Raw genomic sequence first — 230,686 nt, 5'->3', positions numbered from 1 at the left:
AAGTGCCGTCTGACCTCAAAAACACCCAAATCGCAGCTTATGTTGCCAGAAAAAAGCAGTAGCGAAAGCAGTAGCAAGGGTACCTAAATCCCTTCGTGCCGATGCGTAACGGCCGAACCCTCATCACTTCGGCTCCTCTGGGGTAAATGACGAGGGCTGAGGAGATTAATCGGCCATCATGATGGGCTGAAGGTGGCTCCGCGACCCACGACGGCTCATGCTGCAAAGCCGCTCGGATCCGACCTATGCTGTCAGCCCGGTATGGTGTGCTCGGGGCTAGTGGCGTAGCCCAGGATGTGGGCGACCGCAGGGGCCAGGGGATGGACCGCGAAGCCGAAGCGCCGGGTGTCCCGGATGGTGAACCCGGCTGCAGCGATAGAACTGAGGGTATCCCGGTTGGGATGGCATCCTCCGGCGATTCGCTGCCATGCCGGGGTGAGCAGGTCTTCGGCCGTGGCGAGCAGGCGATGGGCGGAGCGGACGTGTTCGTAGAAGGCCAGGGTTCCGCCCGGGCGCAGGACGCGGCGGATTTCCGCAAGGGCGTTGGCCTGGTCCGCGACGCTGCACAGGACGAGGCTGGTGACGACGGCATCGACGCTGGCGTCGTTGGCCGGGATCTTCTCGGCCGCCGCGGCGAGGACCGTCACAGGGATCGGGGCCGATGCGGCCCTGTCGAGTGCCCGTTTTCTGAGGTAGTCATCGGGTTCCAGAGCCAGGACCTGGGTGACGGCGGAGGGGTAGAGTTCGAAAGTCGATCCGTCGCCGGCGCCGATCTCGATGACGGTCCCGTGAAGTCCAGCGAGCATGCTCCGCCGGTGTTCGGCGCCTCCGCGCCGGTTCATCCCCTCGACGGCGCGGGCGTAGGCGCGTGCGAATCTGGGATGCTGCAGGCCCGGGAGTGCACCATTGGCGGCCTGGTGCCCGGAGTCGTTGCCGCCATCCATGGTGTCCCCTCTTTCGTCAGGTTTCGTCTGATCTGTCCCGGCCCCCGGCGGCGACCGGGTGTGTTTCAGTTCTCGGAAGTTCCGGCGCCGCTCAGGGCGGCCAGGGCTGCGCGGAGTCTGGCGTCGGCGTCGTTGGCGACGTCCCAGATGGCCGGACTGTCGCTGAGTTGCACCATAGTCTGCGGGTCGATGGCCTGGATGGTGGTGTCAGCGGCGTCCTTGGCACGGCGCACGACGACGTTGCAGGGCAGCAGCGCACCCAGGTCCGGTTCGGCGGCGAGGGCCCGGCTGGCCAGGGCCGGGTTGCAGGCGCCCAGGATCACGTAGTCACCGACCGCATCGGCGGCCTCGGAGCCCAGCTTGGCCTCAAAGGTGGCGCGGACGTCAATTTCGGAGAGGATGCCGAATCCCTGTCCGGCGAGGGCTTCGCGGGCGCGCTGCACCGCTTCCCCCCAGGCCAGCGGGACGGTAACGGTATGGGTGTAGCTCATGACGGCTCCTTGGGGGACGGTTCGGGCTGTGTCTCAGGCGAGGGACAGGAAGAGCTTTTCGAGGTCCTTCTTGTCCATGCTGGGGTCTTCGCTTCTGAGGCACTGCTCCAGTCCGGTGGCGATGATCGCGAATCCTGCCCGGTCCAGCGCCTTCGAAACGGCGGCGAGCTGGGTAACGATGTCCTTGCAGTCCCGGCCTTCCTCCAGCATCCGGGTGACTGCGGCGAGCTGGCCCTGGGCACGCTTGAGCCGGTTCACGACAGGGGTCAGTTCTGATGAATCAAGTTGCATGGAATCTCCAAATCACGGGGTGTCTGTCCCAAATTCTATACCCCCGGGGGTGTGTTGACTACCCCCGGGGGTATCTGCAATACTCGGTGGGGTATCCGGCTGCAGCCAGTAATTGTCTCGAAAGGACATCCATGACCTCCTCTTTCACGCCAGCTTCGGCATTCCCGGCAGTGACCGCCCTGGACCCGGAAACGCTTCACGGCTGGTCCCGGGACCATGAGGACCTGCTCGTGATTGACGTGCGGTCCGGGGTCGAGTTCGAGTCCCTGCATATCCGCGGCTCCTACAACGTGCCCCTTCCGCTGTTGGCCGAGCACACCGGCGAGCTGGCCTCCCGGCTGGGCAGCCGCGTCGTGCTGGTCTGCCAGTCCGGCGTCCGCGCCGAACAGGCCCGCCAGCGACTGGGCGCCGCGGGCATCGACACTGCCTACGTCCTCGCCGGCGGGGTGCCGGGATTCGCCGCCGCCGGAGGTGACGTCGTCCGGGGCAAGGGGCGCTGGGACATGGAGCGCCAAGTCCGCCTCGCCGCGGGTTCCCTCGTGGTCCTGGGACTGGCCGGCGGCCGGTTCGTCTCGCCGAAGGTGAGGATGCTGGCGGGCGCGATCGGCGCCGGCCTGACCTTCTCGGCCGCAACCAACACCTGCGCCATGGGCAAGGCGTTGTCCGCGATGCCGTGGAACAAAGCCACCACGGAACCCACCCGCGAAAGCGCCATCCTGTCCCTGCCCGCAGCAGGCGGGCGCACCGGACAGGCCCAGGCAGCATGATTCCGGCCCTGGTTCTGGGGTTTGTCGTCGGAATCGTGCTGGGCGTGGTCGGGGGCGGCGGCTCGATCATCGCCGTCCCCGCTTTGGTCTATGGCGTGGGCCTGGGTCCCGCCGAGGCCATCCCCACCTCGCTGCTGGTCGTGGGCGTCTCCTCGCTGGCGGCCCTGATCCCCCGGATCCGCCAGGGCCTGAACTGGCCGGTCATCGCGCTGGTCGGCGCCGCCGGCATCCCGTCCGCTTGGGAAGGAGCGGCGGTGGGCCGGCTGCTGGACCCGAACATCCTGTTGCTCGCCTTCGCGGCCATCATGGTGATCGCCGGAATCCGAATGCTCGCCCACACCGCCGAAAGCGAGGGCTCCTGCAGCACAGGCCCGAATCGCGCCTTCCGCTCCTGCGCCCCCAAGGCCATCGCCGTGGGCCTGCTGGTCGGGTTCCTCACCGGGCTCCTGGGTGTCGGCGGCGGATTCCTCCTCACCCCGGCACTGACCCTCTTTCTGGGGCTGCGGATGAGACAGGCCGTCGGGTCGTCACTGGCGATCATCGTTCTCAACTCCGCCTCCGGCTTCAGCGCCCACGCCGCAGGCTTCACGATCGACTGGCCCATCGTGCTGGCCTTCGCCGTCCCCGCCGTCGTCGGCTCCCTGGCAGCGGCCCGCTTTGCCCGCCTCCTCAAGGACAGCCACGTCCGCATATCGTTCGCCGTGCTCATCTTCGCCGTCGCCGCCGGGGCGACCGCAAGCACCGTCCTCACCCTGACAAGCACCAACCAGTACCGCGCCACCAAGGAGATCACCCATGGGACTCATCAGCTCCCTCAAGAACGCATTCGCCAAACCGTATAAGACCATCTCCGTGGCCGAAGCCAAGGAACTGCTGGCCTCCGGCGCGGCGCTAATCGACGTCCGCTCCGCCCAGGAATGGCGGAGCGGACGTGCGCCCCAGGCCAAGCACGTGCCCCTGGACCGGCTGCAGACCAGCACTGCAGGCATCCAGAAAACCCGGCCCGTGATCGCCATGTGCCAGTCCGGCATCCGCTCCGCCTCCGCCGCGCGGCTCCTTGCCGGCCAGGGCTACGAGGCCTATTCCCTCCGCGCCGGAATGGGCGCCTGGCGCCAGGCCGGCGAACCTGTCCGCTAGACACACCCCAGGCCGCCCAACAGCAGGCCTAGCCCCCGCCGCCAACAAAGAAGAGGCACCGGACCCGGGACGGCCCGGCCCGCCCTCACGAAGGAGAGCACCATGCTCATCGAGCGCATTTACGACGAAGACCTCGCCCAGGCCAGTTACCTCATCGGATGCCAAAGCAAGGGCGAGGCGGTCGTCATCGACCCCCGCCGCGACATCGCGGTCTACCTCTCCCTGGCAGCCACGAACGGAATGAAGATCGTCGCCGTCACCGAGACCCACATCCACGCCGACTACCTGTCCGGCACGCGGGAACTGGCGGCCGCGACCGGGGCCACGATCTGCGTCTCAGGCGAGGGTGGAGACGACTGGCAGTACGGATTCGACGGCGAACGCCTGCACGACGGCGACAAGTTCACCATCGGCAACATCAGCCTCCAGGCCCTGCACACCCCCGGCCACACCCCCGAACACCTGTCCTTTCTGGTCACCGACGGCGCGTTCAGCGACCAGCCCGGCTATCTGCTCTCCGGAGACTTCGTCTTCTCCGGCGATCTGGGCCGTCCGGATCTGCTGGACGAAGCGGCCGGCGGCGTCGACACCCGCTTCGAAGGCGCCAAGCAGCTCTTCGCCAGCCTGCGGGACAAGTTCCTGACCCTGCCCGACTACGTCCAGGTCCACCCCGGCCACGGAGCCGGCAGCGCCTGCGGAAAGGCCCTCGGCGCCATCCCGTCCTCCACCGTCGGCTACGAACGGCTCTACGCCTGGTGGGGCCCCTACCTCACCGCCGACGACGAGCAGGGCTTCATCGACGAACTCCTCGACGGCCAACCTGAAGCCCACGCCTACTTCGGGCGCATGAAGCGCCAGAACCGGCAGGGACCGGCCATCATGGGCGAACGCGCCCCGCTGGCAGAGCTCGACCCCGAGACCGCCGCCGCCGGACTCGCCGCCGACGCCGTGACCTTCGTTGACACCCGCCCCAGCACCGAAGTGCACAAGGGGACCGTGGCCGGAGCACTGAACATCCCGGCAGGCAGGAGCACCGCCAGTTTCGGCGCCTGGGCCATCGATCCGGAGCGCGACAGCCGCCCGCTCGTGCTGCTCGCAGCAGACCAGGAGCAGGCACATGAAATCTGGGACCACCTGGTACGGGTCGGCATCGACAAAGTGAACGGCTACGTCACGAGCCTTGAGGGCCTGCCCGCCAGCACACCGCGGCTAATCCAACCGGAAGAACTCAAGGGCTTTGACGCAGTCCTGCTGCTGGACGTCCGCGCCCGCACCGAGCACGCCGCCGGCCACATCCCCGGCTCCCGCCAGTTGAACGGCGGCCGCGTCCTGTGGAACCTGGACCAGCTGCCCGGCACCGGCACCATCGTGTCCTACTGCCAGAGTGGGGTCCGGAACTCCGTTGTGGCCAGCACCTTGCGCCGCGAAGGCTACGACGTCGTCGAGCTCGACGGGAGCTACGCCGCCTGGGCAGCATGGCAGACGTCCGTGGACGCCGTTTCCACCCTCTAATGGCTGAACACCGAGCCGGTCCGGGGGATCGAGATCCACAACTGGGACTGGCGCAAGTCCGGACTGCCGGCGAACGGCAAATCGGCCGCGCTGACGGTGACCAGGCCGTGCAAGAAGGCGGGGATCACCAAGAACGTCACCCCGCACAATCACGACCGGCACGCCAGCCACACCGTGGCAGCGTTCATCGCCGGGGCTGCCTGAAATCCAGGGAGGTTTCCGGGAGGATCACCTGCACTACGACAGAGTTACGCCTGGTAACTTCTCCCTACCCCTGTCAATATCGGCCACGTAGCATCGACCCGCAGAGAGCCCGCCAAGGCACGAAAAAACCCCGCCGTTCCGCGGGAAAACCGGGGAACGGCGGGGTGCTTAACGTGTGGGTCCTACCGGGATCGAACCGATGACATCCACGGTGTAAACGTGGCGCTCTACCAGCTGAGCTAAAGACCCAAACCGTTGTTTCGGCGCCTGCGCGCTTCAACCAACGAACAGCTACTGTACCGGATGCAGGAGGCAGAACGCCAATCGGACTCAGAGCGGCGGGAGCTCGTCGGCGAGCCACCTGAGGGACTCGCTGACGCCGGCGTCGAGCTTGATGGTGGCCAGTCCGTCGCCGCGGGTCTGACCCCGGTTAATGATGACGACGGCCTTCCCCTGCTTGGCTGCGTGGCGGACAAAACGCAGCCCGCTCATCACCGTCAGCGACGAACCCGCCACGAGGAGCGCGCCGGCCTCGTCCACCATGGCGTAGGAGCGCTCCACCCGGTCCTTGGGCACATTCTCGCCGAAATACACGAAGTCGGGCTTCAGGGTGCCTCCGCAGGCGGGACAGTGCGCCACGACGAAGCTTTCGATCAGGCCGGAATCCTCCACGGTGGCGTCGGCATCCGGTGCCATCTCGACGACGCCGGCGGCGAGGGCCCGCTCGAGGAATCCGGGGTTGAGCTCTTCCAGCACCCCGGCCAGCAGCGCGCGGGTGTACCGGCGGCGGCAGCCGAGGCAGGCAACCTGGTCGAAGCGGCCGTGCAGGTCCACCACATTGATGCTGCCCGCCTCCTCGTGGAGCCGGTCCACGTTCTGCGTGATGAGCCCCGTGAGCAGCCCGCGGTGTTCCAGCCGGGCAATAGCGACGTGTCCGTCGTTTGGATCGGCGCGGCGCAGGTGCGACCAGCCGATATGGTTGCGGGCCCAGTAGCGCTGCCGGTTCTCCGGGCGGGCGATGAACTCCTGGTAGGTCATCGGCGCCCGCGGCGCGGCGTCCGGTCCGCGGTAGTCCGGGATCCCGGAATCCGTGCTCAGGCCCGCCCCGGTCAGCACGGCAAGGCGCTCGCCCGCGAGGACACCGCGGATCTCCTGCAGCACCACGAGAACGTCGCGTGCAGGTTCGGCGGCCGCGACCGGAGGCAGGCTGGCAAAGCCAGTCATGCCGACCCCGGGCCGCCGCTGCCTCACCGTTTCAGTTCCCGCCGAGTCCTGCCAGTGCGGCGCGGTATTCGGCAAAGTCCCGGGCCTGGCCGCGCGGATTTACCACCACATAGCGCACGATTCCGTCGGCGTCGATGATGAACGTCCCCCGCTGGGCCATGCCGCTCGAAGGGTCGAACACGCCATAGCGTGCGGCAACGGCACCATGCGGCCAGAAGTCGGCTACGAGATCGAAGGTGTAGCCTTCCTTCTCGGCATAGGCCCGCTGGGCGAACTTGCTGTCCACCGAGACCGCCAGCACGGCGGCGTCGGCTTCCTCGAAGAGCGCCAGGTTGTCCCGGATTTCGCACAGCTCGCCGGTGCAGATTCCGGAGAACGCGAAGGGATAGAAGACGACGACGACGTTGCGGCCCCGGAGCGCCGAAAGCCTGACCGGTTCGCCGAACTGGTTCACCAGTTCGAAGTCCGGCGCCGGCTCCCCGACGGCGGGCACGGTGCCCGCCTGGATGCCCTGCCGGTCCCCGGTCAGGGTTGCCCCGACCTGGACTGCAGCGGTCATTTGTTCTTCCGGGTGACCAGGCGTGTGGCGCTCCAGTCCTTCGAAACGCCCGCGGAGGTGGTGTAGTGCAGCCCCGTCGTGGGGGCGGCGTCCTGGATGTCCGCCGGTGAAACGTAGCCGGTCCGGCCCGACTTCGGCGTCAGGACCCACACGACGCCCCCCTCGGTCAGGGTGGTGCGGGAATCGACGAGGGTGTCAACGAGGTCGCCGTCGCCGGCCCTCCACCAGAGAATGGCGGCATCGACTACCTCGTGGTCGTCCTCATCAAGGAGTTCAGATCCCGTGAGGTCTTCGATGTCGTCACGCAAGTCGAAGTCGACGTCGTCGTCGTAGCCGAATTCCTGAATCAGATCCCCGTTTTTGAACCCCAGTTTTTCCGCCACATTTACCGAAGTGGCGGCGTCGGCCTCGCTCACGTGTTGCTCCTATGTTTGATGATTTCATTGTCTCCAGTGATTTCCATTACTCCAAGCCAACACCCTTTGAGCCTGCGCTTCAAGCTGTTGGCACCGCGATCCGCCATATTCTGCGTCACACGCGGCGATCCGGGGACCATCGGGCGGAACTTCGTCACACAACCAGTATGCCGGTGAAATACGGCCCGGCACCCACCGGGCGGCTACGCATCCCCGAGCCGCCACAGCTAGAGTGGCTGATGACGACTACGCCTGCGAGGGCGACCGCCCCGCTACTACAGGCAGGCATAGTCGTAATTGGACCCGGCGCACATGACCGGGCCCATGTAACCGATATGTCGCACGCGTCGCGTTCACGCCAGGCAGTTACCCTGCCGGAGCTGAGGGTGCCGATGAATGCGCTCAAAGAGAGGTTGGACGTGGCTGCAGGAGAAGAAACCTCCCATATCCTCAGCGGGTTGACAAACCAGCTGCCTGATCGTGATCCGGAAGAGACCGCCGAATGGCTGGAGTCCCTGGATGACCTGATTCAGGATCAGGGCACGGAACGTGCCCAGTACATCATGCGCAGCCTGCTCCAGCGGGCCGGGGCGCAGTCCGTGGGGGTGCCGATGGTGACCACCACGGACTACGTCAACACGATCCCGGTGGACCAGGAAGCGCCGTTCCCCGGTGACGAGGAGATCGAGCGGAAGTACCGGGCCTGGCTGCGGTGGAACGCCGCGGTCATGGTGCACCGGGCGCAGCGGGCCGATATCGGCGTCGGCGGGCACATCTCCACCTACGCGGGCGCGGCGACCCTGTACGAGGTCGGCTTCAACCACTTCTTCCGCGGCAAGGACCACCCCGGCGGCGGGGACCAGGTCTTCTTCCAGGGCCACGCCTCCCCCGGCATGTACGCCCGGGCCTTCATGGAGGGCCGGCTGTCCGAGGAGGACCTGGACGGGTTCCGGCAGGAGAAGTCCAAGGAAGGCCACGCCCTGTCCTCCTACCCGCACCCGCGGCTCATGCCGGAGTTCTGGGAATTCCCCACCGTGTCGATGGGGATCGGGCCGATGAACGCGATCTACCAGGCGCAGTCCAACCGGTACCTGCACAACCGCGGCATCAAGGACACCTCCGACCAGCAGGTCTGGGCGTTCCTGGGCGACGGCGAAATGGACGAGCCCGAATCCCGCGGCCTGCTCCAGCTCGCCGCGAACGACAAGCTCGACAACCTCAACTTCGTGATCAACTGCAACCTCCAGCGCCTCGACGGACCCGTCCGGGGCAACGGCAAGATCATGCAGGAACTCGAGGCCTTCTTCCGCGGTGCCGGCTGGAACGTCATCAAGGTCGTCTGGGGCCGGGAGTGGGACGCGCTCCTGGACAAGGACGGGGACGGCTCGCTCGTGAAGATCATGAACGAGACCGTCGACGGGGACTACCAGACGTACAAGGCCGAGTCCGGCGCGTTCGTCCGCGAGCACTTCTTCGGCCAGACCCCGCAGACCAAGGAAATGGTCCAGGACCTGACCGACGACCAGATCTGGAACCTCAAGCGCGGCGGCCACGACTACAACAAGGTCTACGCCGCGTACAAGGCCGCCGCCGAGTTCAAGGGCAAACCCACCGTCATCCTGGCGCACACGGTCAAGGGCTACGGCCTGGGCACCCACTTCGAGGGCCGCAACGCCACCCACCAGATGAAGAAGCTCACCCTGGCGGACCTGAAGGCGTTCCGTGACCACCTGCGCATCCCGGTCACGGACGACCAGCTCGAAGCGGACCTCTACCGGCCGCCGTACTACCACCCCGGCATGGACTCCCCGGAAATCAAATACCTGATGGAACGCCGCCGCGAACTCGGCGGCTTCGTCCCCGAACGCCGGCACAAGCACACCGACCTCACCCTCCCGGACGAGAAGGTCTACGAGGTCGCCAACCGCGGGTCCGGGAAGCAGCACGCCGCCACCACGATGGCGTTCGTCCGGCTGCTCAAGGACCTCATGCGGGACAAGGAGTTCGGCAAGCGCATCGTGCCGATCATCCCGGACGAGGCCCGCACCTTCGGCATGGACGCGTTCTTCCCGACCGCGAAGATCTACAACCCGAACGGCCAGAACTACCTCTCCGTGGACCGCGAACTCGTCCTGGCCTACAAGGAGTCCATCTCCGGCCAGATCGTGCACGCCGGCATCAACGAGGCCGGTTCCGTGGCAGCCTTCACCGCCGCCGGAACCTCCTACGCCACCCACGGCGAACCGCTGATCCCGGTCTACGTCTTCTACTCGATGTTCGGCTTCCAGCGCACCGGCGATTCCTTCTGGGCCGCGGCGGACCAGATGACCCGCGGGTTCATCATCGGCGCCACCGCGGGCCGGACCACGCTGACCGGCGAAGGCCTGCAGCACGCCGACGGGCACTCCCCGCTCCTGGCCTCCACCAACCCCGCCGTGGTCAGCTACGACCCGGCGTACGGCTACGAGATCGGCGTGATCGTCCGGGACGGACTGAACCGCATGTACGGGCCCGAGTCCACCGACCGGAACCTGATGTACTACCTCACGGTCTACAACGAGCCGATCATCCAGCCCCCGGCGCCGGAGAACATGGACGTCGAGGGCATCGTCAAGGGCATCTACCTGCTCGCACCGGCCAGGATCGACGGCCCGCGCACGCAGATCCTCGCCTCCGGCGTCTCTGTCCCCTGGGCCCTCGAAGCCCAGAAGGTCCTCGCCGAGGACTGGGGCGTCTCCGCGGACGTCTGGTCCGTGACGAGCTGGACCGAACTGCGCCGCGACGGAATGGCCGCCGAGGAGGAAGCCTTCCTCAACCCGGGCCAGCCCGCGCGCGTCCCGTTCGTCACCCGGCAGCTCGCCGGCGCCACCGGACCCATCGTGGCGGTCACCGACTACATGAAGGCCGTCCCGGACCAGATCCGCCAGTTCCTCCCGAACGAGTTCGCCTCGCTCGGTGCGGACGGCTTCGGCTTCTCGGACACCCGGGCCGCCGCGCGCCGCTTCTTCAAGAACGACATCCACTCGGTTGTGGTCCGTTCCCTGCAGATGCTGGCCCGCCGCGGCGAGGTCGACGCCCAGGCTCCGGCCCAGGCCATCGAGAAGTACAGGCTGCACAACGTCAACGCCGGCACCACCGGCAACGCGGGCGGCGACTCCTAACTGCGCGCCAGCGCAGGAAACAGCGCAAGGAACAGCGCAAGGAACAGAGCCAGATAACGGCGCACGACGGCGGTTCCCACCGGAGGGTGGGGCCGCCGTCGTACGTTTAAGCCGGCGATCCGGCTGCGATCCGGAACTACGATCCACGGCTGTGATCCAGAACTGTGATTTAGGGCTGTGATTCAGCGCATGGCGCCTTGTAGCCTTCGCACAAATGGAGCTTGGGCGGCCGGCACCGTATGCTCGATGCATGGCAGAGCCGATCACCACTCCCGCAAAACGCAAGCCAAGCTCGAGGGCGATGACTCCGGAGAAAGCCGAGACCCTCAAGAAGCTCCGGGCCAGCGTCGGCCAGCTGTCCACCACCACCCTGCGCCAGCTGGAGAAGTCCCTCCCGTGGTACAGCAGGCTGAATTCCGACGAACGCTCCGCCCTGGGCATGGTGGCCCAGAACGGCATCGCGGCCTTCGTCACCTGGTATGAGCGTCCCAGCTCGCCGTCGTGGATCCTGACCGATGTCTTCGGCACCGCACCCACCGAACTCACCCGCTCGATCAGCCTGCAGAAGGCCCTCCAGCTCATCCGGATCGTCGTGGAGGTCGTGGAGGACCAGGTGCCGGTGATCGCCCCGGAAGCCGACCAGTCGGCCCTGCGCGAAGCGGTGCTGCGCTACTCGCGGGAGGTCGCCTTCGCCGCCGCCGACGTGTACGCCCGCGCCGCGGAATCCCGCGGCTCCTGGGATACGCGGCTGGAAGCGCTGATTGTCGATGCGATCCTGCGCGGCGAAAACACCGATGCCCTGCGCTCCCGGATCGCCGCGCTGGGCTGGAAGGCGCAGGAACGGTTCACCGTGATGGTGGGCAATTCCCCGTCCGAACCGAGCGCCAGCTATGTCAGCGAACTGCGCCGCACCGCCGGCCGCTTCGCCGAGGACGCGCTCGTGGGCATCCAGGGCGACAGGCTTATCCTCATCCTCGGCGGGGTCAAGGACCGCGAGACGGCCTACCTGAAACTCAGCGAGCTCTTCGCCCCCGGGCCCGTGGTCTACGGCGCCGAGGCGGCCTCCCTGCTCGAGGCCAGCAGCTCCGCCCAGTCCGCCTTCGCGGGACTGACGGCGGCCCGCGCGTGGCCCTCCGCGCCGCGCCCGGTGGCAGCGGATGACCTCCTGCCCGAACGGGTGATCTCCGGGGACGACGCCGCCCGGCGCTCCCTCGTCAAGAACATCTACCGGCCCCTGCTGGCGGCGTCCAACGGGCTCGTGGAGACCCTGGGCGCCTACCTGGAACTGGGCCACTCGCTGGAGGCGACGGCCCGTGAACTCTTCGTCCACGCCAACACCGTGCGGTACCGGCTCAAGCGGGTCTGCGACGTCACGGGCTGGGATCCGCTCCTGCCCCGGGAGGCCTTCGTGCTCCAGACAGCGCTGGTGGTGGGCCGGCTCGCCGCTCCGGTGAAGCCCGCCACGGAACGCCAGCCGTCCCGTAACAACTCCTGATCAGTTGTAGACTTCCTACAAACTGGCCCGGTGACCTTGGTGCATGACTACACCGATAATCACGCCGTAATTTGGAAAGCTGGATACGTGCTTGCAATCGTTTGCCCTGGACAGGGCTCCCAGACCCCTGGCTTTCTGGCCCCGTGGCTAGAACTGCCTCCCGTCGCAGGCCACCTGGCCTCCCTCAGCGAGATAGCAGGGATCGACCTCGCCGCCCACGGCACCACCTCCGATGAGGAGACCATCAAGGACACCGCCGTGGCGCAGCCCCTGATCGTCGCCGCCGGGCTGGTGGCCGCGCAGTCCCTGTTCGACGTCGAACTCGGCACGCTTCCGGTGATCCTCGCCGGACACTCCGTCGGCGAGATCACGGCCTCGGCCCTGGCCGGAGTCCTGACCGAAACCGAAGCCATGACGTTTGTCCGCGAACGCGCCAACAGCATGGCCGCCGCCGCGGCAGCCACCCCCACCGGCATGAGCGCGGTGCTGGGCGGTGACCCCGCCGAGGTGCTGATAGCCATTAAGGCCTGCGGCGCCACCGCGGCCAACGTCAACGGCGCCGGCCAGACGGTCGCCGCCGGCACCCTCGACCAACTCAAGGCCCTCGCGGAGAACCCGCCGGCCAAGGCCCGCGTGATCCCGCTCAAGGTGGCCGGTGCCTTCCACACCTCGCACATGTCCCCCGCCGTCGCGGCCCTGCAGGCGCTCCGGCCCTCGCTCCAGCCGCGGAACCCGCAGGTTCCCCTGCTGTCCAACTTCGACGGCGCGGCGGTCACCGACGGCGCCGCCGCCGTCGACAGCCTTATCGCCCAGGTCTCCCGCCCGGTCCGCTGGGACCTCTGCATGGAGACCCTCGTGCAGCGCGGCGTGACCGGCGTGATTGAACTGGCCCCGGCCGGAACGCTCGCCGGACTGGCCAGGCGCGCCATGCCCGGCGTCAAGACCGTCACCGTCAAGACCCCGGACGACCTTTCCGCCGCCCTGGCCCTATTTGCAGAACTGGAAGGACAGGCATGAGCGTTCCCACCCTGAAGCAGGCGCCCCGGCACGAGAACACCCGCATTTTGGGCATCGGCGCCTACCGGCCCGGCGTGATCGTCACCAACGACGACGTCTGCCAGTGGATTGACTCCTCCGACGAGTGGATCCGCCAGCGCACCGGCATCATCACCCGGCACCGTGCACCCGCCGACGTCAGCGTGATCGACATGGCCGAAGGCGCGGCCCGCGAGGCGCTCGAGAAGGCCGGCATCGAGGCTTCCCAGCTCGGCGCCGTGATCGTCTCCACCGTCACGCACCCGTACGCGACGCCGTCCGCCGCCGCCAGCCTTGCCGACCGGATCGGCGCGACGCCGGCCCCGGCCTTCGACATCTCCGCCGCCTGCGCGGGCTACTGCTACGGCATCGCCCAGGCCGACGCGCTGGTGCGCTCCGGTGCCGCCGACTACGTCCTGGTCGTCGGCGCCGAGAAGCTCTCCGACGTCATCGACAACACCGAACGGACGATCTCCTTCCTGCTCGGCGACGGCGCCGGCGCCGTCGTGATCGGCCCCTCCGACACCCCCGGGATCGGCCCCTCGGTCTGGGGTTCGGACGGCAGCAAGTGGGATGCGATCGGCATGACCGGCTCGATGCTGGACCTGCGCGAACTCGTGACGACCGGCAAACGCCCCAGCGCGCTCACCGACGCCGAAGCCGCCGCGACCGACGCCGCACTGTGGCCCACCCTGCGCCAGGACGGCCAGACGGTGTTCCGCTGGGCGGTCTGGGAGATGGCCAAGGTGGCGCAGCAGGCTCTCGACGCCGCCGGCATCACCGCCGGTGACCTCGCGGCATTCATCCCGCACCAGGCGAACATGCGGATCATCGACGAGATGGCCAAGCAGCTGAAGCTGCCAGAGACCGTCACGATCGCCCGGGACATCGCCGACGCCGGCAACACCTCGGCCGCGTCCATCCCGCTGGCCACCCACCGCCTGCTGCAGGAAAACCCGGAGCTGAGCGGCGGCCTGGCACTGCAGATCGGTTTCGGCGCCGGCCTGGTCTTCGGCGCCCAGGTGATCGTGCTTCCGTAGCACCTCAAGCACCTCCCCCGAACTGCATACGTCCCACCCAGCACCCGTTCCCGCACCAAGCCGAACCCTCGGTTTGAGTCATTTCCGCCCGAGACTGCCGGCACTCCACCGGCCGCCGATGGCAATAACAAGAAAAGGAGCCACCAATGGCTAGCAACGAAGAGATCCTGTCCGGCCTGGCTGAAATCGTCAACGAAGAGACGGGCCTGGCAACGGACGCTGTCGAGCTGGACAAGTCCTTCACCGAGGACCTGGACATCGACTCCATCTCCATGATGACGATCGTGGTCAACGCCGAAGAGAAGTTCGGCGTGCGCATCCCGGACGAAGAGGTCAAGAACCTCAAGACCGTCGGCGACGCCGTCAGCTTCATCGCCAACGCCCAGGCCTGATCCTGGCCTTATTGGCTCCGGCCGGCAACGGCTGAACCCGTGGCCGGTCCGGGGCGCCCCCTGGCGCCCCGGACCGGCCCATCCAGCATCACCAGAGTTTGCTTAACCATCAGCAGAGTTTGCGCTACCCAGTTCGCAAAACCGAAGAGAATTCCCCACGCAGGCCCCGGCGATCCGGTTCACGGTTCCGGACATGGCAGGCGCACCGACAGAGAGTGATCCCATGGCACGCAAAGTAGTCATTACCGGTCTGGGTGCCACCACACCCATTGGCGGCGATGTCCCCACGATGTGGAAGAACGCGCTGAAGGGCGTCTCCGGAGCGCACACGCTGGAGGACGACTGGGTGGCCAAATACGAGCTGCCTGTCCACTTTGCCGCGCGCGCCACCACCCCCGCGACCGAGGTCCTGAGCCGGGTCGAAGCCAAGCGCATGGACCCGTCCACCCAGTTCGCCGTCGTCGCCGCCCGCGAGGCCTGGGCCGACTCCGGCATCACCGAAGTGGACCACGACCGGCTCGCCGTGGCTTTTGCCACCGGCATCGGCGGCGTCTGGACCCTCCTGGATGCGTGGGACACCCTGCGCGAAAAGGGCCCCCGCCGCGTCCTGCCGATGACCGTGCCCATGCTGATGCCCAACGGCCCGGCGGCGGCGGTCAGCCTCGACCTGGGCGCCCGTGCCGGCGCCCACACCCCTGTCTCCGCCTGCGCGTCCGGCACCGAGGCCGTCCACGTGGGCCTGGACCTGATCCGCTCCGGCAAGGCAGACGTCGTCGTCTGCGGCGGCGCCGAAGCGGCCATCCACCCGATGCCGATTGCCGCGTTCTCCTCGATGCAGGCGCTCTCCCGCCGGAACGATGATCCCGAGGGTGCCTCCCGGCCCTACGACCTCGGCCGCGACGGCTTCGTCATGGGCGAAGGCGCCGGAGCCCTGGTGCTGGAAGCCGAGGAGCATGCCCTGGCCCGCGGCGCCCGGATCTACGCCGAACTCGCCGGCACCTCGGTCACCGCCGACGCGTACCACATCACGGCCCCGGACCCCGAGGGCCTGGGGGCCACCCGCGCGCTCAAGGCAGCCATGTTCGACGGCCGCATCCAGCCCGAGGACGTGGTGCACGTCAACGCGCACGCCACCTCCACCCCCGTGGGCGACAAGCCCGAGTACACGGCCCTGAAGGCCGCCCTCGGCAGCCAGGTGGACCACGTTGCAGTCTCGGCCACGAAGTCCCAGATGGGCCACCTGCTGGGCGCCTCCGGCGCCGTGGAAGCCGTACTCACCGTGCTGGCCGTGTACGAGCGCAAGGCGCCGGTGACCATCAACCTGGAGAACCAGGATCCGGAGATCCCGCTCGACGTCGTCACGACGGCCCGTGACCTGCCCGGCGGCAGCATCGTGGCGCTCAGCAACTCCTTCGGCTTCGGCGGGCACAACGCCGTCATCGCCGTGCGCAGCATCTAGCACTTTCTGCGGGGCCTTCCGCGGGCTCTCAGCGCCGAGATGGCAGATGGCGGCAATGTTCACAGTGAACATTGCCGCCATCTGTCATCTGGCGTAGCTATGGAGTTGCCGGGCAGCCGAGTTTGGGACTCAGCCGACCTGGTGCAGCCAGCGGACGGGGGCGCCTTCGGCGGCGTGCCGGAAGGGCTCGAGTTCCTCGTCCCAGGCTTCGCCGAGGGCAAGGGACAGCTCATGGTAGACGGCGGAGGGGTCGCCGGCGCCGGATTCGTAGGCGTAGCGGATGCGGTCCTCGGAGACCATGATGTTGCCGTGGACATCGGTGACGGCATGGAAGATGCCGAGCTCGGGGGTGTGCGACCAGCGGCTGCCGTCGACTCCCGGGCTGGGCTCCTCCGTGACTTCATAGCGCAGGTGCGCCCAGCCGCGGAGCGCGGATGCCAATTGGGCCCCCGTGCCCGGGGTTCCGGTCCACGAAAGCTCGGCCCGGTACATTCCGGGCGCGGCGGGTTGAGCGGTCCACTCCAGATCCGTCCGCTTGTCCACGACAGACCCTATGGCCCACTCAACGTGGGGGCACAGGGCCGTCGGGGCCGAGTGAACAAACAAAACACCGCGGGTCAGTGCAACAGACATTCCATCCTCCATAGCTATAGGTACGTCTTCCCCAACGACCTCTGCCTGGATGTCTGTCTGTTGCGCGGATCCGAATCGGTGCCGGTGGTCCCTGCCAGACTATTAAATTCTTGCCGGATTTCGAGCTGGGGCGCAAAACACTCCAGCTTCAAGTACAACTTGAAACTTACCCGGTGTGAGTCCCATTCTGCCGTACCCCCTCTAATTACGCCAGTGGAATTCGGCGCGTCTTTCCCGGCTCGCCGTAAGCGGTAATTTCGGCGTCATAAAGTCCCCGGTTCAGGCCCGCGGATGCGCCTGCTGATAGCTCTGCCGGAGCCGCTCGACCGAGACGTGGGTGTAGATCTGGGTGGTCGCCAGGCTGCTGTGGCCCAGGATTTCCTGGACCGCCCGCAGGTCCGCCCCGCCGTCGAGCAGATGGGTTGCGGCCGAGTGCCGCAGGGCGTGCGGACCGGTCGCGGCCGTGTCCCCCAGCCCCGCCAGCATTTCCTTGACCACGCTGCGGACCTGGCGCTGGTCGACGCGTTTGCCGCGGGCGCCGAGGAACAGGGCCGGGCCGCTGGTACCGGTGGCCAGGGCTGGACGGCCCCGGCGGAGCCAGTCGTCGACGGCGAGTGCGGCGGGCACGCCGTACGGCACCGTCCGTTCCTTGTTGCCCTTGCCGAGCACGCGCAGGGTCCGTCGGTCCGGATCGAGGTCATCCACGTCCATGCCCGCCAGCTCGCCGACCCGGATGCCGGTGGCGTACAGCAGTTCCACCATGGCCCGGTCGCGCAGGGCCAGCGGGCCGCCGTCGGACGCTGCGGCTTCGGCGCCTTCGACCAGCCGCAGGACCTGCTGCTGGTGCAGCACCCCGGGCAGGGACTTTTCCCGTTTCGGGGCCCTCAGCCGCAGGGCGGGATCGGCGTCGACCAGTTCCTCACGGACGGCCCAGGCGGTGAAGGCGCGGGCGGTGGCGGAGCGGCGGGCCAGGGTGGCGCGGGACATGCCCGCCTCGCTCTGGGAGCCGAGCCAGCGCCGCAGCGTGCCCAGCTCCAGGCCGTCAAGGCCCGTGACTCCCTCGGCCGCAGCAGAGGCCAGCAGGCTTCCGACGTCCGAGAGGTAGGCGCGCACCGTGTGGGCCGAGCGCCCCCGTTCCGCCGACAGGTAGCGACCGAAGCCGTGGGCCGCGGCGGCCAGCTCGGGCGGGAGTTGCTGTGTAGACACACCCCAACTCTCGCAGTATTCGCTGGCCGATCAAGGAGCCCGACGGCGCGCCGCGGCCGTGTCCTGGTGCCCGGGTGCGCCCCGTGTTTCATCCCCCTTTCCCGGAGCGCTTCCAGCCGCCCCGGTGTGACTCGGCCAGGCCCAGCAGCCCGAGCCGGCCCAGGCCGCCGCGGACCGAATCCGGGCTGAGCCCCGCCACCGCCGTCAGCTTCTCCACCGAGGTCGTGGTCCGCAGCGGAAGCGCGTCCAGCAGGATCAGGTCCTCCAGGGTCAGACCGTCGTGGTCCTCCACCCTGCCGGTCTTCTCCGCAGCCAGGGAGTCGCCGCTGGGCGAGGCCAGCTCGGCGATCTCGCCGGCATCGGTGACACAGACCGCCCCGCCTTCGCGGAGCAGCCGGTGGCAGCCGGCGGAATTGGCACTGTGCACGGAACCGGGGACGGCGCCCACTGCCCTGCCCAGGCTTTCGGCATGGTGGGCGGTGTTGAGTGCCCCCGACCTCCACCGGGCCTCGACGACGACCGTGACCGACGCAAGCGCAGCAATGAGCCTGTTCCGCTGCAGGAACCTGTACCGGGTGGGTGCCGAGCCCGGGGGCACCTCTGCCAGGACCGCGCCCTGGTTCGCGACGGCCCGGAGCAGGTCCTCGTTGCCTGACGGGTAGAACCGGTCCACTCCCCCGGCCATCACCGCAATGGTGGGCACACCCCCGGAGCTTCCCGCCAGGGCGGCACGGTGGGCGTGGGCATCGATCCCGTAGGCCCCGCCGGAGATGATCGTGAATCCGCGCTGGGCCAGCGAGTAGGCAAGATCGCCCGTCACGGAGGATCCATAGGAGGTGCTGTCACGGGAGCCCACCAGGGCGACGGACCTGGCAGCGGGCGGCAGTTCCTGTTCGACGCCGCGCCACCACAGGCACAGGGGCTCCTGCAGGCCGAGGTCCGCCAGCTGGCGTGGCCAGAGTTCATCGGCGGGGATGATCATGCGGCCTCCGAGCCGGGCCATCGTGGCGAGGTCCCGTGCCGGCGCAAGGTCCGGAACGCGGGGGGCCCAGCGTTTCAAGGCCTCGCGAAGGCCTGGCCAGGCACCGCCGGAGCCGCTGTCTGCCATCACCTGGAACATCTCCTGCTCCAGCCCCGGACCGGCGGCCGACTGGCCCGTGGCTATCCGCAGGGCGTCCTCCGCTCCCGCGATCTGCACGAGGGCGAGCCCCGCCGCGTCCTGCGCCTCGAACAGGCGGGAGAGCGCGGCCCTGGCGATCCTTTCGTCGTCCCTCATGGTGTGTCCTTCCGCGTGGCTGATGGTTCGAATGGTGGTGGTTCCGGCGGAGCCGCCGGTACGGGACTGCTGGTGGTCTGCCGGGCGTCCGGCGTCGGAGCTCACGCGGCCGCCACGGCGGCCTGCCGGAGGCTGAGCGCCTGCCCGATGTCGTCCGCGTGCGGAGTGTCCCGGCGGGAGAGGTCGGCCAGGGTCCAGGCCAGGCGCAGCACACGGTCGTAGCCGCGGGCGGTCAGGACGCCGCGCTCCAGGGCATGGTCCAGGATCCTGGTGGTGGGGGCGGCGAGCCGTAGGGAACCGCGAAGCAGGCGCCCGGGCACCTGTGCGTTGGTTTCCAGCCCGTACGGCACCAGCCTTTCCAGCTGGCGGTCCCGGGCCGCCCGGACCCGTGCCGCGATGGTGGCGGTGTCCTCCTCCGCGCCGGGCCGGCCGAAGTCCGCCAACGAGACCCGCTCCACCTCCAGCTGGATGTCGACCCTGTCCAGCAGCGGGCCGGACATCCGGGCCAGATAGCGGCGCCTCATGGTGGGGGTGCAGGTGCAGTCCACGCCCTTGCCGGAGGCCTTCCCGCAGGGGCACGGGTTGGCCGCGAGGACCAGCTGGAACCGGGCCGGATAGGCGGCGGTACCCGCCGAGCGGTGAATGACCAGTTCACCGCTTTCCAGCGGCTGCCGGAGGGCGTCCAGGACGCGGCGTTCATATTCCGGCGCCTCGGCAAGAATGTGGTTTACATACCACGCATCTTGCATCATAATGCGACGAAGAGAATATATATGCAGAGCAAACGTGCCGCCATCTATGCCCGAGTGAGTAAGGACCGCACAGGTGCTGGCCTTGCTGTGGAGCGCCAGGAAGCCGACTGTCGCGCCCTGGCTGAGCAACTCGGCATAGCCATCACTGCGGTCTACCACGATAACGACATCAGTGCATACAGCAGCAAGCAGCGGCCCGCCTATAGGTCGCTTCTACTTGCTATAGAGAGTGGAGAGATTGACACCGTTCTTGTTTGGCATCAGGACCGGTTACTGCGTCGCACGAAAGATCTCGAGGTCTACATTGATGTCTGCCAGCCGAAGAAGGTAGCGACTCACACCGTCAAGGCCGGCTACTTTGATCTGACGACACCAGCGGGACGGGCTACGGCAAAGACCCTCGCGGCCTGGGCATCATATGAGGTGGAGACATCGACTGACCGGGTAAAGGCGGCAAAGCTCCAAGCAGCGAAGGCGGGACTGACTTCCGGCGGTAATCGTGCCTACGGGTACCAGCAGAACGGCATGGTCATCATCGAGCATGAGGCCGCCGTCGTCCGCGAGATCATTGACCGCTTCACCGCTGGGGATTCCTGGCGCACCATCGCCCTCGATTTGAATGAGCGTTCTATCCCCACTGCCAAGGGCAACAAGTGGTCGGCCATCAACGCCCATAACGTCGCCATCAGGCCGCGCAACATCAGCATCCGAGTTCACAACGACAACCAGTACCCCGCGCAGTGGCCGCCCCTCATCAGCCTCGATACGTGGGAAGACTTGCACCTGGCTATCAAGCGCGGTCAGGCGCTCTATGGCTCCCGTACATATACCCGTAAGCATCTCCTGAAGGGCTTTGTCTTCTGTGGAATCTGCAACAACCGCATGTCGATCATCAATGCCCAGGCCCGCGACGGCAGTTACCAACCCGCCTTCAGCTGCCGCAAGTTTGATGATACCCGTGGTGAGGTTGGCTGTGGCGGCGTCAAACGCCGGCAAGCACCAGTAGAAGAATTGGTGATCGATTGCATCATGTACAGGCTTGATACTCCCGAACTTAGCGAGCTGCTGGAAGGAAGCAAATCGGCCACACCTGAGTTGAAACAGCTGATGCGTGACCGCGATACCCAGGCACAGCGCCTACAGGAAATCTTGGACCTCTACTCAACCGGAGACATGACGTTCAGCGAGTACAAGACCGCTAAAACGACCGCTCAAGCTCGTCTCGATACCCTAGGACGCGAGCTTGACCGTAAGTCGAGCAAAGCAACTATCGCCGGGATTCCCGCCGGCAAGAGCGTCCAAGAGGCGTGGGACAAAGCTGACCTGCCGTGGCGACGTCAGCTAGTGGACACTCTCATCGACAAGATCTACATCGACCCACGCATCAAAGGCCAGGGCTTCCCTATGTACAAAGGCAAGTACAGGTTCGACCCTGACCTTGTGCGCATCGTCTGGAAGAGCTAGCCGTCCTTCTCATCGCGTAGTGCCATTGCAAAGTTGAACGCCCTGTCGGAAACGCGCGCCTCTGCGTCGAAAAATACCTGGCGCGAATGCTCGTCACCCGGCATCACATGGGACGTCATTCCAGTGCGTAACGCGTTGGCATCTAACGGCTTGCCGGCTTCCACCATCTTCAGAAGGTCGTAGGAGAACCGCGCTAACCCCGCAACGAGAGTTTCCAAGTCAGCGATCCGCTGCTCCAGGTGGTGCAGATTTGCTGACGAATCGGGAGCGTCTGGCACCTCGCGGTCCTTGATCTTCATCATCAGGCTTGCGAGCTTGGCCGCGCCTTCCTGCTCATGGCGTACCAGCGTTCGATAGCTGATGTCGCGCCCTTCCAGGAAATGATTGCGCCGCAGAGTGAGGGTTTCATAGCCGTAGTACCTGCCGAGTGCACTCTCTATGGCCTCCTTGTGCGGGCCGTTAACCATGAGGTCAAGGCTCCGTTTCAAGAGCGAGATAAAGACGCGTTCATCCTCAACTCCGAACGCATCTAGGACAAACGCGGGGACGCTCTCCCCCGAAAGTTGGAGGAACGGCGCACCTTGGCAGAGCCCTCTGATGACCTCGACTCGCGTCTCATCATCGACGACGGTGGTTGGTTTATCTTGCTCTTTCAACTCGCAGCTCCACTCGCTCTGGATGACATCGATTGACATGTCACTGTCATGTCAGATACCGTCATTCTATCAGTTGAACGCAGGAGGTCTACATCGCAAGAAAGGGGAGAGCAACGCCAACCTCAAATCAAATAGGACGCGCCCTCTACTACATACTCAAATCAGGTAATGGAGTTGAGCAATTAGGAGAGTACGAACCAGCCGTAGCGGAGCGCCACACAGAAACTCGACGCGTTGCACGGAAACTACCTGACGGCACCGTTGAAATCATCGAACAGACCATAACCATCGAGCGTGCTTACTAAAGGAGAATTACCGTGGGAGCTGGATTTGAAGGATTTGTCGGAGCCGTTCTCTTCATGGGGATCATGCTTGGCGGCATCATCTTCTGCGCCTGGGCGTTGACTTCCAAGAAGGGTCAGCGGCTTGACCGCAAGCAGCAGATGAAGCACAGCATTCGCCAGGGCATGCGTGACGCCGAGATTGAAGACGGCTTGTTTGAAGAAGCTATCCGCGAGGTCGCCGAGAAGGAAATGAAGAAGAGGAAGCAGATCGGCAGTGCGTAAGATTTGGGAAGGTCTTGCGCTTATCGTCATCCTCTACATCGTCATCACTCTTGCTGGTCAGGCCATAGCCCCCTATATCCCCATTGTCGGCATAGTTATCTCGTCCATGCTGGTCATCGCAGTGGGTGTGTTGCTCTTCCGAGTGGTTATATCCAGACGCAAATTCTGGTAGAAAAAGCCGCGTTGTGCCAAAGTAACAGCAGGCATGACGTGGCTTTTTCTATACCTGACACTTCCCCCGACACTATTCATCGGAGTGCTCATGCTAAAGCTCAAAAGCCAGGTTAACCTCGACAACGACCGCAAGACCTACGTCCTCACGTTCCCGCAGGATCTTGCTGAAGACCGCGTTCAAGCGTGGCTGCGCTCCGTCAGTGGAACACTGCACTCCAAGCCCTCACTTCTTGATGGCGTCCCCACTATCGTCTTTGAAACGTGGTCTACTAGCGCCGGCATCGAGCACCGCATCAAAGTACCCTGGCAGCACGCTGACGACATCATGAGCCAGCTCCGCACTCACCTCCGCGGCCTCCGCTATGAACCGGCGACTATCTTCCCCCGCCACGACTGGACGTATGCCGTCGAGATTGGCGAGAGCAACCCAGAACGTAGCCTGCGGATATTCAATTCCAACGACACGGCCGCTTCGATCCTGACTTCAATTGGCCAACTGCAGGGTGATGAAGCCGTGCTCATGCAGTGGGTAGTGGCTCCTAGTAGGCCAGCTCCTTTACCTCAGGACGGTGCCAGGACCGCAGCCTTCACCTTCAGGTCACTGCTTGGCGTCCCCGATGCCACCAAGGATGAGATCAACGACCGCCGTAAAAAATTGAGCGAGGCTAACTACAACGCCGTACTGAGAGTCGCCGCTAAAGCTGAGACGCGTCCGCGAGCTGAGAAATTGGTTGCCAACGTCCGATCGTCCTTCACGGCACTCAACTCTCCAGACAACCGCTTTGTAGAAATGAGAGTCACCAAAGCCAAGCTGCAAGACCGGATTGACAGGGCTGCAACGGTACTGGCCTTCCCGATGACGCTGGCCATCTCCGAACTCATCCCGCTTATTGCTTACCCGATTGGCTCCCCGATGGTAGCGGGACTCCCCCGTTCAGCTAGTCGTCACCTTCCAGCATCGGTCTCCATACCAGAGACTGGGATCGTCCTCGGCCGAAGCAACTTCCCTGGTAGTGAACGACCGATAGCGCTGAGTTGGGAGGACATCACCAAACACATGCACGTCACCGCTCCGACTGGAACGGGTAAAACCGAATTTCTAACCACCGTTGGCCGGCAGATCATCGAGAGCGGACACGGCATGATTCTCGTCGAGACGAAGGATGATCTCTTTGATCGTCTGCTTGAGACCATACCCCTTGACCGAATTAATGAAGTCGTGGTGATTGATCTCAACGATCCGACCGCGCCCGTGGGCTTCAACGTCCTGGATGACGGGGACCCTTACCGAACGATCGAGGATATCGAAGGCATCGTCTCAAACATCCACGGAGACAAGGACGGCGTCTGGTTTAAGAAGGTGGTCTACCACGGCCTTAGAACTCTCATGACACGAGAGGGCGCGACGGTGGCTGATCTCGTGCCGCTGCTGCAACCGCGCTACGACGAGCTGCCGTGGCGCAACGAGATCATCAAGAATCTCAAAGAGCCCGAGCTCATTCACTTCTGGCAAGAGTTAGAGAACCAGGGCAAGCAGAAGGAAATGCAGATAGTCCAGCCGGTCATCGACCGCTTCTGGCACTTCAACTCACGCCAGTCAGTTCGCAACATCTTCGGTCAGAGTACGAGCAGTATCTCTATGGCAGAGGCGGTTGCTCAGAACAAGATCGTCTTGGTGAACGTAACCAACATCGAAGAGAACACAAAGAAGTTCATCACGTCTCTGCTCGTCAACTCGGCCTGGAAGGCAGTACGAGCCAACCGTCCTGAGAAGCCCTTCTTCTTCATGGCTGATGAGGTGCAGAACTTGAAGCACCTACCTATCAGCCTCGATGACATGCTTGCCCAAGCACGCAGCTACAACTTCCCCATCATCATGGCGAACCAGTCCGTCACTCAGTTGCCACAGAACATACGAGACGCGGCGCACAATAACGCTAGGACAAAGATCGTGTTCCAGCTTGAGAGTAAAGACGCTGAAACCATGTCTGGTCAGTTTGGTAGCTCGGTCACTAAGGACGACTTCATGAACCTCGGCCAGTACGAAGGCATCGCCAGAATTGCTACGACTGAAGGTGTTAGCACACCGGTCAGCTTCATTGCTGCTCCGCCAAAGCAACGCCACAACTTGGGCTGGAAAGTCCGAGAGGCCAGCCGCAAGAACTATGGCAGGACACCTGCTGCTATAGCGGAAGAGATCGCCCGGCGCCGTAAAGCCGCCCCTACACCGGTAAGTCAACGTCCAAACATCGGCATCAAGAAGTGGGAGAAGTGATGAACATCAACCAGTACCAGGAAGCACGGATAAACCTCAGCATGTTCGTGTCCGATATGGCGCACAAACGGGCACAGGAACTTGGCTTCACGTGGGTTCCTGCCGTGGACGCCCCCGCTACGTACCGAGAGCTCAAGCAAGTATTCGCTGAGTCCGCTGAGACGATGACACCTATGCCCGTCTACTCGCTCTACTGCGACCTTTCCATTTTCAAGGATGCTGCCACGAACATGGCGCTTCGGTTCTGGCACGACAGTCTGCACATTGAAACAGGCCTGACCTTCAGTCTTCCGGACGAGCATGAGCTTGCCCTTGAGCACCTACGAATCATGGAGATTGAAGGCATCAGGAGGCACAGCATGGAATGGGAGATGCTGCGTATCGATCTACTCGGCCAGAACTACCTAAGGGCGATGTGCAAGAAGTTCCCCGGTGACCAAGAGCGCTTCGTTCGGCGGTGCCTGGAGATCGGCTTCGATGAAGGCGTTCTTGAGGAAGTGAGACTACTCAACACGGCATAGGAAATAAGGAAAGCCCGGCTCCGATGAGGGAGCCGGGCTTTCCTTATGCCTTAGTGCGCGGCGTGGTAAGCATCCTGAACGGACTGCGCTACGCGTCCACGCTCGGATATGTTGTGGCCGTTCGCTTTGGCCCACTCACGGATTTTCTGTAGCTCTTCCTTGTTGCTCTTAGGTGCCGAGATGGATGAGCTGGCGGCGCGGGGCAGGCGTGCCACATTTTTAGTTGCTACATCGGTATACTTGGAGATCGCCTCACGGAAGTCGTCCGCGTTCTTGCTCGAAAGGTCGATGCTGTAGGAAGAACCTTCAAAGGCGAACTCAATGGTCTCACCCTGGCCTTCTTCCAGCATCTCGTTAGTCAGGTCGTCGACGATTCTTGTAAAAGTTTTCTTGGCCATATAGAAAGCCTACATCCTAAAACCCTCAGCGCAATGTCTGAGGGTTCAGTGGATAGATTGTCGTCTTTGCGGCTGGAAGCGCTTAGAATGCGTCTCACAGCGTCTGACGAGCTATTTATCAGCTGGAGTGAGTAGCTGCTTGATAGTGACGAAGACGGCGTTGATACCGCCAACGAGTGCTGCACCGATGAGAGCGACTGTAAAGCTGACGACACCCGACGTACCTTGACTGGCTGCATGGATGAAGTCCAGGCCAACGAGTGCCAGTGTTCCCAGGAAGCCTGAGACGAACGAGTAGCCGAGTGCTTTGGCGATTTTGATAGCTTGCTGTTTGGTGATTGGTGACATATAGCTCCTTACTTTTTAAACTTTGATATTGCCTCAACGATGGCTGTAAAGAGGCCCCTAATCCAGCTCACGCTGTCGTTGGTCTGATTGATGGTGTCTTTGGTTGCCTGGTCGATACCGGTACCAGAGGCCGTGGCCGGCTGAGCCCTAACTGCCCCAAGCTGCTCGTTGGCGTCACCGAGCTTGGTTGTGAGGTCAGTGACACTGTTTACGAGGCCAACTGACTTATTTTGTTCTGCTTTGAGTTGATCCTGTAAGCCATAGATTTGGCCTTGCCAGTTGTCTGTGCGTGCAAGCTTTCCAAGCTGAGCGTCCTGATAGTTCTGATTGGACTCCTCGTTGTCCGACAGAATCTCCATGGCCCGCAACCAAGTCCTGCCAACAGCAGCAGCCCTAAACTCTTCACGACTGAAGCCTTGAGCGCGCCCTCTAATTTGTTGAGCTAATTTCTGCCATCGCCCGTATTCGTTGTCTGCATCGGTAATCACGTCTTCGCCTCCTTTTATTCTTAAATAGCCAAGCAGTCCAGGGGTGAACATGCTGCTGATTGTCACTTTCAGGCTGCCGCCGTAGTTCTGATTGAGCAGGCGTCCCTTGTACCAAATAGCGATGTGACCTTCGGGACCAGTCCAGTTACCCGCATCATCGCCCCAGACCACGATGTCGCCGTCTTGAGGGTTCGAAACCCTATCGAAGCGCTGAAGAACAGTTGCGTTTGTCCAGTAGTCAACGGCGTTGCCCCACACCGCTGTCGGGATACCTAGTACCTCCTCCATGTACAGACGGACATAGCTGACGCACTGGCCCGCGTAGGCAGGAGCACCGAGGTTAGTGTTGTCCGTACCAGGATTTCCGAAGCGACCGCCGAGAGTGTCGTTTTTGAACTGTTCGAATGTCTTGGCCACTACTGCTTGGCCTCCACCACCTCGTTCTGGACGACCTGGTTCTGGACATTCTGTGTCTTGACGTTCATGTTGATAGACGCTTCATAATTGCGGTCGGCCTTCTTGTCGATAGCATCAAGTTTCTTGACGACCAGGGCTTCCCATTTCTCACGCGCGGTGGCCTGCTCGCGTCCAAGCCGAACCTGCTCTTCTGACGCCGTCGCGAGCTTATTAATGGACTTAGCTAGTTCGAGGTTGGCGGCGTTGCCTTCTTTGAGGGTGGTGTCATTCTGGGTGAAGAGCTTCTTGAGTAGCCAGACGAGCACACCAACGACGGTGGCCATTATGCCAAGGGCGGCTATGGCGACTTCTGCGCCGTTCACGCTTCTGTTTCCTTGATGATTATTTTCGTTTGCTGGGTCATTAGAGTGGTACCACCGAAATTGTTCGCCTTAGAAATCCACCCGTTCCAGCTGCGACTCTGTACTTTGATGTAAAGGTTGTTGTCCCAGGGTTCAGACCGGTCAAAAGTGTCGTTGTAGATCCCTGTTGACCACTCGTGGTGCTGGTCACCTTAGCGTTATTATCTGATGCGGCCTGAGTGGTAGCACCCGACACAGCGAATGACATGAAGGTATCGTTGACTGCGCTGTTATAGCTGTGGCAAGTAATGGTCACTAATGCTGATCCGGCTGGGCCGACAGTTGCCGTGACAGCCGGGCCGACAGTTGTTAGGTCTGTATAAGTTGTCGACGCAGTGCTTTCAGTAGCCACGACTGTTGATGATGTGGCTTGGGATGGAAAGTTTCGAGCAGTAGCAATCACTCGCTTGTCTGTGATGTTCGGATTGGTGATCGTACTGACGCTTGCTCCCACAGCGACCTGAGCCAGGATGATGTACGGATTCGAAGCGCCAATGGCCGTTTGAATCTGACCGACAGTTGGTATGACAGGTGATCCTGATGGCGTCCCGGCCACCGCGGCAAACTTGAGCACATTGTTCGTGTTGTTGACGTTCGCGCCTGAGGTAGAGCCGGCCACGGCCTTGTCTATGTAGGCCACGATGTAGTCGATGCGCGGCGATGCAGCTGGAGTTGAGATGGTGACGGACTCGCCAGCGCTAGTGTCGTGGCTTATCAAGTAGCCGTATGAGCTCGGGTAGGTGCCAGTAGTGATCCGGCCGCTACCAGGCTGCACTAGGACCGTGAGATTTGGCGTGCCATTGGCGACGACAGCAAAGCCTTCAACAACATCACCCTGGAGAAATCGGTTTAGGACAACGAAGGTTCCGTATTCATCCGTCGTGCTGCTGCCATTTGCGGTGTAGTTGCTTACAAGTTTTGCCACTAGTTAGATTTCTTTGTTTAGGTTTATGTCCTCAATATAAAGCAACCAAGTACTTTTGAATAGTCCATTATGGTGTGACTGTGACCGCTGAATAGGTGGCAGGTGAAATCGTCCAGAAGGTGAATCCAACATCGACAAACGAGTATGTTGTGCCGGCGCTCAGCAAATAGAGCCGAAACTTTTGCACACCGCTGATTGGCAGCTGTGGATCGTACCGATAGAACAAGTTGCCCGATGAAGGCGTGGTTGACACGTTGACAGCGAAGTCATAGGCGATCACTGGATTCGAGGCAGCACTGTTTGGAGTAAGTGTCACTTCAATACACTGCGGCGTCGTTGAGGTTAGATTTGTGAGGGTGATATCAACATTGGTGCTCTGGTTAGCGATCCGATACATCCGAACGTCGCTGGCCCCAAAAGTCTGATCTGCCTTCATGCCGTCGACGGTCGTCCTGAGGTACTTGAGCTTCTGTTCCAGCTGCGTCTCAGCGTCACGATCCAGCCTCATACGATCCTCACGTAGGTCACGGTAACCGGAGCCGTGCTGTAGATGTGCGCCTTGAGATAAAACGTGCTCGCACTGACGGCGTTTCTGGCACCAATGGTGTACCAGTACTGCATCTTCGTGGTGTCATCGGTGATGATCTTGTTGTAGATGATCTGGTAGTTGCTCGCAAGCGTGTCGTGGTAGGGGGTGCTGGTGTTCGGTATCCACAGCTCTGGCATGAAGGCCGAGAGGAAGCTTGAGGCATCAGCTGAGGTGGCAGTGATAAGGATCGTGGCCAGAACTTGGTTTCCACCACTGGATGATGCGAGAGCGCCGGTGATGTCGTAGCTGTTCGCGCTTGAGTATTCGTACATCCTGGCTTCGGTGTACTGGATGCCCGTTTTCAACTCGCGGAGGGCCACGTCGAGGCTCGTGATGTCTTCGACTATCTTGTTCTGTGGTTCTTGGTTAATTCTGCTTGTCATAGTCCCCCTAGTAGGTCAGCGCCAGCGACGAGCCCTTGCAGCTCACCATGACGCGCATTTTGATGTAGACAGAAGCTCCCGAAGGGCCAGCGCCTATGCCAACAGTCCACGTCATTTTGTTTGGACCGATAAAGGGCGACGGCCTGACTGCCTGGCTGAAGTAGAAGGTGTCTGTCGAATCGTACTGTTGGTAGTCGGACAGACGGTGGGCGCTATCCGTCCCGTTGTTGTAAATCTGGCTGTACTGGATGCCGTATGGCTCTGCTTGTGTGCCATCGCCAGTAAACGTGATGTAGAAGAATTGTGTCGTGTTGGCGGGGATGCTGTAGGCCGACAGGTCAAAGGAGTTCGCCGTCTGCGAGATATATGAGCGTTTCACCAGGGCACTGCCCGTCGGCTGCCGGCTTTTCAGCTCGGTCACGTCACTCTGAAGGCCCCTAATCGTTGACTCGTAGTGATGGCCTATCTCCTGGTCAATCCGGTTATTCATTCTGGTTGACCCCGTAGCTGTCGAACGTCAGCTTGATCGCGCGTTCGAAGTCATTCTCGTCAATATCTACTTCCATCTGTTCGATGCGGTACAGGCCGTTGATGTTCGATAGCCACGTGTGGTTCTTGACCTCAAGAGGGATGCGATCACCGACGCTGAGGAAGTTGGTGTTTAGCTCTTTGCCGGTGATGGTGATCTTCGGCAGCTCCAGGATGTCCTTGGCAAGCGCCACGGCGGCCGTGGTGTTCTGGTCAAGCGTGGTCTGGATGCTGACCGAGTTGAACTGTTGGATCTGCTCGCGCAGGTAGTAGTTGAGCTGGCTCGTCACATCGACTTGAGTGCTTTGTAACTGATCAACGCCGAAGCCTGAACCAAGGCCGTAGATCTTGTTGAAAAGGTTGATACCACTCCGGGATAGCTGGAAGCCGGCCACGTTGGAGAGCGGCCCCCCGTAGATGAACTTGAGGTCCGTCCGCCGCGCCCCGATCTTGCTGTAGGTCTGGAACTTCTTGTCCCAGGTGAAGGCGAAATCGAAGTTGCCATCAATCAACGTGGTCAGCTCTTGAATCTTGAGCTTCACGTTGTCCCGCTGGAAGGTGCGGTCACGAATGACGCCAGTGGTGTACTGACTAACGGCATTCGTGACGCCGACGCTGCCGTTCGTCTGAGCCTGGGTAGTCGTCAGCAGGTCGGTTGCGATTGAAGTCGCTTCAGTTGCCGTATAGGTCTTGGAGACGTAGCGATCTTTGAACAAGTTGAGGTAGCCCGTGCACGTAACGGTCACTATGTAGCTCTGTGCGCCGCTCTGAGCCATGCCACCGCCAAAACCTGGCTTCGATGTGTCTTCCGCAAGATTGAAGCTCACATCGACTACCTGAGCGCCGAATAGGTACTGACCGGCTCGCTTTACTTTGACGTCAGTGACATACGGATCGATCAGGGTCCGTGGATTGATGCCGCCTAGATTCGTCAGGCAGTAGTTTTCGAAGGCGAAGAGATCAAGGCTGAACGTCAAAGTCTCTGCTTCGTTTCGCTGCATCGAGTAGGAACGGTTGAAGCAGAGCGCGGATATGTCAGCAATGCGCGAACCTCCCGCGCTCCATAGTTCGATCTCGTAAAGGCGTTTACCTCCGAAATCCATCTAGATGCCCCTGTAACCGCTTCTCCAGGAAACGGTCGCTACGGTCGTGTCAGTTCCGTCTGCCGTGGTCAGGTTGATGCTGTTGTTGCCAGGGAGCAGCGGCCACCAGGAACTAGAGCTAGTCACGAACGGTAAGACCGAACCGCCGTTGAGCAAGACCGTGCGGTTCTTCATATCGATCACCAAGGTGTCGCCGGCGGTCGTCGTCAGTCCTGTCAAAGTGAAGAACTGGCCCGTCGTCTGATTGGTAATCGAGGGGTTGGTCATCTTGTTGATGAGCGTGATCGTCGGGTAGATAGTGACATTACCGGTGTTGTTGACCGTCGTAGGCTGAGATCCAGCCGCCCAAGTGATCGGCCACGTTATCGGCCACGTGATGCCGCCGCCGCGGGCTGGATTGACCGTCACGCTCATGAGTCCGGAGGCCGAGTTGTCATAGATGGTCGGGTCAGTGGCGATAAGGCTGATCTTGAACGGAGCCTGATTGATGGAGCGGAGTATCGGCATATCGAGCGAGTCAATGTTGCAGTTGACGAGGTACTGGTTGCCCGCGTTCGTCGTGATGTTCATGGCCACTGAGGATGTTGCAACGGCAGCAGCGAGGTTTCGTCTCGTCGTCTCGAGCGTCGCTGGCGTACCGAAGAACTGCCCCGTCAGGGTGATCAGGCGCATCCCATAGAACTGAGACCCCACATAGCCACCGTCTCGGCCGCTGTAGTTGCCGCTTGAAGTGCGGATCGGCGGTAGACCGAGCCCTTCAATTGGTTCGTCCAGGTAGGCGGCATTGACGCTGTTTGGATCGTTCAGTACGAAGCCGTTTAGGGAGATGATCATCGCAGCGACAACCTCCAGCCAAGATCGGCCAAGAAGCGCTGCTGATCCATCTGATTAGCGATGGTCAGGTTTTCTATGTTTATTGATGCACCTCCTCCCCCAGTTGGTGTGGAACGTGTTCGGTAGGCAGGGACGACTTGCGCGCCTTGGGGCATGTTGACGATCTCAGGGCCCATCTCGCCGACAAGGGTTGCGCCACCAGGAGCGTTTGATGTTCCGAGAGCGTGGCGATTATTGACGTTGTTGATGATTCTTTGAGCTGCAGCTTTGCGCTCTGGAGATGCGACGCCGCTGTTGATAACGCTGTAGGCAACAGCCAGGTCCTTCTTATCTTGTTCAGCAAGGCTGGCTTTAGCCGCTGTTGCTTCAGCAACCGCTGCCTTGGCCCTATTGGCTGCATCGACTACAAGGAACAGGGAAGCAATGGCAGCAGCAACTGCGATGGCAGGCATGACCATCGGAGTGGCGACCAGTGCGCTCAACGCTCCAACGGCAGCACTTGAAGAGACGGCAGATGCAATCCAGGCACCCGACGCAATAGCTGCGTTGGCGATGGCTGAAGCAGACATGGCGACAAAGGCTGCGATTATCCGAGGTAGTTCAGTGACCACCCAGGCGACCGCTGAAGCAGATGCAGATGCAATCCAGGCGCCGGAAGCGACGAGCGCGTGTGTCACCGCTGCGCCTGAGGTCAAAGCGAAGCCGGCCACAATCCTAGGTAACTCTGTGGCCACCCAGGCAAAAGCTGACCTAGCCGCAGAGGCTATCCATGCTGCTGATGTTGTCGCAGCGTGAATGGTGGATTGAACCGCGGTCACAGCGGCAGCGGCAACGATCTTTGGAAGTTCAGTTACAGCCCACACGAATGACGCTCTGGTGGCGTTGAAGACCCAGGCCCATCCTGCGTCAGCGGCAGACAGAGACACTTTAATCGCCGTAAGGCTCGAAACGCCCGCAACCTTGGCCATGTTCAATACCCAGGCAAATGAAGATACGACTGCTCCAGCAGTCCACGAAGCACCGGCTTTGACGGCGTCGATGGCCATCATCGTGTAGATGCCCGCACTCAGTGCGATCATCCTTGCGCTGTTGACCGTCCAAGCTATGGAAGCAGCAACAGAGCCAGCTACCCATCCCGCACCCGCTGCGACACCTGAGGCAGCGATCTTTACGCCGGCAACAGCTGCTTTGCCCGCGGCAATTGCCAGAGCCGGGCCGAACACGACGCCGAGCACAGTAGATACTGACTTAATGGCCGTCTCGTTTTCCTCTATCCAGCCTTTGAAGTCCTGCCATACTTGCTTTCCTTCTTTGATTTTCTGATGGAGCTCTGCGATGGCCTTGTCCTTGAAGTCACTGACAGCCTTGGCCGCATCTCCGAGTGCCCGGCGGATGTCATCAACCCGATCACCAGCGAATTTGACGCTGGCACTCACCGTTGAAGAGATGGAATCAATCGCGGAAAGAAAACCCTTAACTACTCCCTGGATCGCGTTGAAGGCCGGCTCTACGTTGTTTGCCAAGTAGGTGACGATGGCCGTCAGGGAAGGAAGCAGCTTTATGCCAACATCGATGGCCACAGTTTCCAGCGAACTTTTCAGTGCATCCATGGCACCGTTGAATCCAGCATTCTGCGCTGCGGCGAGCTGCGCTGCGGAACCCTGCTTCATGACAGCGTCGCGCATTTTGTCGTAACCAGCGACGCCGTCTTTCATGATGATGGACGCGGCACGGATTCCATCGCTGCCAAAGATGTCAGCCAAGAGGCTATTCTTTTGAGCGTCCGTTTTGCCTTCGAGCGCCTTGGTCATGTCTTGGATGATTTTTTGAGTAGTCTTTAGCTGACCACCGGCTTCGTAGGCGTTAAAGCCAATTGATTTCATGGCGCCAGCTGCTGTACTGGACGGCGATATCAAGGCCATGAGCATGGACTTCACGCTCGTACCCGCATCAGACCCCTTGAGGCCAGCGTTAGCCATTAGGGCGAGTTGAGTCACCACGTCTTCGACTGGACGTTTCGTCATCGCCGCGACGGCACTCGCCTGACTTAGTGAGATACCCAGGTCCGACACACCCGCGCTAGACGCGTTAGCCGCCGCGGCTAAGAGATCAGCGACGCGGTTAGCTTCTTCACCCTTCAAACCGAAGGACATGAGTGCGTTAGCCGCAATTTCAGCTGCTGCGGCGGTGTCCATCTGGCCAGCTTTGGCAAGAGAGAGAACACCCTTTGACGCGACGAGGGAGTCATTGACCGAGAGGCCAGCTTTAGCCAGCTCGACCATCGCCAGTGAGGCATCTTTGGCGCTGACGCCTGGAAGGCTGATGTCCTTGCCCAGTTCCCTTGAACGGGTAGCGACTTGCTTCATCTGCTCTGCCGTCGCACCCGAGACGGATTGGAAGATGTTTAGAGACTGTTCGTAGTCAGCGGCACTTGTAACAGCGAACTTGGCCGCCATAACGGCAGCGGCGCCAGCTGCGACGGCAGCTACACCTGCTACCTTGCCGAGAGAACCCAGGGCGGTGCTGAATCGACCGGAACTATTTGTCCCATTGTCCATCTCATTAGAGATGTCTCTAAGTGGCTTGGATGCCTTATCTTCGGCGGATATAACGATATTGATTTTATTTGAAGCCACGTGGTAAATCTCAGGACAGCCGAGTTAGATTGGTTGCTGTCTTATGTTTTCCAATTTAACACGTTCATCGTCGAGCGGCCATATCAATCGCGCCTGATAAATCGCTTCCCACGGCTCCTTTTCAAACTCAAGGGCACTCATATGAAAGCGCTCCCTGTACCGGAAAGCAAAGACTTCGTCGACAACCTCATCGGGGATGTCCACAGTCAGATCATTGACGATCAAGTCCCGGTATTGCGCCTCGACCTGGCCTAATTCTTCGCTTTTAAACGGTTGACACCCGTAGCAACACTGACAACCTCCTGCTGCCAGAAGAAGTTGATGGCGTCTACTACTTCGGCTACATCTGCCACGGTGAACTCAACGGGAGTCGCTATGCCGTTCTCATCAGTGCTCATGATGACACCACCGACGATCACTTCTAGACATGCCTCGCGGATAACCTTCTCGGCCGTCTCCTCGTCTGCATCCGCGCCAAAGCCTGCCAACCACGCCTTCCGCTTCGATTCGTTAGCCGTTCGAACTTTCAGATAGCAATCGTCCCAGCCTTCCGCAAAGCCTTTTAGACTCATCTTTCGTTCGGCAACAATATTCAAGCTCATTCGGGGATTCTCCAATTAAAAATGCTGCCTCAAGTTAACCACGAGGCAGCCTTTTAATCAATGAACCTTACTAGACGTATGTAGGACGCAAGTTGTTTAGAACCGCAGAGATCGCCTTACCTGAGGCAATGTCGAACTCACAGTAGAACTGAACCGTCTGAGTGATGACATTCTCTTTATCCGATGTTTTCTGCAGATCGCGGAAGCGGGCGCGTGGAGCGGTGAACTCAAGAGTGGTCGTGCCGTTCGTGAGCTTGATGCTCATGGCCTTGATGACGTTCGCGAGGTAGTCCGTCTCCACCTGAGTGTCGGTGTAGCGGATAATGAACTCACCCTTGGCTTCGAACGATCCGCGCATGAACTCAGTAACTGTGTCAGTCCCGAGTGGGAAGTAGGCCTCTGCCTTACGCTCAAGCTGGAGCTTCACGCTCTTAGCAGTGATGGCCGTAGCCCCAGAAAGGCTTGCAACATCGACGGCAGTCTTCAGGGTGATGTCCTTGCTCGTGAACTCTTTCTCAGCGGTGATCGCCACGGTCTCGGTAGCGGCTGCACCAGGACGGGCTTTGACACTTGCAGCCATTTCTACCCAGCCGCCGGCCTGAGCGCTGATCTCTAGGGACTCAACGGTTCCGTAGGTGTACTTCTGGGTCTCAAGCGGGTTGACGCGAGTAATTGAAAGAGACTTCGGCACCGTGGACTGATTTAAAGTAAAGGTGTGTGGATAGACGCCACCCGTGATCGTGCCATCTACAACGGTGCCGAACATACCCAGGAGAAGGAAGCCACATGTCTCAGCGGTAACCTTTCCGCTGAGCTTGCCTTCCGCCCAACGCTCGACAATCGCGCTGTCGTTGATCTTCTCAACAGTGCCCTGAGCACTCTCGTTTTCGATAATGGTCGTCTTGTTCTGGATGTCTTGGTCGAGCCATTGCATCCAAGCCTGTGAAGCGACTCCGGTACCTGGCGTTGCTTCGATTCCAAGGCCGATTCCTTCTCGGCGGCCAATAAATGGATTAGTTGTTGACATCACCTACCTCTAGTTCTTTCTCTTTTATTAGTTGCTTTTCCACGTCAGCTAAGTCCTCGGCATCTAAGGTCTTACCTTCGAAGGGAAGAAAGTATTTTCGCTTAGGGGTGATGACCCGCTTTGCCATGGTTTTCTTAGGCTGTTCGTCTGGCGATATATTGCTCATAACTTCAATTTAACATCTAGTACGTGTATTTAGAATAGCTAACCTCGATATTGATATTGCACAGTAGCAAGGCTCCACTTTTACCGTTGGCAATGAACCATCGCACTTGGGTGACGTTCATGATCCAGTTGGCTATCGTCGGATCGATCGCAGATAGCTGGTTGATGTGATCTCCGTGCTCAGTGGTATCGACTATCAGGTCCGTGAGGTCATACATGTGGTTGTAAGTAGCGCTCTCGACATCAGTCGGTGAATTGAGCGGGAAGTGCATGATGGCTGCAAAGGACACCGTGTGGTCCTTCTCATCGCTCGTCGCAGTCGTACTTGTCATGCCGTTTGGTAGCAATCGGACCGACGGATAACCGTCAAACTCATCCTTTGTGTTGTCCAGGACGTTCACGAAGGCCGGCTCGGCTCCGGCTCCGGTATCGTAAGTGATCCCGGACAGCATCGTGACGACGGCATCTTTTATCTTTCGGTTCATCCCCTTGTAAATACTCATAGCGCCATCCTTTCTAAATATTGCATCACCCCTGTGTTGAACAGACTTCCCACTGTGCCTTTGGTTGCCTGATAGGTCGGTTCGATATACGGATGTGGTTTGGTGCCACGGAGCTCGATGCCCTTGGCGATCGCCCACACATTGAGGCCCTTCATCTCGCACCACTGCGCCAGAGCACTGTCTGGTCCCATAGGTGGTCTGTGAGGTCGTGAGCCCGTCTCTACGGCATCTGCGTAGGGAATGCTGTCGCTTGGCTTGATCGTGGCAGTTCTTCGAACGGGATCGATATCAATGCTGATGTTGTTCTTGAGTCCCTGGCCCATGGCGCCGGCGACGCCTTCGGGCGCTCGGCTGCTCATCTCTTCCTTGACGATGTACGAGGCGTTATGGAGCCACGAATTGATCTGGCTGTCCAGTCCCATGGCAGTCCGTGACAGTCGTTCGGGGATGCCGTTGGTCTCCATGACGACTTCGTACCTCACGCCGTTACTGGCCATTGGCGTGCTCCGTCTCAGCTGTGAGGTGGACGTGACTGACAAGTGGCAGGCCGCTGTAAGGCTGCTTGCCGCGGACGATGTAGGTAGTTCCGCTAAAGGTCAGCTTGTCGCCAATCTGGATGTCCGTGCCGTCATTGAAGTAGATGTCCCAGCCAAACCCGACGCTAAAGCCGTTCTGGACCGCTGCCTGAGCCGTCATGGGCAAGAAGAGGCATTGAAGGCCGGTATAGAGCGACACGTAAGACTTGCGCCCGTTGGTGCCAACCGCCTGGTTCCTGGCGACATCGCAACTGTGTTGAAGCAGCGGTCCCACTAGACCCTCTGCATGGCGTAGCCCTTGATTGTCATGAAGTGGGCTTCAGCTGCGTCTTTGAACGGTGTCGGTGTGCCAGGTGCACCTCGCACAGCGCCCGAGTATTCCTGACGGAACGAGCCAACAGATGTCGAAACTACTTCCTTGCCGCCGGCCACAGCCCAGTTATAGAGATTTAGCGCAACGCCCATGGCCGCTTCTTTGAGGTCATCCGGTACGGTCGTGTTGCCGTAGGTGTAAACCACTTCGATGTAGTCGTTGTAGTAACCGCTAGGGCTCGCAGCGTGTCCCGTGAGCTGCCAGAAGAGGGTGACGCGTCCCAATTGATTGAAGAAGTAGCTATTGGTTGGGATCGTTGACTGACTGATATTTGGCCAACCGACCTTGATACTTGCAATGGCCGTGACGTCCTGGTGGCGGAGCCAGAGCGTTTTGCCCCAGTCATACCGTTCGGTGACTGTTCGTTCTTCACCCCAGCAGCGATGTGTCTGGCTTTCGATGTAGGCGTTCACGGATGACGTGATCTGACTCGCGATACCAGCTACTAACGTTTTGTTTGCGTAAGTGTTTAGATCGGTAGTGGTGAAGATTTGACTCATATATATCTTCACTTTAAAACAAAAAGAAAGCCATTACTAGTCAAATCGTAGACGCAGCCCGTCCTGTTAGCCTGTTCGCGATCTCCGTATTAGAGAGCCCAGACTTATGAAGCCTGACAACTTCGGCGACGTAAAACTCGTGTACCGTGCCCCTGTTAGATAGATTCTCACGTTGAGTGACCCATCGCAGGTTAGAAGCTCTGTTATCTGCTCTAAGTCGATTTATGTGATCTACGTAATTCGCGTCCTCACGTTTTTCACAAAAGGCTGCTGCCACGAGCCTGTGGATAGTAAAGGTTCTGAATCGTCCCTCGACACACATGACTAGTTTCAAATACCCGTTTTCATTGGGAGTAGGTTTTCTAATGCGTTTGTGCTTCCTATGGCGAACCCGCCCCAGGTTTGATACCTCATATTTAGGCAATGCTTCACAATAAGACCATATTTCCGTCATGCTGATAACCATTATATCAAAAACAGGCGCTTTTACGCGCCTGTTTCGTTTTCGTAGGTGTTTAGCCTATTAGTTGATCTCCACTTGTGCAAAGACACCGATACCGACCGCAAGGCCAGTTCCGTTCTGCACCATCTGTACGTCGAACACGTCACCGCGTTGTACTGCAAGTGGAGTGGTCAACGGCACGTTGAGTGGAGTCTCTGCGACCAGGTTCTTACCTGACACCAGTTGCACGGATGCGACTGTTCCAAGCGATGAACCGGCGCGGAGCTGGCGGACGTTGAACGTCACGTTGTTGGTAGCCACGCCAGTGACAGTCGCGTAGCCAGCTGGAGCAGTCAGGTTGACTGCTACCAGGGTGCTACCGTCATCGTCTGTGGTCTCAACGGTGCCCACGTAGGTAGTTGAGGTCGCGCCGCCGGCAGTTTGAGCAGGGAGGGCTTGAGTATAGTGGCTCATTACTTCTTACCTTCCTTAGCTGCTTTGTCTTCCACCTTTACGACTTCGGCTTCTACGGCTTTCTCAGCGCGTCCAGCGGCATCCACGAACTCTTTGTAGATCGTCGAGCCTTCAACGCGCTTTGCGATCTTATCCAGCTCTGCAAGGCCTTCTTTTGTCACCTTGATGACATCGCCCTTGCAGCCGAATGGATACGCATCTTCGAGTAGTTCGATTAATTTAGACATTAATCACCTCCTAGGCGCTGATGACGCCAGTTAGTTTGCTGAAGGCCTCACCGATAACTGGACGACCTGCTACACGTTTTGCAACGCGAAGGCTGATTTTGTCAGCGGCGAAGTCTGTGCCCTGAGTACCGTAGTCAACACGAAGGCCACCGCGGTCACCGATGAAGTAGTTGGTGAAGACACCGAACCAGATCTCAGTTGCGTTTGTGCCACCGCCAAGGTTTGCAGGGATTTCGTCAACGACGTAGACAGCTTTACCAAGCAATGTTGGAGGCGTGCCGTCTGCAAGGCCATCGCGCCAGATTGGGCGTCCTTGTGTGTCCTTCAAGTTCTCAAGTGCTTGAACACCTGCGCTTGAAGTAACGAAGACTGCCTGTGTGCGGTAAGCAGTACCCAGCGAGTACTTGAGCTTCGTAACGTCGCTGTAGGCAACGGTTGCGCCGGCCTGTGCGACTGAGTTTGGTGTGATGGCGCTTGAACGGAAACCGAATGGCTTGCCACTACCGTCACCACCTACGAATGCAGCATTCTCAAGAAGAGCCAGGGCGACAGCGAAGCGTTGCTCGACGTAGTTCTGGATGCTTGGGTTAGTTGCAGCGTCAGCGATGATCTCGCTCGTGAAGCTGTCAAGAGCAGCCGCTTTGAATGGCGTCAGTACGTTTGGATCGAAGACTTCACCAGTCTCAGTGATCGGCGCACCTTCAGCTACCCAGTAAGCAGTCGCCATGGCGTTTTCGCTTGGTAGGACCAGCTGTGCAGGCATGTCGCTAATGACAGTAGAGATCTGGCGCATAGGCGAGATGTACTTCATCTTGCTGACGATGCTGTCGGCTACGGCTGTAGGAACCAGGATGCCGCCAGCAGTACCTGAACCAGGCGTGCCTTCAGACTGTGCTTTGGCTTTGTATTCTTTAGATACGAGGCCGTTTACTTCTGCAAGCTGTGATTGGTCACCGCTGGCAAGAGCGGTGTAAAACTTACTAACGAGTTCACGCTCTTCTTTAGGAAGGGCCTCGCGCTTGTTAACAACGTCTTTGGCTTCTTTTTTCTGAAGCTCTTTTAGTTTGGAGTCAAGCATATCTGCGAGCTTGGCGTCCATGTATTCTTTTGCTGTTTGAGTCATATCACCCCCTTAGGTGTATATAAGTGGTCGAGGACCGGGTTAGTAGTGTTTCCGAGAGACCGTAGTCTGCTTCGTCCTAGCACCAGGCTGGTCGGGTTACGCCGCCTTTAGCTAAGTTCTACTGGGGGGTGAGCTGTGCTCATTGGCTATTGATTTGAATGTGCGGCTTCTAGATCGGCGTCGATCTGTGCTTGAAGTTCAGGTGTCAGCTCGGCGTTCTCGTCGAACTCGACAGGTTTCGCTGCTTCTTCAGCGGCTTTGGCATCAGCGGCGGCCTGAGCCTCTTCAGCTGCCTTCTTGTCAGTCTCAACCTTCGCAGCGGCCTCGTCGGCGGCAACCTTGGCAGCCTCTTCTGTCGCCTTAGCGTCAGTTGCTTCCTTAGCCTCACGAGCTTCGCGCTCTTCGTCTGTTTCAACCGGGAAGGTGATGGTTTCGAGCTTGGCGGCCATGGCAGCGTTTTGCTCGCCGAGCACAGTCATCGTCTCGGTAACTTTTCCGAGTGCGTCTGTGAGTGCTGATAGCTGTGATTTAACTTCGTCCATGTTTTCTCCTGTATCCGTTATTTGTTCCTTGAGCTGGGTTTCGAGTAGGTCGGCTTCCTTGCGCATGCTGTCCATCAGCCAGGTCGCGTCCTTGCGGTTGATCGAGCCTTCTTTCAGGCCCAGGGCGATGGCGCGTGGGTTGGCTGGGATGGCAACGACACTGACTTCGAGCAGTTCGTTGTCCTTTAGGATTGGCACATCGTTCTGTACGTCCCAGGTGTGGTTGATGAAGCCGGCAGAGACACAACGGAGTGTGCGCTTTACCAGCTGGCGGAAGATGATGTCTGCCTTCGGATTAGTTTCTGCATCATCGAACTGTGCCGTGATGAAGGATTTGCCGTTATTGTTCAGGTCCAGGCTGATTCCCTGTCCGAGCACATTCTCGTTCTCGCTCGGATCGTGACCCCACAGGATCAGAGGGTTGTTCATGTAGTTCTTGACGTCCCAGCTGGCCTGGTCGACGATCTCGCCTTGCCGGTCAGGTTGGTCGTCACTGAAGCAGAAGGTGATTTGGCGCTTCTGCTCATCAACTGACTTGATGTCGATGTTGAAGAGCTTGTTTATCTTGCGTATCTCAGTCATGGCTATTCGTATAAGTCTCTTTTATGTTTCTGTCCTTAAGGTAAATTATTCGGCAAATAAATACAACAGCTATATCAGTGAATGGCCACCAATTTGGATTAGATGTCTACTGGGACAGTCACGGGCAATATTCGGCAGCGGCACGAAACATGAGCTGGAGGCGTGGGGACATTGTCGTATGAGATGTTGAGTGACTTTCCATCAACCGTTAGCACGTCCCCGAGAGATAAATAGTCGGTATCAAGTTCTACGATCGTCCCGTCCAGACTGTTGCACCAAGGACACGTCCTTTCATCAAGAATCGCGTACCACTCCTTGCCATGAACGACTCCCGACTGGCTCCACGCTTCTACATCAGCAAAGCCTTGCGCCCTGGTCACTTCCGTCCTAGCGATCCGGTCGGCCCTATAGGTCAGTGCCGAGCCCATGACAGTTTCGATCCGGGCCTGTAGCTCGATGTCGGTCTCATCGTTATCAATTCCCTGGCTAATCGTGGCCCGTAGCTGCTTCTCAGTCTCCGCGTTGACGTCCTCAGCGATTTTCTGCGACCGTTGCTGGTAGTAGTTCAGGACACCAGGGGTGGTCGGGTTGAACATGCTTGGATCTAGGTTCAAGTCGCCGGTAGCTGTCTTGCCTGTCTCCACGATCAAGGCGTAGATGATGGGCGCGATAGCAAGCCGCATGGCGTCGTTATAGGCGCTCCAGGCGAGCAATGCAGCTAGATAGTCCCTTTTATCGCGTTTGGTGATTCGACGGCTGCCGTAGTCCTTCAAATGCTTCGTAGCGGCGTTGTTGATGATGTTCTGACGCTGAGCCTCGAACTGCTGACGTAGTGCGACCAGAAGTTGTTGCTCGTAGACTTCGCCGCGCCGGTTGTACTTGGCCGCTTTAGCTTCGCCGCGGCGGTCACGAGCTGCCTGAATCTCTTCAGGCGTTAGGGTTTTTTTACGCTCTGCTTACCCTCTAAGGATTTGCTTTCGGCAGCTGGTTTCTTCGCCTGGTCGTCGGTCGCTGGCTTCTCGGTTCCGCCGGCAAGCACATCTTCCAAGGAGATCGCACCCTTGCCTTGCACGATGATCTGCTCACCGAGGCCACCAGGAAGTGCTTCTTCGCCGTACATCTCTCGAACTTCGTCCTTTGTCCACCACTTATCCACACCTGCAGAAGCGGCCTTGAGCTTGGCTTCAACATCTTCAGGGACCGGGTTGATGAAATCGAGTTCCAGCGTTGGGTCGTAGACCTTGACCAGCGTCGCGTTTATCTGGCGAACGAACTGACGGACGCGAGGCACAACGTTGACGACCGCATTCACGTAGAAGCCGGCCTCAAGGTTCGAACGGTTGACGTTCTCGACTGAGCCGATCATGCCAGGGCTGACTTTGAACATCGCCAAGATCTCGTCGCGGCTGAACTTACGGCTTTCGAGGAAATCAAGATCTTGCTGGTTGAGCATCCATGGAGTTGCCTTGCCGCCTTCAATCAGCAGTGGCTTGTATGCCGAGTCAGTGCCGGTGTGGTCATCGACAAACTGCGCCTTCCACCTGGCGTAGGACTCATCATCGAGTGGCTGATCAGTCTGGAAGATGAGGCTCGGCCGAGCGCCATTGGCGAACAACTGTTGGTTCCACGCCTTCATCTGCTCTTCAATGTCGAGAGTCGCAGCCGACGCGGCAATGATCGAGCGCCCGTTGTAGGGATTAGCTGGATCTGGGTTGAGGTCCCGGATAAAGGCGGTCACTGGATACGTCTCAGAGCCGATGTGGACGGTGCTCTTGGTGTACGTCTCCCCCAGGCGGAAATGAACAAGGTGAGCGGGGAAGATATCGAGTGCAGCCGGCAGGCGCCCCTTAGATGGGATAAACGCCTCGCCGCTGACGTCCCGCATGAAGATGTAGCTCTCCCCTACGACGTTCATGTAGGTGAAGTGAAGCTGGCGCATCTGTTCGCCGGTATGAACCACGTTGGGCCCATCGATCAGTTCAAGGATCTCCATGGCTGGGCCACTCGTCACAACCTCTTTGGTGCCGTCCGGCAGCTTGCGCTTCAAGACGAGTTCTACGGCTGCTGACGGTTCAACAATGGCGCTGTTGGCTGCGAACACCCAGCCGGTAAGTGCTGCGAGCTGAGCTGGCTTGTCCGCGTAGGTGTTGAGTCTGCCGCCGGCTCCCCCAGGGAAGTTCACGCCATCGACGGGGTTCAGCGCCGGTATCAGAGACTTGCTGTTCCCGCTAATTACGTTAGCCAGGCGCTGTCGAAAGGGTGTCCGTTTTTGCATAGAGGGTTGTTTATTGCCTTATTTATGATTCTGTCTTGATAGTAACATCAATGGGCAGTGGCTTAAATAGCTATTCCTGCACTTCTGACGCTTCTTCTTGCACTCTTTCAGCTATGCGTGCCTGGATGATCTGCAAGTTACGCATATGCCTCCTATGAACTTGTTATTGTTTCCCAGCCGGTTGCTCCACCGATACGAAGCTTGTTGAGGGTCGTATCGAAGTAAATGCCTCCTTTGACGTACGCGGGAGCTGAGGCAGTCGGAGCTTGAACGGGCTTAAACACGACTGCGGCCTCTATACCTGTTGATAACAGCTTGAGCTGAGGAGTAGAGCCGCGAACAAACAATACGTCAGTCGCCGTGCGTGAACCCATCGTAACGAAGTGATAAACACCGTCGGCGTAGAAGTATCCACCGTCGGAGGCTCCATCAAAACGCATAGTTGCATAGTCAGAAGTCACGACATGAAGTGGTTCTAGTGGGCTGGCCGTACCGATACCGACGCGATTGTTAATAGGGTCAACATGCAATGTATTCGTATCAACCGTCAAACCAGTTGTGACGAGGGCGCCAGTCATCGTATCCCCGCTCTTCAACACATTCAGGGCGTCTTGGGTATCGACGTAGGTTTTATCTGCCTTGGTGCTAATCGCCGTCTGCGTGGCCGTGCTTATCGGCTTGCTGAGATCGCTGGTGTTGTCCACATTGCTCAAACCGACGTCAGCCTTAGCGAGCGTAACGGCGCCCTGTTTGCCGGCTACGCTGGTCACAGAGTTCACCGCCCCTGCCATCGTCACCTCGACGTTTATCTGCTTGAGCGAGACGTCAACCGTGATGTCTGCCATCTAGTTGTCCCTCACGACGTCGCTGACGATCAGTGTGCCGACGCCTGATGACTGGCGCGCTCCCCCGGCGTCCACAGATTTAATGTCGTAGACATAGCCGCGCACTGGGAGGCTTGATTCGCCGTAGCTGATAGGCACATAGGTAATGCCCTGAGTGGGGCCGCTATGGGAGGTGACAGTCTTGGAGATAAGCGCCTGGGCGTCAGTGTCGCGCACTGTCTTCTTGACCGTGAAGTAAATCGTCCAGCCCGTGATATTGACGTCGGTGACCACTCCGGTCGTGGCATCCTTCGTTGAAAAGTGCAGCTTAAGGCTGTTGTCCGTTCCTTGTTTGATTTCGATAGTTCCGGCGCTCATATATGTTTTTAGATTAACACTAAAGCAAATTCGAATGAATAGCTTTTATTGACTCACGCACTCCTGACACGGAAAACGCTCTTTGATGGGTTCGCCACTCTTTCGTAGATAGCCGCCAAAACATCCGGGGCATCATCGTGCTTGTTCTTGCCCTTCTTCTGATAGGCCATGAGCTGCTTGTGGAACTCTGGGAACTTGTGCTTCCAGTTGTAGGGCATCATGACGTGTTTGTTGACCCAGGCACTTGAAGCCAGGATGCGAGCTTCCTTGTTGCTTGTCTGAGCTACCCACTTGACGACGCACTTCCTGTTGCCGTGAGTGTCCTTCAGAAGCCGCTCAATGTTCCTGGCGAATCCGCGGCCGCCGTTGTTGCTCTCAATGGTTGCCTCGTTCACTTCGTCCGCATCAAGCATGGCTGCGACGCTGGGCTCCGTGTTCTCCATAGCCTCATCCGTCATGACGACGTCGGTGACGTACACCTCGCCTTCATGTTCGATGTAGTCCACGCTGCAAAGGAAGTCCGAGCCTGTGTCGGCGGTGTCGGTGTAGTTCCAGCGCTTATGTGGGCCAGCCGGTAAGGACTCGTAAACGGTGAAGGCGCTGAACAGCCGGCCTTTCACATCGATTGGTTGCTGGTTGTAGTTAGCTTCTACGATGTCGTGGTTCATCTCTTTGGTCTTGAGGTCGTAGTCCCGTCGCGACAGTACGGACTCGCACAGCATCGTGCCGTCGTCCTGGACTGCCTTGAACGTGATGACTTCCACCTCATCAGGAAAGGCGTCAATGATCCTTCCTGCCAGATCTCCTTCTGCCCATCGGGTCATGAAGACGTAGACCTTCCAGTCGTCACCCTCAGTACGGGAGAGCATGGTGTTCGTCAGCCAGCTCCAGTGCTTCTCAAGGATCATCTCGCTATAGGCTTCCTCAGCATTCTTGATGATGTCGTCGATCACGATGTCGTTGGCGCCGAATCCCGTTGCTGTGCCGCTTGGGGACGTTGCGAGATAGTTGTCCTGGCTACTACCTTCGAGCGCCCACTTGCTGGCACTTGCCTGACCGTACTTGACGGTCGTACTAGGAAAAATGTCTCTGTAAACAAGCACGCCGTCTGCCGGCGTCTCATCAATCGTGTCGCGGACCTTTCGGGCGAAGGTCGTTGAAAGCGTTTCGTTGTAAGAGCCCGTCATCACCTTGCGGCTCGGGTCTTCCCCGAATCGCCACTCCACGAAGTTGCCGGCCGTGAAGCTCTTGTAATGGCGCGGTGGCATGTTGATCACCAGGAAGCGCTTCTGATTCTGCTCACTGAACGCCTGGACCTTCTCGCACACCTCTTTGAGATACGTTCGATCGTCGCCGTAGTGGCGAGGGTACTTCAGCTGGCAGTAGTCGTAGAAGTGACGCCGAGCTAGCTCAAACTGGGCCTGCTGCCGAACGTAGTCGAGCCCGTTCATCACCCACCGGATGCGAGCTTGCGCAGCTCCTCTGTCGTCAGTTGGCTGTACTGGCTGATCGACTCACCCTTGCTGGTGTGGTCAACCTCTGATCGGTCTTTCCAGTTGGAGTTGTTCTTAAGCCAGAAGATGGAAGGGGTGGCCGGTGCATCACCACTCATCATCCGCTCTTCAACCTGCTCGTTGATACGGGCTTTGGCTTCCTTTATGGCGTCGGAAAACCTTTCACCTGACTCGTCAGTGTCATCACGGTCGTCGTACATACCTGACTCATAGTCCAGGAGAGTGTCCCGGTGGGTTTTTAATGCACGGGCTAACCCAAGGATCGTGTACGGACGTTGCTCAGTCATTACCTCGCGAGTGACCCAGTTCGTAGAGCCGTCCTGCTTAGTACCGTCTTCCATGCGCCGCATCTCTGTGTGAGGGTCGCAGAGGTTGAAGTACGTCTCGATCTGGTTCTTGAGTTCCGCGACCGTCTTGAACTTGAGAGGCCGGCCGCCCTTGTTCTTCTCTTCCGTTTGTTCTGGTGTTTCAGTGTCTGCCATATGTTGCGTCTATTTATGCACAGACGGACGAAAATTGAAAGACCACTTATCGCGGCTTGAGCGGCTTAAGCCGAGTGGTGCGCGATGCACTCGGCCGTTCCCTTGAGTAACAAGTCACGAACCGGCAGGGCTTCAGATCCTGCGTGCCCCTGGGCGTTGTAGGTCGTGCGGCGCATCTCAATCCAAGGGTTGCCTTCATCATCGATCATCTTCGTCAGGTAGTTCCCCGAGATATAGACAAATGCCTCAGTGCGGATGTCCGTTCGTGAAAACTGGCGTTCCCACCAAGCGATGTCGGCAGGTTCCCACTCGTCGTCTCCCTTGGCTGTCTGCCAGATCTTGCCTGACGTGTCGATGCAGAAGTGGGAAATGATCTCCCAGCCATCAGCTGCCTTGATCAGCGGATTCGACTCATCGCCCTTGAAGAAATGAACGAGACGGGAAGATGGTTGTGGCGACCGCACCATGATCGGTTTGACCGGAATTCTTCGATCCCAGAGAACACGAGCAATTTCCACACAGGTTTCGCGCATCGCGCGAATTAGTCGCTCACCCTCAAGTTCTTGCCTCCGCTGGCCAGTGTCGGACTGGGTAAGCACGCTGAGGTGCTGATTCAACTCGTCATCGATGCTCATTTGACGATGATATAGAGTCGGCGTCAGCCAGTGCCCGACTGAATCTGTGAGCGCGTCTCCACATGGCGACACGCCCGTGCCAATCGACGCACGTCGGCTAGGGTGAACGAGTGGACAAGAACGAGCTTTACTATGGGGACAATCTCGATGTGCTGGGACAGTACGTCAAGGACGAATCGGTCGATCTGGTCTACCTAGACCCGCCATTCAACAGCAACCGGAACTACTCGGTGATCTTCAGTCGCAACGGGCAGGTTAGCGATGCGAACAGCGCACAGATCGAGGCCTTCGAGGATACGTGGCACTGGACGCACGTGACCGAAGATCAGTACACGGCATTTGTTAGTACTGCGCCCGGACGTGTGGCTGACGCTGTGTCGGCCTTCAGGACGCTGCTCGGCGAGAATGACGCCATGGCGTACATCGTCAATATGGCTCCCCGCCTGGTCGAACTCCACCGGACCCTAAAGCCGACCGGAGCTCTCTACCTCCACTGTGATCCCACCATGAGTCACTACCTAAAGCTCATTTTGGACGCAATCTTTGGGCCGGAAAATTTTCGTAACGAAATCATTTGGAACCGGACTGCTTCCAAGAGCCTATCGTCGACGCGCCTGCCAACGAATCACGACGTCATTCTGAGCTACGTCAAAACATCATCGGCCAAATGGAATCAAGATGAATCGTTTGTCGCCTACGACGAGAACGATTTGGATGAGAGGACAGCCGGCAAGTACAACAAGCGCGACAGCAGCGGTCGCCTTTATCGCCTTGATAACCTCATCAATCCAAGTCCCGACCGACCCAATCTCACATACGAGTTCCTTGGTGTTACGCGTGTTTGGCGCTGGACCAAAGAGCGGATGCAAAAAGCATACGATGACGGTCTAGTCATCCAAACAAAGCCTGGCAGTGTTCCTCAGATGAAGCGCTTCCTTGATGAACAACGCGGTAGATCCATTGGAGACGTCTGGACGGATATCTCCCCGCTCAACTCACAGGCGGCCGAACGGCTTGGGTATCCCACACAGAAGCCACTAACGCTGCTTGACCGCATACTCCGTCTCAGCACAGAGCCAGGTGACGTCGTTCTGGACCCATTCTGTGGCTGTGGGACCACAGTTGATGCAGCTCAACGTCTGGGGCGCAAGTGGATCGGCATAGACATCACCTACATCGCGGTTGACTTGATCTTGAAGCGCCTTGAGCACACATACGGCGAAGCGATCTTGAAGACTATCGATGTCAATGGCATTCCATCAGATGTCGGCAGTGCACAAGCCCTATTTGAACGTTCCCCCTTTGACTTCGAACGTTGGGCCGTCTCACTGATCAACGCTGAGCCAAACCAAAAGCAGGTCGGAGACCGTGGCATTGATGGCACGGCCAGATTCCCGATCGACGGACGTGGCAAGCTCGGCAAGGTACTTGTCTCCGTGAAGGGCGGTAAGACGGTCTCCCCTACATTCGCCAGGGATCTCCGGGGGACTGTCGAGCGCACCACAGATGCTCACATGGGTGTGCTTATCACCATGGCACCAGCTACTCGTGGTGTGAAAGAAGAGATGGACCACGGCGGTGTCTTCACCCACCCCGCTAACGGGCAAACATTCCCGAAGATGCAGCATGTGGATATCCACGACCTACTGGCCGGCAACTTGCCGAAGATGCCAGGAACGATCCTTCCGTACATCGCGGCCGAGAAGATCAAAGTCAAGCCGGCCACAGATAGCTTGTTCGAGCTCTGAACTCCCTGAAGGGTCGTATAGGTTTGGTGGTGCATGCTTTGGTCGGAACTGTATCGGCCCAGCGGCTCCCGTGACGCCGAGACCGCAGCAGTGACCGTGACCAGGGTCTGACAGACGCAAATTGCCGTACCCTCCAGCTAGGCTGGCTGTATGGAGCAGGAAATTAATGAATCTCAGCCAAGCAAGCGAGTCAAGCTGAATTATGAGGCTATCGCTGCCGGGCTGACCGAGAAGGACCTAGCCAAGATTGCCGGCTTCCAGAAGTCAGTTTTTCCCGGGCTTGTGGAGTCGTTGGGGCGCCAAGCCACGTATGCCTCGACCCTTAGGGCGACTAGCCTTGCCGCTTCGAAGTTCATGGACAGCCAGATGGCGGCTGGCTTGGCCGCTGATATTGCTCGCCAGCAACTGACCAGCCCGGCACTTGCCGCCATCACAGAGCACATCATTGGCCAGAACAAAGAACTGAACGGCTTTGCTTCACGCATGCAGGAGCTCACAAGTGAGATCGTCCGATCGAACCGCGTGGCCGAGATGATGACGGCTCATATGCAGCCGGCAGTTACACAGGCAGCGAGGATCGCGGAACAGCAGTACAAACTGAATAGTGCCTTGGCGCCTCTCCTGGCGAATGTCGTCAATACGATCAAATCCTCTTTGCCTACAAGCCAGATCTCGATGCCTGCGAACGACTGGTCCATGCTGCTTGCCGACGTTGAAGAACTGAAAGAGGAAGCAGACGCTGACGAGGAAGAAATTGAAGAGTTTCTCCAGAACCACCCTGAGCTTCAGGCCGAGCTTGACGAGCTTACCCAGCTCATAGACTTCACGGACCCGGTACAGCGTGCACGCATCGTCAGGGCAATGAAGCTGCTGACGTACCTCATGTTCTTCGCGGTCATCGTGGGAAGTTGGCAACTCCTTGCTGCCTACGCCTCAATCATCAGTCTGATGGGCATGACCGCACCGAATGTCGTCAAGGCAGTCGGGAGCGGAACGGAAAAGGTGCTGAACAAGATCTCACCGCTTCCTGACGAAGAACCGAAAGAATAAGCCGGGCCGCCTCACCCTCGCAACCAACTGGCGTTCGGAGCAAATGAAAGCACCGTAAGTCCTAGAAAGATCATCTATGACGAGGCATTCACTGGGCTTGTCCGCGGTCTACTAGAGTCCAAGATATGAACAAGACCTACTTGTTCATATCTTGGGGGATATTCAGATGAGTGATTCGCGTGTTCAACCGTCATCGAGACGCCGCGGCCTGGCCGCCTGTATCCTCACGCTAGGAGTCGCCATAGCGGCTGCTGGTTGTGCATCCACATCAAGTGCATCAGCCAAGCCTCCAGTTGCCGCTGCGAGCTCTGCTCCTGCTGTAAACCAAACGCAGGCCGCCAACGCTGGCAAGCTGATCTATGCGCTCAGCCGTGGCGGTGATGCCACAGCTTTTAAGTACATCTCACCCACCGTCAGGTTTGGATCGAACCGGGTCATGGCGGCGATAGAAGGATGTCGGGTGACGTCACCCTGGGAGACGTTCAACTCAGGAGTCTCACTGAGTTCAGAACTTACGTGCCTCGACAAGGATCTTGTGTCCGTCGATGTCTACTTCGATTCAAGTGGAAAGGTTACCCGCGTATATGGAACGGGTGTCAATCGAAAGTTCGACTCACAGCCCTAGTTGGTCCACCAAAACGACAGCCTCGCCCAGCTGTCGTTCTCTATGTCCTACTTCTCTAGCAACCTAGGGTTCTCGTAGATGTTGCCGATGACTTCAAATTGATCATCGAGCTGGAGCATGTCCTCCTTCGGGTCTAGATGTCTACCGTCACGAAAGCAGTTGAGCGAGAATCGTGCTTCCTTGTCGAGCCAGTCAACGCGGTAAATGTCGGGTCTTTCGGTAAGTTCCTGTTCCCAGTCAATCCATTGCATCAGGTCGCCCTCATAGATCTCCACACCGTTCTTGTCTTTGAGACCGGTGTACTGCATGAGCGGTGTCTGTTCGGGAAAAACTGTATTGGATGGACTCATAGATGCTGAGTCTTTTGCGTCAATGCCTTGAACGTAAAACGCGCCGAGCCATCCAGCCATCACGTTGTGTTCCATCTTCGAGCCTGTCCACGCTCTAAACTTGATGTCTCTCATACTTGATTATTCCTGCTTAATTTCTGCCGTTGAGTATGAGGCAAAAACAGAAAATAGCACACTATTTTTACCGACCAGTCTAGTTATCCACACCAAAAGATTAAAAGCGGACTATTACCAATAGGCGTATAATTCTGCTACCTCCCTATTCCCCGTGGGAGTATTCTTTTCGGGAAAGCTCGACAAATGGCAACAGTCGCAGTCCCAGCAACCACAACAGTCACTTCTTCCCCACGAAAGCGAAAGAAGCACCGCCTACTTCGATTCATCGGCGGCTGCTTCAAACTCCTCTTTGTCCTGGTCATTCTGAGCCTGGTGGCCACCGTCTCATTCATCTGGTGGACTCCCCCGCGTACGTCGTACATGCTGCAAGGCGGCGAGCCCGTGGCCTACCAGTTCGTCTCCATCGACCACATCAGCCGCTTTGCCCTAGCGGCGACTATCGCGCATGAGGATCAGCAACTGGGGACTCGCCCTGGGGCCTTCGATATGGAGGACTTCCAAGCAAGGGCTAAGGCGAATCTAGAAGGCAAGCCTGATCCGAGTGGTTCAACCATCCCGCAGCAGCTCGTCAAGAACATCTTTCTATGGCCGGACCAAAGCGCTCTGCGAAAAGGGCTGGAGGCCGGCCTTGCGAGTGAGTTCAGTTTCATCCTGACGGATAAGCGCGTCTTGGAGCTCTACCTGAACTACGCGCAGTTTGGTCCGCACGTCTATGGCATCTGCGCGGCCACCTGGTACTACTACAACACTCCCCCATCGAGAATGACCGAGTATCAGGCGGCTCAGCTCATGGGCGTCTTACCCCTACCTAACCGTGTGCGTCGGCCGGCCGAAGGCGGGATCTCTCTAGACAAACGGACTGACAGCCTTGTGTGGGAGTACGTGAACGGTGCGGCTAACGTGTGGGTGCCACGGCAGATAGAAGGGATGGGTGGCTGGCAGCAGGCAGTGGCAACAGTCGGCATTTATGATCTGGCCTCTGACCACGTCACGACGGCGTATAAAGCTGATGGCTGTTCAACCATGCCGCAGAGTGTACGTGATCGGTTGGATTCAAATGTGCGGAAATGAACCATAGGCTCTTGCATGGCTGACCTCACCCAGTGGAGTGAGGACTTGTATTCGAACGTATGTTCTATACTCGTGCTGTGATCAAGCACGGCTCTCCTGACGATGTGGAACGCATGATGGCCAGGATGGACGCTGAAGAGAGCCGGCCAATCGACGATCCGGCTCCCATCAACGACTTCCCGAAGTACGGTCGCCCGCTTGTGAAGGTGGGCGAGTTGTACGGCAAGGCGGTGGCCTGGACGCCGCACTACGGCCTGATCGAATGGCTGGATGTCTCTGGCAAGTACCACATCGGCTGGGCGCACTCATCGAGTATCAAGCGAGTGACGCCGGATGAGTGGAAGGGCAGCAGCAGCCTCTAAAAAAGACGAGTGCTCTCGCATAGCACTCGTCTGGTTGCCGCTACTTAAGCCCGCAGCTCAGGATTCTCGTAGTTGTCCTGCTCCTCTGCTTCGCTTCCAGTCTTTGATCATCTCTTTGATGACATCTTCGTCGCTCATGCTCTGAAGAACATCCCTCTTCAGAGGTGCTTTCGTTTCGACGTGTTCTATGTATGGGTGATCAGCAAGCCAATCTTCGTTGTATTGTCCGCAGTTGTACCACTTCAGTTGACAATAGACGCACTTTTCAACCAGCGTTGTGTGCTCACCATCATGACAAGTCGGGCAGTCGCACGGAGCTTCACAATATGATCGAATAAAGACACGATTTCCTGCACTCACAATTAGAAGTCCCCCGGCGCTACTTGGAAGCACTTGAGCCCGAGTTCATCGCGCCACATATCAACGACTTGGTTGCGGTCATCGAGCACTAGGCGTACGTTGTACTGGCCCTTGATGTGCTGCTCGTAAAGCTCGCGTTTGACGATGCTGTCCTTGCGTACGTCGCCAGCTGGGCGCATCAGCAGAAGGTCATAGGTGATGCCGTTGTCGGCAAGCCACTGTTCGGTATCGGCTCGGAACTCGTCTGAACGGCCAGAGCAGATGATTCGCTTGCCGCCCTCGACGGACAGGCGAGCGAATGCCCAATGGACCAAGTCGTCCTTCTCGTCATCGAGATACTTGGAAGTATCGTAAGGGCCACGGTTGACCATGTGCGCCAAAGTGCCGTCGATGTCGCAGATAACTGCACCTGGTAGCGACGAGTCGTGTTCGATGACGTCAGGCGCGGGCTTCAGGAACTCGTTATACATCTTGCGGATGACCGCTTCCCCGACACTGTTTGATCGAGCCAAGTCACGTTTGATGCACTCGTCTAAGGGAGTGTCGAAGTACTTCGTCTCAAAGCTCGCTTTGTTGTCCTGAGCGATGGTCTTGAGCGTGACCTCGTGCGAAGGCGCGAAGTTGGTGTCATCAACAACGACGTTTTTGCCTTCAGTGAGTGCGGATCTGATGATGTGGTCACGCAGTTTGAGGACAAACTTCTCGTTGCCCTTGCTCCACTTGCTAGCGTTGAGCATGGCGCGAAGATCGTCTTTGTTCGTTCGCACCCAACCTTGGCTGGCTAACTCCTTGGCAAAAGTACTTTTGCCGCTTGCCGGGAGCCCTTTGAGCATGAGTAATTTAGGCATTGATCACCTCCTTCCTTGGTTTGACGGACTTCCAGATCGCCTGGTCAACCGACTTGCCGTTTCGGAGCATGAAGATCATGCCTTTGTGCTTGAAGTCAGGACTCAGCCCTAGTTCCTTGTCTGAGAGATCGATGGCTCTTTCCGCTTCGAGGCGGATCTCGTTATCCAGCTCCGCAAAGTCGTCTTTGAACTCGGCCGCTGTATTGTCGAGCCACCGTTGGAACTCTTCTGGCATGCTCTCGAAGTCAAGACTGTCGCCGTTGCTCAGAGCTTCCCAGACGCGCTTAGGGGTGAAGTCAGTGACAATGCGGTGTAGTCGTAGGTACTCGCTGGTCTTGATCTTGATGCGGTAGCCGCCAAAGTTGGCGACGATGCCCTCAACCAACCGACCGTCGTTAAGGGAGGAGATGTCGTCGACTAGGGACTTACTCAGCTGTTTCACTCGGCTGAAGGCGTTGAACCGCTTCGTGTAGATGTCACGCTCTTTGCCGGTTTCGTTCTCAACGACAGCAAGAAGGACTAGTTCACGCCGGCTGCCGTAATCGATGACGATGCGGTTGTCAGGGTGAAGAAGTTCGAAAATGTAAGTCAGGCCTAGCTCAAAGTACTGCGCCATCTCTTGTTCGGAGATGATCTGCTTTGCCCATTTGGCCTGATCGCTGTTGAAGCTGCCCTTTGAAGTGACGACTAGACCGTGCTCTGGATCGTTGGCAACTTGGATCAGCGAGCCGTCGAGCTTGTCTTGGACTACTAGCGTCGTTGGGTCAATGTCTCGTGGCCGTTCGAGCAGTGCTTCCGGCTCATCCGAGTTGAAGAACTTCGGCAGACACTTGATGACACAGCGACTGTTGTTGTCCACGACGAGGCCACGGCACTGCCGCGTGACGTTGTTCCAGAGACGCTCGAACTGAGTGAACTCGTTGTAGACATAGATTGTCAGGGTGCCCGCATCATTGGTTTGGCTGCGGACAAGGCCCGCTTTGACGTACTCGTCTAACTTCGGCTTCTGTGGTGCGGTGTTATAAGTTCTTTCCACTCATTGGTACTCCTGTATAGCTTTTGTAAATAAATTGCTCGATCCACTCGGTGTCGGGCTTCATCTTGTGTTCTGTGGTTGCCCAGGCATGGCTTACCTCTGCCTGGAGGCGTGCGAAGCGTTCAGTACACTCCGGTAGGTACCTGTCATCCCAGCCGGCCTTCAGCTTTAGTAGGAACGCTTTGAGCTCGGGGTCCGTGATCTGGCAGGGGAACGTCCCAGTCTTGAGGAACTCGGCGCACTGCCAGAGGACGCGGCAGTAGGCGATCGCGAACTTGCTCGTGCGTCTTTGGTCCTTCACGCCTATGTCGTCGAAGAGCTCCATCTTGTTGAGCTGGTTCTGCGCGTACCCGCGGCTGGCCATGACGACTTTGTCTGTGTCGATGAAGCGGTGCCAGTTGGCACGGAGTTCATCAGCCACGGGGCTTGTCTCGATGATCTTGTTGCTAAAGAAGACTTCAAGGATCGTTGCGTTACCGTGGACAGCCTGCTTGCAGAAGTCCGCCAGTTCGTAGCTGGTGTTATCTTCGTCGCCCTCAATCCAGGTGGTGTTCTTGAGCGTCTTGAACGGGCTCAGTACGTCTTGAAGGTCGTGCATGTGGATGCCACGGTAGTCAAAGTCAGATTGTTCGTTATCCAGTCCGTGAAGTCGAGATCCGACCAGGACCTTAGTTAGTATCGTCATTCATGTGTTCCTCGGTGGCTTACCACCAGTTACCTACGACTTTATTATTGATCGGGACTCGTGCCAGCCAGTGTGCTTTGGCTGCTGCCCAGGTTCCGTACCTTGATGCCATGTACCGTTCCCAGTAGGCGTCCTGGCACGCGTAGTCTGTTTGCCAGTTGGGACAGTCAATGACCAGCTGCCCGTTGCAGTCCTGGCCGAGTCCCTTGCAACCGCCGCTGTTCTGAGCGTCCAGGCGGTTCGTACTTTCCTTGAAGTAGATGAAGGCCTTAGCGTCTGCTTCTGACTCGCTCGGTGCTGCTTGGATAGGTGCTGCGCTTACTTGCGCTATGACTGCTTCTGGAGCCGGCTGTGGCGTCTCTGCCACTTGGGCCGGCTCATTTACCGTCTTGATGTCTAGCGAACTACTGACGGCCTTTAGTTGCTTTGAGCTTTTGACACTACTTGCATGTCACTCACTACAGCCTGGCGAGCCGTTGCATGGATGTTGGTGTACAGGAACCAGTTCGCGATAGTGACGACGACTGCCGTAGCGAAGATCGTAAGCGCTACCGTGAGCCAAAACGTTGACGCATTGAACTTCTTAGATGAATCAACTTCTTGTGGTTTTACTGCTGCTTCTTTGCTTGTCATTGTGCTACTTACCCTGCTCACTTGGAGCGTTATTTGTTTTATGGCTTTGTAGGGCCAGTGCCAGATAGAGGGTGGGCTTCTATCCAGCACTCGCACTACAAACGGTTCATACGGTTACATGGCTGCTAGTAATAAATACTTGTCCGTATACAGTGATGAGTTCAGGTCATTGCAATTATTCCTGTTTGCGCCCTCTCTTCACCTACACCGTCATGTTGGGAGTGCTGATTCTTCGGGGCTTCACTAACCCAGCTTGTTGTCCTGTTTCCTAGAGTTCTTTACTACTAGCTGACTACATAAGGGCTGCGAAGGCCGCAGCTAAACCACCTTTATATCTGATACTTATGTAGCCATGTAACTGTACGAATTGTGAATGTTCTCAGTTCAACCGCTTCGACCGAACACCTCGACGCCATTTGAGTCTTACGTTTCGACTCGTGATCTGCATTGCACAGATTGGTGGGCTGGTTGCTCAGTAGGAGCGGTTGAATTGTTTATGTGCTAGTTCTTATTGAACTGCATGTATTTAAGCACGGACGCAAATAATAGTCAATAGTATTATTTGAACCTTAGCCTTAGTTATCCACAGTTACAGAGGTATCTATGTCTAAGTTTCATTGATACCAACGGTCTTCCGCTTTCAACGGCAAGGCTAGCGCTTCAGGGTAATGAACAAGCCGCCATACGTTTGGGCGTTTGTCCCAGGCACTACAGAGACGAGCTCATAGCCGGCAGCGCACCACTGATTGATGAGAGCCGACGCGTTTGGCACCTCCTGCATCCCTTTACTGGACGCAATGAAAGCGTCCAGCCGCTGGTAGCCTGTCGATGTGACCGAGCAGCTAGAAGAAACCAAAGAACGAGTGCGTCCCTGGCAGTGGCCTGGCGAGTGGGTAAGGGACGAGAAGTTCTGGCGAGACGTTACCGCTCGTGCAGCCTCGGGAGTCATCGTCGTGTTCGTCGGCTACTGGGCAGCCGTGTGGCTTGGATACATCCGCCAGCCGAACGCCTTGAAATCAGCCTTCGCGACCACCTATCTACTGGTCACGCTACTTACGATCTTCATCATCGTTGATCGGTACGCGTCTCTGAAAGCCAGCCGCAAGCTGGCCGAACGGATGAACAAGTGGCTCGCGCACTTGCTGTCTCTGCTCATTATGTCGGCCTTCATCGTTCTCGTCGTATTCACGGAGTACTTTGTCCTCTGGCTGATCTTCAGTTTCATCAAGACCGTCCTGGGGATAGACCAGGAACTGCTGTAGATCTCGCCACTGAAGCGGCCTTGTCATCATCACCCGGGCTGCCAACATCGTGGGACTCTAAGTACTCCCTTCTTTTACGACGTGAATCGCGGGGAGTTGATACTAAAGCATTCCCTGAGTGGGGTGCTGGTTGTTCGCTACATCAGGGTTTAGCTTCATTACTAACTCCCCTTTATAACTGGCTTGTATTTCTTACGGTTGTACTTGGAGTTTGCGACTAGTAGCTCACACATGCAATCGCCGTGGCGCTTCCAGTGTTTGCTTAGTAGTGTCATATCCTTCTTCAATCGCTTGTTCATAGGCTGATTATAAATGATTTGTCTGATTGAAGGTATGTGAGAGTAGTAAGCCTGACCTGATAGTTGATCGGCTCAAAAGCCTCACGCCGCCGCAGATTACTCTTTTGGCTGCCCTCCTACTACTCACAGCTACCTTCAAGTGTTATAGACAGATGGTGGAGGACGAGTTAGTTGCAACACTCGCACCACATTCCATACCTCAGAACAAATCCATGTACGAGATCCTACTCGCTAAAGTAGGTTTAGGAACGTGGTCCCTCTGGCATCACCAGAAAGACCCCCCTCAACTGTCTATAACTAGACTGCGAACCAAATTGTTAAGGTAGCTAGGTTGATATTCCTCTGCCCATCAGTGCAAAGCAAGCTTATACGATAGCCTAAAACGTTGAGCTGTTTTACTAGGCCATTTAGAGTCTGCCTAGAAGCCAACAGTCAGGGACTCCCGAGACCATATACAAGAAAAGCGCCCCTAGTGTAGGAGGCGCTTCAGCATTCACGTTCATCTCTAATTATACAGAGTTACAGTAATAAGCCAATACCCCCTACGGGTGATTCCAGGAGCAAGACTTACATCATGAACGTGAATGCTTGCTGTACCCCATTATGAGGCGTCGCGCTTTTAAGTCAACGGAAAAAGTGAACTATCTTACAAAATCGCCCTAGGCAAAAGGGTAGCTATAACTCATAATACGGGGCAATGGGCACTCCTACGCAAAAACCACTGTCACTATTCCGGACCATTCAAATACCAGTTCTTGTCATGCCTCGCCCTCAGTCAGCCATCCTGGCGGACCTCAAAGACAACGCAAAGAAAAGATTCTATCTGCCCCGCCAGAACGATTAGTGTTACACTCTAAGGCAGATTACTAGCTCACCACTCCCAGGCTTCTAATCTCGCACATTTTTAGAAGCGGCATCATTGCCGCGTAACTCCTCAACCAAAACAACACAACCACAAACTAAAAGCCGCCTATCTTGGGCGGCTTTACTTGTTGGGGTTGTACTAGCTGCCGATACACACGCCCAGGACGAACGCGCACATCACGACGGCGACGGCTATGTCTTGCTTGAGTTGAATGTCTAGTCGTCTTTGCGGCTTGTAGCGCTTAGGGCGGCTTACACGGCCTCGTGGCTTGTGTCTAAGGGGTTGGAGGTCGAGAGGACTTTCTATGATCTCGCCAGTCAGTGTGTCCGTCTTCCCATAAGGAGTGCAAATCATCATGGCGCGAACAAGATAAGGCCAATCATTCGATGTTGCCGCGGGCATCTCCTAGACCGGCAGTAATAGATCTCGCCCCAGAGTTCTCCTGCATGACGGCAAATAGGACAACTCATGCGACTACCTCAAGTAGTTCAGGGTTTTCGTAGATGTTGCCGATGACTTCCCAATAGCTCTGAATCTCGCTAGATAGTAGCCACGAGTAATCTTCGGGTAACTTCACCGTTCGGCGTTCATACGGATACTTTTCGTGGTTGCTGAGGACTTCTTCATAGTCATCCTTGCTGGCGAAGAAGCCACCGCCGAATGAACCTCGATGCCACTCCCACTTATCTGCGAACTGTACGATGTCCCCCTCATATATCTCCACACCGTTCTTGTCTTTGAGACCGGTGTACTGCATGAGCGGTGTCTGTTCGGGAAAAACTGTATTGGATGGACTCATAGATGCTGAGTCTTTTGCGTCAATGCCTTGAACGTAAAACGCGCCGAGCCATCCAGCCATCACGTTGTGTTCCATCTGCGAACCTGTCCACGCTCGGAACTTATGACCTCTCATTGCAATGATCCTTCAAGGAACTCTGCAAGTTTGACCTTTGCAAAGTCATACCCCTTGTCGTCGTGTAAGAGGATACGATCTTGTCTGTACTCCACTACCCAGATGTTGCCGTCATATGACCAGTAGTCAACCAACACTTGATAGTCATTCTTGATTTCTTGCAGTAGGCGCTTGATTGTCTTCATTGTGATTGATTCCTTGCTTATCTTTATACTTCTATTATGCGCCTTTCATTATAATAATCAATAGTATTATTGCTTTACGCCAGAGTATTCTTCACATCATAGTGTTGTGGATTAGCGAATAGCCTTTACTCTTTGTAAGTTGTGTATTATAACTAGTACTGAATGAAAGCAATCACTATAAAACCCGATCACTACACTAAGCAAATACAGAAACGTGGAGGGCGCGACTATGTACGAGAACTCGTCAGACAACGTGACGGGCGTATATGTCAGATGTGCGGCAAGGAGTGGGCTTTTGGTGAGCGTAGATTTGACGTGCATCACCTATACGAGTGCGGCAAGAAGTCAAAAAGCTACGACAATATAGGCGAGATACCGAATCTAATTACATACTGTCACAAGTGCCATATCAGGCTAGAGATAGTCAGAAAGAAGATCAGTTCGGGTACTGGGAACTTCAAACATACCCGTCAGGCCGCATCTCACCCTTATTATGGGCCGAAACTAAGACAGGAGTAGCCGCGGAAAACTATCCTGCCGTTGCACCCGGAATAGCGCCTTGGCTTCATCGGGACCGCTATTGATAATCCAGTTCAATTCCTTCAAGCGCTCGTCGTCAGGTACCAGGAACAAGATAACCGGAAAGACGGACATATCAGCCTCAGTAGCGTGCTGGTAAGCGTGCCAGTACCGAGCGAGCTTTTCCTTGAGTTGCTTCTGGCGTTCGGTGCCCATATCTGCTTCCACGAAAAGTGAGACATTCATACGCTTCTCGGGTAGCGATAGTTCAAGATGCATGTCAGGCCGCAAGTCAGCGCCGGCGATGGTGACCCAGCAATCAGGCTCAGTCGATAGGCCGATGACTTCTACTCTGTTAGCTCGCTCAAGTTTTGCGACTTCTACGTAGGCGTCAGCGATAGCGAGCGTGTGGTGGTTGATAGAACGGAAGGGCCAGTAGCGCGTCTGCTTGCGCATGAAGACCCATCCCTTAGAAGCAAGCTGGTAAACGTACGTCCCACTACCACCACCAGTCCCGCCCAGGCTCCTTCGTTCGATACGAGCTAGATACTTATCTCTTGTGAGTCTGGCTAGGACACGGTTGCTAGGCGTGGAGCTCGTATTGTCATGAAACACCAGGTCATTTATGTGGCGTGAAGTAAGCATGCCGAAGCGGCTAATATGCCTGATTATTTGGGCGTCGCGGGAGCTTACAATCATGTCGTCATGATACAGGGCATGAGTACGCGTGCCTAGTGGAACGTTTACGCAGGTCAGGGCCGTTTCAGGTGCCAGCGACGAACACAGCACTGCAATAGCGGCTGCAACACCATTTTTACATATCATTTTTAGCTGAAATAGTCCATAATAATTGGCACAATAAAAGCCCCGATTGCGGCGGGGCTATGCACACACTATAACGCATAGCCTCATCATCGGAAAGGAGGTCCATGCCAATAACACTAAAATGCGAAAACTGTGAGCAAGCCTATGCCGAGAAGGCCAGCAGAGCACAGAGATCGAAATACTGCTCCGTGGCTTGTAAGAGTGCCGCGCAGCGAAAGCCCAGGCCGTCACTGCAGCAACCGCTGGATCACCTACACGTTCCCGTGCTGAATGCTAACCACTTATGTCTTGATCTGAAGGATGCGATGCTATCAACGTACCCATGGTATTCAAATAACGGATACGCAGTGAGCCGAATATACGGAAAGCTGGTTTTCGTTCACATCGTCATCATTCGCCGGATGTTAGGGCGTGACTTGTGCCCTGGCGAGTTTGTAGACCATATAGACGGCAACAGGCTCAATAACCGTAGGGGCAACCTTAGAGTAGCCACTCGGTCGCAGAACAGCTACAACAGGCCAAAGCGTCGCCACTCTGCTAGCGCACATAAAGGCGTTTTCAAGTCCGGTAGGAACTGGCATGTCCAAATAAACGCCGAAGGAAATAGGTTCTGCCTTGGGAGCTTCCACGATGAACTAGAAGCAGCCTATATGTATGACCAGTGGGCGCTGCAACTTCACGGGGAGTATGCGCGTCTCAACGTGCTGTAGTTATCCACAGGCGAGCAAAAATAGTATTGACTATTTATTGCAAATCCTCCATAGTAATGCCCAGTGAAAGCAAGCCAACAATTTACTAGGGCTTATGCGATTAGCTGATAGACAGACAACTTATAACAAAGGGGTAAGTAGCACTATAAAGGATTCACTCAATGACCAAACCAATCACGTTCAAACAGCCACCGAAAGTTAAAGGACAGGCACAGGTGCAGATGCAGCTCGCCGTCGACAGTTTCGACAAGCAGATCGTCAAGACGTTCGCAGCGGAACAATCGCAGACGGCGGGGATCAAGGTCTCTATGGGCAACGTCCTGATGACAGCCTTCTACCAGCAGTGGCCTGAGCTACGTAAAAAGAAAAGACAACTAGAAAGAGAGGCGCATGCCCGAAAGTAATCCCGATACAACTCCCCCATCAACCACGATGGAAATACCCGCTGACATCGCAAAAGCACTCGTTGCCCTCCAGGCGGAAGTACAAGGCCTTGGTAAGACCGCGAAGAACGATCACTTCAAGAACACCTACGCACCTTTAGATGAAGTCATGGATGCAGCGCTCCCCCTCCTCACGAAGAACAAGCTGTCACTGATGCAGTGGCCTATTACCGTGGGAACCGAGCACTTCCTGCACAGCGTCCTCCTTCACGAATCCGGGGCCTCTATGCAGAGCGACGTCAAACTGCTCCTTGTGAAGCAAGATCCTCAGGGACTCGGCTCAGCGCTGACGTACACACGCCGGCAGACGGTCATGGCCATCCTGGGACTCTCCGCTAAGGACGAAGATGACGACGGCAATAAGGCCAGCAACCACCTTCCTCCCCCTACTCAGGAACACCTAGACGAGATAGCTGCTATTTGTAAGCTCCTCAAGTTCCCTGATGAAGAGGTGGAGAAGAAGCTCCGCGGTATGCGCACCGACGACCAAGCAGTTTTGGCTCTCAATGACCTGGACAAGATCATGTCAGGCCGAGCCGCCGCTATTAGGGCACGTCAGGCCACAGAGCGCGCGCAGACCATTCCCGTTGATGATTCACCCGTCCTTTCTATAGAAGCGCTGACAAAGCGTCTGGAAGCTCTCAATCTCAAAGACAACGCCACTATAAGACTGTTCATCAAAGTGCAGACAGGTAAACCGCTCATCGGCGCATGTAAGCCAGACGACCTGGCAAAGCTCGACGCAGCGATTTCACGAGTCGAGAGCGGAGAAGAAAAGTTGCCAGCCGACTTCTATGGACCATCAATCGACGGCCAGATCGTCCAGGAGCCAGTAGCGTGACGCCGCGTGAACGGGCACAGGAAACCCTCTACCTCATCACTCGACAACTCAGCACGGAGCGCCTTCGGCAAATAGCCGACGCGTTACCAGCAGATGTCGAGGCGGCGGCAGAGAAGTTCGCCCTTGAGTTCCTACCAGGCGTCGCGCAGCAGTTCATCCAAGAGATGATCGCCACAGATGTCAGTGTCCCGTATGAGCTCTACGCCATCGCTAAGGGACGAGAGCTGGCAGAAAATGAAACAACTAAAGAGGTGACCACCTCGGAGAATAGACTGAATGTCCAAACGAACACGACTAACAAAAACTAAGTTCCATGCGATCAACCGCGATCTTAGAATTCACGACAGAGTGAAAGACGTCGCCGCAGTCCAAGGTGTCAGCGAAGAGACCGTCCGCGCTGTCAAACGAGCCAAGACATGGCCACGCTTCGAAGCCATGAAGGAGCTGAAGAATGAGCAGCGCCGCCCGACAGTTGCACCTAAACCGATCCAGGGCGTTGCAGTACAACAGAGCCTCGGCACTGACGTCGCTGCCCTCGATGAGATCACTCGTGCACCAGAGAACCAGATTCGTCCGCTCCCTTCGACGGCGAGCAAAGACGTCACGATCAAGGAGTGGGAAGACCTCAACCGCAAGTTGGGCGACCTATATAGCCTTCTCGGGGAACGCAAAGGGCTTTTTAGCAGCTTATGGGGACGCAAGTAGATGTCGGGCACGGTAGCCGGTGGGCGAAAAGCCGCCGCAAAGAATCTAGCTCAAGATCCAAACTTCTATGCCAAGATCGGCGCCATCGGTGGAGCGAACGGCAACACAGGAGGCTTCGCAGCCAACCCAGACCTAGCTCGCATTGCCGGAGCCAAAGGTGGGCGTAAGAGCCGACGAAAGAAGGCAACGCAAGAAGAAGTCACCGTCACGTTCGATGTGATGGATGAGGCTACAGCGTAATGATAGTCATCTGGATACTTACAGCCATCCTACAAGCCGTTCATTTCCTACCAGCAGTGGAACTGTGGCACTGGTTCGGTGAGAACGTAGTAATAACGATCCTGCTACTCATTTTCTTGGCGTAGAACCGCACCTAGACATCACCAGGACGCACACAGTGCCGACAGACAAAGACCAGCGAACCTAGATTATCGTCCTGCTTCAGCTCACGGATTGAGCAAGGCCAGGCGGACCACTTCTCGCATCGAAAGCAGTAGTGGTCATCCAAGCCGCTGGCAACCATCCAGGCAACGACTCGACGCCGAAGACGATCACCGGACATAGCGGGAGCACGCTGCGGACGAGGACCGAGAAACTTATTCACGGTTTTCTGTATCGCTCGCTCCCCCACCATGAGTCCAAGCTCTTCGACAATCTCAGCAGCAGTCTTGCCGGCTTCGGCTAGAGCAAGGACTTCATCGAGATCGTAGTGGCGTCTTGGCATATATAAGACTAAGTATAAAGGAGCATTGATGTTAATAAGTAAGAATCATTTAAGAACAAGATGGACGGCGAGCAAAGATAATACCCGGCCCGTCCTCACTACCATACAACTAAGAACTGAAGGTGATGAGGTCGTGGCTGCTGCAACGGACGGATACATATTGTCCGAAGTTCGGGAACACACCCCCTCTGCTGAAGACTTCCCTGATCTGACGGAACACGTCGCTGTTAGTGAGGCACGAGCTTTAGCAACTACAGCAGCGGCCGTATCTTCAGCGCTGAAGAAGAACAAGTACCTACCTATCCTGAACTATGCACTTGTGGATAGCGGCGGAATAACGGTTACTAACCTCGAACAGACGCAACAGTTCAAAGATGCTCCAGTCGAAGGTAACTACCCCGACTATCAGGAACTCATTCCTGCTGCCGATCAAGCGAAGGCTGTGGTAACCATCAATCCTGCCTACTTGGAGAAGCTGCTAAAGGTCTTCAAGGGCGAAAGCTCGATGACCTTGGAGATTCATGGTCCGCTGAAACCAGTTGTCCTGCGATCAGGCCATAGCGAACTTACAATCACGGGCGTAGTGATGCCACTCAAGAGCTAGCCATAGTTCGCGATAGTGTGCTCCGTCGAACAGTGATTGTGCGCCACATCTTTACAGGGGTCAGACTTCAAAAGCTAGCCAGAACATAGAACTCAGAAAGTCAAGACCCCTAAAAGTAGGGACAAACGCACCAGAATATTGCGTAGTAGTACTACTGGACAACATTCAGGGTACGTCCGTCAAAAACGAACTTAGCCGCACAAAACGGTGAGTTATCCACAGTTCGCCGTTCATGCCGCCTGCCGGACAACTAATAGACGTTAGTGATTTACAACCAGCAGGCGGCATGGGTTACGACCCAATCAAGTAAGGACGGTTAGCCGTCAAGGAACAACAGAATATGGCACAACTTATTACCTCGATCATCGCTTTAAGCTTGTCGATGTTCGTGCTTGGATACAACATTGGACACCACTCTGGGAGCCAACAATGATCCTCCTGGATCTACTGAAACCGGCTTCTAAAGAGACGCAGACTGCACGCATCCTGAAGCTACTCAAAACTAACGGCAGCGCCACCAACACACAGCTGAACCGCATCTGCTTCCGCTTCTCAGCCAGGATTCACGATCTTAGATCCGAAGGCTGGGACATACTCTCAGTCCGCGAGAAGGACGGCCTATGGCGCTTCGTCCTCAAGGGCCACCGCGATGACGCGAAGGAGGTGTTATGAGTGAGCACTTCCACGCTAAGTACCCACTTGGCAGGGGCCGTGACGCCGCACTGAAGCGGGAGGTGGCCGGTATTGATAGCTACTACGAGCTGGATGAAATCCAACTGGTCCGCCGCTACGACGAGTTCCACACCTTAGAACAACAGCCACTCCTAGACGATCAGCGTCAGCTGGTGGACTTCGTTATCAAAGCTCTGCTTACCCGCATTGAGTACAAGATCAGCCCCAGTTTCCGTCATCAGCTAGAGGAAGAGGCACAGCAAACTAACCATCAACAGGAACACATCAATGGGTGAAATTATTCAAATGCACAATCGTGAACAACAAGAACCAACGCCGTCACTATCGCTAGAGCTACGCCTAGAGGCCCGCAAGCTGGATGACTACGGTGACATCGGCCCTGTCGATCTCATGGCCAAGGCTGAGTACTACATCGAGCTAGAGCAGACAGAACTCACCCCAGGGCAGCGCAAGGATGTGGAGAGCATCTTGAACTACGTTCTGAGTGAGATGGAAATCCGCGATGGCGAGGGTGTGCGGTTATGAACGTGGCATCCCTGGAACTTTGTAAGGAGCTGTATGAGCTGAGTGGATGGGGTATGGAAGTACCGCCAGCGGCTTATCGCTTCTGGTACTGGATCGAAGCTCACGGAGAGTACAACCTAGACGATGGCGACCTGATGAGTGAGGATCACCCACCGTTTCCCGCCTACGACCTCGGCTATCTGCTGCGGAAGCTGCCGAAATTAGTAGATGGTGCAGGGTTACTTATGCAGTTCGACGGCTCTGATGATGACGGTTGGTGCATCTATTACGAGGAACAGCCCGTGAAGTACAAGGCCTTTTACTTCGACGCCGCCGAAGACGCCGCCGCTTCTCTAGCCGTCCAACTCTTCAAGCAAGGCATCCTCACGCGGGAGGCAAAAGCAGCCTAATGCCTCCCTTCGAAAGACGAGGCAGTAAGGCAGAGCAGCCACCAATCGAGGTCGATTGGCCGAAGGTGATGGAAGACCTGCTCAACATCCCTGGCGAACAGCTCGCCGCCTACTCACGCTTCCGCCGTCAGCTCTCACTAGGTAACCAAGCCTTGCTGATGTCACAGGGACTACTAGAGCCATTTAACACTTACCGAGGATGGGGTGAGCTGGGGAGACAGGTGAAGCGCGGCGCTAAGGCCAAAGCTATCCTGCGTCCGATCCAGGTGAAGAACCACAACGCCAAAAGCGAAGATGACCCAGAGACCTTCACCAAGTTCAAGCTTGTCCACAGTGAGTTCGGCGTCTCTGACACTGAAGGCGACGATCTACCTGAGTATGAACCGCTGGACGATTGGCGCATTGAGACAGCCCTTGGCCGGCTCGCCATCACGGAGGTTCCGTACCAGAGCTTAGACGGCAACTCCCAGGGCCATAGCTTCGGACGGAACATAGCGATCAACCCGCTTGCCGCCTATCCGTTCAAGACCAGGCTGCACGAGATTGCCCACGTCGAGCTGGGACACACGACTAAGGATGAACAGCCGGAAGACGTCCCCCACGCCAGAGGACACAAAGAGTTCGAGGCAGAGGCCACGGCTGTCTTCACCATCAAGAAGATCGGCGCATCGGCTCTGACCCTCATGAACGAATCAGCCAGCCGCAATTACGTCCAAGGGTGGCTGAAAGACGAGAAACCAACTGACCGCTCCATCCAACGAGTGTTCAGCACATCAGACCGCATATATAAGGCAGGACTGCCAGAGGAGGTGACCAGTGAATAACCCAAGAACAACAACCATCATCATCGCGGGAGTAGCGATCATCGTCGGCCTGACAGTGACACCGCTGGCCCTGGTCGTCGGACTACCGCTGGCAGTGGCGTACTGGTACTTCTACGGGAGACGCGACGTATGAACGAGCAAGCACCACGCAACAACCTTGAATCTCAGATCGCAGAAAAGTTTGCACACCTGTCAGATGCAGATCTCATCCGACGCATGAACGCCGCACCTGACTTTGGCTACGACGACGAAGCTGTTGAGCTGAACCGCCGCTTAGAGGCCGTGGGGCTCACGTGGCGATGGTCAAGCAAGAACCAAGTGCTGATCTTTGACCCGGAGCAGGAGGGCCAACGATGAGGCGCAAACCCCTGCGGCTGACCAAGGCGTATGACGAGTACACCATCAAGACAGGAACAGCAGGGTTTGTCGTCCTACTCAAGAACGGCAAGCGTATCCAGCCAAAGAATTACGAACTAACGATAAGAAGGAGGAAGCATGACCACCCCAACCAATAGCCCAACAGAGCAAAGTGCAAAAAATGCACATTCTAATTCACTCGAATTCGAGGCAATTAAAACCAATAGCCCAGAGGATGAACTGGAAGCGAAAGTACTGAGCATTATGGAGCATGTACAGCGCAGCCTCGCGCCAGAAGCAGGTATGGAGCTGGTAATGACTCTCATTCAATCCGAACGCCAACAAGCCGACACGCTGGCGTTACGAGAAAAAGAGCTTGAGATTTTGCGCCGTGTCACTGCGTATTCAAATGCAATGCACAAGGAATATATGAGCCAACTTGAAGCGGCTATCGTCCAGCTTACATCTAAGGAGGAAAAGGAAGATGAGTAATCCACTAAAGCAGCTGGAAGAATTTGATACAGTCGATGAGTTAAACGCATGGTTATCAGCAAGAGTCAACGACAAGTATGAAACCGAGATACTAGTATTACCTCAAGGCCAATATGGTTGCCACTATGCGGTTATCTACTGGGAGTTACCCAATGCAAAAGCCTAGCCACACCGCGCCACAAGACCTGGACCATGCTGTACGCCTGTTCAAGCGATACATAGAGGGAAATAGCAACTTTGATGAACTTGATTTCAAGGAATATCTCGTCGATGTTCTCATCGAGCAGGAAGCCTCTCTTCGTGAACAGGCTGTAAGACTGAATGAAGTAAAGCATCGTGCAGACGACGCACTAGAGCGAATGTGGCGACTAGATAGAGAATATGCAGCCGTATACGTTAAGGAGCAATCAGAGATATACGTCACCAAGCGTCAAGCCATAAAAGAAGGTGAGAAATCAAGATGAGCGAACGACTAACCAACTACGAAGCACCAGAGCACTTTGAATCCATGCGCGACTTCTTCTCCTACGTCACCTTTGCCACGAAGGAAGAGAAGCAAGAGGCCCTACGCCTCGCGGAGGCGGCACTCCTGGACGATCCTGACGTGTACCTGGTCGATGCGACTGGCAGCATCCGCAAGCTCAGTGAGATGACGGAGCCACTCCCCTACAGCCGCATCCAGAGCATCGGGAGCGAGGAAGGTGCGGTCTACCTATACGTCGATTAATCCCCTTGATTATTCGGACAAATCGTTCATAATGTCGAGGCAGAGGATGAACACATTAGAATCCACGAAAATTTACTTCGAGTATCAAGAGTCGATCGAACAGCATGAAGCCGTAAGAGCTCGCATCAAGAGCAGGCGGCGTGCGAAGAAGACTCAATAGATAGGTTGCCCGTCTAAGTTCGCTTAGGACCACCGTGTTAGACCGAGTACCAATTCTGCTGGTACGGCAACCTTACCCTCGCACCTTCCATCATCAACGGACACACAAGGGAACAAATCTAAATCTGAAAGGATTCGTTTTTGTTAACAACTACCCCTTGGGTGGCCGTAGCTCATCTCTACTGCCGGTGCGGTTACTGGTGGCAGCTTAAGAATCCCCAGCATGTCCTAGCGGCATCAACCCAACGGAGAGAGCAACAGAATTTATTTTAAGGAGGTGATGCGTGAGTGTCTCAAGTGAAAAAGGAAAGAGCCTAGAAAACGAGGTAGCCAAGATCCTCAAGAAGAAACTTGGCGCACGAGTATCAAGGGACAAGCGTAGCGGCGCAGGATCGCATCAGAAGATGGACCTGAACGACTACTTCCAGGACACTCCCTTAGACATCGAGTGCAAGAACCACGCCGTTATCAAGATCCGGGAGTGGTGGAAGCAAACGATTGCAGGTGCAAGCTTCAGTCGCGTGCCAACGCTCGTGTTCCAGGCGGACAACGAAGTCCTCGCCACACTGCGCTTCAGCGACCTTGTAGACCTCATTGCAGAGACGCAGCAGCACCGCACGGAGATCAAGCGCCTCAAAGAACCTGTGCTCATGACAGGGGCAGGAGAGGTCGTTTCACCGTCCGACATCAAGGCCGGCCCATCTCGCAACCAGTGGAGCGAGTGCCGTGGCGGCAACATGGTGAGCCCTGGCGAGAAGAAGTGTCTGGTGAAGACATGCGCCTTCTGCTCAAACAAGAAAGTGAAGAAGGTAAAAAAGTAAGCCCGAATCGTCCATGATCCCCTGGAGAGCCTGCAACTTTGCAGGCTCTCCTTATTGATATTCAAAGTTCAAAACCGCGAACTCACCGTGCAGTTGTATCGCAAGCTGATCGTAGAGATTCGCACCTTCTTCAGCAGAGTCCACATAGAACTTCAAGTGCAAAGGATCTTGCCTTATCTGCACTACGTATCTTTGGCTGTTTCTGATCCTGACGACCCCCCGAAATCCTAGTCGGTTTTCTCGCCCGTTAGATACCCTATTAACCAATTGCTGCTGTTGCGTAGCCCACCGACAGTTTGAGGGCTCGTAGTCACCGCTTCCTTCGATTCGGTCGATAGTGGAGGAAGGAGAAGGACACGCACCCATATCTTCAACGAAGTTGGCCGGGCTATCGAGCCATCTTTGACATACCCTGACTCCTTTACCTCCATACCAAGCGTATTCGCGCCGGTTCTTGTTGTAGCATCTTTCCTTCATACCGTTCAATATTCGGTACTCACGAGTTGTAGATAGCCCATGGTTAGGTACGTTGGCCGAGCCTAGAGGGTCGCCTGTACGGTAGTAAGAACTACAGTGCTTCGCACACCACGTCTTTGCTTTTTGTGATTTCTCGCAACCTTCGATAGTGCAAACCATAAATCTCCTTTCCTGCTTGGAGATCATGCTTTATAATTAAGTCATGATAATCCTGTTGCCGCAGGGTTATTTTTATTTGTATTGCTATTATGGCATTTTTCTGTATAAATTAATACGTCATTCCATCGTGACTGTGAATGTGTAGCCAAATGTGGCTGCACTAAACACCCACGATTGAAGGATGTGATTAGTGTGATTCACGCTATACAAATTCCAGCAGAGGAAGAACGTCCGCTCTACAAGGTTGCTATCGAGAACCTCGAAGGCATGCAAGCAGCAGTTGGCGGCTACATCGAGTTCGTTGACCTTGACACTTTCAATGCGTCGATGGTCGTCAACGAGGAAGGCAAGCTTGAGAAACGGCCTATCAACCGCCGCGCCACCCTGATGTTCTGGCTGCTGTATCCCAAGATGAGCAACCGGGATGCAATTGTCGGGGATGTCCTCATCGTTGGACACCCTGACAAGAACGGCAACACGACCGATGCGCCGGGTGAAGTAGTTGAGCTGCTGTTTGATACGCCTTCATTCAAGGTGGAGTTCCAGACGCTCGACGAGCCCAACGTATTCAACGGCAACATGCGACGCTTCGAGGACTATTTTGAAGCAGCCAACTACGCGCTCTTGAAGGCACGGGCCTGGCTGGCGGTCGAACGTACTCGTGTCGTTCCGGTGGTTGATTCCGATGCCTAAGGGGATCTTGATTCCTGCGGACAACGAGCGACCACTTGAGGTGAAGGACTTCATTGATCTCAAGGAAAACCTTGGCGGCGAGGTTGAACGCTTCGCACTGAACCGGCCTGATGCTTCGCTGTTCCAAAGTGAGAGCGCTCCGTATCTTGAACTGCCGACTAACCGACGAGCAACGCTGGTTCTTTGGTGCCACGCGACGTCTCTGAGGGGCAAGCAAGTAGTCCAGGGTGATTCAGTTCTCCTAGGGACACTTACGGACCAGGGAGAGCCACAGGACGCTGCTCTTTGGTACGTCGCTGTCCTGCTAGAGGCCGAGCGCTTTAGGGTGCATGCACAGCGGCTTGAGGACATGCTTTGGCGTGAACATGACCGGGTGTTTGATGACTGGCAGCAGGCATACACCTCGATACTGCTGCATGCCGAGCGTAACGCGATGATAGCCAATGTCCGGGTCATCCCTGCTTAGGATCGTGGGATCAGCCTCAGTTGAAAGACTGGGGCTTTTCTCTTGGCAAAATTAAAAGACCCGCACCTCAGAGATTTTACTCAATCTGAGATGCGGGCCGCTTTTAGATGAAAGGATCACGTTCCTTTCTGTTTCGGCGGATAAGTGGCTAATCGCCGTTCGGCTTGAAGCCGTTGCGACGACCGCGGATGTTGTCTGCGACTGCCAGTACTTCAGGAGTCACAACCTTGTCGAAGTCGGCCTTGCTGACGATGAACTCTTCAGTTTTCCCGTCAGGGTGGCGCAGTTCGATCTCCACGACGTTGTTCATGCGCTTCAGACCTTCAAGCTCTTCAGCCATTGCGTCGAAGAGCTTGCCGAGCCCACGGACAACCACAGTTACAACCTGGTCATCATCGAGAACCTTGCCGCTGATGTCCGAAGTGCGGATATTTTTGTATCCCACTTGTGACCACCTACTCTCTAATGTGCGAGCTGCCGAACTATTCGACTGCTTCTGCGCCGCATTATGAAGGAATGCTATTTATTGTCAATGGGTAGTTTGGTAAAATAGATTCACGAATGAATTTCAGCCTCGTGAAATACCTAAAGAAATCGACCCAATCAAGCGGGGTTTCTTTACGACTCACTGATGCGAGTGCCTTAGCTCAAGTTGCCGACCTGCTGGGCAAGCAGAAGTAGAACGACCCTGTCAAGCCGTGTAGGTCCCAGACTCGTGTCGTAGGCCCCATACCACATGCTTCCGACAACACGAACTCGTGTGTGTTCTCCTACGGATAACTGGCTCAACCTCTCTAGAGCAGATCTTGAGGGAGCAGTTTCTGTGGATAAATCTTGACACCAGGGCGGACACCGCGCGGCCATGTATGACTGAACCCCTAGAACAAGGCATTCTTGTACGACACGCAGGTTGGTGGAGCGAGTTGCTCGTGTCGCGTTCTCGTGTAAGACTTGAATTTCAAGATATTCTTACGAGGCCGAATAAGGAGGGCTAGATGATCAACTGGGCAGACGTTCAGGTCGAAACCGACAAGGCGCTGACGTCAGTGCGACAGCAGATTGCGTTCTATCAGCAGCGCATCGCGGAGTTGAACGCGGAATCAAGCAAGCTCTCCGCCGCCTTGGAAGTCGCCCAGAACATGCAGGAGTCGGGGTACGTCAACCGACTCGTATCCCCACAGACGGTTGAACCCAGCACGCCCGTCCCGAGCGTTCCCCAGCAGAAGCAGGATCTTCAGACTCCTGCCGCCTTCACGCTCGACTCGCCCAGAGTGGAGGAATTCAAGACCAAGTGGCAGACGAGCATCCATGCTCTTGCGGAACTACCCGAACTGCCGCCCGCGATTGGAATCACTCGCCAACCAGGCAAGACCAACACTTCTTACCGGGTTGCCCAATTGCTGCGCGAAGCCGGTCATGAACTGGAGATCAACGACATCATTGCCGAGTTCGAGAGGCGCAATTGGATTGATCCAAGTTGGGCGCGACCGAAGGAAGCCATCACCATCGCAGCGCGGCGATCGGAACAGTATGGATGGGCTGTTAGGAAGGGCAAGCACACCTTTGCCTTCAGTCCAGAGAGCCACGATCACAGACGAGAAGCGTCTGAGACAAATGGATAAGGAGGAAGGAGTTGAGGACCTTGGCTAAGCGCAAGCGCCGCCGTAAAAGTCTGTAGGTGCCCACCTAGACGTTCATTGCAAAGAACGGTGAGCACCCACATCCACAGACCCCGGACTGCTAGCGCTGGAACGCTGTAGTTCGCAGTCGCCGCAAGGGCGACAGGGGCTGGGTAGTTCTTATATTACCCAGCCCCATCCCAAATCGAACAATCACAAGGAGAATTGTGAGTTTTTTGCGGACTATGGGGGGTTCCCATGGGACAAAGCAGGTAGTAATCGTGAGCAAGCCGGGCACAGCTGAGGAGGAACGTAAGACGGTAACCGCGATGATCCAGAGCGGGTCTGGGTTCTTCGAAGTGACGACACCTATATATGACGGTGACCTGGTCGAGATTGCAGACCCACGCGGCGGCACTGACGTTCGGATGGCTGCGCAGGTAAAGGTCAACGACTTTGGCCCCTCGAACCTGCAGCACACACAGGTGAAGTGGGGCAAGGCTCCTGTACAGCGGATTGCACCCGTACGCAGGCTTACGTTTGAAAACCTCCATTCAGACGTCCAGAAGGCCGCTGGAGACCTTTTTGCAGACGGTCACATGGCATCGGCCGTAAGTGAGGCGTTCAAGTCTCTGGAGGTCCGTGTACGGCTTCTCTCAGGGCTTGACCAGTCAGGCTCCACTCTTATGTCGACGGCTTTCTCTTCCAAGTCCCCCATTCTTGATGTCGCCACAGAGGACGGCAGGAGCGGCCAGGATGAACGCGAGGGATTCATGGCGCTCTTCAGGGGTGCAATGATCGGCATCCGTAATCCGAAGGCTCACGAGCTGTTCAGGGAAGAAGACCCGCAGCAGGCGCTGGAGTACCTGGCGTTCGCAAGCCTTCTCCACCGCCGAATTGATCTCACCGAGTCGTCTAACTGATTGACACCCCACGGTGCGTTGACCATGCACCGTGGGGTGTCCTAGAGTTGACGCCTCGTCCAGGAACAGCACCCCGCGGTGGGCCCGGGATGCGGCACCCGGCCGCGGCAGCCCGGACCCGCCGCCGATGATGGCGGCCGAGGTGGCCGTGTGGTGCGGGTTCTCGTAGGGCGGCCGGCGCAGCAACCGCACGGAGGCCGTGGTCAGGGAACACAGCGAATGGATGGCGGTCACTTCCATGGCCTCGGTGTCGCCCAGGTCCGGCAGGAGCCCTGGCAGCCGCTCGGCCAGCATCGTCTTGCCCGCTCCGGGCGGACCCGTCAGCAACAGGTGGTGGGCGCCGGCGGCCGCAACTTCCAGGGCGCGCCGGGCCTCGGCCTGGCCGGAGACATCGCACATGTCCGGCGGCTGGAGGGGACCGGCATCCGCTTCGGCGGCGCCGTCCGCCTCGTCGGGCCCGGGTTCAAAGTCCAGCGCCAGATCCTGGGGATCGGCGCCGAAGTCGAAGGCGAGCCGGGCCAGCGTGGCGTAGCCCTGGACCCGGGCGCCGGGCACGAGGCTTGCCTCCGCCGCGTTGCCCCGGGCCACCACCACGTCCGGGTAGCCGGACCGGACTGCTGCCATGACCGCAGGGAGGATGCCGCGCACCGGGCGCAGCCTGCCGTCCAGGCCGAGCTCGGCGATGAAGACTGTCCGCCCGGTGGAGCGGATGTCGTTCGAGGCCAGCAGCACCGCCATGGCGATGCCGAGGTCAAAGCCCGAGCCGCGTTTGGGCAGCGACGCTGGAATGAGATTGGCCGTGATCTTCCTGCGGCTGAGCGGGATGCCCGAGTTCTGGGCCGCGGAGCGGATCCGTTCCTTGGCCTCGTTGAGCGAGGCATCCGGCAGACCCAGGATCACGAATGCCGGCAGCGTCTGGCCGATGTCCGCCTCGACCTCGACGATGTAGCCGTTGAGCCCCACCAGGGCCACGGAGTACGTCCGCCCCAGGGCCACCTACCCCACCCCCTTGAGGTGTTCGAGGACGGGGGCCGCGGTGCCGTCGTCGAGCACGGCAACCACGTCCACCCGGCGCAGCGGCGTCCGCGGTTCATACCCGCGGCACCACGCCGCCGCCAGGCGGTGCAGCCTGGCCAGTTTCTCCGCACCCACCGCTTCGAACGGATGCCCGTAGTCGAGGGATTTCCTGGTCTTCACCTCCACCACAACCAGCGCGTCGCCGTCGAGCGCGACGATGTCAATTTCACCCTCGGGACAGCGCCAGTTGCGGTCCAGGATCCGCATGCCGCGGGCTTCAAGGTAGCCGGCAGCGAGTTCCTCCCCGCGGCGGCCCAGCACATCCTTAGCTCTCATGACACCAGCCTGCGGCGGCACGGACGGGCCGCACAGGGCCTCAGCGGGCTATGTGGGAAACTCAGGGCCCGCCAGGCACAACTGTTCCTGCGGGCTAGTGGCCGAACTCGTCCGCGTCGAGCCCCACCGGCGCCCCGGAATCCAGCGCGCTGATCTGGTCGATTTCGTCCGGCGTCAGCTGAAAGTCGAAGATGTTGATGTTCTCTTTTTGGCGCCCGATGTCAGCCGACTTGGGGGTCGCCACGATGCCCTGCTGGGTGTGCCAGCGGAGGACAATCTGGCTGGGCGTCCGTTGGTAGGCCGCGGCCAGGTCCACGATCAGGCGGTTGTCCAGGACCGGCCCGCCCCTGCCCAGCGGGCTCCAGGCCTCGGTGACAATCCCGTATTCCGCATGGACCTCGCGGATATCTGCCCGGGTGTGCTCGGGATCCAGCTGGATCTGGTTGATATGGGGTGTCAGCCCCTCGTCATAGAGCCGCTTCAGATGTGCCGGCTTGAAATTGGAGGTTCCGATCGCCCGGACCTTTCCGGCGTCGAGCAGGGCCCTGAGGCCCTGGAACGCCTCCACGTAGCGGTCCTGGCCGGGGTTGGGCCAATGTATGAGCAGCAGGTCGATGTACTCCACGCCAAGCCTGGCCGCGCTGGCGTCGAAGGCGCGGTGCGCGCCGTCGTAGCTGTGCCATTCCTTATTGAACTTGGTGGTGATGAAGACGTCTTCGCGCGCTACTCCGCTGCGCCTTATGCCTCTCCCCACCCCTGTCTCGTTGCCGTAGTTCTCGGCGGTGTCGAAGAGCCGGTATCCGGCCTCGATGGCGGCAGCCACGGCGTCGGCTGCTTCTTCATCCTGCATCGGCCACGTGCCGAGACCGATCAGGGGGATGCGCGGGCCATGCGCCATTGGAACGGTGGGGGCCAGAGGGTATGCCATGGGCCCAGCCTAATTCCTTGCATACCGGGCGTCCGCAGCCATGTCACAGTTTTACGCCGGGAAGGCCGCGGGCGTCCACGCCGGATCACGGCCAAACCAGCCGGCAAGCCTGTCATAGGCGGGGGATTCCGCCGGGACCGGAATCTCCACCCCGAAGACCTTGCCGGGTCCGCGGAATTCGGGCCGCAGCATTCCCCGGGACCAGGCGAGGGCGTGCTCGGCCAGCGCCGGGTCCAGGTCCACGCCGGCGGACGTGGCCCGGGCCAGGTCCCAGCCATGGACGGCCAGCTCGGCGATCTGCTGGTCGGCCCGGGAGCGCAGCGGCGCCTGGCCGCCGCCCGGCAGCGCGACCGGCTGGTCGAGGTCCGCGGCGGCCCAGGTTACCAGCAGCAGCCGGGCGCCACGGCGAAATTGCTGCGGCCAGTCGGCACCGAGCTCACCCGGCGGCGACGTCCAGTCCGGCGCCTCGCCGCGGGCCGCAACCGTGAAGTGCGGAAGATCCTGCACGACGAGATGCCTGACGAGATGTTCCACATCCCAGTCGGTGCACGGTGTTGGCAACCCGGCCTGCCCCGGCCGGATCTGGGCGATGACGGCGGCGCTCTGGTTGAGCGCTCGCTCCAGGAGTTCTAGAACGGATCCATCCATGAACGTTGGCCTTCCTCCGTGGAACGGGCGGATCAGGTGCCCAGGTCCCCGACCTTGGTCAGGCCGAGCTCCTCGCTGCGGGGCAGCTCCTCGACGTTGACGTCCTTGAAGGTCAGCACCCGGACGCTCTTGACGAACCGGGCCGAGCGGTAGACATCCCACACCCAGGCATCCTGCAGCGTCAGGTCGAAGTAGACCTCACCGTCGGCGCTGCGGGCCTGCAGGTCCACGTGGTTGGCAAGGTAGAAACGCCGCTCAGTCTCGACCACATAGCTGAACAGCCCGACGACGTCGCGGTATTCCCGGTAGAGCTGAAGCTCCATGTCGGTCTCATAGTTTTCAAGGTCCTCGGCACTCATGCTTCCATCTTGCACCATCCGGCGCCGGGCATGCGCCACAAGGGCTCCCCAGGGGTCCCCGCACCGGCCGGTCACCGGCCGCACAGCGGCTCAGAGCAGCTGCCAGCTCACCCGGTGGTAGGGCGTGGGCCCGGCGGCGCGGAGCGCGTCCTTGTGCGCGGCGGTGCCGTAGCCCTTGTTCTCGTCCCAGTCGAACGCAGGGTATTCGTTGTGCAGCTGGCACATCAGCCGGTCGCGGGCCACCTTGGCCAGGACACTGGCGGCGGCCACGCTCAGGCACTGCATATCGGCCTTGACGAGGGTGTGCACCGGCGCGTCGCAGCACGGCTCCGCGGGCCCTTCGTCAAAGAGCGAGGGCTGGGCCGGCGGCGAGAGCCAGTTGTGGCTGCCGTCCAGCAGCACGACGTCGGGCGTGACGCCCAGGGCCAGCACCGCGGACCAGGCGCGGTTCCCCGCGAGCCGGAGGGCTCCCACGATGCCGACGGCGTCGATTTCCCCGGCGGTGGCATGGCCGACGGCGGAGGCGACGCTCCAGCTGCGGACGAGGGGTTCCAGCCGTTCACGGTCCGCCACCTTGAGCAGCTTGCTGTCCCGGACATCGGCCAGGAGTTCCTGCGCTTCCAGGTCAATGACGGCGATCCCGACGCTGACCGGCCCGGCCAGGGCGCCGCGGCCCACCTCGTCGATGCCCGCGAGGAGCCGGGCGCCGGAGCTGCGGAAGCGGCGTTCATAGTCGAGGGTGGGTGCTTCGGACATCGCGGGAGCCTACTTGCCGGCCGGCGCCGGCACGTTGCGGAACACGTCCGGGTAGTTGTCCAGGGCGCCGATGCGGTTCAGCGGCCAGGCGATGACGGCGGCCTTGCCCTCGATATCGGCGACGTCCACGAAGCCGCCGTTAGTGTCCAGGTGGGAACGGGAATCGGCCGAATGGTTGCGGTTGTCCCCCATGACCCAGACCTTGCCGGCCGGCACCACGACGTCGAAGTCGCGGGCCTGCGGCACCTCCGCCAGGTTGATGTACTTCTCGCTCAGCGGCGTGCCGTTGACGGTGAGCCGGCCGCCGGCGTCGCAGCAGACGACATGGTCCCCGGGCAGCCCGATGACACGCTTGACGAGGTGCTGCTCCGAGTTGTCCGGCAGCAGGCCGACAAACGTCAGTCCGTCCTGCACCCAGGTGAAGCGCCCCGCCGGCTTTTCGACGGCGGGGACCAGCCAGCCCTTCGTGTCCTTGAACACCACGACGTCGCCATGCTCGAGGGCAAACGGCTCGGGGACAAGGAGGTTCACGAAGATGCGGTCGTTCACATCCAGGGTGTCGACCATCGATTCCGAGGGGATGTAGAAGGCCCGGAACAGGAAGGTCTTGATCAGGAAGGACAGCACGATCGCGACCACCACCACGGTGGCCACTTCCTTCAGCCACACGAAGACCGGGCTGCGCCCGGCCCGGTCCTGGGCTTTGCGCGCCCGCCTCGAGGACGCGACGGCCTGGGCCGGACCGGCGGGCGGGACGCCCGCGTCCGGAGCTGCAGCGTCCGGAGCCGGAGCAGACGCGGCAGGCGCCGCGTGGTCAGCCGTGTGGTCAGCCGGGTGGTCCGGGGCGTGTTTCCCGTTCGGCTGCTGCTCGGCGGTGGGGATCGCGGCGGAAGTCACCCGGGGCTGATCTTGCCCCCGTGGATCAGGAGTCCGGGGTCCGGTCTCGGGCATCTACTGTCCGTTCGTCGTCGTCGTCGCGGCCTGGGCGGGCCGTGGTACTGCTGCAAATCTATCAAGCGGCCAGATGATCTGTACCGGCCGGCCGATCACCCGGTCTACGGGCACCATACCCCCTCCGGGGGCTCCCAGCAGGCTTCTGGAATCGGCCGACATGGAGCGGTGGTCCCCCATCAGCCAGAGCCGGCCCGCCGGAACGGCCACGCTGAACGCCAACCCGCTGGCGGTATCACCCCCATAGAGATAGGGTTCCGCAACAGGCTGGCCGTTCACTGTGAGTCCGCCGTTGCCGTCGCAGCACGCCACACGGTCCCCGGGAAGCCCGATGACACGCTTGACGTAGACACTGTCGCTGCCCGCCAGGCCCAACCAGTGCCCTGCCCCGGCGAGGAAGTCCACCACGGGGCCTTTGCCGCTGTTCAGCGGGGCGAAGGAGCCGCGGCCGTCGAACACCACGACGTCGCCGCGGCGCAGCTGTCCAGTGTGGAAACCGGTCTGGAAGTCGGTGCGCGAGACCAGGATCCGGTCCCCCGAGAGGAACAGCGGCTCCATGGACGCGGAGGGGATGAAGTAGACGTCCAGCCACAGCGAACGGACCACGCCGCTGATGGCCACGGCCAGGACAAGGGCCAGCAACGCAAGACGCCAGCCCCGTTTCCCGGGCTGGCGTCTTGTCTGCTCCATGATCCGTATCCTGTAATGCCGTGGCGGATAGCTCCGGCGCCGCACTAGCTGACGCACCAGGTACGGTCCGTGGATCCGCTGAGGAAGTCTCGAGGACTTACTTGCCGGTCTGGAAGTCGCGCTTTTCCTTGATCTTCGCTGCCTTGCCGCGGAGTTCGCGCATGTAGTACAGCTTGGCGCGGCGCACGTCGCCCTTGGAGACGAGCTCGATCTTCTCGATGATCGGGGAGTGCACCGGGAAGGTACGCTCCACGCCGACGCCGAAGGAAACCTTGCGGACGGTGAAGGTTTCGCGGAGACCGTCACCCTGGCGGCCCAGGACGAAGCCCTGGAATACCTGGACACGGGAGTTCTTGCCTTCAATGATGTTCACGTGAACCTTGAGGGTGTCGCCACCGCGGAACGCGGGAATGTCGGTGCGCAGCGAGGCTGCATCTACGGAATCGAGGATATGCATTGATCCACTCCTGGTGAACGCCACGGGTCATTCACGTTGGGTCACGGCGGCCAAGCCCGGGTGCAAAATGCCGCCCGGAAAATCCCGCCGAAAATTTTGTGGTCCGGCTCCGTCAGGAATTGACGGGGCCGGGGTGCCCGGCTGTTGGTAACGATCCCCCTGTGGCAGGTTCGTACCCAGCAGGCACAAGGACTAATTTTGCCACACGCGGGGCGTTCGAGCCAATCCCCAGGCCCCGGCTGTCAGCAGGCGGCTAGTTCGGCTCCCCGGCGGTGTCCGGCCGGCGCCTCAGGCGGCCGTCGACAACGTCGTACCCCAGGTCCGCGAACGCCGTCCGGTCCGCGCGGGGCAGCTTGCCGGCGTCGAACTCCGCCAACAGGTCGGGCCGGCGTTCGGCGGTGCGGCGGTACTGCTCGTGCCGGCGCCACTGGGCGATTTTGCCGTGGTTGCCGCTGAGCAGCACGGCCGGGACGTCGCGGTCCCGCCAGCTGGAGGGCTTCGTGTACACGGGGTACTCCAGCAGCCCGTCCGAATGGGACTCCTCCACCAGGGATTCGGGATTCCCGACGACGCCCGGGAGCAGCCGCCCGACCGCCTCCACCATGGCCAGCACGGCCACTTCGCCGCCGTTCAGGACATAGTCCCCCAGGCTCATGGGGCGCACGGTGAAGTGCTCCTGCGCCCATTCCATCACGCGTTCGTCGATGCCCTCGTACCGGCCGCAGGCGAAGACCAGCCGGTCCTCCGCCGCCAGTTCCTGGGCGGCGGCCTGGGTGAACCGCTCCCCCGCCGGCGACGGGACGATCAGGACCGGCCTGGGGGCCTCCGCCGACCCGGCGGCAGCCGGCCGTTCGGCGGACACGTCAGCTACGGCGGCCAGCGCCTGCGCCCAGGGCTCGGGCTTCATGACCATGCCGGCGCCGCCGCCGTAGGGGGTGTCATCCACGGTGCGGTGCCGGTCCGTGGTGAAGTCGCGGAGGTCATGGACCCTCAGGTCCAGCAGCCCGTCCTGGCGGGCCTTCCCGATCAGGGACAGTTCCAGGGGCGCCAGGTACTCCGGGAAGATGCTGACGACGTCGATCCTCATCTAGGCGTTGTCCCCGGCTTCGGCGTCAGGCGTGGCAGCAGCCTCTTCGGCGGCTTCTTCGGCGTTGACCTCGAAGAGACCGGGCGGCGGGGTCACGAGGATGAACTTCTCGGCCACGTTGACCTCGGGGACGATCTGCTCCACGAACGGGATCAGGATTTCCTTGCCGTCCGTCGAGGTCACCACCAGCAGGTCCTGGACCTTCAGGGTGTTCAGCCCGGAGACCTTGCCGACCACCTTGCCGCCGACCCTGACGTCCAGGCCGACGAGCTCGTGCTCGTACCAGCCCTCATCGTCGTCGTCCTCGTCGAGTTCTTCGGTCTCGATGAACAGCTTGGCGCCGCGGAGGGTTTCCGCCTCGTTGCGGGTCTCGATCTCCTCGAAGGCCAGGAGCAGGATGTCCTTGTTCCAGCGGGCGCCGAGGATGGTGAGCGGCCCGGCCGAGGCGGGCTCCACCACGAACCGGGTGCCCGGGACGAAGCGGTCGCCGGGGGCGTCGGTGAGCACCTGGACGGTCACTTCGCCGCGGATGCCGTGGGGCTTGCCGATTCGTGCCACCTGAAGCTGCATCTGTTCCTCTGTTCGGGGTTGGTGGTTCTGGGGTTCTGCGGGGAAAACAGTCCGGCCCCTCCACCATTATCTGGTGGAGGGGCCGGACTCAAAGCAAGTATTGCTGGACGCGCTACCGGCGGCGGTCGGTGTCGACGACGTCGACCCTGACCGGCTCGCCGTCCGCCAGTGCAGCCACCACAGTGCGCAGTGCGCGTGCGGTGCGGCCCTGGCGGCCGATCACCCGTCCGAGGTCGTCCTGGTGAACGCGCACCTCGAGGGTATCCCCGCGGCGGTTGTTCTTCGCACTGACCTTGACATCCTCAGGGGCGTCCACGATCCCGCGGACGAGGTGTTCGAGCGCTTCTGCCAGCAATTTACTCGGCCTCGGTGGTCTCTGCTGCGGCTTCAGCGGAAGCGTCGTCCTTCTTGGCCTTCTTGGTGATGGCTTCCGGGATGATCACGGAACCCTTTTCCGGGGTAACGAAGGCAGCCTTGGGGGCCTTGGTCTTCAAGGTGCCCTCCTGGCCGGGGAGACCCTTGAACTTCTGCCAGTCACCGGTGATCTTGAGGATCGCGGCAACCTGCTCGGACGGCTGTGCGCCGACGCCGAGCCAGTACTGGGCACGGTCCGTGTCGACCTCGATGTACGAGGGCTCTTCGGTCGGGTGGTACTTGCCGATCTCTTCGATGGCACGGCCGTCACGCTTGGAACGTGCGTCCATGACGACGATGCGGTAGTACGGTGCGCGCATCTTGCCGAAGCGCTTAAGGCGAATCTTTACGGCCACTTTTGTGGTCACTCCTGTTTCTGAAACGGGGTCGAGCCCGGCGTTCTGCACCCGTGGGGCGGGCCGTACTAGGGGGTTCTAAAAGGACAAGATCCGGACGCGGAGAGAGGGGCCACGCAGATCAAGTACGTGTTCATTGTGCCAGATCGACGGCGGGATTTCGACTTGACACGTGGGCAGCGCCCGATTCAGCCTGTCAGGCAGCTGTCCAGACGTAGAGTTCGGACTTCGTGGCCGGGTCGATGCCGGCGGCGAGTCCGGCGAGCTCGCGGACATAGTTTATGGCCTGGTCGGCACCGAAGGGCATGTCCTCCTCGGCGGCCCAGGCCGCCGCCACGTCGTCCAAGACGTTGCCCTCGCCTTCGGTTTCGTAGCTGAGCAGCTCGGCAAGGGCCCGGACCATGGCGTGCGGAACCCCGAGCAGCGAGTCGCTGGTCACATCCACCAGGGCCAGCTCATAGTCGGCCCCGGAGGCGTGCACGGCGGCCCCGGCAAGGTCGCCGAGGCGTTCAATCTCGTAGTCGCTGATATCCGGGATCCGGACGGCTCCCGGCGCAAGCGCCGCACCGCCGTCGAGGGCCGCGGCCCGCTTGAGGGCTTCATTGTGGGTGGACACAAAGACTTCGGTGTAGCCCATGGGAGGGATCCTTATTCTGTCGGTTCTGTCGGTTCTGACGCCGCGTTGCCGGCGGAGGGGCCCGGCCGGCGGGCGCCGCCGCCCTCGCGACCGGAGTCAGAGGTGCGGCCGGCGGTCCGGTTGCCAGCCTAACCCAGCCGGCCCGCGTGAGCGGACGACGGCGCAGTCAGCGTCAGCGGACGGCGACGCGGATGCGGTTGCGCCACGGGTCCTCGAAGCGCAGCTCGGCCCCGGTGTGGTGCGACTGGACGCCGGCGACCTTGAGGCGGTCGGCGAGCGCTCCGACGTCGTCCCCGGACGGTACCTCGATCAGCACTTCGCCCAGGCCCAGGGTGTCGCGCCGGGGGCCGGCGCCGCGGCTGTTCCAGACGTTCATGGCCATGTGGTGGTGGTAGCCGCCGGCGGAGACGAACAGCGCCTGGCCGTGCCAGCCGGCGGTCTTCTCGAAGCCCAGGGTGCCGACGTAGAAGTCATGCGCCGAGGCGACGTCGCCCACCTGCAGGTGGACGTGCCCGATGCCGGCGGCGGTCCCGCGCTGTCCGGAGACGGACTCTTCGGTGAGGAACTGCTGCAGGAAGCGCTGGGGCGGCAGGGCCAGGCTGTCCATCACGACGTTCCTGCCCTCCCAGGACCAGGCCTCGCGGGGCCGGTCCCAGTACAGTTCGATGCCGTTGCCCTCGGGGTCGTTGAAGTAGAAGGCTTCGCTGACGAGGTGGTCGGCGCTGCCGGTGAAGGACTGCGGCGCGTACTGCGCCGCGGTGGCCACGGTGGCGGCCAGGGCGGGCTGGTCATCGAAGAGAAAGGCCGTGTGGAAGAGGCCTGCCTCGCCGCGGGCCGGGACGGGCAGCCCGGGTGCGGGGGCAAGGTGGACCAGCGGCTTCTGCTTGCGGCCGAGGTACAGGCCGCCGTCCTGCTCGGCGACGATGTCCAGGCCGAGGGCGCGCTGGTAGTAGTCCGTCATGAGCTTCATGTCGCCGGCCTTGAGCATCACGGTGCCCATGGTGAGTGCGGCGGGAAGCAGGTCCTGGGTGGTGGCTTCAGCAGTCATTTTGAACGCTCCGGGGTTCAGTGGCCACCGACTGTCGATGACCTTGTCATACTGTTAAATTACTTGAAGCTTCAATTTATTCCTGGTGGAGGAGTTCTCCCCTCAACACGATGTGCCTGAGTTCGCCGAGGGTTTCGAGCCGGGCCCGGGGGTCCTCGGCGCAGACCAGGACGTCGGCGCTGGCGCCTTCGGCGATGGCGTCGGCCCCGAGCCAGGCGCGTGCTGCCCAGGCGCCGGCGTCGAGGGCAGCCCGTGCCGGGAGGCCCGCGGCGTGCAGGGCCTGGATTTCATCGGCAATCCGTCCGTGCCTGATCACGCTGCCGGCGTCCGTCCCGGCGTAGATGGACACGCCGGCCTCGAAGGCCTCCAGGATCCGTTCGCTCCGGCGCTCCCAGAGGGCACGCATGTGCGCGGCGTAGCGGGGGAACTTCGCGGCGGCCTGCGCGGCGATGTCCGGGAAGGTGGCGATGTTGATCAGCGTGGGGACGATCGGCACACCCTGCTCCACGAAACGCGGCAGGTGCCGCGGCAGCAGGCCGGTGCCGTGCTCGATGCAGTCGATCCCGGCGTCGAGCATGTCATCGAGGGTGTCTTCGGCGAAGCAGTGCGCCGTCACGCGGGCGCCTTCATCGTGGGCGGCCCGGACGGCGTCCTTGAGCACGGCGGCGGGGAAGGACGGTGCCAGGTCCCCGGCGCCGCGGTCGATCCAGTCGCCCACGAGCTTGACCCAGCCGTCGCCGGCGAGCGCCTGCTTGCGCACGGCCTCGACGAGGTTCTCCGGCTCCACCTCGACGGCGAAGCCGCGGAGGTAGCGCCCGGTCCTGGCGATGTGGCGGCCGGAGCGGATGATGCGCGGCAGGTCCGTGCGCTGCTGCAGCCAGCGGGTGTCATGCACGGCCCCGGCGTCGCGCACGAGCAGTGTGCCGGCGTCGCGGTCCGTGGCGGCCTGCTCCTCCACGACGTGCTCCGGGACGTCCCCGCCGGGGCCGAGCCCGATGTGGCAGTGCGCGTCGACCAGCCCGGGAATCACCCAGCCGTCCAGTACGAGGTCCGGCGCCGCGGCGGGACGGTGGAAGGTCAGCACGCCGTCGACGGACCACAGGCCGCGGTGCTCCCGCTCGGCGCTGGTGAGGACCGGGCCGCTGAATTCAATGATCCTGCTCATGCCTTAAAGCCTAATCGGCCCGGCGGCCGGCGCGCCGTCATACCCGGAGTGGCTCCGCTGCCTGTGGTAGCTTCGTCTACGACCACACGGGTGCCCCTGCAGGGGCTGAGATCGGGCTGACGCGGCCTGCGACCGTTGAACCTGTCCGGGTAATGCCGGCGAAGGAAGTGAGTATTCCGTGAATACGCAAGAAACACAGCTGATGCCTGTCCAGAACGGGCCGGCCCAAGAAGAAGCCCGCAGTGCGTCCGGCAGGGAAGAAACCCAGTCTTTGAAGTCACACTCGCTGGCGTACATCTCTGACGATGCAACGGGGATCCGCGTTCCGGTGACCGAGATTGCCTTGGAGCCGTCCCCGAACGGACAGCAGAACGAGCCGTTCCAGATCTACCGGACGGCAGGCCCCGGCAGCGATCCCGTACTGGGGCTTGAGCCGTTCCGGGAGGCCTGGATTGAGGCCCGGGGAGATACCGAACCGTACAGCGGCCGGGAACGGAACCTGCTCGACGACGGCAGGTCGGCCGTGCGCCGCGGCGCGGCATCCGCCGAGTGGCGCGGGGCGCGGCCGGTGCCCCGCCGCGCCGTCGACGGCAGGACGGTGACCCAGATGCGCTACGCCCGGGACGGCGTCATCACCCCGGAGATGCGGTTCGTGGCCTTACGCGAGAACTGCGACGTGGAGCTGGTCCGCAGCGAAGTCGCGGCCGGCCGGGCCATCATCCCCAACAACATCAACCATCCCGAATCCGAGCCGATGATCATCGGCAAGGCCTTCCTCGTGAAGATCAACGCCAACATCGGCAACTCGGCGGTCACCAGCTCCATCGCGGAAGAAGTCGACAAGCTGCAGTGGGCCACACAGTGGGGCGCGGACACCGTCATGGACCTGTCCACGGGTGATGACATCCACACCACCCGCGAGTGGCTCATCCGCAATGCGCCCGTCCCGATCGGCACCGTGCCGATCTACCAGGCGCTGGAAAAAGTCAACGGCGACGCGAACGCCCTCACCTGGGAAATCTACCGGGACACCGTGATCGAGCAGTGCGAGCAGGGCGTGGACTACATGACCGTCCACGCCGGCGTGCTCCTCCGCTACGTGCCGCTGACGGCCAAGCGGGTCACCGGAATCGTCTCCCGCGGCGGTGCCATCATGGCCGGCTGGTGCCTGGCACACCACCAGGAAAACTTCCTCTACACCCACTTCGACGAGCTGTGCGAAATCTTCGCCAAGTACGACGTCGCGTTCTCCCTCGGGGACGGGCTGCGGCCCGGTGCGACGGCCGATGCCAACGACGCCGCGCAGTTCGCCGAGCTGGACACCCTTGCCGAGCTCACGCAGCGGGCCTGGGAGTTCGACGTCCAGGTCATGGTGGAAGGGCCCGGCCATGTCCCGTTCCACCTCGTCCGTGAAAACGTGGAGCGCCAGCAGGAGCTCTGCAAGGGCGCCCCGTTCTACACCCTCGGGCCCCTCGTGACCGATATCGCCCCCGGCTATGACCACATCACCTCGGCGATCGGCGCCACCGAGATCGCCCGCTACGGCACGGCGATGCTCTGCTACGTCACGCCCAAGGAGCACCTCGGGCTGCCGAACAAGGACGACGTCAAGACGGGCGTGATCACCTACAAGATCGCCGCCCACGCCGCCGACCTGGCGAAGGGACATCCGGGCGCCCATGAGCGTGACGATGCCCTGTCCAAGGCCCGCTTCGAGTTCCGCTGGCGCGACCAGTTCGCGCTGTCCCTTGACCCGGTGACGGCCGAGGCCTTCCATGATGAGACGCTCCCGGCGGAGCCGGCCAAGACGGCGCACTTCTGCTCGATGTGCGGCCCGAAGTTCTGTTCGATGCGGATCAGCCAGGACATCCGTGACGAATACGGCTCGGCAGAGGCCCAGGAAGCGCTCGCCGAGATGGCGGCAGGGATGCTGGAAAAGAGCCAGGAGTTCCTGGCCGCGGGCGGCAAGGTCTATCTGCCGGAGCTGCAGCTTCCGGCGCAGCGCTAGCGGACCCGCCCAACTGGATCGCAGCAGATGCCGTTATGGGCGCCCATAACGGCATCAACTGCGACCCAGTTGGGGCGGCGGGTTCAGGAGCGGCGGGTTCAGGACGCCTGGGCGTGCTGGAGCCGGCTGACCCCGGCAATGAAGGAGCGGACAAAGTGGTCGCCTTCGGCCGAATCCTGGGGCCGGTGCCCTCCCGCCGCGATGCGGTGCAGGGCCCCGGTCTCGCGCAGGTAGCCGGCGATTTCCTCGTACAGGGGTTCCCAGCCGCCGGTCAGGACCAGGGTGGGGACTCCCGGCACGATCTGCAGGGGCGCCTCCCAGCCCGGGGCCTGCAGGCGGAGGCGCCGGGCCTCCCGGCGGGCTTCCGGTGTCGCGGTCCCGGGCGCGCCCGCGGGGAAGGCCCGCCGGACATACTCGCGCTGGAAATCCTCGTCCCCAAGCTCGTGGCGGATGTCGAAGAGCGGCTGCAGGATGGCCCGGTGCGCCGCCGTGGCCGGCAGTTCGGCGGTGAGCGAGAGGCAGGCCGGCTCCACCAGGGTGAGGGACTGCACGAGGTCGGGCCGTTCGACGGCGGCCATCATCGCGGCGATCGCCCCGTGCGAATGGGCGACGACGTGTCCGCCGGCGGCGCCGCGGCCGTCGTCGGCCAGCGCGCCGAGCACGATCGCGGCGTCGGCTGCGAAGTCGGATTCGAGCGGTTCGGCGACGGCGTCAAAGCCGTGCCGGCGCAGGAACAGCGCGTCGTAGTTGAGTGCCATCCCGTGCTGCTTTGGCCACGCGGCGGCACCGAAGCGGCCTTCCCCGTGGACGAAGACTACGCGCTGCTTGAACATGCTCTAACCTTATGGCACGGGTCCGCGAACAGGGCCGCCGACATACGGCTCCTGCCGCCCTGCCCGGAAATTACTTGCTGCCGCCGAGGAACTTGTCGAAGCCCTTGGGCAGGTTCAGCTGGGACGGATCGAAGTCGCCGCCCTGCTGGCCGAACGCGGCCCCCGTGGGCAGGGCCTTGGGTGCCGCGGCCCGCCGGGCCTCGGCGTCGCGGAGTTCCTGCGCTGCCTTGGCCGGGTTGCCGGACCGGGCCTTCTTCTTCGGCGCGTTCTTGGCACCCTTCCGGGCCCCTCCCCCGCCCATGCCGGGCATTCCGGGCATGCCCGGCATCCCGCCGCCGGCGGCCATCTTCTTCATCATCTTCTGGGCCTGGGCAAAGCGCTCCAGCAGGCCGTTGACGTCGGAGACGTGCACGCCGGAACCGCGGGCGATCCGGGCGCGCCGGGAGCCGTTGATGATCTTGGGGGCGACGCGCTCGTGCGGCGTCATGGACCGGACGATCGCCTCGACGCGGTCGATCTCGCGTTCGTCGAACTGCTCCAGCTGCTGCCGGATGTTCTGGGCGCCCGGCATCATCATGAGCATTTTTTTCATCGAGCCCATGTTGCGGATCTGCTGCATCTGCGACAGGAAGTCGTCCAGGGTGAAGTCTTCCTGGTCGGCGAACTTCTTCGCCATCCGGGCCGCTTCGTCCTTGTCCCAGGACTTCTCGGCCTGCTCGATCAGGGTGAGCACGTCACCCATGTCGAGGATGCGCGAGGCCATCCGGTCCGGGTGGAACAGCTCGAAGTCGTCCACGCCTTCGCCGGTGGACGCGAACATGACGGGCTTGCCGGTCACCGACGCGACCGACAGCGCGGCGCCGCCGCGGGCGTCGCCGTCGAGCTTTGACAGCACGACGCCGGTGAAGTTGACGCCGTCGTCGAACGCCATCGCCGTGTTCACGGCGTCCTGGCCGATCATGGCGTCGACCACGAACAGGACTTCGTTGGGAACGATGGCCCGGCGGATCTGGCGGGCCTGTTCCATCATTTCGGCGTCGACGCCGAGCCGTCCGGCGGTGTCCACGATCACGACGTCGTGCAGCGTCCGCTTGGCTTCCTCGACGCCGGCACGGGCGACGGCGACCGGGTCCCCGCTCGGGTGCTCCAGTTCGGAGGTGGCGCCCGGGTGCGGCGCGAACACGGGCACGCCGGCGCGCTGGCCGACCACCTGCAGCTGGGTGACGGCGTTGGGGCGCTGCAGGTCGCAGGCCACCAGGATGGGGCTGTGGCCCTGGCCCTTGAGCCACTTGGCCAGCTTGCCGGCGAGGGTGGTCTTGCCGGCGCCCTGGAGGCCGGCGAGCATGATGACGGTGGGCCCGGTCTTGGCCAGGCGGATCCGACGGGTTTCGCCGCCGAGGATCTCGACGAGTTCCTCGTTGACGATCTTCACGATCTGCTGGCTCGGGTTCAGCGCCCCGGAAACCTCGGCGCCGAGGGCACGTTCGCGCACGCGGCCGGTGAACTCCCGCACGACGGAAACGGCAACGTCGGCGTCCAGGAGGGCGCGCCGGATCTCGCGGACCGTGGCGTCAACGTCCGCCTCGGTCAGGCGGCCCTTGCCACGGAGGTTCTTGAAGGTTGCTGTCAACCGGTCAGAGAGTGAATTGAACACGCGCCGTGCACTTCTTTCAGTGGATCTACAGATGGCGGCCGGTCCGGCACGCCAGCGTCGCGACTGATGTTCGCCGGAACGAACTGCCTCGACAACGGGACTCGACTATCTAGGGTACCAAGTCAGGCCTGCAAGATGGCATGCTGGCTGGGTGACCAGCCAAACAACAGTGAAAACCCTGCTCATCCTGGGCGCCTCGGGCGACCTCACCGGCAGGCTCCTGCTGCCCGGACTGGCCAGGCTGGTGGCCCGGGGGCACGCAGACGGCCTTGCCCTCGCCGGCGCGGGATCGGACCCCTGGACGCCGGAACAATGGCTGGACCGGATCGAGGAGTCCTTCGCGGACGAGAACTCCCAGGCCGACGCCTACGGCAAGCGGGAGCTGAAGCGGATCCGCCAGGAAAGCACCTACCACCGGCTGGACGTCACCGCCGGGGGCCAGCTGGCCGGGCTCCTGGCGCGGCTGGAGGGCCCGGTGGCCGTCTACTTCGCCCTGCCGCCGCGGATCAGCCAGCTGGCGTGCGAGGCGCTGGCCCCGGAGCAGGTGCCTGCCGGGACCCGGCTGGTGATGGAGAAGCCGTTCGGCTCGGACGAGCAGTCCGCCCGCCGGCTCAACCAGACGCTGGCCGCGCTGGTCCCGGAGGACCACATCCACCGGGTGGACCACTTCCTGGGCAAGGCCACGGTGCTGAACATCCTGGGCCTGCGCTTCGCGAACAACTTCCTGGAGCCGGTCTGGAACCGGGAGCACATTGAGACGGTGGAGATCATCTTCGATGAGGACCTGGCGCTGGAGGGACGTGCCCGGTATTACGACGGCGCCGGCGCCCTGCGCGACATGATCCAGAGCCACCTGCTCGAGATCATGGCGCTGCTGGCGATCGAGCCGCCGGCCTCCGTGCACGAGCGGGATCTCCGCGATGCGGTGGCCACCGTGCTGCGCGCCAGCAGCATCAAGGCCCCCTACGCCAGGAGCACGCGCCGCGCCCGCTATGCGGCAGGGACCATCGGCGGCCGGAAGGTTCCCGATTATGCCAAGGAGGCCGGCGTGGACGCGTCCCGCGGCACCGAGACGCTGGCCGAGGTCCAGGTGGAGATCGACAACTGGCGATGGAAGGGCGTCCGGTTCATCCTGCGTTCCGGCAAGGCCCTGGGGAACCGGCGCAAGGAGGCGGTGGTGACGTTCCGGCCGGCACCGCACCTGCCGAAGGGGTTCACCGGGGTGGACGCGCCCAACCAGCTCCGGATCGGTTTCGGCCCGGACACGCTGGCGTTCGACGTCGACGTGAACGGCCCGGGTGACGTCCTGAGCCTGGACCGGATCACGCTGCAGGCCGAGCTGAGCGACTCGGAGCTGCTGCCCTACGGCGAAGTCCTGCAGGGAGTCCTCACCGGGGATCCGCTGCTGTCCGTGCGGGCTGACACGGCGGAGGAGTGCTGGCGCATCGTGGATCCGGTACTGAAGGCCTGGGCGCGCGGCAGCGTCCCGCTCCAGGAGTACCCCGCCGGGAGCCCGGGCCCCGGGGACTGGCCCGCGTAGCCGCCGCCGGGCGGGCAGCGAAAAAGCGGGCCGGATACCTTTCCAGGTATCCGGCCCGCTGTCCCGGCATCCGCTCAGATGGCGGCCGGTCCGCGTTCACCGGTGCGGACCCGTACCGCCTCGAACACATCCACCGTCCAGACCTTGCCGTCGCCGGCCCGGCCGGTGTTCGAGCTGGCGATGATGACATCCAGGATGTCGTTCGCCTGTTCGTCGGTGGCCAGGACCTCCACCCGGATCTTGGGCAGCAGGTCCACGTTGTACTCGGCGCCCCGGTACACCTCGGTGTAGCCGCGCTGCCGGCCGTAGCCGCTCGCCGCGCTGACCGTGAGGCCCTGCACGCCGTAGGCCTCCAGCCCTTCCCTGATGGAATCGAGCTTCTCCGGACGGACGATCGCTGTGATCAGTTTCATGCGCCCACGCTTTCCTTGCCTGCTGCGGCCTTATTGCCGTCGGACGGGGCGTCCGCCGTACCGGTGGCTGTTGCGTCCCCGGCCTGCGGCTTTCCGGTGATCAGATCATGCAGCGGCTGGAAGCTGCCGCCGTGGCCGCCGACGCCGAACTCGTAGGCGGTCTCTGCGTGCAGGCTCAGGTCCACGCCCACCGCTTCCTGCTCCTGGGAGACCCGGAAGCCCATGGTCTTGTGGATCGGGAACGCGATGATGAAAGTCATCACCGCGGTGAAGACGATGGAGAAGACTGCAGCGAGGGCCTGTGCCACCAGCTGGGTCGTGCCGCCGCCGTAGAAGAGACCTGCCGTGCCCTGGGTCGGCGTGGCGAGGAAGCCGATTGCGACGGTGCCGACGACACCGGAGACAAGGTGGACACCCACAACGTCGAGCGAGTCGTCATAGCCGAACCTGAACTTCAGGCCGACAGCCAGGGCGGACGCCACGCCGGCGACAACGCCCAGGGCAATGGCACCGATCGGGGAGACGTTGGCACACGCCGGGGTGATCGCGACCAGGCCGGCGACAACACCCGATGCGGCACCCAGTGACGTCGGGTGGCCGTCGCGGAAGCGTTCGACGGCGAGCCAGCCGAGCATTGCGGCAGCCGGGGCGGCGAGCGTGTTGATCCAGATCAGGCCGGCCTGCTCAACCGTGGCAGCGGCACCGGCGTTGAAGCCGAACCAGCCGAACCAGAGGATTGCGGCGCCCAGCATGACGAACGGGATGTTGTGCGGGCGGTGGTTCGGGTCCTTGCCGAAGCCCTTGCGGTTACCGATGATCAGGACCAGGATGAGGCCGGCCACGCCGGCGTTGATGTGGACCACGGTGCCACCGGCGAAGTCGATCACCGGAGCGAACGTCTGACCAAACCAGCCGTCCTTGGAGAAGAGTCCACCGCCCCAGACCATGAAGGCCATCGGCGCGTAAACGAGGGTGGCCCAAATGGGGGTGAAGATAACCCATGCCGAGAACTTTGCGCGATCGGCGACCGCTCCGGAGATCAGTGCCACCGTGATGATGGCGAAGGTGGCTGCGTAGCCTACCTTGAGCAGATCCGCCGGGTCGGTGAAGTTGTGCAGCCCGAAGTGGCTGAACGGGTTCGCGAAGATCTGGAAGAAGTTGTCCTCGTTGCTCGTAGCCATCGAAGCGCCCCACAGCACCCACATGATGCCCACGGTTCCAATGGCGACGAAGCTCATCATCATCATGTTCAAAGCCGATTTGGCGCGAGTCATGCCGCCGTAGAAGAATGCCAGGCCCGGAGTCATGAACAGCACGAGTGCTGATGCGACCAGGAGCCAAACGAGACCTGCGGTGAGTTCCATGGTCTACGTCCTCTCTTGCTTTTTGTGCGGAGTTGCCCGCCTGTCCCAACGCCTTTTTGCGTTCTAGTAAGAGTCTCGTGGGGCCGTGTTTCACCTGCAGAGGATTTAGATTGCCGGCTTGTTACTAGAACCTCCCGGAAGTAAATGGTGCGTCTCAGGCTTGTTACGGTTATGTTTCAGGCGTTTAATCACGCCCGCCTCTTCCTCTACCGAACGAATTCCCCCGCAAGGACGACAGCACCATGAGCAAGACCACCCGCCCCGCCGGCGGCGCCCGCCCCGGGGCGGGCGCCGGGAAACCGGGCAAACCCCGGCTGCCCCGGGACATCAAGGTGATGCTGGTCGCCGCGTTCCTCATTGCGATCGGCTTCGGCCTGGTCGCACCGGTGCTCCCCCAGTTCGCCACCACCTTCGACGTCGGTGCGACGGAGGCGGCCGTGATCGTGAGCATCTTTGCCTTCATGAGGCTTCTTTTCGCGCCGGCCGGCGGGGCCCTGATCGTGAGGCTGGGGGAACGGCCGGTCTATGTGGCCGGGTTGCTGATCGTCGCGGCCTCCACGGCGGCCTGCGCCTTCGCCCAGGACTACTGGCAGCTGCTGGTGTTCCGGGGACTGGGCGGCGCGGGCTCGGTGATGTTTACCGTGGCGTCGATGGCGCTGGTGGTCCGGCTGGCACCGCCCGAAAGCCGCGGCCGGGTTTCCGGGGCCTACGCGTCGGCCTTCCTGATCGGCAACGTGTGTGGTCCGATCGTGGGCGGGCTGCTCGCCGGCTTCGGCCTGCGGGTGCCGTTCCTTGCCTACGCGGCCGCGCTGGTCCTGGCCGCGCTCGTGGTGCAGACCCAGCTCAGCCATGTCCCGGCTGCCTCGCGCCTGCCGGGCCGTGCGGCCCCGGCCATGGAACTCCGCGAAGCGCTGCGGGACAGCGCCTACCGGGCGGCGCTGTTCTCCAGCTTTGCCAACGGCTGGGCCACGATCGGGGTCCGGATGGCCACGGTGCCGCTGTTCGCCGTCGTGGCCCTCGGCGGCGGGCCCGAATCCGCCGGCTGGGCGCTGGCCGTGTTCGCAGCCGGCAACGCTGCCGCGCTGACCTTCTCCGGAAAGCTGGCGGACAGCCTGGGCCGGAAGCCGCTGATGCTTTCCGGGCTGACGGTCACCGGGACGGCCACCGCGGCCGTCGGATTCACAGACCAGTTCGGCTGGTTCCTGCTGGCCTCAGCGGTCGCCGGGATCGGTTCGGGACTGCTCGGGCCTGCCCAGCAGGCGGCCATCGCCGATGTGATCGGCAACGAACGGTCCGGCGGGCGGGTGCTCGCCGTGTTCCAGATGACCGCGGACACCGGCGCGATCACCGGCCCGGTGCTGGCGGGGCTGCTGGCGGACCGGCTGGGTTACGGCTGGGCCTTCGGCGTCACCGGCGGCGTCCTCGTCGCGGCGGCCGCGGGCTGGCTGCTGGCGCGGGAGCCCAGCCGGCGGCCGGCCCCGGCGGACGCTTAGCACCGGCGGGAGGCCCGCGTCCGACGAACGCCTTTCGCTTGGCTAAGCTTGAAGAAAATTGCCACAAAACTTCGGAGGTCCTGCTTCATGCCCACATTCGATCCGCCGCCAGGGCAAGCAGAACGCCTCGAGCCTGCCGGTCCCGTGCCAGCCAAAAAGAAGATGAAGAGGATTGTCGCGGCTACGGGAATCCTGGCGATCGTGGCCGGCGCAGCGCTGGCTGTTCCGCTGGTTATCGGCACACCATCGTCGACTCCTGAGCCCGCCCAGACAGCAAGCAGCGCTGCGGCTACGGCGTCCAAGGTGCTGCCCCCGGCTCCGGCCGTCACCTACTACGAACAGGCCGGCCCGCCGGCGGGGTCGCCGTTGGAACAGGTCGAGCCGCTCAAGGTCGACGTGTCCAAGGACCAGATGGGCACCTCGCTGAACAAGGGCCTGACGGGAATCTCGCTGGAGGCCACCGACCTGGCGGACCCCGATCTGAGCAGCAGCAATGCCACGATGGTGAAACTGCTCAAGGAAGCCGACCAGCCCGTCCTCCGGTTCGGCGGGAATGCCGTGGACCGGCGGTTCTTCTGGACGTCGTCGGGCGAAGCGCTCCCGTCGACTTACCGCGGAGATGCGGCACACCCCGCCAAGGCCGTTGGTCCGGCAGACCTGACCAGGCTGAACACTCTGCTGGAGGCAGCGGATGCCAAGGTCAGCCTCACGGTGGATCTCGGCCATTTCAACCCTGCCCGTGCGGCCGACATGGCCAAGAACGCCTCGCAGATTTTCGGCGACCGGCTGCTCAGCATCACTGTCGGCAACGAGCCGAACGGCTTCGTCTTCAACGACGCACGGACCGACGGCTACAGCCTGGAAAAGTACGTCTCAGAGCTGAAGGCCTATGCGGCGGCGATCTATGCCGTAGCTCCAAACGTGCCGATTTCGGGGCCTGGTGCCTACGACCAGAAGTGGTGGCAGCCGTTCATTGACGCGGACATCCCGCAGAAGAAGATCCTTTCCTTCCACCTCTATCCGCAGTACAGCTGCGACGGAAGCGATCCCAAAGGATCCCCGACCATTGCCAACGTGATGAGCCGGCTGATGCATGACCGTGCCGCGGAATACCAGCAGGCTGCCGTGAAGGCCGGCCGGGCGGCAGGCCTGGAAACCTGGGTCCCGGAAACGGGAATCGCCGCGTGCTTCGGTTCGAACGAGACGTCCCGCACCCATGCCTCTGCCCTGTGGACCGCGGACTACGCCCTCAACGCCGCGCAGCTGGGCATCACGAGGATCGGCTTCCACAGCTCGTTGCTCACCTGCAAGGGCGGCCCGCCCATGTCAGCCATCTGCAGCGGCGGGAAGTACCCCGAGGGCAACGGCCAGATGTCAGGCCGGGCCAACTTCTTCGGCATGTCCATGGTCGCCGAGCTCAATGCCGGAAAGTTCCTGAAACTCAACAGTTCCGGAGGCGGCCTGACGTTCAGCTATGCCCTTCAGAATGAAGACGGCAGCACAACGGTGGTTCTCGTCAATGAAAACAATCCCGAGAAGGCCGCCCAGACCGAGGTGACGCTCAACCTGCCGGGCCAGGCCCTGACCGGGACCATGAGCCAACTCACCGGTCCCAGCTATGCGGCCGAGGACAAGACAGTAATCGATGGTGCGAAGTCCGAACCGGTCCCCCTCGCCCAGCGCGCAACGGTGCCCGGTTTCACCTACGGGTCCGAATCACAGAAATTCAAGCTGACCGCCGGCACGGTGACCGTCCTGAACTTCACGTACTGACCGAACCCAGGTGACTCGCAATAGTTGTCGTTCTGGGCGCTCAAAACGTCAACTATTGCGAGCCAGTTGGGCCGGGCCGTCAGTTCAGCAGGGCGTCGACGAAGGCTTCGGGGTCGAAGGGCGCCAGGTCATCGGCGCCCTCGCCCAGGCCGATCAGCTTGACCGGGACGCCGAGGGACTTCTGGATCGCGACGACGATGCCGCCCTTGGCGGTGCCGTCCAGCTTGGTCAGGACGATGCCGGTGATGTTCACCACCTCGGAGAAGACGCGCGCCTGGTTCAGGCCGTTCTGGCCGGTGGTGGCGTCCAGGACCAGCAGCACCTCGTCCACCTCGGCGAGCTTCTCGATGACGCGCTTGACCTTGCTGAGTTCGTCCATCAGGCCGACCTTGTTCTGCAGCCGGCCGGCGGTGTCGATCATGACAACGTCGACTTCCTGCTCGATGCCTGCCTTCACGGCCTCATAGGCGACCGACGCCGGATCCGCGCCGTGGACGTCGGACTTGACGGTGGGCACGCCGACGCGCTGCCCCCACGTGGCGAGCTGCTCGGAGGCGGCGGCGCGGAAGGTGTCCGCGGCGCCCAGCAGGACGTCCTTGTCCTCGGCCACCAGGACGCGGGCGAGCTTGCCCACCGTGGTGGTCTTGCCGACGCCGTTGACGCCGACCACCATCATGACGGCGGGCTTGTCATCGTGGCGCTGGACGTTCAGGCTGCGGTCCATGGTGGGGTCCACGAGCCTGATGAGCTCCTCGCGCAGCATGGCCTTGACGTGCTCCGGGGAGCGGGTGCCCAGGACCTTGACGCGTTCCCGGAGCGCGTCCACCAGCTGCAGGGTCGGTTCGGTGCCGAGGTCCGCGAGCAGGAGGGTCTCCTCGACCTCGTCCCAGACATTTTCATCGATCTTGTCGGCGGAGAGCAGGGCCAGGAGCCCCTTGCCGAGGATGTTGTTGGACTTGACCAGGCGTTCGCGCAGCCGGGTCAGGCGGCCTTCCACCGGCAGGGGGGTCTCCACCGGTACGGTCTCGAGGCCGGCGACGGTGTCCGGGACGTCGACTGTTGCCAGGCCGTCAGGTTCGACGCCGACCGGCGCCGTGCGTCCGCGGGCCGGCGCCGGGGCGTCCTCCACGAGGGTTCCGCCGGCACCCGGCGCGGCCGGCCCCGACTCCGCCGGATCGTTCGCGTCCCGCTTTCCGGGGTAGCTGGTGATGTTCTTCCGGGTCTTCAGGAGGACCGGAATCAGCGCACCGAGGACCACCAGGGCAGCGAGGATGGGCACAAGAATGGGGAGGATGTCGTTCACTCCCCTAGCTTCTCACAATCGGGAATGACGTTGCGGAACGGTCAGACCGCGGCGCCGAGCCGCTGGCTGATGACGGCGGAGACCCCGTCGCCGCGCATGGTGACGCCGTAGAGGGCGTCGGCAATTTCCATGGTGCGCTTCTGGTGGGTGATGATGATCAGCTGGCTGGATTCGCGCAGCTCCTCGAAGATGGTGAGCAGGCGGCCCAGGTTGGTGTCGTCCAGGGCTGCCTCCACCTCGTCCATGACGTAGAACGGCGACGGCCTGGCCTTGAAGATCGCCACGAGCAGCGCCACCGCGGTCAGCGAGCGTTCCCCGCCGGAGAGCAGGGAAAGCCGCTTGATCTTTTTACCGGCGGGGCGGGCTTCGACCTCGATGCCGGTGGTGAGCAGATCGGAAGGGTCCGTCAGGACCAGCCGGCCTTCGCCGCCCGGGAACAGCGCGGCGAAGACGCGGACGAACTGGGCGGCGGTGTCCGCGAAGGCCTCCGCGAAGACCTGCTGCACGCGCTCGTCGACTTCCTTGATGATGTCCAGCAGGTCCTTGCGGCTGGCCTTGAGATCCTCCAGCTGGGTGCTGAGGAACTGGTGGCGTTCCTCGAGGGCGGCAAATTCCTCCAGGGCCAGCGGATTGACCCGGCCCAGGGCGGCCAGGTCACGTTCGGCCTTCCTGAGCCGTCTTTCCTGCTCGGCGCGGACGAAGGGCTTGCCCTCGACAATCTCCCGGCCGTCCTCGTCGACGGCGGAGCGCAGGGCAGCCCATTTGTCCCCCGGTTCACCGGCCGGCTGCGGCACGGGCCGGTCCGGGCCGTAGTCGGCCACGAGCTGCTCGGCGGCCAGCCCCAGCTCCTCGACGCTGCGCTGCTCCAGGGCTTCGATCTTGAGCCGCTGCTGCGTGCGGGCCAGCTCGTCGCGGTGCACCGAGTCCGTCAGTTCCGCCAGTTCGCGGGCACCGGCGTCGTTGCCGGTGCGGACCACGGCCAGTTCGCGGTCAAGCTGTTCCCGGCGCTCCTCCAGGCTGTCCCGCTCCCGGCGGGCGAGCTCCACGGAGACGTCGATGAACCCGATGACCTGCTCCACGGCAGCCGAGACGGCGGCGGCCCGCCTGGCCTGGAGCCCGCGTCGGCGTGCCCGCTCGGCGGCTTCCCCGCGGGCGCGGCGTTCGGTGGCGGCGGCCCGTTCGAGCGAGGACGCCCGGTTGCGGGTGGCGGTGAGCTGCTCCTCGGCGCTGCGCAGCGCGAGGCGGGCCTCCATCTCGGCGGAGCGGGCCACCGTGGCCGCCAGTGCGAGGGCGTCGCGGTGCTCCGGGGAAGGCTCCTGCCCGGTGGGCGCTTCCTGGGCGGCGGCGAGGCGCGCCGCGACGGCTTCGAGGGATCCCTGCTCGCTGAGGATGTTGGCTTCGGCCTTGGCGAGGGACGCGGCGAGGCGGTCGCTTTCGCCGACGGCGCTGCGCAGCACCGAATTGAGGTGCCCGAGCCGTTCGCCCACGGCCGCCAGCCGGGCGTCCGAATCGTGGAGCTTGTCCAGGGCGGCGTCCGCACGGTCCTGGGCCTCGGCGCGGCGGGCCTGCGCCGCGGACAGGGCGAAGCGGTTGCGCTCCAGCGCGGCCGTGACGGTGGCCAGCCGCGCCGAGGCGTCGTCGACGGCGGCCTGGACTTCGAGCAGCGACGGCGCCCCGGCGGAGCCGCCGCTGACCGTCAGCGCGGTGAACACGTCCCCGGCCCGGGTGACGGCCGTGAGTTCGGGCCGCGCGGCAACCAGGCGCTCCGCTGCGTCCGGATCGTCGACGACGGCGGTGCCCGCCAGGAGCCGTGCCGGCAACCCGGCCGGCAGGCCGGACACCGGCGCGGCGGGGCCGGTGGGGGTGACCAGTCCCGCGGCCCAGCGCGCCCCGCCCGGCAGCCCGCCCTGAGGAGCAGGTTTTCCCTGCGCCGGGAGGCAGGCGTCGGCCAGGAGCAGCGAGGCGCGGCCGGCGTCGTCGTCCCTCAACAGCCGCACGGCAGCGGCCGCGGCGGCCCCGTCCCGCACCACGACGGCGTCGGAGCAGGCGCCGAGGGCCGCGGCGATGGCGGTCTCGAAGCCGGTCTCCACGGTGATCATCGATGCCAGCGGCCCGAGCACCCCGGACAGCCCGGAACCGAGCACATGGCCGGAGCCGTCCTTCCGGTTCAGCCCGAGCTGGAGGGCGTCGCGGCGGGCCAGAAGGGCGCCGCGTTCCCGCTCGCCCTCGCGCCCGGCCGCTTTCAGCGCGTCGATTTCGGCCAGGATGGCGTCCAGGGCGGCGCTGGCGTCCTCATACTCGGCGTCGAGGGTTTCCTCGCCGTCCTCGGCGCCGGCCACCTGGGATTCCAGCGCCGTGAACTCGCTGTGGGCGAGCCGACGGCGTTCCTCCCCTGCCTTCTGCGAGTCGCGGAGCCGCCCGAGTTCGGCCTGGGCCGACTCCACCCGGGACCGGGCAGCGCCGGCCTGGCCGGCCAGCCTGGCGAGGCCTTCCCGCCGGTCCGCGGCGGCGCGGAGCAGCGCGGTGAGCCGCCTGTCCTCGGCGGCGGCAGCCTCTTCGGCGTCCTGTTTGGCTGCCGTCGCGGCGTCCAGGGCATGGCTCCGGTCCAGGACCTGGCGTTCCAGTGACGCCTGTTCCTCCCGGACGCGGGCAGCCTGCGCCTCAAGCCGGGCAGGATCCCGGCCCGGGTCCGGAACCGCATCCGCCGCGCCGAGGAGCCGGCGGCGTTCCCCGGCGAGGGACCCGAGGGACCGCAGCCGCTCCCGCACGGCGGAGAGCCGGTACCAGTTGTCCTGCGCGGCCTTCAGCCTCGGCGTGGCCCCGGCCGCGAGCTGCTCCAGGCCGGCCTGCCGCCGGCGGCCGCGCTCAAGGTCCTGCTCGACGGCGGCGCGGCGCGCCTGGAGCGCGGTCTCGTCCGCGACGTCCCGGGCCAGCACGGACTGCAGCCGGACGAGGTCGTCGGCCAGGAGCCGGGAGCGTGCGTCGCGCACCTCGGACTGGACGCCCTGGGCCCGGCGGGCGGCTTCGGCCTGTTTGCCCAGCGGCGCCAGCTGGCGCCGGATTTCCGCGGTAAGGTCGCTGAGCCGGGCGAGGTTTGCCTGCATCGCCTCGAGTTTGCGGACGGTCTTTTCCTTGCGGCGGCGGTGCTTGAGGATGCCGGCGGCTTCTTCGATGAAGCCGCGCCGGTCCTCGGGGGTCGCGTGCAGGATCTTGTCGAGCTGCCCCTGGCCGACGATCACGTGCATCTCCCGGCCCAGGCCCGAGTCGGAAAGCAGCTCCTGGATGTCCAGCAGCCGGCAGCCGGCACCGTTGATGGCGTATTCCGAGCCGCCGGTGCGGAACAGGGTGCGGGAGATGGTGACTTCGCTGTACTCGATGGGGAGGGCGCCGTCGCTGTTGTCGATGGTCAGCGAGACGTGGGCGCGGCCCAGCGGCGGCCGGCCGGAGGTTCCCGCGAAGATGACGTCTTCCATCTTTCCGCCGCGGAGTGTCTTGGCGCCCTGCTCGCCCATGACCCACGCCAGGGCGTCCACCACATTGGACTTGCCCGAGCCGTTGGGACCGACCACGGCGGTGACGCCTGGTTCGAATTCGAAGGTCGTCGCCGATGCGAACGACTTGAATCCCCGGACAGTCAGACTCTTCAGGTGCAAGGTGTTTCGGTTCTCTTTCCATGGCGGCAGCGGCTGCTTCCTGCCCTAAATCTACCGCCATCGCGCGGAATTCAGCGGATCTAAGCTTTTCCCAAGAAAATTTCTTCGCCGTTTCCGCGGCGAGCCCTAAGCTCGCGGCTAAGAGTTGCTTGACGCTGCTCGGGCCGGCGGCCTCGTGCCGGGCCGGGCAGCAGAATCCGGTTGAGGCTGGGTTTTGGCACTGGTGCAGTAGGGGACGTCTGGCTCGCAACTCCGTCTTCAGGACAACTGAATATCTCGTAGCTGCCCCCCCCGGGGGCAGCCCTGAGGGCGGTGTGCTCATGCGCCGACCCGATACCGCAACAGCGCACTCACTCAGGAGCTCATATGTCCGCAGCCTCAGCCGATCGCACGCTGAAAGCCCTCAGACGAGTCATCGTTCCACTTGTGTGCGCTCTGGTGGCAGCGCTGCTGCCTGTTGCCGTGCCCGCGGCTCTCCTGCCCAAGGCCTACGCGGCGGACCCTTGCTCCCCGTTGCTGAACGCGGTGGCGTGTGAAAATTCCAAACCCGGAACCGCGCCGTCGGAATGGGACATATCAGGCGCCGGGGATCCTGACATCCAGGGCTTCTCGACGGAAATCAGCGTCAATCCCGGCCAGCCCATCGACTTCAAGGTGGACACGAACGCGGCCAACTATACAATCGCCATCTACCGGACGGGCTGGTACCAGGGTCTGGGAGCCCGCAAGATTGCCGACGTCACACCGTCCGCCTTCCGGCAATCGCAGCCCCAGTGCCTCACCGACGTCACCACGGAACTCTACGACTGCGGAACGTGGGCCGTGTCGGCAACGTGGCAGGTTCCCTCGACAGCGGTTTCCGGCGTCTACGTTGCGCTGCTGACGCGGCCGGACAATGGTGACCAAAGCCATATCACCTTTATTGTCCGCTCTGACGGCAGCCATTCCGACGTCGTGTTCCAGACTTCCGATACGTCGTGGCAGGCCTACAACACATACGGCGGCTCCGACTTTTACGAAGGCGGAGCGAACGGCCGAGCCTACAAGGTCAGCTACAACCGGCCTGTTGCCACCCGGGGTGGAGTCGACGGCCGGGACTTTTACTTCAGCAACGAATACCCCCTCGTGCGGTTCCTGGAGAAGAACGGGTACGACGTCAGCTACATCAGCGGTGTGGACACCGACCGGAACGGGGCCCAGCTTCTTAACCACAAGGTTTTCCTCTCCGTGGGCCACGACGAGTACTGGTCCGGAGCGCAGCGGGCCAACGTGGAGGCCGCGCGCGATGCCGGCGTGAATCTGCAGTTCCTCTCCGGCAACGAAATGTACTGGCGGACCCGGGTGGAGCCTTCGCCGGTGGACGGCGGCGCCGGACGCACCATCACGACGTACAAAGAGACCTGGGCAAACGGCAAGATCGATCCCAGCACGCAATGGAGCGGCACGTGGCGCGATCCGAGGTACGCGGCGCAGGCCAATGGCGGTGGCCTGCCCGAAAACGGGCTGACCGGAACTATGTACATGTCCAATTTCACGGACCTGCCCATCACAGTCAGCGCCGCCGAGGGAAAATCGCGTCTCTGGCGCAACACGTCCCTGGCGACACTCGCCACAGGAAGCTCGGCGCAGCTGGCACCACACACGGTGGGCTACGAATCCGATGAAGACCTGGACAACGGCTTCAGGCCCGCCGGGCTGATCCGCCTGTCCACCACCACCGGGGCAACGCCCCAGTATCTCCAGGATTTTGGCAACACAGTGAAGCCCGGCACCACCACCCACAACACCACGCTCTATCGTGCTGCCAGCGGGGCTCTGGTTTTCTCCGCCGGCACGGTCCAGTGGACGTGGGGCCTTGATCAGGTGCATGACGGCGCCGGCGCGCCAGCGGACCCGCGGATGCAGCAGGCGCAGATCAACCTGCTCGCAGACATGGGTGCCCAGCCCGCCACCCGCGACACCGCGCTGGCAGCGGCGACGGCCAGCAGCGATAAGACGGCCCCGACCGTGGCGGTATCCTCCCCGGCGGAAGGAGCCACGATTCCCCACGGCACCAGCGTCACGTTGTCTGGAACGGCCAGCGACACCGGCGGCATCGTGGCCGGCGTCGAAGTGTCCACCGACGGCGGCAGCAGCTGGCATCCAGCCCAGGGCAAACAAAATTGGTCCTACACCTATATCCAAAAGGGCCTCGCCACGGCCAGCATCAAGGTGCGCGCCGTGGACGACAGTGCCAACATCGGCGCGCCCTTCACGAGCAACCTCCAGCTCACCGCCCCGTACACGGTCTTCGGCCAGCAGGTTCCCGATGTACCGGATTCCCTTGATGGCGGCGGCTACGAACTCGGCATGACCGTCACGCCCAGCGTGGACGGCTTCATCACCGGAGCGCGCTTCTACAAGAGCACCGCCAATACCGGAACCCACAGCGGTTCGCTGTGGACTTCTGCCGGCCAACGGCTGGCGACAGCCACGTTCACATCGGAAACAGCATCCGGCTGGCAGAAAGTACTGTTCAGCCAGCCGGTTGCGGTCACCGCCGGGCAGAAGTACGTAGTCTCGTACACCGCTCCGAACGGCCACTATGCCAGCAAGAACTACCAGTGGGCCAGTTTCGGCCTGACCGACCCGCCCTTGACCGTGGCAGGCGGATTCGGCAGCCCGCCGGCCGGCGTCTACGCCGGCCCTGGCGCGTTCCCCGAGAGCAGTTTCAGTGACGGGAACTACTTCGTGGATGCCATATTCGACACTGTGGACAACACCCCCCTGACAGCCTCCGGGCAGTGGCCGCTGGACGGCTCGTCCAGCGTCCCGCAGGCCACCACCGTCGGGGCGGTATTCTCCAAGGCCGTCACGGCTTCCAGTGTGCAGCTCACGCTCACAGCCAACGGGACGGCAGTTGCAGGAACCACCGGCTACGACTCCACAACGCGGAAGGTCACCTTCACGCCCGCCGCTGGCCTGCAGCTTGGCACCACCTACACCGCTACGCTTAGCGGCACAGCCGCAAGCGGCGGTTCTTTGACCGCCGGCGGCACATGGTCCTTCACCACAGTCCTCTCGCCGCCGACACCGGGAACCTGCCCCTGCAGCCTCTACGATGACTCCGTGCTCCCGGGCATCCAGGAGGTCCGTGACGGCGTTCCCCTGACGCTTGGAGTCCGCTTCTCCAGCACTACTGACGGCACGGTCACAGGGGTCCGCTTCTACAAGTCCGCCGGCAACACCGGCACGCACACCGGCACTCTGTTCACGGCGTCCGGCCAGCAGCTCGCCACCGTCACCTTCGCCAACGAAAGTACGTCCGGATGGCAGACGGCGTACTTCAATCAGCCCGTGGCCATGACCGCGAACACTGAGTACATCATGGCGTACAAGAGCACCACGGGAGCGTACTCGGCGACGGTGAACGGCTTCGGGCCCGGACTGAGGGTCGGCAACCTGAGAACGGCGTCGGACGCCGGGGCGTACTCCTACACGAATGATTTCCCCGGTGCCCGCTCCGGCGCCAGTTATCTTGTCGACGTGGTTGTCCAGTATCCGGAGCCAGCGTTCGTGGCCGGCGCGCAGACGCCGCTGCCCGGCTCGTCCAGCGTCGCTCCGGACGCCACGGTCTCCGCGACGTTGTCCAAGCCCGCGACGGCGTCAAGCGTGGCGCTGACCTTGACGGGTCCAGGCCCTGTCGATGTCCCCGGTACGGCCGGCTATGACCCCACAACGGGCAGGGTGACCTTCACGCCGTCGGCGCCCCTGACAGCGGCCGCCAGCTACACGGCAACCTTGACCGCCACCTCGACGACGGGGCAGGCGCTCAGCGCGGGCGGTACCTGGACCTTCACCACCGTTCCCCCGCAGCGGACGCCAGGCGCCTGCCCTTGCAGCCTCTACCAGGACACGGTGACGCCTGCCGTCATGGAATTCAACGACGCAGTGCCCCTCACGCTGGGCGTTCGCTTCGCCAGCGACTCACCAGGTCAGATCACCGGCATCCGCTTCTACAAGGCCGCAGGCAATTCGGGTACCCACGGCGGGGCCCTCTACACGGCCGGCGGCCAGCAGCTGGCGGCGGCCACGTTCACAGGGGAATCGTCCGCCGGGTGGCAGACCGCCACCTTCAGCCAGCCCGTGGACATCGCAGCCAACACCGAATATGTGGCCGCCTACCGCTCCCCCACAGGCGTCTATTCGGCAACACCGGGCGGCTTTAGTTCCGGATTCACCAGCGGACCGCTTCGGACGGCATCGGGCTCAGGGGCATACACCTACAACGGCGACTTTCCCTCATCCTCTTCGGGCGCGAGTTATCTCGTGGACGTGGACTTCGTCAAGTCGGTGCCGCCGCTGACCGTGACATCCCAGGTGCCAGCGGCGGATTCCGCGGACTTCCCCCTGACGTCGAAACCGTCGGTTACGTTCTCGGCGCCCATCCAGGCAGGCTTCGCGTTTGGACTGTCAGCCAATGGCGCCGGCGTCGCCGGCACCTCGGCCCTGTCTGCGGACGGACTCACCATTACGTTGTCGCCGTCGCAGCCGCTGCCGGCGGCCACCGTGATGACCGCCAGCGTGAGCAACGTGGTCTCGGTTCAAGGAGCAGCGCTGGCGCCGCTCAGCTGGCAGTTCACAACTTCCAATCCGTCCGGCCCTCAACAGTCAATGTTTGGATCCACGCTCCCCGCTGTGCCGGCCGCGACCGGCGACACGTCATCCATAGAGCTAGGAACAGCCTTCTCAGTGTCGGCGGCGGGCAGCGCCACGGGCATCAGGTTCTACAAGGGCGCAGGTAACAACGGAACGCATGTGGGCTCGCTGTGGAATGCCGCCGGGGAGAAACTTGCCCAGGTGACATTCACTGGCGAGACAGCCACCGGCTGGCAAACAGCCACGCTTTCTGCACCCGTCGCCCTCGCGCCCGGCAATACTTACGTAGTGTCCTACCTTGCCCCCAACGGCAACTATGCGTACACCGGAGCGTTCTTCGCGGAACCCTGGATCAACGGCGCCCTGACGGCGCCGGGGCCGAACAATGGCCTGTACCGGTACGGGGCAGGTGGCCCAATGCCAACGAACTCCTGGAACTCGACCAATTACTTCGTCGATGTCGTCTTCAGCCCTGCTTCACCGTAGTACCTGCTGCAACATGGGACCCGCCGCAACGTCGGACCCGGGAAGCGTGGCACGAACTGCCGCAGGACATGGACATCGTCTTCCATTACAAGGCCGGCCTGCGGACAGACGGACGCCACCGGGCAGATCAGGGCGGATGGGTCGGGTTCATCCGCCCTGATCTGCACCCGCGGCAGAACCCGTCGGATGGGCCGCGGAACGGGCCACGGCACTGACCGGCTACGAGGCCGCCCGCGGGATCGCACCCTCGGCGGAGGCCGGGACCGGACACACCGTCACGGCGACGCAGCTGGCCACCATGCTGGCCTCCCGCAAGGCAGGGCTCAAGGACTTCCAGCTCGTGGACGTGCGCGAGAGCGGGGCATACGAGATTGTGCGGATCGACGGGGCCGTGCTGATCCCGCAGGGCGGACCTGTCGGGCGTGTGGGGGCGCCGACAGGAGTCGTTCCTCGAATGTTTAGCTGTCCTTGCAGCCTCGGGTCTTCCATTGAACGCCACGCCGCCAGGACGCCGTGGAAGTTACCGTCAGCGCACCACCGACGGTGACCAGGCATGCTCGATGTAGATGGAGGAGCGGGATGCCGGATCCGCCTTGATCTGCCAGATATCACTGTCGCCGGCAGCGGCATCGCGGGGAAGTCCGTAGAGCAATGTCTGGTCGTCCAGCCATTCGATCTGGTCATCGACGCTGCGCTGCTCTGACAGCACGGTTTCCTTCCCGCCGGCCAGGTCCAGGACCGCGACATTCCAGTGCGCGGCCAGCGGGCTGCCAATGTTCTTCTTGTACGCGATACGGGTGCCGTCGGGAGAGAGCGACGGGCACTCCACGCCGTCGTGGACTGCGGTGAGGGTGCGGGCCGAAATGCTGCCCTTCACGAGCCAGATGCGCCCTGACGACGCCGCCGTCGCGTAAAACGCATCGCTTTGGCCCGGAACGAACGTCACTCCCCAAATGTTCCGGTCCGCCGCGGCGAGGCGGGTACCGTTCACCAGGAGCGCGAAGTCCTCGAGGTTCCCGGTTCCGCCGCCGCCCTGCACAGACGTGACAGACGTCTCCGTCGAGAAACCCGCCGCACCGTACGAGTGTCCGGACACGAACACCGTCGTGGCCACCAAGGCGCCATCCGCGCTCATCCGGGTGCGGCTGGGAATCCCGGGAACGGCCCAGCTCCCGGTCTGCCGCCAGCCCGGGTCCAGGAGGACCGCTTCAAAGTTGGTCACGAGCCCCCGGCTGGTCCTCAGGCACACGATGTCTTCCATGGTGCCGTACACCCTGTCGCAGGCTACTTCAGTCAGCGCCCGTTCTCCCCCGGGCCGGGACAACGGAACGGTGCCGATCATGCCGTAGCCCTGGCCCGGTGCCGTGTTGCGGAAAAGAACGGAGGCCCTTTCCAGAACCGCGACGCCGGACGCGACCCGTGCTGACGATGCCGCCGTCCTGCTGTCCTCAAAGCGCTGGAACGCAACCGCCGCATAGGCCCCGGCGGCCGCGACGATCAGCACCGTGACCGCCAGCAGGATCCCCCACCGCGGCTTACTCCCGACGCCGATCAAGCTGCCGGTCCCGGCCGCATGCCGCCGCGCAGGATGAACCATGATGCCGCGATGGCCGCTGCCAGGCAGCCGCCCACCACCGCCATCGCGGCAGACGGACCCAGCGCGAACCACAGGACACCAAAACCCGCGGAGGCGGCCATCCTGCTGAGCGCCACAACAGTCTGGGCGGCGCCGAGCCCGGTGGCCAGCTTGTCCGGCGGAGTGAGCTGGCCCGCCAGGGCCGCAAGCACGCCGTCCGTTGCGGCATAGAAGCCCCCCAGCAGAACCAGGCAGGCTACGGTGGGCCCAAGTCCCCCGACGGGCGCCGCGGCAAGCACGTAACAAGCCAGGAGGGCGAGGTGCCCTGCTACAAAAACCTTCGCCTTGCCCCACCGGTCCGCGATACGGCCCAGCGGAACCGCGAGGACCAGGAAGACGGCATTGGTGCCGACGTAGAGCAGTGGGAACCACTGCACGGCAAAGGAGTCCCGGTCCTGCAGGACGAGGTAGATGAAGCCGTCCCCGACGGTCAGCAGGCCCAGCAGCCCGGCGGCGACCAGGAGCCGGCCGATGCCCGGCTCCCGGAGGAGGCTCCAGCGAAAGCCGGATGCCGGCCTGCGGCTGCTCTTCAAGCCGGTCCCGCCCGGCCGTCCGGTCTTCAGATTGGGCACCAAAAGAGCCAGTGCCGCGACACCTATGGCGGCGAAGGCCAGCGAGACCACAAAGACGGTGCCGTAACCGTCCGGGATCAGCATGAGGATGAAGAAGGCCAGCAGCGGGCCGCCCGCGGCGCCGATGGTGTCCAGCATCCGGTGCACGCCAAAATGCCGCGCCAGGAATTCTGGCTGGGCTGAGAGTGTGATCAACGCGTCGCGGGGGGCGGTCCGGATGCCTTTGCCCATCCGGTCTGCCGTCACGACGGCCGTCAGCGCCCAGAATCCGCCGGCGAACAGGAGGCCGATCCGCGCGAGCATGGACAGGCCGTATCCGGCAAGGGCCACCCGTTTGGGGCGCCCGCCCCGGTCGGACGCCCACCCTGCAGCGATCCGGACCACGGCGCTGGCCCCCTGGTTGATGCCGTCGAGGATTCCAAATGCAATGGTGGACAGCCCGAGGAACCCGGTGATGTACAGGGGCAGGATTGCCGACACGGATTCGGACGAAATGTCCGTGAGCATGCTGACGACGCCGAGCGACAGTATCACCGGGGACATGCGGAAAAGTCCCTTGCCGGGTACGTCGGCGGGCGTGGCCGTGGTCTGCAGGTCCTTTTTGCCGCCATTCCGGTCTGAAACGGAAATATACATGCCGCTACTCCCCTGCGGCCGCGTGCAGATTTCCCAACAGCATGAACCGCGTGCTTCCCGTGCCCGTGGTCACGGTGGTGAGAGTCACTGAATCATTGCCCCGGCTGAACCGCAGTGCCCGTTGTCCTTCCGACGCCGGCGTGGGTTCAGACCAGAACTTCAGGGGTCCCAGGATCTGCTGGAAGTGTCCCACGACCGAGTCCTGGCCGGATGCGACAATGGCGTCGGCGGCCACCTGCAGGGCTCCGTCAGCCGAGGCGACGCCTGTCGAGACAACCACCGTTCCATCCGGAAACGGGAGAACGTCCGCTGGGAAACCGGCCACGATTTTGCCTTGCGCTGATGCCGTCGCCGGCAGCGGCCCGTGAATGAGTGCGGGCGGAGGCGACGGCGCCGGCAGCCCGGTGGGGGTCGCGCTGACCGGTGGCAGGACCTCGCGGCCCACGGGTGCGGGAGATGAGCCGTCGGCGGAACCTCCGGTCGCCGTGCCCGCGCCACCACCCGTCGCCGTTCCCGTTCCTGGTCCCGTTCCCGTTGTGCCCGGGGCAGATTCGCCTGCCTTCGCGCTCGCCGGGCCGCCCGGGGTGGCGTCCGGTCCCGGGACGGTGGAACCGGCGGACGGTCCGGGCGGTCCTGCCGCCATCTGGTCCAGCACCACGGCGGTGCCGCCAAGGATCACCGCGAGGCCAACTCCCGCAAGGACGAGCCGCTTGGCTTTCACCGGTGGTTCCCGCCCCGTGTGACGGCATCCGAATTGACCGTATCCAAATTGACGGTGTCCGAATTGACCGTGTCCGAATTGACCGTGATTTCCATTCCCCAGGCTCGCATGGCGACAGTCTGCCATCCGGGAAGACGGTCCGGTAGCGTAGCGCGCTACCTGTTTTTCGCCGCTACCAGCGGCCTACCAGCGGCCGTTGCGCTACCAGCGGCCGTTCCGCGGCCGGGGCTGGCACACGGGGCAGGTATAGGAGGAGCGGTTCATGAACTGCTCGCGCCTCATCCTGCTCACGAGGCCGACGGCGGCGCACCGCTTGCACTCCTGGCCTTCCCGGCCGTAGGCGTTGAGGGAGCGGTCGAAGTAGCCGGAGGCACCGTTGACGTTGACATAGAGCGCATCGAAGCTCGTGCCGCCGGCGGCCAGCGCATCGGTCATGACCTCGCGGGCGGCGTCCAGCACCCGGATCGCCTCACCGCGGCGCAGGGTGTCCGTGGGCCGGGCGTAGTGCAGCCGCGCCTTCCAGAGGGCCTCGTCCGCGTAGATGTTGCCGATCCCCGAGACCAGGCCCTGGTCCAGCAGGGCGCGCTTGAGGCCCGTTTTCCGTGCCCGCAGCCGCCGGTAGAAGTCCTCGAAGGAGAAGTGCGGGTCCAGCGGGTCGCGGGCGATGTGCGAGGCTTCTTCGGCGATCAGCGGCAGCGGCGTTTCGGCGAGTCCGCCGGGTCCGCCGTCGGACGTGGGAACCAGCGCGGTGAGGAACAGCCCGCCGAAAATGCGCTGGTCGACGAACCTGAGCTGTTCCGGCATGCCGGCGGCCGGGCTCAGGCGCAGCCGCACCTTCAGGTGCTTCTCGTCCGGGACGCCGGCCTCCTGCATCAGGAGCTGGCCGGACATGCCCAGGTGCGCCATGAGCGCAACCGCGGGTACGGCGTCGGGCGCGGCGTCAGTGGTAGCCGAGCCGGAACTTTCGGTGGTGTCCGCCAGCGGCAGCCACAGGAACTTGCCGCGGCGGACCACATCCAGGACACGGGCACCCTCAAGACTGCCGGCGAAGTCCTCCGGGCCGAGGGCGTGACGTCGGATGGAGCGCGGGTCCACCACCTCGACGGAGGTGATGGTCCGGCCGCGCACCCAGCTCACGAGGCCGCGCCGGACGACCTCGACCTCGGGCAGTTCAGGCAACGGGAGTCCCTAGCTGCCGGACTGCGGGTCCAGCGGCGCCGGGGCAGCCGCCGATCCGGCAGCCGGATTCCCGGCGGGCGCCGAGGCAGGCTGCGCCGCGCCCGTGCCGGTGAGCCGGCGCCACGCGTCCGCTGCGGCTTCCTGCTCGGCTTCCTTCTTCGAGTTGCCCGAGCCGGCCCCGTAGTCCGTGCCGCCGATGCGCAGGATGGCTTCGAAGGTCCGGGCGTGGTCCGGACCGGAGCCATCCACCGCGTAGTTGATGGTGCCCAGCTGGCGGCTGGCGGCAAGCTCCTGGATGCTGGTCTTCCAGTCGGTTCCGGCGCCGAGCGCGGCGGCGTCCGCCAGCAGCGGCCCGATCAGCCGCATGACCAGCTGGCGGGCCGTCTCGATGTCGTTGGAGATGTAGGTGGCGCCGATCAGCGCCTCCATGGTGTCCGCCAGGATGGACGCCTTGTTCCTGCCTTCGGTGAGCTTCTCGCCCTGTCCGAGGTAGATGTACTCGCCCAGGCCGATGCTGCGGCCGATGCCCGCCAGCGCCCGGGTGCTGACGACGGCGGAGCGCCGCTTGGCCAGGTCCCCTTCGGGCAGGGTGGGGTTGTCACGGTACAGCGCGTCAGTTACGGAGAACCCCAGGATGGAGTCGCCCAGGAACTCGAGCCGTTCGTTGGTGGGGATGCCGCCGTTTTCGTAGGCGTAGGAACGGTGGGTGAGCGCAAGACGAAGCGTCCCGGCGTCAATATTGACACCGAGACGCTTCAAAAGCTCTTCAGTTGAAGACATCTTATTCAGCCTGGTGGCGGATTAGACGTCTGCGACCTTGCGGCCCTTGTACTCAAGGAACAGCGCAGTGCCAGCCGAGTCGGTAACGACCTTTGCCTGGTGCGGCAGGCTGTACGTAACCTGGCCGTTCTCGACAGTCTTCACCAGGTGGGGGGCGGTTGCCTTCCACTGGGAGCGGCGGGCGCGGGTATTCGAGCGAGACATTTTCCGCTTCGGGACAGCCACGGCTAACTCATTTCTCTCTAGTCCAACACTTACAAATCAGTTTTGCCGGTCAGGCTTAGCCAAGTCGGCTAGGGCAGCCCAGCGAGGATCTACGACCTCGTGGTGATGCCCCGGCTCGTCTTCCAGGCGAACTCCACATTCGGAGCAAAGGCCCTGGCAGTCTTCCCGGCACACCGGCTGGAACGGCAGCATGGTTACAACTGCGTCCCGCAACACCGGCTCAAGATCGATTAGATCGTGCTCGATTCGATATTGCTCTTCTTCTTCTTCCTCGTCGGAGAACACAGCGTCCTCGTAGAAGAAAAGTTCTTGCACATCGACCTCTTGGTCGTACGCAAGGGGATCCAGGCATCGTCCGCATTCGCCCGTCACATGGACGGCTACGGTTCCTGATACCAGAATTCCTTCGTGTACGGCCTCCAGCCGCAGGTCCAGCCCGACATCCGAGCCTTCCTGCACGCCGATGAGCGCCACACCAAGTTCACCTGGCGCGGGTACATGTTCCTTCAGCGTCCGCATGCTTCCCGGACTGCGTCCGAGGTCCTTGACGTCGAACGCAAGGGGCGAACTAGCATCTCGTTTAATGAGAACTCCTGTTGAACATATGACCGACGTACTATCTTAGCCTGAACTTCCGGGCCGACTCAAACCGGGCGGCAGGCCCGCGGTTCGCACCGTGAGCAGCTCTCCATCCGGGCCGCGCAACCGGCAGCAGGCCGCCGAGTACCGATCAAGCCTACCCTCTGCGCGGCTCATCCTGGTCCGGCTCGCCGGAGCGGAGGCGTTTCAGCACGGATTTGGGAACAAAGTCCGAGACATCCCCGCCGAGGGTGAACACTTCCTTGATCAGGGTGGAGGACAGGTGCAGGTAGTGGCTTTCCGCGGGCAGGAAGACGGTCTCGACGCCGGTGAGCTGGCGGTTCATGGTGGCCATGGGCAGCTCGTAGTCGAAGTCCGAGGACGAGCGCAGGCCCTTGACGATCGCGGACACGCCGCGCCGGCGGCAATACTCGGCCAGCAGCCCCTCACCTACCGGCTCCACCACGATCCCGCGCAGCGAGGCCAGCGTTTCCGTGGCCATGTCGATCCGCTCCTCGAGGCTGAAGCGGTACTTCTTGGCATAGTTGGTCGAGACCCCCACGATGACCTCGTCAAAGAGGCCCGCGGCCCGGGCAATGACTTCCAGGTGTCCATGGTGGATGGGATCGAAGGAGCCTGGGCATACGGCGCGTCTCATGCTCCGAACCTACCGTATCCGGCGCCGCGGACCGGGATAACATGGCTGGATGCCAGCATCCAGCATTCCCTTCACCCTGGGAGCCAACAACCGGAAAGAGGGGACCCGATGAGCGGCCCGGACCGTTTCCCGTGGCAGCGGGCCGCGACCGGCGCCAACCTGCTGTCCGCCGACGGGACCCTGGGCGTGACCATCTTCGAGGAGATGACCACCCTCGCGCTCAAGACCGGCGCCATCAACCTCGGCCAGGGTTTCCCGGACGAGGACGGCCCGGTGGAGATCAAGGAGGCCGCCGAGGCGGCCATCGCGGCGGGCGCCAACCAGTACGCCCCCGGCAAGGGAATCCTGATGCTGCGGGAGGCGATCTCCGTCCACCAGCAGCGGTTCTACGGGCTGGACCCGGACCCGGAGACCCAGATCATCGTCACGACGGGCGCCACCGAGGCGATCGCGGCCTCGCTGCTGGCACTGGTGGGCCCCGGCGACGAGGTGCTCACCTTCGAGCCGTTCTATGACTCCTACGGCGCCATCATCGGGCTCTCCGGCGCCCGCCATGTCACGGCGCCGCTCCTTGCCCCGGACTTCCTGCCGGATCTGGACGCCCTCGAGGCGGCCTTCAGTGCCCGCACCAAGGTGGTGCTGGTCAACAATCCGCACAACCCCACCGGCGCGGTGTTCCCCGCCGAAGTCCTCCAGCGCGTCGTCGACCTTGCCGCCAGGTACGACGCCGTCATCGTCACCGACGAGGTCTACGAACACCTCACCTTCGGTGCCCGGCACATCCCGGTGGCCACGCTGCCCGGCGCGGCCGAACGCACCCTCACCATCTCCTCCGCCGGCAAGACCTTCTCCTTCACCGGGTGGAAGATCGGCTGGCTCAGCGGCCCGGAACACCTCGTGGCTGCCGCCCGGACGGTCAAGCAGTTCCTGAGCTACAGCTCCGGCACCCCGTTCCAGAGCGCCATCGCCGTGGGCCTTGGCCTGCCGGACGAGTTCTACGCCGGGATCGCCGACACGCTCCGGTATAAGCGCGACATCCTCAGCGAGGGTCTGCGGGCGGCCGGGTTCGATGTCTTCACCCCGCAGGGGACGTACTTCGTCAACGTCGACACCTCCCCGCTCGGGATCACGGATTCGGTGGACCTGGCCCGCCGGCTCCCGGAGCTCGTGGGCGTCGCGGCGATCCCGGTGCCGGTCTTCTGCCATCCGGAAGGCGCCGAGCGCACCCGCAGCCTGCTGCGCTTCGCGTTCTGCAAGCAGACGCACGTCCTGGAGGAAGCCGCCGAGCGGCTCGCGACCCTCCGTGACAGGCTCTGACGGTGGCGGACTCCCCCGCGGCCGCCTCACGCTTCCTCCGGACCACCGGCCAGCACGCCACGATCGAACCCGATCCCTTCACCGACGGCGGCTATGTGCTCAGCATCGGCGGCGCGGAGCAGTCCCACGTCAACCTGGCGGATCCCGGTGACATCTTCTATGAATACCTGCGCCGGATCGGCCACGTGGTGGATCTCGCGGCGCCGTGGGGCGAGCCGATCAGCGCGCTCCACCTCGGGGCGGGCGCACTGACCCTGGCCCGCTACATCCAGGCCACCCGGCCCGGGTCGGTGCAGTACGCCGTGGAGCTGGAGCGGGAGCTGCTGGACTTCGTGCTGGCGCAGATGCCGCTGCCCGCGGGCACCCAGCTGCACACCCTGATCGGCGACGCCCGCGCCGCACTCGCCGAGCTGCCCGCGGAACTCCGCTTCGACGTCGTGATCCTGGACATCTTTTCCGGTCCCGAGGCGCCCGAACACATTGCCTGCACCGGGTTCTACCAGGAGGCCGCGGCCAGGCTGACCGCCCGCGGGGTGCTGATCGTCAACGTCGGCGATGAACCCGGGCTGACCCTGGTCCGGAGCCAGGTGGCCGCCCTGCGCCGGGCCATGGCCGACGTCTCGGCCTTCGCCGAAGCCGGCATGTTCACCGGCCGGTATCCCGGGAACATCATCCTGACCGGGACGCAGGGTCCGTGGCCCGGGATGTGGACCGCGGCGCTCACCGCCCGCGGCCCGCACCCGGCCAGGGTGCTCTCCGGCGTCGAACTGGACGTGATGTCGGAGTAGCCGCCCCGGCATTTCGCGCCGGGAGGACATGCCCAGTCTTCGCGCCCGCGACCGGACATAACCGGAATATGTCCACGCGCCGGCCCCTGCGTGGGGCATGTCCGGGGCGCGGGGCAGGTCCGGATCCGGGGGCACGGGCGGTGGCTCCGCTGGTGAATCGGCCTACTCCCCGTCTTCCAGCCCTGCTTCCGGGGCTTCGTCCGGGGCCGGCTCGGCGAACCACAGCCTGGTCTCGCCGTACTTCTTCTCCGCGAACCGTTCCATTCCCTCGGGCCAGGCCGGCTCGGGGGTCCGGGAGGAGCGTTCCACCACGACGACGGCGCCCGCGGCGAGATGGGGCGTGAGCTTCGCCAAAACCGCGCCCAGCGCCGGCTCGTCCAGCGGGTAGGGCGGGTCGAGGAAGACGAGGTCCCACAGCACCCCGTCCGCCGTCCGGTCCAGGAACGATTCGACCTTGGAGCGGTGCACGGCGACCACCTTGCGGCGCGCGGGGGTGTTGACCAGGTCCGCGTTCCGCTGGCAGACCTCGCTGGCCTTGGCATCAAATTCCACCAGATCCACCGCTGACGCGCCGCGGCTGGCACTCTCCACGCCGAGGGATCCCGAGCCGGCGTAGAGGTCCAGCACCCGGGCGCCGGCAATGACATCGAAGGCCTCCAGGCGGGAGAACAGCGCCTCCTTGACCCGGTCAGTGGTGGGGCGGGTGAGCGAGCCGGGCACGCTGACCAGCGGGGTCCCGCCGGCGGCACCGGAAATGATCCGGCTCATGCGCGGAGCCCTGCATCGCCGGCCCGCCGGGCTGCCCGCGGTGAACCCGCCTCCATGGTGCTAGCCGCGTTCAAGGAACGCCTCCTTCTCCGGGTTCAGGTAGTCGTCGATCGCTGTGGCAAGTCCGGGGTGGCCGGCCAGGGACGGGTCTGCGGCCACGATCTGCTGGGCATCCTGCCGGGCCCGGGCAATCAGGTCCTCGTGTTCGAGCACCCGCAGCAGCTTCAGCGTGGAACGGCCCCCCGACTGCGAGGCGCCCAGAATGTCGCCTTCCCGGCGCAGCTTGAGGTCCTCCTGCGACAGCTCGAAACCGTCAGTCGTGGCCGCCACCGCGTCGAGGCGGCGGCGGCTGGGGTGGCCCGGTTCCAGGGTCGTGACGAGCAGGCAGGTCCCGGGAAGGCCGCCGCGGCCCACCCGGCCGCGCAGCTGGTGGAGCTGCGAGATGCCGAACCTGTCGGCGTCGAGGATCACCATGAGGGTGGCGTTGTGGACATCCACGCCCACCTCGATCACGGTGGTGGAGACCAGCAGTTTGGTCTCGTTGGCGGTGAACGAGGCCATGGTCCCCGACTTCAGGGCCGGGTCCTGCCGGCCGTGCAGCGGCGCCACCGGCACCCCGGCGAGGGCCGGTTCGTCCCGGAGATAGTCCACGACGCCGGTCACGGAGGCCAGTTCCCGGGAGCCGTTCTCCCCTTCCAGGTCCGCGGCGGACGGTTCGGCCTCACCGGGACTGAAGTCGCCGTCGTCGTCCGTGCCGATCTTCGGGCAGACGACGTACACCTGGTGGCCGGCGTCGATCTCTTCCCGGGAGCGGGTCCAGATCCGGGTGGCCCACGCGGGGTGCTCGGCGAGGCCCACCACGTGGGTGGAGATGGGGGCGCGGCCGGCGGGCAGCTCGTCGAGCACGGACGTTTCCAGGTCCCCGAACACCGTCATCGCCACGGTCCTGGGGATCGGGGTGGCGGTCATGACCAGCAGGTGCGGCGGCTTGTTGGCCTTGGAGCGCAGGACGTCGCGCTGTTCCACGCCGAAGCGGTGCTGTTCATCCACCACGATCAGCCCGAGGTCGTAGAAGGAGACGTTCTCGCTGAGCAGGGCGTGGGTGCCGATCACGATCCCGGCCGTTCCGGAGGCGGCGTCGAGCATGGCCTGCTTCCGCGCCGCGGCGGGCAGGGAGCCGGTGAGCAGCGTGACCTGGACGGCGTCCGGGCCGAAGCCGCCGAGCATCCCGTCCCGGGACAGCGGACCGAGCGTCCGGCGGATCGATTCGAAGTGCTGGGCGGCCAGGACCTCGGTGGGCGCGAGCAGGGCCGCCTGTCCCCCGGCGTCGACCACCTGGAGCATGGCGCGCAGGGCCACGATCGTCTTGCCGGAGCCGACCTCGCCCTGCAGCAGCCGGTTCATCGGCGAGTCCTGCGCCAGTTCCCCGGCGAGCGTCTTCCCGACGGCGGACTGGCCGGCGGTCAGGGTGAACGGCAGCTGGCGGTCAAAGGACGCGAGCAGTCCCCCGGTGAGCGGCCGGCGGGCCGTGGCCTCCTCCGCGGCGAGCTGGGCGCGGCGCCGGGCCAGGGCGGACTGGAGCACGAGGGCCTCCTGGTACCGGAAGCGGTCCCGGGCGCGCTGCCAGTCGGCCGGGGTCTGCGGGGCGTGGATCAGCCGGTAGGCCTGCGCGACGGGCAGGAATTTCTCCCGGGCCACGATCCCGGCCGGCAGCGGGTCGCCCAGTTCGTCCAGCTCGATGGTGTCCAGGAGCGTGGAGATCACCTTCTGGATGGACCAGCTGGTGAGCTTCGCGGTGGCCGGGTACACGGGGATCGGCATGGCGGCGAGCTTTTCCGGGTCCATTCCCGGGGCGTCGGGGTCCTCGTCCAGCAGCAGGAAGTCGGGGTTGGTCAGGCCCAGCGAACCGCCGTAGCGCGTGACCTTGCCCGAAAACATGGCGCGCCTGCCGGGCTGGAGTTCGGCCCTGGCCCGGAACCCGTTGAAGAAGCTCACCTTCAGGGTGCCCGGCAGCCTGGCCCCCGGCGGCCGGGCCGACGTGCCGCTGTTAATCCCGGTGCCCGGGGACCCGGCGTCGTCGGAGATCACGACGTCGGTGAGGGAACCCCGCCGGGCGCGCATGGGCCGGGTGCTGCTGGAAACCACCCGGGCAATGAGGGTCACCTCCTCGTCGAGCGGGACCTCGCTGATGGGGGTCAGCTCGCCGCGGCTGAGGTAGCGGCGCGGGAAGTAGTCCAGCAGCCCGCCGACGGTGGTGATGCCGAGATGCTTTTCAATGACCGCCGCGGAGCGCTTCCCGATCCTGCGTTCCAGGCCCAGTTCCAGTTCAGCGTTCATGTCCGTCGGGGTCCGGGAGGTCGGAGTCGCGCGGTACGGCGAGTTCGCTGACGGACATGTCGGAGGGCTCGCCCAGGGAGCGGATCAGGGCCACGGCGGGTGCCGCGTCGAGGACGTGGACGTGGACCCGCCAGCGGTAACGGCCGGACGCGTCGGCCGCGCCGCCCACCTGGCTCATGATCACGGAGTCGCCCATTTCGTCGAGCCGCTGGCGCATCGTGGCGGCGTCCAGCGGCGAGAGCTCGATGGTGCACATGACTTCCACGCCTTCGTCCCGGGGCATGCCGGCGTGGATATGCGGGTCCTGGACGTCATAGCCGTGCAGTCCGTCGAGGAGTTCGTCCTGGAGTTCCTCGCCCAGCACGGCGGACCGCAGGCAGTCCAGGATCAGCAGCATTCCGACCCCGCCCGCGTCCACCACGTGCGCGGTGTGCAGGACAGCGAGCTGGTCTTCGGTGCGGACCACGGCCGCGACGGCGGCGTCGACGGCGGCGTCCAGGGCCAGGCCGAGGGTGTGGTTGCTGTCGTCGCCGTCATGCCCCGAATCCACGGCCGCGGCGGCGCGGGCGGCCGCTTCCATGACCGAGAGCATCGTGCCCGGGACCGGGTCGCTGAGCGCGGACCAGGCCCGGAGCTGGGCGCGGTTCAGCGCGGCGGCGAGCAGCGGGGCGCTCAGCCGGGGGTGGCCGGCCAGCGGCTCGGCGGCGGCGCACAGGAACACGGCGAACAGCGTCCCGGAGTTGCCGCGGGCCTGTTCCATCGCGGCCTGTCCGGCCCGGGCGAGGACGGCGCCGACGTCGTTCTGGAGTTCCGCGGAGGCCGCGGTCCCGGAGGGGGCGGTCCCGGCGGCCGCGTGGGCCGCGGCACGGACCGTCAGGTAGAGGTTGGTTCCGGTGTCGCCGTCGGCGACGGGGAAGATGTTGATGGCGTTCAGGCGGTCGCTGTGGTTCCCTAGCGTTGTTTCTGCCTTGCCCAACCACCGCTTCATCGCTTGCGCGTTGGCGGCAATTTTAGTCTGCAAAGTGATCCCATCCCACAGTGTCAGCGGGCCTGCCCGCTATGGTGACGCCCGTGCTGCCTGTTGCCGCAGAGGCTGTTACCGAGCCTATCGCAGTGAAGCCGGGAGGCAGCTGAAGTCCTGCGGGGAATGTGGCGAGCAGCCCGTGGTCCTCCCCGCCGCCGAGGACCCAGGCCATCGGGTCGGTTCCCAGCAGGTCCGACGCCGGCAGCAGCGGGACACAGAGTTCCTTCAGGGCGGCGGTGTCCAGGTTGAGCACGGCGCGGCTGGCCGCGGCGAGCCGGTTGCCGTCCCGGACGAGGCCGTCGGAGATGTCCATCATGGCGGTGGCGCCTGCCTCCCGGGCCAGCGGGCCGGCCGCGAGCGGGGGCGCCGGCCTGCACTGGGTGTCCATCAGCGCGCGCGCTCCGCTGCCCAGGGCGCGGAAATCCGTGGCCGATTCGAGCAGGGCGAGCCCGGCGGCGGCGCGTCCGACGGTGCCTGCCAGGGCCAGGGTGTCCCCCGGGCGCGCCCCGGACCGCAGCACGGGCTCCTTGCCGTCCAGGGTTCCCAGGATGGCCACGCTGACGGCCAGTTCGCGTCCGCGGCCCAGGTCCCCGCCGGCCACCGCGCAGTCCGGGGCGCCGAGTCCCCGGAGGCCGGCGGTGAGGCCGTCGGCGAAGTCCTCCACCCAGGAGACGAGGGTCTCCGGCGGCATCGTCAGGCTCACCACCAGGGAGGTGGGGCGGGCGCCCATGGCGTTGATGTCGCTGAGGTTCTGCGCGGCGGCCTTCCAGCCGACGTCGTAGCCGGACGTCCGGTAGCCGTTGTTCCACCGGAGCCGGAAGTCCTGGTCCGCCACCAGGGTGTCGATGCTGAGCACCGTCCGGCCATCCGGGGCGCCCACGATGGCGGCGTCGTCGCCGGGACCCAGCAGCACGGCGGTGCCCCCGGCAGTACCGCGGTTGAGTCGGGGGAAGATCCGTTCCAGGAGCTCGGACTCCGAGAGTCCGGCGACGGTCAGGGGTTTTTCGGGCTGCCAGCGCGGGTCGCTACTTGTCAAGGTAATCCCGCAGCCGGGCCGCGGCGCCGGCGGGGCGGAAACCCTGGGCCGCAAGCTTTCCCAGGCTCAGGAGGCTGTTCACCGGCCTCGGCGCGGCGCTCTTGCCCCGGAAGAATTCCTCCGTGCTGACGCGGACAACGGCTGCGCCGGAGCCGCCCGTGATCTCGTAGACGTCGGCGGCGATGTCGGCCCAGGACTGGGGCTCGCCCTCGTTGGAGAGGTTGTAGACGCCGTATCCGGCGCCCGTGTCGAGCAGGTGCCGGATCCCGGCGGCAATGTCCTGGGTGAACGTCAGCCGCCCGATCTGGTCGTCGACGACGGACGGCTTGACGCCGCGCTCCGCGAGGGACGCCATGGTGCGGACGAAGTTGTTGCCCTCGCCGATGACCCAGCTCGTGCGCACGATGTAGTGCCGGGGCACGACGCTGACGACGGCGTCGCCCGCGGCCTTGGTCTGGCCGTATACGCCCAGCGGCGAGAGCGCCTCGTCTTCCGCGTGGCTCCCGGCGGCACCGTCGAACACATAGTCGGAGGAGACATGGACCAGGGTCAGGTCATGTTCGACGGCGGTCCTCGCCAGCCGGGCCACGGCGGTGACGTTGATGGCCCACGCGGCCGTTCTCCCCTCCGGCGATTCGGCGGCGTCGACGGCGGTGTAGGCGGCCGCGTTGATGATCGTGGAGTAGTTCTTCCAGTTCCGCACGGTGAACGACGCCTCGGCCCCGAGGTCGAACTCACCGCGGCCGGCGAACTCGACGGACGCGTCGCCGTCGTACAGGTCCCGGAGCGCCTTGCCGAGCTGGCCGTCGGCGCCGAGCACGAGGATCTTCTTCGCCGGCATCGGGGCCACCTCCGCGAGGCGGGGGTGGGCCTTGTCCTTGTCCGAGAGCTCGGCCCGCTCCAGCGGCACGGGCCAGGGGATGTCCGCGGTCTCGTCCGCGAGGTTCAGGAAGGTGTACTGGCCCTGCGCGTCCGCGGACCAGTGGTCGTTGACCAGATAGGTATAGGCGGTGTTGTCCGCCAGGGTCTGGAACCCGTTGCCCACACCCCGGGGGATGAAGATGGCCTGGCTGGGGTCCAGCTCCGCGGTGAAGACGGCGCCGAAGGACGGGCCCTCGCGCAGGTCCACCCAGGCGCCGAAGATCCGGCCGGTGGCCACGGAAATGAACTTGTCCCACGGTTCGGCGTGGATCCCGCGGGTGGTCCCGGCCTTTTCGTTGAAGGAGATGTTGTTCTGCACCGGGCGGAAGTCCGGCAGGCCGAGGGCCACCATTTTTTCCCGCTGCCAGTTTTCCTTGAACCAGCCGCGGTTGTCGCCGTGGACCGGAAGGTCGTAGAGGACGACGCCGGGAATGGACGTTTCGTGCGCGGTGAACTGTTTGGAGAACTCGATCGGCATGCTCTACTGGCCCTGTTCCGTGTATTTGGCTTCGGTTGCCGCCTTCTGCGGACGCCACCAGTCCTGGTGGTCCCGGTACCAGGCGATGGTGTCCTCGATGCCGGCGTCGAAGTTGGAGAACCGCGGCGCCCAGCCCAGCTCGGTGCGCAGCGTGGCGGAATCGATGGCGTAGCGCAGGTCATGGCCCGGGCGGTCCACCACGTGGTCATAGGCGTCCGGGGCCTGGCCCATGTGCTTGAGGATCAGCTCCACGACGTCCTTGTTGTTCTTCTCGCCGTCCGCGCCGATCAGGTACGTCTCGCCGATCCGGCCCTTGGCGATGATGGCCAGGACAGCGGACGAGTGGTCGTTGGCATGGATCCAGTCCCGCACGTTCTCGCCCTTGCCGTACAGCTTGGGGCGGATCCCGTCGATGACGTTGGTGATCTGGCGCGGAATGAACTTTTCCACGTGCTGGTACGGGCCGTAGTTGTTGGAGCAGTTGCTGATCGTGGCCTGCAGGCCGAAGGACCGCACCCAGGCCCGGACCAGCAGGTCCGAACCGGCCTTCGTCGACGAGTACGGGCTGGAGGGGTTGTACGGGGTGCTCTCGGTGAACCGCTCCGGGTCATCCAGTTCCAGGTCGCCGTACACCTCGTCGGTGGAGATGTGGTGGAAGCGCTTGGAGTGTTTCCGGGCGGCCTCGATCAGCGTGTACGTGCCGATGATGTTCGTGTCCAGGAACGGGCGCGGATCGTGCAGGGAGTTGTCGTTGTGTGACTCGGCCGCGTAATGGACCACGACGTCGGTGTCCGCCACCAGCCCGTCGACGAGTTCCGCGTCGGTGATGTCGCCCTGCACGAAACGGAAACGCTCCGCCGGAAGGCCCTGTAACGACTCCAGATTCCCCGCATAGGTGAGCTTGTCCACAACGGTCACGCTGTGGCCCGTGTTTTCGATGACATAGTGCACGAAGTTGGAACCGATGAAGCCGGCGCCGCCGGTGACGAGAAGTCGCTGCATAATTCCTTACGGTACCCGATTTGCTGCGGCAGTTAGCGACCGCAATGATTGGGGCATGCGCGGAATAATACTTGCCGGCGGTACCGGCTCCCGACTCCATCCCATCACCATGGGAGTGAGCAAGCAGCTGGTCCCCGTTTACGACAAGCCGATGATCTACTATCCGCTGTCCACCCTTATCCTCGCCGGCATCCGGGACATCCTGATCATCACCACCCCGCAGGACGCCGAGCAGTTCCAGCGGCTGCTGGGCGACGGCTCCCGGTTCGGCGTCAACCTCAGCTATGTCCAGCAGCCTTCGCCCGACGGGCTGGCGCAGGCCTTCATCCTGGGCGCCGAGCACATCGGCAACGAACCTGTTGCCCTGGTGCTGGGCGACAACATCTTCTATGGCCCCGGCATGGGTGCGCAGCTGCGACGTTTCGAGGACATCGACGGCGGCGCTGTCTTCGGGTACTGGGTTTCGGATCCGACGGCGTACGGGGTGGTCGAATTCGACGGCTCCGGAAAGGCTATTTCCCTGGAAGAGAAGCCGGAGAATCCAAAGAGCCATTACGCGGTACCGGGGCTGTACTTTTACGACAACGAGGTCGTTGACATTGCGAAGAACCTGAGCCCCTCACCCCGGGGTGAGCTTGAAATCACCGACGTCAACCGCACCTACCTGGAACGCGGCAAGCTCCATGTCGAAATACTGCCCCGCGGGACCGCATGGCTGGACACCGGTACGTTCAGTGACCTGAACGATGCGTCCAACTTTGTCCGCACCACCGAGAACCGTCAGGGGCTCAAGATCGGCGCCCCCGAGGAAATTGCGTGGCGCCTGGGGTACCTGAGCGATGACGAACTGCGCGTGCGCGCTGAAGGCCTGGTCAAGAGCGGCTACGGAACCTACCTGCTCAGCCTGCTGTAGGCGCTGGTGGCGGGCGAGTGCCCGCAGGCGCGGAGCCACGCTTTTCTCCGCACGGAAGGCCCGTGTCAGACTCGTACTCGTGCCCCATTCCGCCCCCCAGTTGAAAACCGCAGCCCGACAGGTGCTCGCGTTGGCCTCCGGGGCCGTGGTCTTGTGGCTCATGCTGTGTTTTCAGCTCTTTGTCAACGTTGATCCGCCCAGCGTGCACCGCACGGACGCCGTCATCATGCTCGGGGGCGCCAGTTCCGAACGGCTTCCCGCGGCACGGCGCATCCAGAGCGAATTGAACATCCCGGTCCTGGTCCTGTCCCACACGGACACGTTCGGCAACAGGGCTGCGGACGATGCCTGCAGCGCAGCGCTGTTTCCCAACGCGTCGCTTGTCTGTTTCCGCCCCGAGGGCCTGGACACCCGGGGCGAGGCGCGGACCATCTCGCGGCTGATCGAGGCCAATAAGTGGACATCGGTCACAGTGGTGACCTCCAGCTATCACGTCACCAGGGCCGCACGGTTGATCGGGCAGTGCACGACGGCGGAGGTACAGATGGTGGCGTCGCACCCTGACCTTAATCTGTGGCAGTGGCTCCGGCGGTTCGTCGTCGAGACCGGCGGCCTGCTCGATGTGTCCCTGCGGCCCGAATGCGCCGCCGACGGTCATTGATGCCAGAATTGATGCTTAACCCTGGCAGTCGTTACAAACGGTCTGCCCGAGCAGAAGAGGAGGAGTACACAGTGGACGACACAGCCGACGAGACTCCCCCGCTCGTCGCGGCACCCCGGCACCTGCGCAGGCGGGTGTTTCACGAAGAGATCCCCGATCTGCTCCTTGTACCCGGCGTTCCGCCATTCGCCATCGGACCAGACGGGACAGGTACTGCCAAGCGACAGGCAGCGACGGCGAACCCTCGAGGTACTGCCGTCCAGCGCAAGCGGCGCGTCGCACTCCTGGGCGTGATAATTGTCTCTTTGGTCATCCCGGCACTCTTGATTGCACTGATTCTCGCCGGCTGAGCACCTTTATTCGCCTCGCACGGCGTCTACAGCGGGCATCCCGAGGCGTGCGGCAGATCCCGATTCAGAGATTCACCGCCCATTCCCGTAGCATCGATGCCGACGCCGTCCACAATCTCTCGGGGGAACAACCATGCCCAGCATCATGCCAATTTTCGGCACCCGGCCCGAGGCCATCAAGATGGCCCCTATCGTTGCCGCCCTTCAGCAGTCGGACCATTTTGACTGCATCGTCACGGTTACGGGTCAGCACCGGGAGATGCTGGACCAGGTCAATGAGCTTTTTGGAATCGTGCCGGATCACGACCTCAATATCCTGCAGCAGCGCCAGTCTTTGTCAGCGATCATGACCCGGACCATCGACGGTCTCGACAAACTCTTTACTGACAACAAGCCCGACGCCGTCATCGTCCAAGGCGATACGACGACGTCCACCGCCGGCGCCATCGCGGCTTTCTATCATGGGATCCCCGTGGTCCATGTAGAAGCCGGGCTTCGCAGCGGAGACCTGTTCTCTCCGTTCCCGGAGGAAGCCAACCGCAAAATGACGAGTCAGATCGCCAGCCTCCACCTTGCGCCCACCAGTGTCAGCAAGGCCAACCTGATCGCCGAAGGCATCAATCCCAGCGACATTGTGGTCACCGGCAACTCGGTCATCGATGCCCTGCTGACGACCGTCGGCAAGCAGATCCCCTTCACCGACCCCCAGCTGGAAGAACTCGCCTCCAGCGGCCGGAAGATCCTCCTGGTGACCACCCACCGGCGTGAGAACCAGGGCGACGCCATGCGCGGAGTGGGCCGTGCTTTGGCCCGGATCGCGGATGCCGAACCCGACCTGGTGATCGTACTGCCCGCCCACAAGAACCCGGTGGTGCGCGAAGCAGTGCTGCCGGCCATCGACGGCAAGCCCAACGTTATTGTCACCGAGCCGCTGGCCTACGGTGAATTCACGCGCATGCTCTCGCTCGCGCACATCGTCCTCACGGATTCGGGTGGAGTGCAGGAAGAGGCGCCAAGCCTCGGCAAGCCGGTGCTCGTTATGCGGGACAACACCGAACGGCCTGAGGCAGTCGACGCCGGAACCGTGACCCTGATCGGTACCGACGAAGAACGGATCGTCAAGGAAATCGACCGCCTCCTCCACGATCAGGATCACTTCGACTCCATGGCCAACGCCGTCAATCCCTATGGCGATGGCAAGGCATCCGAACGAACGGTCGCCGCAGTGGCGCATATGCTCGGCCTGGGCGGCCGCCTTCCTGAATTCGGCGAGGTCCAGCCGAGCGACCTGGCCCTGCACATCTGACCCTTCTATGGGTGGTGTCAAGCCATGAGTGTGGTGAGTTGGCGGTAGATCTGTCGGGCGATGATCCTCTTGAGGCAGCGGCGGATTTCCCGGCGTGTTTTGCCTTCCTGTGTGCGGCGGTCACAATAGGCGCGGGTATCCGCATCGGAGGCCATGCGGGGTGCGGGCGATGATGTCCAGGGCCTGGTTCAGCTGCCTGTCGCCGTGCCGGTTGAGGCGGTGTCGGGTGGTGTTGCCGGAGGATGCCGGGATCGGGTTCACGTCGGCGAGGGCGGCGAAGCCGGCTTCGGAATGGATGCGGCCGCGGTGGGAGTAGGCGGTCAGGATGATGGCGCCGGTGACCGGTCCAAGGCCCCGGAGATCCCGGAGGCCGGGGGCCATCTGATCCACGAGTTGTGCCAAATCGGCTCGGTTGGTGTCCAGTGCGCTGGTGTGCTGGAGCACCGCGGTGGCCACACGTCTGGCCTCGGATCGGGCAACTTTTGTGCTGATGCCGTCTGTTGGGCGCTCACGCCAGGCCGCGATCGTGCGGAGCTGTTGGTCCGTGATGGCCTTGCGTGCGTCGATGCCAAGGTCCGTGGTGCGGGCCAGCGCGGTCAGGGCATGTCGGTCGGCGGTGCGTTGACCGTCCATGGATCGACGGGCGGCCAACAGGACACGCAGGGCGTCCCGTGCCCCTTCGGCCCGCGGCTGGATCAGGGCTGCGGTGTCGGTGCCGAGCACGGCCCGGGCAGCGGCGTGGGCGTCGATCTCATCGGATTTGCCGATGGCGCCCCGGTTTTGCCGCTTCGGCGGTCTGGCCTCACATACGCGAAGGCCGGCGGCGTGGAGGGCCCGGGTCAGGCCTGCCCCATAGGAGCCCGCGCCTTCGACCGAAACCAGGACTTCCCCGGTTGTCCGTCGCTGCATCCAGCTGACGGCACGGGAAATGCCTGCCTGGCTGGCCGGGAAGGTCGAGGTGCCGATGACCTGACCGGTCGCCGATGCCAACACAGCGTAGGTGTGGGTCCTTGAGTGGGTATCCACCCCGATGACGTGCGTGTACTTCTCTGCCACGATTGTCCACCCGCTTTACCGTGCTGTCCGCTCCGAAAGCCAACAAGGCACCGGTGGCTCCTTCGAGCGCTGCATTCCCGACGCCGTCTCCTTTGCCGGGGAAAGGAACGAGCGATTTCTCCCGGGCGCCCGTGGCCGCATCCAGAATTTGAGGCTGATCAGCCAGTCCCGTGCATCCCCGGCGATCTTGAGCACTCCTCCACCGGCGCGGAAGAAGGTAGCCGTCGGGTCCGGAATGCTCGAGAGTACCTTACGGTAGCGTCTAAGGACGACGGAAGCTTCTGCGCCGATTGTGGTCAGCGAAATGACGGGCCCCAGCGCCGTGTCGAGGGATTGCAATCCGACCGTGGCACCCGCAGTGATGGCCGGGCGGCCGAGAGCGGCTCCCGTTCCTGCAGCAAGCGCCAGGGTAAGTACAGTTCAACCGCTCCGGTCTGACTATGCACCTGTCGGTCCTGCCGCGGGAACCTCTATCCGTTAAGGTTCGCTTTTGAGCCTAGTCGCTGTGGCTCCAATACGAAGCCACAACTCGGTGACAGAAACGTAGTTTCAGCTCAGGATTAGGAACGGATTTTCAGACCCAATGCGTAGTGAAAGCTTCGATTGAGGAGTCCGAGTCCTTGCGCCGAAAGACCCGAGCCCTCACATGGCCTTGGTTTGGGGACGCCAAAAACGAAAATTCAACATCCCCAGAGTACGGACGTCGCTCAAGGACTGACTGCTTTCCGGCAAGATGAACGGCTAGTTTCTCACCCTGCGCGGGCCAACAACGAAGAGTCACCGTCTCCCGGCTACGGGTAAGTGAATAGGGCAATGGCTCCTGCCAGGCACCGAGTTCAAGATCCATCGCCTCCGCGGCCAACAAGTGCTTGAAGACCCACCCGATTTTGCTGTGGGGTACACCGGGAAGGATAAGGCTAGAAACCTTGTATCCTGCCGTTCGGGCTTCGCTCATGAGCGGACCCACATGGGATGCCAGATGATGATCGCCTGAGCCAACCGCCACTCGAATGGCTGTCCGTCGTTGTCCGCGGAACAGAATGTCCTTGGCCCGGCTGTTCAGGGACTGCCTCGATTCTTCAGAAACTCCCCCCGCCATGAAGTTCAGGATCTGGGGGGCCGCATTGAACAGATAATCACCCACACGATATTGGGGAGCCCCCAGCAGTACTCGCCCTACCCCCAGCGTGACTCCATGCAAAAGGGCCGCCGTTCCGCCTTTCGACGAACCTGCAAACATGACGTCACTCAAATCGACACCCTGTTCATCCACCAACTTGGCCAACAATCGTTGCGTCTCACGGAATATCGAGTCATCCCCGTGATCCAACCAGTAGTACGATCCCTGGCGCCCAAAGTCATCCAAGACGAACGCTTTGGACAAGTTGTTGCCTTCGACCGTAGCCCGGTAGTTGAAGGTGAAATCATATTCAGGTCCGATAGCCGAAAAGACAACGAGGAGCTTCTTGGGCAAGCGCTCGGAAACAGGACTGTCCAAAATGTAGTTCAGAGATCGTCCAGAGTCATGCCGGCGCCAGCCCAGACCAGCCCTGCCCACTCCACGATCCTTCAGCAGGAACCCGGAAAACCTCAGGCCAATCCTGAGATCGCCACCTTGTCCCCCGAGTTCTACTCGCTGAACCGGCCGTGAAAGCTCGGAAACAGAGATAGCAGCAGCCGATGTCGATTCGACGTGTAATTCCGCAATTTGCACATCTTCAAGCCAGAACGCAGCACTGTGACCATGAGCGACGATCCGGACTCCTGCGGGTAAGGCGATCCTCAGCCCCCAGACACGTTCTGCCGCCACTTGGCAATCCACAGAAAGGGCGTCACCGTCGTCAACTGTTTGCCCGCCCGTCGGTCCTTGGCTGACTACTGGCCCCAGTTCTTCTTCTACGGCCGTTCTAAACGATCGAGCCAGGACGTGCTGGGCATCTGTGTATTTCACGGCCAATCTAGCGTCCACGGTCCGTTCCGGCCGCTGCACCCAAGATCTCTTCGCAGAGAACGGCGAGTACATCGCGTTTGTTGAATCGCTCTTCAACAAACGCTTTTGCCAGCGCGGCAGCCGCACTCCAACTCTCGGTGGAGTCATTGGCTGCATTTATCTTCTGAACCATGTCCGGGACGCTGGCCACCAACCATGAGGTGGGGTATATCTGGTCCGCTCCCGGCCAAGCAAGGCTGACAGGCACGGCGCCCGCCGCTGCACCATCGGCAAGTGTCAGGTGGAACGACTCAAAGTCGCTCACGGAGAGCACAATTCCGATCTTTTCGTACCAGTCCGCCATGTCGTCGCCGTGCGGATCGAAGACCACGGCATCAGTAAGGTCCGGATCCGAGGCGATTCTCAGGTACTGCCCTTCGTAGTACTGCATCTCTGAGGGCCGGGCTGCCATCCAGGGGAATTCTTCCGGACGTTTTCCCTTAATGAAGAGCTTGTACCTTGCATCTACCGCCCGGAGTTGTTTCAGGACGTCCAACGCCTTATCCAGGTGCTTTTGGGCGGGCACTATGCCGACAATGCCCAGATTGAACCTGCTGTACCCGGTTTTCGGCCGGGATAGGCCGTGAACGTCGACGGCGTTCGGCACCACGACGCATTTACTTGCGGGGACGCGGTGATCACGGACTGCGATATCAACAATATGTTGGCCGACGAAGATGGCCTCATCGACGTTCGAGAATTCGATATCCTTCAGGTAGGGCCGGAATATCTCTTGCGAATGCACCCGCGTCACCATTCTCTGATGAGGCAGTTTGTTCCGGGAATACCAGACAGCATTGCCCAAAGCCCACTCGCAGAATACGACGTCGGCGTCGGCGAGCAACCGCAAGCTCACGTCCTCGTCGTGCTTATTGTGGTCGAGCCACTGGTCGACGATCACTTTGTGCCCGTCGCGTCGGAGTTCCTCGACCAGCCCTGCGGCAAACTTGAGGTCATGTCCGGCCACAAGGACGGTCTTCGTCCCCACGGACTTGTCCTCCCCGTTTTTCGGCTCCGGGACCCGAAGCAGTGGCCGGCGAAGCGTGAGCTCGTGCGGCACCGATGGAGGTCGGACAGCGTCGATCCGGGGCGATCCCGAGGCCGGGCGCCCCAGCTGTGCCAGACCCAGACCGCTGACAGTCAGATCGTCCTCGGAAAAGCCGACGCTGCTCCAGGAACCGAAGGCCGTGGCCGTCAAAAGGTCCTCAAAGACGGTGCGATCGGCAAGGCCCTGGGGCAGCGTGCCGATGAAGTCCATCCCTGCTGCCGCTGCCTGTTGCTGCGCGTCGGCGAGATCCCTTGCTTCGAGGACCCCGTTCTGTCCCGCGGCCGTCCGCTCGGCAGAAAAGATAAGCCGCGGCTGTACGGTCTGAAGATTGATCGAGGCCAGAACATCCGGTTCCGTATCCTCGAGGAATATCGCATACGACGGCGTCTCCGGCGCCCGGACTGTCAGACCCGCCGTGCGGAGTGCGTAGGCCAGCCGGTGGGCGGCCGTATGTCCACGATGAATGAGCCTGTACGCAAGCCAAACATCACGGAACCTGACGTCTTCGTGGTTCATCCATTCACCCATGAGCAGCCGGGCTTCGTCTTGGCCCTTCACAACAGGAACGAGGCCGTTGAATACCTCGTCAACCCCCTGGCCGGTGCCGCTGACGACCGCCCCTCCCGACGCTGCAATTTCCATGACGCGGCGGGAGAACATGGTCGGCGATGCATCGACGGAGTTCACGTTAATGTGGACCGGATGCGCCTTATAGGCGTCGACCATTTCAGGGTACGTGAGTCCTCCGCGAACGAACCGGTCCAGTCCGGCCGGAAAGCGGTACGGGCTTTCCGGATTTAGATGCTGCCGGTCATAGATCGAGAGTCCGAAGCCTTTTGCCGCGTTCAGCAGTTGGGCCAGCTCAGCGGAGCGCTTGGGGTATTTGTCTCCGTAGTAGGAGCCGGCGTAGGTGACCGAATGTACGTACGGCCGTTGCGGCGGCAGAATGTTATGAAGCAGCGGCTGTGCATAGAACGGCATCGACGCGACGGTCTTGAGCCGTGCCCCCGCGTTGACCTGATACTTGCGGATGCAGTCGGCATCCGTGGTGAACACGTGATCGAAGTACTTGGCGGTGATCCGGAAGCGGTTGAAGTGCACCGGATCTTCCTTGTTCCAGAAGATCGTGGGAACACCATTTGCATTGCAGTGGGCAAGAAGGGACTTCAGGGTTTCGAACTCGTCGTCCCCGTAGAAGCCGACTTTCCGGTGCCACAATCCCTCTATGCCCTCCCACGCTGACTCAACGAACAACACATCGAGGGGACGTTCGTGCAGCTGGTTTGTCCAAGTATCTGGACGCAGGACCACGAATTCGGCCTCCGGCGTCAGGCTTTCCAACGTGAATTGGTCCGCGATGATGCCGATCCTCAAGTCCTTGAGGCCGGCACCAGTCACGGGCTTCTTCGGTGCTTGGACCCGGCGATAGGCAGCCGCGGCAACCTGGCCTGTGCGGGCCCAGGTTCGCTTCTCGACTGTCCAGAGGCGCGAGCGGCGCCCCAACGACATCCGCAGTTCAGGGTCTTTGCCCAGTATCATCAGTGCATTTGCCAAGGATTCCGGATTCCCCGGTTCGCATAGCAAGGCACGCTCTTGTTGTGGACCTGCGAGATCCCGGGACGGCGCCAAATCGCTGAGGATCAAGGCCTTTCCGCTGGCCATCGCTTCCAGCGGTTTGAGGGGCGAAACCATTTCAGTCACAGGCAGGCGACGTCGCGGGCAAGGCATGATGTCGAAAAGGCTGACGTAGTCCGGCACAGATTTAGCCGGCACCCGCCCGGTGAAGACCACGCGGTCCCGGATCCCTAACTCAGCTGCCGTATTTTTGAGTTCGCGGAGCTGCTTGCCATCTCCCACCACGACAAGGCGTGCATCAAGTCCTTGGTCGACTACGAGTCTCGTAGCGGCGAGCAGATCGGCGATTCCCTCATACGCAACCAGGCTTCCGGTATAGCCGATGACGATTGAACCATCGGGCAATCCGAGCTTGTCGCGGAGCGACCGCTCCGGAGGCATTGGCTTAAATTTGTCCGTGTCTACAGAATTCGGCAGGAGGGTGATTCTTGTGGGCTCGACGCCGCGGCGCACGAGTTCATCCTTCACCTGGGCGGTGATGGCCAGGACTTCATCTGCTTCCCGCGCCACCATTGTTTCCAGCTGTATGGCAAGACGGTACCGGTCAGTGTCAGCCCACCCCGGTTTGTCAGACAGTTCTGTAATTTCCCAGAGACCGCGTACCTCGTAGACGAACGGCAGCCCCAGCCGGCGCGCGGCCGTCAGTGCAGGCAGCGCGGTGACGTAGTTTGACGCGGCGTGGATGACTGCAGCCCGGCTGCGTTGGGCCTCACGAACAAAGATGTCCACGGCATCGGTCAGGTAGTGGTCCAACCTGTCCGTAGTCCAGCTCGGTCCGGGGTTGAAAACGTGCGGAACCCCGGAGATTTCGGCGCTGAATCGACGCCGTTCCGGGGCTGCTACGTCGGTGTTGGCGTCCCACGGATAGCCGGGGCGCGCCACAATGAATATGTCCTCATGGCTGCCACGCATACCAGCTACGAGGCCTGCGGTACGGGTTGCATACCCATTGCTGTTGTACTTGCCCGTACTGTGGGCGCAGTACATGACCCGCCCTCGTTCGACGAGATAGCCGGGATTGGGTTGCCGTGGCGACAGGAAGGGTGGCGAGTTCAGCAGCCTATCCTGGCCGAGTATATTTTCGATGAGCTGACCATCGGTCTCGGAGACTTCCGCCAGCAATTCGCGGTTGGCCCCGATGCGGCCCGCCGGGACGGAAATGGCGCCGCGTACAAAGTATTCGTGACGGACCAGCTTCATGAGTGCCCCCTTGGAGGGGGATCCGGCAAAGTCGCTCACGAGCTGAGCATATTCGTCGGCGTACGCCGTTTGCGGATCAGTCGTGGACGCCGGCTGATCCGCAAGCGGCCCGGCAGGAAGCCTGGTTCCCATGTCTGGCGTCACACCAGAGTCATCGATCCTGGCGCCTCGGGAGGGCATCATCGATTTAGCCAGCCGTGCGGGGAGGCTGAGCGCAGCGTTGGCAGGCTCGGTGATCATCCGTCCCAATCGCAGACTCTTCGAGCGCCGAAGTGCACTCAGTGTGGCCTTGAGCGCATGGTTTTCACGGCTGAGGGCGGCGTGTTTGGTCTTGAAATCATCCCGCGCGCGCCTCATTGCCCCAAGACGCTGCTCCAAATCGGCAGCCTTGCGCGTCGCCGACCTCTCGCTGCGCAGCAGACGCTCGTAGTCCGTGACGAGGGAATCGAGGTCCCCCGCGTACCGCCTGCGTTTGGCCAGTTGAACGGCAGAGACTTGCGCGATCTCGTCCGGATATTTCATGCGCCGCCGCTCTCCGTCTGCATCGTTGGCTGCCTACTCCCAGAGTCCGCGAGTATCGACAACGGGTTTGCCGGCCACCAGATTGCGGTCCATGGCCTTGAAGTCATCGTGATCCACCAGCAGCAGCACCGCATCAGCCGCGGCCACCGCCGATTCGAGCTCTTGCAGGGAAACATTTGCCAGGCCGGACAGCTGCCGTGGAAGCCGGTCCACATGCGGCTCGACGACGAGAAGATCCGCACCGTCCATTTTGCTGCTCAGCCGCTCCACAATGGCAACAGCCGGCGACTCCCGGAGGTCATCGATGTTGGCTTTGAACGCCAGTCCCAGAACGGCGATCTTGGGCGACACAATATCGCCAACGGCGTCGACAACCTTCTTCACGACCCAGTCGGGCTTCGAGTCGTTGGTCTCGCGTGCCTGCCGGATCAGCTGGGATTCCTCGGGGGCAGCAGCGACGATGAACCAGGGATCCACGGCGATGCAGTGGCCTCCCACTCCGGGACCAGGCTGCAGGATGTTGACGCGGGGGTGATGGTTGGCCAGTTTGATGAGCTCCCACACGTTGATCCCCAGCTTGTCGCTGATGATGGACAGCTCGTTGGCAAAGGCAATGTTCACGTCGCGGTAGGAGTTCTCCACCAGTTTGGCCATTTCGGCCGTGGCGGCGTCCGTGACGAGGATCTCGCCCTGGCAGAAGACCGCGTACAGCGCTCTGGCGAGCTCGGCGGCCTTCGGGGTCAGCCCGCCGACGATGCGGTCGTTGGTGACGAGTTCGATCATGATGCGCCCGGGGAGGACACGCTCCGGGCAGTGGGCCACATGGATGGCGGGCTTGTCGTCAGCTCCATCCAGGCTCAAATCGGGCCGCAGGCTGATGAGGTAGTCGCCGAGGAGCTGCGTAGTTCCCGGAGGCGAGGTCGACTCGAGGATGATGAGTTCCCCCCCCACCAACTGGGGTGCGATTCCCTGGGCAGCAGCCTTGATATAGCTGACGTCAGCCGTGTGATCGGGATTGAAGGGCGTAGGGACAGCAACAATGTAGGCCTGCACAGAAGGCGTCTCGGTTGAGGCACTCAGCTTCTTCTGGCTGACAGCACCCGCAACGTAGGAGGCCAGATCAGGTTCCACAAAGGGCACCTCGCCACGGTTGACTGATTCGACGGTGCCCGAGTTAACATCCACGCCGATGACGTGGATGCCGTTGCCGGCCAATACGGCCGCAGTGGGCAGTCCAATGTAGCCCAGTCCGATGACGGCTACGGTTTCGATGGTATTCAAGGTTCCCCCAGATTAGACAGAGACTTCATCTCTGTAATTGCCAAAAAATTTCAATGTTCCGCTCGCCAGTAATTCCGCGTCGTCTATGGCCCAGGTATGACCCGAAGACAGCCGCTGCTGGCAGTAGTTAAACCTGTCCGACGAATAAACGGCGCCGCCGCTGGAGACGACGCCCTGCAGGAACCGGGTGTCTTCTCCCCTGCCGACTGCCGCGAACGGGACTTCGCGGAAGGTGTCCGCCAGGCCCATGATGGTTGGGCCCATGACCATCCGCGTATACCGGTGCTCCCAGTCGGCGAAGCGAAGAACCGTGGCATTGTGCGCGGCCAGGTACATGTAATGCGCCTGCTTGCCCACGACGTCTGCGCGCGAGTATTCCAGTGCGTAGACCTGGTCACTCAGGTAGTGGGGCGCGTAGTAGTCGTCATCATCCATCTTGGTGAGGACAACGCCAGAAGCCGCGGAAACGCACATATTGAGGCACTCCCCCAAAGGAACTGACCGCGGGGCGGTCAGCTGCCTCATTTCCTTGACGCCGTATTTTCCCTGTAACCGTAGCAAGAGCGCCGGATCCGGCTCAAATCCGTGAGTCAGCAATACGAGTTCAACCTCTACGCCAACCTGGCCGCCGATGGTGCTAAAGACGTGCTCAAGTTGACCCGGGCGGATGGTGGAGACCAGTGCCGATACCGTGGGGCGCACTGCTGTCCGGACCAGGCCAGGGGCGACGGCCGCTATCACCTGGTTACTGCGGGCACGATAGGTGTGATCCCGCCAGATCCGCCGCTGACCGCGATGCAATTGCCGATCTCCCAGCTCGGGGTTGCGATGTAGGGCCCGCAACAGATTTTCAGCTTCACCTTGGCTCTTAATGCTGAAAATTTCATCCGGTTCAAAGTATGAGCCGATCGCAGGACTCGGAGTAGTGACCACGTTGGAGCCGGAAGCAATGATTTCGAATATCCGGCGTGAACACATGGTGGGTGAGTCCACTACGGAGTTAACGTTCAGGAAAGTTTTGTAGGCTTTGTACGCCGTGAGCATTTCAGGGTAATCCAGTGAGCCGACAATCCGGCTGGCGAAGGGCTCCGGAAACTGGTATTTCGGTTCACCTCCCATTTGGCGCGAGAATATTTCCAGGCCTGTTTCCATGGATGCCGAGGCATCGAGGGCTGCCGTCAGCAGGAGGTCCAACTGTTCACGGCGTTCGGGGTACTTCTCGGTGAAATACATTCCGCCAAAGGCCACGTCGCGTTCGTGCCAGCCAAACTTCGGCCGGACGGGGTTGTGCAGGACCGGCTGGGCAGCAAAGGCTAGTACAGCCACCCGGTCGTGGCCGAGATCCCGCGAATACGCCTCCAGTTTGTTGGCGTCGCTGGTGAAGACGTAGTCGAACAGTTTCGCGGCCCCAAGGAAGTCGTCATAGTGAGGGGGGTCTTCCTTGTTCCAAAAAACACTCGGGATATCACGTCCCTTGCACCACGTTGTCAGCTCGTTCAATACCGAACCCTGCGCGTGGTCCTGTCCGGCGATCTTGCCGGCCCATAATTTGTCGGGACCTGCCCACGCCGATTCCACGAACAAGAGATCGACGGGATGCTCCGCCAGTTGTTCCTTCCACGTCTTCGGCGACAGCGGCATGCAGTCCCATTCGAGCCCAAAGGCCATCATCGAGAAGTCATCGAGCACGACGGCGACCCTGGGCATCCGTGGGGACACTTCCCTGTCCGGCGCGACTGTCGTCGGACGGAACCTCAGACGCCGTTTCTTTCCGCGCCCGGTCCACACCCCCTCCGCGCCTCTTAGCGTCTCGAGCTTGCGGTGGCCCGCCTCCATAGCTTCACGGGCCAACCAAGTACGGACTTGCTGTGGGCCGCCGGACCGGAGGTGCCAAAGGAACTTGCGTACTGTGCCAAGCTGAAATGCCGTCACGCTCGCGACCGCCGGAGCGAGTTGCGGTCACTGACGTCAGCGACCGCCAGGTCATTGATCATGCGGCGCCTCAGTTTCAGGGCGCCGATCCGGTCCCCCGCGGCAAGTTTCTGCGTGAACATGCGGTACCACTTGACCACGTGTGCTGGGGTGCCGTCCGCGAGCAGTTCACCCTCATCGATCCAGATTGCCCTGTTGCACAAGTCAAGGACCGTCGACATGCTGTGGCTGACCAGAAATACCGTGCCCGCTTGGCCAAGTAGTTCCAGCATGCGTTTGCGGGTTCTGTCCTTGAATTGAGCATCGCCGGTGTTCAGCGCCTCATCGATAATCAGAATTTCGGGATCAATGGCTGCAGCGATGGCAAAGCGAAGCCGGGACGACATGCCCGCAGAGTACGACTTCATCGGCATGTGGATGGCCTCGTCCAAACCGGATAATTCAACAATGGCCGCATATTTGTCGTCGATCTGCTTCCGGGTCATCCCCATGGCCAGGCAGCCGAGCACGATGTTCTGATCGCCGGATAATCCGGGAATCAGGGCCGCATTCACCCCAAGCATCACCGGCGTCGATGTGGCATACACGGCACCCGAGGTCGGCGGTATCTGCCCGCCCACCAGCTTCAGGAGTGTGCTCTTGCCGGAACCATTCCTGCCGATGATGCCCACAGCCTGACCGTGTTCTACCACCAGGGACATTTCCTTGAGGGCCGTCACATTCACGGTTTTTGTTCGGCTACGGGCGGACCCCATGCCCGCCCACCCAGCACGGCTGCTCGAAGAATCCTCTTTACTCCGGGAAGTGGTCCGGTACGTCATGCTGACCTTGTCAATGACTACCGCTGGGCTGTCCTGGATGAAATTCAGGTCAGAGTTCTCGGCCATACGTTTCTTCCCCCTTCCAGAAGAAAACCATCCCGATCACCAGGGCAGAGACAGACCACAGCGCCAGGATGACCCAGGCACGCCACGGGCCAGCATGTCCATAGAGCACGCATTCACGAGCCAGATGCAGGATGTTGTAGAGGGGGTTGAACTCCATGATGGCCTTCACCACCGGGACGCCGTCGAACCGGTCGATGGAGAAAAACATGCAGGAGGCATACATCCACAAACGCATTGCATACGAGATCAACTGACTGGCATCGTTGAAGTCTGATACAACCCTCGCGAGAATGAGCCCGACGCCAAGGTTGAAGACAAACTGAAGTGCGACGATGGGGATCAACATCAACCATCGCCAGGAGATTTCCTCGGATGGCGGCAGGACGATGACCAGGATGAGCATTGTGATCAGGACAGGAATATTTGACAGGAGCTCGCGTACGTTGGCCGCGAGGACCAGGCTGGCACGCGGAAATTGAAAAGCATGGATGACGTTTTTATTCGAAGAAATAACGCGCGACGAAGTGACGATGGCCCGGGTTGACATCTGGAAAAGAAATACGCCAATAATCAGGAAGGAAATGAAGTTGTCAACGCCGCCCCCGGATTTCAGCAGGACACCCATGATCAGATAAAACATGAGACCGTTCAACAGCGGACTTAGCACAAGCCAAGCCCGTCCTAAGCGATCCTCCGCGTTGCCCGTCTGGACCCGCGCCTGTGCGTCGTAAAAAACGAAGTGCCGGTAGTCCCAGAGGGACACGAGGTAGTCCAGGAAGGGCGGCCGCGCCCCTACCCGGCGCAGGCCACGCAAGTTGACGGAGGTTGCAACCGCTGTAGGTTGCGGCCCCTTCGGAGTAGCGGACATCTCAGTGCTCAAGAACGAGCCTCCATCAGTTGCTCATAAGCCAGCGTCATGGACAGCGCATTTGCAGTCCACGTGCGGTCGTTCAGCACAGCGCGCCTTCCTGCCTGTCCCAAACGGACCCGAAGCTCCTCGGAACCGAGAAGCGTCTCCAGTTTAGTGGCGATGTCATGGCTGTCCCCCGCACTAGCCAGCAGCCCGTTGGTGCCGTCAATCACAATTTCCGCAAGTGCCGGCAACCTGCTCGCCACCACTGGCCGGGCACATGCCAACGCCTCGACGGGTTTGAGGGGCGTCACTGAACGTGTCACTTCGAGGTCCTTGCGCGGCACCACGAAGACGTCGAGTGCCTGATGGTAGCGGGCCGTCTGTTCCCGCGGCACCCGGCCAGGAAAGATGATGCGGTCGCTGAAGCCACCTTCACGGGCCAGTTCCTGCAGTGCCGGTTTCGATGCGCCATCGCCCACGATCATCAGGCGCAGATCCGGGTGCCTCGGTGCGAGTAACGTGAAGGCCGCGATGAGGTCCTCGATCCCTTCGTAGGGGACCAAGCTGCTGACCGTACCGATGTAGGCTCCCTCTTCAGGAAGGCCGAGCTCTCGTCTCGCGGTGAACGGGTCCAGCGGTTCCTCCAAGAATTCCCCGCCAACGGCATTTGGCGTAATGATGATTCTCTCGTCCGGAATCCCGGCGGCCAGAATGTTGGCCTTCATAGCCTCCCCCAGAGTCACCACCAGGTCCGCCGAGACCATGATTTCTGCCTCGCGCTGCTGGAACAATCGGTACTTTTCGCTGCCGCGGGCCGCTGGCCCACGGGTGGATGCCCAGGTATCGGCCAGCTGACCGCGGACTTCGTAGACCCAGGGGATTCCCAGTGCCTCGGCCACAGCACGGACCACCATGCCATTCGCGTAGTGGGTTGTGGTGTGCAGCACGCTGGGCTTGAAATCCAAGGCCACGCGGAGCAATTCGTCCGCCTGCTGTTGCAGGCGGGCATCCGAAGTTGAAGCAAGCTTTGCGGGAAGGAGCCTCTGGTAGCGGATTCCATCAATAACGTCGCTGGGCCGCGCAAATAGCTTTCCCACCTGCACGGGATAGCCAAGCCGTGTGGCAGCCAGAACATCCCAGCCTGCCTCTTGCTGCGCCAACAGAATGGAGTGGGAGCGCTGGGCATAGCCGCTGCTTGTGTGAGGAAGCGAATTCGTCAGCAAGTGGAGCACCCGGCCAGCGACGGGAACGAAGTCCCGCCGGCGCCCCAGGGAAGGCGTCGCGCCTTCAAGCACCCGCAGTTCTCCGGCGAGCCATTCACGTTGGGGCGATTCCGCTTCGGTGGAGCTCCCCAGGACGTCGACGGCGTCGCTGAAGGCGCCGTCATACCAGAACCGCCGTGCCAATGCTGGCTTCAGACCCGGAGCTCCATGCGCCGCCGACAAATGGACATCCGCCAGCTCCGGCAGGTTTGCGGCGAGGGCGACGTCGGCCAGCCGCCGTGCTTGCTCCCCCGTCGTGTTCCGATCTGCGGCGAGACGGAGGCGTCGCTTGACGTCTCCGTCATCACCTCTCGCGAGTGACGCGAGAAGTACAGGTACAGCCACTGAGGACTTCGGCGCGAGAGCGCCGGTGAGACGAGCAATCGGGCGGACTATCGATGCAGGCAGCCGCCGCGAAATCTGGAGGAAAAGCAACACCGGGTCGTCGGACAGATGCTGCCCCACGGTACTTGCGGCAAGGCGGACATTTCTTAGGAGCTGGATCATGGGTTAACTGCGGATGGTTTGCCCAAAAGCTCCAGAATCAGCTCCATATAACGGCCCGCCAGAAGGTCATACTCAGCGTTGTCCTTGACCCATTGCCGGCTGTCACCGTTCCGGACAAGGCGGCCCCGGTCGGTGGCAAGTTCGCGCCACAACGCTGCCACTGCCTCGGGATCGCTTGCGACAATGTCACCGGCGTCGGCATCCGCGATGACCCGGGCCGCCTCGCCCCGCACAATCGCGGTGACATGCCGGCCAACGGCCAACACTTCATACGTCTTGGACGGAACAGTGGTCTCAAAGGATTTCCAGTCGTCCCGCAATGACACGAGGCACGTGTCGGCCGAGGAGTAGCGGTCCATCATGGCTTGGCCATGCAACGGTGGGTGGAAGGTCACTGGCGCTTTCAGGTCTAATGCAAGCCGTTCGAGGGCCGGCCGCTGGGTGCCGTGGCCAACCATATGGAGGCGCATTGAGTCTCCAACGAGGGCGCTGGCGCGCACGGCCACTTCCAGACGCTGGCTCTCGCCATGATTCCCCAGATACAGTGCTTCGAAAATGGGCTTGGCCATATCCGGCGGATCCATCACAGGTATGGCGTCCAGATGGACTCCATTGCTGACGGTTGCCACATTTAGGACTCCCCGCGCCCGCAATGTCTCCGCAAATCCCTCGGTCACGGTGACGACCAGATCCGCGCGGCGCTGGACAAAGTCCACCACACGTTCCACCAAGCTCTTGACGCTTCCCTGAATGATCCGGGCGTCGCGGGCAAGATCCGGCCAGGCGTCGCGCATCTCAACGATCAGGGGAACTCGCCGCAGCTTTGCCAGGACATAACCGGAGGCCAAGGACGGAAGGCTTGGAGCGGTGACAATGATGACGTCGGGTTTGCGGACTAAAAGGCCGGCCGGGATGGACAACGCCGCGGAAAAACACTGATCCAGCAGACGCGCTGCGCGGGAGTTGCCGTGGCGCAGGTACGGTACGCGCCAGATCACTTCGGTGAACTGCCCCGCCTGCTTCAGGAAGGGCCGGCCGGCGGCGGTCCGTGGCAGGCCTCGGCGGCCGAACGGGTAGTGCGCAACCGGCGTGACCACATCGATGTGCCAGCCTGATCTGGAGAATTCCTTGATCATGGCAGTCCAGCGCCGCTGCGGCGGGCTGGACTCTGGCCAGTAGGAATGAGTCAGCAATGTCAGGCGGACGCCGGGCACACTGGATCCTTCGGAGGTGCGGGCAGCACCGAGTTTCTCGCGCATCGTGGTTACTTACCGGACCTGCCGGGTGCGCTGCCGCTCTTTCCGCCCAGAAAGCGGAAGTAGGCAAACCCTGCCGCCAGGAGGACCAGCACTGTCAGCGCCTGGACCCCAAGCGGGCTGCCGGCGGCGGTGGTCGCCGCAGAAAGGACACTCGCGGCAACAACTGCCGGTGCGGCAGAAGCCGGGTTGTCAGGGGTGGGCGCCGCTGACGGCCGGCCGCCTGCCGGAGCAGCCGAGGGCGTGGCCGTTTCGGCGGCCTCAGTTGCAGCGGGCTCGGACGCTGCCACGCGGGCGGGCAATGACGCAGTCTGGCCCGCCGGGGCCTTGACCGGGGCGGGCGCCACAACTACGGCAGCCGGGGTGTCGGAGGGAGGTACGGGGGCCTGAGCCGGGGGCACGTCGGTGTTCGGTGCCCCCGGGGTGACAGCGGGGGGCGCAGTGTCAGAAGGCGGAATCGGTGCCGGATCAGAAGGCGGAATCGGTGCCGGATCAGAAGGCGACGGTACGATGGGAGTCGCTGGATCCACTGGCGCCGGTTGCGTGGGTGCGGGATCCACCGGCGGCGCCGTTGACGGAGCAGGATCCACAACGACCGTCAGAGGGTCCGGTATGACCTCTGCATGGGCGGCAGCTGCCGCCCCCATGATCACCCCAGAAACCGTCAGAACCAGAATGCCGTTCAACGCCGCCTTACCGAGGCGGCCATGCAAATTCAACAATAGTGCTCCCCCAAAATGCGAGTTCTAATTCGTCGTGCACGGATTTCCGGCAGAACTGGCCTCGCTGTCAGCTGTGCTTCAAAGTGCCACGACCTTGTCATTCTACTCGACGGCACCTCGATGACTTGCCATGGCCCTCGGTACCGCCGGAGTCAGGCTCAGACCCCTATCCCGGCCGGGATAGGCTAGGAGGATGCACCAGCTCTACGCCCAGGGTTCCGTCCGTCCGCTCCTCCGTATGCTGGCGGCCGCGGCAGCCGCGGCCGCCGCCGGGCTGGTATTGAGCGGCTGCGCGCCGGTCGTGGACGTCGCCCCCGCGAAGGATGCCGCCAGTGCGGCCTGCGCGCCGATGATGCTGGCCCTGCCCGACGCCATCGGCGAGGCCAAGCTGCGGAAGACGAACAGCCAGGCGACGGCGGCGTGGGGTGATCCCTCCCTCGTGGTCCTGCGCTGCGGCGTCAACGTCCCCGGACCCACCACGGACCGCTGCGTCACCGTGAACGGCGTCGACTGGGTCATCAAGGAAGGCGACCCGGTGTGGACGCTGACCACGTTCGGGCGCGAGCCGGCCACGGAGATCCTGATGGATCCGGACAAGGTCAGTTCGGCCACGGTGCTGGCCGATCTGGCCGTCCCCGCCGCGAAGATCGCGGCGACACGCAACTGCGTGGGCCAGGAAGACCTGCAGAACCTGCCGACCAGCAAGTAGGGCCACCAGCTAGGCCCGCCGGGGAATGCCTTAGCGCAGGCCGGTCCTGCGGTGCAGCGCCAGGTGGATGAGCTCGTCGATCAGCTCCGCGTAGCCCATCCCCGAGGCCTTCCACATCTGCGGGTACATGCTCTTCGGCGTGAACCCGGGCATGGTGTTGATCTCGTTGATGATCAGCTCACCCTCGGGCGTGTAGAAGAAGTCGACCCGGCTCAGCCCTTCGGCGCCGACGGCGTCGAACGCGACGGCGGCCAGTTCGCGGACCCGGGCGATCGCTTCCTCGGGGAGGTCGGCAGGGCAGCTCAGCGCGGCGGCGTCGTCCTCCACGTATTTGGCGTTGAAGTCATAGAACTCGTGCCCGCCGCCGGCCACGGAGATCTCGCCCGGCATGGACGTCCGGGGAGCATCGGTCCCCCGGCCCTCCAGCACGGCGCATTCGATCTCGCGGCCCGTGATGCCGGCCTCGATGACCAGCTTCGGATCGTGCCCGCGCGCCACCTCGATCGCGGCGTCCAGGCCCTCCATGGAGTCGACCTTGGAGATGCCCATGGAGGATCCCGCCCGGGCCGGCTTCACGAACACCGGGAAGCCGAGCCGGTCCACGCGCTTGCGGACCATCTCGGGATCCTTGCGCCACTGCCGGTCCGTCACCGCGACGTACGGCCCCACACGGAGCCCTGCGGATTCAAAGACCACCTTCATGAAGTGCTTGTCCATGCCGACGGCGGAGGCCAGCACGCCGGCGCCGACGTAGCGGGTGTCGGAGAGCTCCAGGAAGCCCTGGATGGTCCCGTCCTCGCCGAACGGCCCGTGCAGCAGCGGGAACACGACGTCAACGGACCCCAGTTCCAGCGGGACCTCGTTCGGGGAGGCGACGATCAGCTGGTGTTCGCCGCCGATCTCGGCCAGGGTCACGGTCTGCGCCGAGGATTCCACCTCAGGCAGCGAGGACGCCGCCAGCGACCAGTCCTGGACGTCGCCGGAGGCGAGCACCCACTGGCCGGTCTTGGCGATGCCGATGGGGATCACCTCGTACTTGTCCCTGTCGATCGCCCCGAGCACCCCGGCCGCGGTCACGCAGCTGACGGCGTGTTCGCCCGAGCGGCCGCCGAAGAGCACCGCCACCCGGGGCCTGGACTGGCCGGAACGGCCCTTCGTGGACTCGTTCGTTGTCACGCTATTTTCCGACACGCTCAGTAATCGCCTTCAGCTTTCAGGTCCCGGGAGAGCAGCAGCGGTCCCAGTTCGTCTACGGACAGTTTTCCGGCCAGCACGGCGACGACGGCCGCGGTGATGGGCATCTCGACGCCGAGTTTTCCGGCGAGTTCATGCACGGCCTGGGCCGATTTGATCCCTTCGGCGGTCTGCGTCATTTCGGCGGTGACCTGCCCCAGGGTCAGTCCCTGGCCCAGCAGCCGGCCGGCGGTGTGGTTCCGGGACAGCGGCGAGGAGCAGGTCGCCACGAGGTCGCCCAGGCCCGCGAGCCCTGCCATCGTCCGCGCCTCGCCGCCCAGGGCGAGCGTCAGCCGGGAGGTCTCGGCGAGTCCGCGGGTGATGACGGAGGCCTTGGTGTTGTCGCCCATCTGCTTTCCCTCGCAGATGCCGACGGCCAGCGCAATGATGTTCTTGACGATGCCGCCGATTTCGACGCCGACCACGTCGGTGGTGGTGTAGGGGCGGAAGTACGGTGCGGTGCAGCTCCGGGCGACCCGGGCTGCCGCCGCGGGGTCCGTGCAGGCCACCACGGAGGCGGTGGGTTCTTCCCGGGCGATCTCCATGGCCAGGTTGGGTCCGGACACCACAGCCACCCGGCCGGCCGGAATGCCCAGCTCCTCGCAGATGACTTCGCTCATGCGTGAGTCCGAATGCAGCTCCAGGCCCTTCATGAGGGACACCACGAGGGCGCCGGGCGCCACCAGGTGCTTCCATTCGCGCAGCTGCGGCCGCAGGGTCTGCGCCGGGACGGCCAGGACCACCAGCCCCGCCCCGGCGAGGACCTCGGCAACGTCGGTCGAGGCGGTGATGCCGGGCGGGAGGGCAACGTCCTTGAGGTACTGCTCGTTCCGGTGCTTCAGGTTGATCTGGTCCACGACTTCCCGGCGCCGGCCCCAGAGCCGGATGTCCCGCTCGACGCCGGACGCGGTCGCGGCGTCGGCGAGGATCTTCGCAAAGGTGGTCCCCCAGGAGCCTGCCCCGAGGACGGCAACCGACGCGGCCGGGCCCTCCGGGATCTGCCCTGCGGTCACTTGTCGCCCCGCCCGACGTCGCGTCCGTGCTTGGTCTGGTTGTGCGCGGAGGGGTCCCAGCGCAGCGCCGGCGGCTCTTCTCCGCGCAGGGTGGCGAGCAGCCCGGTGATGGCGTCCATGATGACGTTGGTGGCCTCGGTGAGGGTCGCCTTGTCCAGCGGACGGCCGGAAAAGGCGCTGAGGTCCACGGGGGGACCCACAAAGACGCGGGAGGTCTTGCGCGGGAGGATGTGGAACCGCTTGGCGTAGCGGGGGAAGACCTCATGGGCTCCCCAGTGGGCCATGGGGACGAGGGGGATGCCGCTCTCCAGCGCCATCCGGGCGGCACCGGTGTGGCCCTTCATCGGCCACAGCTCCGGGTCCCGCGTGAGTGTCCCCTCGGGGTAGATGACGATTGCGCCGCCCTCGTCCACCACTTCCCGGGCGAGCTGCAGCGAGCGGTGGGCCCCCGCCGTCGAGCGTTCCACCGGGATCTGTTTGGCGGCGCGCAGCACCGCCCCGACCAGCGGCACCTTGAACAGGCCGGCCTTGGCCAGGAAGTGCGGCATCCGCTTCTGGTTGTAGAGCAGGTGCCCCACCACCAGCGGGTCGATCTCGGTGCAGTGGTTGGGAACGGCGATGAAGCCGCCGGCCGGGAGGTTTTCGAGGCCTTCCCACTTCTTGTTCATCAGCAGGTTCATGACGGGCCGGACGATCCCGGCGACAACGACAAAGGTGATGTGGCTCTTCGCCGATTCCTTCACTTCAGTCCCCGCTACTTGGCCGACGTGATGTCGAAATCGGCGCCCAGGCCCGCGAGTTTCTCCGTGAAGCGCTCGTAGCCGCGGTTGATGATGTCGATTCCGGTGACCCGTGAGGTGCCGGTGGCGGCGAGGGCCGCGATCAGGTGGCTGAAGCCGCCGCGGAGGTCGGGCACGTCGATATCGGTGCCCTTGAGCTGGGACGGCCCGGAAATCACGGCGGAGTGCAGGAAGTTGCGCTGGCCGAAGCGGCACGGCACGCTGCCGAGGCATTCGCGGTGGACCTGGATGTTGGCGCCCATCCGGATCAGGGCCTCGGTGAAGCCGAAGCGGTTCTCGTAGACGGTCTCGTGGACGATCGAGACGCCCTCGGCCTGGGTCAGGGCCACGATCAGCGGTTGCTGCCAGTCCGTCATGAAGCCGGGGTGGACGTCCGTTTCGAGGACCAGCGGGTTGAGCTTGCCGCCGCGGTGGTAGAAGCGGATCCCGTCGTCGCCGATGTCCATTCCGCCGCCGACCTTGCGGTAGGTGTTCAGGAACGTCATCATGTCGCGCTGGGTGGCGCCCTCCACGAAGATGTCGCCCCGCGTGACGAGCGCGGCGGAGGCCCAGGATGCCGATTCGTTGCGGTCGGAGAGGGCACGGTGGTTGTAGCCGCCGAGGTCCCGGACGCCTTCGATCCTGATGGTGCGGTCCGTCTGGACGCTGATGATCGCGCCCATCTTCTGCAGCACGGCGATGAGGTCGACGATTTCGGGCTCGGTCGCCGCGCCGGAGAGCTCGGTGATGCCGTCGGCCCGCGTGGCGCTGAGCAGCACCTGCTCCGTGGCGCCGACGGACGGATACGGCAGGGCGATCTTGGCGCCCTTGAGACCGTTGGGCGCCGAAATGTGGATGCCGCCGGGGCGCTTTTCCACCACGGCTCCGAACTGGCGCAGGACGTTGAGGTGGTAGTCGATGGGGCGGTCGCCGATCTTGCAGCCGCCCAGGTCCGGGATGAAAGCCTCGCCGAGGGCGTGGATCAACGGTCCGCACAGCAGGATCGGGATGCGTGAATCGCCGGCGTGGGCGTCGATGGCCGTGCTGGAGGCCGTTTTGGCGCCCTTCGGGTCCAGCGTGAGGTCCCCGGTGACGGGGTCCTTCTCGACGGTGACACCGTGGATCTGGAGCAGGCTGGTGACAACCTCGACGTCCTTGATCTCGGGGACGTTGCGCAGCACCGAGGGCTCGTTGCCCAGCAGGGCCGCAACCATCGCCTTGGGGACGAGATTCTTGGCCCCGCGGACCGTGACGCGGCCAGTCAGCGGGACGCCTCCGCGGATTGTCAGAACACTACTCATTTACCGGTTTCCTCACGACTACTCGCCCCCAAATCCTTACAAAGGCTCCAGCTAAGCATAGGAGCTTGCGTTACCGATCTGAAATACGGGGCTCCCGCGCACCCCGAGTGAGTACCCAATTGATTGGGCTCTTAACCCACTCTGAGTCCCAGACCGCAGCCTAGGCGGCGGCTGCCGCCGTTTCCTGGATCTGACCGGCAATCCAGGCCATAGCAGAGTCGCCGAAGTGGTACGGCGCCGCACCCCACTTGTGGTCGACGGCTGCGTAACGGAGCTCTGCCGGCAAGTCCACCACCTTGTATCCAAGGCTTCGCATGTGGGCGCAGCATTCGTTGAAATAGGCGTTGACCTCGGCCGTATCGAAGTTCCACAACGGCGGCGCGGGATCACCCGCTTGTGTCATTTCCGCCCACGGAGTGTTCAGGATGACTGTTTTCTCCCGCAGCCCCAGCTGCGACAGTGCGCCAAGGAGCCGGGTAGCCGCGGCCTCCCACAACGTCCAGTGCCGCTCGGTCAGAATCCGGATGTCCTGCGTCCGCCCCTGAACGGCCTTTAGGCGCCCGGAACTGACCAGTTCGTGCGACCGCGTGACGTGAGTTCCGTCCGGTAGCCTGACTACGCCGAGCCGCTCGTCGGTCAGGTCAATTACCAGAACGTCAATGTCGCTTGCAAACCGTCGAACGAGCTGCAAAAGGTTCGACCTGATATCCCCGGCCAAGGAGCGGTCCTGAAAGGCCGAGCTCAGTGTGTCGCCCTGCAGCAGATCAGTTGGCTTGGACATTGCACTGATCATCGATTGCCGAGCGACATAGGTCAGCAGCTTGTATTCCGGTCCCAGAAGCGGGAAGGCATCACGGGACACGCAACTGCCGTAGATCATGAGGTTCTTTTGCACTATAAAACCTTAACCCGTCCGAGGCCACGACGGTTCCCTACTGACGGGTCTCAGGACAGCTTGGCCGGCAGCGTCTTGGGGAGGAACACGGGCCGGGTGGCCTCGAAGGCGGCGATGTCGGTGATGTCGGTGATGTCGGTGATATCGAGGGTGAAACAGAACTTGCCTCTGGAATTTCCGTCCTCGTGGCCGCCAAGCCAATCTCCACGAATCCGGGAGCCGCGCCATGCCATGGGGCCCACGTACGCATGGGAGTCGAGTCCTTCAACAGCATTCCTGGCTGGTATGCGAGCGGCCCAGCGGTTTTGTCCTGGCCCGGCCGGCCTTGAGCCCACGGTCGACAGTGGCCGGTGCGATCTTCGAGAGCATCGCCTCCGTCCCTCCTGGAACTGGCGCAGGTGCGCACTATATCCGGCAGGGCAGCCGCCAGCAGCGGTCCGCACGACGTTCCCTGCACCCGCAGAACAGCAGTGCCCTTACGACCGCGCTTCCTTCTTATGGCAGGCGCGGAGGGCAGGACCTGGCGGACGCCGCACAAGCCCCTGGCAAAATGCCTTGTGGGCATGATCGCGATGCCGCCTGGCATGGCACGTAGCCTGTCCAGAATATCTTGGCTGATGCCCCCGGGCCTGGAAGGCCTCATCGGCTGTGACCCATCGCGTATGCACTTCCCCGCCGGCGTGCACGCTGCCAGATGTTCGGCACCCCCGGCGTCGGTGTCCACCCGGTCTCCGGCCGATCGCTGAAGCTGGGACAGCGGCTGCGACCAGTCAACCACCACCCTTCATCGTCGAGGAGAGCCATTACCCCCTGGCGTACCAAAGCAGGCCCGCATACAGGTCCCGGGCATTTCGATAATAGGCCCGGTGTGAAGGCTCACGATCAGTCAGGACAGCGACAGCCCTAGGGTTGAAAGCAGCACGGAAGTCTCGGGACGGAATTCCAGCGATTATCTCTCTCAACCCCGTGCGGATTTCAGGAAACTGAGTAATAAGACGCGGCGGCATTTTCAACGCGTTGGCCCTCAGTCTGTCAGCTTCAGTGGGACGCATCGGAGGAATTCTACGCGCATTTACGACTGGTGTCTTGAGGACGGAATCGACCTTCGGCTCACCCACTCTAGTAAATGAACGAAGAACGGGCTTACCTCTGAGGTGGATATATGACTCACCGAAGCGGTCGTAATCATACGGTAGCGTGGAGAGCCCCGGAGAGAACCGTTCGATAAGGTCCATGCCAACAATGTTTGCCTCGCGGCTCATACCGTCGAGCTTGAGGCTAAGGGACGCCCCCGCGACGGAATAAAGGGGGTCAAAGCGAGGTGAGAAAGGGGAGAAGGACCGGGAAATCTCGCCGACGTAGTATCGATTGCGGCGATTCAGGTAGACGTAATCAAGCCGCGCGTCCTCTCTCACACCAAGTGTCGCAGCAGAGGCGATGATGTTGTGCAGGCTCACCTGGGCCTCGCCTGCGGCTGTCTCTGATAGCAGCCGTCGAGCAGGGTCCGCAGAGAACGCCAGTCGGCCGTAAATTCGTTCTGCCGTTTCCCTCGCTGTGCCGGCATGGGCGGTGCCTTTGTTGTAGAAAGAGCGAAGGAGTTCACCATACCCGCCACTAGCGATGACGGTGCGTGATGGCAGCCCGCCATGATGGGTGACTCCCGAGTTGATCCCTGATGTGTGTTGGAAGCCCCAGAGGAGTTGCTGGTCGAGGCTCTCAGCACCCAACCTGAAGTTGAGGCCACTGTGCTCCGTCATGGTAAGACCGAACTCGACTGCGAGTCGCCCAGCGATGATCTTGTCTGGCTCCGTTGGCCCTCCCGAGCAGTAAAAGGAGAACTCGTCCTTCTTGCCTGCGGCCAGAATCGCAGCAAGTACCAAACGCGAGTCAACACCGCCAGTCAAATGAGCTACTTTTCTCTCCAGGCCGGATTCCGCGAGAGCCAAGACATTTTCCAGGATCTCCTGTTGGACTCGGCCCAAAGCCTCGTCATAGGAAACGTCTGGGTGGAAAAAATCGTACTTCGCCGGGTAATCGCGTATCTCTACGCCAGCTGGAGCAAACTCGAGAAAGCTGAATTGCGGCACGGTGCCAATGTTCTCGTAGCTCGAGTCAACCAACCCTCCGCTGCCGGTTGCCACGTAGGTCGCGACGTGTTGGAGGGACTTCCGTGGCGCCTTTCCAATCAGCCCTAGGAACGACACAAGCGCGCCGAGATCCGACGAGACTGCCACTCCGTCCGCGTCCTTGGCTGAAAAAACAAGCCCGCCCCCCAGCGGATCCGGCAGAATGGTCAGCTTAGGATCTCCTGATTCAAGAACGTACAGGGTGATGGACCCCCTGAGTCCTTGTCCCAGCGCACCCAATGGCCGAGAGGCATGCTGGTCCACAATTGCTGATGCAGTGGTAATTCCAGTAACGAAGCGTCCACAGAGCACGCCCGCTCCATGGACTCCCACGACAGTGCGGGGGGTGCCCGCGCCCGAAACAGAACCACCAACCATGTACGTGTTTTCAAACACCTTGAAACCTTGCAGCACAGGCTGGGGCAGGAGTGAGTGGTATACGACCGGGGCTGACTGCAAGAGACGTTCTCGATTCAGGTGAGGGGCAAACAGGATCAAACCTATCAGCCAACTAGACGACTTCGTTTGTTCTTGATCCGGACACCCCCGGCGCTGAACTGGGCGCCGCATCCGAGCTGCGCAACGCGGCCCCACGCGCGGCAGTCGTCCCGACCTGCGTCTGCCGGTTGGTTCCTACGAAGGCCGTGGCTTGAACCGTTACAGTCTGGACAGCTTGGCCGGCAGCGTCTTGGGGAGGAACACGGGCCGGGTGGCCTCGAAGGCGGTGATGTCTTCCTCGTGCTTGAGGGTCAGCCCGATGTCGTCCAGGCCTTCCAGCAGGCGCCAGCGGGTGTAGTCGTCGATCTCGAACGGCGCCACGATGTTGCCGCACGTCACCGTCTTGGAGACGAGGTCCACAGTGACCGGGGTGCCGGGGGCGTTTTCCAGCTCTTTCCAGATGAGTTCGATGTCATCCTGGGCCAGTTCGGCAGCCAGCAGGCCCTGCTTGCCGGAGTTGCCGCGGAAGATGTCCGCGAAGCGCGAGGACAGCACGGTCTTGAAGCCGTAGTCCTTCAGCGCCCAGACGGCGTGTTCGCGGGACGAGCCGGTGCCGAAGTCGGGGCCGGCCACGAGCACGGAGCCGGCGTTGAACGGCTCCCGGTTCAGGATGAACGCTGGATCCTTGCGCCAGGCGGCGAAGAGGGCATCCTCGAAGCCTGTGCGGGTGATGCGTTTGAGGTAGACGGCGGGGATGATCTGGTCCGTGTCGACGTTGCTCTGGCGCAGCGGCACGCCGATTCCGGTGTGGGTGGTGAACTTTTCCATGGCGGATCCTTCTAGGCTGTGGGGAGTTACGCTGCGTCGATGCGGAGGGCTGCGGACTCCGGGGCGGGCTCCAGGTCCGACGGCGAGCTCAGGGTGCCGCGCACCGCCGTTGCCGCTGCAACGACCGGGGAGACCAGGTGGGTGCGGCCGCCCTTGCCCTGGCGTCCCTCGAAGTTGCGGTTGGAGGTGGAGGCGCAGCGCTCCCCCGGTTCCAGCTGGTCCGGGTTCATGCCCAGGCACATGGAGCAGCCGGCGAAGCGCCATTCGGCGCCGAAGTCCGTGAAGACCTTGTCCAGGCCCTCTGCCTCGGCCTCGAGGCGGACCCGGGCGGAGCCGGGAACGACGAGCATCCGGACGTTCGGATCCTTCTGTCGCCCGCGGACGATGTCCGCAGCGGCCCGGAGGTCCTCCATCCGGGAGTTCGTGCAAGAGCCCAGGAACACGGTATCCACCCGGATGTCTTTCATCGGGGTGCCGGCCGCCAGGCCCATGTAGGTGAGGGCGCGTTCGGCCGCGGCCTTGGCGTTCTCGTCGCCGAAGTCCTCGGGCGAGGGAACCTTGGCGGACAGGGACACGCCCTGGCCGGGGTTGGTGCCCCAGGTCACGAACGGTTCCAGGGTGTCGGCGTCGAGGTCCACCTCGACGTCGAACGCGGCGTCCTCGTCGGTGAGCAGCGTGTTCCAGTATTCGACGGCGGCGTCCCACTCGGCGCCCTGGGGCGCGTGCGGGCGGCCGAACATGTAGTCATAGGTGGTCCGGTCCGGGGCGACCATGCCGGCGCGGGCACCGGCCTCGATGGACATGTTGCAGATGGTCATCCGGGCGTCCATGGACAGTGACCGGATGGCGGAGCCGCGGTATTCCAGGACGTAGCCCTGGCCGCCGCCGGTGCCGATCTTGGCGATCACGGCCAGGATGATGTCCTTGGCGGAAACGCCGGGGCGCAGGGTGCCCTCGACGTTGATGGCCATGGTCTTGAACGGCTTCAGGGACAGCGTCTGGGTGGCCATCACGTGCTCCACCTCGGAGGTGCCGATGCCCATGGCCAGGGCCCCGAAGGCGCCGTGCGTGGAGGTGTGTGAGTCGCCGCAGACCACGGTCATGCCGGGCTGGGTGAGGCCCAGCTGCGGCCCCACCACATGGACGATCCCCTGTTCGGCGTCGCCGAGGGAATGCAGCCGGACGCCGAACTCCTGGCAGTTGTTGCGCAGGGTCTGGATCTGGGTGCGGCTAGTCAGGTCCGCGATGGGCTTGTCGATGTCCAGCGTGGGGGTGTTGTGGTCCTCGGTGGCGATGGTGAGGTCCGGCCTGCGCAGCTGCCGGCCGGCCAGGCGCAGGCCCTCAAAGGCCTGCGGGGAGGTGACCTCATGCACCAGGTGCAGGTCGATGTAGAGAAGGTCCGGCTGGGCGTTGGCTCCCTCGCCGTCGCCTTTGCGCACCACGTGCGCGTCCCAGACTTTCTCGGCCAATGTCTTTGCCATGGCCATCTCCCTTCACTGCGGTTGACTGATGGGTTCCACTGAATCAGCACTCGCGCTGAATACGCCAGCGAAATGATTTGCATCTCAGATAATGAGACGGCAATATCATTACATGGACAATTCTAGTGGAGTCGGTGTCATCGATAAAGCGGCCCATGTGCTTGACGCACTTGAGGCCGGCCCCACCACCCTTGCGCAGCTGGTGGCCGCCACCGGGCTGGCGCGGCCCACCGTGCACCGGCTTGCCCTCGCACTGGTCCATCACCGGCTGGTCAGCCGGGACATCCAGGGCCGGTTCGTGCTCGGCAGCCGCCTGGTGGAGCTGGCCTCCGCCGCCGGCGAGGACCGGCTGATCGCCTCCGCGGGTCCCGTGCTCATGCAGCTCCGCGACGCCACCGGCGAAAGCGCCCAGATCTTCCGCCGCCAGGGCGAGTGGCGGGTCTGTGTCGCCTCCGCCGAACGCCCCATCGGACTGCGCGACACCATCCCGGTCGGCACCCAGCTGTCCATGAAGGCCGGCTCCGCCGCCCAGGTGCTGCTCGCCTGGGAGGACCACGACCGCCTCCTGGAAGGACTGCAGTCCGCCCGCTTCACGCCCACCGTCCTGGCCGGAGTCCGACGCCGGGGCTGGGGCCAGAGCCTGGGCGAACGCGAGCCGGGCGTCGCCTCCGTCTCGGCCCCGGTCCGCGGCCCGTCCGGCCGGGTGATCGCCGCCGTGTCGATTTCGGGTCCGATCGAGCGGCTGACCCGCCAGCCCGGGCGGCTGCATGCCGAGGTGGTCTGCAACGCCGCACGTGTCCTGACCGAAGCGCTGCGCAAGACCAACGACTGATAAAGCTAGGCTGTGCCCATGAACAGCTATGCGGTGTTCCTCCGCGGCATCAACGTGGCCGGCATCAACATCAAGATGGCCCATCTCAGGGAAGCCCTGACGTCCCGGCCGTTTTCCGGCGTGAAGACCCTGCTGGCCAGCGGCAATGTCGTGCTCGCCAGCGGGCTGGACCCGGCCGGCGTCAAAGCGGAATTCGAGGCTTGCCTCCGGGAGACCTTCGGCTACGACGCCTGGGTGGTGGTGCTGGCCGCGCCCCGCGTGGCCGAACTCGTGGCAGCCTGCCCCTACCCCGCGGATGACGCCGCCACCCACACGTACCTCACCCTCGCCTCGGACCCGGACGTGCTTGCCGAACTCTATGAGGCCGGACGAGCCCTGGACGGTACGGAGCTGACCCGGCTCGGGCCGGAGGCTCTGGCCTGGCTCGCGCCTGCCGGCGGAACCCTCGACAGCCCGTTCAGCAAGCTCTCCGCGAGGCCGAAGTACAAGGCGGCCACCACCACGCGGAACCTGCGCACCATGATCAAGGTCCGCGACGCCGCGCTCCCCTAGCTGCTGGCGAACCGGTAACTCTTCATCAGGAAGGAATACCGGACGGGCGTTCCGACTGAACTGGCCGCCACATCCGAATATTTGACTGCACCTGCGGCATCAACGCCCACGATGCCATTTAGACCGGTTTTGTGGTTGATGACCCCGGTCATCGCCGTCATGTCCGCATACCCGCCCGTGCTCAGACGTACGGGCACTGTGGAGACCTTGCCGGTGGATGTTCGGGCGTAGCGGAAGAGGGATCCGGCGTCGTTCACAATCAAGGCGGCAGCAGACGAACGCGAAGGTACCAGCATGACCATCTGCTTGCGTTTCCATCCCGAGCCGATCGCGACCGGCGACCCCAGCATGCCCGTCGACAGGACAGGCCAAGCCTGAAGTACTCCACTGATGTTCTCTGACGCGACCACAGACAGAGTCGAACCCCACATGCCGATCGCCATCTTCCGGTCCAGCCAGCCGCTGGCGCCCACTACCGTGCCGGGAGCGAAGCCGCCCTTCGACAGGCCCTTGTGCAGCTGAAGCGTCCCGTCACCGTGGCTGGTGATCACATCAAAAATGCCGTCACCGTTCCAGTCCGCGACGTGGCAGGAGCGGACATAGGTACCGAAGCCGGAGTCAGCCCGGATCGGCTCCGCGAACTTTCCTCCACCCAGGGACCGCGCCACATAAAGCCAACCGTCAGTCCCCACGGTGACAAGATCGGCGGCTGAGCGTATTGACGGCCGCTGTGCCGTGTCGACCTCAACGACATTCGTGCCATTCTCGGAGAAATACAGCTTGCCCTTACTGGTGACCACCATGTTCGAGTACTTTCCCCGCAGTATTTCCTTCCGGGTCCGCGACGCCATATCCAGCACGGTCACCGTCCCGCCGCACTCATGCACAAGCGACTTCACTGCGGGAAGATAGCTGATGCTGCTCGTCTTGTAGGCGGCGGGCGCGCTCCGGTTTAGAAGCTTGTACGTCAAAACCGGGGTCCCACTGCTCTTGTTGATTCTGATGACACCGTTGTTGGTGCTCACGTAGAGGATGCCCCCAACGAGCAGCGGGCTGTTGATCTCGACTTCGCCCGGTATTTCCCGCTTCCAGACGAGGCGATTCTGCCGGACGTTCCAGGCAAAGACATGCGCCGGCTTGGTGTCATTCACAGATCCGTAACCGCCCTTGATGCCGGTGGTGCCGTAGACCAGATAACCTTCCCCGGCAAGGCCGAGGACGGATTGACCGGGAACGGGGCCACTGGCCACCGTTATGTCCGCATTGTTAAGGGGGTTGATAGTCACCAGGGCACCTGTCTGGTGGCCGTACTCCGCAACGGTGCCCGCCACCACTTTTCCGCCCGCACGGGCCCAGGCAAACGGCCGGGACTGCAGGTGGTTGTCACCAAGATCGATCAGCGGAGTGACGCTTTTGGTCTGTGGATTGAATCTGAAAAGGCGGCCGCCACCGTATGACCCGACGTAGATGCTGGTCTCGTCGTATTGGAACATCCCCTCGATTTGGGCAATGCCGGTGTCGGTGGGAGAGCGCCAAATCGCCCGTGAGTCAAGGTCCAGGGATCCAATACCGTCTCCCATAAAGGCGCCCACATACATCGTCGTCCCGGACGCCGCCCCGAGCAGCGTCTGGACCTGGAAGGCACTTCCGGCAAACGCAATGTTGACGGACTGTACAGTCTTTTTCCCGTTGACCGAAACTCGGACGTACTCGTACCGGTCTCCCTCGCCGCAGAGGAGGTTCACAAAGGTGTCCCCGTTGGAGGTTTCGACGCTCAAGGCGCGCGGCGTGTCGGGAACCAGGCAGACAAGCTCCGCCGCCATGGTCTTGGCGTTGATCCGCATCAGTTTGTGGGTTCCGACGGTGTTCCAGACAGCATAGATGTCTCCGCCGGCGGGCAATGCTGCGGAGTTGCGGCCTGCCGGGGACCAGGCCCAGGGAAGCGTCTTCCATGCCGCGGCCGCTACGTCATACACCCTGAACGTCAATTTGCCGTCGGCACCGTCGAAGAAGACAAATAGCACCCCGGAGTGCGCCTCGATGCTGTAGACGAAGCCTTTCGCTGCTGCACCTGGAAGCGCGATTTCCCGCAATTTTGTTGGACTATCCGTGTGCCAGGTAACGATTCGAGGATTCTGCACGCCGGTCCCGGCGTAAACGTTGTCATTAGAGTCGATAGCCAGGCTGCGGACATATTGCGCGCCCGCATGCACCTGGGGCGTATGGAGAGTTGCGCCCGTTGCAGGATCGAAACGGGTGGCGCTGCCCGTGGGGTAGTTGCCGCACCAAATTCTGTTTTTCGAATCCGCTGACCGGGCAAACGCAACGTTTGTCGTACCCGCCGCAGCGGCGTGGCCATTCGTCACAGTCCCCGTAGGGCTGACCCTTTTCACTGTGGAGCCAAATGCCAAAATGGAGTTGGTGACGGGCTCATAGCTGACGTTCCCGGCACCGCCCCCGTCCTCGGGGAAGGGAGTAGATGACATCTCCCGTTTTCCAGTGGCAACATCGAAGACCTGCACCTGGTCCGAAAGCCCGTGGCAGCCGGCAGCCAGCATAAGAGCACCCGCTTTATTACGGTAGAAGACGGCACTGGGATCCGGGACGCTGTTGAATACGTTCGAGTACCGGCGCAGCACAGCGGAAGGCTCGCTGCCGACAATGGTCAGCGCTACATCGGTGCCACTCAGTGCCTCCAGGGAGTTGGTTGGCACACCCGCCGCAGTGGCGGTGGTTGTGGTGGCGGCGGAAAGCACGGCCCCGGCCCCCAGGCCAACGGCCATGGATAGAACGCTTCTTCGCCCGATGATTCTTGGGAGTTGTGCCACGGATAGAGCCTGTCCTCGTTGATGTCCGGTCCTGTGAATAGCTTCTACTAAGTGGATTCCACTCGCAGCCGAGAAGCCGGACCTGGGATTACGTTCGGGTTGACCGATCGGTCCTAATGCGGACGCGTGTCACAACAGCAAAACTACCATCTGTCCTCTATTGAAATTCGCCGGACGTCCCCTACTTTGTCAAAGGATTTCCGCAGGAATTTCCCGTACAGGGGGCTGACGGCCAGCGGCTAACGGGCAGCGGACGCCTCGAGGGCTGCGCTGAAGGACCTGAAGCGTCGGACCTCGAACTCCACAGGTTGCACCACGTACTGCTCGGCGACGGACTCCACGGCGGCCTTGAGCCGTCTCCTCGCTGCCGCGCCGCGGGCCCGCGCGACCACCTCCGGAATGAACTTCGCCACGGTCGCCAGCACGATGCCCGAGAGGGCTCCGACCGCGATCCTAACCGTGGGGACAGGCCATCCTTCCGCCATGGGCACATCGGGCACGGGCAGCTGCAGATATCCCAGCGGGGCCAGGACGCCCAGCCACGCGAACCCGCCCAAGGCCGTCAGCAACGCCAGCCACTGGAAAACGTTAAAGACGGTCCACCACCAGGACTTCCTGCCTGCTTTCAGATCCGTGGATGCGATGCCCTGGTCCAGGGCGCCCGGGAGCTGTTCCCGGCATTCCCTTGCCGCACCGCGGAGAACAGCGCGCCACGGTCCCGGGGCGCCGTCGGATGCCGCGTCGGCGAACTCCCGGACGGCGGCGTCGGTCCGGGCCCGCTCCGGAGCCCCTGACGGCGGCAGCGAGGTCCGGTTCAGCTCCGGAAGGGCGCCATCGCGGCGCAGGTTGAGCCGTCGCAGGGGATCCGGCCGGAACCGGACCAGCCATCGCGTCACCGGCCATCCGGTGGGGCGAGTGGTTTCCTGCCGGTAGGAACGGACCACGGCGTCCACGAGGAGCGGGACGTTGGCCGCGATAGCCAACTCCTCGGCCAGCCGGGCTCGGGAGGCCGCCTTCACCCCGGCCGGCTCCCCCATCCCGGAGGCCCTGGCGTGGCTGGCGCCCGCCGGCGGCACCCTGGACAGCCCGTTCAGCAAGCTGTCGTCGAAGCCGAAGTACAAGGCCTCCACCACGCGCAACCTGCGCACCATGATCAAGGTCCGGGACGCCGCGGAGCTTGTATAGTCGAGAGAATGCTGTCAATGGCGCCCTATCAGCTATTGGCAAATTTGTGGCTCTTCATCAGAAAGGCATACCTGATGGGCTTTCCCACGGCACCGCCCGCCACGTCGCTGTAAGCGACGGCGCCCGCAGCATCTACTCCCACGATTCCATTGTGATCGGTTTTGTGGCCGAGGACCGGCGAGAAAGCCGTCATGCCCGAGTATCCGCCCGTACTAATGCGAACCGGTGACGTCGAAATCCCTCCGCTGGCGGTTCTCGCATAGCGGTACAGAGACCCTCCATCATTTACTATCAATGCGGACGCCGTCGTCCGAGACGGCACCAGCATCACCATTGGTTTGTTGGTCCAGCCCCAGCCAATTGCGGCCGGCTGTCCCAGAGCGTCAGACGCCAGACCCGGCCAGGAAAGCAAATGCCCGCTGATTCTGTCCGCCGACAATACGGCAAGTTGGGAACCCCACACGCCGACCGCAATCCTCCTGTTATGCCAGCCACTGGCGCCTAGCGTCACCGGGGCAGCAAAACCACCTCCGCGGAGGCCCCTAAAGAGTTGAAGCCTGCCGTCAGCGCGGGTGGCCAAGACGTCAAGTGTGCCGTCCCCGTTCCAATCCACCACGTGGCAAGAGCGGATATCTGTACCAAACGCAGAATCTGCGCGGATGGGCACCGCAAACTTGCCCTCCCCCAGCGACCGAGCCACGTAAAGCCAGCCATCGGGCCCCACGGTGACGAGATCAGCGGCTGACCGTATAGTCGGTTTTAGGGACGCATCGATCTCAACGACATTCGTGCCGTTCTCGGCAAAGTACAGCCGGAACCGACTCGTGACCACCATGTCCGTGTATCTTCCCCGAAGGATTTCTTTCTTGGTTCGAGACTCGGGATCCAGAACAGTCGCTGTCCCCCCGCAGAGATGCACGATTGAATTCGCTTGGGGGAGGAAGGCGATGCTGCTGGTTCTGTAGCCGGGAACCGCACTCCGGTTGAGAAGTCTGTAAGTGAAGACCAGGTTTCCGCTGTCCTTGTCTAGCCTTAGCACGCCGTTACTGGTGCTCACATACAGGATGCCCCGAACAAGGAGAGGGCTGTTTATCTCGACTTCGCCCGGCAGCGGTCGCTTCCAAACGATCCGGTTTTCCCGGACGTTCCAAGCAAAAACGTGCGCCGGCTTCGTGTCATCCACTGATCCGTAGCCGCCTTTGACCCCGGTTGTGCCATAGACAATATCGCCGTCCCCGGCTAGGCCGACGACTGATTGTCCTGGAACTGGACCACTAACGACGGTGATTTCCGCATTGTTCAAGGGGTTAATGATTACCAGCGCCCCGGTATTATGTCCGTACTCCGCAACTGTGCCCGCGACCACTTTGCCAGCGGCGCGTGTCCAGGCGACGGGACGAGACTGCAAATATTTCTCGCGTAGTTCGATTAGCTTAGTGATGCTCTTGGTCTGCGGATTGAACCTAAAGAGGCGCCCGGCGCCGTACGACCCAACATAGACGGTCGATTCGTCGTACTGGAACATCCCCTCGATTTGAGCAATGCCTGTATCGGTAGCAGACCGCCAAATCTCCCGAGAGACCAGTTCCACAGATCCGATCCCATCTCCCAAGTATCCTCCGAAAAACATGGTGGTCCCGGACAATGACGATACGAGCGCCTGAACTTTGAGAGGCGTTTCAGCCACGTCTAATTTCACAGCTTGGACGACATTTTTTCCTGCGACTGAGATCTTGACGTAATCGTGCTGCGGCCCCGCGCCGCACAGGAGATGCACGAGCGTTTGTCCGTTGGAGGTTTCGATGCTCAAAGCACTCGGCGCGCCAGGAACAGCGCAAACGGTCTCGGCCGCCAGGGTCCTGAAGTCGATTCTCATAAGTTCGTAGATGCCGGCTGTGTACCGCACAGCATAGACGTCACCACCAACTGGCAACGCGGCTGAGATGCGCTGCGCGGGGATCCAAGACCACGGCGGCGTCCTCCATGCCGCGGCTGCCAGGTCATATATCCTGAACAAATCCTTGCCGAGGGCACCTTGGTAGGACACGAAGAGCATGCCGGAATGGGCTGCAATGCTATACACGAACCCTTCGGCGGCTGCACCTGGAAGCAAAATTTCCCGTAGTTGTGTGGGACGGTCCGTGTGCCAGGTCACGATTCGAGGGTTCAGCGCGCCTGTCCCCGCATACACATTGTCGTTGGCGTCGATGGCTAGGCTTCGGACGTACTGCGCGTCCGCATGCACCCGAGGCGAATGAATAGTGACCCCCGTGGCTGGATCGAAGCGGGTGGCGCTGCCCGTCGGATAGTTCCCGTTCCAAATCCTGCCTTTCGAATCGACTGCCCGAGCAAAGGCAACATTGGTTGTACCCGTTGCGGCGTTGTAAGCATCAGTAATGCGCCCTGAAAGGCTCACGCTCCTTACTGTCGGCGAAGCACCAAAAGCAAGCAATGCGTCTGTCGACGGCTCGTAGGCTACTCTGCCGGCGCCGCCTCCTGACCCTGGGAAGGGGGTCGACGATAGCTCAGGCTGTCCGGTCGCCACGTCGATGACTTGTATCTGTCCCGCGAGTCCTCGGCAGGCGGCGGCGACCTTTAGGACGCCTGCCTTGTTTCGGAAGAAGACTGTGCTGGGATTAGGGCTGCTCTTAAAAACGTTTGCGTACCGTCGCAAAACCGCAGAAGGCTCAGTCCCGAGTACAGACAGCGGCACTTCGGTGCCATTTATTGCATCCAGAGAGTTAGCCGGCACGTTTGCGACGGCGGTGTTGTTTCCGACAGATAGTGCCGCGCCTGCTCCCAAGCCGACGGCCAGGGATAGAAAGCTGCGACGCCCTACTTCTTTCGGTGGATACATCACGGATAGCCCGTCCTCGTTAGGGAACTACCGGTCGTTTCCGTCCGAAGCTAACCTGCAGGACTTGGGAAATCCTTTAGTCCCTGACATGACAGCAAGTAGGTAAGGCGGAGGGACTCAGGGCAGCTACAGATTCCGAAGGTTGGATCCGCTGTCGGATGCCTCCGAAATGGCAACGCTGATGAGTCCCCAGCACAGCAGTTCCGGGACCTTCACGGCTGGATTTCGGTGTCGGATCTGGGCAGGGTCTAGTACTACAGTCGCGTTTAATTTCGGCTGTTTCGGCGTTTTAACCGGACTTTCGGCTCGGGGCCTGTTAATCGTTGGTGGTGAGTGATGATATCTATGTCGCGGACGTAGAAGAATGGGCCGAAGGTCTGGAAGAATTCGGTGAACTGATCGGGCAGCGGTTCGCCCGGTCCGAACCACGCCGGAACGCCGTGGGGTACGTGCGTGGACTGCTATCGGACGAGGAACGCAAGAACTCCGGGACCCTTTCTGAACGCGCCGGGCACGGCACCCCGGATGGCATGCAGCGCCTGCTCTAGACCATCGACTGGGATCCCGATGCCGTGCGGGATGACTTGTTCACCTACGTCGACCGCCATCTGGGCGACCCCGACGGGGTGCTGATCATTGACGAAACCGGATTCCTCAAGAAAGGCACCGCCTCGGCCGGGGTCGCACGCCAGTATCCGGGCACGGCGGGGCGGGCGGAGAACTGCCAAATCGGGGTGTTCCCGACGTACTCCGCCCCGGGCGGACGCACCCTGCTGGACCGGGAACTTTACCTGCCCAAAACCTGGGCCGATGACCGGGAGAGGTGCGCCCGGGCCGGGATCCCCGAAACCAGGGAATTCGCCACGAAACCGGTGCTGGCCGCCGATATGATCGACCGGGTCCTGGCTGCCGGGATCCCGGCGCGCTGGGCCACCGGGGATGCGGTCTACGGGCAGCATTCGGGTTGCGCCGCCGGCTGGAAGCCCACGGCTTGCACTACGTGCTGGCCGTGCCCATGAATCAACGCGTCATCGCCCCCACCGCCGGGCTGGGGGAACAATGGCGTGCCGATGAACTCATTGCCTCTCTGCGCGCCAAGGCCTGGCGGATCCGCACGGCCGGGGCCGGGACCAAAGGCGATCACCGGTACTCCTGGGCACGGACCCGCATCAACGGTCCTGCCGAAAGCGGCGAACACTGGCTGCTGGCCCGCCGGTCCCTGAAAGACCCGGCCGATCTGGCTTACTGCATCTGCCACGGACCCAAACGCGTCCAGCTGGCCGAGCTGGTCCGGATCGCCGGCGCCCGATGGGCGATGGGCGATGGGCGATGGAAGAAACCTTCCAGACCTCCAAGGGTGAAAGGGGGCTGGACCAGATCACCGTCCCGTCAGGGTAAATGCGTCGGTTGCTTGAGCACCGGATTCCCTGGTCCCAGTCCCTGGCTGCGCGGATGTTCACGCCCACACTCTTGGCAGCTTCACGACGGGAGGGTCCGGCCTTGCGCAGCCGGAAGAACTCCTCACGACCCGGATGAGGCGCCCTGCCAGGCGACCGCGGACCCCGGCCTTTGACGCCCACTGCATGCACGTATTCCGGTTCAGGCTCAGCTCGGCCGCGGCCGCGGTGACCGTGCCCAGCCGGTCCAGCACCACGAAGAACTCGTCCTTCTGATGCTGCGTGTATTTCCTGCTGAAGCCTGGTTTCCCCGTTAAAAACAACACGGTCGTTGCAACTCCCAAAATCAATGGGTATTGCAACGACCGCTAGAACCCGCCCCAATGCTGGCGGGGCTTTGTCTTAATCTCTTTTCCACTCATTCGGGCGTTCCGGCAAGGGCGCCGGTCGCACCTATTTTGTCACCGGGGAGGTGAGGTTGCTCGTCGTTGCTTTCACCAGGTAGCCGCTCTTTCGTCCGGTGACCCGGACGGACAGGGCCGATCCGAGATCCGCTGAAACGGCCTTGTAGGAACTGGCGGTTGCCCCCGGAATGGGTGCACCGTTCCGGTTCCATTGGTAGGTGAGCGCAACCCCAGCCGGCGACCAGGTACCGGTCTTCGCCGTCAGGACCTGGCCCACTGCGGCGGAGCCGGGAATAACGGGCCTGGGCGCGGTCAGGACGTTGGTCGCCACCGGGGTCGTTGCGCGGCTGGTCTTGGACGCAACGTTGTAGCCGAGTTTGCGGGCAGTAGTTTTGACGGTGATCGTCTTGCCGAGGTCGGCAGCGGTCAATTTGTATGTCGAGACGGTCGCGCCCGTGACGGCTACCCCGGCGCGGTACCACTGGTAAGACAAGGTAACGGGTGCCGGGGACCAGGTTCCGGCGTTTGCGGTCAGTGTGGATCCAACCCGGGCAGTTCCCGTGATCGTCGGTGTGGCTCCCACTAGCGAATCCTGGGCCACTGGCGCGGTTGCCGCCGACGGTTTGCCGACGTTGGCATATCCGACCTTGGTTCCGATGACGCGGACTGTGAGCGTGGCACCGACATCTGCAGAAGTGGGCGTGTAGATGGCGGCTGTGGCTCCTGTGATGGCTACGCCGGAGCGGTACCACTGGTAGCGGAGGTTGACTGGGGCCGGTGACCAGACGCCGGGGTTGGCGGTGAGGCTGGCCCCGACCTTGGCGGTGCCTGTGATCCTCGGAGCGGGCCCGACCAGCGAACCCTTGAACGTTGCCGTCCAGGACGATGCAGCGTTCGGGGCCAGAACGTAACCGGCACCCACCTTCGCGGTTACCGTGACCGTATCCTTGCCTGGGTACGTGCCGGCGGGTACCACATTGCCGTCCTTGAGGTATTCGACACCAGTGGTGGCGGGGACCGTGTAGGTGTCTTCCGTCGTGCCGTCCTTGTCCGTGAACGTCACTGCCGCAGGGGATACTGAGGTCGGCGGTGCGTCATCCGTTACCGTGATCGTGGCCAGCGTCTTGAAGAAAGTGGAGTTGTTCCCCCAGATGTCATCCAGAGGGTACAGCTTCACGTCCCACTTCCCGGGTGCAGCCCCCTGGGGAATGGTTATGGTGTGTTTCCAGATGCCGTCCTTGAGGGTTCCGGAAACCAGTGTCATGCTGCCAAAGCCCTGGGTCTGGCCACCGCCCCAGGACCACGGGTCGGGGTTGACCCAACTGGCGATCATGGTCGGCGTTGCCACACCCGTCTCATCGACCAGACGAAGGGTGATATTAACCGTGGCCGGGCCGTCGTGGATATTAAGTGTCGTTGGCGTAACGGACGGACTTAAGAGCAGCGGCCCTGACATATCCGATGCCCGTGCCGGAAGCGCGAAGGTAACCCCCATGGTCACGAACGCAGCGACAAAAACCACCAAAGTCGCAAAAGGCCGGACACGGTTAAAGACCAGCATGAAAGTTTTCCCCCAGAGTGACGCCCGCGACGGGCCGAAGTGAGCCTGCACGAACGGCAGATACGTGCATCTTACACATTAAGCTACAACAATTGATAAGACTTCTGCTGGCTGGCGGCACCAGATCTCCACATCACGTTGACGGCGAGCAGTGGAAACTGCCTCGTCAATCCCAGTCCAAGGGTGAGAGTCTTCTTGGTGAGTAACCCCGTCGCTTATTTAGGTCTGATAGATCAGCCCTTGCAATCAACTCTGCCGCGGGTGGTTCCATTCGAGTCGATGTGGACTTTCTGCCAGAAATTGGGTGCAGATCCTTTGCTGATTACGAGGATTCGCTGGTCAAAGGAAAGGTCACGAGTCGACTGCCGGCGCTTGTCGTTGTAATTTGAGGATGTACTCGTTGCCCTGGTCACCGACACCCTGGGCGTGGATGGTGATGTACTGGAAAAACGATCCGTCCTGCTGCTCTTTGTTGACGACGTCGTAGGTCCCCACCAGCACGACAGATTCCCCGTTGCAGGAGTTGAATGCGCTGGTGAAAATCTCGGTGCGGTTTGATTCCGCGGGGGCGGCGGTTGCCCCGCCCGCGGGGGTCTGCTTTGCGCTGCTGGGCTCGTGTTGCTTTAGTTTCGCTCTCGCGGAGGAACGCCGCATAGTCTCCAATGGTCCGCGGGTGGACTCCCAATTGGGCGCCGATCTGCTTGTGGCTTAGGCCCTCTGCGAGTTGCGGCGCTGCTTTTTCTATGCGCGCTGCTCGTTCTTCTTGCGCCCTAGTCATTAGGTATCCCCTCTTCGATTTCGCCGGCTGCCATCCTTTGGTGTGGCCATCGGGAGATGTAGTTCTCCAGGTCAAGGGGGGCGCCATAGCCCCCGCGAGCCCATCTGAATCCCGCGCAGTTCGCCGGACTTCAACAGCATTCTTATTGTGGGCAGGCCGACGTTGATTTCTTCGGCGCCCTGCTCAATGGTCAGGAATCGAGGGGTCTGCTCAAATTGCCCCTTCATTGATCCGCGCTACTTCGGCTATTTGGCCAACTCTGGCCCCAAAACGGAATCGCGAACAAGCCTACCGAGGTCGGCCGAGTCGATCGAGTGCCCCGACCGCCGCTTAACCTCTTTGCCTAGATTCAGCACAGTCTCGGACTGTATCGCGTTTGCCAGAGCTTTGGGCGCGGTCGCTGCTCGGGCTTTCCAAACATCTTCAATTTAACCCCGTTTCAGGGATTCTTTGTGGAGGTAGAACATCTGAGCCGCTTTGACGGCCACGGTTTCTTCGGACATAAGGTTCGCGGCCAGGACAAGATCAATTGTGGCGCATGACTGACGCGCCCGGACATGAGCGAATACGCGAACCGGAGCAGATGGTGAACTACGCCCTGCGCGAACTCGGCCGCCGCGTCCATGACCTCACCACCACATCAACGATATCGACAAACACCTGCTCCGCTTGGTCAATGCAATCGCGCCGACACCCTCGCGCTGCCGTGTTTGGGCGGCGGGCTTCTCGCGGGCATGAATTTCTGCTGCAGCAGGAGGATCGCGGTCGTGTCGCGGTCCGCCGTTCCTGGCCCGCCAGCACACACCGAGACTTTGGACTTCACATCTCCCAATTCCAAGGAGACGGTCCCCTTCGGGGAGGCAAAGTCGAACAAGAGCGGCGACATTGGGGAGTTGGAGGTTATTCGGGAGTTTCTGCGCATCGGGGCAGCGGTCAACTCGCTAGGCCAGTCGGACTACGGTGGGACGCTTATGTCCACACCCCGGAAAATGCCATGGACCCGGACGACGACAGCGATGTCTGGGAGAGTCGGGACTCAGCGCTCATGTGCACGTAAAGAACAGCACCAGCGGGCGCGGCGCAAGTGAAAGTGGGTTCCCTGCGCGCATGGGTCACTGGCTCGTTGGGCGGAACGCCCAAATTCTATTTCTTCGTCCACAAGGGGAGCCCGAGATTCGCCTCGCCGAAGATACTCGAGTCTTACTTGTTGAACCGTCGTCCGGACATGACCGATGACGAAAAAACCCGCATCGGGTATAACAAGACGCGCCCGGCCGATTTCCGCGTCTTCAATCATCTGCTGAGGCTGTGGACCCGATACCCTCGGGTCCCCATCAATAGGCACGCCCCAATTGATGACTGGCTATTCATGACAAGAAAAGAATTGACCGGTCAACATGTGGCTGTCTTATCCCACGTCTACCTCGCTTGGCTTCGATCAAATTTTCCAGACCATGCCGTCCCTCCTAAAGGCCTGTACGACTCTTTGGGACGGCATAGGCTGACGCCTTCTTGAAAAGCTGCGAGACGTAAAGTTCGCGGGCCGGCGCCGGACGCTTCAGCTTCTGTGACGCGCAGCCGACCAGGCCCACCGTGATGGGGGTGCTCATGGCAGCGCACTGGTCATCAGCGACGGACCAACGACCAGGACTGCGCTGGCTATCAGCACCAGGAGGACGAGCAGGCCCACAATTTTGACGAACGGGCTGCTCCGGTTACGGCTTGGGTTGAGGTCGGTCGGCGAATGGGGTTTCCTGGTGGCAGGCATGCCCCTGACCATGCGTAGGGATCCGCCCCACGGCGGATCAGGTGATGCGCAGGCACCTAGCCCCAATGCCGTTCACTTAGAGTAGTTGTGTTAATCTTTCGGCATGGCGCGTAGCGGATGGGTGACTCCCGAGGGTCCTGAGCGGTTGAGTGACCACGTCTCGCTCGGTGTTTTGACGCGGGTTTTCCCGCCGGATGTCGTTGATGCGGTGATTGGGCGGACCGGGGCCCGTGAGCAGCGGAACCGGTTGCTGCCGTCGCGGTTGATGGTCTATTACGTGATGGCGCTGGCCTTGTTTTCGGCCGGTTCGTATGAGGAAGTGATGCGGTCCCTGCTGGCCGGCATGGAATGGATCACGGGCCGGTTCCGGGACTGGCAGATGCCGACGAAGGCCGCGATCTTCAAGGCCCGGACCCGCCTCGGTTCCGCCGTGATGGCCGAACTGTTCGCCGAGACCGCGAAGCCTCTGGCACTCCCGGGCGGTCCGGGATTCCACGGCTCCTGGCGGCTGGTGTCCGTGGACGGGACCTGCCTGGATCTGGCGGACACGGAGGCCAACGAGCGCGCGTATGGCAGGCCGGGCACGGCCACGGATCTGAAAAGCGCCTACCCGCAGGCGCGGGTGCTCGGCCTGGTCGAATGCGCCACGCACGCGGTGATCGGGGCCGTGGTCTCCGGCTTTTCCACGTCCGAGCACGACCTCTATCCGGGCCTGCTCCACCGGCTGGAGGCGGACATGCTGGCCATGGCCGACCGCGGGTTCTTCTCCTACACGGCCTGGAAGGACAGCTCCGGAACCGGTGCGCAACTGCTGTGGCGGGTCAAGGCCAACGCCGTGCTGCCCGTGCTCGAGGACCTGGCCGACGGCTCCTACCTCTCCGCCGTCTACGCGAACCCGAAGGCACGGCGGAACAACACGGACCCCATCCGGGTGCGCGTGATCGAATACACCGTCAGCACCGGCGACACGAGCAGCGAATTCCGGCTGATCACCACGATCCTTGACCCGCACGCCGCCTCCGCGGAGGACCTTGCCGAAGCCTACGCCAAACGCTGGGAAATCGAGTCCTGCTTCGATGAACTCAAAACCCACCAGCGCGGCCCCGGGACCGTGCTGCGCTCCAAAACCCCCGACGGGGTCCTGCAGGAAATCTACGGATACCTCTGCGTGCACTACGCCATCCGGTCCCTCATCGGCGACGTCGCCCACCACTTCGAGGAAGACCCCCTGAGGTTCTCTTTCACCCGCACCCTCCGGGCAGTACGGCGTTCCCTCGCCGCGCGCCCGGCTTTTTCCCCCTGAGCGTCTGGCGGAGGCCTTCACGGTCTTCTGCCGCGAAATCCTGCATGAACTGCTGCCCCCGCGCCGGCCAAGAACCAACCCCCGCGTCATCAAAAGGAAAATGTCGAACTGGCCACTCAAGCGAATACCAAAAAAGCCTAAGTAAACAGTATTGGGGCTAGCGTACGACCCGGCCGGTCGAGGCGGAGACCGCCGACGCCCCGATCCAGCCGGGCTTGGCCGCGTAGACCTTCACGGACAGGTTCTTGTGCTCGATGTCCGCTGCGGTCACCTCGTAGCTGGAGCCGGTCGCGCCCTGGATCGGGATGGCGCGGTGCCGCAGCCACTGGTATTTGAAGGTCGTTCCGGTCTGCGACCAGGTGCCTGGAGTGGCCTTGAGGGCTGACCCGACGGTGGGCGTTCCGGTGATGGCCGGCAGGGTCCGGTTGGCCAGGCTGGTCCCTGAGGGGGCGACGGCTGCGGCACCGACGATGTGCCGGGTGACGGGGGTGAACAGAGGTTTCATGCCGGTCACTTTGATGCTGATCCGTTTGGCAAGGTCCGCCTGGGTCAGCTTGTACGAGGAAGTGGCTGCTCCGGGGATGACGACACCGTTGCGCAGCCACCGGTAGGAGATTTTCGTGCCCTGCGACCACGTACCCGGGTTGACGGTCAGGACCGAACCGACGCGCTTGGTGCCGGTGGACACCGGGGTGCCGGCCGTCAGGAGGTGGCCTTTCACGGGCGTCTCGGCGGTGAACGTGTCGCCGGCGTCCTCGTACGGGTACGCCTCGCCGTAGACCGTCAGGCCCATGGTCTTGCCGATGTCGGCGTCCGTGAGTTTGAAGGTGGCGCTGGTCGCCCCCGGGATGGCGGAGCCGTTGCGCAGCCACTGGTAGGTCAGGACATCGAAGCTCACCCGGCTCTCGGGCAGGACTGCGCTGAGGGTGGATCCTACTTCCTGGGTGCCGGTCAGCTGGGGCAGGGCCTGGTACGGCGCATCTTCAAGCGGTTGCTGATCGAAGAAGCAAAACTCCTGCCCGGCTTCGGCGTCCCAGTCGCAGATTTCTTCGAGGGGCCGCTGTTTGGCGGCCATCGTCGACATGGCAATGCCGACTGCGAGCAGGCACGTCACTGCGGTGCGGAGAGGTTTGCGTGCGGTCGTTGTCGTCATGGATCCCCCAAGGATGATGATGATGATGTGCCGGCTGTGCCGGTCATTTCCGGTAGCCATGCGTAGACGGCCGGGTTGGTTGGCTCAGCGGCGAAAGAAATAGAAGGCGTCCACGTTCCGGCTTGTGAGCACTTCGGCATCGTACAGTGCCGCACCGTAGAACTGTTCGTTGGCGAACAGCAGCATGGCCGTGTCCGAGTGGAGGACTGTCAGCCGGAATAGGGTCATGGCCGCGCCGCCGACACCGGGGAACGGTCCGGCGGTGGAGCCGTACCAGGTCTCCCAGGAGGCGACGGAGCGGAACTGCAAAAGGTCAGTCCCGCCCGGAATCCGGTCCGTTTCCTTGAGCAGGAAGAGTGCCCTGCTGACACTCTCGGCGTTGCGCCCGTTGATGAGTTCGTCGATGAGCTGGTCGGTGAGATCTTTGCGGACACGGGAGCCCCTTTCGTAGTGGGGTGATCTAGCGGAGGTCGTGCGTGGCGACCCGTTCGGCCAAGGAGTCGTGGACGGGTGAATCCATGGCCATGGCTGAGGGGTCGTAGAAGCCGAGGCGTTCGCCGATGCGCATCATCTGGTTGGCGTGGCCTTCGCGTTCCATGGTGATCAGGGCGCCGGCGCAGTGTTTGGAGTCCTCGGTGACCTCCCCGGTGCCGTCCTCAGAGCCATATTGCAGGGTCTTGTGGCAATGGAAGGAGGCGTCCGCGTGCAGGGAGTCGGCGATGTCCCGGGCACGTTCCCGGTCCAGGAACGGGGTCCCGTCAGACCAGAACGGGCAGTTGCCGCAGGGGCGTTTCAAGGCGAAGGGGCGGAAGGGGGCATCGGCTGTGATGGCCATCATGTGTACGGACCGGGCAGGCGCTGTCATCGGCCCGAACGCGGAGCCAAAACTCCCGGTTCGCAGGTAGAGTCTGCTGTGGGGGAACAATCATCTGTCTGCCGGGCGCCGGCAGCGCCATTCCCCGCGACCGTTCGATCAAGGTGGGGGAATTGAAGAACAGAGTTTACCGGGCTGCGCTGACGACAGCATTGGCGGCCTCGACCGCACTCCTCGGACTTGTTGTCCCGGCGACACCGGCCCTGGCCGCCAAACCGGCCATCTCTCCGACAGTCAAGGCCACGAACCTGGCGCCAAAGAAGCCCACCACGGTGTGGCCTGCCGAGAGGGAGCGCCGGGAGCTGGCACGGTCCAGCACCGCAAGCACATCGTCCAGGGCCTCCTGGGGCAGGACGCTAATCCTGGATAAAAAATGCTATGTACAGGGATTCGCAGTCCGTAAGTCCTAAACTGACCCGGCGGTCACCACGGTGAGCGTCAAATGCAACGGTTTCGAGCCCTCGTGGGGAAAGTGGAGCGAATAACTGTCCTCGTATCGCCCGAAGCTGGTGCCAATAACACTTGTCTCCTCCTGCGTCGGGGCCAAACCATAGTGCGTTGTTGGCGGTACGTCGCATGACAAAAGCAGCCGATGTTCTGAATTCGGGTGGGCCAGAATCACACCGTTTGGAACCCTGGTTGGGACAACCCCTTCCGCCAAATGAAATACGGTTCTGCTGTCGATTTGGGTTTGGGCTGAGGCGTCAGACAAAACGCTGTCCGAAATTCCGATATTCAGTTCTGTCAGACTTCCGTGCAATTCCCGGCGGACCAACAGATTCGGGTATGCACGATGAGCACCTTTGAATTCAAAGTCGAACTCGGTGTACGCTCCGTCTAGCATGGCGAGGTGTGGCTCGATGGACTGCTCCTGGCCAACTACTGCAACTGCATTGTGGGCCCAAGCACTGCGCAAGTATGCAGGAACTGGTTCCAGGTAATCGTGCGAGTAGAAGCTTGGATCGACAAGCCACTCGATCCCATCAAAGAAAAGCGTGAAAGATAGATTGTCCTGATGCTTATGAGTTTTCGATCGAGACGTCGCAAAGAAGCAAATCATGAAGGGTTTCTCTTCGTGGTTTCCTTTGGCGATACCGTAGCCCGCTAGCGGAAGAAGATTTGCCTTAGGCTCTTCATACGGCACCCGCGCCCTCGGCTGAATTTGCTCAGGGTTCGCTAAGTTAAATGTATCTCCTTGTGCCGGCGAACGACGGTCAGGATAGCGAAGATACTCGGACCAGAGATCCAACTCTGCCGCTACTTCTGACACGTCACTAAGCCCACCTGACAGCTCAATCATTCTCCCTGCTAATAAAACCAAGCTCTGAATGCCGTGGTGGTAGCCAATCGAGTTTTCGGCAAAGACGGCGTACCCCGCATCGCGAACGATTAGCTCTTCGAACTGTCTTGAGAGACGGTGTTTGGCTTTGTCAATCCAGCGGCGACCTTCCGGGCGATATGGGTTGGCAATGCCTGCGGCCATGAGGGCAATGTCCTGAAACCAGGCATGATTGTGGAACCTAGAATTTTGATTGGCAGCATAGAAAGAATCAGACTCCAGCAGTTGGGCGTGACTCCTAATTGCGTCCTCCATCTGCGCAATAAAGCGGACGTCACTGCCTGATTGGCGGATGCTGTCCAGGATCACAAGAAGAGATATCAGGCGTTCAGCCGTCCCGTGATCGTACCAGGCATAGCGCATGTCGGAAGACGCTTGATAGTAGTTGTCGCGTAACCAACCGACAACCAAGTCCCGTGCTGAATGGAGCGCTGTGTCATCTTGACTTTCCCCAGCATAGACTGCCATGTAAGCGGCTGGGTACAGCGAATGCCAGATGTAGCGAAAAGTCGGGTTATCCGCTACATGATCTGGAACAGACTGCCGAATGCCCCAATCTAGTGCGATTTCCCCGTGAATGGGGAACTTGCCGGTGTCGAGAAAAGTTCGCACCTGACCTGTAAGCGACTCATTTGTCCCTCGCAGGTAGTCGGTGAGACACGAGCGTAGCGGGGGCACCAGGTGAAATCCTCCCTCTCCGGCGACCTCCCTCCGGACGAACAGCTCATTTCCAACAGACTGCCAATTGCAAGCGGCCGCGACGGAAATGCCGGCCCCCTCTCGCGAAGGTGTCCCCTTGACGTAAAGCCGCAGATCGACGACGGCGCTTGGCTCGACTGCCTCAAAGCTGTTCTGCACCAAGTAGGCCAAATCTTCCGAAAAAAAGCTAGTGACTTGCCATTCATCCTGAATAACGTGGCGAATCTTGATATGACGAAATCTACGATCAACAGTGTGACCAATAGCTAAATATGCAATTGAGTCCCATCCGTCCAAGCAATAAATCGATGTCAAACCATTTAAGTCAATTGAACCACGCTCAAATTTGACGCGAAACTCGTATGTTCCCAGGTTTCCAGCAAAGGCCATCCGGGCGGCCTGCGAGTTAATTTCCAGTTCGCCGTTACCAGAACAATTGTCCTTATTGAAGGGGACCGAAGGCGCCGGTGCAGTATCAATATCTGACGCAACATAATCGCCGATCTTTGTCGCCCGACCGCAGATTTCCGTCTGAATGGACTCATGCACATTCCTATACGGCTCTAACAACCTGGATTCACTCCTTTTCTATTTATGCAATATCCGGCGGACGCTCATGCGAAAATACCAAATCAATGCCTATAACGCGGATTATTTGGTTATTATTCGAGCGACCATTAATACGCATTAGTCGCCGATGGCATATATTACTATGCCCAAGGCTGGCTGCATTATCAGCTATTGTTCCCCATTTGCCACTCTTTCGATCCCCCGGATGGTCCGTTCATACAAGTTTGGCCCAAAGTGAAACGGAGAGGGGCCCCATTTGTGCTGTGGATCCGAGACAAAATCGGAACGATCGTAGGCAATGAAATGCATACCTGGCTGTCGTCTAAGCTGACGATACAACCTATCAAGTATCCGATTGTGTTTCTGCGTCTGATCCGGGCTTCCAACGAGTTCACCGTCTAGAGTGTTTTCCGCCCAGTACACCTCGTTGACGATGATCTTGTCGGCTGGAACTATTGCTAGAAGCTTTTCTAGTCCCGCCACAAAAGCTTCGAAATACTCCGCCGAACCGACCTCCACCAGATCTTTCGGGTTGGGCATGACACCGCAGGTCTGCAGTTCGGGCGAAAAGGTCACATAACTACTATCGTGACGAATCATCTGGAGCCGCTCATCGATCAAATCCAGAAGGAGAAAATCGAACGAACTTCCAATCAGCAAATCGTCCAACTGTTTATCAAGATCAGTGACGACCATCCGTCGTTGGAAGGCGCTGGGGTTAAGTTCGAGGTTCACATTGTCTATAAACTTCGTACGAGTTGCAAATGCGCTTCCCAGTGCAGTTCGTGCTCGATAGTCAACAAGTTCAGGCGAACCTTGAAGGTCGAACGCGTCGCGAGAGACGCAACTGCCGAGGATAAATATTCTTGTTTTCAAAGGCTTTTTCACACCGTGTGAATCGACGCTTTTGGTGCCCAAATAATGTCCGAATCCATCGGTAAATTTCACTTCAACAGAATCGCCTTTTCCCAGCATAGAACACTGCCCGCCAGTTAGCTCTTGGCGGACAATTGATTGGCCACCACGAATAAGGGCGACTTCCATTTTGAGAGCGCCGTATCCCCTCGGCTTCTCGCCCATTGTAATGTCCACGTGCGTCTCCATTTCATCCGCAGTTACAGTGATTTGCGTTGAAATTTTGCCAGCGTCCCAAAGGTCTCTTAGATCCATCGGCAATGCTGAGAAGTCGCGGGGAATCAGGTCTCGCTCGAGGATCTCGTTGTAGAGACTTCGGGGGCTCCGCGATGGGTCGGAAATTCCAGTTAGAAGTTGCTGCAGTAGACGGTCAAACGCTCCGCGATCGCTTGAGTCGAGACGGGATATTAGAAAGGCTTGAAATTTATCATTGACATAGAGACCGTTGCCTCGATGGGTGAAATCGTGCGCGTCGAGATAGCGTGCGACCTCCTTCATCTTTAAGTCAGCCGTGATGGATTGGAAAATAAATACTCGAGCTGCGCGATTCTTTCCTGCGGAATCTCCGGGCGGATTGAGAATCTTTTGCGTCCCCGTATCGTCTGAAGGAAACGACGTCGGATTGACCACGAGCGCGGAAGCACCCTCCAGTTGATTCGAAAGCGCAATTGCGGCGAGGGCATGCTTGCCACATCCTACGAATAGAATGGGCCCATTGAGTCGACCCCTCAGTTCAGACATGATTTCCATCACATTGCCCGAAGGGTTTGTTCCTCGCATGATTAAAAGGTGCGGCCCAACCTGATTCGCTACCTTTTCAAGGTAAGTCTCAGCATAATTGCCTGGTTCATCTTTCGCATCTGAGAGAAACACGATGGCTGCGACAAGGCGCTTCCGCGCTGCGATAGCCGGCCGTACATCTAGGACTATTCGATTTTCCCCCAGGCTATCGATGGTATGTCGGCCGCTCGTCCAATGGGGGGCACCAATGAACGAGGCGGCGTCGCGCCAATCGTGAGATGCGGAGCCGGGCCCCAGTGCTGTCGGTCTTTGCTCCAAGTCGGCGGTTCCTTATACTTCCTCTGAGGGATGACTAATATAGCACCAAGTCTACGTCCTGGTGTGCGATGCTGCCTGTTGCAGTGTGGCCATGGGAGTTCCTTGAAATTGGTGAATCAAGCGGGCTCCTGGTGGTTGGTGCGGAAATGGATTGCCGGATGAAGGGCCGACGATCAACTCATTATCTTCAATTCCGCACCGATAGTCTGCTCATAGCCGCTTTGACGCCTCACACGTCTCGCGGCCGCGGATGACATGGTCACGAAAGCGTCCGGGTCCCGTATGATATGCGCAATTCCTACTGCCATTCCAGCGGCATCTTCTCCTGCTGCAAGAACCCCGCAAGACGGATCAACAAATTCTGGTATCGCTGTCACAGCAGTAGTCACTGGGACGAGCCCAGAAGACATCGCCTCGTCTCTAGAAACGCCCTGCGAATCCATCCGAGTCGGTGTAATGAACAGACCGTAGTCCTTATGTATGGCAGAAATCTCAGATCGCGACAGAAAACGCCGCTCGATCGTCACGTTGTCGAATCCGGTAAGCGGTTCCAGCGTTTGATCAAAAAGCACGCCGTCGCCAATTATTCTGATATCCAGCTGATCAAAAAAGTCCTCCCGGCTAAGCATGAGGATTGCCTCAACCGTCAGGTCGTTCGCGTATTTTCGAGATGCAAAAGGACGAATACTCAACAACTTAAATCGATGTTCCGGGACCTTTTGAACATAATCAAATAAGTCAGTATCTATGTAGTTGTGCACGATTGAATACCGACTGGAGGGAAGCAGAATGCCAACGTCCTCCATAACTTCCTCAGCAAAATATTGAGAAACAAAGACGAAGTGCACATTGGGATGGACATCTACAAAAACATCTCGCCAAAGAGCCATCCGAATTTCACTGGCCACTTTGGCGTCAGTTCGTTCGGCTTCCGTTGAGTAATTGAAGTCTCTTCTGTACCAGGGCTGGACCTCCGCTCCGTGGATCCAGATTGTCACGCTCCCCGACTTCGCATAGTGGGAAACAACGGGCCACATCTCGGCGTCCAAGAAGTGAACAAGGACGTGGTCCACAGTGTGCTGTCCCAGGAAACGCCTCAAATCAGCCGCACCGCCAACGTGTACGTCAACACCTTCGAACTCGTACGAGTGAGAGCTCGCCCGAGGGTTCAGGCAGAAGACCTCACAGTCGACGCCAGCGTCTTGATATCCCTTGACCCGGCTGTGGATGAACCCGTTGCGATAAAGGGCGGACGACGACGGGTAGACGTTCGTCAAAATCAGTTTCTTGGGACGAATGAGAAGCGGCGCCGTAGACGCTGGCGACTCGACCGCCTCTAGCGCAATGCCTCGGAGCGTGCAAGTGCCGCTGCCCTGAGCACGGAGACCGAAGAGGACGCTGGAGGCATTCTCCGGCATTTTCACATCGTGATTTTGTCCTGGGTTCAGCACAACGTGGTTCATTCGATTCGCCGCCGAGTCGAAGAAGACGATCACGACCGACAGTTTGAGGCCCGCCGACGTGATCGGATGGATCGTCAGGGAGTCACCATCGTCTAGAAGTAGGTCTCGGGGTATCCGCTCCCCAGCGTAGACGTACGTATGTTTGGACGCTGGCAAATCAGAACGGATCTGAAGACCATCAGCCCCGGCTTTGATCTTGAGGAGTTCGTTCCCGGACCTACCGCTGAAAAGCTTCGCCAACTGCTCCCCCCGCAGGCCGTTAAAGGGTATCCCTGACTCCTGGGTCGGGATGATCGCCTCCGCGGCGCGTTGGATCGATTTCATCGATCTGCCTGTGTCGATATGGAGGTCATCAAAGACCGTTGCGTCCGACTGTGATTCTCGCCGGTAATTGAATCTGTCGATAACCAAGACCTTGTCCCCGGCAAACAAGGCATTGTCGCAATCTCTCAGCCAGTCCATCAGGCTGATCTTCCCCAGGACCGCCGTCTTGCAAACACTGTACCTGATGGGACTCGAAGTCTTCCAGATGTATTCGCACATCCGGTCATGCGTGTCCTTGTCGGATTGTTCCGACTTGCCCACGACCTCGGCATCGCTATACAGAAACGCCAGAGCCAAATCCATAATGTAGTCCGGGCCATAGGCATCGTCCGCGCTAAGGAAAGCAATGCCTTCCTCGGACAACGTATACCCGAATACTGACTCGGCGTCGGATTCCCTAAGGAATTCGACTCCCTCAATAGCGCCAACCCCGCGAGTGTCAACTTCAGAACCCACGACTATGGTAAGGCGTTTGTTCCTCCACGACTGGTTCTGGAACATTCCCAGGAGTCGCTCCATCGCCTCGTTATTGTTCGCGCGCCCTACGATTCTTACCCATGGCAATCGACGTTTTACTCGGCCGCCCCAAATCTTCTCTGCCACATATTCCAGACGGTTAGCGGTCGTGTGCTCACACAATACCTTCCGTAGAGCCAACAGACGCTTATAAGCTGCGAGGGCCGATGTCCTAGCGGCATCCGCTGGGTCCAGTAGCGACCTGACTTGCCGTTGGATCTCTGTGACATCATCGCTGGAAACGACTAAATCGCCGAACATTAGGCGGAGCCCGCGCGAGTAGTTGCTCACAACGTGTGTGTTCGACACCATGAGATCAAGGGCTCGCCTCGCGTACATGGTTTGCGACTGCTTCACAGAATTCAGGTTGATGCCAAACTCAAAACCCTTGTAGGATTTTTCAACCTCCGCAAAGGGCAGGTTGCCGTGGATGAGAGGTCGGTATTTTTCCGGGAATACAAAGGCCGGGTCAGTCCCCCCAAACCTTCTGTCGAATATTACCGTATCCCCGATTTCGCTGGTCGCATCGATGATCGATTCGAAGTTTCTTTGACGTTCCGGATACCGAGCATAGTACGTTCCCGCAAAGCTGAATCCTGGGAGCCGTGGAATAGTCTGGACCGGGCCGTGAAGCATTGGTTCGCCGAAAAACGGCAGGACGAAAACATTGTCACACCCGAGTTTACTTTTGTAGTTTTCGACACTGTCAAAATCAGTTGTGAAGACAAAATCGAAAATCGACGCAGTACTTACGAACGAATTGTAGTGGACTGGATCTTCCTTGTTCCAGAACACTGTGGGGATGGATCGGGCCTTGCACCAGGCGACAAGTTCGATCAGCTCGGGGGAAAGATGGTTAACCTTGCCCCGCCACGCGCCGCCGTTTCCTTCCCATGCGGATTCAACCAAGAGCAGGTTCGGGCGCGCCTTCTCAATATCCGGCTCCCAGTTCTCCACCGATAGAGGGAAGAGGCTGCAGGCCTTAGTAAAGGCGTGCGTTGTGAACTCATCCATGATTGCGGCTACCCGGAGGCTCGACACGTCCTGGGTTCCGGGCATTTTCCAAGAGGCAGCGGAAGACCTCTTAGACTCCGCACTCTTGGGGTCCTCGTCTTGGGAATGGTGGGCCATATCGAGCCGGTCACGCAGGACAGACAGTGACCTCAGGAGCGCGTCTCTGTCGGCACGAAGGGACGACAGGGCTTGTTCCTGTCCCCTGGCAGTCTGCTCCAGGAGGTCTTCAACTTCACCGAGCCGAAGCTCAAGGTTGGTCCGATCCTGCTGGAGGTGTCGAATGTCAATGAGCATGAGGGAATTTCGTTCGGAAGCAGCGATCTCCGAGTATGCGTAGCCCGGGCCATTTTCTTCTTGGCTCATTTTGCCGTCCCCCCGATGTTCTTCTTGGTTTCTACAACGATCATTCTGGGCAAACGCCAGAGAAGTGCGACCGCAGCCCACGGATTCTTCAGCGACGAGGTGATGAGTCTGCCAATCCTCATAGAGCTGGATTCCTGCAGGCTCCGGATTTTGGAGCGCTCTTGGGTCAGGATCCCCAGTGCCGTATCCAGGCGTCGCGCTTTATCGCGTCCAAAGGTTTCCTTGTTAACCATTGTCCGGCTGTATGACGCAATCTCATTTTTCAGCCGTAGCACCTCCGCCTTGAGATTTCCCTCAGTGGCTTCGAGTTCGGCGACCTGTAGCAGCAGCCTCGTATTGAGGGCAGAATATTCCTTCTGCTCCAGCCCAAACGCCGTCTTTGCTTTTAGGGAACTGGCCTCAAGATCCGTGATGATCCGATGAAGGTGGTCCTGCTCGGCAACTTGGATCCCGACTTGAATACGTGAGCGCTTCTCTGCGTCGTCAAGAAGACCTTCAAAGGAATTCCTGACCCTTGCGTTGTCAGCCCGAACCTGCTGAAGTTCCTTGCGTGCTTTCGTTTCCCTCTGCTTGGAGAGCTCGAGCTGTGCCATGAGCGCCAGTTCAACTCCGGTTAGTCGTGGCGCGGAGACATCCGAAAGGGTTTGGTCGCCATCCCCGTGCTCGTTTAGTTCTTGATCAGCCGAATCCAGTTCGATGTCGTTCTTCATGTATTCCTTCTTCAGCCTGCTCGCCAGTTACTAATAGAGCCGACGACAGCGTCGTACCAGGGCCCAACCCAGTTACCGAGGGTGAGCCCGATTCGCATGGGGATCGATGACTCCATACAGGCTATCGGAGATCAGCCGCTGGGCTGACCCCACGCTGCCTATCCCGGGCAAGGCGGCTCCAGGTCATTGATGGATTTTGTCCGTGCCACGTTCTGGCACTAGCGGATCGAACTGATCCAGCGAGCCGATTGCAGGGCCTTGTTGAAGGACGCGAGCCGCCCGACCTCCCGTTCCACCGGCTCCACGACGAACTTCTCGGCCACGGCCGCGACGGCGGACCGGAGCCGTTTCCGGGCCGCCGCACCACGCGCCCGGGCGGCGGCGCCCGCGACGGCTTTCGCCGCGATGGCAAGGATGATGCCCAGCAACACTCCCCCGCCGATCATCACCGTCGGTACAGGCCACCCCTGCACCCGCGGCACCTCGGGGACGGGCAGCTGCAGGTAGCCCAGCCCCGCCAGCACGCCGAGCCATCCGAATCCGCCCAGGGCGGCCAGGAGCGCCAGCCACTGGATGGCGTTGAACATCGTCCACCACCAGGACGATCGGCCGGCTTTCAGCTCAGCGGAGGCAACAGCCTGGTCCAGCGCGTCGGGGAGCCTCTCCCTACCCTCCCGGGCCGCGCCGCGGATGACGGCGCGCCAGGGGCCGGGGGCGCCGTCGGACGCCGCGTCCGCAAACTCGCGGACGGCGGCGTCGGTCCGGGCGCGTTCGGGCGCCCCGGCGGGCGGCAGCGAGGTCCTGTTCAGCTCCGGCCTGGCGCCGTCCCGGCGCAGGTTCAGCCGGCGCAGCGGATCCGGGCGGAACCGGACCAGCCAGCGGGTCACCGGCCAGCCGGTGCGGCGGGTGGCTTCCTGCCGGTAGGAGCGGACCACGGCCTCGACGACGAGCGGGACATTGGCGGCCACGGCCAGCTCATCGGCCAGCCTGGATGTGGCAGCGGCCCCGGCGCCTGCCGCCTCCCCTGTTCCGGAGGCGGCGGCGAGGTTGGCGGCGGCCCGGGCGACGTCCGCGGCGAGCCGCTGGGAGATGGCCTGCCGCTGCATCGCCGTCTGGCGGATGGCGTCACGGACCTTCTCCACCCCGGTTCCCGCCACGGCGGAGGCGCCGAGAACCTGCACCGTGCCCAGGCCGTCCCGCGCCAGGATGCCCTTGAGTGATTCCAGCACCGGACGGACATCGTGGGCGGGCAGCCTGTCGAGCTGGTTCAGCACCACCAGCGTGACGGCCCCGTGGGAGGCCAGGGGCGTCAGGAAGTCATTGTGCACCGCCGCGTCGGCGTACTTCTGCGGATCCAGCACCCAGACGAGCACGTCCACGAGCCCCACCAACCGCTGCACGATCTCCCGGTGGGCTGCCTGCGTGGAGTCGAAGTCCGGCAGGTCCAGCAGGATCAAGCCGGTGCCCTCGTCGGCGAATCCGGGGACCGGGGCGGCGTGGTGGCGGTTCGGGACCTCAAGCCAGTCCAGCAGCTCCCCGCTGCCTTCGGCACCCCAGACACCGGCCAGGGGTTCGGAGGTCGTCGGGCGCCGGACGGCCGCCGTCGCGATTTCCGCCCCGCTGACGGCATTGAAGAGCGATGACTTGCCGCTGCCGGTGGCGCCAAAGAAGCCCACCACGGTGTGGCCTGCCGAGAGGGAGCGCCGGGAGCTGGCACGGTCCAGCACCTGGAGCGCCTCGTCCAGGGTCTCCTGGGGCAGGACGCCGGCGGCCAGGTTCCGCGCCTCGTCGAGGGCCTCGAGCCGGCGCTGCAGCGCTGAGGCTTCCCGGACCGCTCCGTGGCGGCTCACGCGGAAGCCGCCAGCCGGCGCAGCGCCGCGGCGTGCGCCGCGAGCACGGCGGGCGGTACGCCCCCGGAGAGGTCGAGCCGGGCCAGGAAACGCTGCTGCTCGGCCGCCAGCAGGCCCTGGCAGCGGGCGTGCAGGTCATCCCGGGCGGTCCTGGCCAGGCGGCGCACGGCGTCGTCGCCGAACACCGCTTCCAGGAGCCGCTGGCCCACGACGGCGGTCCCGCCGGCGACGCCGATTTCCAGGCCGGTCAGTCCGGCGGTCATCGAGAACACCACGATCATGAGGGCGGCGCCCAGGCCGTTGATGCCGAAGGACAGCCAGCGGGCCTGGGTGCGCCTGTCCTGGCCCTCGGTGCGGATCAGGTCCATCAGGCTCCCCTGCCAGGCCCGGATTTCCTCGGCCACCTTGTCGCCGAAGCCCGCGCTGGTCCCGGAAAGGTCGTCGCCGCCCAGCAGCTGGCGGACGGCCGGATCGGAACGCCACCGCTGGTCGGTGCGTTCCGCGGCGTTGGCGGCTTCATCGATGATCACGGCCTGCAGTCCGGTTTCGATCGCGGTTTCCACCCGGACCGCGGGCGTTGGCTCGCCCCGGAAGAACGCGCCCATCCGGTCCCGGAGGCGTCCGATGTTCTGTTCCATGGCCCGGAAGAACTCGCCGGTGCCGACGAAGTCCTGCCAGCGGGCCAGGACCTCGCCACGCAGGAGCGCGCCGTCCCGGGTGGCCTCCAGGATCCTGGCCACGGCGTCCTGGTAGGCGTCGCGGGTCTCCTGGGAGAGGACCCCGGCCGCGCGTTCCTGGGCCCGGGCCGCCTGCGCCACCGTCTCGACCCGGCTGCCCAGCGCCCTGACGGTGCCGTTCAGGGTGCGGCGGGCAATGTCCGCCCGGCCGGCGGCATCCGCGGCGAGCTCAGCGAGCCAGGACCGCAGCGGCTCCACGGCGGCTGGCGGCAGCATCCCCATCGCGTCCAGCGCGGCTTCCGGCACCACGAACAGGCGCGCTCCGCCCAGCCCCTCCCGGCCGAGCATGGCCTGCAGGTCCGCGCTGACTTCTTCTTCGGCTGCCGGCGGGACACGGTCCAGCACCACGGCCACGGTGATGTCGCGGGACGCGGCGTCCAGCAGCAGACGCCACGGCACGGCGTCGGCGTAGCGGTTGGCGGTGGTGACAAAAATCCACAGGTCCGCGGCCGCCAGCAGCTGGCCGGCCAGCCTGCGGTTGTCCTCGGCGACGGAGTCGACGTCGGGAGCGTCCAGCACCGCGATCCCGGCGGGCACCGCGGCGTCGGCGAGCAGCACCAGCGAAGAGACGGCCCCGGTTCCGGGGGCCGGTCCGGCCTGGTTGGCGGGCAGCGGATCACGGGCCGCGGTGCCGCGGATCCGGCTCAGGCCCGGCAGTACCCGCCGGTCCTCGAACCAGCCCGCGTCGTCGGGGTGGTGCAGCAGGAGGGGCTGGCGGGTGGTGGGCCGGATGGCGCCGGCGCGGGTGACGGCGTGCCCCGCCAGGGCGTTGACGAGCGTGGATTTTCCGGCGCCGGTGGAGCCGCCCACCACGGCGAGCAGGGGCGCGTCGAGGCTGCGGAAGCGGGGCAGGATGTAGTCATCGAGCTGGGCGAGGGCGTTGCGGATGTCCAGCCGCGCGGCGTCCGCGCCGGGGAGGGCGAGCGGAAGGGCCGTCGCGGCGAGGTCCCGGTGGACTTCTTCCAGCAGTTCGACGGCGGCGCTGGACCGCGCTGCCGGCGGCTGCTTCCCGGGGGTTTCGTTGGCGCTCACAGCATCATAATGCCAGTTCATGCGAGGCCTTCTGCCCATTCTCGCGCCCGATGCCGAATAGACGAATGCCCCACACCGCGTCGAGGCGGTGCGGGGCACCTGTCTTACGTATGAACGTCAACGGAACGGCGGCCCAGGCTGCAGTTTCGGCAGCCTGCCAGGCGAAACCGTCGCTTGTTCAGTACCGCAGCATTCGGAGCAAATTCCGACGAACTTGTGGGGACAGTCCCAAGGGACGGCGCCCTCCCCCAGGGGCAACGTGATTCGCATAGGACCTTTATAGCAGCCAGGCCGACAGGACGCGCAAAAGTGATACAGGCTAACCATCCTTGATGTTGCCAGCATTCAGGCACGAGCGCTGGAACCCCGGTGCCCGGCGTTCCATGCCGTCAGGCCTTCAGGTGTCCTGTCGGCCGTCTTTGGCCTCGTGCGAGCACTCCCCGCAGAAAAGTGAGTCGGTGACAACGCCGCAACACTGGCACAGGTGTTCGAGAGACCTTGGTTCAAGGACGTAAATAGTCATGCACGTCATGTTCTGCCAGTGAGCTTGGAAAAACCTTGCGGATGACCCCCGAGGTCGTGGCGGTCCGGTCCGGAGAGCTTGACCATTGGCATCGGCGCTACGGCACCGGCCTCATTGCGGAAGAAGCCCTCAGCCCGTAAGGCTGTCCAGGACACACCTGGCACGCCCCGTAATTTGCACACGTTTTGTCCTATACCTCCAGTGCTTGGCCCAACTGGGATAAGGAGGCTGATCGCTTAGGCCCAAAGTGCTGGGCAAAGAAAAACGGCCCCGGGCTGATGCCCGGGACCGTTTCATCTGTGACCCCAGCGGGATTCGAACCCGCGTTACCGCCGTGAGAGGGCAGCGTACTAGGCCGCTATACGATGGGGCCGCGTACTCTCCAGAACGGCATTCCTGCCGCTCATGCTAAGCGATTACTTCATACACTCAGCAAGTGTTTCAAATCGGCAAGCCGGTTCAAAACCCCTGATATACCGCGGAAGTCCGCGGATACTTCAGAGCTGGGATACCAGGACTCGAACCTAGAATGACGGTACCAGAAACCGTAGTGTTGCCAATTACACCATATCCCAATGGAACTTTCGGGCCGGATCGGTGGGCCTAAACCCGCGCTCCCGGCGCCTCAGCACGAGTAATTACTTTACCCGAGAGTTTCGCCCCGCACAAATCGAGGGTCTCATCGATCCCAACACGGGCCCAGTGGTCGCCGTTATTGCCCCGCATCCAGCCTCGGACCCGTGAAACCCTTGCCAATCCGCCCCGGACAACTCTAATCTCGGGAAGTTACCGTTGAGTAACCCTTCCTCCTCCGCTCTGTTTAGGGCAGCACCGCGGATTTTTTCGACTGTCGTCTGCATCACACTTGCTGCTGCAGTTCGCCGTAGAACATGGTCGGGAATCGGGCGCCGCGGCCATGGGAATACTGGCACTGGCTCAGTGGGCACCTCCTTGCTGCGGACGAAGAGCCCTCGGGCGGACGCCGCTTAGGCAGGCTGGAGCTAAACCTGTCCGCGATCTAGCGTTCAGTATGCGCTGGATGTGAGGTCCAGGCTGGTTACCTGGGGCATGGTGAGTTTCAAGATGGTCAGGGTCTTGCCATCGGGGCAGGGACCGCGGTTAAGGACCGAGCCGACCGGGAGCCCGGTTAGGACGATGGTGATGGCCTGTCTGTCGCGGCGGTGCACGGCCCTGTTGGTCCCGAGACTCAACGCGGCGTCGGTGACCCACGGCCAGGTCATATCCCGGGCGGCGGTGGACCGGATGACGTCCTTAACGACGATACTCGTGCTGCCGTGGGTCGCGGTACTGGTGCCGGGCAGGGCCTAGCGCAGGTCCACCGACGCCGCAGAAGACGACAGTGCCCTGATCGGCGCGACCGCAACGCTGGGCTGGTTTACCCCGGCGAACGCCAGGTGAAGTGCGCCGAGGTCCCCGGTTTCCAGTACGTATAGGGCGCGACAGATGGATCCAAACGGATCGAAAAAGTTGTCGATCGCGCGGCTGATAACGGTCGCTCGGTGAATGAGATCCTCAACCGAGAAACTGGGTGCGAAAACACCTTCTTCTACTGCTGCCCTAGGAATACCCAGCCTATGAATTGGCGGAAAATTCCACACGAGTGCCCACTACCCGAATATGGTCTAGGGCAATAGGCATTCCCGTCGGGGCCACTCGCTTGAAGCTGTGGGGTACTTGGCGGAACCCCTGCCGCCGTACTCGGCCATCTCGGAAGCCATATCCAGGCGACCGCCCCGTCAGCTCCGGGCATCCACCCCATGCCAAGACACGTAGCCGAGGTCATGGGGCGGTAATCGATGCAGCGGTTCTCGCCGTGGCATAGTTCTCTCAGTTGAATGTTGAAGTTGTTCGAATAATTGGGGGATTCGTGTCCGAGTTTTGCCGCGCTACAACCGTCTCATCGTGGACACGACGCTTGGCGGCAGCCCTTGCGGTCGCCGTGGCTGCCACCGCCGCCGGCGTCTTGCCTGCCTACGCTGCCGTCGAAGGCCCGGTAGTCCTGAACACATCGGTGTCGCACGAGCCTGCAGAGGTCATTGACCGGCCTATGAAAGTCGCCACGCAGAATGCCCTTGCCCCGCTCACGCCCACCACGCCGACTGATTCCGGCGAGTACAACCTGACGCCGACTATTTCCGGTACGGCCGCCGTGGGGCAGACGCTGAGCCTCGAGACCGGCACCTGGCCCCCGGGCACCACGTTTATTTATCGGTGGTATGCCGACGGTGCTTCGCTGCCCGGGGTTACCGGTTCCACTCTGGTTCTGGGCCCGGAGCATGCCGGCAAGGCGATCACCGTCCATGTCATCGGGTCCTGGTCGACCTTGGGCGGAGGCTCGGTGCAAACCTATGCCGACACTGAGCCTACGGCCAGTGTCGGCGACGGTACGCTCGCGGGCAGCACCCCGGCGGTGTCCGGCGGGCCCACGGTGGGGCAGACGTTGAGTGTTGAGACCGGCACCTGGACCGAGGGCACCACGTTTGCATATCAGTGGCTGGCCGACGGTGCTCCGGTGGTGGGGGCCGCCGGTCCCATTTTGGTCCTGGGTCCCGACCATGCCGGCAAGTCGATTACGGCCCGGGTCACCGGGTCCAAGCCCGGCTACACGCCAGAGTCCCGCACGAGCGAGCCTACGGCCAAGGTCGCCTACGAGGCCACCCCGGCGGCCGTCACGTTCACGGACAAAAACGGTACGAAGGACGACAGTTACACGGTCCCGGCCACGGCCGGGGTTGACTATCTGGTCGGGGGAAATGTTGTCCCTGCGGGAACCTACCGGGGCGCCGGCGCGCTGGTGGTGTACCCAGCGGCTCGGGAGGGTTATCGGCTGGCCCCTAGCCCGGGGTTTTCATCAATGTTGGGCTGACGGGTGTGTTTAAGAGACGAAAAGGTGCTCTGACAAGGGAAAATAGGGGTGTCTACGCCGTTATTTCCGTGTCTTGAAGGAGCACCTTTTCGATGCACCAGCCTACCAAGGTTTTCCCGTCCGTCCCGGTCACTTTCACCGGCCAGTCTCTGGTCTCCCATGCCGGAGGACGGATCCTGACGTCATTCATCGACGCCCTCGGGTTCCGGGATCTGTGCGAGGACCGGCTCGGGCAGTTCGTGCCCGCGATGGCCTCGCACCGGCCCGGGAGGCTGCTCGGGTCGCTGGCGGTGATGCTCGCCGCCGGCGGCGAGCATGCCTCCGACCTGGACATCCTGCGCTCCCAGCCCGGCGTGTTCGGCCAGGTGCCCTCGAACGCGACAGTCTCGCGGTTCTTCGAACGCACCGTGAAGAACCCGGACGTCTTCGATTACGGCTTTTCGACCCTGGCCAAGGAACTGCGGACCCGGGCCTGGGAAGCCGCAGGGGACCGCAGCCCCGCGGTGAAGGCGACGGCCGCGGACCCGCTGCTCATCGACCTCGACGCCACACTGGTGACCTCGCACTCGGAAAAGGAACAAGCCACCGGAAACTACAAGGGCGGGTTTGGATTCGCCCCGTTCACCGCCAGCATTGATTATGGTGCCGGCAGCGGCACCGGGGAGGAACTCGCGGTGCTGCTGCGCCACGGCGGGGCAACCGCGAACAACGCCGAGGACCACATCCGCATCTTCGAGGCCGCCATCGCCGTCCTGCCCGACGCCCTCTACGGTGAGGACGAGGAACTGGACGGGGAGAAGATCCTGGTCCGCACCGACAGCGCCGGCGCGTCCCGGAAGTTCCTCTGGTACCTGCATTCGCGCGGCGTGCAGTTCTCCGCCTCGTACCCGGTTCCGGTCGGCAAGGCCCACATGATCGACTGGATCAACGACAAGAAATACTGGCAGCCGGCCCTGGACCAGGACGGGGTCGAACGCGACAACGCCTGGGTCATCAACGCCACCCAGGTGATCCCGCTCCAGGACTACCCGCCCGGGACGAAGATCTTCCTGCGCGCCGAACCGCTGCACCCCGGCGCGACACCGACCCTGCTCGACATCGACGGTCACCGTGTGACAGCGTTCCTGACGAATGCCCCGCGCTGGCACGGACCTTTTCTGGATGCCCGGCACCGGGCCCGCGGCCGGGCCGAGAACCGCATCAAAACCCTAAAGAACACCGGGCTCGGAAAGCTCCCCTTCTTCGATTTCGCCGCCAACCAGGCCTGGGCCAACCTCGCGGTCCTGGCCGCGAACCTGGTCTCCTGGCTCCAGCTCACCGCCCTGCCCGACGGCCACAAAGCACGGGGCTGGGACATCAAACGCTGGCGCTACCGGCTCTTCGCCACCGCCGGGAAAATCATCACCCGCGCCCGCCGGAACCACCTGCTGCTGCCCGCCGCCGCGCCGGAGCAACCCCTCATCGCCGCCCTGCTCGAAGCCATCAGCCGGATCGCCGCGGCCGCGAACCGCCCCGCACCCCTGCTGCGGACCTGACACCACAGCCCCCCGGACAATCACGAGCAGGAAAGAAGAACACCAACGGGATCAGTGGAAACCCGCGCACCGCCCGGCGCCCCCGGGCCTTCAGCCACGCCCGAAATCCGATTCAGCCCGCCGGGACGGCAAAAACCAGGCCCGGCGCCCCGACCGCCATCCGATGAAAAATCCGGGCTAGTACTCCGATTTTTTGGGGCACGACATTTACGTCCACGCCGTACCTGACCGCCGCCGCTGATGTCACTTTCGTGGATCTCGACGGGACGGGAGCCTTTGGCAACAGTTACACGATTCCCGAAAGTCAGGGCGTGGACTACGTACTGGACGGCAAGGTTATCCCCGCGGGAACCTACCCAGGTAAAGGCAGCGTAACCGTCGTTGCAAGTGCACGACCTGGTTACATTCTGCTCCCGCTGGGGAACACGAGTTGGACACATACGTTTCCAGCGGATCTTTCACAGGCTGATCCTGTCCCTGCCGTGCAGTCTCCGATAGCTCCGCCAGCCGTGGTCTTCGTGGATGCGGTCGGTACAGCAAACGACACGTACACCATCCCGGCGATGGCGGGTGTTGACTACCTGGTCGGTGGAAAGGTCGTCCCTGCGGGAACCTACCCGGGCACCGGCACCGTCACGGTGACCGCGAAGGCGCAGACCGATTACGGCCTGGCCCCGGGCGCACCGGCGTCTTGGACGGTGACGTTTAAGGATTCGCTGGCCGGGGCTGCTCCCCGGATCACCGGTATCGCCAAGGTCGGGTACACCCTGACCGCCAACCCCGGTATCTGGTCACCGGCCCCGGTCACCCTCCGCTACCAGTGGTACCGTGCCGGCATTGCCATCGTCGGCGCCACCGCAGCCACCTACAGGCCCACCAATACCGACGCCGGGGCGACCCTCACGGTCCGGGTCATCGCGTCCAAGACCGGCTACACCACGGTCGGCAAGCCCTCCGCCGCGACAGCGGCAGTGGCCAAGGATTCGCTGGCCGGGGCTGCTCCCCGGATCACCGGCACCGCCAAGGTCGGGTACACCCTGACCGCCAACCCCGGTATCTGGTCACCGGCCCCGGTCACCCTCCGCTACCAGTGGTACCGTGCCGGCATTGCCATCGTCGGCGCCACCGCAGCCACCTACAGGCCCACCAATACCGACGCCGGGGCGACCCTCACGGTCCGGGTCATCGCGTCCAAGACCGGCTACACCACGGTCGGCAAGCCCTCCGCCGCGACAGCGGCAGTGGCCAAGGATTCGCTGGCCGGGGCCACTCCCCGGATCACCGGCACCGCCAAGGTCGGGTACACCCTGACCGCCAACCCCGGCACATGGTCACCGTCCCCGGTCACCCTCCGCTACCAGTGGTACCGTGCCGGCATTGCCATCGTCGGCGCGACCGCGGCCACCTACAGGCCCACCAATGCCGACGCCGGGGCGACCCTCACGGTCCGGGTCATCGCGTCCAAGACCGGCTACACCACGGTCGGCAAATCCTCCGCCGCGACAGCGGCAGTGGCCAAGGGGTCGCTGGCCGGGGCCGCTCCGTGGATCACAGGGGTGTTCGAGGTCGGGTACACGCTAACCACAGGCGTCGACCCTTGGTCGCCGTCGCCGGTCACGCTGAGGTACCAGTGGTATCGGTCCAAGGTAGCCGTTGTCGGGGCAACGAACGCTACCTATACACTCACGGCTGCCGACGCCGGTGCCACCATTACAGTGAAAGTCATAGCATCCAGGACCGGGTACACCACCGCCGGGGCGACCTCGCCGGCAACATCAAAGATCGCCAGTGGATATGTACCGCCGGCACCCGCACCATACGAGCCCCCGGCACCCGCACCGTACGAACCCCCTGCACCCGTTGCCTACTACGCGAACTGCGATGCAGTCCGAGCCGCCGGCGCGGCGCCTCTGTATGCCTCTCAGCCAGGCTACCGGGGCGCACTGGACCGCGACCGGGACGGTATTGCGTGCGAATAATTCGCTACCAATCCTGATCAGCTGCCCAATCGCCAGACCGTCCGCGGGCAGTCTGAAGCCTTGTGCAAGGAGAAACCCCGCCATCATGGTGAGCTGGCGGGGTTTCCTGTCGGGAGTCAGGCCAGCAGCTCCAGCAGGGAGCCGACCTCGCGGCCGCGGAAGCCCGGGGCCGGCTCCCCGCCGCGGTTCAGCCAGACGCCCAGGAGGCCGGCCGCCGTCGAGCCTTCAGCGTCCAGCAGGCGGTTGTCCCCGATGTACAGCGTTTCGCCGGCGCCGGTGCCCAGGCGCCGGACGCCCTCCAGATAAATGGCCGGGTCCGGCTTCGGGACGCCGACGGTGTCGGTGCCCACCAGGACGCTGATGCGTGCCAGCCCGGCGGCGTCCAGCTTCACGCGCTGGTAGTCGTGGACATTGTTGCTCACGGCGCCATACGGGATGCCGGCGGCGTCCAGGGCGTCGAGCAGCGGCGTGACGTCGTCGAAGGCCCGGATGTAGCTGTGCTGGAGGCTCGCGTAGGAGCTGACCCAGTGCTGCGCCGGCTCGCCCGGCTCCAGCTCCACGCCGAAGTGCCGCAGCGCGGCCCCCCCGCGGAGCAGGCGTTGTTCGTTGAAGCTCAGCTCGCCGGCCAGGTAGCGGTCGTAGAAGTGGGTGGTCTCGTGGGTGAAGATCCGTCCGAACTTCTCCCACCCGGCCTGGTCCAGGCCGGGCAGGAGGTGCTCGCTGACGTCGCGCAGCGCCGTCGTCATGGCGAACTCGAGGTCCACCAGGGTGTCATCGATGTCGAAGAGGACACCGCGGACGGCGCCGAGGCCGGTGGCCAGGACGCCGTCCGCGGCCTCGGGTGCGGTCATCATCAGCCGCGGAACGCCCGCAGCCGGGCCAGGGACGAGTCCTTGCCCAGGATGACCATGGATTCGAACAGCGGCGGGGAGATCCGGCGGCCGGACACGGCCGTGCGGACCGGGCCGAAGGCCAGCCGCGGCTTGACCCCGAGCCCCTCCACGAGGGCTTCCTTCAGGGCGGCCTGGATGTTTTCGGCGCTCCAGTCTTCCAGGGGCTCAAGCGCCGCCAGGGCCGCGTCGAGGACCTCGGCCAGGTTCTCCGGGAGACCCTTGCGGGCGTCATCGGCGACGTCGATCGCGCCGTCGTCCTTGAACAGGAAGGCGAGCAGTTCGGGGGCCTCGCCCAGCAGCGCGATGCGCTCCTGGATCAGCGGTGCCGCCTCGGCGAGGATCGCCTGCTGGCGGGCGGTGAGGGTGTCCCCCACGAGGCCCGCGGCCTGCAGGTACGGCACGAGCCGGGCGCGGAAGTCGTCCGGCTGGAGCATCCGGATGTGGGTGCCGTTGATGGCCTCGGCCTTCTTGATGTCGAAGCGGGCCGGGTTGGCCAGCACATCCTTGACGTCGAAGTGCTCGATCAGCTGCTCCACGGTGAAGATGTCCTCGTCCGCGGAGAGGCTCCAGCCGAGCAGGGAGAGGTAGTTGAGCAGGCCCTCGGGGATGAAGCCGCGGTCCCGGAGCAGGAACAGGTTGGACTGCGGGTCACGTTTGGAGAGCTTCTTGTTGCCCTCGCCCATGACGTAGGGCAGGTGCCCGAAGACCGGCATGTAGCTGGCGACGCCGATCTCGATGAGCGCGCGGATCAGCACGACCTGCCGCGGGGTGGAGGAGAGCAGGTCCTCGCCGCGGAGCACGTGGGTGATGCCCATCAGGGCGTCGTCGACGGGGTTGACCAGGGTGTACAGCGGGGATCCGTCCGCGCGGACAATGACGTAGTCCGGGATGCTGCCGGGCTTGAAGGTGATCTCGCCGCGGACCAGGTCGGTGAAGGTGACATCCTCATCCGGCATCCGCACGCGGAGCACGGGCTGGCGGCCCTCGGCCTTGAACGCCGCCAGCTGCTCGGCAGAGAGCTCGCGGTCGAAGTTGTCATAGCCGAGCTTGGGGTCGCGGCCGGCGGCGCGGTGGCGCGCCTCGACCTCCTCCGGCGAGGAGTAGCACTCGTAGGCGTAGCCGGCGTCGATCAGCTTGGCGACGACGTCCTTGTAGAGGTCCAGGCGCTGTGACTGGCGGTACGGCTCGTGCGGGCCGCCGACTTCCACGCCTTCCTCCCAGCTGATGCCGAGCCATTTGAGGGCCTCGAGCAGCTGCTGGTAGCTCTCCTCCGAATCGCGCGCCGCGTCCGTGTCCTCGATCCGGAACACGAAGGTGCCCTTGGTGTGCCGGGCGTGCGCCCAGTTGAAGAGGGCGGTGCGGATCAGGCCGACGTGCGGGGTGCCGGTGGGCGACGGGCAGAACCGGACACGGACGGGGGTCTCGGCGGTGACCGCGGCAAGCGCGGAGCCGGGGGCTTCGCTGGGGGCGGTGTGGGGCGCGGAAGGAGTAGTCATAGTGACTCCAACTTTACCGCCTGCCCGGACGCGAACCCCGATCACCGTGCCGCCGGGGAGCCGACGTCCGGCGCGGGCTGCTGGAGGCCGTTCCGGCACCAGCAGCCGACGCCGGAGTTGGTCCGGCGGCTCATGGAGCTAGTCGGCGAGGATGTGGTACAGCGCGCGGCGCGTTTCGTCGATTTTTTCCATGGCGGCATTGCGTTGTTCATCGGTTGCCGAGAAACGGAACTGGTGGATGACTCCCATGAGCTTTCCCACGCTCTGGTGGAACGCGGGCCCGGAGCCCTGTGGATCGGTGTTCCACGCGTTGTCCAGGTCCTCGGCGTGCTCGGTGACGTACGCCCTTCCGGCATCGGTGAGCGTGAACTCGGTGCGCCGGCCATCGCCGACCGGTGTGATGAGTTCTTCATCAACGAGCTGCTGCAGCGTCGGGTAAACGGAGCCCGGGCTTGGCCGCCAGGCGCCGGACGTTTTCTCCGCGATCGTCTTGATCAGCCCGTAGCCGTTCGATGGCGATTCGGCCAGGAGGGAGAGAATTGCCGAGCGGACATCGCCCCTGCTGGCCCGGCGTGATCCGCCAGGACCAAAGCCCGGCCCAAAACCGGGGCCAAACCCCGGGCCAAATCCGCGGCCCGGCCCGAACCCGCCGTGTCCATGGGGTCCGCGGCGGCTCCTGCCGCGTTCGAAGCGTTCCCTTTCCGGTCCGAATCCTGTGAATTTGTTGTCGTGTATGCCTTTCATACGGGCATCGTCCTTCCACTACCGTTGAGGTTTTTCTGATTGTCACCGATCCTTCGGCGATACTTAAAGATATATCGGTACGTATCGCCGGTCAAGGGTGGCGTTGATGAGTTTTGGCGCGGAGTGCAAGTCCGGGGTCAGGAGTGAGTGCGCCGGACTGGTGATCGATTCATCGCGGAGATTCTCGAATCCGTATTCGGCGCTGACATCAGAGGTCAGCTCGACTGGTGTGTGTCTCTCAGATACGTGGACCCATGGCTGGAGAACTTGGGGCATGTCTCCGCAGGTTACGAGAGGGGGCTCAATGATCCGCCTTCGGATCCTCACCGCCATGGCCGTCAGCCCGGTGGACTTATCCGGCGGTGCCCGACTTGGCGGCGTATGCGGTGGCCTGGTCGCGTACCTGGCCCATGTAGGAATCGGACTGGTTGTAGGAGTAGATGGCATCGGTCCACCCTTGGGCGGTGGTGAGGTCGCGGCCTTGGGCGCACAGGTAGTTGGCTGCACTGAGGGCGGCGTCGTCGATGTTGAAGGGGTCGGCTTTTCCGTCTCCGTTCCCGTCCCGCCCTGCCAGGTGCCAGGTGGACGGAATGAACTGCATTGGTCCGACGGCGTGGTCCCAGAGGGCGTCGCCGTCCAGTGCGCCAGCGTCCGTATCAGGGATGGCGGCGAAGCCGTCCCCATTCAGGCTCGGGCCGACGATCGGCCTGCTCGCCTGCCCGGTAGTGGTCAGGCTTCCGCCGCCGTGAGTTCCGTGGGCGGATTCGATATAGCCGATGGCCGCCACCGTATTCCAGCCAACCCCGCACGTCGGAGCGGCATCGTTCGCCTTGCCGGCCGCAGCCACGTAGGCCTGGAGCGCGCGGGCAGGGATATCGGTCTGCGCGGCAGCCCGGATAAGCCACTGGGCGTCCGCGCTCCGGGTTATGTTCACGGCGGCCGTGATGCCAGCGGACAGCGTTTCGAGTTTCGCCTCCGACCGCGGCGGCGGAGCAAAGGCCCCGCGGGTCTCCGAGCCGGACACTCGGAGTGCCCAGAATGAGAACGCTGTGGTAACGCAAACCGCCAACAGACCGAAAACTGCAAGGCGTTTTAGACGGAGCACGGACTACTCGAAGCCCAGGTCAGCGAGCCGCCGACCCCGGGGCGTCCTGACAGTCGCGACGGTGTCGCCATCCTCCACGGCTTCATCCAGTTCAGGAGACGCGCCCTAGCGTTCCTTGGGGGTCAGAACTTTGATGTTTGTCTTGAGTTTTCAGGCGGCGTTTACCATTCTTGCATCGTCGATGTAGCCGCGGACGTGCTGATCGATGGTCGACAGGGCGCGGCGCAGCGGTAGCGGTGCGGGCGGTTTGTCGGCGGCCAGCAGCGGACGCAGCAAACGGTTGTGGACCTTGGTGTAGAACAAGGCGACGCGCTGGCCCTCGGCCGTGATGTCGTACGTGTTGCTGTGCGGGCGTCGTTCGATGAGCCCGTTGCGGCGCAGTCTCGCGAGGTCGTAGCTCATTTGGTTGGCGTTGTAGCCGGTGCCCAGCAGATGGTTCACCCGGGCACGCAGGCTCCGGTGGGTGAATCCGAGGGCGGTGAGGCTGACACATAATGCGCCGAGCAGAGCCATGACCCGTGGATCGCCGAACCGCAAGGCCGGGGCCCTCCTGCCATCCTCGGTGAGGGTGGACTGTGCGACCCGCTCAAAGGCTGGGCTCGCAAGGACACAGCCCTGCCCGACACGTTCAGTATCGAGCAGGCGGGCATTGATGTCACGGGCTTTGGATTGCAGCTCGGGCAGATGTTCCAGGCGGCGGTGGCAGGCCAGGTCGTCCGGTGAGTTCACGACGGTCTCGATGCGCAGCGCACGGCCGTCCTTGAGGTACTGCTTGATCCGTGAATGCTTGTAGAAGGCGTTGATGGTGACGTCGGTGTCGCGGGTGACGACCTTGGTCTTGAATACCTCCTGGGTCCGGCGCAGGCGCCCGCGGCGGATCTGCCGGCCGAAGACCATTTCGAGTGTCTCGGGCCGGCCGAGGTCGAGGTTATCCGTCACGAGCGCTTCGAAGAAGGCCCGGGCACGCCGGGGTGCGTCGAAGACCAGGGTGCGGGAGATCTCGATCTGGCGCATGGACAGTTCCCACCAGTACCCGGCGTCCGCGTCGTGATCGGTCAGCGGCAGCGGGAGCACGGCGAGCCAGCGCTGGAAGAAGACCTCGATGGTGCCCGGGCCGAGCCGGTCGCAGATCTCCTGCAGCGCCTGCGGATCCTCGCAGGAGGCGAATCCGTTGGAGAGTTCGGTGAAGGCGATTCCCGCGTGTGTGGCTTGGCGCTTGGCCCACTCGTGCCCGTTGATCCAGACCTTGATCGGATACGGAAAATACGCGCAGACCTTGATGAACGCTGCACCGAAGTCGGTATCCCAGAGATAGAAGTAAAAGCACGTTACCCGCCGGTCTGCCTTATGGAAGCCGAACCACGGGATTCCATTGGTGCCCTGGCGTTCGGCGGAGGCGAAGACATTCTGGTACTCCTGGGCCACCCCGACCGCGACGACTCCGGACCGGCCAACCCTTTCCTGGGCGGCCATATAGCGGCGCATCACATCGATCTTCCGGTCCTCCTTGGCGAAGCGGATCAACGGGACATGGTTGGCCTCGGCGAACGAATTCACCGAGCGCCGGAACGCGGTGCCGATCTTTTCCAGGATCGCAGGCGAAGGGATTCGATAACCCAGATGTCTGGTCATGAACGAAACGACCTGGCCGCCGACCTGCAGGTTCGGAACGTAACCGTTGAGGTAGATCCGGTCCAGGCACTGAATATCCAGTGTCACATGGCCTTCGAGGACCTCGTTGACATTAACCATCACCATCACCGCATTCGTCGGCCGCTTTCCGAATACTTCCAGAATGCACCGCAGCGGACCGGCCGTTATCAGCAACAGCCAGCCAATCACCTCGGCGGTCAGAGGCGAAGCCTCACTGGGAGACTGCTGAACAACGCGGCAGTGGGGCGGGCGGAACGCCACCAATGGCCGTCAAGCGGCGTGTTCTGGTCAGCACCTTTCGGGTGCGACAACGGGGTCGTTCCGCCCGCTTGCGTTCATTCTGCCTCAGATGTGGGGCGTCATCCAGTGGTGGGATTGATTGGCCGGGTTCGAGCGGTGGATTATCCCAGCGCCCATGATCCCTCGTTCATGGTCAGTCCGAGGGCGAGGAGGCGTCGCAGGTTTAGTCCCGCGATCCGTAGGTGCAGCCAGGCGTTGTTCCGTGTGATGCCGCGGTGGGGAACGCGGCGGTTGCCGCGGGTGAGCCAGGCGATGGACCGCTCGACCATCGGCCGGTGGGTGCGGTAGTCGTGCTTGAAGGCCGGATCCGTGGCGCGTTGACGGTGTTCGCGTTGCAGGGCGTCGTGTTCGTGGAGAACGAGTTTGCGTCCCCGTGGGGAGGCGGTGCACCGGGCTCTGAGAGGACAGCCGGTGCAGGCTGCGCCGAAGGTGACTCGTCGTTTGGCGGTGATAGCGCGGGTGATGTTGTGCGGGCATGTCACGGTGCGGGCAGCCTCATCGACGGTGAAGTCATCGAGGGTGAACCCGCCTTCGACGGCAGGGCGGAGGGGCCATGGTTTGATCACTGGGATATGCGCGGTGCGGGCGAGAGCGGCGAGCATTTCCCCGGAACCGTAGGCCGAGTCGGCCAGGACGTCGACGCTGGTGCCGGCGATCGTGGGGTCCATGGCGATCAGCCGGGCACCGACGGCCCCGTCGCTGTTCTCCGGTCCGGAGGCCTTGGTCAGTTCGGCGGCGGTGATCAGCCCGGTGTCGGGCTCGATGACAATATGGGCCTTGAATCCTTCTTGCTGACGGGACTGGGTCTTATGCGCGTGCCGGGTGTCCGGGTCGACGGTGGAGATTAGCCTGTCGGGAGCGACCTTGCGGGCGATACGCCACCGCCCGTCGGTCCCGTCCGAATCCTCTGCCGGTTCCACGTCCTGCCCGGCGACGAGTGCAAGCAGCGCGTACGCATCGGCTGCCTTGCCGTCCAAGGTCTCGGGATCGACCGCGGCCAGCAGTGCCAACGCGTCAGTCACCAGCGCCGAAACAAGCCCGTCCTTGGCATCTTGGTCGTCCCAGGCGATGTCCGGTTTGCCGGTGCGCGTGTAGTCATACCCCCTGGCGTGGGTGCTCAGCAGGTCCTGGCCGTCAGGGACATCACGGCCGAAGCGGCGGATCCCCGCGATCAGCTGCGTGACCGAGTCCTGCCTCGCCACCGCGTCATCAAGGACCGTCGAATCCACCGCCCGCCGACGCTTGCTCTTCAGGATTCCGGTGTCCGCCACGACTTCGGCGATGGCCTCCATGATCCGGTGCGGGTTTCCCGACCCGGCCAGACGCCTTCGCCAATAGGTCAGCGTGCTCGGGTGGAACGCGGTATCAGTCAACCTGTATCCGCACGCGGCCTTCCAGCGTAGATCGTAAGTCAAAGCCTCAGCGGTTTCCCGGTCAGAGAGCCCGAGCAATGCCTGCAACACCAGCACCGAGCCGATGACCGGCGCCGGAACTGAAGGCCGGCCCCGCCGCGACGGAAAGAGGTCCTCCATCATCGAATCCGGAAACAGGCGCCCCCGATGCTTGGCCAGAAAAGCGAAGACGCTGCCCGGAGCCAACAACTCACCAGCCAGCGCCTCCACATCCAAATACCCGCGTTGCGCGTCCTCGCGTCCTTGCATAAGACCAGTCTTAATCACCAGCCTCACGAGTCCAGCCGACGCGCCCACCCCGCGATTATTTCAGCAGTCTCCCAGGGAGGCTTCGCCTCTGACCGCCGAGGTGGGTGGTTGGCTGTCGCTGATGACGGCCGGTCCGCTGCGGTGCATTCTGGTGGTGTATCGGAGGCTCGTAGAGGGGACGCGGTGATTGTGGTGGCTAATGTCAATGATCTCCTCGAAGGCCACGTGGCCCTGGATATTCAGTGCCTGGACCGGATCTATCTCAACGGCTACGTCCCGACCCTGCAGGTCAGCGGTCAGGTCGTTTCGTTCATGACCAGGCATCTGGGCTATCGGATCCCTTCCCCGGCAATCCTGGAAAAGATCGGTACGAGCTTTCGCCGATCGGTGAATTCCTTCTCCGAGATCAACCACGTCCCTCTGATCCGCTTCGGCAAGGAGGACCGGAAGATCGACGTCATGCGCCGGTACCTGGCCGCCCAAGCGAAGACCGGCCGGTCCGGGGTCGCAGCGATCGGAGTTGCCCAGGAATACCAGAATGTCTTCGCCTCCACCCAGCGCCAGGGCACCAATGGAATCCCGTGTTTTGGCTTCCATAAGGCAGACCGGCGGGTGACGTGCTTCTATTTCTATCTCTGGGATACCGACTTCGGCCCGGCGTTCGTCAAGGTCTGCGCGTACTTCCGTATCCGGCCAAGGTCTGGATCAATGGCCACGAGTGGGCCAAGCGCCAGGCCGTGAAGGCCGGGATCGCCTTCACTGAACTCTCCAACGGATTCGCAGCCTGCGAGGATCCGCAGGCGCTGCAGGAGATCTGTGACCGGCTCGGCCCGGGCACCATCGAGGTTTTCTTCCAACGCTGGCTCGCCGTGCTCCCGTTGCCGCTGACCGATCACGACGCGGACGCCGGGTACTGGTGGGAGCTGTCCATGCGCCAGGTCGAGATCTCGAGGACCCTGGTCTTTGACGCTCCCCGCCGGGCCCGGGGCTTCTTTGAGGCACTCGTCGCGGACAACCTCGATATCGGCCGGCCCGACAGCGTCGAACTCATCTTCACCGGTCATGCGCCCCACAGCCGTCCCGGACGCCCGCCCGTCCCCGGACTCTGCAAGACCAAGATTGTCACCCGGGATACCGACGTCACCGTCAACGCGTTCTACAAGCACTCCCGCGTGAAGCAGTACTCAAAGACGGCCGTGCACTGCGTATCGAAACCGTCGTGAACTCGCCCGATGACCTGCGTTGCCACCGCCGTCTGGAACATCTGCCCGAGCTGCAGACCAAAGCCCGTGACATCAACCGCAGGCTGCTCGATACTGAACGTGTCGGGCAGGGCTGTGTCCTTGCGAGCCCAGCCTTTGAGCGGGTCGCGCTCCCCACGCTTACCGCGGACGGGAAGAGGGCTCCGGCCTTGCGGTTCGGCGACCCCCGGGTCATGGCCCTGCTCGGCGCCTTATGTGTCAGCCTTACCGCCCTCGGATTCACCCATCGGAGCCTGCGTGCCCGGGTGAACCATCTGCTGGGCACCGGCTACAGCAGCAACCAAATGAGCTACGACCTCGCACGCCTTCGCCGCAATGGACTCATCGAACGCCGGCCTCACAGCAACACCTACACCCTGACCGCCGACGGCCAACGAGTCGCCCTGTTCTACACCAAGGTCCACAACCGGCTCCTGCGACCCCTCCTGGCAGCCGACAACGTCCCCGCGCCAACACCACTACGCCAAGCCCTGGCAACCATCGACCGCCACGTCAACAACTACATCGACGATGCCCGAATCCAAAAGGCTGCCTAAAACTCAAGACAAACATCAAAGTTCTGACCCCCAAGGAACGCTAGCGGCGCACCACCGGGTTGGAGAGGCGGCCGATGCCCTCGATCTCCACCTCGTAGCGGTCCCCCGCCTGGACCAGGCCGACGCCGGCCGGGGTGCCGGTCATGATGACGTCGCCGGGCAGCAGGGTGAAAGCCTGCGAGACGAGGGACACGAGCTCGCGGACGCCGCGGATCATCTGGTTGGTGCTGCCGTCCTGGCGCAGTTCGCCGTTGAGCCGGCCCTGGATCCGCAGGTCCTCGGTGTCGAGTTCGGTCTCGATCCACGGCCCCAGCGGCGCCGAGGTGTCAAAGCCCTTGGCGCGGGCCCACTGCAGGTCCGTCTTCTGGACGTCGCGGGCCGTGAGGTCGTTGCCGCAGGTGTAGCCGAAGACGACGTCGTCGACCCGCTCTTCGGGCACGTCCTTGCAGATCCGGCCGATGACCACGCACAGTTCGGCCTCGAAGGACACTTCCTCGGAGAACTCCGGCAGGATGATCGGATCGTTGGGGCCGATCACGGAGGTGTTCGGCTTCAGGAAGAGCAGCGGCTGCTTCGGGACCTCGTTGCCGAGTTCCTCGGCGTGCTCCACGAAGTTGCGGCCGACGCCGATGACCTTGCTGCGGGGAATGATCGGTGCCAGGAGGCGGACATCCTCCAGCTTGTGCGTCTCGGCAGTCCGTTCCACGCCGTGGAAGAAGGGGTCGCCCTTGATGACGGTGACTTCCTCGCTGCCGGGGTCACCGTCAACAATGCCGTAGAGGGGATCAGAATCGACTACAAACCGGGCGATGCGCATGGCCCCAAGCCTACCTGCTGCGGGACCGCAGATAGTCGAGCTGGGCGGCCACGGAGAGTTCCGCCGCCCGGCGCACCGCCGGGCCGACGTCGGCGTAGACGACGTCGGCCACCGCTTCGGGCGCGGCGTCCCGGCCGAGGAGTTCCAGGGCGGCGCGGATCTGCGCGAGGCGTTCCTGCCGGTGGTCACGGTAGGCGCGGGCCACGGTGTCCAGTGCCGGCAGCACGGGACCGTGCGCGGGCAGGACGGTGGCCGGCCCGAGGCGTTCCAGCCGGTCCAGGGAGTCCAGATAGTCGCCGAGGGTGCCGTCGGGGTAATCCAGGACCGTGGTCCCCTGCCCCAGGATGGTGTCCCCGGTCAGCACCGATCCGGTCGGGCCGTCGTCGGGCAGGTGGAAGGAGACGGAATCGGAGGTATGGCCCGGAGTCGCCAGCACCCTGATTTCCACCCCGGCCCCCTGCAGGACCTCGCCGTCCCGCAGCGGGCTGCCCGCGTGGCAGTGGGCCGGGTCCGCGGCGCGCACGGGGGCGCCGGTGATTTCGGCGAAACGGGCGGCGGCGGCGGTGTGGTCTGCGTGCCGGTGCGTGATGAGGATGAGCTCAACGGCCCCGGCCTGCGCCAGCTCCTGCAGGTGCTCCTCGTCGAGGGGCCCCGGATCCACCACGACGGTCGCTGCCGCGCCGGGAGCCGCGATCAGGTAGGAGTTGGTGCCGGCCAGGCTCATCGGTCCCGGATTGGGCGCCAGCCGGAAGCGCGTCAGTTCGCTGCTGCGGAGGATTCTAGGGTTGTCCGTGGTCACGGTTCCATCTTTGCACCCGGCGGGCCGGCTGGCACGGGGCTCCTGTCCCGGCTGCTAGGCAGCGAGCAAACGGGGTTCCTGCACGTGGAGTTCCCCGCCGGAGACTGGCGTTATGCGAACCCGGACTCGCGGAGTTCCGGTGAGCGGCAAAATGATGTATTGATGCACCTGTTGGAAGCCCGCCGCCGGAGACAGGGTGATGGTCTTTGCAGCATTGAATGATCCCGGGGAGGCTGGGTCAAAAACCTCGATTTTGACCCGCAGCCCGGTGGTCGAGCGCATCGAGATGCGAAGCTGTCTGGCCGAGCCAGCGTACACACCGGTTGGAACGTCTTTGTACAGGGCCGTGGAGATCGAGCCGCGTCGTGCGTAGGTGACTCCTGAGTCTGTGAGCCGAGCCCAGTTAGCAGCTGCCCCGTTCCACCCGTTCCACCCGGCTTTGAAACTTGCACTGACGGACAGAAGGTCGTGGCGAGACGACGTGGTGAAGCTTGACATCATGAGCCCGGTGGTCGTGAGTATTTCCAGTCGACCCGCATCGCGTTCGCGGGCGCACCAGGCGAAGAAGCCCTCGATAGCCTGCAGGTCGGTATCGTCCACGAGACTGGGGTGGTACATGAAACACACGCCGCGTCCCTGCTTCCGGGCGGCAGCGATGAATTCCGGCCCGCGGCGGGCATAGTCGGCGTTCTCAATGCCTACGTGGATGTTTCCCATGCTGTCCAGCGGGTTTCCCGTCATCGGCCAGTAGCCCGGAACATAACCCGTCGACATTGCGTGTTGTTGGGTAATCAGTCGCCCCGCGAGGTACTTCTGGAACGAAGACTGGCTCTTGCCGCCCTCGAAGCCGAGGTATTGCGTTCCGCCAACTCCTGCCGGAATAAACAGCTCAACGGGCAGCTTCGGCAAGGCTGTTGACAGTGCATTGCGTGAATACACGATTTCTTCCCGAAGACGCTGTGGTGTTGCAGCGTCAGTGTGGGTGGCACCGTGGTTGGCGATTTCAAGCCCGTTTTCAAGAGCCAGCGCCTGGAGGCGGGGGAACGACAGGTTAGTGCTGCCGTTGGCCCCGGTCTCAACCGTGAACATCTGAGACAGGGCAGCGATGGTGACCGGAATGCCGTACTTCCGGTGCAGAGGAAGGAGTCGAGATTCAAATTTGTTGAGGTGGTGGTCACAACGGAAGGCGACGGCCACTTTGCCGCCGGTTCCGATTGGGCCACCGCGTCGGGCCACAAATGCATCTACAAGCGGGCTGTTCGGCGTAAATGGATATGTTTCAGTTGCGCCGTGTGCGGCGCTAATTGGCGCGAGGCTGGCCGCCGCACCGAAAGCACCAGCGTAAAGGAAGCTCCGGCGGCTAAAGGCCTTAGAGTCGGTCGACATTACATTCCCCCATGTTCAGCTCGCAATGCCGGTCCCGCACTGGCTTCAATTAGCATAAGACACCACTGCCGACCCGGCACTTGATCCGCGTCGGCCAGATTACGCCAGCAGCTGGACGGTGATGACCAGCGGCGGGAGCGCCTCGGCGATCGCGCTCGCCCACAGCCGGCGCTCCGAGAGGAACAGGATGGCCCCCAGGATCACGTGGGCCACGCAGGTGAAGAGCAGAAGCGTCCGTCCCGCGGCGGCCTCGGTGCCGCCGAGCAGGAGGGCTCCGACGATGGTTCCGCTCCCCCAGATGACGTTGTAGAACCCGAGGTTGAAGGTCCGCAGCCGGACGGTGTCGGTGTCCTGGGGATCGGCGAGGAAGAACCGGTGGCGTCGCCGGTCCCGGATGAAAAAGGACTCGGCGACGCCGACGAAAATCAGCAGGACCCCGAAGGACACGCTGAGTACCTGGATGAGCCCAGTCATCTGCCCATTCTGCACCCGCGGCCGCCGCCCGGATAGGGCACAGTTGGGTTACGGTGCGTTCACCGGGGCCCTAAACGACGACGACGGCCGCCGCCTTCCGGTGGGACACCGTGTGGCGGGAGCCGCCGTCGGACGCTTAAAACCCTTGGAATACCGCCTAGGCGAGGCGGGTAAGCCAGCCGTGGGTGTCCTCCACGGTGCCGGTCTGGATGCCGAGGAGCGTCGCGCGGATGGCCATGGTGGTCTCCCCCGCCGTGGCGTCCTCGGAGCCGATGAACTCCGTATTGTCCTTCAGGACGCCGATCGGGGTGATGACGGCGGCCGTGCCGCAGGCGAAGACCTCGGCGATGTCGCCGGAGGCCACGCCGTCGCGCCATTCGTCCAGGGTGATCTTGCGCTCGGCGACGGGCCGGCCCATGTCCCTGGCCACCTGCATCACCGAGGACCGGGTGACGCCCTCAAGAATGGTCCCGGTCAGCGCCGGAGTGGCGAGCGAGCCGTCCTTCATGACGAAGAAGACGTTCATGCCGCCGAGTTCCTCGACGGCGTTGTCGTTGAAGTGGTCCAGGAAGAGGACCTGCTTGCAGCCGTGGGCCTCGGCCTCCTGCTGGGCGATGAGCGAGGCGGCATAGTTCCCGCCGCACTTGGCGGCTCCGGTGCCACCGCGGCCGGCCCGGGCGTACTCGCGCGAGATCCAGATCGACACCGGCTTCAGCTCGCCGCCGAAGTAGTTGCCGGCCGGCGAGGCGATGACGCGGAAGGACACCTCGCGGGCCGCGCGGACGCCGAGGAAGGCCTCGGTGGCGATCATGAACGGGCGCAGGTAGAGGGCTTCGCCGTCGCCGGAGGGCACCCATTCCTTGTCCACGGAGACCAAGTGGCGGATGGCTCCCAGGAAGTAGTCTTCCGGGATTTCCGGAAGGGCCAGGCGGCGGGCGGACTGGTTCATCCGGGCGGCGTTGGCCTCGGGGCGGAATGTCCAGATGGAGCCGTCCGCGTGGCGGTAGGCCTTGAGCCCCTCGAAGATCTCCTGGCCGTAGTGCAGCACCGCGGCGGAGGGGTCCAGGGAGATGGGACCGTAGGCCTCGATGCGTGCGTCGTGCCAGCTGCCCTTGCCGTCGGCGCCGACACTGTAGTCGACGATCGCGGTGTGGTCGGTGAAGTAGTTGCCGAATCCCGGGTTCGCCAGGATGGCAGTACGTTCTTCAGCGGACTTCGGGTTTGCCGAAAGCTGCTGGGTGAATTCGACGCCATGGGCAGTCTGGGTCATGGTTCCTCCACGGTCGGCTGCCGGGTGTAATACGTGGTTCATCGTCGGGCCACAGCAGCATTTTGGTGATTCGAAACAAGCTTACGCCGGTTGCGGGACCCCGCAGACGCTGCCTACACGGCGGCCGCGATTGCGTCACCGATGGCGCTCGTGCTGCGGAAGCCGCCGTCGCGGTTTTCGATGTCGGCGACGACGGCCGCCTCGATCTTCCTGGCCGCGCGGGCATGGCCGAGGTGGTCCAGCAGGAGCGCCGCGGACAGGATGGCGGCAGTGGGATCGGCCTTCTGCTGGCCGGCGATGTCCGGGGCCGACCCGTGGACCGGTTCGAACATGGACGGCGCGGTGCGTTCCATGTTGATGTTGCCGGATGCGGCGAGGCCGATGCCGCCGGTGACCGCGGCCGCGAGGTCGGTGATGATGTCGCCGAAGAGGTTGTCCGTGACAATCACGTCGAAGCGGGCCGGGTCTGTGACCAGGAAGATCGTGGCAGCGTCGACGTGGAGGTAGTCGTGGGTGACGTCCGGGAATTCCTGGGCCACGGCCTCAACGGTGCGCTTCCAGAGGTGGCCCGCGAAGACCAGGACGTTGTGCTTGTGCACGAGGGTCAGCTTCTTGCGCGGGCGGTCGTTGGCGCGGCGGAAGGCGTCCCGGACCACCCGTTCCACGCCATAGGCGGTGTTCAGGGACACCTCGGTGGCGACCTCGTGCGGCGTGCCGGCGCGCAGGGTCCCGCCGTTGCCCACGTAGGGCCCTTCGGTGCCTTCGCGGACGACGATGAAATCGATCTCGCCCGGGTTGGCGAGCGGGCTGCCGACGCCGGAGTAGAGCCGGGAGGGGCGCAGGTTGACGAAGTGGTCCAGGCTGAAACGCAGCTTCAGCAGCATCTCGCGTTCGATGATGCCGGAGGGTATCCGGGTGTCGCCGGGGGCCGCGCCGACCGCTCCGAAGAGGATCGCGTCCCGGGTGCGAAGGTCCGCGAGGGTCTCCTCGGGCAGCGTCTCGCCGGTCTCGAGCCAGTGCTCCGCGCCGAGCTTGTAGTGCGCCTGCGCCAGCACGATCCCCTCGGCGGCGGCGGCCTTTTCGAGGACCTTCAGGGCTTCGGCTATGACCTCCGGGCCGATGCCGTCGCCGGGGATAACTGCCAGGTCAATCGTGGATGCGCTCATCTTTTCAGGGTAGCCAAGGGATCCACATTCTGGTCAAGTTGTCTCACCATCCGAACATCCCGGCCCGGACGCTCCCTCAGCGTTCTTCAAGACGTGAGGGAGCGTCGGTGGCGGCGGTGGCGGAGCCTAGGCCTCGGCGGGCTCCTCGTACTTCGGGAAGACCGGGGCCGGGGCGGGCAGGGCCGTGCCGGCGGCGATGGGCGTTTCAAGAGCCGCGAACTGGCGGGTCCCGCCCTCGGGCTGTCCCAGCGTGTCCAGGATGGCAGCGGCCGCCGTCGGCATCACCGGCTGTGCCAGAATCGACACGATCCGCAGCACCTCCAGGGTGACGTACAGGACCGTGTTCATGCGTTCGACGTCGGTCTTGCGCAGCACCCAGGGGGCCTGCTCGGCGAAGTAGGCGTTGGTGTCGCCCAGGACAGCCCAGATTGCCTCCAGGGCGCGGCTGAATTCCTGCTTCTCAAAGGCGGCGCGCGAGATTTCCAGCAGCTCCCTGGCCTGGCCCAGCAGCGCGGTGTCTTCGGCGGAGAACGCGCCGGGGACGGGAACGCGGCCTTCGCAGTTCTTCGCCACCATGGACAGCGACCGCTGGGCCAGGTTGCCGAAGTTGTTGGCCAGGTCGGAGTTCATCCGGCCCACGATTGCCTCGTGGTTGTAGTTGCCGTCCGCGCCGAACGGGACCTCGCGGAGGAAGAAGAACCGCACCTGGTCCAGTCCGTACTGGGCCACGAAGTCCGCGGGTGCCACCACGTTGCCCAGGGACTTGGACATCTTGACGCCGTTGTTCTGCAGGAAGCCGTGGATCATGACCCGCCTGGGCAGTTCCAGCCCGGCGCTCATGAGGAACGCGGGCCAGTAGATGGCATGGAACCGGGAGATGTCCTTGCCGATCACATGGACATCTGCCGGCCAGAACTTCTTGAAGGAATCCGACTCAACGTCCGGGTAGCCGACGCCGGTGAGATAGTTGGTGAGCGCGTCGACCCACACATACATGACGTGGTTGTCGTTGCCCGGCACCGGAACGCCCCAGTCGAACGTGGTCCGGCTGATGGACAGGTCCTCCAGGCCGCGCCTGACGAAGCTGATGACCTCGTTGAACCGCGACTGGGGTGCACCGAATTCCGGGTGCGCCTCGTACAGCGCCAGCAGCTTGTCCTGGTAGGCGGAGAGCCGGAAAAAGTAGCTCTCCTCGGCCGTCCACGTGACCTCGGTGTCCGATTCGCGCGAGTAGCGCACGCCGTCGTCCTTGACCACGGTCTCGTCCTCGCCGTAATACGCCTCGTCGCGGACCGAGTACCAGCCTTCGTACTTGGACAGGTAGATGTCCCCGTTGGCCTCCATCTTCTTCCAGATGGCCTGCGATGCCGCATAGTGGTCGGCGTCGGTGGTGCGGATGAAACGGTCGTAGGAGATCCCCAGGGCCGCGTGCGCCGCCTTGTAGATCCCGGCGTTCCGGTCCACCAGCTCCTTGGGCGTGACGCCTTCCTTCTCGGCGGCCTGGGCGATCTTCATGCCGTGCTCGTCCGTTCCGGTCAGGAAGAAGACGTCGTGCCCGTCCAGGCGCTTGAAGCGTGCCATCGCATCGGTGGCGATGTACTCGTAGGCGTGGCCGATGTGCGGCACCCCGTTGGGGTACGTGATGGCCGTGGTGATGTAGAACGGGGTCTTGTCAGTTGAAGTCACTGGTTAAACCTAGATCAGTTCGGTCAGGGTATCGGTCTGCCGGACGAGTTCGTGGTCATGTGAAGCGACCAGGACGGCGATTCCGTCCGACGTCGTGTCCTTGAGGATGCTGATGATGCGGTTGGCCGAGGCCCGGTCCAGGCTGGCGGTGGGCTCGTCCACGATCAGCACGCGGGTGCCGAGGATCAGTGCCCGGGCGATCGCCACGCGCTGGCGTTCACCGCCGGAGAGCTGGGCGGGACGGTGGCGCATCCGCCGGCCGAGGCCCACGAGGTCCAGGAGGTCCTTGGCCATGGCGCGGCGCTGGTCCACCTCGCCGTCCGGCACTGCCGGCAGCAGGACGTTTTCCAGCGCGCTCATGCCGTCGATCAGGGCCCCGCCCTGGTCGACGTAGCCGATCAACGCCCGGCGGCGGTCGGCGATCTCGTCGTCGCCCATGGTTTCGAGCGAATCGCCCTCCCAGAAGACCCGGCCCGACGTCGGCAGGGTCAGGCCCGCGCTGACGGTCAGGATGCTGGTCTTGCCGGAGCCGCTGCGGCCGGCGATGCAGTGCATCTCGCCGGCGTGCAGCGTCAGGTTGAAGTCGTCCACGACGTCGACGGTCTCGGCACCGCCCTTGCCGCCGCCGTAATGGATGGTGATGTTGCTCAGCTCGAGCGGCGTGGCGTGGTCCGCGGCCTTCACGATCGTGTTGGCACGGGTCTTGTGTGCACTCTTCCGGGTGCTGGCGGTCATCCGGTCGTGGGCCGCCCGGTCAGGGTTCAGCTCGTTAGTCATTTGACTACTTTCGTTGCAATGGGAATCCAGCAGAGTACGGCCACGAGCCCGGCGAGACCGGCCCAGAGTGCGGCGTAGGGGGCGAGGAGCAGGCCGATGCCGAGGGCGCCCAGGACACCCAGCGGCAGCGCGATGGTCCCCACCATGGCGTTTTCGAAGAAGCGGACCTGGCCCAGCATGTCCGGATTCCAGCCCATCGCCTGCAGCGTGCCGAGGTACTGGCGCTTGGCCTGCAGCTCGAAGCGGCCGGTGACCATGGTCAGCACGAGCCCTACGGCCACCCCGGCCAGGGCCAGGATGATGCTTGGCAGCACGATGCTGGCCGCGGCAAGCCCGGACAGCGCACTGGCCCCGGCCGCCCGGGGGATGTCGATCAGCAGCGCGGCCAGCCCGCCCGCCGCGGCGCCGAACACGCCGACGGCGACAGCCAGGGCGCCGGTGTTGAACTTGTTGGTGCTCAGCTGCCGGTTGGCGAAGGTGAGCGCGGAATCGACCGGGATCAGGCGTTCATCGTGCTGCGGCTCCTGGTCCACTTCCTCGCGGTGGCGCAGCTGCTGCGCGGCGAAGAACGCGGCGCCGACGTACAGCGCCAGGACGGAGGCCGAGACGATGGCGGTGGCCGGGTTCCAGCTGACCAGGCTGAGGACGGTTCCGGCCACGGCCAGGAAGGCCGCGCCGACGCCGAATTCGGCCAGCACCCAGGAGCGGATCCGGCGCTGGGACCAGCCCATGGCACGCAGCGTTCCTGCCTCGCTGCGCCGCTTGCGGACGTAGCTGACGGTCGAGGCGCCGGTCAGCAGGGCCGCGCCGCACAGGGTCAGGAACAGCAGGGTCAGGTTGGTGCCGGTGAGCGAGGCGGAGACGGCGTCCGCGGCGTCCTGCCGGACCCACGACTGCTGGACGGTGCCCAGCGCGGACTCCTTGCCGGCGTCGTCCTTGGAGTACCCCGGGACGAAGATGCTCGCGTCCTCACGGGCGGAGCCGGCAACAACGGTCGCCTGCAGCCCCATGTCCCGGATCTCGTTGGCGAGCTGCTCGACCTCGGGCTGCGCCTGCTTCCAGCTGCCCGGGACCTTGGCCCGGACGCGGATGGCGTCGATCACCGAGGCGTTCTGGTCGAAGCCGCGGGCTGCGGCGAGGCCGTAGAAGTCGGTGATGGCGCCCGCGGACTGGCTGGCCAGGCCCGTGGCGCTGAGTGAGGGCTTGAGGGCCGTGTGTGCGACGTCCTTGCCGGCGGCGTCCTTGGCCAGGGTGAAGGGGGTGGGGTCGTAGCCGCCCAGGGGCAGCCGGTTCACGTCGCCGGCAGCTTCCCGGACCTTGGCCGGGTCGAAGGTGCCGTAGACCATGGCCAGCGGTGTGGCCAGCTTCTTCCCGGTGTCAAGGTTGTCCCGGTAGGAACGCTCGTCCACGGGGTTGCGCTGGGTCTGGTCGACGGGAGCGCCGTTGGCGGCCTTCTCCGGCAGCCGGTTCACGGTCACCCACTCCCCGGGCGTGGCCGACTTGCCGACGGCGCCGTTCGCGGCGGTGGACCCGTCGGCGTACTTGGGGGCGGCGGCGAAGTCTGTGCTCCACGTGGCGGGGTTGTACAGTCCCTGGCTGAAGCTGCCGGTGTCCCCCAGCAGCTGGGTCAGGTCCTTGGAGCCGGGCCAGGCCAGTGCGAACGGGGATTTGGAGACGAACGGCAGGTAGTCCTTGTCCAGCGAACGGGACACGGTGCCGACGTCCTTGGTGACGTTGCCGGAGCCGTCGATTTCCTCGATCTTGACCGAGTACTTCAGGTCCAGCGAGGTGCCGGAGCGGACAATCAGCGGGATCGCCTGGGAGTCGGCGGTGAGCTGGCCGCTGCGCTTGGCCTGCTGGTACTGGCTCATCAGCGGGGCCCAGTACTTGAGCTTGACGCCGAGGAAGTCGGGGCCCTCCTTCAGCTGCTCCATGCCGATGCCGCTGGTGAAGAGGCTCTCGAAGTGCCGGCCGACCGCCCCGGCATTGCGGGCGTCCGCCGCGGGGGCCTTCTCCAGCGGGGCCAGGAAGTCGCCCGCGGAGCCGAGCAGGGCGCGTTCGGAGACGGGGTCGACGGCGACGACGGACTCGGTCACCTGCGGGGCCATCGGCAGCGAGACGGAGAGGTTGAAGAGGGTGTGTTCGGAACCGCCGGCCGGAGCCGGGAACTTGATGCCGGTCTCCCCGGCCGGGCCGGCAATGCGGACGTTCTTCCCGCCGGCGACCTGCTCCTGGATGAGCTTGGCCTTGCCGAGGGAGCCTTCGGCCGTGGTCTTGAACAGGGTCTGGTCCGAGACGCCATCGGAGCTGACGGCGCTGGCGGTGAGCCGGTACTTTTTGGGCGCATCGCTCAGGACCGACTCGGCGGCCGGCCATTTGCTCGGGTCGGTGGCGGTGGGGTCCCCCGAGGTGCCTGCGAGGCCGGCGTTGTAACCGAGGTAGTCCGTGGCGTCCAGGCGCGGGGATTCCAGGTTCTGGGTGACGCGGGAGACGAGGCTGATCGGCGCCGCCACCGACGTGCCGGACAGCTTCCGGATGGAGTCCAGCTGGTCGAAGCCGATGCCGCCCTGGCCGTTGGCGATGTCCGGCTGCATGAGCCCCGCGTTGTCGCTGGCCTTGACCTGGACGAGGATGTCGTAGAGTCCCCGGGAATTCTGGTCAACGGTCCGGTTAAGTGCCGCCTGCGACTGGCCCTGGACCAGGACCGACAGGCACATGGCCGCGATCAAGATGGACGCGGTCAGCAGAAGCACTCTGCTTCTGATGAACCTCTGGACGGCGTTCATTGGGCTCCTGAAAGCTGGATTGCGTGCGCACGCCGCAGTTCATCCCGAGCGGAAATGAAGGCGTCCCCTGCCGGGCGTGCAAAAGTAAAGGCCGGTCTGCCGGCCAGGTTCCGAAAATTCGGACCTAGCCATTGTACGCAGACCGGCCGCTCATCCGCGGACGCGCGGCGGCGGCAGCCGCTTCCGGCAGTGCAGCGCCGCGCGTCCGCGCGGAGGCGTTTAGTCCTCCAGATCAACCTCGCGGACCATCTCGGCCCCGATGCCGGCCTTGATCGCTTCAAGGACCTGCTGCGGCACGGAACTGTCGACGGTCAGGAGGGCCAGCACCTGGCCGCCCTCAGCCTGCCGCGCAACCTGCATGCCGCCGATGTTGATGTTGTTCATGCCGAGGATGTGCCCGATCGTGCCGACCACGCCGGGGCGGTCCGCGTAGGCAACCACCACGAGGTGCTCGCTGATCGGGATCTCCACCTCGAAGCCGTTGAGGCCCACGAGCTTCTGCACCTGCTTGGGCCCGGTCAGGGTTCCGGACACCGAGATCTGGCTGCCGTCGCTCAGCGCGCCGCGCAGGGTCAGGAGGTTCCGGTAGGACTCCGTCTCGGGCGTGGTGATGAGGCGGACATTGATCCCGCGCTGCTCGGCGATGACCGGGGCGTTGACGTAGGACACCGTCTCGGTCACGACGTCGGCGAAGATGCCCTTGAGGGCAGCCAGTTCCAGCACCTTGACGTCGAGCGCGGCGATTTCGCCGGCAATCTCGACGTCGACCTGCGTCAGCGAGGCGTGGGTCATGGCCGTGAAGATGCGGCCGAGCTTCTCGATCAGCGGGATGCCCGGGCGGACGTCCTCGGCGATGACGCCGCCGGCGACGTTCACGGCGTCGGGCACCAGTTCACCGGCCAGCGCCAGGCGCACGGACTTCGCGACCGAGACGCCGGCCTTCTCCTGCGCTTCGTCGGTGGAGGCGCCCAGGTGCGGGGTGACCACGACGTTGTCGAGCTTGAAGAACGGCAGGTCGGTGCTGGGCTCCTTGACGAAGACGTCGACGGCGGCACCGGCGATCTCGCCGTCCTGGAGGGCGGCGTAAAGGGCCTCCTCATCCACGAGACCGCCGCGGGCAACGTTGACGACGTAGGCCGTCTTCTTCATCTTGGCGAAGGCCTCGGCGCCGAGCATGCCGACGGTCTCGGGGGTCTTGGGCATGTGGATGGTGATGAAGTCCGACTGCGCCAGGAGCTCGTCCAGGCTCACCGGCTGCACGCCGAGCTGGGCGGCGCGGGCGGAGGTGATGTAGGGGTCGTAGGCGAGGATCTTGGTATCGAAGCCCTGCAGGCGGGCCGCGACGAGGGCCCCGATCCGGCCCAGGCCGATGATGCCGATCTTCTTCTCGAACAGTTCGATGCCGGTGTACTTGGACCGCTTCCACTCGCCGTCCTTGAGGGCGGCGCTGGCCTGCGGGATGTGCCGGGCGAGGCTCAGGATGTGGCCGACGGTGAGTTCGGCGGCGGAGACGATGTTCGAGGTGGGCGCGTTGACCACCATGACACCTGCCTGCGTGGCGGCCTTGATGTCCACGTTGTCCAGGCCGACGCCGGCGCGGGCGATGACCTTCAGGTTCTTCGCGGCGGCAATGGCTTCGGCATCCACCTGGGTGGCGGAGCGCACCAGGATGGCGTCGACGTCCACGATCGCAGAGAGCAGCTGGGAGCGGTCGGCGCCGTCGATCTGGCGGATTTCAAAGTCCGGGCCGAGGGCCTCGACTGTGGCGGGCGAAAGTTCTTCGGCGAGCAGTACTACGGGTTTTGACACGGCTGATCCTCTGCGTTGCAGTCCGGGGGGATGAATCAAGTCTAGGCTGACGGAAAGGCCGGGCCCACATTATTAAGCGTGGACCCGGCCTTACCGTTGCCTTGTGAATGGCGCCTGGACGGCAGCCTTAGCGGGCTACCGAGCCTTCGGTGTAGTCGTCCTCGTTCTTGATCCAGGAGAACAGCTTGCGCAGCTCGCGGCCGGTGGCCTCGATCGGGTGGTCCTCACCCTTCTTGCGCAGGGCCTTGAACTCCGGGGCTCCGGCGTCCTGGTCGTCGATGAAGCGCTTGGCGAAGGTGCCGTCCTGGATGTCCTTGAGGACAGCCTTCATGTTTTCCTTCACCTGGGGGGTGATGACCCGCGGGCCGGAGACGTAGTCGCCGTATTCCGCGGTGTCCGAGACGCTCCAGCGCTGCTTGGCGATGCCGCCTTCGACCATGAGGTCCACGATGAGCTTGAGCTCGTGCAGCACCTCGAAGTAGGCGACCTCCGGCTTGTAGCCGGCCTCGGTGAGGGTCTCGAAGCCGTACTGGATCAGCTGGGAAGCTCCGCCGCAGAGGACGGCCTGCTCGCCGAAGAGGTCGGTTTCGGTCTCTTCGGTGAAGGTGGTCTCGATGACGCCCGCGCGGGTGCCGCCGATGGCCTTGGCGTAGGACAGGGCCAGTTCCTTGGCCTTGCCGGACGGGTTCTGCTCGACGGCGATCAGGTCCGGCACGCCGCGGCCTGCTTCGAACTCGCGGCGCACGATGTGGCCCGGGCCCTTGGGGGCGACGAGGGCGACGTCGACGTCGGCCGGGGGCTGGATGTAGCCGTAGCGGATGTTGAAGCCGTGTCCGAAGAACAGGGCGTCGCCGGGCTGCAGGTTCGGGGCGATGTCCTCGGCGTAGACGTGGCGCTGGACCTGGTCCGGGGTGAGGACCATGATGAGGTCCGCTTCGGCGACGGCCTCGGCGACGTTGAGGACGCGCAGGCCCTCGGCCTCGGCCTTGGCGCGGGACTTGGAGCCTTCCTTCAGGCCGACGCGGACGTCAACCCCGGAATCGCGGAGGCTGAGGGCGTGGGCGTGGCCCTGGGAGCCGTAACCGATGACGGCGACAGTGCGGCCCTGGATGATCGACAGGTCGGCGTCGTCGTCGTAAAACATTTCAGTCACTGGGGTGTCTCCTTTTGAGTGGATTCGTGTTGTGGTGCTTATCGGGGAACTCGGTGGTGCGGTGGCATACGCTGTGGCTTACGCGGTGCCTTACGCTGCGTTTTACGCGCTGCGTAAGGCCCTGTCACTCATGGAGCGGGATCCCCGCGCCACGGCCAAGGTGCCGGACTGCACGATTTCGCGGATGCCGAAAGGCTCAAGCACGGAAAGCAGTGCCGTGAGCTTCTCGGGGTGTCCCGTCGCCTCAATGACCACCGACTCGGTGGAGACGTCGACTACTGAAGCGCGGAACAGGTCTGCAGCCTGGGTGACCTGCAGCCGTGTTGCGGCGTCCGCCCGTACCTTGACCAGGATGTGGTCGCGCTGTACGGAAGATTCTGGGGTGAGCTCGACGATCTTGATCACGTTGACCAGCTTGTTCAGCTGCTTGGTGACCTGTTCGATCAGCTCGCCGTCGGCGTCGACGACGACGGTCATCCGGGACATGCCCGGAACTTCCGTCGGGCCGACGGCCAGGGAATTGATGTTGAAGGCGCGGCGGGCGAAGAGGCTGGCGACGCGGGTCAGCACACCGGGCTTGTCTTCGACCAGAACGGACAGTGTGTGGCGGGTCATGTTCAGTCCTCCTCTTCCCATTCCGGGGTCATGTTGCGGGCTACCTGGATCTGGTCGTTGCTGACTCCGGCGGGGACCATCGGCCACACCATGGAGTTGGGGCTCACGACGAAATCGATGACGACGGGGCGGTCGTTGATCTCCAGGGCCTTCTGGATGGTGGCGTCGATGTCCTCGTCGCGTTCGCAGCGGAAGGAGGCGCAGCCGTAGGCGTCCGCCAGCTTGACGAAGTCCGGGATCCGGACGGTGTCGTGGCCGGTGTTCAGGTCGGTGTTGGAGTAGCGGCCCTCGTAGAACAGGGTCTGCCACTGGCGCACCATGCCCAGGGACGAGTTGTTGATGATGGCGACCTTGATCGGGATCTTGTTGATCGCGCAGGTGGCCAGCTCCTGGTTGGTCATCTGGAAGCAGCCGTCGCCGTCGATCGCCCAGACCACCCGGTCCGGCTCGCCGACCTTGGCGCCCATGGCGGCCGGCACGGCGTAGCCCATGGTGCCGGCCCCGCCGGAGTTCAGCCAGGCGTGCGGACGCTCGTACTTGATGAACTGCGCGGCCCACATCTGGTGCTGGCCGACGCCCGCCACGTAGATGCCCTCGGGACCGGTGAGGGCCCCGATGCGTTCGATCACGCGCTGCGGGGCGGACAGGCCGTCCTCGGGTTCGGTCCAGCCCAGCGGGTAGGTCTCCTTGAGGTTGTTCAGGAAGGCCCACCAGGTGGTCAGGTCCGGGGTGCCGGAGGCCTCGAACGCCAGGCGCAGGGCCTCGCTCAGCTCGGGGATGATCTCCTTGACCGAGCCCACGATCGGGACGTCGGCGGTGCGGTTCTTGGAGATTTCCGCCGGATCGATGTCCGCGTGGATGATCTTGGCGTTCGGGGCGAAGGTCTTCAGGACGCCGGTCACCCGGTCATCGAACCGTGCACCGAGGGTGATCAGCAGGTCGGACTGCTGCAGCGCGGTCACGGCGGACACGGTGCCGTGCATGCCCGGCATGCCCACATGCTGCGGGTGCGAGTCCGGGAAGACGCCGCGGGCCATCAGGGTGGTCACCACGGGGGCGCCGGAGAGCTCGGCCAGCTCGCGCAGTTCCGCCGAGGCGTGGGCCTTGACGACGCCGCCGCCGACGTAGAGCACGGGCTTGGTGGCGGCCGCGATGAGCCGGGCGGCCTCGCGGACCTGCTTGCTGTGGCCGCGGAGCACCGGGTGGTAGCCGGGGAGGTCGATCTTGGGCGGCCAGGAGAAGGTCATCTGACCCTGCTGGGCGTCCTTGGCGATGTCCACGAGCACGGGGCCGGGACGGCCGGTGGAGGCCAGATGGAAGGCCTCCGCCATGACGTGCGGGATGTCATTGGGGTCCGTGACCAGGAAGGAGTGCTTCGTGATCGGCATGGTGATCCCGACGATATCCGCTTCCTGGAACGCGTCGGTGCCGATCACCGCACTGGCGACCTGGCCGGTGATGGCCACCATCGGCACGGAGTCCATGTGGGCATCCATGATGGCGGTGACGAGGTTGGTGGCACCCGGGCCCGAGGTGGCGATGCAGACGCCAACCCGTCCGGTGACCATGGCGTAGCCTTGCGCGGCGTGGCCGGCTCCCTGTTCGTGACGGACCAGAATGTGGTTCATTCGTGAAGCCATCAAGGGGTCATAGGTGGGCAGGATTGCGCCACCGGGCAAACCAAAAATGTCCTCGACGCCGAGTTCTTCGAGCGCGCGGACGATTGCTTGTGAGCCGGTCATCACCGTCGGGGGTACGACGTTGTTCGGCCCAAGGACAGGAGAGACGGCAGCAGTGTCGACGGCGGCGTCAGCCGGGCGTTCGACGCGTTCCGAAGCCTTGTGGGCTCCAGCGGACTTCGTGGCCATCAGCGAGGGGCTGATCGGCGATCCTTTGCTCATCGGACTCTTCCTTTGGGATCTTCTGTGATCGTGGAACTGCGGGGGTGGTGCTGGTGCTGCTGGTGGTGCGGGAAATAAAAAAACCCCTCAGCCTGTGCGGCTCTTCGAGGGGTTTGCGCGTGACGGTCCGTTAACCAGTTGCGGCTATTGGGCCACGCGCTTGGTAACGACGACGCCGACGGTAACGGATGAGATCATGCGTTCAGTTTTCCCTCTGGGCCGACACGTGTCAACGAGCCTACCCCATGTCTCACCATGCGGACCTGTGCTGTCCGGGTATCGGACCCCTCCCCCAACTGACTCGCAGTTGTTGTCGTTTTGGCGGCGCATAACGACATCTAATGCGAGTCAGTTGGGCAGGAATTCCCGACTTGGGCGTTTCAGCCGCAGTACGCGCCGGTGGAGGCGCTGTGGACGAGCTTGGCGTACTTGGCCAGGACCCCCTTGGTGAACTTTGCCGGGAGGGGCTCCCAGCCCACCTTGCGGGATTCCAGCTCGGCGTCGTCCACGAGGAGGTCGAAGCTGCGCGCGGCGATGTCCACGCGGATCTTGTCGCCGTCCTTGACGAAGGCGATGGGGCCGCCGTCGGCCGCTTCCGGTGCCACGTGGCCGATGCACAGGCCGGTGGTTCCGCCGGAGAAGCGTCCATCGGTCAGGAGCAGGACGTCCTTGCCGAGTCCGGCGCCCTTGATGGCGCCGGTGATGGCGAGCATTTCGCGCATGCCGGGGCCACCCTTGGGGCCCTCGTAGCGGATGACGACGACGTCGCCCGCCTTGATCCCGCCCTTGTCCAGGGCATCCAGGGCGCCCTGTTCGCGTTCGAACACACGCGCGGTGCCCTCAAAGACGTCGGCGTCGAAGCCGGCGCTCTTCACGACGGCACCTTCCGGAGCCATCGAACCGTGCAGGATGGTGATGCCGCCGGTCTTGTGGATCGGGTTGTCCAGGGCGCGCAGGATCTTGCCGTCCAGGTCCGGCGGGTTGATCGCGGCGAGGTTCTCGGCCACGGTCTTGCCGGTGACGGTGAGGCAGTCGCCGTGCAGCAGGCCGGCGTCGAGCAGTGCGCGCATAATGACCGGCACGCCGCCGATCTTGTCCACATCCGTCATGACGTAGCGGCCGAAGGGCTTGAGGTCGCCGAGGTGCGGGATCTTGTCGCCGATGCGGTTGAAGTCCTCGAGGTTAAGCTCCACTTCGGCTTCGCGGGCGATGGCCAGCAGGTGCAGGACGGCGTTGGTGGAGCCGCCGAAAGCCATGGTGACGGCGATGGCGTTTTCGAACGCCTTCTTGGTCATGATGTCGCGCGCGGTGATGCCCAGGCGCAGGAGGTTGACCACGGCTTCGCCGGACTTGTGCGCAAAGGCATCGCGGCGGCGGTCCGCGGAGGGCGGCGCTGCAGAGCCGGGCAGGGACATGCCCAGTGCCTCGCCGATGCAGGCCATGGTGTTGGCCGTGTACATGCCGCCGCAGGCACCTTCGCCCGGGCAGATGGCCTTTTCGATGCGTTCCAGGTCCCCGAGGCTCATCTTGCCGGCGGCGCAGGCACCCACGGCCTCGAACGCGTCAATGAGGGTGACTTCCTTTTCGGAGCCGTCCTCAAGCTTGACCCAGCCCGGCATGATGGACCCGGCGTAGAGGAAAACGCTGGCCAGGTCCAGGCGGGCGGCAGCCATGAGCATGCCCGGAAGGGACTTGTCACAGCCGGCCAGCAAGACCGAGCCGTCGATGCGCTCTGCCTGCATGACGGTTTCCACGGAGTCGGCAATGACCTCGCGGGACACGAGGGAGAAGTGCATGCCTTCGTGGCCCATGGAGATGCCGTCGGAGACGGAGATAGTGCCGAACTGCATCGGGAACCCGCCGCCGGCGTGGACGCCTTCCTTGGCGCCCTGGGCCAGCCGGTTCAGGGACAGGTTGCAGGGGGTGATTTCATTCCAGGAACTGGCGACGCCGATCTGCGGCTTTGCGAAGTCGTCGTCGCCCATGCCGACGGCCCGTAGCATGCCACGCGAGGGCGCGGCATGGATCCCGTCGGTGACCACCCGGCTGCGGGGCTTGATGTCAGGCTTGTTCTCGGTTGCTGTTTGGGTGTCCTCACTCATGGGTCAAAGTCTAGGGCTCCGCCGCGGGGGCCAACGACCCTGACAGGCGCTTTAAGTGGAAAACCGGGAATATTTCGCTCATATGGTGGACGTCCGTCTCGCATAATGGAATCCGCGGCTGCTTTTACCCCGGCTGGTGAGCTGCCTCACGCCGGACCGTTGCGCCGGCGACGGGGGCGGCCCCGGAACGGTGGACAGCCTGCTTGACAGGGACGTAACGTCAGGCAACGGCAACCTTGCCTCCTGGACTGAAAGGCTCTGCTATGGATTGGATCATCTGGCTCATCGTCATCGTGGTTATCGTCGCCGTCATCTGGTGGCTGCTCAACCGCAACTCCCGCGGCGGTGCGGGCTCCTCGACCGCCGCGGACACCGGCAAGGCCGCGGCGCCGCTGGCCTCCGCGAGTATGCAGGGCCCGTCCGCCCCGTCCGGGACCGGCCCGTCCGCCCCGTCCGCGGCGGAGACGGCGGAGGCTCCCGCAGCCGAAGCCCCCACCGCTCCTGCCGTGCCGGTCCAGGCGGAGGCGGCTGCCGCGCCGGAGGCGGGCGGCGGCGCTGCCCCCGCAGCGGGGCCCCGCGCCGGTGCTGCGCCGGCAGCGGGGCCCCGCGCCGACGAAGGCACCGAGTGGGAGACCCAATGGTCGGAGACCCCGCCGCAGGAACCACAGGCTGCCGGACACCATGAACCGGTACGCGCCGAACCTGCGGCCGCCCACGGGGCACACGTTGCCCCGCCGGCGCCGGCCGGGGGGGCACAGGCCGCGGGGGCGGCCGGGGCGGCCGCGGGTGGCCTGCCCGTGCATCACCCGGAATACACGGAACCCCATGCCCCGACCCTCCCGGGGGCGGAATCGGCAGCGGCGGAAGGCAGCGACACGGCGGACGTCGAGGGTGCAACCATGGCTCCGGCACCCGCATCCGCCCATCCCGGTGCGGACGTCCCGCCGGCTGTCGCGGCCGAGGTCCCGGGCTTGCCGCCGGCGGAGGCCGAAATGGTGCACACGGCGACGTCGGTAGCCGCGTCCGAAACGCCCGCGGGCCACGCCGCCGAACCGTCCGGCCATCTCGCCCTGGATCAGCCGTACGGCGAGGGCTCGGCGGCCCCGGCGGCCGATGGCAGCGGACCGGAGGGGTTCACCGTCAAGGGAAACGCATCCTCGATGATCTACCACGACGAGACCAGCCCCTCGTACGAGGAAACCCGCGCGGAGGTCTGGTTCCTTTCCACGGCGCACGCCGAGGCAGCGGGCTTCCGGCCGCCACGCCGGACACGGCAGTAGGCCCGGGTACCGGCTGACCGGCCGCAGACCGCAGCACGAAAGACCGCAGCACGATGGGCGCACGGATGAGGGCCAGGAGGGCGGGGCGCAGGGGAACTCCTGCGCCCCGCCCTTTGGCGTCCTGGGTGGCGGTGGTGGCTGCCGCGTCGGTACTGCTGACGGCCTGCACGCCGGGCGGCGTCGGCCCCACTCCCTCCGGAAGCATGAGCGGAAGCATACCCGGCAGCATGGGCAGCAGCACGGCGGGCGGCGCGGCGGCGCCCATGGTCTCCGCCCGGATCGACGCCGGCCTGCAACTGCCCTGGTCCACGGTCTTCCTGCCGGACGGCAGCGCCGTCATTTCCGAGCGCGACAGCGCCCTGCTCAAGCGGGTCGACGGCGGCCGGGCCGGCGGCGGCGCGGCGGGCGGCGGGCAGGCCGGCATCATCGGCCAGCTGCCCGACGTCGTACCCGGCGGCGAAGGCGGGCTGCTGGGACTGGCCCTGTCACCGGACTTCGAGACGGACCGGTACCTCTACGCCTACTTCACCGCCGCGGGTGACAACAGGATCGCCCGCGTCCGGCTCGAGGGAAGCGGCGGGCAGTGGAAGCTGGGCGCCACGGAAGTGATCTTCACCGGCATCCCGAAGGCCTCCACGCACAACGGCGGAAGGATCCGGTTCGGACCGGACGGCTACCTCTACGTGGGCACCGGCGACTCGCAGCGCCGCGAACAGCCGCAGGACAAGGCGGCCCTGGGCGGCAAGATCCTCCGCATCACGCGGGAGGGCCGGCCGGCGCCGGGCAACCCGTTCGGCGACAACCCGGTCTACAGCCTCGGCCACCGCAACGTCCAGGGCTTGGCCTGGGACGGCGCCGGACGGCTCTGGGCGAGCGAGTTCGGCCCCGACGTCAACGATGAGCTGAACCTGATCGTGCCCGGCGGCAACTACGGCTGGCCGGAGGTGACCGGCGCCCCGCACCGTTCGGGGTTCCTGGACGCCAAGGTGGTGTGGCCGTCGACGGCGGACTCCTCCCCCAGCGGACTCGAGATCGTGGGCGGCACGGCCTATCTGGGAGCCCTCCGCGGCCAGCGGCTCTGGACCGTGCCCCTGAACGGGGAATTCGCGGGCGATCCCGTGAGCTATTTCACAGGAACGTTCGGCCGGATCCGGGACGTCTCGCTGGCCCCGGACGGCCGCCTCTGGCTCCTGAGCAACAACCAAAACCCTGATTTCGTGCTGATTCTGGACCTCCCCGGATAGGCCCGCACGGCCGCCGGCAGCCGATTTCACACAGCGTCGAAACTCGTGTAGAGTTTCATGTCGTTGCGGAGAACAACGAGGGAAACAAAAAGCCCGAGTGGACGAAACAACAGCTGCACCTCTAGCTCAACTGGCAGAGCAATTGACTCTTAATCAATGGGTTCCGGGTTCGAGTCCCGGGGGGTGCACCACAGAGAAAGAAACCCCGTCTCTACTGGCTTCGGCCGGTGGAGGCGGGGTTTTTTTTGCGCCCATGCTTTAAGCTGACCAGCGTTCTGTCGAACCCAGACCTGGCACCACCGGCGCGCCAATCGTCGTGATCGAATCAACGGCGGCGTGTGCTGGCACCCGGGTTGCCCACGGTCACCGGCTGCCATGAACGGGGACGGACCCGAGCGCGGCCCGCAACACGGCACACTCATCTCCTGACGGCTCTGACGAGTAGAATTATTGTCAGAACCGTCAGGAGATGAGCAATGTGACACCGAAAAAACCGCGGGGACCGGTGCTGGACGCCGATTCGAAGAAGCCCTACGTGGCCGCCTACTCAAACTCAAGCGAAGGCCTCGTCACCAACGGCAGGATCGCCGCCGACGTCACAGTCCACGCGCTGCAAACCGGCGCTCGCGTGAACGTCGGGGACTACGTCGTGGAGGTCGTTCAGTCCCCCGCCGATGCCCCGACCGGCAGTTCCAGGCGCCAGGGTCTCCGGGAGCGGCTTTTCGAGCGGCTGGCGCTTATGCCGCAACTGTTCGGGCAGGAGCACGCCGCCGGCCACAACCGGCGGTCTTCCGAGACGGCAGATGCTGAGGTACTAGAAGAGCTGCTCATCGATTCCGCCGTGAACATGGAGCTCAGCATTATCGCTCTAGGGTCAGCGCTGGAGTCTGTCGGAGGCCCGGTGTCGCCGCAGCTTGCCCGGAGTGTCCAGGCGACCGAAAATGTCTGGCGCGACATGGAGTCGGAGTTTGGGCTTCTGACGTCGACTGAGGTCTCGCAGGCGGTCGGATCCAAATCACCGAACCGAAGCTACGCATCGGACCAGCGCGCCGCGGGCAGGCTGCTTGCTATCAAGCGCTCCGGCGCTTACCGCTACCCCGGATTCCAGATCGACAGGCTGGAACACCGGATCAGGCCCGTCATGGCGGATCTTCTGCTGGCCGCCAATGAAGCCGGCCGCTCCGAGGCAAGCCTTGCCCTTTGGATGACTGTGCCCACCGGGTACCTTGATGGTGCCCGTCCTGTAGACCAACTCGCCCGCCCCGAAAAGGTGGTGGAAGCGGCCCGGCAGTCCTTCAACATCCAGTGGTGAGGCTTGTCCCGCCGAAGCCGTTCGAGCCGTTGGAGTTCGTGCTGCCCGTCGGCTCGGCCCTGTACCGCGTGTTCGGCAACACCAGGACCGTAACGGAATTCAATCCGGGCGCCGGCTCCCCCACCAGGTTCGCGTTCTTCGGGGATCCAATAGTGCCGGTGCTGTATGCCGCGGATACCGAAGAGGCCGCCGTCTGTGAATCGATCCTCCACGAGGTCCCGCCGGGCCCCGGACAGATCCTCTACGACAACATCAAAGACCGCGTCAGCGCCCGGCTGGCCCCTACCCGCGATCTCCGTCTGGTTTCGCTGATGGGTGACGGGCCCCGGGTGCTCGGCACCGAAGCCAGGCACGTCACCGGGACGATGGCCTCGCAGTACCGCCGGACTGTGCGCTGGGCGGAAGCTGCCCACGAGGCAGGATTCGATGGCCTGGTATGGATGAGCAACCGCCGGAATTCCGATCGCGCCTTCGTCCTGTTCGGGGACAAGGTCCTGCCTGTCGACGTCGAGGGCCTGACCGGGCACGGAAAGATCTACGCAGCCGGCGCGGGCTTCGACTGGCTGGCCAGATACCTTGACGGGCTGGGCATCGACATCCTCATCCCCTGACGGGCCAGGTTTCCCGCGCGGCGGGCTCCGCCCTCGATGAAAGCATCGATGCCACAAAGCGGTTCATTAACGGGCTATTTATTCTGTCCCCCACTGACCCGCACTGCTCTTCGAGGCCTAAGGAACCGACTTGAGCAGGCGGTATGAAGGGCCAAAATCACGGAAAATGCGGCAAAACAGGCGGGATGGAATTAATTGACTCCGGAACAATGGGTTCCGGGTTCGAGTCCCGGGGGGTGCACCAACGAAAACCCCGTCTTTACTGGCTTCGGCCGGCGAAGGCGGGGTTTTGTTTTGCCCTGGAGTCGCCGGCGTCTTGCACCCCGGGCACTGCCGGGCACTGCCGGGTGCACGCGGGGCGCGGAGCGGCGCGAGGAGCGGGGTTTCCGATTTGGCGGCCGCCGGTGGGCTAGTCTGGGCAGGCTGGGGCGGTCCCTGACGCCGGCCTGGCCAGATACGGACCATCGAAGAGGCTCGCGTGAAATCTCTGACTGAAATTCTGCTGCTCGAGGGCCTGCTGCCTTTTGAACGGCTGGGCCGGCTCTCCATGAACCGCGCCGACGACGCGGCGACCATCAGCACCCTTTTGGAAAACGGCGCGGTGACGAGCGCACAGGTCGCCCGGGTCCGCGCCATACAGGCCGGCCTGCCCTTCGTGGAACTGCTCGTCTCCGAAATCGACAGTGCCGCCGTAGCCCGGGTATCTGCCGCGCTGTGCCGCAGGCATGAAGTACTCCCGCTCGCCGTCGCGGACGGGCGCATGACCCTCGCGATGTGGGACCCGGGGAACATCGTTGCGGCCGACGACGTCCGTGCGGCCACCAACCTGCCCGTGGACGTCGTGGTCGCCGAACGCGGCGACCTGCTGGCCGCCCTCAACCGGACCCTGCGCGCGGACGGCGAACTCACCGACCTCACGAACACCCTCGAAGAAGAAAGCGCCGAGGCGGTCGCCCGGGCGGAGGAGGCCGCGGGCCCCTCCGACGACGACGTTCCGATCGTCCGGTTCGTCAACCTGCTGGTGAGCCAGGCGATCCAGGATTTCGCATCCGACATCCACATCGAACCGGCCGAACACGAGGTGCGGGTGCGCTACCGCATCGACGGCGTGCTGCACGAAATGCAGGGCGCCCCCAAGAGCATCCAGAACGGCCTGATCTCGCGCCTGAAAATCATGAGCGACCTGGACATCGCGGAACGGCGCAAACCCCAGGACGGCCGGATGTCGGTCCGGCATGGAAGCCGCGTCGTGGACCTCCGCGTGGCGACGCTGCCCACCGTCTGGGGCGAAAAGATCGTCATGCGAATCCTCGACAGCTCCGCCTCCAGCCTCACCCTGCGAGACCTGAACCTGCTGGAGCGCAACTATGAGGCCTACAAGGCCTCGTATTCCAAGCCATACGGCATGATCCTGGTCACCGGCCCGACAGGCTCCGGCAAGTCCACCACCCTGTATACGACCCTGAACGAGGTCTCCCGGCCGGAGATCAACGTGATCACCGTGGAAGACCCGGTGGAATACCGGATGCGGGGCGTGAACCAGGTGCAGGTCAATCCGAAGGCGGGGCTGACGTTCGCGAGCGCCTTGCGCTCCATCCTCCGCAGCGACCCGGATGTGGTCCTGATCGGCGAAATCCGCGACCACGAAACAGCGCAGATCGCCATCGAGGCCTCGTTGACCGGCCACCTGGTGCTCTCCACGCTGCACACGAACGACGCGCCGAGCGCCATCACGCGCCTCACGGAGATGGACATTGAACCGTTCCTGGTGGGATCCGCCCTGGACTGCGTCGTCGCGCAGCGCCTCGCCCGCAGGCTGTGCAGCCACTGTAAGGAACCGGTCGAGGATGAGCCGGACATACTGGCAGCCCTGCCGTTCGCTTTCGACCCGGAGCTGCCCCGGCCGCAACTTTATCGGCCCAACGGCTGCGTCAGTTGCTCCAACACCGGATACCGCGGACGCCTGGCTATTCACGAGGTCATGACGGTCACGGAGGAAATTGAACGCCTGGCCGTCGCCCGGTCCTCCAGCGCCGACATCGCCCGCGTGGCCCGCGAACAGGGGATGCTGACCCTGCGCGAGGACGGCTGGGAAAAGGTCAGGCAGGGTCTGACGTCCGTGGAAGAGATCTTGCGGGTCGTCGCGTAATGGTTGTTCGTAGTCAGGAAAGGAAAAGCCCATGGGCGACAAACCCATTTATGAGATTCCAGTGATGTCCCCCGGTGAGTCCGCCGCCGGCTGGGCTCCCCAGCGGGTCGTTCCGGACGGTCGGCGCGCGGCCCGGGCCGCGGGCCAGGTCTTCGAGGAGGACGCCGGCCTGCCAGAGCCGAGCCTTGAGGAGGATCCGGTCCCGGTTCCGTTGTACGACCTCGACGATGGCGCGGAAGACGGCGACGCCGTCCCGGCCGTCGATCCCGACCTCATCGAGGCGCTGCACGACGTCGTCCGCCAGGGAGCCTCGGACCTGCATCTCACCGTCAATGCCCCGCCGATGATCCGCGTGAACGGCGGGCTGCGACCGGCCGGTGCTACTGAGCCGTGGCCTCGGGACAAGCTGCTGTCCGCCCTTGGCAGCCTGCTCTCCGACGAGCAGCGGACAACCTTCGAGGCGGAGCTGGAGCTCGACTTCGCCCATACCCTCCCCGGCGTCGGCCGGTTCCGCGTGAACTTCTATCAGCAGCGCGGTTCGCTTGGTGCCGTTTTCCGCTTGATCCCCTGGGAGATCAAGCCGTTCCGGGAACTTGGGATCCCTGAGCAGATCGGAAATTTCGCCAAGCTGCCGCGCGGCCTGGTGCTGGTGACGGGGCCCACCGGCTCCGGCAAATCGACGACGCTGGCAGCGATGATCGATCTCGTCAACCGTACGCGTGCGGACCATATCGTGACGGTGGAGGACCCGATCGAGTTTCTGCATTCGCACCAGATGTCACTTGTCAACCAGCGTGAGGTCGGCAGCGACACCCACAGCTTTGCAGCGGCGCTGAAGCATGTGCTGCGCCAGGACCCGGACGTGATCCTGATCGGCGAACTCCGCGACCTGGAGACCATGTCCGTCGCCCTGACCGCCGCCGAGACCGGCCACCTGGTCTTCGCCACCCTGCACACCCAGGACGCCGCGCAGACCATCGACCGTGTGATTGATGTGTTCCCCCCGCACCAGCAGGGGCAGGTCCGCGCACAGCTCGCCGGTGTGCTGCAGGGTGTTGTCTGCCAGACGCTGGTGAAGCGCGCCGACGGGAGCGGCCGCGCGGTCGCCACCGAGGTGCTCGTGGCCACGCCCGCGATTGCGAACCTGATCCGTGAGGGCAAGACCCACCAGGTGCGCTCCATGATGCAGGCCGGGCGCGGCCTGGGCATGCACACCATGGACCAGCACCTGGCCGACCTGGTCAATGCCGGCCAGATTCTGCGCGAGGCAGCGGAGGAAAAGGTGCACGATCACGAGACATTTGACCGGCTGGTGCACCGGACCGGCCCGCCAGGCGGCGGCGCCGGGAAGGACCGCGTCGGGAACGGCCCCGGCGGTGGCGGCATCGGCGGTGGCGGCATCGACTTCGGCGACTCGTTCTCCACGGAGGTCGTGTAATGGCGACCGCGCAGTCCTGGGCGTACACCGGCCGCGATGCCGCAGGGAAGCTCGTCAGGGGCAAGGTGGACGCGTCCAGTGAAGCGGGCGTCACCGCACACCTCAAAACGCTGGGGCTCTCCCCCGTCAAGGTCGTGGACGCGGCGGCCGGCACCGGGCTGAACCGGGACATCTCGATCCCCGGCTTCCAGAAAGGCGTCAAGCTCAAGGACCTGGCAATCATGAGCCGGCAGATGGCAACCATGGTCGGCGCCGGGCTGTCCCTGCTGCGGGCGCTCAACATCCTGGCGTCGCAGACCGAGAATAAATCGCTCGCGAAGATCCTGGTCGCTATCCGGAACGACGTCGAGTCGGGCGTCTCGCTGTCAGAGTCCATGCAGAAGCATCCGACCGATTTTCCGCCGATCATGATCAACATGGTGCGGGCCGGCGAAGTGGGCGGCTTCCTGGACGGATCCCTGGAATCAATCGCGGACAGCTTCGAGGCGGACGTCAAGCTGCGTGGAACCATCAAATCGGCCCTGAGCTACCCGATCGTCGTCCTTGTTATGACGGTGATCTCCGTGGCGGCCATGCTGCTGTTCATCGTTCCGGTGTTCCAGACGATGTTCTCCAATCTCGGCGGAACCCTTCCGGGACCCACGATGGTGCTCGTCTGGCTCTCCCAGCAGATGGTGTGGGCCGTACCGGTGACTGTGGTCGGCAGCATCGTTTTCTCGATCTGGTGGGGAAAGAACAAGAACACCCTCCCGGTGCGCAAAGTCGTGGATCCGCTCAAGCTCCGGCTCCCGGTGTTCGGACCCCTCATGACCAAGCTTGCCGTCGCCCGGTTCAGCCGGAACTTCTCGGCCATGATCGGGGCCGGCGTGCCGATCCTGCAGGCGCTGCGGATCGTCGGAGAGTCGAGCGGGAACTGGGTGATGGAGAGTGCGCTGAACCAGGTGGCCGATGCCGTCCGGCAGGGCGAGTCGATCGCCGGCCCGCTGGCAGGTTCCCCCGTCTTCCCTCCCATGGTGACGCAGATGATAGCCGTGGGCGAAGACGCCGGCGCGCTGGAGCAGATGCTCTCCAAGATCGCCGATTTCTACGACGCGGAGGTCCAATCGACCACGGAGCAGCTCACGGCGCTGATTGAACCGTTGATGATCGCGTTCCTGGGGCTGGTGGTGGGTGGCATGATCGTCGCCTTGTACCTGCCGATCTTCAATATCTTCACGCTGATAAAATGATTTCGGTCCGCCCGGACAAGCAGGATTAGCGCAGGATTGGCGCAGGAAAACAGCGCTCCGGCCGTATTTCCGGCGCCCGCACTAATTGTTCCTCAGCTTTTCCGACTAATGGCACTTACGGGTAAATTCCTCCGATACAGTTCACTTCGGCTCGCAATTGTGCGCCCTTCAGCTGATTAATTAGGGGAATTTCATGGTCTCACGTGCTTTCCAGGCGCTCGCCGCCCGACGCAGCGCCCTCGCCGAGAAGGAAAAGGGATTCACCCTGATCGAACTCCTCGTCGTGGTCATCATCATCGGCGTCCTCGCCGCCATCGCCATCCCGGTTTACATGAACGTGCAGGACAGCGCCAAAGACAGCGCCGTTCAGTCGGACCTGACTAACGCCAAGACGGCCGTCGTCAGCTTCCAGACGACCGGAGGCAAGCTGCCGAAGGACGATGTAGAGTTCCAAGGCATGGCTGGTTACAAGGTGCCGGCCGGACTCGTCTACAAGCCAAATGGGACTGGGTTCTGCATCGACGGTACGAGCGCGAGCTCGGGCGCCAAACCGTTCTCCATCGACGATGCCGGAGCAGCTAAAGCGGGCAAGTGCGCGTAACAACTACCTTGGTTGTAATCACGGGATCGTGAGCTGATGGGGCGCCGGAACGGCGTCCCATCAGCTTTCATTTCACACTACCGCCGCTCGGGGGATGCGACGGCAACATCAGTTTTCCGGTAGCCCTAGCTGAAGTAAGTGGCCCATGCAGTCCTTCATCGCACGTCTCCGAACGCATGCCACCCCTGACACCGGCTTCTCCCTCATCGAGGTGCTCATCGCCATGATGGTGTTCATGGTCCTCGCGGTCGGGGTCGCCTTCTCGCTGCTCTCCGTGCTGTCCCTGACGAATGAGTCCCGCGCCCGCCAGACGGCAACGAGCCTGGCGGCCCAGGAAATCGACCTCGGCCGATCGGCCAAGAATGTCTTCATCCTGGGTGACGTAGCCCGTACGGTCACGAACGCCGGGAGGACCTTCCATGTCAGCCGCACCTCCCAATGGGTCAGTGGGCCCGGCCAGGATAACGGCTGCGGAACGGGAAGCGGTTCGCTCCAGTACAAACGTATTGACGTCACTGTCACCTGGGACAGCATGCGCCCCGGCGCGTCACCCGTCCAGACGAACACGCTGCTCGCCCCCCGGGACCGGATCAATGACCCCGCCCTCGGAACCATCATCGTCTCTGCGTTCACCGCCACCGGTTCCGGCAGCGCGGGTCTCTCCGTCTCCGCGGTCCCGACGCCCGGCGTGGCCGGCAACGCCACCGCCGCGCTCACAGGCCCCGCCACCGATGCCCAGGGCTGCAGTTACCTCCTGAGGGTTGCGCCCGGCACTTACGACGTCAAAGTTTCCTATCCCGGATACATCAACCAGCAGCAGGAGCTGAACACTGCATCGACCAGCGGCATCACCGTCGCCGCAGGTGCCTCAGCCGCCGCGGGGTTCGTCTTCGACAAGGCCGGATTGTTCTCCGTTACTTACGCCTCCAACGCGACTGCCGGTACTCCACAACTTCCTAACAACCTCGATACCAGCTTCATCAGCACTGCCGGTATCT

General features: G+C 62.7%; 211 protein-coding genes, 5 tRNA genes, 6 pseudogenes and 1 riboswitch (1 of these 223 cut by a window edge). Of the genes and pseudogenes, 76 read left to right on the top strand and 146 right to left on the bottom strand.

The genetic code is table 11. The features are described from left to right. Positions 1-251: 251 nt before the first annotated feature. The 3 genes from ACQCSZ_RS06440 to ACQCSZ_RS06430 all read right to left on the bottom strand — a co-directional run bounded on the left by ACQCSZ_RS06440 (position 252) and on the right by ACQCSZ_RS06430 (position 1,726). Positions 252-944 (bottom strand): class I SAM-dependent methyltransferase, encoded by a 693-nt coding sequence (locus tag ACQCSZ_RS06440; protein ID WP_427007229.1) that lies wholly within the window; start codon positions 942-944, stop codon positions 252-254. A 65-nt stretch (positions 945-1,009) separates the two neighbouring features. Continuing rightward, entirely contained in the window at positions 1,010-1,435 is a 426-nt protein-coding gene (locus ACQCSZ_RS06435; protein WP_427007228.1) for a DUF302 domain-containing protein, read from the bottom strand. 33 nt (positions 1,436-1,468) lie between these two features. Further along, complete coding sequence (locus tag ACQCSZ_RS06430) at positions 1,469-1,726, bottom strand: metal-sensitive transcriptional regulator (RefSeq protein ID WP_426975770.1); 258 nt, start codon at positions 1,724-1,726, stop codon at positions 1,469-1,471. Between the two features lie 131 nt (positions 1,727-1,857). Here ACQCSZ_RS06430 and ACQCSZ_RS06425 point away from each other — a divergent pair, with 131 nt between their 5' ends. The 4 genes from ACQCSZ_RS06425 (at position 1,858) to ACQCSZ_RS06410 (ending at position 5,142) form a co-directional block, all read left to right on the top strand. Further along, a complete protein-coding gene (locus tag ACQCSZ_RS06425) occupies positions 1,858-2,493 on the top strand; it encodes a rhodanese-like domain-containing protein (RefSeq protein ID WP_427007227.1) in 636 nt (211 codons plus the stop codon). Beyond that, entirely contained in the window at positions 2,490-3,335 is an 846-nt protein-coding gene (locus ACQCSZ_RS06420) for a sulfite exporter TauE/SafE family protein (RefSeq protein ID WP_427007226.1), read from the top strand. The genes ACQCSZ_RS06425 and ACQCSZ_RS06420 overlap by 4 nt, the downstream gene beginning before the upstream one ends. Further along, entirely contained in the window at positions 3,289-3,630 is a 342-nt protein-coding gene (locus ACQCSZ_RS06415) for a rhodanese-like domain-containing protein (protein ID WP_427007225.1), read from the top strand. Before ACQCSZ_RS06420 ends, ACQCSZ_RS06415 begins: the two co-directional genes overlap by 47 nt. 102 nt (positions 3,631-3,732) lie before the next feature. Beyond that, on the top strand, positions 3,733-5,142 hold the full coding sequence (locus ACQCSZ_RS06410) for an MBL fold metallo-hydrolase (RefSeq protein ID WP_427007224.1): 1,410 nt from the start codon (positions 3,733-3,735) through the stop codon (positions 5,140-5,142). A 380-nt stretch (positions 5,143-5,522) separates the two neighbouring features. Here the strand turns inward: ACQCSZ_RS06410 and ACQCSZ_RS06405 are convergent. The 4 genes from ACQCSZ_RS06405 to ACQCSZ_RS06390 all read right to left on the bottom strand — a co-directional run bounded on the left by ACQCSZ_RS06405 (position 5,523) and on the right by ACQCSZ_RS06390 (position 7,545). Continuing rightward, positions 5,523-5,595: transfer RNA gene (locus tag ACQCSZ_RS06405), tRNA-Val, on the bottom strand. Between the two features lie 81 nt (positions 5,596-5,676). After that, a complete protein-coding gene (locus tag ACQCSZ_RS06400) occupies positions 5,677-6,570 on the bottom strand; it encodes an NAD-dependent protein deacetylase (protein WP_427007223.1) in 894 nt (297 codons plus the stop codon). Between the two features lie 31 nt (positions 6,571-6,601). After that, positions 6,602-7,129 (bottom strand): peroxiredoxin, encoded by a 528-nt coding sequence (locus ACQCSZ_RS06395; RefSeq protein WP_427007222.1) that lies wholly within the window; start codon positions 7,127-7,129, stop codon positions 6,602-6,604. After that, complete coding sequence (locus tag ACQCSZ_RS06390; RefSeq protein WP_211878830.1) at positions 7,126-7,545, bottom strand: DUF3052 domain-containing protein; 420 nt, start codon at positions 7,543-7,545, stop codon at positions 7,126-7,128. The genes ACQCSZ_RS06395 and ACQCSZ_RS06390 overlap by 4 nt, the downstream gene beginning before the upstream one ends. A 392-nt stretch (positions 7,546-7,937) precedes the next feature. Between ACQCSZ_RS06390 and aceE the strand changes: the two genes are divergently transcribed. The 6 genes from aceE (at position 7,938) to ACQCSZ_RS06360 (ending at position 16,127) form a co-directional block, all read left to right on the top strand. Next, complete coding sequence (aceE, locus tag ACQCSZ_RS06385) at positions 7,938-10,706, top strand: pyruvate dehydrogenase (acetyl-transferring), homodimeric type (protein ID WP_427008265.1); 2,769 nt, start codon at positions 7,938-7,940, stop codon at positions 10,704-10,706. Between the two features lie 250 nt (positions 10,707-10,956). Next, positions 10,957-12,201 (top strand): PucR family transcriptional regulator, encoded by a 1,245-nt coding sequence (locus ACQCSZ_RS06380; RefSeq protein ID WP_427007221.1) that lies wholly within the window; start codon positions 10,957-10,959, stop codon positions 12,199-12,201. 87 nt (positions 12,202-12,288) lie between these two features. Further along, entirely contained in the window at positions 12,289-13,218 is a 930-nt protein-coding gene (locus tag ACQCSZ_RS06375) for an ACP S-malonyltransferase (RefSeq protein ID WP_427007220.1), read from the top strand. Beyond that, on the top strand, positions 13,215-14,276 hold the full coding sequence (locus tag ACQCSZ_RS06370) for a beta-ketoacyl-ACP synthase III (RefSeq protein ID WP_427007219.1): 1,062 nt from the start codon (positions 13,215-13,217) through the stop codon (positions 14,274-14,276). Before ACQCSZ_RS06375 ends, ACQCSZ_RS06370 begins: the two co-directional genes overlap by 4 nt. A gap of 146 nt (positions 14,277-14,422) precedes the next feature. After that, positions 14,423-14,668 carry an acyl carrier protein gene (locus ACQCSZ_RS06365; RefSeq protein WP_427007218.1) on the top strand — a complete coding sequence of 82 codons (246 nt, stop codon included), beginning with the start codon at positions 14,423-14,425 and terminating at the stop codon, positions 14,666-14,668. A gap of 223 nt (positions 14,669-14,891) precedes the next feature. Next, entirely contained in the window at positions 14,892-16,127 is a 1,236-nt protein-coding gene (locus ACQCSZ_RS06360) for a beta-ketoacyl-[acyl-carrier-protein] synthase family protein (RefSeq protein WP_427007217.1), read from the top strand. 129 nt (positions 16,128-16,256) lie between these two features. Here ACQCSZ_RS06360 and ACQCSZ_RS06355 read toward each other — a convergent pair whose 3' ends face one another. From ACQCSZ_RS06355 to ACQCSZ_RS06340, 4 genes and pseudogenes are all read right to left on the bottom strand, one after another. Then, a complete protein-coding gene (locus tag ACQCSZ_RS06355; RefSeq protein WP_211881293.1) occupies positions 16,257-16,760 on the bottom strand; it encodes a DUF3145 domain-containing protein in 504 nt (167 codons plus the stop codon). Between the two features lie 279 nt (positions 16,761-17,039). After that, positions 17,040-17,966 carry a tyrosine recombinase XerC gene (locus ACQCSZ_RS06350; protein ID WP_427007216.1) on the bottom strand — a complete coding sequence of 309 codons (927 nt, stop codon included), beginning with the start codon at positions 17,964-17,966 and terminating at the stop codon, positions 17,040-17,042. An 88-nt stretch (positions 17,967-18,054) separates the two neighbouring features. Beyond that, positions 18,055-19,242 (bottom strand): DNA-processing protein DprA, encoded by a 1,188-nt coding sequence (gene dprA / locus ACQCSZ_RS06345; protein WP_427008264.1) that lies wholly within the window; start codon positions 19,240-19,242, stop codon positions 18,055-18,057. A gap of 101 nt (positions 19,243-19,343) precedes the next feature. Further along, positions 19,344-19,961, bottom strand: a pseudogene (locus ACQCSZ_RS06340) (ATP-binding protein); the annotation flags it as partial. Between the two features lie 54 nt (positions 19,962-20,015). Between ACQCSZ_RS06340 and ACQCSZ_RS06335 the strand changes: the two are divergent. Further along, complete coding sequence (locus ACQCSZ_RS06335; protein ID WP_427007215.1) at positions 20,016-21,458, top strand: recombinase family protein; 1,443 nt, start codon at positions 20,016-20,018, stop codon at positions 21,456-21,458. On the opposite strand, the gene ACQCSZ_RS06330 is transcribed toward ACQCSZ_RS06335, so the two are convergent. Then, on the bottom strand, positions 21,455-22,153 hold the full coding sequence (locus ACQCSZ_RS06330; RefSeq protein WP_427007214.1) for a hypothetical protein: 699 nt from the start codon (positions 22,151-22,153) through the stop codon (positions 21,455-21,457). The two genes, ACQCSZ_RS06335 and ACQCSZ_RS06330, sit on opposite strands and share 4 nt — an antisense overlap. A 278-nt stretch (positions 22,154-22,431) precedes the next feature. On the opposite strand from ACQCSZ_RS06330, the gene ACQCSZ_RS06325 reads away from it, so the two are divergent. The 3 genes from ACQCSZ_RS06325 to ACQCSZ_RS06315 all read left to right on the top strand — a co-directional run bounded on the left by ACQCSZ_RS06325 (position 22,432) and on the right by ACQCSZ_RS06315 (position 25,650). Continuing rightward, positions 22,432-22,680, top strand: a complete 249-nt coding sequence (locus ACQCSZ_RS06325; protein WP_427007213.1) for a hypothetical protein — start codon at positions 22,432-22,434, stop codon at positions 22,678-22,680. Between the two features lie 205 nt (positions 22,681-22,885). Continuing rightward, entirely contained in the window at positions 22,886-25,129 is a 2,244-nt protein-coding gene (locus ACQCSZ_RS06320) for a type IV secretory system conjugative DNA transfer family protein (RefSeq protein WP_427007212.1), read from the top strand. Beyond that, entirely contained in the window at positions 25,126-25,650 is a 525-nt protein-coding gene (locus tag ACQCSZ_RS06315) for a hypothetical protein (RefSeq protein ID WP_427007211.1), read from the top strand. Before ACQCSZ_RS06320 ends, ACQCSZ_RS06315 begins: the two co-directional genes overlap by 4 nt. A gap of 50 nt (positions 25,651-25,700) precedes the next feature. Here ACQCSZ_RS06315 and ACQCSZ_RS06310 read toward each other — a convergent pair whose 3' ends face one another. The 31 genes from ACQCSZ_RS06310 to ACQCSZ_RS06160 form a co-directional block, all read right to left on the bottom strand. Further along, the gene (locus ACQCSZ_RS06310; protein WP_427007210.1) at positions 25,701-26,048 is read right to left on the bottom strand and encodes a histone-like nucleoid-structuring protein Lsr2; all 348 of its coding nucleotides are present in this window, start codon (positions 26,046-26,048) and stop codon (positions 25,701-25,703) included. A gap of 111 nt (positions 26,049-26,159) precedes the next feature. Then, the gene (locus ACQCSZ_RS06305; protein WP_427007209.1) at positions 26,160-26,396 is read right to left on the bottom strand and encodes a hypothetical protein; all 237 of its coding nucleotides are present in this window, start codon (positions 26,394-26,396) and stop codon (positions 26,160-26,162) included. A gap of 8 nt (positions 26,397-26,404) precedes the next feature. Then, positions 26,405-27,301 carry a CHAP domain-containing protein gene (locus ACQCSZ_RS06300; RefSeq protein WP_427007208.1) on the bottom strand — a complete coding sequence of 299 codons (897 nt, stop codon included), beginning with the start codon at positions 27,299-27,301 and terminating at the stop codon, positions 26,405-26,407. Then, a complete protein-coding gene (locus tag ACQCSZ_RS06295) occupies positions 27,301-27,663 on the bottom strand; it encodes a hypothetical protein (RefSeq protein ID WP_427007207.1) in 363 nt (120 codons plus the stop codon). The genes ACQCSZ_RS06300 and ACQCSZ_RS06295 overlap by 1 nt, the downstream gene beginning before the upstream one ends. 40 nt (positions 27,664-27,703) lie before the next feature. After that, complete coding sequence (locus ACQCSZ_RS06290) at positions 27,704-28,627, bottom strand: hypothetical protein (protein ID WP_427007206.1); 924 nt, start codon at positions 28,625-28,627, stop codon at positions 27,704-27,706. A gap of 67 nt (positions 28,628-28,694) precedes the next feature. After that, positions 28,695-29,135 carry a hypothetical protein gene (locus ACQCSZ_RS06285; protein WP_427007205.1) on the bottom strand — a complete coding sequence of 147 codons (441 nt, stop codon included), beginning with the start codon at positions 29,133-29,135 and terminating at the stop codon, positions 28,695-28,697. Continuing rightward, positions 29,132-29,599 (bottom strand): hypothetical protein, encoded by a 468-nt coding sequence (locus ACQCSZ_RS06280; RefSeq protein ID WP_427007204.1) that lies wholly within the window; start codon positions 29,597-29,599, stop codon positions 29,132-29,134. Before ACQCSZ_RS06280 ends, ACQCSZ_RS06285 begins: the two co-directional genes overlap by 4 nt. Positions 29,600-29,606: 7 nt before the next feature. Then, positions 29,607-30,020 carry a hypothetical protein gene (locus ACQCSZ_RS06275; protein ID WP_427007203.1) on the bottom strand — a complete coding sequence of 138 codons (414 nt, stop codon included), beginning with the start codon at positions 30,018-30,020 and terminating at the stop codon, positions 29,607-29,609. A gap of 61 nt (positions 30,021-30,081) precedes the next feature. Further along, a complete protein-coding gene (locus ACQCSZ_RS06270; protein WP_427007202.1) occupies positions 30,082-31,230 on the bottom strand; it encodes a hypothetical protein in 1,149 nt (382 codons plus the stop codon). Further along, a complete protein-coding gene (locus tag ACQCSZ_RS06265) occupies positions 31,231-32,064 on the bottom strand; it encodes a phage distal tail protein (protein ID WP_427007201.1) in 834 nt (277 codons plus the stop codon). Beyond that, on the bottom strand, positions 32,061-34,700 hold the full coding sequence (locus ACQCSZ_RS06260; protein WP_427007200.1) for a phage tail tape measure protein: 2,640 nt from the start codon (positions 34,698-34,700) through the stop codon (positions 32,061-32,063). The genes ACQCSZ_RS06265 and ACQCSZ_RS06260 overlap by 4 nt, the downstream gene beginning before the upstream one ends. Before the next feature lie 24 nt (positions 34,701-34,724). Beyond that, a complete protein-coding gene (locus ACQCSZ_RS06255) occupies positions 34,725-34,904 on the bottom strand; it encodes a hypothetical protein (RefSeq protein WP_427007199.1) in 180 nt (59 codons plus the stop codon). Positions 34,905-34,951: 47 nt separating this feature from the next. Further along, on the bottom strand, positions 34,952-35,302 hold the full coding sequence (locus tag ACQCSZ_RS06250; protein WP_427007198.1) for a hypothetical protein: 351 nt from the start codon (positions 35,300-35,302) through the stop codon (positions 34,952-34,954). A 70-nt stretch (positions 35,303-35,372) separates the two neighbouring features. Beyond that, a complete protein-coding gene (locus ACQCSZ_RS06245; protein ID WP_427007197.1) occupies positions 35,373-36,329 on the bottom strand; it encodes a phage tail tube protein in 957 nt (318 codons plus the stop codon). Next, complete coding sequence (locus ACQCSZ_RS06240) at positions 36,316-36,495, bottom strand: hypothetical protein (protein WP_427007196.1); 180 nt, start codon at positions 36,493-36,495, stop codon at positions 36,316-36,318. Before ACQCSZ_RS06240 ends, ACQCSZ_RS06245 begins: the two co-directional genes overlap by 14 nt. 16 nt (positions 36,496-36,511) lie before the next feature. Further along, positions 36,512-36,997 carry a hypothetical protein gene (locus tag ACQCSZ_RS06235; RefSeq protein ID WP_427007195.1) on the bottom strand — a complete coding sequence of 162 codons (486 nt, stop codon included), beginning with the start codon at positions 36,995-36,997 and terminating at the stop codon, positions 36,512-36,514. After that, entirely contained in the window at positions 36,994-37,494 is a 501-nt protein-coding gene (locus ACQCSZ_RS06230) for a hypothetical protein (protein ID WP_427007194.1), read from the bottom strand. Before ACQCSZ_RS06230 ends, ACQCSZ_RS06235 begins: the two co-directional genes overlap by 4 nt. Continuing rightward, a complete protein-coding gene (locus tag ACQCSZ_RS06225) occupies positions 37,484-37,732 on the bottom strand; it encodes a hypothetical protein (protein WP_427007193.1) in 249 nt (82 codons plus the stop codon). The genes ACQCSZ_RS06230 and ACQCSZ_RS06225 overlap by 11 nt, the downstream gene beginning before the upstream one ends. Positions 37,733-37,806: 74 nt before the next feature. Next, positions 37,807-38,406, bottom strand: a complete 600-nt coding sequence (locus ACQCSZ_RS06220) for a hypothetical protein (RefSeq protein ID WP_427007192.1) — start codon at positions 38,404-38,406, stop codon at positions 37,807-37,809. A gap of 40 nt (positions 38,407-38,446) precedes the next feature. Next, positions 38,447-38,860, bottom strand: coding sequence for an NUMOD4 domain-containing protein (locus ACQCSZ_RS06215; RefSeq protein ID WP_427007191.1), 414 nt, complete (start codon positions 38,858-38,860; stop codon positions 38,447-38,449). Positions 38,861-38,929: 69 nt separating this feature from the next. Further along, positions 38,930-39,322 carry a hypothetical protein gene (locus ACQCSZ_RS06210; protein WP_427007190.1) on the bottom strand — a complete coding sequence of 131 codons (393 nt, stop codon included), beginning with the start codon at positions 39,320-39,322 and terminating at the stop codon, positions 38,930-38,932. After that, the gene (locus ACQCSZ_RS06205) at positions 39,322-39,549 is read right to left on the bottom strand and encodes a hypothetical protein (protein WP_427007189.1); all 228 of its coding nucleotides are present in this window, start codon (positions 39,547-39,549) and stop codon (positions 39,322-39,324) included. Before ACQCSZ_RS06205 ends, ACQCSZ_RS06210 begins: the two co-directional genes overlap by 1 nt. Before the next feature lie 10 nt (positions 39,550-39,559). Next, positions 39,560-40,672, bottom strand: coding sequence for a phage major capsid protein (locus ACQCSZ_RS06200; RefSeq protein ID WP_427007188.1), 1,113 nt, complete (start codon positions 40,670-40,672; stop codon positions 39,560-39,562). Positions 40,673-40,818: 146 nt separating this feature from the next. Further along, positions 40,819-41,796 carry an HK97 family phage prohead protease gene (locus ACQCSZ_RS06195; protein WP_427007187.1) on the bottom strand — a complete coding sequence of 326 codons (978 nt, stop codon included), beginning with the start codon at positions 41,794-41,796 and terminating at the stop codon, positions 40,819-40,821. Positions 41,797-41,894: 98 nt separating this feature from the next. Then, complete coding sequence (locus tag ACQCSZ_RS06190) at positions 41,895-42,479, bottom strand: minor capsid protein (RefSeq protein ID WP_427007186.1); 585 nt, start codon at positions 42,477-42,479, stop codon at positions 41,895-41,897. Positions 42,480-42,730: 251 nt separating this feature from the next. Further along, positions 42,731-44,071 (bottom strand): phage portal protein, encoded by a 1,341-nt coding sequence (locus tag ACQCSZ_RS06185; RefSeq protein WP_427007185.1) that lies wholly within the window; start codon positions 44,069-44,071, stop codon positions 42,731-42,733. Positions 44,072-44,223: 152 nt separating this feature from the next. Next, positions 44,224-44,916, bottom strand: coding sequence for a hypothetical protein (locus tag ACQCSZ_RS06180; RefSeq protein ID WP_427007184.1), 693 nt, complete (start codon positions 44,914-44,916; stop codon positions 44,224-44,226). Beyond that, positions 44,917-45,273 (bottom strand): hypothetical protein, encoded by a 357-nt coding sequence (locus ACQCSZ_RS06175; RefSeq protein ID WP_427007183.1) that lies wholly within the window; start codon positions 45,271-45,273, stop codon positions 44,917-44,919. 53 nt (positions 45,274-45,326) lie between these two features. After that, on the bottom strand, positions 45,327-46,724 hold the full coding sequence (gene terL / locus ACQCSZ_RS06170) for a phage terminase large subunit (protein WP_427008263.1): 1,398 nt from the start codon (positions 46,722-46,724) through the stop codon (positions 45,327-45,329). Further along, complete coding sequence (locus ACQCSZ_RS06165; RefSeq protein ID WP_427007182.1) at positions 46,724-47,269, bottom strand: terminase small subunit; 546 nt, start codon at positions 47,267-47,269, stop codon at positions 46,724-46,726. The genes terL and ACQCSZ_RS06165 overlap by 1 nt, the downstream gene beginning before the upstream one ends. A gap of 65 nt (positions 47,270-47,334) precedes the next feature. Continuing rightward, positions 47,335-47,904 carry a hypothetical protein gene (locus ACQCSZ_RS06160; RefSeq protein WP_427007181.1) on the bottom strand — a complete coding sequence of 190 codons (570 nt, stop codon included), beginning with the start codon at positions 47,902-47,904 and terminating at the stop codon, positions 47,335-47,337. A 110-nt stretch (positions 47,905-48,014) separates the two neighbouring features. Here ACQCSZ_RS06160 and ACQCSZ_RS06155 point away from each other — a divergent pair, with 110 nt between their 5' ends. Together ACQCSZ_RS06155 and ACQCSZ_RS06150 are read left to right on the top strand one after the other, a co-directional pair. Continuing rightward, the gene (locus tag ACQCSZ_RS06155) at positions 48,015-49,652 is read left to right on the top strand and encodes a DNA methyltransferase (RefSeq protein WP_427007180.1); all 1,638 of its coding nucleotides are present in this window, start codon (positions 48,015-48,017) and stop codon (positions 49,650-49,652) included. 150 nt (positions 49,653-49,802) lie between these two features. Further along, entirely contained in the window at positions 49,803-50,702 is a 900-nt protein-coding gene (locus tag ACQCSZ_RS06150) for a hypothetical protein (RefSeq protein WP_427007179.1), read from the top strand. Positions 50,703-51,374: 672 nt separating this feature from the next. Here ACQCSZ_RS06150 and ACQCSZ_RS06145 read toward each other — a convergent pair. Further along, positions 51,375-51,791: a YopX family protein gene (locus ACQCSZ_RS06145; protein ID WP_427007178.1), complete on the bottom strand. Its 417-nt coding sequence runs from the start codon at positions 51,789-51,791 to the stop codon at positions 51,375-51,377. 186 nt (positions 51,792-51,977) lie between these two features. Here ACQCSZ_RS06145 and ACQCSZ_RS06140 point away from each other — a divergent pair, with 186 nt between their 5' ends. Both ACQCSZ_RS06140 and ACQCSZ_RS06135 read left to right on the top strand, forming a co-directional pair. Continuing rightward, on the top strand, positions 51,978-52,865 hold the full coding sequence (locus tag ACQCSZ_RS06140; RefSeq protein WP_427007177.1) for a transglycosylase domain-containing protein: 888 nt from the start codon (positions 51,978-51,980) through the stop codon (positions 52,863-52,865). A 77-nt stretch (positions 52,866-52,942) separates the two neighbouring features. Next, complete coding sequence (locus tag ACQCSZ_RS06135; RefSeq protein ID WP_427007176.1) at positions 52,943-53,227, top strand: hypothetical protein; 285 nt, start codon at positions 52,943-52,945, stop codon at positions 53,225-53,227. A 362-nt stretch (positions 53,228-53,589) separates the two neighbouring features. Here ACQCSZ_RS06135 and ACQCSZ_RS06130 read toward each other — a convergent pair whose 3' ends face one another. From ACQCSZ_RS06130 to ACQCSZ_RS06120, 3 genes are read right to left on the bottom strand one after another with little or no spacing between them, the layout of a single operon-like run. Further along, a complete protein-coding gene (locus ACQCSZ_RS06130; protein ID WP_427007175.1) occupies positions 53,590-54,435 on the bottom strand; it encodes an AAA family ATPase in 846 nt (281 codons plus the stop codon). Next, on the bottom strand, positions 54,428-55,471 hold the full coding sequence (locus tag ACQCSZ_RS06125) for a T4 RnlA family RNA ligase (protein ID WP_427007174.1): 1,044 nt from the start codon (positions 55,469-55,471) through the stop codon (positions 54,428-54,430). Before ACQCSZ_RS06125 ends, ACQCSZ_RS06130 begins: the two co-directional genes overlap by 8 nt. Then, positions 55,455-56,156, bottom strand: coding sequence for a DNA polymerase beta superfamily protein (locus tag ACQCSZ_RS06120; protein WP_427007173.1), 702 nt, complete (start codon positions 56,154-56,156; stop codon positions 55,455-55,457). Before ACQCSZ_RS06120 ends, ACQCSZ_RS06125 begins: the two co-directional genes overlap by 17 nt. 1,463 nt (positions 56,157-57,619) lie before the next feature. Here ACQCSZ_RS06120 and ACQCSZ_RS06115 point away from each other — a divergent pair. Continuing rightward, positions 57,620-58,051, top strand: a complete 432-nt coding sequence (locus tag ACQCSZ_RS06115; protein ID WP_427007172.1) for a hypothetical protein — start codon at positions 57,620-57,622, stop codon at positions 58,049-58,051. Positions 58,052-59,681: 1,630 nt separating this feature from the next. Here ACQCSZ_RS06115 and ACQCSZ_RS06110 read toward each other — a convergent pair. From ACQCSZ_RS06110 to ACQCSZ_RS06100, 3 genes are all read right to left on the bottom strand, one after another. Continuing rightward, positions 59,682-60,128: a YopX family protein gene (locus ACQCSZ_RS06110; protein ID WP_427007171.1), complete on the bottom strand. Its 447-nt coding sequence runs from the start codon at positions 60,126-60,128 to the stop codon at positions 59,682-59,684. After that, positions 60,125-60,313 (bottom strand): hypothetical protein, encoded by a 189-nt coding sequence (locus ACQCSZ_RS06105; RefSeq protein WP_427007170.1) that lies wholly within the window; start codon positions 60,311-60,313, stop codon positions 60,125-60,127. The genes ACQCSZ_RS06110 and ACQCSZ_RS06105 overlap by 4 nt, the downstream gene beginning before the upstream one ends. Positions 60,314-60,817: 504 nt before the next feature. Continuing rightward, the gene (locus ACQCSZ_RS06100) at positions 60,818-61,531 is read right to left on the bottom strand and encodes a replication-relaxation family protein (protein WP_427007169.1); all 714 of its coding nucleotides are present in this window, start codon (positions 61,529-61,531) and stop codon (positions 60,818-60,820) included. 230 nt (positions 61,532-61,761) lie between these two features. Between ACQCSZ_RS06100 and ACQCSZ_RS06095 the strand changes: the two genes are divergently transcribed. From ACQCSZ_RS06095 to ACQCSZ_RS05995, 21 genes are all read left to right on the top strand, one after another. After that, a complete protein-coding gene (locus ACQCSZ_RS06095; protein WP_427007168.1) occupies positions 61,762-62,367 on the top strand; it encodes an HNH endonuclease in 606 nt (201 codons plus the stop codon). A 161-nt stretch (positions 62,368-62,528) separates the two neighbouring features. Continuing rightward, a complete protein-coding gene (locus ACQCSZ_RS06090; RefSeq protein ID WP_427007167.1) occupies positions 62,529-62,771 on the top strand; it encodes a hypothetical protein in 243 nt (80 codons plus the stop codon). After that, positions 62,758-63,651: an ERF family protein gene (locus ACQCSZ_RS06085; protein ID WP_427007166.1), complete on the top strand. Its 894-nt coding sequence runs from the start codon at positions 62,758-62,760 to the stop codon at positions 63,649-63,651. The genes ACQCSZ_RS06090 and ACQCSZ_RS06085 overlap by 14 nt, the downstream gene beginning before the upstream one ends. Further along, positions 63,648-63,959: a hypothetical protein gene (locus tag ACQCSZ_RS06080; protein WP_427007165.1), complete on the top strand. Its 312-nt coding sequence runs from the start codon at positions 63,648-63,650 to the stop codon at positions 63,957-63,959. Before ACQCSZ_RS06085 ends, ACQCSZ_RS06080 begins: the two co-directional genes overlap by 4 nt. Next, a complete protein-coding gene (locus ACQCSZ_RS06075) occupies positions 63,928-64,356 on the top strand; it encodes a hypothetical protein (RefSeq protein ID WP_427007164.1) in 429 nt (142 codons plus the stop codon). The genes ACQCSZ_RS06080 and ACQCSZ_RS06075 overlap by 32 nt, the downstream gene beginning before the upstream one ends. Beyond that, positions 64,357-64,596: a general stress protein gene (locus ACQCSZ_RS06070; protein ID WP_427007163.1), complete on the top strand. Its 240-nt coding sequence runs from the start codon at positions 64,357-64,359 to the stop codon at positions 64,594-64,596. It abuts the gene before it with no gap. 512 nt (positions 64,597-65,108) lie between these two features. Further along, positions 65,109-65,684, top strand: a complete 576-nt coding sequence (locus tag ACQCSZ_RS06065) for a hypothetical protein (protein WP_427007162.1) — start codon at positions 65,109-65,111, stop codon at positions 65,682-65,684. A gap of 429 nt (positions 65,685-66,113) precedes the next feature. Then, complete coding sequence (locus ACQCSZ_RS06060) at positions 66,114-66,356, top strand: helix-turn-helix domain-containing protein (protein WP_427007161.1); 243 nt, start codon at positions 66,114-66,116, stop codon at positions 66,354-66,356. Beyond that, positions 66,353-66,652, top strand: a complete 300-nt coding sequence (locus ACQCSZ_RS06055; RefSeq protein ID WP_427007160.1) for a hypothetical protein — start codon at positions 66,353-66,355, stop codon at positions 66,650-66,652. The genes ACQCSZ_RS06060 and ACQCSZ_RS06055 overlap by 4 nt, the downstream gene beginning before the upstream one ends. Continuing rightward, positions 66,645-66,902: a hypothetical protein gene (locus ACQCSZ_RS06050; RefSeq protein ID WP_427007159.1), complete on the top strand. Its 258-nt coding sequence runs from the start codon at positions 66,645-66,647 to the stop codon at positions 66,900-66,902. Before ACQCSZ_RS06055 ends, ACQCSZ_RS06050 begins: the two co-directional genes overlap by 8 nt. Next, the gene (locus tag ACQCSZ_RS06045; RefSeq protein ID WP_427007158.1) at positions 66,899-67,291 is read left to right on the top strand and encodes a hypothetical protein; all 393 of its coding nucleotides are present in this window, start codon (positions 66,899-66,901) and stop codon (positions 67,289-67,291) included. The genes ACQCSZ_RS06050 and ACQCSZ_RS06045 overlap by 4 nt, the downstream gene beginning before the upstream one ends. Further along, a complete protein-coding gene (locus tag ACQCSZ_RS06040) occupies positions 67,291-68,115 on the top strand; it encodes a hypothetical protein (RefSeq protein ID WP_427007157.1) in 825 nt (274 codons plus the stop codon). The genes ACQCSZ_RS06045 and ACQCSZ_RS06040 overlap by 1 nt, the downstream gene beginning before the upstream one ends. Next, complete coding sequence (locus ACQCSZ_RS06035) at positions 68,108-68,248, top strand: hypothetical protein (protein WP_427007156.1); 141 nt, start codon at positions 68,108-68,110, stop codon at positions 68,246-68,248. The genes ACQCSZ_RS06040 and ACQCSZ_RS06035 overlap by 8 nt, the downstream gene beginning before the upstream one ends. Next, on the top strand, positions 68,245-68,472 hold the full coding sequence (locus ACQCSZ_RS06030) for a hypothetical protein (protein ID WP_427007155.1): 228 nt from the start codon (positions 68,245-68,247) through the stop codon (positions 68,470-68,472). The genes ACQCSZ_RS06035 and ACQCSZ_RS06030 overlap by 4 nt, the downstream gene beginning before the upstream one ends. Before the next feature lie 138 nt (positions 68,473-68,610). Then, the gene (locus ACQCSZ_RS06025) at positions 68,611-68,964 is read left to right on the top strand and encodes a hypothetical protein (RefSeq protein ID WP_427007154.1); all 354 of its coding nucleotides are present in this window, start codon (positions 68,611-68,613) and stop codon (positions 68,962-68,964) included. Further along, positions 68,957-69,130 (top strand): hypothetical protein, encoded by a 174-nt coding sequence (locus ACQCSZ_RS06020; protein ID WP_427007153.1) that lies wholly within the window; start codon positions 68,957-68,959, stop codon positions 69,128-69,130. The genes ACQCSZ_RS06025 and ACQCSZ_RS06020 overlap by 8 nt, the downstream gene beginning before the upstream one ends. Then, the gene (locus ACQCSZ_RS06015) at positions 69,117-69,428 is read left to right on the top strand and encodes a hypothetical protein (protein WP_427007152.1); all 312 of its coding nucleotides are present in this window, start codon (positions 69,117-69,119) and stop codon (positions 69,426-69,428) included. Before ACQCSZ_RS06020 ends, ACQCSZ_RS06015 begins: the two co-directional genes overlap by 14 nt. Then, a complete protein-coding gene (locus ACQCSZ_RS06010; RefSeq protein ID WP_427007151.1) occupies positions 69,425-69,691 on the top strand; it encodes a hypothetical protein in 267 nt (88 codons plus the stop codon). Before ACQCSZ_RS06015 ends, ACQCSZ_RS06010 begins: the two co-directional genes overlap by 4 nt. A gap of 443 nt (positions 69,692-70,134) precedes the next feature. Beyond that, positions 70,135-70,671, top strand: a complete 537-nt coding sequence (locus tag ACQCSZ_RS06005; protein WP_427007150.1) for a putative PDDEXK endonuclease — start codon at positions 70,135-70,137, stop codon at positions 70,669-70,671. An 819-nt stretch (positions 70,672-71,490) separates the two neighbouring features. Continuing rightward, positions 71,491-72,000: a DUF3846 domain-containing protein gene (locus tag ACQCSZ_RS06000; RefSeq protein ID WP_427008262.1), complete on the top strand. Its 510-nt coding sequence runs from the start codon at positions 71,491-71,493 to the stop codon at positions 71,998-72,000. Next, positions 71,993-72,466, top strand: coding sequence for a hypothetical protein (locus ACQCSZ_RS05995; protein WP_427007149.1), 474 nt, complete (start codon positions 71,993-71,995; stop codon positions 72,464-72,466). Before ACQCSZ_RS06000 ends, ACQCSZ_RS05995 begins: the two co-directional genes overlap by 8 nt. A gap of 148 nt (positions 72,467-72,614) precedes the next feature. Here ACQCSZ_RS05995 and ACQCSZ_RS05990 read toward each other — a convergent pair whose 3' ends face one another. Further along, the gene (locus ACQCSZ_RS05990; RefSeq protein ID WP_427007148.1) at positions 72,615-72,911 is read right to left on the bottom strand and encodes a hypothetical protein; all 297 of its coding nucleotides are present in this window, start codon (positions 72,909-72,911) and stop codon (positions 72,615-72,617) included. A gap of 550 nt (positions 72,912-73,461) precedes the next feature. Here ACQCSZ_RS05990 and ACQCSZ_RS05985 point away from each other — a divergent pair. Next, on the top strand, positions 73,462-74,088 hold the full coding sequence (locus ACQCSZ_RS05985; RefSeq protein ID WP_427007147.1) for a hypothetical protein: 627 nt from the start codon (positions 73,462-73,464) through the stop codon (positions 74,086-74,088). A 242-nt stretch (positions 74,089-74,330) separates the two neighbouring features. Further along, positions 74,331-75,008: a TIGR02391 family protein gene (locus ACQCSZ_RS05980; protein ID WP_427008261.1), complete on the top strand. Its 678-nt coding sequence runs from the start codon at positions 74,331-74,333 to the stop codon at positions 75,006-75,008. A gap of 51 nt (positions 75,009-75,059) precedes the next feature. Here the strand turns inward: ACQCSZ_RS05980 and ACQCSZ_RS05975 are convergent. The 16 genes and pseudogenes from ACQCSZ_RS05975 to ACQCSZ_RS05900 form a co-directional block, all read right to left on the bottom strand. Next, positions 75,060-76,004 (bottom strand): annotated as a pseudogene (locus tag ACQCSZ_RS05975) (YifB family Mg chelatase-like AAA ATPase); the annotation flags it as partial. Then, positions 76,005-76,361, bottom strand: coding sequence for a YraN family protein (locus ACQCSZ_RS05970; protein ID WP_427007146.1), 357 nt, complete (start codon positions 76,359-76,361; stop codon positions 76,005-76,007). A 94-nt stretch (positions 76,362-76,455) separates the two neighbouring features. Further along, on the bottom strand, positions 76,456-77,289 hold the full coding sequence (locus ACQCSZ_RS05965; protein WP_427007145.1) for an aldo/keto reductase: 834 nt from the start codon (positions 77,287-77,289) through the stop codon (positions 76,456-76,458). Positions 77,290-77,340: 51 nt separating this feature from the next. Then, positions 77,341-77,937, bottom strand: a complete 597-nt coding sequence (locus ACQCSZ_RS05960; RefSeq protein ID WP_427007144.1) for a TIGR03086 family metal-binding protein — start codon at positions 77,935-77,937, stop codon at positions 77,341-77,343. Positions 77,938-77,969: 32 nt separating this feature from the next. Further along, positions 77,970-78,296 carry a DUF2469 domain-containing protein gene (locus tag ACQCSZ_RS05955; RefSeq protein WP_427007143.1) on the bottom strand — a complete coding sequence of 109 codons (327 nt, stop codon included), beginning with the start codon at positions 78,294-78,296 and terminating at the stop codon, positions 77,970-77,972. Positions 78,297-78,386: 90 nt separating this feature from the next. Further along, entirely contained in the window at positions 78,387-79,052 is a 666-nt protein-coding gene (locus ACQCSZ_RS05950; RefSeq protein ID WP_427007142.1) for a ribonuclease HII, read from the bottom strand. Between the two features lie 9 nt (positions 79,053-79,061). Continuing rightward, entirely contained in the window at positions 79,062-80,003 is a 942-nt protein-coding gene (gene lepB, locus ACQCSZ_RS05945) for a signal peptidase I (protein ID WP_427007141.1), read from the bottom strand. Further along, positions 80,004-80,693: a signal peptidase I gene (gene lepB / locus ACQCSZ_RS05940; RefSeq protein WP_427007140.1), complete on the bottom strand. Its 690-nt coding sequence runs from the start codon at positions 80,691-80,693 to the stop codon at positions 80,004-80,006. A 97-nt stretch (positions 80,694-80,790) separates the two neighbouring features. Beyond that, positions 80,791-81,150: a 50S ribosomal protein L19 gene (rplS, locus tag ACQCSZ_RS05935; protein WP_427007139.1), complete on the bottom strand. Its 360-nt coding sequence runs from the start codon at positions 81,148-81,150 to the stop codon at positions 80,791-80,793. A gap of 253 nt (positions 81,151-81,403) precedes the next feature. Next, on the bottom strand, positions 81,404-82,237 hold the full coding sequence (gene trmD, locus ACQCSZ_RS05930) for a tRNA (guanosine(37)-N1)-methyltransferase TrmD (protein ID WP_427007138.1): 834 nt from the start codon (positions 82,235-82,237) through the stop codon (positions 81,404-81,406). Further along, the gene (gene rimM / locus ACQCSZ_RS05925; protein ID WP_427007137.1) at positions 82,238-82,807 is read right to left on the bottom strand and encodes a ribosome maturation factor RimM; all 570 of its coding nucleotides are present in this window, start codon (positions 82,805-82,807) and stop codon (positions 82,238-82,240) included. Positions 82,808-82,919: 112 nt separating this feature from the next. Further along, the gene (locus ACQCSZ_RS05920) at positions 82,920-83,162 is read right to left on the bottom strand and encodes an RNA-binding protein (RefSeq protein ID WP_427007136.1); all 243 of its coding nucleotides are present in this window, start codon (positions 83,160-83,162) and stop codon (positions 82,920-82,922) included. Between the two features lies 1 nt (position 83,163). Next, positions 83,164-83,577 (bottom strand): 30S ribosomal protein S16, encoded by a 414-nt coding sequence (rpsP, locus tag ACQCSZ_RS05915; RefSeq protein ID WP_211881260.1) that lies wholly within the window; start codon positions 83,575-83,577, stop codon positions 83,164-83,166. 196 nt (positions 83,578-83,773) lie between these two features. Further along, positions 83,774-84,214 (bottom strand): hypothetical protein, encoded by a 441-nt coding sequence (locus ACQCSZ_RS05910; RefSeq protein ID WP_427007135.1) that lies wholly within the window; start codon positions 84,212-84,214, stop codon positions 83,774-83,776. A 172-nt stretch (positions 84,215-84,386) separates the two neighbouring features. After that, positions 84,387-85,262, bottom strand: coding sequence for a VOC family protein (locus ACQCSZ_RS05905; RefSeq protein ID WP_427007134.1), 876 nt, complete (start codon positions 85,260-85,262; stop codon positions 84,387-84,389). A gap of 76 nt (positions 85,263-85,338) precedes the next feature. Next, entirely contained in the window at positions 85,339-86,427 is a 1,089-nt protein-coding gene (locus ACQCSZ_RS05900; protein WP_427007133.1) for an amidohydrolase family protein, read from the bottom strand. Between the two features lie 76 nt (positions 86,428-86,503). Then, positions 86,504-86,611, top strand: a riboswitch (TPP riboswitch). 18 nt (positions 86,612-86,629) lie between these two features. On the opposite strand from ACQCSZ_RS05900, the gene thiC reads away from it, so the two are divergent. Then, entirely contained in the window at positions 86,630-88,435 is a 1,806-nt protein-coding gene (gene thiC, locus ACQCSZ_RS05895) for a phosphomethylpyrimidine synthase ThiC (protein ID WP_427007132.1), read from the top strand. A 98-nt stretch (positions 88,436-88,533) separates the two neighbouring features. Here thiC and ACQCSZ_RS05890 read toward each other — a convergent pair whose 3' ends face one another. Continuing rightward, positions 88,534-89,268 (bottom strand): alpha/beta fold hydrolase, encoded by a 735-nt coding sequence (locus ACQCSZ_RS05890; protein WP_427007131.1) that lies wholly within the window; start codon positions 89,266-89,268, stop codon positions 88,534-88,536. A gap of 70 nt (positions 89,269-89,338) precedes the next feature. Next, positions 89,339-90,922 carry a signal recognition particle protein gene (gene ffh / locus ACQCSZ_RS05885; RefSeq protein ID WP_427007130.1) on the bottom strand — a complete coding sequence of 528 codons (1,584 nt, stop codon included), beginning with the start codon at positions 90,920-90,922 and terminating at the stop codon, positions 89,339-89,341. 151 nt (positions 90,923-91,073) lie between these two features. On the opposite strand from ffh, the gene ACQCSZ_RS05880 reads away from it, so the two are divergent. Beyond that, positions 91,074-92,462: a glucose-6-phosphate dehydrogenase gene (locus ACQCSZ_RS05880; protein WP_427007129.1), complete on the top strand. Its 1,389-nt coding sequence runs from the start codon at positions 91,074-91,076 to the stop codon at positions 92,460-92,462. 74 nt (positions 92,463-92,536) lie between these two features. Here the strand turns inward: ACQCSZ_RS05880 and ACQCSZ_RS05875 are convergent, their stop codons facing one another. Both ACQCSZ_RS05875 and ACQCSZ_RS05870 read right to left on the bottom strand, forming a co-directional pair. Further along, entirely contained in the window at positions 92,537-92,875 is a 339-nt protein-coding gene (locus ACQCSZ_RS05875; RefSeq protein WP_427007128.1) for a P-II family nitrogen regulator, read from the bottom strand. Beyond that, entirely contained in the window at positions 92,872-94,239 is a 1,368-nt protein-coding gene (locus ACQCSZ_RS05870) for an ammonium transporter (protein WP_427007127.1), read from the bottom strand. Before ACQCSZ_RS05870 ends, ACQCSZ_RS05875 begins: the two co-directional genes overlap by 4 nt. Before the next feature lie 242 nt (positions 94,240-94,481). On the opposite strand from ACQCSZ_RS05870, the gene ACQCSZ_RS05865 reads away from it, so the two are divergent. Then, positions 94,482-95,732 (top strand): MFS transporter, encoded by a 1,251-nt coding sequence (locus ACQCSZ_RS05865; protein ID WP_427007126.1) that lies wholly within the window; start codon positions 94,482-94,484, stop codon positions 95,730-95,732. A gap of 144 nt (positions 95,733-95,876) precedes the next feature. After that, positions 95,877-97,505, top strand: a complete 1,629-nt coding sequence (locus ACQCSZ_RS05860; protein WP_427007125.1) for a hypothetical protein — start codon at positions 95,877-95,879, stop codon at positions 97,503-97,505. Positions 97,506-97,584: 79 nt separating this feature from the next. On the opposite strand, the gene ftsY is transcribed toward ACQCSZ_RS05860, so the two are convergent. After that, entirely contained in the window at positions 97,585-98,808 is a 1,224-nt protein-coding gene (gene ftsY / locus ACQCSZ_RS05855) for a signal recognition particle-docking protein FtsY (RefSeq protein ID WP_427007124.1), read from the bottom strand. Between the two features lie 41 nt (positions 98,809-98,849). Beyond that, positions 98,850-102,461 (bottom strand): chromosome segregation protein SMC, encoded by a 3,612-nt coding sequence (gene smc / locus ACQCSZ_RS05850; protein ID WP_427007123.1) that lies wholly within the window; start codon positions 102,459-102,461, stop codon positions 98,850-98,852. A gap of 366 nt (positions 102,462-102,827) precedes the next feature. Between smc and ACQCSZ_RS05845 the strand changes: the two genes are divergently transcribed. Continuing rightward, a complete protein-coding gene (locus ACQCSZ_RS05845) occupies positions 102,828-107,585 on the top strand; it encodes a DUF4082 domain-containing protein (protein ID WP_427007122.1) in 4,758 nt (1,585 codons plus the stop codon). A gap of 526 nt (positions 107,586-108,111) precedes the next feature. Here the strand turns inward: ACQCSZ_RS05845 and ACQCSZ_RS05840 are convergent. The 8 genes from ACQCSZ_RS05840 to coaD all read right to left on the bottom strand — a co-directional run bounded on the left by ACQCSZ_RS05840 (position 108,112) and on the right by coaD (position 114,571). Next, on the bottom strand, positions 108,112-109,182 hold the full coding sequence (locus tag ACQCSZ_RS05840; protein WP_427007121.1) for a TolB family protein: 1,071 nt from the start codon (positions 109,180-109,182) through the stop codon (positions 108,112-108,114). Then, on the bottom strand, positions 109,137-110,429 hold the full coding sequence (locus ACQCSZ_RS05835; RefSeq protein ID WP_427007120.1) for an MFS transporter: 1,293 nt from the start codon (positions 110,427-110,429) through the stop codon (positions 109,137-109,139). The genes ACQCSZ_RS05840 and ACQCSZ_RS05835 overlap by 46 nt, the downstream gene beginning before the upstream one ends. Before the next feature lie 4 nt (positions 110,430-110,433). Then, positions 110,434-111,150 (bottom strand): hypothetical protein, encoded by a 717-nt coding sequence (locus tag ACQCSZ_RS05830; RefSeq protein ID WP_427007119.1) that lies wholly within the window; start codon positions 111,148-111,150, stop codon positions 110,434-110,436. A gap of 201 nt (positions 111,151-111,351) precedes the next feature. Then, complete coding sequence (mutM, locus tag ACQCSZ_RS05825; RefSeq protein WP_427007118.1) at positions 111,352-112,329, bottom strand: bifunctional DNA-formamidopyrimidine glycosylase/DNA-(apurinic or apyrimidinic site) lyase; 978 nt, start codon at positions 112,327-112,329, stop codon at positions 111,352-111,354. A 9-nt stretch (positions 112,330-112,338) separates the two neighbouring features. After that, positions 112,339-113,109, bottom strand: a complete 771-nt coding sequence (gene rnc / locus ACQCSZ_RS05820; protein ID WP_427007117.1) for a ribonuclease III — start codon at positions 113,107-113,109, stop codon at positions 112,339-112,341. A gap of 21 nt (positions 113,110-113,130) precedes the next feature. Continuing rightward, positions 113,131-113,334 carry a 50S ribosomal protein L32 gene (gene rpmF, locus ACQCSZ_RS05815; RefSeq protein WP_009356569.1) on the bottom strand — a complete coding sequence of 68 codons (204 nt, stop codon included), beginning with the start codon at positions 113,332-113,334 and terminating at the stop codon, positions 113,131-113,133. Between the two features lie 36 nt (positions 113,335-113,370). After that, positions 113,371-113,853 carry a YceD family protein gene (locus tag ACQCSZ_RS05810; RefSeq protein ID WP_427007116.1) on the bottom strand — a complete coding sequence of 161 codons (483 nt, stop codon included), beginning with the start codon at positions 113,851-113,853 and terminating at the stop codon, positions 113,371-113,373. A gap of 217 nt (positions 113,854-114,070) precedes the next feature. Then, the gene (coaD, locus tag ACQCSZ_RS05805) at positions 114,071-114,571 is read right to left on the bottom strand and encodes a pantetheine-phosphate adenylyltransferase (protein WP_427007115.1); all 501 of its coding nucleotides are present in this window, start codon (positions 114,569-114,571) and stop codon (positions 114,071-114,073) included. A 108-nt stretch (positions 114,572-114,679) separates the two neighbouring features. Between coaD and ACQCSZ_RS05800 the strand changes: the two genes are divergently transcribed. Both ACQCSZ_RS05800 and ACQCSZ_RS05795 read left to right on the top strand, forming a co-directional pair. Next, entirely contained in the window at positions 114,680-115,888 is a 1,209-nt protein-coding gene (locus ACQCSZ_RS05800; protein ID WP_427007114.1) for an aminotransferase class I/II-fold pyridoxal phosphate-dependent enzyme, read from the top strand. Between the two features lie 2 nt (positions 115,889-115,890). After that, positions 115,891-116,676 carry a spermidine synthase gene (locus ACQCSZ_RS05795; protein WP_427007113.1) on the top strand — a complete coding sequence of 262 codons (786 nt, stop codon included), beginning with the start codon at positions 115,891-115,893 and terminating at the stop codon, positions 116,674-116,676. Positions 116,677-116,838: 162 nt separating this feature from the next. Here ACQCSZ_RS05795 and rsmD read toward each other — a convergent pair whose 3' ends face one another. From rsmD to rfbB, 6 genes are read right to left on the bottom strand one after another with little or no spacing between them, the layout of a single operon-like run. Next, positions 116,839-117,444 (bottom strand): 16S rRNA (guanine(966)-N(2))-methyltransferase RsmD, encoded by a 606-nt coding sequence (rsmD, locus tag ACQCSZ_RS05790; RefSeq protein ID WP_427007112.1) that lies wholly within the window; start codon positions 117,442-117,444, stop codon positions 116,839-116,841. 60 nt (positions 117,445-117,504) lie between these two features. Next, positions 117,505-119,781: an ATP-dependent DNA helicase RecG gene (locus ACQCSZ_RS05785; protein ID WP_427007111.1), complete on the bottom strand. Its 2,277-nt coding sequence runs from the start codon at positions 119,779-119,781 to the stop codon at positions 117,505-117,507. Next, the gene (locus ACQCSZ_RS05780; RefSeq protein WP_427007110.1) at positions 119,771-120,769 is read right to left on the bottom strand and encodes a DAK2 domain-containing protein; all 999 of its coding nucleotides are present in this window, start codon (positions 120,767-120,769) and stop codon (positions 119,771-119,773) included. Before ACQCSZ_RS05780 ends, ACQCSZ_RS05785 begins: the two co-directional genes overlap by 11 nt. 22 nt (positions 120,770-120,791) lie before the next feature. After that, entirely contained in the window at positions 120,792-121,841 is a 1,050-nt protein-coding gene (locus tag ACQCSZ_RS05775) for a thiamine-phosphate kinase (protein WP_427007109.1), read from the bottom strand. Then, on the bottom strand, positions 121,831-123,240 hold the full coding sequence (locus ACQCSZ_RS05770; RefSeq protein ID WP_427007108.1) for a sugar nucleotide-binding protein: 1,410 nt from the start codon (positions 123,238-123,240) through the stop codon (positions 121,831-121,833). Before ACQCSZ_RS05770 ends, ACQCSZ_RS05775 begins: the two co-directional genes overlap by 11 nt. 3 nt (positions 123,241-123,243) lie before the next feature. Next, entirely contained in the window at positions 123,244-124,242 is a 999-nt protein-coding gene (gene rfbB, locus ACQCSZ_RS05765) for a dTDP-glucose 4,6-dehydratase (RefSeq protein ID WP_427007107.1), read from the bottom strand. A gap of 55 nt (positions 124,243-124,297) precedes the next feature. Between rfbB and rfbA the strand changes: the two genes are divergently transcribed. From rfbA to wecB, 4 genes are all read left to right on the top strand, one after another. Continuing rightward, positions 124,298-125,155: a glucose-1-phosphate thymidylyltransferase RfbA gene (gene rfbA / locus ACQCSZ_RS05760; RefSeq protein WP_427007106.1), complete on the top strand. Its 858-nt coding sequence runs from the start codon at positions 124,298-124,300 to the stop codon at positions 125,153-125,155. Positions 125,156-125,234: 79 nt separating this feature from the next. Beyond that, the gene (locus ACQCSZ_RS05755; protein ID WP_427007105.1) at positions 125,235-125,816 is read left to right on the top strand and encodes a YdcF family protein; all 582 of its coding nucleotides are present in this window, start codon (positions 125,235-125,237) and stop codon (positions 125,814-125,816) included. Positions 125,817-125,887: 71 nt separating this feature from the next. Beyond that, on the top strand, positions 125,888-126,166 hold the full coding sequence (locus ACQCSZ_RS05750; RefSeq protein ID WP_427007104.1) for a hypothetical protein: 279 nt from the start codon (positions 125,888-125,890) through the stop codon (positions 126,164-126,166). A gap of 133 nt (positions 126,167-126,299) precedes the next feature. Then, positions 126,300-127,472 (top strand): non-hydrolyzing UDP-N-acetylglucosamine 2-epimerase, encoded by a 1,173-nt coding sequence (gene wecB, locus ACQCSZ_RS05745; protein WP_427007103.1) that lies wholly within the window; start codon positions 126,300-126,302, stop codon positions 127,470-127,472. A gap of 17 nt (positions 127,473-127,489) precedes the next feature. Here wecB and ACQCSZ_RS05740 read toward each other — a convergent pair. From ACQCSZ_RS05740 to ACQCSZ_RS05695, 10 genes and pseudogenes are all read right to left on the bottom strand, one after another. Then, positions 127,490-128,531 (bottom strand): annotated as a pseudogene (locus tag ACQCSZ_RS05740) (IS110 family transposase). Positions 128,532-129,102: 571 nt separating this feature from the next. Continuing rightward, positions 129,103-130,479 (bottom strand): hypothetical protein, encoded by a 1,377-nt coding sequence (locus tag ACQCSZ_RS05735; RefSeq protein ID WP_427007102.1) that lies wholly within the window; start codon positions 130,477-130,479, stop codon positions 129,103-129,105. 7 nt (positions 130,480-130,486) lie between these two features. After that, entirely contained in the window at positions 130,487-134,923 is a 4,437-nt protein-coding gene (locus ACQCSZ_RS05730; protein ID WP_427007101.1) for a glycosyltransferase, read from the bottom strand. A 33-nt stretch (positions 134,924-134,956) separates the two neighbouring features. Further along, on the bottom strand, positions 134,957-136,204 hold the full coding sequence (gene wecC / locus ACQCSZ_RS05725) for a UDP-N-acetyl-D-mannosamine dehydrogenase (protein ID WP_427007100.1): 1,248 nt from the start codon (positions 136,202-136,204) through the stop codon (positions 134,957-134,959). Between the two features lie 12 nt (positions 136,205-136,216). After that, the gene (locus tag ACQCSZ_RS05720; RefSeq protein ID WP_427007099.1) at positions 136,217-137,893 is read right to left on the bottom strand and encodes a glycosyltransferase family protein; all 1,677 of its coding nucleotides are present in this window, start codon (positions 137,891-137,893) and stop codon (positions 136,217-136,219) included. A gap of 239 nt (positions 137,894-138,132) precedes the next feature. Beyond that, positions 138,133-139,023: an ABC transporter ATP-binding protein gene (locus tag ACQCSZ_RS05715; protein ID WP_427007098.1), complete on the bottom strand. Its 891-nt coding sequence runs from the start codon at positions 139,021-139,023 to the stop codon at positions 138,133-138,135. Continuing rightward, positions 139,007-139,903 carry an ABC transporter permease gene (locus tag ACQCSZ_RS05710; protein ID WP_427007097.1) on the bottom strand — a complete coding sequence of 299 codons (897 nt, stop codon included), beginning with the start codon at positions 139,901-139,903 and terminating at the stop codon, positions 139,007-139,009. The genes ACQCSZ_RS05715 and ACQCSZ_RS05710 overlap by 17 nt, the downstream gene beginning before the upstream one ends. Next, positions 139,900-141,645, bottom strand: coding sequence for a glycosyltransferase family 4 protein (locus tag ACQCSZ_RS05705; protein WP_427007096.1), 1,746 nt, complete (start codon positions 141,643-141,645; stop codon positions 139,900-139,902). The genes ACQCSZ_RS05710 and ACQCSZ_RS05705 overlap by 4 nt, the downstream gene beginning before the upstream one ends. Then, entirely contained in the window at positions 141,642-142,904 is a 1,263-nt protein-coding gene (locus tag ACQCSZ_RS05700; RefSeq protein WP_427007095.1) for a glycosyltransferase family 4 protein, read from the bottom strand. The genes ACQCSZ_RS05705 and ACQCSZ_RS05700 overlap by 4 nt, the downstream gene beginning before the upstream one ends. 5 nt (positions 142,905-142,909) lie before the next feature. Beyond that, positions 142,910-143,203, bottom strand: coding sequence for a hypothetical protein (locus ACQCSZ_RS05695; protein WP_427007094.1), 294 nt, complete (start codon positions 143,201-143,203; stop codon positions 142,910-142,912). A 658-nt stretch (positions 143,204-143,861) separates the two neighbouring features. On the opposite strand from ACQCSZ_RS05695, the gene ACQCSZ_RS05690 reads away from it, so the two are divergent. After that, positions 143,862-144,332 (top strand): DUF3515 family protein, encoded by a 471-nt coding sequence (locus tag ACQCSZ_RS05690; protein WP_427008260.1) that lies wholly within the window; start codon positions 143,862-143,864, stop codon positions 144,330-144,332. A 30-nt stretch (positions 144,333-144,362) separates the two neighbouring features. Here ACQCSZ_RS05690 and ACQCSZ_RS05685 read toward each other — a convergent pair whose 3' ends face one another. The 9 genes from ACQCSZ_RS05685 to leuC form a co-directional block, all read right to left on the bottom strand. Further along, positions 144,363-145,508, bottom strand: coding sequence for a D-alanine--D-alanine ligase family protein (locus ACQCSZ_RS05685; protein WP_427007093.1), 1,146 nt, complete (start codon positions 145,506-145,508; stop codon positions 144,363-144,365). Between the two features lie 17 nt (positions 145,509-145,525). After that, a complete protein-coding gene (locus ACQCSZ_RS05680) occupies positions 145,526-146,578 on the bottom strand; it encodes an NAD(P)H-dependent glycerol-3-phosphate dehydrogenase (protein WP_427007092.1) in 1,053 nt (350 codons plus the stop codon). Beyond that, positions 146,575-147,321 carry a lysophospholipid acyltransferase family protein gene (locus tag ACQCSZ_RS05675; protein WP_427007091.1) on the bottom strand — a complete coding sequence of 249 codons (747 nt, stop codon included), beginning with the start codon at positions 147,319-147,321 and terminating at the stop codon, positions 146,575-146,577. Before ACQCSZ_RS05675 ends, ACQCSZ_RS05680 begins: the two co-directional genes overlap by 4 nt. 11 nt (positions 147,322-147,332) lie before the next feature. Next, positions 147,333-148,658: a UDP-N-acetylglucosamine 1-carboxyvinyltransferase gene (murA, locus tag ACQCSZ_RS05670; protein ID WP_427007090.1), complete on the bottom strand. Its 1,326-nt coding sequence runs from the start codon at positions 148,656-148,658 to the stop codon at positions 147,333-147,335. A 160-nt stretch (positions 148,659-148,818) separates the two neighbouring features. After that, positions 148,819-149,553, bottom strand: a complete 735-nt coding sequence (locus ACQCSZ_RS05665) for a DUF6270 domain-containing protein (protein ID WP_427007089.1) — start codon at positions 149,551-149,553, stop codon at positions 148,819-148,821. Between the two features lie 50 nt (positions 149,554-149,603). After that, a complete protein-coding gene (locus tag ACQCSZ_RS05660; protein WP_427007088.1) occupies positions 149,604-149,795 on the bottom strand; it encodes a hypothetical protein in 192 nt (63 codons plus the stop codon). Between the two features lie 561 nt (positions 149,796-150,356). Beyond that, the gene (locus tag ACQCSZ_RS05655; RefSeq protein ID WP_427007087.1) at positions 150,357-152,075 is read right to left on the bottom strand and encodes a hypothetical protein; all 1,719 of its coding nucleotides are present in this window, start codon (positions 152,073-152,075) and stop codon (positions 150,357-150,359) included. Positions 152,076-152,336: 261 nt separating this feature from the next. Continuing rightward, the gene (gene leuD / locus ACQCSZ_RS05650; protein WP_427007086.1) at positions 152,337-152,945 is read right to left on the bottom strand and encodes a 3-isopropylmalate dehydratase small subunit; all 609 of its coding nucleotides are present in this window, start codon (positions 152,943-152,945) and stop codon (positions 152,337-152,339) included. 26 nt (positions 152,946-152,971) lie between these two features. Then, positions 152,972-154,426: a 3-isopropylmalate dehydratase large subunit gene (leuC, locus tag ACQCSZ_RS05645; protein WP_427007085.1), complete on the bottom strand. Its 1,455-nt coding sequence runs from the start codon at positions 154,424-154,426 to the stop codon at positions 152,972-152,974. Between the two features lie 112 nt (positions 154,427-154,538). Between leuC and ACQCSZ_RS05640 the strand changes: the two genes are divergently transcribed. Next, positions 154,539-155,258: an IclR family transcriptional regulator gene (locus ACQCSZ_RS05640; protein ID WP_326962021.1), complete on the top strand. Its 720-nt coding sequence runs from the start codon at positions 154,539-154,541 to the stop codon at positions 155,256-155,258. An 18-nt stretch (positions 155,259-155,276) separates the two neighbouring features. Continuing rightward, positions 155,277-155,810: a DUF1697 domain-containing protein gene (locus ACQCSZ_RS05635; RefSeq protein WP_427007084.1), complete on the top strand. Its 534-nt coding sequence runs from the start codon at positions 155,277-155,279 to the stop codon at positions 155,808-155,810. Here the strand turns inward: ACQCSZ_RS05635 and ACQCSZ_RS05630 are convergent. Next, a complete protein-coding gene (locus tag ACQCSZ_RS05630; RefSeq protein ID WP_427007083.1) occupies positions 155,807-158,593 on the bottom strand; it encodes an FG-GAP-like repeat-containing protein in 2,787 nt (928 codons plus the stop codon). The genes ACQCSZ_RS05635 and ACQCSZ_RS05630 overlap by 4 nt on opposite strands. A gap of 284 nt (positions 158,594-158,877) precedes the next feature. Further along, positions 158,878-159,714: pseudogene (locus ACQCSZ_RS05625) on the bottom strand (ABC transporter); the annotation flags it as partial. Here ACQCSZ_RS05625 and ACQCSZ_RS05620 point away from each other — a divergent pair. Continuing rightward, positions 159,677-159,823 (top strand): annotated as a pseudogene (locus ACQCSZ_RS05620) (DUF1697 domain-containing protein); the annotation flags it as partial. The pseudogenes ACQCSZ_RS05625 and ACQCSZ_RS05620 sit on opposite strands and share 38 nt — an antisense overlap. Positions 159,824-159,851: 28 nt before the next feature. Here the strand turns inward: ACQCSZ_RS05620 and ACQCSZ_RS05615 are convergent. After that, positions 159,852-162,239 carry an FG-GAP-like repeat-containing protein gene (locus ACQCSZ_RS05615; protein ID WP_427007082.1) on the bottom strand — a complete coding sequence of 796 codons (2,388 nt, stop codon included), beginning with the start codon at positions 162,237-162,239 and terminating at the stop codon, positions 159,852-159,854. Positions 162,240-163,009: 770 nt separating this feature from the next. Here ACQCSZ_RS05615 and ACQCSZ_RS05610 point away from each other — a divergent pair. Then, a pseudogene (locus ACQCSZ_RS05610) lies at positions 163,010-164,066 on the top strand (IS701 family transposase); the annotation flags it as partial. Between the two features lie 70 nt (positions 164,067-164,136). On the opposite strand, the gene ACQCSZ_RS05605 reads toward ACQCSZ_RS05610, so the two are convergent. The 5 genes from ACQCSZ_RS05605 to ACQCSZ_RS05585 form a co-directional block, all read right to left on the bottom strand. Further along, on the bottom strand, positions 164,137-164,403 hold the full coding sequence (locus ACQCSZ_RS05605; RefSeq protein ID WP_427008485.1) for a hypothetical protein: 267 nt from the start codon (positions 164,401-164,403) through the stop codon (positions 164,137-164,139). Positions 164,404-164,530: 127 nt separating this feature from the next. After that, a complete protein-coding gene (locus ACQCSZ_RS05600) occupies positions 164,531-165,829 on the bottom strand; it encodes a hypothetical protein (protein ID WP_427007081.1) in 1,299 nt (432 codons plus the stop codon). A gap of 564 nt (positions 165,830-166,393) precedes the next feature. Continuing rightward, positions 166,394-166,696 (bottom strand): hypothetical protein, encoded by a 303-nt coding sequence (locus ACQCSZ_RS05595; protein WP_427007080.1) that lies wholly within the window; start codon positions 166,694-166,696, stop codon positions 166,394-166,396. Between the two features lie 195 nt (positions 166,697-166,891). Beyond that, a complete protein-coding gene (locus ACQCSZ_RS05590) occupies positions 166,892-167,047 on the bottom strand; it encodes an excisionase family DNA-binding protein (protein ID WP_427007079.1) in 156 nt (51 codons plus the stop codon). A gap of 1,239 nt (positions 167,048-168,286) precedes the next feature. Then, entirely contained in the window at positions 168,287-168,430 is a 144-nt protein-coding gene (locus ACQCSZ_RS05585; protein WP_427007078.1) for a DUF6884 domain-containing protein, read from the bottom strand. 261 nt (positions 168,431-168,691) lie between these two features. On the opposite strand from ACQCSZ_RS05585, the gene ACQCSZ_RS05580 reads away from it, so the two are divergent. Further along, positions 168,692-169,891, top strand: coding sequence for an IS4 family transposase (locus ACQCSZ_RS05580; RefSeq protein WP_427004507.1), 1,200 nt, complete (start codon positions 168,692-168,694; stop codon positions 169,889-169,891). A 157-nt stretch (positions 169,892-170,048) separates the two neighbouring features. On the opposite strand, the gene ACQCSZ_RS05575 is transcribed toward ACQCSZ_RS05580, so the two are convergent. The 12 genes from ACQCSZ_RS05575 to ACQCSZ_RS05520 form a co-directional block, all read right to left on the bottom strand. After that, positions 170,049-171,104 carry a hypothetical protein gene (locus tag ACQCSZ_RS05575; protein ID WP_427007077.1) on the bottom strand — a complete coding sequence of 352 codons (1,056 nt, stop codon included), beginning with the start codon at positions 171,102-171,104 and terminating at the stop codon, positions 170,049-170,051. 24 nt (positions 171,105-171,128) lie between these two features. After that, entirely contained in the window at positions 171,129-171,353 is a 225-nt protein-coding gene (locus ACQCSZ_RS05570; RefSeq protein WP_427007076.1) for a hypothetical protein, read from the bottom strand. A gap of 151 nt (positions 171,354-171,504) precedes the next feature. Beyond that, positions 171,505-171,882, bottom strand: coding sequence for a hypothetical protein (locus tag ACQCSZ_RS05565; RefSeq protein ID WP_427007075.1), 378 nt, complete (start codon positions 171,880-171,882; stop codon positions 171,505-171,507). Positions 171,883-172,324: 442 nt separating this feature from the next. Continuing rightward, complete coding sequence (locus tag ACQCSZ_RS05560) at positions 172,325-174,505, bottom strand: heparinase II/III domain-containing protein (protein WP_427007074.1); 2,181 nt, start codon at positions 174,503-174,505, stop codon at positions 172,325-172,327. Between the two features lie 189 nt (positions 174,506-174,694). Beyond that, complete coding sequence (locus ACQCSZ_RS05555; protein ID WP_427007073.1) at positions 174,695-176,500, bottom strand: DUF6270 domain-containing protein; 1,806 nt, start codon at positions 176,498-176,500, stop codon at positions 174,695-174,697. 173 nt (positions 176,501-176,673) lie between these two features. Further along, positions 176,674-180,180 carry a glycosyltransferase family protein gene (locus tag ACQCSZ_RS05550; RefSeq protein WP_427007072.1) on the bottom strand — a complete coding sequence of 1,169 codons (3,507 nt, stop codon included), beginning with the start codon at positions 180,178-180,180 and terminating at the stop codon, positions 176,674-176,676. Beyond that, positions 180,177-180,890 carry a hypothetical protein gene (locus tag ACQCSZ_RS05545; protein WP_427007071.1) on the bottom strand — a complete coding sequence of 238 codons (714 nt, stop codon included), beginning with the start codon at positions 180,888-180,890 and terminating at the stop codon, positions 180,177-180,179. Before ACQCSZ_RS05545 ends, ACQCSZ_RS05550 begins: the two co-directional genes overlap by 4 nt. Positions 180,891-181,108: 218 nt before the next feature. After that, positions 181,109-182,740, bottom strand: coding sequence for a GTPase (locus ACQCSZ_RS05540; RefSeq protein WP_427007070.1), 1,632 nt, complete (start codon positions 182,738-182,740; stop codon positions 181,109-181,111). Continuing rightward, the gene (locus ACQCSZ_RS05535) at positions 182,737-184,530 is read right to left on the bottom strand and encodes a dynamin family protein (RefSeq protein WP_427007069.1); all 1,794 of its coding nucleotides are present in this window, start codon (positions 184,528-184,530) and stop codon (positions 182,737-182,739) included. Before ACQCSZ_RS05535 ends, ACQCSZ_RS05540 begins: the two co-directional genes overlap by 4 nt. An 802-nt stretch (positions 184,531-185,332) precedes the next feature. Then, positions 185,333-185,405: transfer RNA gene (locus ACQCSZ_RS05530), tRNA-Glu, on the bottom strand. A gap of 130 nt (positions 185,406-185,535) precedes the next feature. Then, positions 185,536-185,607: transfer RNA gene (locus ACQCSZ_RS05525), tRNA-Gln, on the bottom strand. Positions 185,608-186,057: 450 nt separating this feature from the next. Beyond that, positions 186,058-186,273, bottom strand: coding sequence for a hypothetical protein (locus ACQCSZ_RS05520; protein ID WP_427007068.1), 216 nt, complete (start codon positions 186,271-186,273; stop codon positions 186,058-186,060). A gap of 695 nt (positions 186,274-186,968) precedes the next feature. Between ACQCSZ_RS05520 and ACQCSZ_RS05515 the strand changes: the two genes are divergently transcribed. From ACQCSZ_RS05515 to ACQCSZ_RS05505, 3 genes are all read left to right on the top strand, one after another. Further along, the gene (locus ACQCSZ_RS05515) at positions 186,969-187,919 is read left to right on the top strand and encodes a hypothetical protein (protein ID WP_427007067.1); all 951 of its coding nucleotides are present in this window, start codon (positions 186,969-186,971) and stop codon (positions 187,917-187,919) included. A gap of 92 nt (positions 187,920-188,011) precedes the next feature. After that, a complete protein-coding gene (locus ACQCSZ_RS05510; protein ID WP_427006199.1) occupies positions 188,012-189,454 on the top strand; it encodes an IS1380 family transposase in 1,443 nt (480 codons plus the stop codon). Positions 189,455-189,936: 482 nt separating this feature from the next. Continuing rightward, the gene (locus ACQCSZ_RS05505; RefSeq protein ID WP_427007066.1) at positions 189,937-191,433 is read left to right on the top strand and encodes an excalibur calcium-binding domain-containing protein; all 1,497 of its coding nucleotides are present in this window, start codon (positions 189,937-189,939) and stop codon (positions 191,431-191,433) included. Positions 191,434-191,549: 116 nt separating this feature from the next. Here ACQCSZ_RS05505 and ACQCSZ_RS05500 read toward each other — a convergent pair whose 3' ends face one another. From ACQCSZ_RS05500 to ACQCSZ_RS05475, 6 genes are all read right to left on the bottom strand, one after another. Next, positions 191,550-192,284: an HAD family hydrolase gene (locus ACQCSZ_RS05500; RefSeq protein ID WP_427008259.1), complete on the bottom strand. Its 735-nt coding sequence runs from the start codon at positions 192,282-192,284 to the stop codon at positions 191,550-191,552. A 2-nt stretch (positions 192,285-192,286) separates the two neighbouring features. Continuing rightward, the gene (gene gltX, locus ACQCSZ_RS05495; RefSeq protein WP_427007065.1) at positions 192,287-193,822 is read right to left on the bottom strand and encodes a glutamate--tRNA ligase; all 1,536 of its coding nucleotides are present in this window, start codon (positions 193,820-193,822) and stop codon (positions 192,287-192,289) included. 138 nt (positions 193,823-193,960) lie between these two features. Next, positions 193,961-194,566, bottom strand: coding sequence for a PadR family transcriptional regulator (locus ACQCSZ_RS05490; protein WP_427007064.1), 606 nt, complete (start codon positions 194,564-194,566; stop codon positions 193,961-193,963). Between the two features lie 352 nt (positions 194,567-194,918). Further along, positions 194,919-195,500, bottom strand: coding sequence for a lytic transglycosylase domain-containing protein (locus ACQCSZ_RS05485; RefSeq protein ID WP_427007063.1), 582 nt, complete (start codon positions 195,498-195,500; stop codon positions 194,919-194,921). 321 nt (positions 195,501-195,821) lie between these two features. Then, positions 195,822-197,429: a hypothetical protein gene (locus tag ACQCSZ_RS05480; RefSeq protein ID WP_427007062.1), complete on the bottom strand. Its 1,608-nt coding sequence runs from the start codon at positions 197,427-197,429 to the stop codon at positions 195,822-195,824. A gap of 296 nt (positions 197,430-197,725) precedes the next feature. Beyond that, positions 197,726-199,285 (bottom strand): IS1182 family transposase, encoded by a 1,560-nt coding sequence (locus tag ACQCSZ_RS05475; protein ID WP_427007061.1) that lies wholly within the window; start codon positions 199,283-199,285, stop codon positions 197,726-197,728. 192 nt (positions 199,286-199,477) lie between these two features. Here ACQCSZ_RS05475 and ACQCSZ_RS05470 point away from each other — a divergent pair, with 192 nt between their 5' ends. The 3 genes from ACQCSZ_RS05470 to ACQCSZ_RS05460 are packed head-to-tail and all read left to right on the top strand — an operon-like array spanning position 199,478 to position 201,083. Then, the gene (locus ACQCSZ_RS05470; RefSeq protein WP_427007060.1) at positions 199,478-200,026 is read left to right on the top strand and encodes a hypothetical protein; all 549 of its coding nucleotides are present in this window, start codon (positions 199,478-199,480) and stop codon (positions 200,024-200,026) included. Beyond that, the gene (locus tag ACQCSZ_RS05465; protein ID WP_427007059.1) at positions 200,023-200,508 is read left to right on the top strand and encodes a hypothetical protein; all 486 of its coding nucleotides are present in this window, start codon (positions 200,023-200,025) and stop codon (positions 200,506-200,508) included. Before ACQCSZ_RS05470 ends, ACQCSZ_RS05465 begins: the two co-directional genes overlap by 4 nt. Continuing rightward, on the top strand, positions 200,505-201,083 hold the full coding sequence (locus tag ACQCSZ_RS05460; RefSeq protein WP_427007058.1) for a hypothetical protein: 579 nt from the start codon (positions 200,505-200,507) through the stop codon (positions 201,081-201,083). The genes ACQCSZ_RS05465 and ACQCSZ_RS05460 overlap by 4 nt, the downstream gene beginning before the upstream one ends. A gap of 40 nt (positions 201,084-201,123) precedes the next feature. On the opposite strand, the gene ACQCSZ_RS05455 is transcribed toward ACQCSZ_RS05460, so the two are convergent. The 14 genes from ACQCSZ_RS05455 to ilvD all read right to left on the bottom strand — a co-directional run bounded on the left by ACQCSZ_RS05455 (position 201,124) and on the right by ilvD (position 219,824). After that, a complete protein-coding gene (locus ACQCSZ_RS05455; protein ID WP_427007057.1) occupies positions 201,124-201,900 on the bottom strand; it encodes a fumarylacetoacetate hydrolase family protein in 777 nt (258 codons plus the stop codon). Between the two features lie 10 nt (positions 201,901-201,910). Next, entirely contained in the window at positions 201,911-202,699 is a 789-nt protein-coding gene (locus tag ACQCSZ_RS05450) for an MBL fold metallo-hydrolase (RefSeq protein ID WP_427007056.1), read from the bottom strand. Between the two features lie 54 nt (positions 202,700-202,753). Then, positions 202,754-204,085, bottom strand: coding sequence for a polysaccharide deacetylase family protein (locus ACQCSZ_RS05445; RefSeq protein WP_427007055.1), 1,332 nt, complete (start codon positions 204,083-204,085; stop codon positions 202,754-202,756). 99 nt (positions 204,086-204,184) lie between these two features. Further along, entirely contained in the window at positions 204,185-204,559 is a 375-nt protein-coding gene (locus tag ACQCSZ_RS05440; protein ID WP_427007054.1) for a DUF1304 family protein, read from the bottom strand. Between the two features lie 157 nt (positions 204,560-204,716). Further along, positions 204,717-205,829, bottom strand: coding sequence for a branched-chain amino acid aminotransferase (locus tag ACQCSZ_RS05435; protein WP_427007053.1), 1,113 nt, complete (start codon positions 205,827-205,829; stop codon positions 204,717-204,719). A 113-nt stretch (positions 205,830-205,942) separates the two neighbouring features. After that, the gene (locus ACQCSZ_RS05430) at positions 205,943-206,995 is read right to left on the bottom strand and encodes a 3-isopropylmalate dehydrogenase (RefSeq protein WP_427007052.1); all 1,053 of its coding nucleotides are present in this window, start codon (positions 206,993-206,995) and stop codon (positions 205,943-205,945) included. A 126-nt stretch (positions 206,996-207,121) separates the two neighbouring features. Beyond that, positions 207,122-208,681 carry a methionine--tRNA ligase gene (metG, locus tag ACQCSZ_RS05425; RefSeq protein ID WP_427007051.1) on the bottom strand — a complete coding sequence of 520 codons (1,560 nt, stop codon included), beginning with the start codon at positions 208,679-208,681 and terminating at the stop codon, positions 207,122-207,124. A gap of 9 nt (positions 208,682-208,690) precedes the next feature. Further along, on the bottom strand, positions 208,691-209,458 hold the full coding sequence (locus ACQCSZ_RS05420) for an ABC transporter ATP-binding protein (protein WP_211878183.1): 768 nt from the start codon (positions 209,456-209,458) through the stop codon (positions 208,691-208,693). Then, entirely contained in the window at positions 209,455-212,244 is a 2,790-nt protein-coding gene (locus ACQCSZ_RS05415; RefSeq protein WP_427007050.1) for an ABC transporter permease, read from the bottom strand. The genes ACQCSZ_RS05420 and ACQCSZ_RS05415 overlap by 4 nt, the downstream gene beginning before the upstream one ends. A 219-nt stretch (positions 212,245-212,463) precedes the next feature. Further along, complete coding sequence (serA, locus tag ACQCSZ_RS05410) at positions 212,464-214,053, bottom strand: phosphoglycerate dehydrogenase (RefSeq protein WP_427007049.1); 1,590 nt, start codon at positions 214,051-214,053, stop codon at positions 212,464-212,466. A gap of 127 nt (positions 214,054-214,180) precedes the next feature. Further along, positions 214,181-215,206, bottom strand: coding sequence for a ketol-acid reductoisomerase (gene ilvC / locus ACQCSZ_RS05405; protein WP_211878188.1), 1,026 nt, complete (start codon positions 215,204-215,206; stop codon positions 214,181-214,183). A 102-nt stretch (positions 215,207-215,308) separates the two neighbouring features. Beyond that, positions 215,309-215,821 carry an acetolactate synthase small subunit gene (ilvN, locus tag ACQCSZ_RS05400; protein WP_427007048.1) on the bottom strand — a complete coding sequence of 171 codons (513 nt, stop codon included), beginning with the start codon at positions 215,819-215,821 and terminating at the stop codon, positions 215,309-215,311. 2 nt (positions 215,822-215,823) lie between these two features. Next, entirely contained in the window at positions 215,824-217,722 is a 1,899-nt protein-coding gene (locus ACQCSZ_RS05395) for an acetolactate synthase large subunit (protein ID WP_427007047.1), read from the bottom strand. Positions 217,723-218,102: 380 nt separating this feature from the next. After that, entirely contained in the window at positions 218,103-219,824 is a 1,722-nt protein-coding gene (gene ilvD / locus ACQCSZ_RS05390; protein ID WP_427007046.1) for a dihydroxy-acid dehydratase, read from the bottom strand. Positions 219,825-220,087: 263 nt separating this feature from the next. On the opposite strand from ilvD, the gene ACQCSZ_RS05385 reads away from it, so the two are divergent. The 11 genes from ACQCSZ_RS05385 to ACQCSZ_RS05335 all read left to right on the top strand — a co-directional run. After that, the gene (locus ACQCSZ_RS05385) at positions 220,088-221,104 is read left to right on the top strand and encodes a hypothetical protein (RefSeq protein WP_427007045.1); all 1,017 of its coding nucleotides are present in this window, start codon (positions 220,088-220,090) and stop codon (positions 221,102-221,104) included. Positions 221,105-221,169: 65 nt separating this feature from the next. Then, on the top strand, positions 221,170-222,348 hold the full coding sequence (locus tag ACQCSZ_RS05380; RefSeq protein WP_427007044.1) for a PQQ-dependent sugar dehydrogenase: 1,179 nt from the start codon (positions 221,170-221,172) through the stop codon (positions 222,346-222,348). 115 nt (positions 222,349-222,463) lie between these two features. Continuing rightward, a tRNA-Lys gene (locus tag ACQCSZ_RS05375) sits at positions 222,464-222,539 on the top strand. A gap of 278 nt (positions 222,540-222,817) precedes the next feature. Further along, the gene (locus tag ACQCSZ_RS05370) at positions 222,818-223,660 is read left to right on the top strand and encodes a hypothetical protein (protein WP_427007043.1); all 843 of its coding nucleotides are present in this window, start codon (positions 222,818-222,820) and stop codon (positions 223,658-223,660) included. After that, a complete protein-coding gene (locus tag ACQCSZ_RS05365; protein WP_427007042.1) occupies positions 223,657-224,271 on the top strand; it encodes an RES family NAD+ phosphorylase in 615 nt (204 codons plus the stop codon). Before ACQCSZ_RS05370 ends, ACQCSZ_RS05365 begins: the two co-directional genes overlap by 4 nt. A gap of 171 nt (positions 224,272-224,442) precedes the next feature. Next, positions 224,443-224,515 (top strand) — tRNA-Arg (locus ACQCSZ_RS05360). Between the two features lie 234 nt (positions 224,516-224,749). After that, a complete protein-coding gene (locus tag ACQCSZ_RS05355) occupies positions 224,750-226,420 on the top strand; it encodes a GspE/PulE family protein (RefSeq protein ID WP_427007041.1) in 1,671 nt (556 codons plus the stop codon). 31 nt (positions 226,421-226,451) lie between these two features. Next, entirely contained in the window at positions 226,452-227,858 is a 1,407-nt protein-coding gene (locus ACQCSZ_RS05350; protein WP_427007040.1) for a type IV pilus twitching motility protein PilT, read from the top strand. Next, positions 227,858-229,087 (top strand): type II secretion system F family protein, encoded by a 1,230-nt coding sequence (locus ACQCSZ_RS05345; protein ID WP_427007039.1) that lies wholly within the window; start codon positions 227,858-227,860, stop codon positions 229,085-229,087. The genes ACQCSZ_RS05350 and ACQCSZ_RS05345 overlap by 1 nt, the downstream gene beginning before the upstream one ends. Before the next feature lie 193 nt (positions 229,088-229,280). Further along, positions 229,281-229,688 (top strand): type II secretion system protein, encoded by a 408-nt coding sequence (locus ACQCSZ_RS05340; RefSeq protein ID WP_427007038.1) that lies wholly within the window; start codon positions 229,281-229,283, stop codon positions 229,686-229,688. Between the two features lie 145 nt (positions 229,689-229,833). Continuing rightward, positions 229,834-230,686 carry the 5' portion of a type IV pilus modification PilV family protein gene (locus ACQCSZ_RS05335; RefSeq protein WP_427007037.1) on the top strand. Its footprint extends 572 nt past the window's final position, so 853 of the gene's 1,425 nt are visible here — the first part of the coding sequence; it begins with the start codon at positions 229,834-229,836; the stop codon falls past the right edge of the window.

The sequence above is a fragment of the Pseudarthrobacter sp. H2 genome (assembly GCF_050157045.1).
In the GTDB taxonomy this organism is placed as follows: domain Bacteria; phylum Actinomycetota; class Actinomycetes; order Actinomycetales; family Micrococcaceae; genus Arthrobacter.
This window is presented reverse-complemented; position numbering and strand designations above follow the sequence as displayed.

Coding starts and splice junctions, on each gene's coding strand:
- ACQCSZ_RS06440 (WP_427007229.1), bottom strand. CDS start 944: ATGGATGGCGGCAACGACTCCGGGCACCAGGCCGCCAATGGTGCACTC.
- ACQCSZ_RS06435 (WP_427007228.1), bottom strand. CDS start 1,435: ATGAGCTACACCCATACCGTTACCGTCCCGCTGGCCTGGGGGGAAGCG.
- ACQCSZ_RS06430 (WP_426975770.1), bottom strand. CDS start 1,726: ATGCAACTTGATTCATCAGAACTGACCCCTGTCGTGAACCGGCTCAAG.
- ACQCSZ_RS06425 (WP_427007227.1), top strand. CDS start 1,858: ATGACCTCCTCTTTCACGCCAGCTTCGGCATTCCCGGCAGTGACCGCC.
- ACQCSZ_RS06420 (WP_427007226.1), top strand. CDS start 2,490: ATGATTCCGGCCCTGGTTCTGGGGTTTGTCGTCGGAATCGTGCTGGGC.
- ACQCSZ_RS06415 (WP_427007225.1), top strand. CDS start 3,289: ATGGGACTCATCAGCTCCCTCAAGAACGCATTCGCCAAACCGTATAAG.
- ACQCSZ_RS06410 (WP_427007224.1), top strand. CDS start 3,733: ATGCTCATCGAGCGCATTTACGACGAAGACCTCGCCCAGGCCAGTTAC.
- ACQCSZ_RS06400 (WP_427007223.1), bottom strand. CDS start 6,570: ATGACTGGCTTTGCCAGCCTGCCTCCGGTCGCGGCCGCCGAACCTGCA.
- ACQCSZ_RS06395 (WP_427007222.1), bottom strand. CDS start 7,129: ATGACCGCTGCAGTCCAGGTCGGGGCAACCCTGACCGGGGACCGGCAG.
- aceE (WP_427008265.1), top strand. CDS start 7,938: ATGAATGCGCTCAAAGAGAGGTTGGACGTGGCTGCAGGAGAAGAAACC.
- ACQCSZ_RS06380 (WP_427007221.1), top strand. CDS start 10,957: ATGGCAGAGCCGATCACCACTCCCGCAAAACGCAAGCCAAGCTCGAGG.
- ACQCSZ_RS06370 (WP_427007219.1), top strand. CDS start 13,215: ATGAGCGTTCCCACCCTGAAGCAGGCGCCCCGGCACGAGAACACCCGC.
- ACQCSZ_RS06365 (WP_427007218.1), top strand. CDS start 14,423: ATGGCTAGCAACGAAGAGATCCTGTCCGGCCTGGCTGAAATCGTCAAC.
- ACQCSZ_RS06360 (WP_427007217.1), top strand. CDS start 14,892: ATGGCACGCAAAGTAGTCATTACCGGTCTGGGTGCCACCACACCCATT.
- ACQCSZ_RS06355 (WP_211881293.1), bottom strand. CDS start 16,760: ATGTCTGTTGCACTGACCCGCGGTGTTTTGTTTGTTCACTCGGCCCCG.
- dprA (WP_427008264.1), bottom strand. CDS start 19,242: ATGAGGGACGACGAAAGGATCGCCAGGGCCGCGCTCTCCCGCCTGTTC.
- ACQCSZ_RS06335 (WP_427007215.1), top strand. CDS start 20,016: ATGCAGAGCAAACGTGCCGCCATCTATGCCCGAGTGAGTAAGGACCGC.
- ACQCSZ_RS06330 (WP_427007214.1), bottom strand. CDS start 22,153: ATGTCAATCGATGTCATCCAGAGCGAGTGGAGCTGCGAGTTGAAAGAG.
- ACQCSZ_RS06320 (WP_427007212.1), top strand. CDS start 22,886: ATGACGTGGCTTTTTCTATACCTGACACTTCCCCCGACACTATTCATC.
- ACQCSZ_RS06310 (WP_427007210.1), bottom strand. CDS start 26,048: ATGGCCAAGAAAACTTTTACAAGAATCGTCGACGACCTGACTAACGAG.
- ACQCSZ_RS06305 (WP_427007209.1), bottom strand. CDS start 26,396: ATGTCACCAATCACCAAACAGCAAGCTATCAAAATCGCCAAAGCACTC.
- ACQCSZ_RS06285 (WP_427007205.1), bottom strand. CDS start 29,135: ATGAGGCTGGATCGTGACGCTGAGACGCAGCTGGAACAGAAGCTCAAG.
- ACQCSZ_RS06280 (WP_427007204.1), bottom strand. CDS start 29,599: ATGACAAGCAGAATTAACCAAGAACCACAGAACAAGATAGTCGAAGAC.
- ACQCSZ_RS06270 (WP_427007202.1), bottom strand. CDS start 31,230: ATGGATTTCGGAGGTAAACGCCTTTACGAGATCGAACTATGGAGCGCG.
- ACQCSZ_RS06265 (WP_427007201.1), bottom strand. CDS start 32,064: ATGATCATCTCCCTAAACGGCTTCGTACTGAACGATCCAAACAGCGTC.
- ACQCSZ_RS06250 (WP_427007198.1), bottom strand. CDS start 35,302: ATGAGCTTGAATATTGTTGCCGAACGAAAGATGAGTCTAAAAGGCTTT.
- ACQCSZ_RS06245 (WP_427007197.1), bottom strand. CDS start 36,329: ATGTCAACAACTAATCCATTTATTGGCCGCCGAGAAGGAATCGGCCTT.
- ACQCSZ_RS06240 (WP_427007196.1), bottom strand. CDS start 36,495: ATGAGCAATATATCGCCAGACGAACAGCCTAAGAAAACCATGGCAAAG.
- ACQCSZ_RS06235 (WP_427007195.1), bottom strand. CDS start 36,997: ATGAGTATTTACAAGGGGATGAACCGAAAGATAAAAGATGCCGTCGTC.
- ACQCSZ_RS06230 (WP_427007194.1), bottom strand. CDS start 37,494: ATGGCCAGTAACGGCGTGAGGTACGAAGTCGTCATGGAGACCAACGGC.
- ACQCSZ_RS06220 (WP_427007192.1), bottom strand. CDS start 38,406: ATGAGTCAAATCTTCACCACTACCGATCTAAACACTTACGCAAACAAA.
- ACQCSZ_RS06215 (WP_427007191.1), bottom strand. CDS start 38,860: ATGACGGAAATATGGTCTTATTGTGAAGCATTGCCTAAATATGAGGTA.
- ACQCSZ_RS06210 (WP_427007190.1), bottom strand. CDS start 39,322: ATGAGCCACTATACTCAAGCCCTCCCTGCTCAAACTGCCGGCGGCGCG.
- ACQCSZ_RS06205 (WP_427007189.1), bottom strand. CDS start 39,549: ATGTCTAAATTAATCGAACTACTCGAAGATGCGTATCCATTCGGCTGC.
- ACQCSZ_RS06200 (WP_427007188.1), bottom strand. CDS start 40,672: ATGACTCAAACAGCAAAAGAATACATGGACGCCAAGCTCGCAGATATG.
- ACQCSZ_RS06195 (WP_427007187.1), bottom strand. CDS start 41,796: ATGACTGAGATACGCAAGATAAACAAGCTCTTCAACATCGACATCAAG.
- ACQCSZ_RS06190 (WP_427007186.1), bottom strand. CDS start 42,479: ATGCGGCTTGCTATCGCGCCCATCATCTACGCCTTGATCGTGGAGACA.
- ACQCSZ_RS06185 (WP_427007185.1), bottom strand. CDS start 44,071: ATGCAAAAACGGACACCCTTTCGACAGCGCCTGGCTAACGTAATTAGC.
- ACQCSZ_RS06180 (WP_427007184.1), bottom strand. CDS start 44,916: ATGGCAGACATCACGGTTGACGTCTCGCTCAAGCAGATAAACGTCGAG.
- ACQCSZ_RS06175 (WP_427007183.1), bottom strand. CDS start 45,273: ATGAGCGCCGGAACTATCGAAATCAAACAAGGAACGGACAACAGCCTT.
- terL (WP_427008263.1), bottom strand. CDS start 46,724: ATGAACGGGCTCGACTACGTTCGGCAGCAGGCCCAGTTTGAGCTAGCT.
- ACQCSZ_RS06165 (WP_427007182.1), bottom strand. CDS start 47,269: ATGGCAGACACTGAAACACCAGAACAAACGGAAGAGAAGAACAAGGGC.
- ACQCSZ_RS06160 (WP_427007181.1), bottom strand. CDS start 47,904: ATGAGCATCGATGACGAGTTGAATCAGCACCTCAGCGTGCTTACCCAG.
- ACQCSZ_RS06150 (WP_427007179.1), top strand. CDS start 49,803: ATGGAGCAGGAAATTAATGAATCTCAGCCAAGCAAGCGAGTCAAGCTG.
- ACQCSZ_RS06145 (WP_427007178.1), bottom strand. CDS start 51,791: ATGAGAGACATCAAGTTTAGAGCGTGGACAGGCTCGAAGATGGAACAC.
- ACQCSZ_RS06140 (WP_427007177.1), top strand. CDS start 51,978: ATGGCAACAGTCGCAGTCCCAGCAACCACAACAGTCACTTCTTCCCCA.
- ACQCSZ_RS06130 (WP_427007175.1), bottom strand. CDS start 54,435: ATGCCTAAATTACTCATGCTCAAAGGGCTCCCGGCAAGCGGCAAAAGT.
- ACQCSZ_RS06120 (WP_427007173.1), bottom strand. CDS start 56,156: ATGACGATACTAACTAAGGTCCTGGTCGGATCTCGACTTCACGGACTG.
- ACQCSZ_RS06110 (WP_427007171.1), bottom strand. CDS start 60,128: ATGAGAGGTCATAAGTTCCGAGCGTGGACAGGTTCGCAGATGGAACAC.
- ACQCSZ_RS06105 (WP_427007170.1), bottom strand. CDS start 60,313: ATGAAGACAATCAAGCGCCTACTGCAAGAAATCAAGAATGACTATCAA.
- ACQCSZ_RS06100 (WP_427007169.1), bottom strand. CDS start 61,531: ATGATTGTAAGCTCCCGCGACGCCCAAATAATCAGGCATATTAGCCGC.
- ACQCSZ_RS06095 (WP_427007168.1), top strand. CDS start 61,762: ATGCCAATAACACTAAAATGCGAAAACTGTGAGCAAGCCTATGCCGAG.
- ACQCSZ_RS06090 (WP_427007167.1), top strand. CDS start 62,529: ATGACCAAACCAATCACGTTCAAACAGCCACCGAAAGTTAAAGGACAG.
- ACQCSZ_RS06085 (WP_427007166.1), top strand. CDS start 62,758: ATGCCCGAAAGTAATCCCGATACAACTCCCCCATCAACCACGATGGAA.
- ACQCSZ_RS06075 (WP_427007164.1), top strand. CDS start 63,928: ATGTCCAAACGAACACGACTAACAAAAACTAAGTTCCATGCGATCAAC.
- ACQCSZ_RS06070 (WP_427007163.1), top strand. CDS start 64,357: ATGTCGGGCACGGTAGCCGGTGGGCGAAAAGCCGCCGCAAAGAATCTA.
- ACQCSZ_RS06065 (WP_427007162.1), top strand. CDS start 65,109: ATGTTAATAAGTAAGAATCATTTAAGAACAAGATGGACGGCGAGCAAA.
- ACQCSZ_RS06060 (WP_427007161.1), top strand. CDS start 66,114: ATGATCCTCCTGGATCTACTGAAACCGGCTTCTAAAGAGACGCAGACT.
- ACQCSZ_RS06055 (WP_427007160.1), top strand. CDS start 66,353: ATGAGTGAGCACTTCCACGCTAAGTACCCACTTGGCAGGGGCCGTGAC.
- ACQCSZ_RS06050 (WP_427007159.1), top strand. CDS start 66,645: ATGGGTGAAATTATTCAAATGCACAATCGTGAACAACAAGAACCAACG.
- ACQCSZ_RS06045 (WP_427007158.1), top strand. CDS start 66,899: ATGAACGTGGCATCCCTGGAACTTTGTAAGGAGCTGTATGAGCTGAGT.
- ACQCSZ_RS06040 (WP_427007157.1), top strand. CDS start 67,291: ATGCCTCCCTTCGAAAGACGAGGCAGTAAGGCAGAGCAGCCACCAATC.
- ACQCSZ_RS06030 (WP_427007155.1), top strand. CDS start 68,245: ATGAACGAGCAAGCACCACGCAACAACCTTGAATCTCAGATCGCAGAA.
- ACQCSZ_RS06025 (WP_427007154.1), top strand. CDS start 68,611: ATGACCACCCCAACCAATAGCCCAACAGAGCAAAGTGCAAAAAATGCA.
- ACQCSZ_RS06020 (WP_427007153.1), top strand. CDS start 68,957: ATGAGTAATCCACTAAAGCAGCTGGAAGAATTTGATACAGTCGATGAG.
- ACQCSZ_RS06015 (WP_427007152.1), top strand. CDS start 69,117: ATGCAAAAGCCTAGCCACACCGCGCCACAAGACCTGGACCATGCTGTA.
- ACQCSZ_RS06010 (WP_427007151.1), top strand. CDS start 69,425: ATGAGCGAACGACTAACCAACTACGAAGCACCAGAGCACTTTGAATCC.
- ACQCSZ_RS05995 (WP_427007149.1), top strand. CDS start 71,993: ATGCCTAAGGGGATCTTGATTCCTGCGGACAACGAGCGACCACTTGAG.
- ACQCSZ_RS05985 (WP_427007147.1), top strand. CDS start 73,462: ATGATCAACTGGGCAGACGTTCAGGTCGAAACCGACAAGGCGCTGACG.
- ACQCSZ_RS05980 (WP_427008261.1), top strand. CDS start 74,331: ATGGGGGGTTCCCATGGGACAAAGCAGGTAGTAATCGTGAGCAAGCCG.
- ACQCSZ_RS05970 (WP_427007146.1), bottom strand. CDS start 76,361: ATGAGAGCTAAGGATGTGCTGGGCCGCCGCGGGGAGGAACTCGCTGCC.
- ACQCSZ_RS05965 (WP_427007145.1), bottom strand. CDS start 77,289: ATGGCATACCCTCTGGCCCCCACCGTTCCAATGGCGCATGGCCCGCGC.
- ACQCSZ_RS05960 (WP_427007144.1), bottom strand. CDS start 77,937: ATGGATGGATCCGTTCTAGAACTCCTGGAGCGAGCGCTCAACCAGAGC.
- ACQCSZ_RS05955 (WP_427007143.1), bottom strand. CDS start 78,296: ATGAGTGCCGAGGACCTTGAAAACTATGAGACCGACATGGAGCTTCAG.
- ACQCSZ_RS05950 (WP_427007142.1), bottom strand. CDS start 79,052: ATGTCCGAAGCACCCACCCTCGACTATGAACGCCGCTTCCGCAGCTCC.
- lepB (WP_427007141.1), bottom strand. CDS start 80,003: ATGCCCGAGACCGGACCCCGGACTCCTGATCCACGGGGGCAAGATCAG.
- lepB (WP_427007140.1), bottom strand. CDS start 80,693: ATGGAGCAGACAAGACGCCAGCCCGGGAAACGGGGCTGGCGTCTTGCG.
- rplS (WP_427007139.1), bottom strand. CDS start 81,150: ATGCATATCCTCGATTCCGTAGATGCAGCCTCGCTGCGCACCGACATT.
- trmD (WP_427007138.1), bottom strand. CDS start 82,237: ATGAGGATCGACGTCGTCAGCATCTTCCCGGAGTACCTGGCGCCCCTG.
- rimM (WP_427007137.1), bottom strand. CDS start 82,807: ATGCAGCTTCAGGTGGCACGAATCGGCAAGCCCCACGGCATCCGCGGC.
- ACQCSZ_RS05910 (WP_427007135.1), bottom strand. CDS start 84,214: ATGGGCTACACCGAAGTCTTTGTGTCCACCCACAATGAAGCCCTCAAG.
- ACQCSZ_RS05905 (WP_427007134.1), bottom strand. CDS start 85,262: ATGACTGCTGAAGCCACCACCCAGGACCTGCTTCCCGCCGCACTCACC.
- ACQCSZ_RS05900 (WP_427007133.1), bottom strand. CDS start 86,427: ATGAGCAGGATCATTGAATTCAGCGGCCCGGTCCTCACCAGCGCCGAG.
- thiC (WP_427007132.1), top strand. CDS start 86,630: ATGCCTGTCCAGAACGGGCCGGCCCAAGAAGAAGCCCGCAGTGCGTCC.
- ACQCSZ_RS05890 (WP_427007131.1), bottom strand. CDS start 89,268: ATGTTCAAGCAGCGCGTAGTCTTCGTCCACGGGGAAGGCCGCTTCGGT.
- ACQCSZ_RS05875 (WP_427007128.1), bottom strand. CDS start 92,875: ATGAAACTGATCACAGCGATCGTCCGTCCGGAGAAGCTCGATTCCATC.
- ACQCSZ_RS05870 (WP_427007127.1), bottom strand. CDS start 94,239: ATGGAACTCACCGCAGGTCTCGTTTGGCTCCTGGTCGCATCAGCACTC.
- ACQCSZ_RS05865 (WP_427007126.1), top strand. CDS start 94,482: ATGAGCAAGACCACCCGCCCCGCCGGCGGCGCCCGCCCCGGGGCGGGC.
- ACQCSZ_RS05845 (WP_427007122.1), top strand. CDS start 102,828: ATGTCCGCAGCCTCAGCCGATCGCACGCTGAAAGCCCTCAGACGAGTC.
- ACQCSZ_RS05840 (WP_427007121.1), bottom strand. CDS start 109,182: ATGGTTCATCCTGCGCGGCGGCATGCGGCCGGGACCGGCAGCTTGATC.
- ACQCSZ_RS05835 (WP_427007120.1), bottom strand. CDS start 110,429: ATGTATATTTCCGTTTCAGACCGGAATGGCGGCAAAAAGGACCTGCAG.
- rnc (WP_427007117.1), bottom strand. CDS start 113,109: ATGTCTTCAACTGAAGAGCTTTTGAAGCGTCTCGGTGTCAATATTGAC.
- ACQCSZ_RS05810 (WP_427007116.1), bottom strand. CDS start 113,853: ATGCGGACGCTGAAGGAACATGTACCCGCGCCAGGTGAACTTGGTGTG.
- coaD (WP_427007115.1), bottom strand. CDS start 114,571: ATGAGACGCGCCGTATGCCCAGGCTCCTTCGATCCCATCCACCATGGA.
- ACQCSZ_RS05800 (WP_427007114.1), top strand. CDS start 114,680: ATGAGCGGCCCGGACCGTTTCCCGTGGCAGCGGGCCGCGACCGGCGCC.
- rsmD (WP_427007112.1), bottom strand. CDS start 117,444: ATGAGCCGGATCATTTCCGGTGCCGCCGGCGGGACCCCGCTGGTCAGC.
- ACQCSZ_RS05785 (WP_427007111.1), bottom strand. CDS start 119,781: ATGAACGCTGAACTGGAACTGGGCCTGGAACGCAGGATCGGGAAGCGC.
- ACQCSZ_RS05780 (WP_427007110.1), bottom strand. CDS start 120,769: ATGAAGCGGTGGTTGGGCAAGGCAGAAACAACGCTAGGGAACCACAGC.
- ACQCSZ_RS05770 (WP_427007108.1), bottom strand. CDS start 123,240: ATGCCGATCGAGTTCTCCAAACAGTTCACCGCGCACGAAACGTCCATT.
- rfbB (WP_427007107.1), bottom strand. CDS start 124,242: ATGCAGCGACTTCTCGTCACCGGCGGCGCCGGCTTCATCGGTTCCAAC.
- rfbA (WP_427007106.1), top strand. CDS start 124,298: ATGCGCGGAATAATACTTGCCGGCGGTACCGGCTCCCGACTCCATCCC.
- wecB (WP_427007103.1), top strand. CDS start 126,300: ATGCCCAGCATCATGCCAATTTTCGGCACCCGGCCCGAGGCCATCAAG.
- ACQCSZ_RS05730 (WP_427007101.1), bottom strand. CDS start 134,923: ATGAAATATCCGGACGAGATCGCGCAAGTCTCTGCCGTTCAACTGGCC.
- ACQCSZ_RS05715 (WP_427007098.1), bottom strand. CDS start 139,023: ATGGCCGAGAACTCTGACCTGAATTTCATCCAGGACAGCCCAGCGGTA.
- ACQCSZ_RS05705 (WP_427007096.1), bottom strand. CDS start 141,645: ATGATCCAGCTCCTAAGAAATGTCCGCCTTGCCGCAAGTACCGTGGGG.
- ACQCSZ_RS05700 (WP_427007095.1), bottom strand. CDS start 142,904: ATGCGCGAGAAACTCGGTGCTGCCCGCACCTCCGAAGGATCCAGTGTG.
- ACQCSZ_RS05690 (WP_427008260.1), top strand. CDS start 143,862: ATGCTGGCGGCCGCGGCAGCCGCGGCCGCCGCCGGGCTGGTATTGAGC.
- murA (WP_427007090.1), bottom strand. CDS start 148,658: ATGAGTAGTGTTCTGACAATCCGCGGAGGCGTCCCGCTGACTGGCCGC.
- leuD (WP_427007086.1), bottom strand. CDS start 152,945: ATGGAAAAGTTCACCACCCACACCGGAATCGGCGTGCCGCTGCGCCAG.
- leuC (WP_427007085.1), bottom strand. CDS start 154,426: ATGGCAAAGACATTGGCCGAGAAAGTCTGGGACGCGCACGTGGTGCGC.
- ACQCSZ_RS05640 (WP_326962021.1), top strand. CDS start 154,539: ATGGACAATTCTAGTGGAGTCGGTGTCATCGATAAAGCGGCCCATGTG.
- ACQCSZ_RS05635 (WP_427007084.1), top strand. CDS start 155,277: ATGAACAGCTATGCGGTGTTCCTCCGCGGCATCAACGTGGCCGGCATC.
- ACQCSZ_RS05630 (WP_427007083.1), bottom strand. CDS start 158,593: ATGGCCGTTGGCCTGGGGGCCGGGGCCGTGCTTTCCGCCGCCACCACA.
- ACQCSZ_RS05595 (WP_427007080.1), bottom strand. CDS start 166,696: ATGCGGCGTTCCTCCGCGAGAGCGAAACTAAAGCAACACGAGCCCAGC.
- ACQCSZ_RS05590 (WP_427007079.1), bottom strand. CDS start 167,047: ATGAAGGGGCAATTTGAGCAGACCCCTCGATTCCTGACCATTGAGCAG.
- ACQCSZ_RS05585 (WP_427007078.1), bottom strand. CDS start 168,430: ATGAGCACCCCCATCACGGTGGGCCTGGTCGGCTGCGCGTCACAGAAG.
- ACQCSZ_RS05580 (WP_427004507.1), top strand. CDS start 168,692: ATGGCGCGTAGCGGATGGGTGACTCCCGAGGGTCCTGAGCGGTTGAGT.
- ACQCSZ_RS05575 (WP_427007077.1), bottom strand. CDS start 171,104: ATGGCTACCGGAAATGACCGGCACAGCCGGCACATCATCATCATCATC.
- ACQCSZ_RS05565 (WP_427007075.1), bottom strand. CDS start 171,882: ATGATGGCCATCACAGCCGATGCCCCCTTCCGCCCCTTCGCCTTGAAA.
- ACQCSZ_RS05550 (WP_427007072.1), bottom strand. CDS start 180,180: ATGAGCCAAGAAGAAAATGGCCCGGGCTACGCATACTCGGAGATCGCT.
- ACQCSZ_RS05545 (WP_427007071.1), bottom strand. CDS start 180,890: ATGAAGAACGACATCGAACTGGATTCGGCTGATCAAGAACTAAACGAG.
- ACQCSZ_RS05535 (WP_427007069.1), bottom strand. CDS start 184,530: ATGAACTGGCATTATGATGCTGTGAGCGCCAACGAAACCCCCGGGAAG.
- ACQCSZ_RS05520 (WP_427007068.1), bottom strand. CDS start 186,273: ATGACCTGGCCGTGGGTCACCGACGCCGCGTTGAGTCTCGGGACCAAC.
- ACQCSZ_RS05510 (WP_427006199.1), top strand. CDS start 188,012: ATGCACCAGCCTACCAAGGTTTTCCCGTCCGTCCCGGTCACTTTCACC.
- ACQCSZ_RS05500 (WP_427008259.1), bottom strand. CDS start 192,284: ATGACCGCACCCGAGGCCGCGGACGGCGTCCTGGCCACCGGCCTCGGC.
- gltX (WP_427007065.1), bottom strand. CDS start 193,822: ATGACTACTCCTTCCGCGCCCCACACCGCCCCCAGCGAAGCCCCCGGC.
- ACQCSZ_RS05490 (WP_427007064.1), bottom strand. CDS start 194,566: ATGAAAGGCATACACGACAACAAATTCACAGGATTCGGACCGGAAAGG.
- ACQCSZ_RS05480 (WP_427007062.1), bottom strand. CDS start 197,429: ATGGTGATGGTTAATGTCAACGAGGTCCTCGAAGGCCATGTGACACTG.
- ACQCSZ_RS05475 (WP_427007061.1), bottom strand. CDS start 199,285: ATGCAAGGACGCGAGGACGCGCAACGCGGGTATTTGGATGTGGAGGCG.
- ACQCSZ_RS05455 (WP_427007057.1), bottom strand. CDS start 201,900: ATGCGCATCGCCCGGTTTGTAGTCGATTCTGATCCCCTCTACGGCATT.
- ACQCSZ_RS05445 (WP_427007055.1), bottom strand. CDS start 204,085: ATGTCGACCGACTCTAAGGCCTTTAGCCGCCGGAGCTTCCTTTACGCT.
- ACQCSZ_RS05440 (WP_427007054.1), bottom strand. CDS start 204,559: ATGACTGGGCTCATCCAGGTACTCAGCGTGTCCTTCGGGGTCCTGCTG.
- ACQCSZ_RS05435 (WP_427007053.1), bottom strand. CDS start 205,829: ATGACCCAGACTGCCCATGGCGTCGAATTCACCCAGCAGCTTTCGGCA.
- ACQCSZ_RS05430 (WP_427007052.1), bottom strand. CDS start 206,995: ATGAGCGCATCCACGATTGACCTGGCAGTTATCCCCGGCGACGGCATC.
- ACQCSZ_RS05420 (WP_211878183.1), bottom strand. CDS start 209,458: ATGACTAACGAGCTGAACCCTGACCGGGCGGCCCACGACCGGATGACC.
- ACQCSZ_RS05415 (WP_427007050.1), bottom strand. CDS start 212,244: ATGAACGCCGTCCAGAGGTTCATCAGAAGCAGAGTGCTTCTGCTGACC.
- ilvN (WP_427007048.1), bottom strand. CDS start 215,821: ATGACCCGCCACACACTGTCCGTTCTGGTCGAAGACAAGCCCGGTGTG.
- ACQCSZ_RS05395 (WP_427007047.1), bottom strand. CDS start 217,722: ATGAGCAAAGGATCGCCGATCAGCCCCTCGCTGATGGCCACGAAGTCC.
- ilvD (WP_427007046.1), bottom strand. CDS start 219,824: ATGAGTGAGGACACCCAAACAGCAACCGAGAACAAGCCTGACATCAAG.
- ACQCSZ_RS05385 (WP_427007045.1), top strand. CDS start 220,088: ATGGATTGGATCATCTGGCTCATCGTCATCGTGGTTATCGTCGCCGTC.
- ACQCSZ_RS05380 (WP_427007044.1), top strand. CDS start 221,170: ATGAGGGCCAGGAGGGCGGGGCGCAGGGGAACTCCTGCGCCCCGCCCT.
- ACQCSZ_RS05370 (WP_427007043.1), top strand. CDS start 222,818: ATGAGCAATGTGACACCGAAAAAACCGCGGGGACCGGTGCTGGACGCC.
- ACQCSZ_RS05350 (WP_427007040.1), top strand. CDS start 226,452: ATGGGCGACAAACCCATTTATGAGATTCCAGTGATGTCCCCCGGTGAG.
- ACQCSZ_RS05345 (WP_427007039.1), top strand. CDS start 227,858: ATGGCGACCGCGCAGTCCTGGGCGTACACCGGCCGCGATGCCGCAGGG.
- ACQCSZ_RS05340 (WP_427007038.1), top strand. CDS start 229,281: ATGGTCTCACGTGCTTTCCAGGCGCTCGCCGCCCGACGCAGCGCCCTC.